At 71.6% G+C, this 177347-nt stretch carries 150 protein-coding genes, 2 tRNA genes and 2 pseudogenes (1 of these 154 running past the window's edge); 59 read left to right on the top strand and 95 right to left on the bottom strand.

Annotated features, from left to right (window positions below; all coding sequences use genetic code 11):
• The 4 genes from ABT170_RS02715 to ABT170_RS02700 form a co-directional block, all read right to left on the bottom strand.
• A partial coding sequence (locus tag ABT170_RS02715) for a TerD family protein (protein WP_351863570.1) occupies positions 1–802 on the bottom strand: 802 nt, incomplete at its 3' end.
• A 209-nt stretch (positions 803–1011) separates the two neighbouring features.
• Positions 1012–1590, bottom strand: a complete 579-nt coding sequence (locus ABT170_RS02710) for a TerD family protein (RefSeq protein ID WP_329942296.1) — start codon at positions 1588–1590, stop codon at positions 1012–1014.
• 132 nt (positions 1591–1722) lie between these two features.
• Positions 1723–3855 carry an excinuclease ABC subunit UvrB gene (uvrB, locus tag ABT170_RS02705; protein ID WP_329942295.1) on the bottom strand — a complete coding sequence of 711 codons (2133 nt, stop codon included), beginning with the start codon at positions 3853–3855 and terminating at the stop codon, positions 1723–1725.
• Positions 3856–3894: 39 nt separating this feature from the next.
• A complete protein-coding gene (locus ABT170_RS02700; protein WP_329942294.1) occupies positions 3895–4767 on the bottom strand; it encodes an MHYT domain-containing protein in 873 nt (290 codons plus the stop codon).
• Positions 4768–4981: 214 nt separating this feature from the next.
• Between ABT170_RS02700 and ABT170_RS02695 the strand changes: the two genes are divergently transcribed.
• From ABT170_RS02695 to ABT170_RS02685, 3 genes are all read left to right on the top strand, one after another.
• Positions 4982–5875, top strand: a complete 894-nt coding sequence (locus tag ABT170_RS02695; protein WP_351863567.1) for a glycerophosphodiester phosphodiesterase — start codon at positions 4982–4984, stop codon at positions 5873–5875.
• Positions 5876–5998: 123 nt separating this feature from the next.
• A complete protein-coding gene (locus ABT170_RS02690; RefSeq protein ID WP_329942292.1) occupies positions 5999–6544 on the top strand; it encodes a methylated-DNA--[protein]-cysteine S-methyltransferase in 546 nt (181 codons plus the stop codon).
• A 168-nt stretch (positions 6545–6712) separates the two neighbouring features.
• Positions 6713–8095: an MFS transporter gene (locus ABT170_RS02685; RefSeq protein WP_351863565.1), complete on the top strand. Its 1383-nt coding sequence runs from the start codon at positions 6713–6715 to the stop codon at positions 8093–8095.
• Here the strand turns inward: ABT170_RS02685 and ABT170_RS02680 are convergent.
• On the bottom strand, positions 8085–8447 hold the full coding sequence (locus tag ABT170_RS02680) for a cupin domain-containing protein (protein ID WP_266929728.1): 363 nt from the start codon (positions 8445–8447) through the stop codon (positions 8085–8087). The genes ABT170_RS02685 and ABT170_RS02680 overlap by 11 nt on opposite strands.
• Positions 8448–8640: 193 nt before the next feature.
• Between ABT170_RS02680 and ABT170_RS02675 the strand changes: the two are divergent.
• Positions 8641–9215 (top strand): annotated as a pseudogene (locus ABT170_RS02675) (carbohydrate kinase family protein); the annotation flags it as partial.
• A 128-nt stretch (positions 9216–9343) separates the two neighbouring features.
• On the opposite strand, the gene ABT170_RS02670 reads toward ABT170_RS02675, so the two are convergent.
• Both ABT170_RS02670 and ABT170_RS02665 read right to left on the bottom strand, forming a co-directional pair.
• Positions 9344–10000, bottom strand: a complete 657-nt coding sequence (locus ABT170_RS02670; protein WP_351863563.1) for a nucleoside/nucleotide kinase family protein — start codon at positions 9998–10000, stop codon at positions 9344–9346.
• A 26-nt stretch (positions 10001–10026) separates the two neighbouring features.
• Positions 10027–10707 carry a winged helix-turn-helix transcriptional regulator gene (locus ABT170_RS02665; protein WP_329942289.1) on the bottom strand — a complete coding sequence of 227 codons (681 nt, stop codon included), beginning with the start codon at positions 10705–10707 and terminating at the stop codon, positions 10027–10029.
• 85 nt (positions 10708–10792) lie between these two features.
• Between ABT170_RS02665 and ABT170_RS02660 the strand changes: the two genes are divergently transcribed.
• Complete coding sequence (locus ABT170_RS02660; protein WP_329942288.1) at positions 10793–12004, top strand: pyridoxal phosphate-dependent aminotransferase; 1212 nt, start codon at positions 10793–10795, stop codon at positions 12002–12004.
• A complete protein-coding gene (locus ABT170_RS02655) occupies positions 12001–12774 on the top strand; it encodes a cysteine peptidase family C39 domain-containing protein (protein WP_351863560.1) in 774 nt (257 codons plus the stop codon). The genes ABT170_RS02660 and ABT170_RS02655 overlap by 4 nt, the downstream gene beginning before the upstream one ends.
• A 288-nt stretch (positions 12775–13062) precedes the next feature.
• Here the strand turns inward: ABT170_RS02655 and ABT170_RS02650 are convergent.
• From ABT170_RS02650 to ABT170_RS02630, 5 genes are all read right to left on the bottom strand, one after another.
• Positions 13063–13148: transfer RNA gene (locus tag ABT170_RS02650), tRNA-OTHER, on the bottom strand.
• Positions 13149–13183: 35 nt separating this feature from the next.
• A complete protein-coding gene (locus ABT170_RS02645; RefSeq protein ID WP_329942286.1) occupies positions 13184–13915 on the bottom strand; it encodes a DUF7873 family protein in 732 nt (243 codons plus the stop codon).
• A gap of 55 nt (positions 13916–13970) precedes the next feature.
• Entirely contained in the window at positions 13971–15275 is a 1305-nt protein-coding gene (locus ABT170_RS02640; RefSeq protein WP_351863558.1) for an SWIM zinc finger family protein, read from the bottom strand.
• Entirely contained in the window at positions 15272–18313 is a 3042-nt protein-coding gene (locus ABT170_RS02635) for an SCO1167/SCO6262 family helicase (RefSeq protein WP_329942284.1), read from the bottom strand. The genes ABT170_RS02640 and ABT170_RS02635 overlap by 4 nt, the downstream gene beginning before the upstream one ends.
• A gap of 164 nt (positions 18314–18477) precedes the next feature.
• Positions 18478–19434: a slipin family protein gene (locus ABT170_RS02630; RefSeq protein WP_351863556.1), complete on the bottom strand. Its 957-nt coding sequence runs from the start codon at positions 19432–19434 to the stop codon at positions 18478–18480.
• Between the two features lie 241 nt (positions 19435–19675).
• Here ABT170_RS02630 and ABT170_RS02625 point away from each other — a divergent pair, with 241 nt between their 5' ends.
• Positions 19676–20062, top strand: a complete 387-nt coding sequence (locus ABT170_RS02625; RefSeq protein WP_502970462.1) for a hypothetical protein — start codon at positions 19676–19678, stop codon at positions 20060–20062.
• A 46-nt stretch (positions 20063–20108) separates the two neighbouring features.
• Here the strand turns inward: ABT170_RS02625 and ABT170_RS02620 are convergent, their stop codons facing one another.
• Complete coding sequence (locus ABT170_RS02620) at positions 20109–20804, bottom strand: class I SAM-dependent methyltransferase (protein ID WP_329942281.1); 696 nt, start codon at positions 20802–20804, stop codon at positions 20109–20111.
• A 237-nt stretch (positions 20805–21041) separates the two neighbouring features.
• Here ABT170_RS02620 and ABT170_RS02615 point away from each other — a divergent pair, with 237 nt between their 5' ends.
• Positions 21042–21371, top strand: coding sequence for a DUF6343 family protein (locus ABT170_RS02615; RefSeq protein WP_329942280.1), 330 nt, complete (start codon positions 21042–21044; stop codon positions 21369–21371).
• Positions 21372–21507: 136 nt separating this feature from the next.
• Here ABT170_RS02615 and ABT170_RS02610 read toward each other — a convergent pair whose 3' ends face one another.
• The 3 genes from ABT170_RS02610 to ABT170_RS02600 all read right to left on the bottom strand — a co-directional run bounded on the left by ABT170_RS02610 (position 21508) and on the right by ABT170_RS02600 (position 23512).
• Positions 21508–21876, bottom strand: coding sequence for a tetratricopeptide repeat protein (locus ABT170_RS02610; protein ID WP_266929744.1), 369 nt, complete (start codon positions 21874–21876; stop codon positions 21508–21510).
• A gap of 62 nt (positions 21877–21938) precedes the next feature.
• On the bottom strand, positions 21939–22541 hold the full coding sequence (gene coaE / locus ABT170_RS02605; protein WP_351863553.1) for a dephospho-CoA kinase: 603 nt from the start codon (positions 22539–22541) through the stop codon (positions 21939–21941).
• Between the two features lie 32 nt (positions 22542–22573).
• Complete coding sequence (locus ABT170_RS02600; protein WP_266929746.1) at positions 22574–23512, bottom strand: PAC2 family protein; 939 nt, start codon at positions 23510–23512, stop codon at positions 22574–22576.
• Between the two features lie 469 nt (positions 23513–23981).
• On the opposite strand from ABT170_RS02600, the gene ABT170_RS02595 reads away from it, so the two are divergent.
• The gene (locus tag ABT170_RS02595; protein ID WP_351863551.1) at positions 23982–24944 is read left to right on the top strand and encodes a right-handed parallel beta-helix repeat-containing protein; all 963 of its coding nucleotides are present in this window, start codon (positions 23982–23984) and stop codon (positions 24942–24944) included.
• A gap of 125 nt (positions 24945–25069) precedes the next feature.
• Here the strand turns inward: ABT170_RS02595 and rpsA are convergent, their stop codons facing one another.
• Positions 25070–26584 (bottom strand): 30S ribosomal protein S1, encoded by a 1515-nt coding sequence (gene rpsA, locus ABT170_RS02590; RefSeq protein WP_266929749.1) that lies wholly within the window; start codon positions 26582–26584, stop codon positions 25070–25072.
• A 424-nt stretch (positions 26585–27008) separates the two neighbouring features.
• On the opposite strand from rpsA, the gene ABT170_RS02585 reads away from it, so the two are divergent.
• On the top strand, positions 27009–27821 hold the full coding sequence (locus tag ABT170_RS02585; RefSeq protein WP_329942277.1) for a class I SAM-dependent methyltransferase: 813 nt from the start codon (positions 27009–27011) through the stop codon (positions 27819–27821).
• 45 nt (positions 27822–27866) lie between these two features.
• Positions 27867–30365 (top strand): ATP-dependent helicase HrpB, encoded by a 2499-nt coding sequence (gene hrpB, locus ABT170_RS02580; RefSeq protein WP_351863548.1) that lies wholly within the window; start codon positions 27867–27869, stop codon positions 30363–30365.
• On the opposite strand, the gene pgfA is transcribed toward hrpB, so the two are convergent.
• From pgfA to ABT170_RS02565, 3 genes are all read right to left on the bottom strand, one after another.
• Complete coding sequence (gene pgfA, locus ABT170_RS02575) at positions 30352–31353, bottom strand: cell envelope lipid trafficking protein PgfA (protein ID WP_351863547.1); 1002 nt, start codon at positions 31351–31353, stop codon at positions 30352–30354. The genes hrpB and pgfA overlap by 14 nt on opposite strands.
• Positions 31354–31433: 80 nt before the next feature.
• Positions 31434–31571 (bottom strand): SPW_0924 family protein, encoded by a 138-nt coding sequence (locus tag ABT170_RS02570; protein ID WP_329942415.1) that lies wholly within the window; start codon positions 31569–31571, stop codon positions 31434–31436.
• Positions 31572–31751: 180 nt separating this feature from the next.
• Positions 31752–33458 carry a lytic transglycosylase domain-containing protein gene (locus ABT170_RS02565; protein WP_351863545.1) on the bottom strand — a complete coding sequence of 569 codons (1707 nt, stop codon included), beginning with the start codon at positions 33456–33458 and terminating at the stop codon, positions 31752–31754.
• A 198-nt stretch (positions 33459–33656) separates the two neighbouring features.
• On the opposite strand from ABT170_RS02565, the gene ABT170_RS02560 reads away from it, so the two are divergent.
• Positions 33657–34535 (top strand): DUF4184 family protein, encoded by an 879-nt coding sequence (locus ABT170_RS02560; RefSeq protein ID WP_351863543.1) that lies wholly within the window; start codon positions 33657–33659, stop codon positions 34533–34535.
• A gap of 56 nt (positions 34536–34591) precedes the next feature.
• On the opposite strand, the gene polA is transcribed toward ABT170_RS02560, so the two are convergent.
• Positions 34592–37303 (bottom strand): DNA polymerase I, encoded by a 2712-nt coding sequence (gene polA, locus ABT170_RS02555; RefSeq protein ID WP_329942272.1) that lies wholly within the window; start codon positions 37301–37303, stop codon positions 34592–34594.
• 161 nt (positions 37304–37464) lie between these two features.
• Between polA and ABT170_RS02550 the strand changes: the two genes are divergently transcribed.
• The 7 genes from ABT170_RS02550 to ABT170_RS02520 all read left to right on the top strand — a co-directional run bounded on the left by ABT170_RS02550 (position 37465) and on the right by ABT170_RS02520 (position 46603).
• On the top strand, positions 37465–39738 hold the full coding sequence (locus ABT170_RS02550; protein ID WP_351863541.1) for an FdhF/YdeP family oxidoreductase: 2274 nt from the start codon (positions 37465–37467) through the stop codon (positions 39736–39738).
• A 96-nt stretch (positions 39739–39834) separates the two neighbouring features.
• Complete coding sequence (locus ABT170_RS02545; protein ID WP_329942270.1) at positions 39835–40305, top strand: PaaI family thioesterase; 471 nt, start codon at positions 39835–39837, stop codon at positions 40303–40305.
• 625 nt (positions 40306–40930) lie between these two features.
• Positions 40931–42136 carry a branched-chain amino acid ABC transporter substrate-binding protein gene (locus ABT170_RS02540; RefSeq protein WP_351863598.1) on the top strand — a complete coding sequence of 402 codons (1206 nt, stop codon included), beginning with the start codon at positions 40931–40933 and terminating at the stop codon, positions 42134–42136.
• Positions 42137–42241: 105 nt separating this feature from the next.
• A complete protein-coding gene (locus tag ABT170_RS02535; protein ID WP_329942269.1) occupies positions 42242–43171 on the top strand; it encodes a branched-chain amino acid ABC transporter permease in 930 nt (309 codons plus the stop codon).
• A 5-nt stretch (positions 43172–43176) separates the two neighbouring features.
• Positions 43177–44967 carry a branched-chain amino acid ABC transporter permease gene (locus ABT170_RS02530; protein ID WP_351863538.1) on the top strand — a complete coding sequence of 597 codons (1791 nt, stop codon included), beginning with the start codon at positions 43177–43179 and terminating at the stop codon, positions 44965–44967.
• A gap of 5 nt (positions 44968–44972) precedes the next feature.
• The gene (locus ABT170_RS02525) at positions 44973–45890 is read left to right on the top strand and encodes an ABC transporter ATP-binding protein (RefSeq protein ID WP_329942267.1); all 918 of its coding nucleotides are present in this window, start codon (positions 44973–44975) and stop codon (positions 45888–45890) included.
• Positions 45887–46603 carry an ABC transporter ATP-binding protein gene (locus ABT170_RS02520; protein ID WP_329942266.1) on the top strand — a complete coding sequence of 239 codons (717 nt, stop codon included), beginning with the start codon at positions 45887–45889 and terminating at the stop codon, positions 46601–46603. Before ABT170_RS02525 ends, ABT170_RS02520 begins: the two co-directional genes overlap by 4 nt.
• A gap of 90 nt (positions 46604–46693) precedes the next feature.
• Here the strand turns inward: ABT170_RS02520 and ABT170_RS02515 are convergent, their stop codons facing one another.
• Positions 46694–47347, bottom strand: a complete 654-nt coding sequence (locus ABT170_RS02515) for an ANTAR domain-containing response regulator (RefSeq protein WP_351863535.1) — start codon at positions 47345–47347, stop codon at positions 46694–46696.
• 93 nt (positions 47348–47440) lie between these two features.
• On the opposite strand from ABT170_RS02515, the gene ABT170_RS02510 reads away from it, so the two are divergent.
• Both ABT170_RS02510 and ABT170_RS02505 read left to right on the top strand, forming a co-directional pair.
• Positions 47441–47523: transfer RNA gene (locus ABT170_RS02510), tRNA-Leu, on the top strand.
• 85 nt (positions 47524–47608) lie between these two features.
• Entirely contained in the window at positions 47609–48397 is a 789-nt protein-coding gene (locus tag ABT170_RS02505; protein WP_351863533.1) for a helix-turn-helix domain-containing protein, read from the top strand.
• Between the two features lie 6 nt (positions 48398–48403).
• On the opposite strand, the gene pyk is transcribed toward ABT170_RS02505, so the two are convergent.
• Both pyk and ABT170_RS02495 read right to left on the bottom strand, forming a co-directional pair.
• Positions 48404–49837, bottom strand: coding sequence for a pyruvate kinase (pyk, locus tag ABT170_RS02500; protein WP_351863531.1), 1434 nt, complete (start codon positions 49835–49837; stop codon positions 48404–48406).
• A 121-nt stretch (positions 49838–49958) separates the two neighbouring features.
• Positions 49959–50672 carry an SIMPL domain-containing protein gene (locus tag ABT170_RS02495; RefSeq protein ID WP_351863529.1) on the bottom strand — a complete coding sequence of 238 codons (714 nt, stop codon included), beginning with the start codon at positions 50670–50672 and terminating at the stop codon, positions 49959–49961.
• A gap of 125 nt (positions 50673–50797) precedes the next feature.
• Here ABT170_RS02495 and ABT170_RS02490 point away from each other — a divergent pair, with 125 nt between their 5' ends.
• Positions 50798–52624, top strand: coding sequence for a bifunctional metallophosphatase/5'-nucleotidase (locus ABT170_RS02490; protein WP_351863528.1), 1827 nt, complete (start codon positions 50798–50800; stop codon positions 52622–52624).
• Positions 52625–52728: 104 nt separating this feature from the next.
• Here the strand turns inward: ABT170_RS02490 and ABT170_RS02485 are convergent, their stop codons facing one another.
• From ABT170_RS02485 to ABT170_RS02465, 5 genes are all read right to left on the bottom strand, one after another.
• A complete protein-coding gene (locus ABT170_RS02485; RefSeq protein ID WP_329945758.1) occupies positions 52729–54159 on the bottom strand; it encodes a lysine N(6)-hydroxylase/L-ornithine N(5)-oxygenase family protein in 1431 nt (476 codons plus the stop codon).
• The gene (locus ABT170_RS02480) at positions 54156–55607 is read right to left on the bottom strand and encodes a pyridoxal phosphate-dependent decarboxylase family protein (protein WP_329945757.1); all 1452 of its coding nucleotides are present in this window, start codon (positions 55605–55607) and stop codon (positions 54156–54158) included. The genes ABT170_RS02485 and ABT170_RS02480 overlap by 4 nt, the downstream gene beginning before the upstream one ends.
• Before the next feature lie 350 nt (positions 55608–55957).
• Positions 55958–58465 carry an aminopeptidase N gene (gene pepN, locus ABT170_RS02475; protein WP_351863525.1) on the bottom strand — a complete coding sequence of 836 codons (2508 nt, stop codon included), beginning with the start codon at positions 58463–58465 and terminating at the stop codon, positions 55958–55960.
• A 177-nt stretch (positions 58466–58642) separates the two neighbouring features.
• Complete coding sequence (locus ABT170_RS02470; protein ID WP_329945755.1) at positions 58643–59023, bottom strand: chorismate mutase; 381 nt, start codon at positions 59021–59023, stop codon at positions 58643–58645.
• Positions 59024–59077: 54 nt separating this feature from the next.
• Complete coding sequence (locus ABT170_RS02465; RefSeq protein ID WP_329945754.1) at positions 59078–59956, bottom strand: helix-turn-helix domain-containing protein; 879 nt, start codon at positions 59954–59956, stop codon at positions 59078–59080.
• Positions 59957–60107: 151 nt separating this feature from the next.
• Between ABT170_RS02465 and ABT170_RS02460 the strand changes: the two genes are divergently transcribed.
• Positions 60108–61979 carry a glycoside hydrolase family 35 protein gene (locus ABT170_RS02460; protein ID WP_351863523.1) on the top strand — a complete coding sequence of 624 codons (1872 nt, stop codon included), beginning with the start codon at positions 60108–60110 and terminating at the stop codon, positions 61977–61979.
• Positions 61980–61992: 13 nt separating this feature from the next.
• On the opposite strand, the gene ABT170_RS02455 is transcribed toward ABT170_RS02460, so the two are convergent.
• The gene (locus ABT170_RS02455; protein WP_329945752.1) at positions 61993–62769 is read right to left on the bottom strand and encodes a S1 family peptidase; all 777 of its coding nucleotides are present in this window, start codon (positions 62767–62769) and stop codon (positions 61993–61995) included.
• 371 nt (positions 62770–63140) lie between these two features.
• Between ABT170_RS02455 and ABT170_RS02450 the strand changes: the two genes are divergently transcribed.
• Positions 63141–64037, top strand: a complete 897-nt coding sequence (locus ABT170_RS02450; protein WP_329945751.1) for a hypothetical protein — start codon at positions 63141–63143, stop codon at positions 64035–64037.
• Between the two features lie 49 nt (positions 64038–64086).
• On the top strand, positions 64087–64836 hold the full coding sequence (locus ABT170_RS02445; RefSeq protein WP_351863520.1) for an ankyrin repeat domain-containing protein: 750 nt from the start codon (positions 64087–64089) through the stop codon (positions 64834–64836).
• 201 nt (positions 64837–65037) lie between these two features.
• Here the strand turns inward: ABT170_RS02445 and ABT170_RS02440 are convergent, their stop codons facing one another.
• Positions 65038–66030 carry an SDR family oxidoreductase gene (locus tag ABT170_RS02440; protein ID WP_351863518.1) on the bottom strand — a complete coding sequence of 331 codons (993 nt, stop codon included), beginning with the start codon at positions 66028–66030 and terminating at the stop codon, positions 65038–65040.
• An 84-nt stretch (positions 66031–66114) separates the two neighbouring features.
• On the opposite strand from ABT170_RS02440, the gene ABT170_RS02435 reads away from it, so the two are divergent.
• From ABT170_RS02435 to ABT170_RS02420, 4 genes are read left to right on the top strand one after another with little or no spacing between them, the layout of a single operon-like run.
• Positions 66115–66864 (top strand): enoyl-CoA hydratase family protein, encoded by a 750-nt coding sequence (locus ABT170_RS02435; RefSeq protein WP_329945748.1) that lies wholly within the window; start codon positions 66115–66117, stop codon positions 66862–66864.
• An 11-nt stretch (positions 66865–66875) separates the two neighbouring features.
• Complete coding sequence (locus ABT170_RS02430; protein WP_329945765.1) at positions 66876–67730, top strand: CoA transferase subunit A; 855 nt, start codon at positions 66876–66878, stop codon at positions 67728–67730.
• The gene (locus ABT170_RS02425; protein ID WP_329945747.1) at positions 67727–68479 is read left to right on the top strand and encodes a CoA-transferase subunit beta; all 753 of its coding nucleotides are present in this window, start codon (positions 67727–67729) and stop codon (positions 68477–68479) included. The genes ABT170_RS02430 and ABT170_RS02425 overlap by 4 nt, the downstream gene beginning before the upstream one ends.
• Positions 68479–69519 carry an NAD(P)H-dependent flavin oxidoreductase gene (locus ABT170_RS02420; RefSeq protein ID WP_351863515.1) on the top strand — a complete coding sequence of 347 codons (1041 nt, stop codon included), beginning with the start codon at positions 68479–68481 and terminating at the stop codon, positions 69517–69519. The genes ABT170_RS02425 and ABT170_RS02420 overlap by 1 nt, the downstream gene beginning before the upstream one ends.
• 80 nt (positions 69520–69599) lie before the next feature.
• On the opposite strand, the gene ABT170_RS02415 is transcribed toward ABT170_RS02420, so the two are convergent.
• From ABT170_RS02415 to ABT170_RS02395, 5 genes are all read right to left on the bottom strand, one after another.
• Positions 69600–71291 (bottom strand): DEAD/DEAH box helicase, encoded by a 1692-nt coding sequence (locus ABT170_RS02415; protein ID WP_329945745.1) that lies wholly within the window; start codon positions 71289–71291, stop codon positions 69600–69602.
• A gap of 179 nt (positions 71292–71470) precedes the next feature.
• The gene (locus tag ABT170_RS02410) at positions 71471–71674 is read right to left on the bottom strand and encodes a cold-shock protein (RefSeq protein WP_015607926.1); all 204 of its coding nucleotides are present in this window, start codon (positions 71672–71674) and stop codon (positions 71471–71473) included.
• 367 nt (positions 71675–72041) lie between these two features.
• On the bottom strand, positions 72042–73199 hold the full coding sequence (locus ABT170_RS02405; protein ID WP_351863512.1) for an acetyl-CoA C-acetyltransferase: 1158 nt from the start codon (positions 73197–73199) through the stop codon (positions 72042–72044).
• Positions 73200–73220: 21 nt separating this feature from the next.
• A complete protein-coding gene (locus ABT170_RS02400; protein WP_351863510.1) occupies positions 73221–73832 on the bottom strand; it encodes a TetR/AcrR family transcriptional regulator in 612 nt (203 codons plus the stop codon).
• A gap of 60 nt (positions 73833–73892) precedes the next feature.
• Positions 73893–74675, bottom strand: coding sequence for an SDR family oxidoreductase (locus ABT170_RS02395; RefSeq protein ID WP_329945742.1), 783 nt, complete (start codon positions 74673–74675; stop codon positions 73893–73895).
• A gap of 115 nt (positions 74676–74790) precedes the next feature.
• On the opposite strand from ABT170_RS02395, the gene ABT170_RS02390 reads away from it, so the two are divergent.
• Genes ABT170_RS02390 through ABT170_RS02380 form a run of 3 tightly spaced genes read left to right on the top strand, consistent with a single transcriptional unit; the run spans position 74791 to position 77818 of the window.
• Positions 74791–75687: an enoyl-CoA hydratase gene (locus ABT170_RS02390; protein ID WP_329945741.1), complete on the top strand. Its 897-nt coding sequence runs from the start codon at positions 74791–74793 to the stop codon at positions 75685–75687.
• Complete coding sequence (locus ABT170_RS02385) at positions 75687–76832, top strand: acyl-CoA dehydrogenase family protein (protein WP_329945740.1); 1146 nt, start codon at positions 75687–75689, stop codon at positions 76830–76832. Before ABT170_RS02390 ends, ABT170_RS02385 begins: the two co-directional genes overlap by 1 nt.
• On the top strand, positions 76832–77818 hold the full coding sequence (locus ABT170_RS02380) for an acyl-CoA dehydrogenase family protein (RefSeq protein WP_351863508.1): 987 nt from the start codon (positions 76832–76834) through the stop codon (positions 77816–77818). Before ABT170_RS02385 ends, ABT170_RS02380 begins: the two co-directional genes overlap by 1 nt.
• 118 nt (positions 77819–77936) lie before the next feature.
• Here ABT170_RS02380 and ABT170_RS02375 read toward each other — a convergent pair whose 3' ends face one another.
• Both ABT170_RS02375 and ABT170_RS02370 read right to left on the bottom strand, forming a co-directional pair.
• Complete coding sequence (locus tag ABT170_RS02375) at positions 77937–78452, bottom strand: pyridoxamine 5'-phosphate oxidase family protein (RefSeq protein ID WP_351863506.1); 516 nt, start codon at positions 78450–78452, stop codon at positions 77937–77939.
• A gap of 75 nt (positions 78453–78527) precedes the next feature.
• Complete coding sequence (locus tag ABT170_RS02370) at positions 78528–79097, bottom strand: HutD/Ves family protein (protein WP_351863504.1); 570 nt, start codon at positions 79095–79097, stop codon at positions 78528–78530.
• A gap of 165 nt (positions 79098–79262) precedes the next feature.
• On the opposite strand from ABT170_RS02370, the gene ABT170_RS02365 reads away from it, so the two are divergent.
• Both ABT170_RS02365 and ABT170_RS02360 read left to right on the top strand, forming a co-directional pair.
• Complete coding sequence (locus ABT170_RS02365) at positions 79263–80180, top strand: rhomboid family intramembrane serine protease (protein ID WP_351863502.1); 918 nt, start codon at positions 79263–79265, stop codon at positions 80178–80180.
• Positions 80180–81214 carry a hypothetical protein gene (locus tag ABT170_RS02360; protein WP_351863500.1) on the top strand — a complete coding sequence of 345 codons (1035 nt, stop codon included), beginning with the start codon at positions 80180–80182 and terminating at the stop codon, positions 81212–81214. Before ABT170_RS02365 ends, ABT170_RS02360 begins: the two co-directional genes overlap by 1 nt.
• A 167-nt stretch (positions 81215–81381) precedes the next feature.
• On the opposite strand, the gene ABT170_RS02355 is transcribed toward ABT170_RS02360, so the two are convergent.
• From ABT170_RS02355 to ABT170_RS02345, 3 genes are all read right to left on the bottom strand, one after another.
• Positions 81382–82860 carry a glutamate synthase subunit beta gene (locus ABT170_RS02355; protein ID WP_351863498.1) on the bottom strand — a complete coding sequence of 493 codons (1479 nt, stop codon included), beginning with the start codon at positions 82858–82860 and terminating at the stop codon, positions 81382–81384.
• A complete protein-coding gene (gene gltB, locus ABT170_RS02350) occupies positions 82853–87442 on the bottom strand; it encodes a glutamate synthase large subunit (RefSeq protein ID WP_351863496.1) in 4590 nt (1529 codons plus the stop codon). Before gltB ends, ABT170_RS02355 begins: the two co-directional genes overlap by 8 nt.
• 509 nt (positions 87443–87951) lie before the next feature.
• Positions 87952–88686, bottom strand: coding sequence for a VIT1/CCC1 transporter family protein (locus ABT170_RS02345; protein ID WP_266929810.1), 735 nt, complete (start codon positions 88684–88686; stop codon positions 87952–87954).
• Positions 88687–88986: 300 nt separating this feature from the next.
• Between ABT170_RS02345 and ABT170_RS02340 the strand changes: the two genes are divergently transcribed.
• From ABT170_RS02340 to ABT170_RS02315, 6 genes are all read left to right on the top strand, one after another.
• Positions 88987–90198, top strand: a complete 1212-nt coding sequence (locus tag ABT170_RS02340; RefSeq protein WP_351863493.1) for an ADP-ribosylglycohydrolase family protein — start codon at positions 88987–88989, stop codon at positions 90196–90198.
• Positions 90195–91463, top strand: coding sequence for an ADP-ribosylglycohydrolase family protein (locus tag ABT170_RS02335; protein WP_351863491.1), 1269 nt, complete (start codon positions 90195–90197; stop codon positions 91461–91463). The genes ABT170_RS02340 and ABT170_RS02335 overlap by 4 nt, the downstream gene beginning before the upstream one ends.
• The gene (locus ABT170_RS02330) at positions 91408–92592 is read left to right on the top strand and encodes an ADP-ribosylglycohydrolase family protein (protein ID WP_351863489.1); all 1185 of its coding nucleotides are present in this window, start codon (positions 91408–91410) and stop codon (positions 92590–92592) included. The genes ABT170_RS02335 and ABT170_RS02330 overlap by 56 nt, the downstream gene beginning before the upstream one ends.
• The gene (locus tag ABT170_RS02325; protein WP_329945729.1) at positions 92589–93956 is read left to right on the top strand and encodes an ADP-ribosylglycohydrolase family protein; all 1368 of its coding nucleotides are present in this window, start codon (positions 92589–92591) and stop codon (positions 93954–93956) included. Before ABT170_RS02330 ends, ABT170_RS02325 begins: the two co-directional genes overlap by 4 nt.
• Before the next feature lie 115 nt (positions 93957–94071).
• Positions 94072–95271, top strand: a complete 1200-nt coding sequence (locus ABT170_RS02320) for a CaiB/BaiF CoA transferase family protein (RefSeq protein ID WP_329945728.1) — start codon at positions 94072–94074, stop codon at positions 95269–95271.
• Complete coding sequence (locus tag ABT170_RS02315) at positions 95268–96122, top strand: HpcH/HpaI aldolase/citrate lyase family protein (RefSeq protein WP_329945727.1); 855 nt, start codon at positions 95268–95270, stop codon at positions 96120–96122. The genes ABT170_RS02320 and ABT170_RS02315 overlap by 4 nt, the downstream gene beginning before the upstream one ends.
• A 28-nt stretch (positions 96123–96150) precedes the next feature.
• Here ABT170_RS02315 and lgt read toward each other — a convergent pair whose 3' ends face one another.
• From lgt to hisI, 11 genes are all read right to left on the bottom strand, one after another.
• On the bottom strand, positions 96151–97188 hold the full coding sequence (gene lgt / locus ABT170_RS02310; protein WP_351863487.1) for a prolipoprotein diacylglyceryl transferase: 1038 nt from the start codon (positions 97186–97188) through the stop codon (positions 96151–96153).
• Between the two features lie 121 nt (positions 97189–97309).
• A complete protein-coding gene (locus ABT170_RS02305; RefSeq protein ID WP_329945725.1) occupies positions 97310–98134 on the bottom strand; it encodes a DsbA family protein in 825 nt (274 codons plus the stop codon).
• A gap of 75 nt (positions 98135–98209) precedes the next feature.
• A complete protein-coding gene (trpA, locus tag ABT170_RS02300; protein WP_329945724.1) occupies positions 98210–99031 on the bottom strand; it encodes a tryptophan synthase subunit alpha in 822 nt (273 codons plus the stop codon).
• The gene (gene trpB / locus ABT170_RS02295; protein ID WP_329945723.1) at positions 99028–100263 is read right to left on the bottom strand and encodes a tryptophan synthase subunit beta; all 1236 of its coding nucleotides are present in this window, start codon (positions 100261–100263) and stop codon (positions 99028–99030) included. Before trpB ends, trpA begins: the two co-directional genes overlap by 4 nt.
• Positions 100264–100398: 135 nt before the next feature.
• Positions 100399–100596, bottom strand: coding sequence for a tryptophan biosynthesis modulator TrpM (trpM, locus tag ABT170_RS02290; RefSeq protein ID WP_443034366.1), 198 nt, complete (start codon positions 100594–100596; stop codon positions 100399–100401).
• A gap of 26 nt (positions 100597–100622) precedes the next feature.
• The gene (gene trpC, locus ABT170_RS02285; protein ID WP_329945722.1) at positions 100623–101432 is read right to left on the bottom strand and encodes an indole-3-glycerol phosphate synthase TrpC; all 810 of its coding nucleotides are present in this window, start codon (positions 101430–101432) and stop codon (positions 100623–100625) included.
• Positions 101433–101547: 115 nt separating this feature from the next.
• Complete coding sequence (locus tag ABT170_RS02280) at positions 101548–102051, bottom strand: DUF2752 domain-containing protein (protein ID WP_329945721.1); 504 nt, start codon at positions 102049–102051, stop codon at positions 101548–101550.
• 71 nt (positions 102052–102122) lie between these two features.
• On the bottom strand, positions 102123–102374 hold the full coding sequence (locus tag ABT170_RS02275; RefSeq protein WP_266930972.1) for an HGxxPAAW family protein: 252 nt from the start codon (positions 102372–102374) through the stop codon (positions 102123–102125).
• Between the two features lie 107 nt (positions 102375–102481).
• A complete protein-coding gene (locus ABT170_RS02270; protein WP_329945720.1) occupies positions 102482–103162 on the bottom strand; it encodes a TIGR02234 family membrane protein in 681 nt (226 codons plus the stop codon).
• Positions 103162–104670: an anthranilate synthase component I gene (locus ABT170_RS02265; protein ID WP_329945719.1), complete on the bottom strand. Its 1509-nt coding sequence runs from the start codon at positions 104668–104670 to the stop codon at positions 103162–103164. The genes ABT170_RS02270 and ABT170_RS02265 overlap by 1 nt, the downstream gene beginning before the upstream one ends.
• Positions 104671–104681: 11 nt before the next feature.
• The gene (gene hisI, locus ABT170_RS02260) at positions 104682–105059 is read right to left on the bottom strand and encodes a phosphoribosyl-AMP cyclohydrolase (protein ID WP_329945718.1); all 378 of its coding nucleotides are present in this window, start codon (positions 105057–105059) and stop codon (positions 104682–104684) included.
• An 85-nt stretch (positions 105060–105144) separates the two neighbouring features.
• Between hisI and ABT170_RS02255 the strand changes: the two genes are divergently transcribed.
• Complete coding sequence (locus ABT170_RS02255; protein ID WP_329945717.1) at positions 105145–105777, top strand: TIGR03085 family metal-binding protein; 633 nt, start codon at positions 105145–105147, stop codon at positions 105775–105777.
• A 61-nt stretch (positions 105778–105838) separates the two neighbouring features.
• On the opposite strand, the gene ABT170_RS02250 is transcribed toward ABT170_RS02255, so the two are convergent.
• The 13 genes and pseudogenes from ABT170_RS02250 to hisD all read right to left on the bottom strand — a co-directional run bounded on the left by ABT170_RS02250 (position 105839) and on the right by hisD (position 119550).
• Positions 105839–107098, bottom strand: a complete 1260-nt coding sequence (locus tag ABT170_RS02250; protein ID WP_351863482.1) for an MFS transporter — start codon at positions 107096–107098, stop codon at positions 105839–105841.
• 29 nt (positions 107099–107127) lie between these two features.
• Positions 107128–107715 carry an ArsR/SmtB family transcription factor gene (locus tag ABT170_RS02245; protein WP_329945715.1) on the bottom strand — a complete coding sequence of 196 codons (588 nt, stop codon included), beginning with the start codon at positions 107713–107715 and terminating at the stop codon, positions 107128–107130.
• Between the two features lie 124 nt (positions 107716–107839).
• The gene (locus tag ABT170_RS02240; protein ID WP_329945714.1) at positions 107840–109276 is read right to left on the bottom strand and encodes an RsbRD N-terminal domain-containing protein; all 1437 of its coding nucleotides are present in this window, start codon (positions 109274–109276) and stop codon (positions 107840–107842) included.
• A 196-nt stretch (positions 109277–109472) separates the two neighbouring features.
• Positions 109473–112419, bottom strand: a pseudogene (locus ABT170_RS02235) (helix-turn-helix transcriptional regulator).
• Between the two features lie 170 nt (positions 112420–112589).
• Positions 112590–113516, bottom strand: a complete 927-nt coding sequence (gene bdeA / locus ABT170_RS02230) for a bis(hydroxyethyl) terephthalate hydrolase (protein WP_351863480.1) — start codon at positions 113514–113516, stop codon at positions 112590–112592.
• A 189-nt stretch (positions 113517–113705) separates the two neighbouring features.
• The gene (gene hisF, locus ABT170_RS02225; RefSeq protein WP_329945710.1) at positions 113706–114461 is read right to left on the bottom strand and encodes an imidazole glycerol phosphate synthase subunit HisF; all 756 of its coding nucleotides are present in this window, start codon (positions 114459–114461) and stop codon (positions 113706–113708) included.
• Entirely contained in the window at positions 114458–114856 is a 399-nt protein-coding gene (locus ABT170_RS02220; RefSeq protein WP_329945709.1) for a RidA family protein, read from the bottom strand. Before ABT170_RS02220 ends, hisF begins: the two co-directional genes overlap by 4 nt.
• Complete coding sequence (priA, locus tag ABT170_RS02215; protein WP_329945708.1) at positions 114853–115578, bottom strand: bifunctional 1-(5-phosphoribosyl)-5-((5-phosphoribosylamino)methylideneamino)imidazole-4-carboxamide isomerase/phosphoribosylanthranilate isomerase PriA; 726 nt, start codon at positions 115576–115578, stop codon at positions 114853–114855. The genes ABT170_RS02220 and priA overlap by 4 nt, the downstream gene beginning before the upstream one ends.
• Entirely contained in the window at positions 115578–116219 is a 642-nt protein-coding gene (hisH, locus tag ABT170_RS02210) for an imidazole glycerol phosphate synthase subunit HisH (protein WP_266929839.1), read from the bottom strand. The genes priA and hisH overlap by 1 nt, the downstream gene beginning before the upstream one ends.
• Positions 116220–116229: 10 nt before the next feature.
• Complete coding sequence (locus ABT170_RS02205; RefSeq protein ID WP_329945707.1) at positions 116230–116397, bottom strand: CG2302 family histidine operon protein; 168 nt, start codon at positions 116395–116397, stop codon at positions 116230–116232.
• Entirely contained in the window at positions 116394–116990 is a 597-nt protein-coding gene (gene hisB / locus ABT170_RS02200) for an imidazoleglycerol-phosphate dehydratase HisB (RefSeq protein WP_266929841.1), read from the bottom strand. Before hisB ends, ABT170_RS02205 begins: the two co-directional genes overlap by 4 nt.
• Positions 116987–118222, bottom strand: a complete 1236-nt coding sequence (locus ABT170_RS02195; protein WP_351863476.1) for a histidinol-phosphate transaminase — start codon at positions 118220–118222, stop codon at positions 116987–116989. Before ABT170_RS02195 ends, hisB begins: the two co-directional genes overlap by 4 nt.
• On the bottom strand, positions 118219–119550 hold the full coding sequence (gene hisD / locus ABT170_RS02190; RefSeq protein ID WP_329945705.1) for a histidinol dehydrogenase: 1332 nt from the start codon (positions 119548–119550) through the stop codon (positions 118219–118221). Before hisD ends, ABT170_RS02195 begins: the two co-directional genes overlap by 4 nt.
• A 147-nt stretch (positions 119551–119697) precedes the next feature.
• Here hisD and ABT170_RS02185 point away from each other — a divergent pair, with 147 nt between their 5' ends.
• From ABT170_RS02185 to ybaK, 4 genes are all read left to right on the top strand, one after another.
• On the top strand, positions 119698–121299 hold the full coding sequence (locus tag ABT170_RS02185) for an oxidoreductase (protein WP_329945704.1): 1602 nt from the start codon (positions 119698–119700) through the stop codon (positions 121297–121299).
• 222 nt (positions 121300–121521) lie between these two features.
• A complete protein-coding gene (locus ABT170_RS02180; protein WP_329945703.1) occupies positions 121522–122562 on the top strand; it encodes a hypothetical protein in 1041 nt (346 codons plus the stop codon).
• 5 nt (positions 122563–122567) lie between these two features.
• Complete coding sequence (locus ABT170_RS02175) at positions 122568–123320, top strand: LON peptidase substrate-binding domain-containing protein (RefSeq protein WP_329945702.1); 753 nt, start codon at positions 122568–122570, stop codon at positions 123318–123320.
• Between the two features lie 27 nt (positions 123321–123347).
• Positions 123348–123851 (top strand): Cys-tRNA(Pro) deacylase, encoded by a 504-nt coding sequence (ybaK, locus tag ABT170_RS02170; protein WP_329945701.1) that lies wholly within the window; start codon positions 123348–123350, stop codon positions 123849–123851.
• A 42-nt stretch (positions 123852–123893) separates the two neighbouring features.
• Here the strand turns inward: ybaK and ABT170_RS02165 are convergent, their stop codons facing one another.
• From ABT170_RS02165 to ABT170_RS02150, 4 genes are all read right to left on the bottom strand, one after another.
• Entirely contained in the window at positions 123894–124556 is a 663-nt protein-coding gene (locus tag ABT170_RS02165) for an ABC transporter permease (RefSeq protein WP_502970461.1), read from the bottom strand.
• Between the two features lie 113 nt (positions 124557–124669).
• Complete coding sequence (locus ABT170_RS02160) at positions 124670–125512, bottom strand: ABC transporter permease (RefSeq protein WP_502970460.1); 843 nt, start codon at positions 125510–125512, stop codon at positions 124670–124672.
• Positions 125513–125573: 61 nt separating this feature from the next.
• Entirely contained in the window at positions 125574–126557 is a 984-nt protein-coding gene (locus ABT170_RS02155) for an ABC transporter ATP-binding protein (protein WP_329945762.1), read from the bottom strand.
• Between the two features lie 163 nt (positions 126558–126720).
• Positions 126721–127977, bottom strand: coding sequence for an NYN domain-containing protein (locus ABT170_RS02150; protein ID WP_329945700.1), 1257 nt, complete (start codon positions 127975–127977; stop codon positions 126721–126723).
• A 225-nt stretch (positions 127978–128202) separates the two neighbouring features.
• Here ABT170_RS02150 and ABT170_RS02145 point away from each other — a divergent pair, with 225 nt between their 5' ends.
• Positions 128203–128382: a hypothetical protein gene (locus tag ABT170_RS02145; RefSeq protein ID WP_329945699.1), complete on the top strand. Its 180-nt coding sequence runs from the start codon at positions 128203–128205 to the stop codon at positions 128380–128382.
• A gap of 90 nt (positions 128383–128472) precedes the next feature.
• Here the strand turns inward: ABT170_RS02145 and dnaE are convergent, their stop codons facing one another.
• On the bottom strand, positions 128473–132012 hold the full coding sequence (dnaE, locus tag ABT170_RS02140) for a DNA polymerase III subunit alpha (RefSeq protein WP_329945698.1): 3540 nt from the start codon (positions 132010–132012) through the stop codon (positions 128473–128475).
• Positions 132013–132217: 205 nt separating this feature from the next.
• On the opposite strand from dnaE, the gene ABT170_RS02135 reads away from it, so the two are divergent.
• The 3 genes from ABT170_RS02135 (at position 132218) to ABT170_RS02125 (ending at position 135237) form a co-directional block, all read left to right on the top strand.
• Complete coding sequence (locus ABT170_RS02135; protein ID WP_351863471.1) at positions 132218–133543, top strand: DUF2252 domain-containing protein; 1326 nt, start codon at positions 132218–132220, stop codon at positions 133541–133543.
• Between the two features lie 79 nt (positions 133544–133622).
• Positions 133623–134339: a hypothetical protein gene (locus ABT170_RS02130; RefSeq protein ID WP_329945696.1), complete on the top strand. Its 717-nt coding sequence runs from the start codon at positions 133623–133625 to the stop codon at positions 134337–134339.
• An 82-nt stretch (positions 134340–134421) separates the two neighbouring features.
• A complete protein-coding gene (locus ABT170_RS02125) occupies positions 134422–135237 on the top strand; it encodes a DsbA family protein (RefSeq protein ID WP_351863469.1) in 816 nt (271 codons plus the stop codon).
• 86 nt (positions 135238–135323) lie between these two features.
• Here ABT170_RS02125 and ABT170_RS02120 read toward each other — a convergent pair whose 3' ends face one another.
• The 6 genes from ABT170_RS02120 to ABT170_RS02095 form a co-directional block, all read right to left on the bottom strand.
• Entirely contained in the window at positions 135324–135902 is a 579-nt protein-coding gene (locus ABT170_RS02120) for a dienelactone hydrolase family protein (RefSeq protein ID WP_329945694.1), read from the bottom strand.
• A 136-nt stretch (positions 135903–136038) separates the two neighbouring features.
• A complete protein-coding gene (locus tag ABT170_RS02115; protein ID WP_329945693.1) occupies positions 136039–137625 on the bottom strand; it encodes a Na+/H+ antiporter in 1587 nt (528 codons plus the stop codon).
• Positions 137626–137799: 174 nt separating this feature from the next.
• Positions 137800–138276 (bottom strand): GNAT family N-acetyltransferase, encoded by a 477-nt coding sequence (locus tag ABT170_RS02110; RefSeq protein WP_329945692.1) that lies wholly within the window; start codon positions 138274–138276, stop codon positions 137800–137802.
• Positions 138273–139214 (bottom strand): RluA family pseudouridine synthase, encoded by a 942-nt coding sequence (locus ABT170_RS02105; protein ID WP_266929860.1) that lies wholly within the window; start codon positions 139212–139214, stop codon positions 138273–138275. Before ABT170_RS02105 ends, ABT170_RS02110 begins: the two co-directional genes overlap by 4 nt.
• A 23-nt stretch (positions 139215–139237) precedes the next feature.
• Positions 139238–139882 (bottom strand): signal peptidase II, encoded by a 645-nt coding sequence (gene lspA, locus ABT170_RS02100; protein WP_329945691.1) that lies wholly within the window; start codon positions 139880–139882, stop codon positions 139238–139240.
• Between the two features lie 227 nt (positions 139883–140109).
• Positions 140110–140901 carry a TraR/DksA family transcriptional regulator gene (locus tag ABT170_RS02095; protein WP_351863466.1) on the bottom strand — a complete coding sequence of 264 codons (792 nt, stop codon included), beginning with the start codon at positions 140899–140901 and terminating at the stop codon, positions 140110–140112.
• Between the two features lie 536 nt (positions 140902–141437).
• On the opposite strand from ABT170_RS02095, the gene ileS reads away from it, so the two are divergent.
• Positions 141438–144617, top strand: coding sequence for an isoleucine--tRNA ligase (gene ileS / locus ABT170_RS02090; RefSeq protein WP_329945689.1), 3180 nt, complete (start codon positions 141438–141440; stop codon positions 144615–144617).
• 207 nt (positions 144618–144824) lie between these two features.
• Here ileS and ABT170_RS02085 read toward each other — a convergent pair whose 3' ends face one another.
• From ABT170_RS02085 to rsmH, 16 genes are all read right to left on the bottom strand, one after another.
• On the bottom strand, positions 144825–145967 hold the full coding sequence (locus ABT170_RS02085) for a DivIVA domain-containing protein (RefSeq protein ID WP_329945688.1): 1143 nt from the start codon (positions 145965–145967) through the stop codon (positions 144825–144827).
• Positions 145968–146016: 49 nt separating this feature from the next.
• The gene (locus ABT170_RS02080; RefSeq protein ID WP_003969712.1) at positions 146017–146301 is read right to left on the bottom strand and encodes a YggT family protein; all 285 of its coding nucleotides are present in this window, start codon (positions 146299–146301) and stop codon (positions 146017–146019) included.
• Positions 146302–146390: 89 nt separating this feature from the next.
• Positions 146391–147014: a cell division protein SepF gene (locus tag ABT170_RS02075; protein ID WP_073725275.1), complete on the bottom strand. Its 624-nt coding sequence runs from the start codon at positions 147012–147014 to the stop codon at positions 146391–146393.
• A 125-nt stretch (positions 147015–147139) separates the two neighbouring features.
• Complete coding sequence (locus tag ABT170_RS02070) at positions 147140–147859, bottom strand: YggS family pyridoxal phosphate-dependent enzyme (RefSeq protein WP_329945687.1); 720 nt, start codon at positions 147857–147859, stop codon at positions 147140–147142.
• 6 nt (positions 147860–147865) lie between these two features.
• On the bottom strand, positions 147866–148624 hold the full coding sequence (gene pgeF / locus ABT170_RS02065) for a peptidoglycan editing factor PgeF (protein WP_502970459.1): 759 nt from the start codon (positions 148622–148624) through the stop codon (positions 147866–147868).
• Positions 148621–149835 (bottom strand): cell division protein FtsZ, encoded by a 1215-nt coding sequence (ftsZ, locus tag ABT170_RS02060; protein ID WP_329945686.1) that lies wholly within the window; start codon positions 149833–149835, stop codon positions 148621–148623. Before ftsZ ends, pgeF begins: the two co-directional genes overlap by 4 nt.
• Positions 149836–150111: 276 nt before the next feature.
• Complete coding sequence (locus ABT170_RS02055; protein ID WP_351863461.1) at positions 150112–150906, bottom strand: cell division protein FtsQ/DivIB; 795 nt, start codon at positions 150904–150906, stop codon at positions 150112–150114.
• 49 nt (positions 150907–150955) lie between these two features.
• Positions 150956–152050 carry an undecaprenyldiphospho-muramoylpentapeptide beta-N-acetylglucosaminyltransferase gene (gene murG / locus ABT170_RS02050; RefSeq protein ID WP_329945684.1) on the bottom strand — a complete coding sequence of 365 codons (1095 nt, stop codon included), beginning with the start codon at positions 152048–152050 and terminating at the stop codon, positions 150956–150958.
• A gap of 6 nt (positions 152051–152056) precedes the next feature.
• Positions 152057–153517, bottom strand: coding sequence for a putative lipid II flippase FtsW (ftsW, locus tag ABT170_RS02045; RefSeq protein WP_351863459.1), 1461 nt, complete (start codon positions 153515–153517; stop codon positions 152057–152059).
• A gap of 76 nt (positions 153518–153593) precedes the next feature.
• Complete coding sequence (gene murD, locus ABT170_RS02040; protein WP_329945682.1) at positions 153594–155036, bottom strand: UDP-N-acetylmuramoyl-L-alanine--D-glutamate ligase; 1443 nt, start codon at positions 155034–155036, stop codon at positions 153594–153596.
• Complete coding sequence (gene mraY, locus ABT170_RS02035) at positions 155018–156088, bottom strand: phospho-N-acetylmuramoyl-pentapeptide-transferase (RefSeq protein WP_266929884.1); 1071 nt, start codon at positions 156086–156088, stop codon at positions 155018–155020. The genes murD and mraY overlap by 19 nt, the downstream gene beginning before the upstream one ends.
• Positions 156085–157506 carry a UDP-N-acetylmuramoyl-tripeptide--D-alanyl-D-alanine ligase gene (locus ABT170_RS02030; protein ID WP_329945681.1) on the bottom strand — a complete coding sequence of 474 codons (1422 nt, stop codon included), beginning with the start codon at positions 157504–157506 and terminating at the stop codon, positions 156085–156087. The genes mraY and ABT170_RS02030 overlap by 4 nt, the downstream gene beginning before the upstream one ends.
• Positions 157507–157510: 4 nt before the next feature.
• A complete protein-coding gene (locus ABT170_RS02025; RefSeq protein WP_443034361.1) occupies positions 157511–159250 on the bottom strand; it encodes a UDP-N-acetylmuramoyl-L-alanyl-D-glutamate--2,6-diaminopimelate ligase in 1740 nt (579 codons plus the stop codon).
• Between the two features lie 40 nt (positions 159251–159290).
• Entirely contained in the window at positions 159291–161309 is a 2019-nt protein-coding gene (locus tag ABT170_RS02020; protein WP_329945679.1) for a peptidoglycan D,D-transpeptidase FtsI family protein, read from the bottom strand.
• Positions 161310–161313: 4 nt separating this feature from the next.
• Entirely contained in the window at positions 161314–161865 is a 552-nt protein-coding gene (ftsL, locus tag ABT170_RS02015; RefSeq protein WP_329945678.1) for a cell division protein FtsL, read from the bottom strand.
• A gap of 73 nt (positions 161866–161938) precedes the next feature.
• Positions 161939–162904, bottom strand: coding sequence for a 16S rRNA (cytosine(1402)-N(4))-methyltransferase RsmH (gene rsmH / locus ABT170_RS02010; RefSeq protein WP_351863454.1), 966 nt, complete (start codon positions 162902–162904; stop codon positions 161939–161941).
• 437 nt (positions 162905–163341) lie between these two features.
• On the opposite strand from rsmH, the gene ABT170_RS02005 reads away from it, so the two are divergent.
• The 4 genes from ABT170_RS02005 (at position 163342) to ABT170_RS01990 (ending at position 168973) form a co-directional block, all read left to right on the top strand.
• Positions 163342–163905, top strand: coding sequence for a beta-class carbonic anhydrase (locus tag ABT170_RS02005; RefSeq protein ID WP_329945676.1), 564 nt, complete (start codon positions 163342–163344; stop codon positions 163903–163905).
• A gap of 225 nt (positions 163906–164130) precedes the next feature.
• Positions 164131–165183 carry an AAA family ATPase gene (locus ABT170_RS02000; RefSeq protein WP_329945675.1) on the top strand — a complete coding sequence of 351 codons (1053 nt, stop codon included), beginning with the start codon at positions 164131–164133 and terminating at the stop codon, positions 165181–165183.
• Positions 165183–166556 (top strand): DUF58 domain-containing protein, encoded by a 1374-nt coding sequence (locus ABT170_RS01995; protein ID WP_329945674.1) that lies wholly within the window; start codon positions 165183–165185, stop codon positions 166554–166556. The genes ABT170_RS02000 and ABT170_RS01995 overlap by 1 nt, the downstream gene beginning before the upstream one ends.
• On the top strand, positions 166553–168973 hold the full coding sequence (locus tag ABT170_RS01990) for a transglutaminase TgpA family protein (protein ID WP_351863452.1): 2421 nt from the start codon (positions 166553–166555) through the stop codon (positions 168971–168973). Before ABT170_RS01995 ends, ABT170_RS01990 begins: the two co-directional genes overlap by 4 nt.
• Positions 168974–169260: 287 nt before the next feature.
• Here the strand turns inward: ABT170_RS01990 and ABT170_RS01985 are convergent, their stop codons facing one another.
• From ABT170_RS01985 to ABT170_RS01975, 3 genes are all read right to left on the bottom strand, one after another.
• Positions 169261–169665, bottom strand: coding sequence for an SCO2097 family morphological protein (locus tag ABT170_RS01985; protein WP_266929903.1), 405 nt, complete (start codon positions 169663–169665; stop codon positions 169261–169263).
• Between the two features lie 301 nt (positions 169666–169966).
• Positions 169967–170725: a methyltransferase gene (locus ABT170_RS01980; protein WP_329945672.1), complete on the bottom strand. Its 759-nt coding sequence runs from the start codon at positions 170723–170725 to the stop codon at positions 169967–169969.
• A 103-nt stretch (positions 170726–170828) separates the two neighbouring features.
• Complete coding sequence (locus ABT170_RS01975; protein WP_329945671.1) at positions 170829–171356, bottom strand: SAV_6107 family HEPN domain-containing protein; 528 nt, start codon at positions 171354–171356, stop codon at positions 170829–170831.
• 193 nt (positions 171357–171549) lie between these two features.
• On the opposite strand from ABT170_RS01975, the gene ABT170_RS01970 reads away from it, so the two are divergent.
• The 5 genes from ABT170_RS01970 to ABT170_RS01950 all read left to right on the top strand — a co-directional run.
• Positions 171550–172290, top strand: a complete 741-nt coding sequence (locus tag ABT170_RS01970) for an ATP-binding cassette domain-containing protein (protein WP_329945670.1) — start codon at positions 171550–171552, stop codon at positions 172288–172290.
• On the top strand, positions 172262–174352 hold the full coding sequence (locus ABT170_RS01965) for a YhgE/Pip family protein (protein WP_351863449.1): 2091 nt from the start codon (positions 172262–172264) through the stop codon (positions 174350–174352). Before ABT170_RS01970 ends, ABT170_RS01965 begins: the two co-directional genes overlap by 29 nt.
• 29 nt (positions 174353–174381) lie before the next feature.
• Positions 174382–174993: a TetR/AcrR family transcriptional regulator gene (locus tag ABT170_RS01960; RefSeq protein WP_329945668.1), complete on the top strand. Its 612-nt coding sequence runs from the start codon at positions 174382–174384 to the stop codon at positions 174991–174993.
• A gap of 362 nt (positions 174994–175355) precedes the next feature.
• Entirely contained in the window at positions 175356–175973 is a 618-nt protein-coding gene (locus ABT170_RS01955; RefSeq protein WP_329945667.1) for a DUF4126 domain-containing protein, read from the top strand.
• 31 nt (positions 175974–176004) lie between these two features.
• A protein-coding gene (locus tag ABT170_RS01950; RefSeq protein ID WP_351863446.1) for a phytoene desaturase family protein crosses the window boundary here: on the top strand, positions 176005–177347 show its 5' portion. 175 nt of this gene lie beyond the right edge of the window; the window shows 1343 of its 1518 coding nt (coding positions 1–1343); the start codon lies at positions 176005–176007; the stop codon falls past the right edge of the window.

The following is a 177347-nucleotide window of genomic DNA, read 5'->3' as shown; positions in this document are numbered from 1 at the left end:
CGGCGGCGGGGGGGGGCGGCGGGGGGCGGGGGGCGGTCCCGCGGGCCGCGGGGGGGTGGGCCGGGGGCTGGGCGGCGGGCCGGACCGCCGGGGAGGGCTGGGGGGCGGCCGACGAGGGCGCGGCGGGCTGCGGCTCGGCCGGCGAGGGCGCGACGACGGGCTGGGCGGCCGGGGAGGCCGAGGGTCCCGCTCCGTGGCGGGCCCGGTCTCCGTCCGGGGTACGGGGCGGTGGCGGCGCCACGGAGCGGGCCATGCCCCGGGCGACGGCGTCCTGGATGGAACCGGCCAGCTCCGCGGCCCCCGCCACTCCCTGGTCCGCGAGCATCTCCGCGAGTCCGGCGGCGTATCCCTGGCCTACGGCGCGGACCTTCCAGGCTCCTTGCCGGCGGTAGAGCTCCAGGGCGCTGACGGCGGTCTCGGAGTCCAGGCCGGTGAGCGTGAAGGTGGCGATCTCGGTGCCGTCCAGCCCGGTGACGGCGACGAAGGGCGCGGCGACCGCACCGAACCTCACCGGACCGCCGGCGCCCACGGGGAGGGCGAGCAGCACGGTGACACGGTGGACCGCGTCGGGCAGGGCGTCGAGGTCCACCGCGAGCCGGTGGCCCGCGGCGGCCTGCTGGGACACCTCAAGACCGGGGAGCCGGGGCGATCCGGGGTGGGCGATCCACTCGATGCCGTGCACCGTGCCCTGTTCGTCGCCGAGGGTGGCTCCGGCCACGACGGGGGAACCCGCCGACACCCGGATCTCCAGACGGGTCTGGGGCAAGGTGTGGTTCTGCCCCCGGACCAGTTCGGCCGTCATTCCTGCCCTGTCCCCTCGACGATCGGCTTGTGGTGCGGTGCTGCTCGCTGTGTGGTTCGAACGGGTTTCGCGGTGCCGTGCGATGTGATGCAGCTCCCGGCGGCGGGGCCTCCGGGAGCTGCTCTCCGTGCTCTTACTGCTCGTAGTACTCGTACCGCTGTGGACCGGACTCCGCCGCGTTCCGCCGTGCCCGGTCCCGTGAGCGGCAACTACAGGTGCGGCAGGATCGAGGGCATCAGGTCCTGGAACGTGCGGCCGTTGGCCGGGTTGCCGAGGGCGGTCATCTGCCACCCGCTCCCCGCGCGGTGCACCTTCGCCATGATCTGCGCGGTGTACTGCCCGCCGCCGTCGAGCGTGTAGCGGGCGAGCTCCTGGCCGTTGGTCTCGTCAACGATGCGGCAGAAGGCGTTCTGCACCTCCTGGAACGTCTGCCCGGTGAAGGAGTTCACCGTGAAGACGATCTGGTCGATGTGGACCGGGACGCGCGCGAGGTCGACGAGGATCGCCTCGTCGTCGCCGCCCGAACCGGCGCCACCGACCAGGTTGTCGCCGGTGTGCTTCACCGAGCCGTCATCACTGACGAGGTGGCGGAAGAACACGACGTCGACAGGCTGCTTGTCGGCGAACAGCACCGCCGAGGCATCCAGGTCGATCTCGCGGGTGCGCGAGCCGAACAGTCCGCGGCGCGGAGCCGCCTGCCAGCCGAGCCCCATCCGTACCGCGGTCAGGGTCCCCCCGTCGCTCTTCTGCAGGCTGATGGCCTGACCCTTGGTCATATTGACCGTCACGCGCTGTCCCCTCTCCGCATTGCCCCGCATCCGTCCGTGTGCGGTTTCCCCGCACCCTACGCAGTCCGCCCAGGCCCGCAGCAGGTTCGGGCGGTTTTTGTGTCGGTCCTGCAACACACCGGACCGGCGTGGTCAGGCAAGGCCCGCTTCCTTCATCTGCCGCAGTTCCTTCTTCAGCTCGCCGACCTCGTCACGCAGCCGGGCGGCCACCTCGAACTGCAGGTCGGCGGCGGCAGCCCGCATCCGCTCGGTCATCTCCTCGATGATTCCGGCCAGCTCGGTCGCGGGCCGGTCGCCGACCACCGCGCCGTTCGACGCGGTCCCGCCCCGCGCCGCGCCGCCCTTGGCCGCCTTGCCGCCCAGCGCGGGAACCGGGGCCTTGGCGCCCTTCGTCTGCCGGTAGCCGGTGCCGAGGAGCTGCTCGGTGTCGACCTCCTCACGCGCGATCGTCGCGACGATGTCGTTGATCTTCTTGCGCAGGGGCTGCGGGTCGATGCCGCGCTCGGTGTTGTACGCGATCTGCTTCTCGCGCCGGCGGTTGGTCTCGTCGATGGCCTGCGCCATGGCCGGGGTGATCTTGTCGGCGTACATATGGACCTGGCCGGACACGTTACGGGCCGCACGTCCGATGGTCTGGATGAGCGAGGTGCCCGAGCGCAGGAAGCCCTGCTTGTCCGCGTCGAGGATGGCCACCAGCGAGACCTCGGGCAGGTCGAGGCCCTCGCGCAGGAGGTTGATGCCGACCAGGACGTCGTACTCACCGGCGCGCAGCTCGCGCAGCAGCTCGATACGGCGCAGTGTGTCGACGTCGCTGTGCAGATAGCGGACCTGGATGCCGAGCTCCAGGAAGTAGTCGGTGAGGTCCTCGGACATCTTCTTGGTGAGGGTGGTGACCAGGACCCTCTCGTCGCGCTCGGTGCGCTTGCGGATCTCGTGCACCAGGTCGTCGATCTGGCCCTCGGTGGGTTTGACCACGACCTCGGGGTCGACGAGACCGGTGGGGCGGATGATCTGCTCCACGAAACCGTCGCCGCGCGAGAGTTCGTACTTGCCGGGGGTGGCGGAGAGGTAGACGGTCTGGTCGGTCCGCTTCAGGAACTCCTCCCACTTCAGCGGGCGGTTGTCCATGGCGGACGGCAGCCGGAACCCGTGGTCGACGAGGGTCCGCTTGCGGGAGGCGTCGCCCTCGTACATCGCGCCGATCTGCGGCACCGTGACGTGCGACTCGTCGAGGACGAGCAGGAAGTCCTCGGGGAAGTAGTCGAGGAGGGTGTTGGGGGCGGTGCCCGGGGAGCGGTCGTCGAAGTGCATCGAGTAGTTCTCGACGCCGGAGCAGGTGCCGATCTGGCGGAGCATCTCGATGTCGTACGTCGTGCGCATGCGCAGCCGCTGGGCCTCCAGCATCTTGCCCTGCTTCTCCAGCTCGGCCAGGCGCTGCTCCAGCTCCCGCTCGATGCCGCCGACCGCCTTCTCCATCCGCTCGGGACCCGCGACGTAGTGGCTGGCGGGGAAGACGTGGAGCGACTGGTCCTCGCTGATGACCTCTCCGGTGAGCGGGTGGAGGGTGGAGAGCGCCTCGATCTCGTCGCCGAACATCTCGATGCGGACGGCGAGCTCCTCGTAGACCGGGAAGATCTCGATGGTGTCGCCGCGCACCCGGAAGGTGCCACGGGTGAACGCCAGGTCGTTGCGGCTGTACTGCATCTCGACGAAGCGGCGCAGCAGCCGGTCGCGGTCGATCTCCTCGCCCACCTTGAGCTGGACCATCCGGTCCACGTACTCCTGGGGCGTGCCGAGGCCGTAGATGCAGGAGACGGAGGCGACCACGACGACGTCGCGCCGGGTGAGCAGCGAGTTCGTCGCGGAGTGGCGCAGCCGCTCGACCTCCTCGTTGATGGAGGAGTCCTTCTCGATGTAGGTGTCCGACTGCGGTACGTACGCCTCGGGCTGGTAGTAGTCGTAGTACGAGACGAAGTACTCGACGGCGTTGTTGGGCAGGAGCTCGCGGAACTCGTTGGCCAGCTGGGCGGCGAGCGTCTTGTTCGGCGCCATCACCAGGGTGGGGCGCTGCAGCTTCTCGATCATCCACGCGGTGGTCGCCGACTTGCCGGTGCCCGTGGCGCCGAGCAGGACCACGTCCTTCTCATCGGCGCGGATGCGCCGCTCCAGCTCGGCGATGGCCGCCGGCTGGTCGCCACTGGGCTGGTAGGAACTGACGACCTCGAAAGGCGCCACCGAACGTTCGATCTTCGAAACGGGCCGCATGCAACCACCGTACGACCCCCCACTGACAACGGGGCCGGATCAGCGGTACCGCGGCGGCCTGGTATCCCTGCGGCCAGGGGTTTCATGGGTCGCGCGGCGCGGCTGGGCCGCCATCGACCCGGGCCGGCCGCCGCCCCGGAGGCCCCCGCCGTTCCGTCGGACCTCCCCGGCGGGCTCTCCCATGACCACCAGGGGGTCGAACATCACGACCACCGCGGCCAGCAGCAGGAAGACGGCCGGGCCGATCAGCATCGGGACGATCAGTGTGGCGGGGGTGTCCCCCGCGACGGCGCCGGTGGCGGCGTCGGCATGCAGGTGAACGTCGAGCGCGGCCATTCCGGTGTAATGCATTCCGCTCACCGCGACCCCCATGACCAGGCTGGCGCCGAGGCTGGCCGCGAAGCCGTGGACGGAGACGGCCGCCCAGAGCGCGGCGGTCGCGGCCACCACGGCGATGACGACGGACAGGGACACGGTGAGCGTGTCGTACGCGAACTGTCCCTGGAGCCGCATCCCCGCCATGCCGAGGTAGTGCATGGAGGCCACCCCGAGGCCGGTGATGGTGCCGCCGGTGATCAGTGCCATGCGGGTCGCGCCGCGGTAGCCGACAATGAAGATGCCGATACCGACCATCACGATCGCGACAGCCAGGCTCGCGAAGGTGATGGCCTTGTCGTACGTGATCGGTGCCCCTTCGACGGTGAACCCCATCATCGCGACGAAATGCATGGTCCAGATACCGGAGCCGATGGAGGTGGCCCCCAGGGCCAGCCAGCCGGCTTTGAAGGACTGTTCCGTTCTCAGGGACCGGGTGGTGCAGCGCAGCCCCAGCGCGGCGCCGAGGCAGGCCATGAGAAATGCCGCGACCGGGGTGACGAGGCCGTAGCTGAAACCGTCCACTGTGCCCTGCATGCTGGTACGCCCTTCACGGAAGCCCGGGTTCGGGGGTGACCCTAAGGGGCGAGGCCCGGCAGACAAACATAAGAGCGGCATTTTATCGACATGGAAATCCTCCGGTGACCCGGTACCGAGGATTCCGTTCACGTCGTGGCCATCGGCGCCCTGTTCTCCGTTGGTGATCGGCTGCGACTCTCTGCGTGTCCGCATCTCCGAGCGAGGAGTACACGTGTCCGTACGCACCGCAACCGCCTCCACCGCCTTCGCCGCCCTGCTCGGCGCCGGCGCTCTTCTGCTGCCCGCGTCCCAGACGCAGGCCGCCGACCGTCACGGCAGTCACGGCCGTCACGACAGCCCGGTCGTCTTCGCCCACCGGGGGGCATCGGCGTACGCGCCGGAGAACACCCTGGCCGCCGTGGACGCCGCGGACGACCTGGGCATCGACTGGGTGGAGAACGATGTGCAGCTCACCAAGGACGGTGAACTGGTCGTCATCCACGACACCAATCTGAAGCGGACGACGAACGCCGAGGAGGTCTTCCCCGACCGCGCCCCCTGGGCGGTCAAGGACTTCACCGCCGCCGAGATCGCGAGACTGGACGCGGGCAGCTGGTTCGGCGCGCGGTTCGCGGGTGCCCGGGTACCGACGCTCAAGCAGTATCTGCACCGGGTCGAGCGCAACCGCCAGAAGCTGCTGCTGGAGATCAAGAGCCCGGAAACCTACCCCGGCATCGAGCAGGCCACTCTCCGGGTGCTGCGCAAGGAGGGCTGGCTCGACCGCCGCCATGTGAAGCACAAGCTGATCATCCAGAGCTTCGGCGGCGACAGCGTGAAGAAGGTGCACACGCTCCGCCCCGACATCACCACCGGCTTCCTGGGCACCCCGGCGGTGGCCGATCTGCCGTCGTACGCGGCGTTCAACGACCAGATCAACCCCTCGTACTCCACGATCAGCGCGGACTACGTGGCGGCCGTCCACAAGCTGAAGGGCGCGCACGGCAAGCGGCTCCAGGTGAACACCTGGACGGTCAACGACGCGGCGAACGCGGCCAAGGTCCATGAGTTCGGGGTCGACGGCATCATCACGAACTTCCCCGACGTGGTGCGTGACGCCACGCGCTGACGCCACACGCCGACGCCGACGCCGGACGCCGGCGCCTGAGGGACAGGACCGGCGGGAAGGTGCCGAGGGCGTGATGGAGCCACGGATGCCGCGTTGTCAGTGGCCGGTCGTACCGTGGTCGGCATGAACAGCAACGAGCAGGCCGTGGAGTGGTCCGTCGTACCGAGCGACATCGGACCGCTGTTGCTCGCCGCCACCGGCACCGGGCTGGTGAGCGTGATCTTCCACGCCGGTCCCGCCGTCCGGGAGCGGGCGCTCGGTCAGCTGCGCACGCGACTCGGCGCGGAGCCGGTGGAGGTTCCCGGCTCCGCGCGGCTCGCGGGGCCGATACGCCAGCTCGCGGCCTACTTCGCGGGCGGGCTGCGGGAATTCACGCTGGATCTGGACTGGTCGCTGACCTCCGGCTTCCACCGCGAGGTGCTCCAGGAGCTGTCGTCCGGTGTGCCGTACGGGACGGTCGTCGGGTACGGCGACCTGGCCGCGCGGGTGGGGCAGCCGGGGGCGGCACAGGCCGTGGGGGCGGCCATGGGGTCCAACCCGCTTCCGGTGGTGGTGCCGTGCCACCGGGTCGTGGAGAGCGACGGCGGGCTCGGCGGCTTCGGCGGCGGGCTGGAGACCAAGCGGCAGCTGCTCGCCCTGGAGGGTGTTCTGCCGCAGCCGCTGTTCTAGCAGGCGGCCACTGCTCGGGTCGGCAGTCGCCGCTCCGGTCCGCAGCCGCCACTGCTCGGGTCGGCAGTCGCCGTTCAGGCCCGCAGCCGCCGCTTCCCGCCGGCATGTGACCGGCGGGACACCGAAACCGTCTTCGTACTCACGTACGAGTGATGGCACACTTCGCCGGTGACGACCCCCCGCTCCATACCCGCGGTCACCGCTGCCGACCTGCCCGCCCTGCAGCGCAGGACATCCGCCGTGCTCATCGCCAGCCAGATACTCGGCGGCCTCGGTGTGCCCATCGCCATCGCCCTGGCCCCCGTCCTGGCCACGGAGGTGGGCGGCTCCGAAGCGCTGTCCGGTCTCGCCTCGACCGCCTCGGTGGCGGGTACGGCCCTGCTGTCACTGCCGCTGGCCGCGCTGATGACCGCACGGGGCCGCCGCCCCGGCCTGGTGCTCGCCTATCTGATCGGCGCGCTCGGTGCCGGCCTGGTGGTGCTCGCCACCGTCGTGAACAGTTTTCCGCTGCTGCTGCTCGGCATGGCCGCGTTCGGCGCCGGCTCCTCGGCCAATCTCCAGGCCCGGTTCGCCGCGGCCGATCTCGCGGGCCCGGACCGAAGGGGCCGGGCGATCTCCACCGTCATCTGGGCCACGACGATCGGCTCCGTGCTCGGCCCCAACATCACCGCACCGGCGGGCCGGCTCTTCCGCGGCACACCCGTGCCCGAGACCGCGGGCCCGTTCCTCATCGCGGCCTGCATCTTCCTGCTCGCGGGTCTCGTGGTCGCGGCACTGCTGCGCCCCGACCCGCTGCTCACGGCCCGCGCGCTGGCCCCGGACGACGGCCCCGCCGCCGGGAAACGTTCGCTGCGCGCCGCCGTCGCCGCCGTCCGGGCCGCCCCGATGGCCCGGCTCGCGCTGGTGACCGTGGCCGTCTCGCACACGGCCATGGTTTCGATCATGGTCATGACCCCGGTCCATCTGGGCCGGCACGGCGCGGACCTCCAGCTGATCGGGCTGGTCATCAGCGGCCATATCGCGGGCATGTACGCGTTCTCCCCGGTGATGGGGTGGCTGTCCGACCGGCTCGGCCGACTCGCCGTCATCGGTCTGGCGGTCGGCCTGCTCGCGTGTGCCGCGCTGCTGGCGGGCACCGCGGGTCACCGCGACGGCCAGACCGCCGCCGGCCTGTTCGTGCTCGGCCTCGGCTGGTCGGCGGGCATGATCGCCGGTTCGGCCCTGCTCACCGACTCGGTGCCACCGGCCGCCCGCGCCGCCGTGCAGGGTCTGTCGGACCTGACCATGAACACGGCGGCGGGCGTCGGCGGCGCGGTGGCCGGGGTGATCGTCGCGCAGTGGGGCTACGGCCCGCTGAACGCGATCGGCGCCTGCCTGCTGCTGCCGATGGCCGCGCTCGCCCTGCGCCGGAGCCTGCGACCGGACAGCGGCCGGACCCCGGACCCCAACGGCGAACGGACCGCGGACCGGACCCCGGACCTGAACGGTGAACAGGCCGCGGCCCCGGCAGAGGGCCCGGCCGCCGACCGGAACCGGTGCCTCAAAGGCTGATGTGGTAGGCCTTGCGCAGCGTCTCGTGCACCGTCCACGTCGTACGGTCGCCCTCCCGCAGCACGCAGGCGTCCCCCGGCCCCACCTCCAGCGTCGCGCCGCCCTCGACCACGACCGTCGCCCGCCCGCTGACGACCACGAACAGCTCGTCGGCCTCGGTGTCGGTGACCACTCCGGGCGTGATCTGCCAGATGCCCCGCACCTGCTTGCCGTCCGGGGACTCCCACAGCACCTTGCCCGTCACCACCGGGTCGCCCGAGACGATCTGCGCGGGATCGAGTGGTTCCGGTTCCAGTTCGGCGTCCGGGATGTGCACGGAGAAGGAGGCGGGAGCTTGATCAAGTGTCGTCATGGCCGGTCACCCTAGCCGCCGCCCCCAAAGGCCCGGCCACCAGGGACCGGCGGGAACGGCCACCGGGACCGGTGGCGGGGCGGCACTCCCTGGTTTGCGGGCGCCCCGCCCGCGACAGGGATGGGGCTGCCACAGAACCCGCCGGAGCAGACGGCCCACCGGTCGCCGGAGCACACCGCGAGCCCCGCGCACGACGACGCCGGGCGCTACGCACCGGCCCTGTCCGACGAGGTACGCGCGGCCCTCGATGCTCGACGGCGTCGCCCGTCTGCACATCTCCGGCTCTCTCCTGTTCGCCGCGACCAGCCGCGCGACGGCCCTTCTCGCCCTGCGGCCGGCCCGGCGGCTCGGCATCCCGGTCAGCGTGGACCCCGCCTCCGCGGGCTTTCCGGCCGAGCTGGGTGCCGGCCGGTTCCTGGAGTTGGCCGAAGGGCGAATCTGCTGCTGCCCAACGCGGACGAGGCCGAGCGGCTGACCGGCCTGCCCGAACCGGCCGACGCCGCGGCCCAGTTGAGCCGGCGGTTCCCGAAGGCCGTCGTCACGCTCGGCGATCGGGGCGCCCTGCTGGCCGCCGGGGGTGCGGTGACCGCCCGTGTCGCCGCCCGCCCGGTCCACGGCCCGGTCGACTCGACGGGCGCGGGCGACGCGTTCACCGGCGGCTTCCTCGCGGCGCGGGTCGCCGGGGCGGACGACGCCGCGGCAGCGGCGGCGGGCTGCCGGGCGGGAGCGGAAGCGGTCGCCACGGTCGGCGGCAGACCACCCCCGTAACGCCCGGACCCGCCGACCACCGCACGCCGGCCCACCGTCACGCGCCTACCACCGCACACCGGCCCACCGTCATGCGCCTGCCCGCCCACCACCGCACGCCCGCCGACCGTCACGCCCCCGGCCTCCCACTACGCGCCCCGCCCCGCGCCCCCCAGCCCCGACCAGGCGGGATGCCGCGGGTCATCGGCCCGTACGACCACGTCGGCGCGTTCGGCGGGCGTGACCTCGTCCTCGTACCGGGCGAACGCGGGCAGGGTCCACCGGCCGGACTCCGCGGTGCGCCGCCGCAACGCCCCCGGCGAGAGCCCCAGATGGACGCTCAGGTCGAACGGGAACCAGCGCCCCAGCAGCAGCGGTCCGTGCACGAGCACCACTCCGCCCTCGGGCAGGGCGTGGTACGGGCTCCGGGTGGCCCGGTCCGTCACCGGGTCCCACAGGTCCGGGAGCACCCGCCCGCTGCCGCCCGGCTCCAGCGGCCCGAACACCTCGCGCCACAGGGCACCCGTGTCGAACCAGCTGTCGGCGTACGAGTCGGGGTCCTCCTTCCCGTACTCGTACCGGAGACTCGCCGGACGCAGGAATCCCTCGGTGGCCACGACGAGCACGGCACGGCCGCGCACCCGCAGCTCCTGGGCGACACGTTCCGCCAGCCCACCGGTACCGGACGCCGGGGCTCCGTCGATACCCACCCGGAGCCGGGCACCGCCGTCCGACGGCGTCAGGGAGTCCGCGTGCGCCGCCAGGGCCCCGGCCAGCCCCTCCCAGGTGATCGCTTCGAGTCGCACACGTCCATCATCCCCCGTCCACGACCTCATTCCCCGCGCAGTTCGGCGGCGAGCGGCCCCTCGCCCGTCACCTCGATCCGGCCGTCCTTGACCGCCTCGATGAACGTCACCTCGCCCCTGCCGAGCGCCGGACACAGCTCGGCGTCGAGCCTGATCCGGGCATCGGGGCGGTCGGCGGGGCCGTATCCGTACACATCCCCGCCCGCTCCCCCCGCTGCCGCCCCCGCCCCCGCACGGACGTGGAACTCGCCTTCGTCCAGGTGGACTTCGACGACTCCGCTGTGCGTCAGGCCGCCCAGGGCGCGCAGCAGCGGCAGGGCGTACCAGTGCGCCCGCACCGCGTCGGTGGGGCGCCGCCCGGTCAGTGCCGGCGCGCCCCATTCGGCGAGCGCGGCCAGGACGGGCAGCAGGCCGTGGCCGCGCTCGGTGAGCTCGTACACGGACGCCGCCGCCGGTGGCGGGAGCCGGCGGCGCACGGCCAGGCCGCTCTGTTCCATGTCCTTGAGACGGGAGGCCAGCACATCGGTGCTGACACCGGGCAGATCGGCGTGCAGATCGGTGTAGCGGCGCGGGCCCGCCAGCAGTTCACGGACGATCAGCAGGGTCCACCGGTCGCCGACGGAGTCGAGGGCACGGGCGGCGGCGCAGAACTGGTCGTAACTGCGGCGGCGGACAGGGCGTGCTGCTGGCTGCTGCTGACGTGGCATGCGACGCAGTCTAGACATGTTGTTGGACTTTCCAAGCTCAAGCTTGGTAAAACCAAGTATCGCAATCGGGTCGGGGAGGCACCGCATGGAGTTCCGGCAGTCCAGCAAGCTCAACGAGGTCTGTTACGAGATCCGGGGCCCGGTCATCGAGCAGGCCAACGCCCTGGAGGAGGCGGGCCACAGCGTGCTCCGCCTCAACACGGGCAATCCCGCGCTCTTCGGCTTCGAGGCGCCGGAGGAGATCGTCCAGGACATGATCCGGATGCTCCCGCAGGCACACGGTTACACCGATTCGCGCGGCATCCTCTCCGCGCGGCGCGCTGTCGCGCAGCGCTACCAGGCCATGGGGCTGCTGGATGTCGGCGTGGACGACATCTTCCTCGGCAACGGGGTCTCCGAGCTCATCTCCATGGCCGTGCAGGGGCTGCTGGAGGACGGCGACGAGGTACTGATCCCGTCGCCCGACTATCCGCTCTGGACGGCCGTGGTGACGCTCGCGGGCGGCAAGGCCGTGCACTACGTCTGCGACGAGTCGGCGGACTGGAACCCGGACCTCGCCGACATGGCGTCGAAGATCACCGACCGCACCAAGGCCGTCGTGATCATCAACCCGAACAACCCGACCGGAGCCGTGTACCCGCGCGAGCTCCTCGAAGGGATCCTCGAACTGGCCCGCAGGCACGGGCTGCTGGTGCTCGCCGACGAGATCTACGACCAGATCCTCTACGACGACGCCGAGCACCACAGTGTGGCGACCCTCGCCCCCGACCTGGTCTGCCTCACCTTCAGCGGGCTGTCGAAGACCTACCGCGTCGCGGGCTTCCGCTCGGGCTGGATGGTGGTGTCCGGGCCCAAGCAGCACGCCCGCAGCTATCTGGAGGGCCTGACCATGCTCGCCTCCATGCGCCTGTGCCCCAACGCGCCCTCGCAGTACGCCATCCAGGCGGCGCTCGGCGGCCGGCAGTCCATCCGCGAACTGGTGGCGCCGGGCGGCAGGCTGTACGAACAGCGCACCCGGGCCTGGGAGAAGCTCAACGAGATCCCCGGCGTGTCCTGTGTGAAGCCGAAGGGCGCGCTGTACGCCTTCCCGCGCATCGACCCGAAGGTGCACCCCATCGTCGACGACGAGAGGTTCGTCCTCGATCTGCTGCTGCGCGAGAAGATCCAGGTGGTCCAGGGCACGGGGTTCAACTGGCCGCGTCCCGACCATTTCCGTATCCTGACCCTCCCGTACGCCGACGATCTGGACGCGGCCATCAGCCGCATCGGCCGATTCCTGAACGGATACCGTCAGTGACCTGTTCCTTCTGCCGGGTTCCCGTCCACACCCAGTTCGCCACTCCGGCGCTGGTGGGGCCGATCGTCGAGGGCGGGCTCGATCCGGCCGAGGATCCGGGCTGGGCGGAATCCGGCGCCGCCTCGCCCGCCGAGTACGCGCGCTGGGCGGGCCATCTGTGCGGAATGACCTGTCTGCGCATGGCCCTGGGCGCACTCGGTGCACCCGGTACGTCCGGTGTTCCCGGCCCGGGTGCCGCTGCCGCCGTTCCCCCGCTGTTCGCCCTGCGCGACGGCGGGCTGAAGTACGGGGCGTACACGGAGGACGCGGACGGGGTGATCAAGGGCCTGATCTACGCCCCGTTCGCCCGGTACGTGCGTGAGGTCCATGGGCTCGACGCCACCGTGCACCGGCATCTCGACCTCCAGGAGATCCCCGGCCTGCTGGACGAGGGCCGGACGGTGATGGCGTCGGTGCACTACGGAATCCGGCATCCCGACCGGCCGGCCCCCGGGCGGGGCGGGCATCTGGTGCTGCTGACCTCCCGTACACCGGACGGGGACGGCGTCCACTTCCACAATCCGTCCGGCACACACGCCGGTACGCGGTCCGCGCGGCTGCCGCTGGCGCACTTCGGGCGCTTCTTCGCCGGCCGTGGTGTCTCCCTGGGCGCCGGTCGCGGCGTCTCCCCGGGTGCGGGTCCGGGACGGGCCACGACGGCGGGAACAGGGACGGCGGCGGGGGCCGGAACGGGAGCGGAGGGCGGAACGGGAGCGGGCCCGGAGGCGTAGCCGGCCTCCGGGCCCTGTGGTTGCCGCCCATGCAGCACACCGGCACATTTAAGGACCCGGGTCAGTTGTCATGTCGTCGCGTCCTGCCTTTAGACGACCGCGGACCGAAGCTCCGCGGGCCGGAGTCGAACCGGCATCTCGACGCCCTTGGGCCCAGGCCCGTTTGATCCGGCGATCGGCGGCGAATGCTGAGTCTGGAGCAAGAGTCTGAGATTGATCGCGGTCTGCCTCTGCCAGTTGGGCCACTCCGGCGCGGACGCGTACACCTGCTGCGGTGTACGCGGGGAGTGCCGGAGGGAGGACTCGAACCTCCACTGGAACCGCGTCGTCACGACAAGCTTCAGGTTCAGCTTGCGCTCCTCGCGCACCCCGGCCGTGGTGTCGTGGTGGCCGGGGAATCCATGGTCGGTCACCCGAAGAGGTAACCGAATACCGCATCACCCACCCGTTGGTCGGTGACATCGGCGCCGTTGGCCTCCTCGCGGGCGAACTTCACCGCCTGCTGGAGCCTTTCCACCCGGTCCAGCAGCTCGTTGACGCGCCGTGCGGGAAGGGCTCCGGAGAACTTCACCGTCGTCCAGTAGCCGATCGGGATGTCCTCGTAGTACACCTCGACCTGCGCCGGGTGCTTCTCGGTGGCCTCCGCCTTCACATGGTTGCGGGGCACCTTCTTGGTACGGAGGGTCCTGACCGGCTCCGTCTTCCAGGAGTCGGTCGACGGGTCCTGAGTCCAGGCCTCGGAGGCGTCCAGCACCGGCAGCTTGCGGACGAAGGTGTTGATGTCGGTGAGCTGCTTCTCCAGGAAGAGGAGGTACGACACCGGCACCGCGCTCACCAGCACCCGGCCGTCGACCACCACATCGGCGCGGGCCGAGCAGTTCGCCCAGTCCTTCGTGGCGGTCACATCGAAGAGCCGGGTGAGCGTCACCGCGGTCTCCCGCAGGACGTCCTCGGCCTTGACCTGCACCAGCGTGGACTCGGGCGGCAGCTGCTCGCCCTCCTCGTCCTTCGGCTGGTAGGTCCGGGAGATCCCGGCCAGCAGTCCGGCCTTCTGGAGGCCGTGATGCGCCGCCGTCAGGTCCTGGTGTGCCTTGGACTTGACGCCCTTCTCCACTGCGATGATCTGATTGAGTTTCGCCACGTGCGGGAACCTAGCACCGCCGACCTGCGCTGATCGAAAGGTTTTTCGCGGGCCGTCAGCCGCCCAGCAGGGCTTCCAGCGCGCTCACCGGATCGGGGTCCGGGGCGGCGCGGGGCCACCAGTCGTCGGCGCCGGGGTCGGACTCGTAGCCGTACCAGCGGCCGTCGTGGCCGAAGCGGAGCTGAAGGGCGCCGCCCGGGTGGGTGAGGTGGTTGCGCCAGGGCTGGAAGCGGGGGAAGTCGGCGGCGGCCAGGGCCGGGCGGGCCCGGTCGAACGGCCCGGCCGGAGGGTCCCAGGATGCCTCCAGGACCGCGAGGCCCTCGGCATCGCCCTGCCGCCAGGCGGCGACGGCACGGGCCAGGTCGGTGGTGGTACGGCCGGTGGCGTAGGCCAGCTCCCGGTACAGGGCCCGGGTGGTGGCGGTGAGCCCGGCGGTGGGACGGGACGCGGCCAGCCGGACCGCGTCCTGCCACGGGGTGAGGCCCGCGAGCGGGTCCTCGCCGGTGGTGAGCAGCCGGTGGGCGCGGGCCGCCGCGTCCGTGGCGAGGTGATCGAGGCCCAACGGATCGCGTGCGCCCGGCAGATCCGGATAGGACGGCGGCTGCCCGGGGTGCGGGGGGACCGGGAGGGGCGCCGGGAGCGGCGGCAGGAACCGCTCGGCCAGGGCGTCCCCGGCGGCGACCGAGGGCGCGGCGGGGGCGGCGGGGCGCTCCCGTGCGGAGTGTTCCGCGTTGCGCCGGCCCAGCTCGTCGAGGAGTTCCCGCTCGCCCCTGCCGCGCATCAGCAGAAGGACGAACGGATCGCTGTCGAGCAGCCTGGCCGTCTGGAAGCACAGTGCCGCGACGTGCTTGCAGGGCCGGCCGTGATCCGGGCACGAGCAGCTCGGATCGAGATCGCCCGCGGCGGGCAGCAGCCGGGTGTCGGTCTCCTGGGCCGTGTCGGCCAGGGAGTGCGGCATCTCCTTGGCCAGGAGTGCGGACAGATGCCCGGGGTGGGCGGCGACCGCGTCGAGGAGTGCCTCCCAGCCGGTGTCCGTGAAGGTGCGCAGACGCAGTTCGGCCCGGTACGGGCGGGGGCGGCTGCCGTGGACATAGGCGACGACCCGGCCGGGGGTGACGGTGATCGCGGCGACATGTCCGGCGTCGGCGTAATCACGTCCGCGGGCGAGCCGTGCCTCGTCCATCGACAGGGACTCCAGGGCGGCCACCCAGGCACGCCCCCACCAGCTGTCCGCGAAGGGCTCGCCCTCCTCGGACGTGCGGGCCGGCACCGCTTCGAAGGTGCGCCGCAGATCGTCCGGGCCCGGCCGGGACCGGGGCGCGGTGCGGGATGCGGGGCGAGGTGCGGGGCGAGGGCTCATGACGGTCTCCGGAGCGAGACGAGATCGGCCAGATCGCGGTCGCTGAGCTCGGTCAGCGCACTCTCGCCGGTGCCGAGGACCGCGTCGGCCAACGCCCTCTTCGACTCCAGCAGTTCGCCGATCCGGTCCTCCACCGTCCCCTCCGCGATCAGCCGGTGGACCTGCACGGGCTGGGTCTGGCCGATCCGGTACGCCCGGTCGGTGGCCTGCTCCTCGACCGCCGGATTCCACCAGCGGTCGTAGTGGATGACATGAGCGGCGCGGGTGAGGTTCAGTCCGGTGCCGGCCGCCTTGAGCGAGAGCAGGAAGACCGGGACCTCGGCCGCCTGGAAGCGGTCCACCATCCGTTCCCGCTCGGGCACGGGCGTACCGCCGTGCAGGAGTTGGGAGGGGATGGCGCGGGAGGCGAGGTGGGCGGAGAGGAGTCTGGCCATCGTCACGTACTGGGTGAAGATCAGGACGGAACCGCCCTCGGACAGGATCGTGTCAAGGAGTTCGTCCAGCAGCGCGAGCTTGCCGGAACGGCCGGTGAGCCGGGTCGGCTCCTCCTTCAGATACTGGGCGGGGTGGTTGCAGATCTGCTTCAGCGAGGCCAGCAGCTTCATCACCAGACCCCGGCGGGCGATGCCCTCCGCAGCCTCGATCTGCGCCATCGTCTCGCGCACCGCCGCCTCGTAGAGCGTGACCTGCTCTCGGGTGAGGGAGACGGGGTGGTCGGTCTCGGTCTTCGGCGGCAGCTCGGGGGCGATACCGGGGTCGGACTTCTTGCGGCGCAGCAGGAAGGGACGGACCAGCCGGGCCAGCCGCTCGACCGCTTCGTCGTTGCCCAGCCCCGCGGCCGTACCCGTGTTCTCCACGCTCCGGGCGTGCCGCGACCGGAACGCCTTGAGCGGGCCGAGCAGTCCGGGGGTCGTCCAGTCGAGCAGCGCCCAGAGCTCGGAGAGATTGTTCTCCACGGGGGTACCGGTGAGGGCGACTCGGGCCGGTGCCGGGATCGTGCGCAGGGCCTTGGCCGTGGAGGAGTGCGGGTTCTTCACGTGCTGCGCCTCGTCGGCGACGACCAGGCCCCAGGACTGCGCGGCCAGCTGGGCGGCGCTGGAGCGCATCGTGCCGTACGTCGTGAGGACGAAGCCGCCGTCCGGGTCGGTCAGTGTGCGGTCGGTGCCGTGGAAGCGGCGCACCGGAACGCCGGGCGCGAAGCGGTTGATCTCCCGGTGCCAGTTGCCCAGGAGGGAGGCGGGGCAGATCACCAGCGTCGGCGCGGGGCGGGCCCGGTGCAGATGAAGGGCGATCACCGTGATCGTCTTGCCGAGGCCCATGTCGTCGGCGAGGCAGCCGCCCAGCCCCAGCGAGGTCATCCGGTCCAGCCAGGCCAGGCCCCGCAGCTGGTAGTCGCGCAGGGTCGCGTCCAGGCCGGGGGGTGCCGGAACGGTGGCGTCGTCGGTGAGGATACGGGCCCGGAGAGCGGCCAGCGCACCGGCCGGCACCGCGTCCACCTGCTCCCCGTCGACCTCGGCGCTCCCGGTGAGGGCGACGGCCAGGGCGTCCACCGGATCGAGCAGCCCCAGCTCCCGCTTGCGCGCCTTGCGTACGAGCGCGGGGTCGACGACCACCCACTGGTCCCGCAGCCGCACCACCGGGCGGTGCGCCTCGGCCAGGGTGTCCATCTCGGCCTCGGTCAGCTGCTCGTCGCCCAGCGACAGCTGCCAGTTGAACGCGAAGAGCTGCTGCGCGTCGAAGAACGAGGTGCCGTCGGTGGCCGAGCCGGGCGCGGGGCGCACGACGGCGGACGCGGTGAGCGAGCGGGCCAGCTCACGCGGCCAGTGGACCGTGACCCCGGCCGCCGCGAGGCGGGCCCCGGCATCGCTCAGCAGCTCGTACAGCTCGTCCTCGGTGAGGGCGAGCACATCGGGAACGGGCTGGTCGAGCAGCCGTTCCAGCGGATCCCAGACGCGGGCGGCACGGCGCAGCGCGAGCACCGCGTCGACCTGGGCGCGCGGCCCGAAAGGCTCCCCTCCGCCGCCGTGCCACAGGGCGGCGGCGTCGATGACATACGTCGGATCGGCGAGGCTGTGCACCTGAACGACGGCCGCCGCGGCATGGCGGGCGGCGCGATCCCCCGGCCCGCGCGGACCGCCCGCGCCGTCGGGGCCGCCGGTGCGGTCGGTGTCGCCGGTGCGGTCGGTGTCGCCGTCGGCTTCGCCGGAACCGTCCGTGGCGTCGGCGAGGGCGTAGGTGTCGGCGGTGTCGAAGAGCTCGTACGCGGAGAGGTCGAGCCGCAGCGAGACCCGCACACCCGCGTCCAGGCCGGAGGCCACCTCGACGGCCCAGGCGGCGGCACCGGGCAGATGCTGGGCCTCGCGGGCGGCGAACGGCGCCCCCATCGCGTACGCCGCGGCCGGCGTACGGGGCAGGGTGTCGGCGACCGCGTCGAGGAAGGCGCCGATCAGGAACTCGGGCTCGGGGAGCCGGAGCGGCGGGAGGTCCTGGACCGGCACCGCGTGCCCCTCCGGCGGCATCGCGGCGGCGACGGCCCGCAGCTGCGCGATGTCCTCCGCGTCACGCGGGCCCGCCCGCCAGGCGTCGTGGTTGCCTGCCGTCAGTCCCGGCAGCAGCCTGCCCCGTGCCACCAGATTCAGCGCGTGCAGCGCGGCCGCACCCCAGCAGCGCGTGGCGGGATGGGCGGATGCCCGATGACGGGCGCGGACGAGCAGGGGCAGGGCGTCCTCGACGGACAGCACGACGGCCGGCACGGTGCACGTCCGGACCTGGCGGGCGCCGCCCGTACCGTCCCGCCGGACGACGGTGAGCTCGCTGACTCCCCCCTGACCGGCGGCGGGCGCTGCCGCCCCGGCCGGTGCGGCACCGGTGACGTACGAGAACGGATTCCCGGCCTCCGCGGCGTCCCCGCGCTCCTCCGGGTCCCAGAAGGCCACCCGGCCGTCCCTGGGCAGCGCGCCGGGCAGGAACACCGCCGGACAGCGCAGCAGACGGCCGAGCTGCGCGTTCCGCGCGTCGTGCGTGTCCTGTACGGACATGTCCGGCCACCCCCTCCCGCCCCGGATCGTGTGTGTTCCTCTGGCTCCGCGAGTCTAGGCGGGGGGTCTGACAACGCTCGCGCCGACCGCTGTTCCCGCGGCCGTCACCGCAGCTCAGAGCGGTCGGCCGGGACGAGGGGGCGGCCCCTCGGCGCCTCGGTCCCTCAGTGATGGGCGAACGGCCCGGCATCGGTCCTGGAGGCCGTAGAGCCCGTGGGGGACCCCGCTCCGGAGGACCGTGCGCCGGACGCCTCGGCCCTGGACGCCTCGGTGTCCGGCGCCGAGGCCCTGGAGGCATCGGTCCGCTGCGGAACCTGTGGCGGCGGCTGCTGCGGCTGCTGTGCCAATTGGGGCTGCTGCGGCTGCTGCGCCCGCTCCAGGAAGCGGAGCAGCTCGACCGGGAACGGCAGGACGAGGGTGGAGTTCTTCTCGGCCGCGACCGCGACCACGGTCTGGAGCAGTCGCAGCTGCAGGGCCGACGGCTGGCTGGACATCTGCTCGGCCGCCTGGGCCAGCTTCTTCGACGCCTGCAGTTCCGCGTCGGCGTTGATCACCCTGGCGCGCCGCTCCCTGTCGGCCTCCGCCTGACGTGCCATGGAGCGCTTCATCGTCTCCGGCAGGGACACGTCCTTGATCTCCACCCGGTCGATCTGCACCCCCCAGCCGACGGCCGGGCTGTCGATCATCAGCTCCAGGCCCTGGTTCAGCTTCTCCCTGTTGGACAGCAGATCGTCCAGGTCGCTCTTACCGATGATCGACCGGAGCGAGGTCTGGGCCATCTGCGAGACCGCGAAGCGGTAGTCCTCCACCTGGACGACCGCGCTCGCCGCGTCCACCACCTTGAAGTAGATGACGGCGTCCACCCGGACGGTCACGTTGTCCCGGGTGATGCCGTCCTGGGCGGGCACGGGCATGGTCACGATCTGCATGTTCACCTTGCGGAGCCGGTCCACCCCGGGCAGGACCATGGTGAAGCCCGGCCCTCGCACATCGTCGCGAAGCCTGCCGAGCCGCAGCACCACACCGCGCTCGTACTGCTTGACGACCCGGGCCGCCGCCGCGGCGTACACCGCGACGGCGCAGAGGGCCGCCACCACCGCGATCACTAGCTCCTGGCCCATCACGGCCCCCTGACAGAGATCGAACGCGCCCGAAAAAAGCGCTGTTACCACGATATGCCCGATAAGTACACCAGGCGAACCTCCGGCGCGCCGCGGCTCGCCCGGTCGGCCGCGCACCGGATGCCGGGCCGGCCCGGAGCGGGAAGGGTGACCAGCGCCGGGACGTATCAGGTGACGTACAGGCACACCCCGTGACGTACGGGAGACAGAAGAGCCGGACGAGAAGACGAGGACCCCGCCCATGTCCGTGACCGCGAACGCGACCATGACCACCCCCGTGACCGCGACCGGTCACCGCCGTCGGAGCCGTCTCGGCGTCGCGGCCGGAGCGACGCTTCTCGCCCTCACCGTCACGGGCTGTTCCGGTCTCGGCCGCACCGCCGTGGGACCGGTCATCTACTCCACCGAGCGGGACGCCGTGATCATGGTGAACAGCCCCTCGGTCAAGGGCTGCCACCGGCTGGCCCCCTCCGGTGTCCGCGAGGTCGAGAACCGGACCCTGGTCGACATCATCATGTACCGCACCCGGAACTGCACCGGCGGCAATACGACCTATGTGCCCACCACATTCACCGACACCAAGGCGCACAACAGCCGCCCCTGGCGCAGCTACAGCATCGTGCACTGACCCGGCGGGGCCGGGGAGGCCGCACGGCCGTCCCCGGCCCCACCGGCTACGAGGGCAGGGCGCGCACCCACGTCCCGTCGTCGGTGAGATACCGGTCGACGGTGAGTCCGGCGGCCTCCAGATGCCCTTCGAACTCCTCGCGGGACAGCTCCCTCGACAGGAACGTCTGCGTCCACCGGGCGTCGTCGAACACATACTCCGCGTGCACCGAACGCACACCGTCGCCCACCGGCTCCGCCGAGACGATCCGGATGGTGCAGCCCGCCGGGTCCCGCCGCTCCCACGGCAGGTCGGAGCGGTGCGCGACGCCCTCGCGCTGAATGAGAACGCACCCGCCGTCCGCCACATGCGCGCGGCAGACCCGCAGCATTCCGTCGCGCACCCGGCGCTCGGGCGCGTGGACCAGGAACGACGCCAGCATCACCACGTCGAACCTCTCCTCGCCGAGGTCCAGCGACTCGATGGGGCTCTGTACCGTACGGGCGCCGCCGATGTGCTCCAGCATCTCCGCCGACTCGTCCACGGCCGTCACGGTGAAGCCGCGCGACACCAGTGAACGGGTCACCCGGCCCGCGCCGCAGCCCAGCTCCAGAATGCTCGCTCCGGCGGGGACCGCCGCCTGGATCACATCCGGTTCCTCGCCGACGGACAGCCGTCTGTACAGCTCGACCGCGCAGCCGTCCGGAGTGATGGCCCCGGGTCCCGTCCCCGTATACCCCTCGCGTACCAGTCGTCCGCTCATACTCCGTCAAACGTCCGGGGGTACGGGCCCGTTCCCGTCCCACGGGGTCGGCGCGCCGGACGCGGTGTGCGGCCCGGCGCGAGGTCTCAGCGTCCCGGGCTGCGGCAGCCGGCCGTCACGTCGTCCTGGGCGCCCGGCAGGATCAGGGCTCGGCACACGGCGACGGCGACGGCCCCCTCGGCCACCCGTCGCCGATCGCGCCCGGCGCACGCGTTCCGTCCGCCGCCCGGCGGGTCCATGCTGGTAGGTGAGGCGATCCGTATGCGTACCGGCAGTGAACCCGCGACCGCCCGCAGTGCTCTGCGGATGCGGTTCTGGCTGAGTCTATGGGGCATGGTCTGGGCGCTCTTCGGCCTGGCGGCCTTCGCGCTGACCGGGCGGCCCGGCTGGGCGGCGGCCTGCGCGGTGCTGCTGGTGCTCGTCGTCCTGGACCTCTGTGTGATCCTCCACCGCTTCCGCCAGGGGCCGCACTACCAGCCGGGCCGCGACATCCCGCCCTACGAACCGGACCGCGGCACGGACCCGCCGCGGCCGGCCCGGTCCCACAGGCGCCCCCGTCCGGGCTGAACAGCCGGCCGGGCCCACGGGCGCGACAGCGGTACGTGTCACGGGACATGGCCCATGGGACACCTGGAACGGGACACGGGACACGGGACATGGGACACGGGACATGGGACACGGCACACGTGACACGGGCCGGGTGTCAGTCCGGCGCCTCGAAGCGGGCCGCCCGCAGATACTCCGGGTTCGGGTCGAGCGCGGCGGCGAGCCGGAAGTGCCGGGTGGCCTGTTCCGGCCTGCCGGCCCGCTGGAAGGTCCGGGCCAGCGCGAAGTGGGCGAACGCGTTGTCCGGCTCACGCTCCAGCACCAGCTCGAACTCCAGCTCGGCCGGGCGCAGTTGGGCGGAGGCGAAGAAGGCGCGGGCCCGCAGCAGCCGGGCGGCCGTGTTCTCCGGATGCGCGGCTATCACCGAGTCGAGCAGTTTGACCGCGCCCCGCGGGTCCCGGGCAGCGAGCAACTGCTCCGCCGCCCGGAAGTCGATGACATGGGTTTCCGGGTTCCTCTCGGGCACGGTCGTGTCCTTCCCTTCGCTCGCGAGTTCCCCAACACCCGTACGGGCCGCGGTATTCCGCCTCAGCGGGCCGCGGCCCGCCGTGTCAGTTCGGCCCACACCTCGCGGACCTGGGGCTCCAGCGCCTCCAGCGGTCCGTCGTTGTCGACGATCAGATCGGCGATGGCCCTGCGCTCCTCGCGGGTCGCCTGAGCGGCCATCCGGGCGCGGGCGTCGGCCTCCGTCATACCGCGCAGCCGTACGAGCCGGTCGAGCTGCGTCGTGGGGGCGGCGTCCACGACGACGACCAGGTCGTAGAGCGGGGCCAGGCCGTTCTCGGTGAGGAGGGGGACGTCGTGGATGACGACGGCGTCCCGGCCCGCCGCCCGTTCCAGCTCGGCGGAGCGGGCGCCGACCAGGGGATGGACGATCGCGTTGAGTGCGGCCAGGCGGTCCGCGTCGGCGAAGACGACCGCGCCGAGAGCGGGCCGGTCCAGGGTGCCGTCGGCGTGGAGGATGCCGGGACCGAAGGCGTCGACGACGGCCGCGAGTCCGGGGGTCCCGGGCTCGACGACCTCACGCGCGATCCGGTCGGCGTCGATCAGCACGGCACCGTATCCGACGAGCAGCCGTGACACTTCGCTCTTGCCGGCGCCGATCCCGCCGGTCAGGCCCACTTTCAGCATGGGCCGCAGCCTACGTCCCCCGGCCCGCCCCGTCAGGCGTCGCCCTCACGTTCGGCGAGGAACCGTTCGAATTCGCGGCCGATCTCGTCCGCGGACGGCAGATCCACCGGCTCGGCGACGAGGTTGCCCCGCGTCTCGGCGCCCGCGACCGCGTCGTACTGGTGCTCAAGTCCCTCGACCAGCGACACCAGTTCCTCGTCGCCCTGGCCGATCTGCCGGTCGATCTCGGTCTGGGTGCGGTGCGCTTCGGTACGGAGCGAGTGCGCGAGGGCCGGCAGGACGAGACCCGTCGCGGCGGTGATCGCCTCCAGTGCGGTGAGCGCCGCGTCCGGGTACGCGGAGCGCGCGACATAGTGCGGCACATGCGTGGCCACCCCGAGGACGTCGTGGCCGGACTCCATCAGCCGGTACTCGACGAGCGACTCGGCGGAACCGGGAACCTGCGCCTCGTCGAACGGACTGCGGTGGCCCGGCATGAGGTCGGTGCGGTTGCCGTGCGGGGTGATGCCGACGGGGCGGGTGTGCGGGACGCCCATGGGGATGCCGTGGAAATTGACGGCGAGCCGGACACCGAGGCGCTCGACGATCTGCTCGACGGCGGCGGCGAACCGCTCCCACTCCACGTCCGGCTCGGGGCCGGACAGCAGCAGGAACGGCGCCCCGGTGGCGTCCTGGACCACCCGGACATCCAGCGTCGGGGCCTCGAACGCGGCCCAGCGGTCACGCCGGAAGGTGAGCAGCGGGCGCCGTGCGCGGTAGTCGACGAGCCGGTCGTGGTCGAATCTGGCCACGACCTGATGGGGCAGCGTTTCGAGCAGGCCGTCGACGATCTGCTCGCCGGTCTCACCCGCGTCGATGTATCCGTCGAAGTGGTAGAGCATGACCAGGCCGGCCGACTCCTGCGCCAGCGCCATGTCGACGACTGCCAGGCCCTTCGGCTCCCATTCGTACAAACTCTGCGGATCAGGCACGGTTACCGCTCCTCCTCGTATTCCTAGGGAAGAACGCCACCACGGGCACGGGCATTCCCCGCGCGAGACCTTTCCCCGCCATTCCCCGGTGTCCGTACGAGGATCCCCCGCAGGCCCGGGGCCGGCCTCGGGCGGAACCCGGGAGGGCCGCGGAAGGTCCCCGAAACGCGGCGCCGAGCGGTCCCCAAGTGCCCCCGCCCCGTGGTCCGTTGACCGATACGGCGGGCGCCGCCGCGGCACGCCCCCCTTCGCGGGCCCAAGCGCCCCGTCCCCGGACACGCGGATCTGGTCCAGACCTTGACGCGACCAGCCCCGGTCCCTACCGTCACTGGGCAGCACGTTCATAGACGCGCTCCATATTCACGTACAAGAACAGCCAGAAGCGTTCCAGAACACTCAGGAACGTTCAGGAACGCCAGGAAACGTGCGAGACCGAAGCGAATCCCCCCTCCGACGGGAAGGCACCCCCATGCGCACCCGCACTTCGCTCACCGCCCTGCTGGCCGCCGCGCTCGTCTCCGGCGGCCTCACGCTGGCCGCCGCAGGTCCGGCCGGCGCCGCGGCCGTCATCGACGTCAGCACCGCCGCCCAGCTCAAGTCGGCCCTGACCGCCGCTTCCCCCGGCGACACGATCCGGCTCGCCGACGGTACGTACACCGGCAACTTCAAGGCCACCACCCCCGGCACCTCCGGCTCCCGCATCACCCTCACCGGCTCCGCGAAGGCGGTCCTCAGCGCGGGCGGCGGCTACGGGCTGCACCTCAACGGCGCCTCCTACTGGACCGTCCGGGGCATCACCGTGACCGGCGGCCAGAAGGGCATCATGACCGACGCCGCGAACGGCGTCGTCATCGACTCGGTGACCGTCCACGACCTCGACATGGAGGGCGTCCACTTCCGCAAGTCCAGCAGGAACGCGGTCATCAGGAACTCCCGGATCTACGACACCGGGCACGACGGGCGCGGCATGGGCGAGGGCGTGTACGTCGGCACGGCCGGCGACCTCTCCGACCGGAGCGACGACGCCCAGATCCTCGACAACACCATCGGCCCCGGCGTCGGCGGCGAGAGCATCGACATCAAGGAAGGCACCACCGGGGCGAGGATCATCGGCAACACCTTCGACGGCAAGGGGCTGACCGGCGCCAACTACGACGACTCCTGGGTCGACGTGAAGGGCAACAACGTCCTGGTCGAGGGCAACAGGGGCTCCCGCACCACCAACAACGGCTACGAGACCCACACCCAGCAGAGCGGCTGGGGCTGCGGCACCGTCTTCCGCGACAACGCCTCCGACCTGTCCGGTGCCTCCGGGGACAAGCAGCTCGCCATCAACGTCACCAACAACGGCACGAGCTGCCGGACCACCGTCCACAGCAGCAACACCGTCACCGGCGGCAAGGGGCTGACGAACATCGCCGTCACCCCGTAACCACCGCGCCCGCGGGGCCCACCGGCGCCCCGGCACACGAGTGAGGCCCGCCCCCCGAAGGGAGCGGGCCTCACTTACTGCTCTACAGCTCTACCGCGGCCGATGAGCGGAAGGGGGTCGGAGCCTCAGCTCTGGCCGCCCGCCAGCTTCTCGCGCAGCGCGGCCAGGGCCTCGTCCGACGCCAGGGCGCCGGAGTTGTCCGCGGACTCCGAGGAGTACGAGCCGCCGCCACCGGTGCCACCGGAGGCAGCCGGAGCGCTGCCGGCCGGGGCAGCAGCGCCCTCGGCCGCAGCGGCCTCGTCGGCCTCGCGGGACTTGATGACCTGGGCCTGGTGCTGCTCGAAGCGCTGCTGCGCCTCGGCGTACTGGGTCTCCCAGACCTCGCGCTGAGCCTCGAAGCCCTCGAGCCAGTCGTTGGTCTCGGGGTCGAAGCCCTCGGGGTAGATGTAGTTGCCCTGGTCGTCGTACGACGCGGCCATGCCGTACAGGGTCGGGTCGAACTCGACCGAGGCCGGGTCGCCACCGAAGGACTCGTTGGCCTGCTTCAGCGAGAGGCTGATGCGACGGCGCTCGAGGTCGATGTCGATGACCTTGACGAAGATCTCGTCGTTGACCTGGACGACCTGCTCCGGGATCTCCACGTGGCGCTCGGCCAGCTCGGAGATGTGGACCAGACCCTCGATGCCCTCGTCGACGCGCACGAACGCACCGAAGGGAACGAGCTTGGTGACCTTACCCGGGACGACCTGACCGATCTGGTGCGTCCGGGCGAACTGCTGCCACGGGTCTTCCTGCGTCGCCTTGAGCGACAGGGAGACGCGCTCGCGGTCCATGTCGACGTCGAGAACCTCGACGGTGACCTCCTGGCCGACCTCGACAACCTCGGAGGGGTGGTCGATGTGCTTCCAGGAGAGCTCGGAGACGTGCACGAGACCGTCGACGCCACCCAGGTCCACGAAGGCACCGAAGTTGACGATCGAGGAGACGACGCCGGAGCGGACCTGACCCTTCTGCAGGGTCGTGAGGAACGTCTGGCGAACCTCCGACTGGGTCTGCTCAAGCCAGGCACGGCGGGACAGGACCACGTTGTTGCGGTTCTTGTCCAGCTCGATGATCTTCGCCTCGAGCTCCTTGCCCACGTAGGGCTGGAGGTCGCGGACACGACGCATCTCGACGAGCGACGCCGGGAGGAAGCCGCGGAGGCCGATGTCGAGGATGAGACCACCCTTGACGACCTCGATGACGGTACCGGTGACGATGCCGTCTTCTTCCTTGATCTTCTCGATGGTGCCCCAGGCACGCTCGTACTGAGCGCGCTTCTTCGAGAGGATCAGGCGGCCTTCCTTGTCCTCCTTCTGGAGAACCAGGGCCTCGATCTCGTCGCCGACCTTGACGACCTCATTCGGGTCGACGTCGTGCTTGATCGAGAGCTCGCGGCTCGGGATGACGCCTTCGGTCTTGTAACCGATGTCGAGGAGAACCTCGTCCCGGTCAACCTTGACGATGACACCGTCAACGATGTCGCCGTCGTTGAAGTACTTGATCGTCTCGTCGATCGCCGCGAGGAACGCGTCCGCGTCGCCGATGTCGTTGACCGCAACCTGCGGAGTGGTGGCGGTGGTCTCGGTGCTGCTCGTCATGTGGGAAAGGGCTCCGGTACGGACAGTGAGTCGTAGGTACTGCTACGCCGAAAGCCCGTATCGCTTCTGCAGAAGACCGGACAGCCTGGAAAGCACCCGACCCGTGACCGGCGGTGCCTCGACAACCGAGGGGACATACAACAGATGCGAGCGCGGCCTGCTAGGTCTGAAGCGCGCAGGCTCGCAGCGCAACTTGTAGCATACGGGGGCAGCCGGACACGGTCAATGCGCGAAGGCGCACACCCGGGGCGCAACGGCCCATACCCGGCACAACTCGTGTTCCCCGAGGCCGCGTCGGCCGCGGTCACGCACCACAAGGTTTCGCACACGCGCGTCCGTACCCGCGGACACCTCTGGTTACCCACGGGTATCCCACGTACCTGCCGCGTGCGGCGAGTGAAGGCAAACTACAACGACGGGCACGATGAGCCAAGAGATCCACGAGTCCGAGGCCGAAGCCACCCGCCGCGTCGCGGGGGAATCGGAGAGCAGCCGGGCCAGCCGCGGCTGGTGGGACCGGAACGCCGACGAGTACCAGAACGACCACGGGGCCTTCCTCGGGGACGACCGCTTCGTCTGGGGCCCCGAGGGGCTCGACGAGGCCGAGGCCGCCCTGCTGGGCCCCTCCCCGTCCCTGAAGGGCCTGGACATCCTGGAGATCGGCGCCGGCGCGGCCCAGTGCTCGCGCTGGCTGGCCGGCCAGGGGGCCCGGCCGGTGGCGCTGGACCTGTCCCACCGCCAGCTCCAGCACGCCCTGCGGATCGGCGGGGGCGTCCCGCTGGTCGAGGCGGACGCGGGGAGGCTGCCGTTCCGGGACGGCTCCTTCGACCTCGCCTGCTCCGCCTACGGGGCGGTGCCGTTCGTCGCCGATCCGGTACGGGTGTTCCGCGAGGTGCACCGGGTGCTGCGGCCCGGCGGGCGCTGGGTCTTCTCGGTGACCCACCCGATCCGCTGGGCGTTCCCGGACGAGCCGGGCCCCGAGGGCCTCTCGGTCGCCGCCTCCTACTTCGACCGCGTCCCCTATGTCGAGCAGGACGAGCGGGGCGAGGCGGTGTACGTCGAGCACCACCGGACCCTCGGCGACCGGGTGCGGGACGTGGTGGCGGGCGGCTTCCGGCTGGTGGACCTGGTGGAACCGGAATGGCCCGCCTGGAACAACCAGGAGTGGGGCGGCTGGTCGCCGCTGCGCGGGAACCTGATCCCGGGGACCGCGGTCTTCGTCTGCGAACGGGACTGAGGCCCGCTCCGGGGCGGGCGCGGCGGCCCGTACGAGACTGGGGGCGTGATCCGTACCGAAGCTCTGGACCAGTTGCCCGTACGCACCGCTGTGCCCGCCCTGGAGCGGGCGCTCGACGAGCGGGGTGTCGCGGTGCTCTGCGCACCGCCCGGCACCGGCAAGACGACCCTCGTCCCCCTGGTCCTGGCCGGGCTGACCGGCGACGGCCCGCCGCGCCGGGTGGTGGTCGCCGAGCCGCGCCGGATCGCCGCCCGCGCGGCTGCCCGGCGGATGGCCTGGCTCCTGGGCGAGCGGCCCGGCGGGCGGGTCGGCTTCACCGTCCGGGGCGAGCGCGCCGTGGGGCCCTCGACCTCGGTGGAGGTCGTCACCACCGGTGTCCTGCTCCAGCGGCTCCAGCGGGACCAGGAGCTGGCCGGGGTCGACGCGGTGATCATCGACGAGTGCCACGAGCGGCATCTGGACGCCGACACCGTCGCCGCGTTCCTGCTCGACGTACGGGAGGCGATCCGGCCCGATCTCCGGCTGGTGGCGGCGTCGGCGACGACGGACGCGGAGGGCTGGTCACGGCTGCTGGGCGATGCCCCGGTGGTGACGGCCCAGGGGGTGGCGCATCCGGTGGAAGTGGTGTGGGCGCCGCCGGCGCGTCCGGTCCGCCCACCGCACGGGATGCGGGTCGATCCGGTGCTGCTGACGCATGTGGCCTCGGTGGTGCGCCGGGCGCTCGCCGAGCGGGAGGGGGATGTGCTGTGTTTCCTGCCCGGCGTCGGCGAGATCGGCCGGGTGGCGGGGCAGCTCGCCGGGGTGGACGCGGAGGTGCTCCAGGTCCACGGGCGGGCTCCGGCCGCGGTGCAGGACGCGGTACTGGCGGGGTCGTCGCAGGGCCGCCGGGTGGTGCTGGCGACCTCGGTGGCGGAGTCGTCCCTGACGGTGCCGGGCGTGCGGGTGGTCGTCGACTCGGGGCTGGCCAGGGAGCCGCGTACCGACCATGCGCGCGGGCTGAGCGCCCTGACGACCGTACGGGCCTCGCAGGCGGCGGGCCGGCAGCGGGCGGGCAGGGCCGGGCGGGAGGCGCCGGGTGCGGTGTACCGGTGCTGGGAGCAGGCGGAGGACGGGCGGCTGGCCAGGTTCCCGGCCCCGGAGATCAAGGTCGCCGACCTCGCCGCGTTCGCCCTCCAGGCGGCGTGCTGGGGCGACCCGGACGCCACCGGGCTCGCGCTCCTCGACCCGCCGCCCGCCGGAGCGATGGGCGCGGCCCGGGAGGTGCTGACGGCCGTCGGCGCTGTCGACGGGGAGGGCCGGGTCACCGAACGGGGCGTACGCCTGTCCCGGCTGGGCCTGCACCCCCGGCTGGCGCGGGCCCTGCTGGACGGTGCTGCGGAGGTCGGCGGACGGCGGGCCGCGGAGGTGGTGGCGCTGCTGAGCGAGGAGCCGCCCAGGGGGTACGGGGACGATCTGGCGGCGGCCCTGCGTACCGCGCGGCGGGGCGGCGACGGCTATGCGGCGCGCTGGCGGCAGGAGGTGCGGCGGCTGTCGTCGTCGGTGGGGGACACGGGCGGGGGGCCGGTTTCGGACGATGCCGCCGCGGGGCTGGTGGCGGCGCTGGCGTTCCCGGAGCGGGTGGCGCGCGCCCGGGGGCAGGGGTCGTTCCTGATGGTGTCGGGGACCGGTGCGGAGCTGGGGGAGGGTTCCCGGCTGCGCAGCGCCCCGTGGCTGGCCGTCGCGGTCGCGGACCGTCCGGCGCACGCGGCGTCGGCCCGGGTGCGGCTGGCCGCCGTCGTCGACGAGGACACCGCACGGCTGGCGGCGGGGCATCTGCGGTTCCGCGGCGAGGAGGTCCGCTGGGTGGAGGGTGATGTGGTGGCGCGTTCCGTGGACCGGCTGGGGGCCGTGGAGCTGGCGGTGCGGCCGCTGAGGGCCCCGGAACCGGAGCTGGTGCGCGGGGCCCTGGTGGAGGGGCTGCGCAGGGAGGGGCTCGGGCTGCTGCGGTGGACCCGGGACGGTGAGCAGTTGCGGCTGCGGCTCGCGTTCGTGCACCGGGTGCGGGGGACGCCGTGGCCGGACGTGTCGGACGAGGCCCTGCTGGCGCGTACCGGTGAGTGGCTGGAGCCCGAGCTGTCGCGGGCCCGGCGCCGTGCGGACCTGGCCCGGATCGACGCGGGGCAGGCCGTGCGGCGGCTGCTGCCCTGGGCGTCCGGTGAGGCGGCCCGGCTCGACGAGCTGGCGCCGGAGCGGATCGAGGTGCCGAGCGGTTCGCGGATCCGGGTGGAGTACGGCGGCGACCAGCCCGTACTGGCGGTGAAGCTCCAGGAGCTGTTCGGGCTGCGGGAGACGCCGAGGGTGGCCGGGGTGCCGGTCCTGGTGCATCTGCTCTCCCCCGCCGGGCGCCCGGCGGCCGTCACCGCGGACCTGGCGTCGTTCTGGCGGGAGGGCTACCGCGCCGTACGGGCGGAGCTGCGCGGCCGGTACCCCAGGCACCCATGGCCCGAGGACCCGACGACGGTGGAGGCGACCCGGTTCACCTCGGCGCGGCTCAGGCGGGAGTAGGCACCGGGCCGGGCGCGGGTCCGGCGTCCGCCGGTCCGCCGGGGCGCCTGCGGGAGCGGGCCTCCAGCCACAGGGAGAGCGCGAGGAAGCCGGCGGCCAGGGTCAGGAAGCCCCGGGGCAGATAGCTGGTGAGGAGCAGGATCAGCAGGCGCTGGGACTTGACCTGGTCGACGACGGCGACGATGTAGTCCTCGCGCATCTTCACGTGCCCGGCGAACGCGGTGACGGTGTCCTGGGGCATGCCCATCTTCTTCGCGTCGCGCATCTCCTCCTTGTGGATCTCCTCCCCGTTGACGGGCGCGCCGGTGACCGGGTCGATCCAGAACATGCGTGTGGTGGAGTACCAGCGGGTCATGCCCGTGCCGGCGACCTGCTCGGCGGTGATGTCCTCGATCGGCATCTTCTGCGGCATGGGGACCTTGGTCCAGGGGATGGTCTGCTCGAAGTAGTAGACCTCCATGCCGCGGAACGTCCGGGTGCCCTTGTAGTGGATGGGCGAGGACGTACGGGTCTGCGCGTCGAAGTACTCGTAGTCGCGCTTCTCTGTGAGGAAGGGCCACTTGAACTCGATGCCGGTGCGCCGGACCGGGTCGCCGTCGACCATCTCGCCGGTGGCGTTGACGGGGGCCTGGGTGTGGGCGTCGAAGATGTAGCGCTCGGGGATCTGGGAGACCGTCTTGCCGTCGGGGCCCTGGATGTAGGAGAGCGCGTCCCAGACGACGACATCGCGTCCGACGCTGCGCTCGATCCTCTCGGACTCCTCGACGTTGCCCTTGAGGGTCTGGACGATGGTGACCTTGTCGACCTTCTTGGCCTTCAGGGTGGTGTAGTCGAGAAGGGTGGCGGGCTTGGCCTCCAGGACCGTCTCCTGGTACTGGCTCGGCGGGATCTTCGCCAGCCGGGGGAAGGCGTACCAGCGCAGCAGCGGTGACATGGCGGCGAAGAAGACGGCGAAGGCCAGGAGTACGAGGCCGGCTCGGCGGCGCATGATGGAGTCCTCCCTCAGCTTTTCGTTCCGGTTCGTTCCGGTTCGTTGCGGATCGGCTCGTTCCCCCCGCCGCGCTCCGGCTACTTCTTGGGGCCCGGGACCGTGGTCAGCAGAGGCTTGGGCGACGTCTCCCCGGGCGGCGCGCCGACCGCGACGACGGTGAACACGAGCGCGAGGGCGGCGGCCAGTCCGATGGCGGCGGCGACGAGGGCACGCATGGTCGGCCTCCCGGGGATCTCAGGCATCTGATGGAGCGTCAGCCAGGGCTGGGGCACCGTAGCAACCGGGGCGCGAGATGAGAACACGTACAACAGCCCCTTCACCGGATGCCGGCGAAGGGGCTGTTCGGTGCGGTACCGGGCGGGCCGCTCGACGCGTCCGCCCGGTGTGCCGCGGGGTCAGGCCGCCGGGGTCGGCGGGGCCGTTGTGGCGGGCGGGGCCGTCGGCGCCGCTTCGACCGTCAGCTCGATGACGACCGTGGCGCCGCCCTCGGTGGTGAGCCGCAGCCTGTAGGTCCCCGCGGTGTCGTCGGCGTAGATCTTCGGGAGCTTCAGGAGGCCGTCGGCGCCGGTCCTCAGGTCCGCGAGGGTACGGACCGTCCTGCCGTCCGCGTCCTTGAAGTACGGGCCCTTGCCGTTCTCGACGGGCTTCTCGTCGTCCGTGATCATCGTGGCGGTGACCGCGACCCCGCCGGCGACCGCGTCCTTGTACGTCGCCCTGACCTCGACGGCGTCCGCGAACTCCGCGCCGGGCGCGGCGACGAGCGCCTTGTCGCCGGTCCGGACGATCCTGTCGGCCTGCCGGGCGGTGACGCCCGCCGCGTAGGTGAGGACGCGCGGCTTGCCGGTGCCGGCCGTGACCGTCACCTTGAACTCGCCGGTCCTCTCCCCCGCCTTCAGCTCCGGCGCGGTGGCGGTGCCATCGGCTCCGGTGGCCACCTTGACGGTGGTCCTGCCGCCCGCGAAACGGGTGTCGGTGTCACCGGTGATGGTGAAGGTGACGGGCACCTTGGCGAACGGGGCACCGAGGGCGTTCCTGGCCCGCACCGAGATCCGCTCGGCGAACGCCTCGCCGGCCATGGCGTTCAGCGGGCCGGTGCCCGCGTTCTCCAGGCTGCCGAGCGTCTGGTCCGGCGTGGGCTTGGGCGTCGGGGTCGTGGGCGGCGTGGTGGGCGGTTTGGGCTTCGTACCGCCGGAGCCACCGCCCGGCTTGGACGGACTCGTGCCACCGGAGCCGGGCGGGGTCGGCGTCGGGCTCGGGCTCGGCGAGGGACCGGAACCACTGCTCGGGCCGTCCGGGAGGGCGCCGGTGCCGTCGGGGACCTCATGGGTGCCGCGCTGGTAGTACGCGAACCAGGAGCGCACCGTACGCAGGTACTCCCGCGAGTGGTTGTAGCTCAGCACCGCACGGTCCAGATCGGCGGCGAGCGCCAGGTCACGGCTCCCGGCGCAGAGGTAACGCCCGGCGGCGAGCGCCGCGTCGTAGATGTTGTTGGGGTCCTTGCGGCCGTCCGCGTTGGCGTCCTGGCCCCAGGTGGCCCAGGTCGACGGGATGAACTGCATCGGGCCGACCGCACGGTCGTGCGCGGCGTCACCGTCGTACGCCCCGCCGTCCGTGTCCTTGATCAGCGCGAACCCCTGCCCGTTGAGAGCCGGGCCGAGGATCGGGGAGAGGGTGGTGCCGTTCGCGTCGACCCGGCCGCCACGGGCCTGACCGGACTCGACCTTGCCGATCGCCGCGAGGAGCTGCCACGGCAGACGGCAGGCGGCGTCGGTGCCCGCGACGGTCTCCTCGGCCTGCTTGTACGCGGCCAGGATCGAGGCCGGTATGCCCGATTCCGCGGTTCCGGTCATCGGCAGATTGCTGGACGCGCCGGGCTTGTCGGGCGTGACCAGGGGCGGAAGGTCCGTGTAGTACGGCGAGTTGCCGGTGGCCGCGCTGTCGCCGGACTCCGCACCGGCCGTCTTCTGGTCACCACCGCCCGCGGTGTCGGCCGGCGACGCGACGGGGGCCGCCTGCGAGGCCGAGAGCGCCGCCACGGCGGCGGCCGCCACCGCGGTGGTCGTGGCCCCCCTGCGCAGTCGTCGGCCGAATTGCGCTGCCATATGTCCTGGTCCCTCCCCGTCGACGGCTGCTCGCGCTCCCCAGCGCGAGGACTCAGGCGACCCTACGGCAACTCATCACGCCCGAACACCTGGCACTGACCGGTTCTTACTGTTTTCTCACGTTGCTGACGACAAGTGGCCCAGGAGGCCGCGGACACGGCCGGGGACCGTGTGAAAGCTTCGCGCATACTTGCCCGCATGCCGTTCACGCTCAGTCATGCCGCCGCCGTACTCCCGGGAATGCGGCGCGACGGGACCGCCCGCGGGCCTCTGTTCGCCTCCGCGCTCGTCGCCGGTTCGTTCGCACCCGACATCACCTATTACGCGGACACGGCGATCCCGGGCGCGATGGAGTTCGGCGACGTGACACACGGCGTCCTGGGCGTGTTCACCGTGGACGTACTGATCACCGCGATCCTGGTCGCGGTGTGGCTGCTGCTGCGCGAACCCCTGGTGGCACTCCTGCCCGCCGCCCGGCAGGCACGCGTCCACACCTTCGTCACCGGGCGGCGCCGGAACCGCGAAACCCTCGGACCGCGGGCCGCGCTGTGGTTCACCGTGTCCGCGGTGATCGGCGCGGGCAGCCACGTCGTATGGGACGCGTTCACCCATCACAGCCGATGGGGCACCGAACTCGTCCCCGTACTCAGCCGGAGCGTCGGCGGCCACCCCGTCTTCCAGATCGTCCAGTACGGCAGTTCGGCGGTGGCCCTCACACTGCTCGCCTGGTTCACCGTCACCGCGCTGCGCCGCACCGAACCCGGCCCGGCACCGGCGTCCGTCCCTGTACTCGGCCGGCGCGAACGGTGGTACGCCGGCGGCCTGCTCACCCTCTGCGTACTGCTCGGCATCCTCCACCGGTGCGCCCGCTGGTACGCCCACTTCGGGCAGGTCGAGACACCCCTCGACATCATCCCGACCGCGTGCTTCGGCGCCGGGGCCGGGCTGGCGGCCGGACTGCTCCTGTACGGGGTGTGGATGCGGCTGCGGAAGCGCGGCGCGCAACACCCTCCGGCCGGCCCGGACCCGCGGACACCGCTCCCGGACTCCCCCCACACCCCGGAGCGCGCCCACTGAACGGGGCGGGCCCCCGCCGGACACGGACCCGCCCCTACCGGCCGACAGCCGCCCGCTCAGTGCGCCGCGGACTCCCAGTCCCTGCCCACACCCACCGACACATCCAGCGGCGCGCGCAGCTCCACCGCCGTGGACATCTCATGACGCAGGATCTCCTCGACCCGCTCCCGCTCCCCCTTCGCGATCTCCAGGACGATTTCGTCATGGACCTGGAGCAGCATCCTCGACGTCAGACGCGCCTCGGTCAGCGCCCGGTCCACCTGCAGCATCGCGACCTTCACGATGTCGGCGGCCGTCCCCTGGATCGGCGCGTTGAGCGCCATGCGCTCCGCCATCTCACGGCGCTGACGGTTGTCACTGTTCAGGTCGGGGAGATAACGGCGGCGGCCGAAGACCGTCTCCGTGTACCCCGTGGCCCTGGCCTCCTCCACCACACGGTGCAGATAGTCCCGCACCCCGCCGAACCGCTCGAAGTAGGTGTCCATCAGACCGCGGGCCTCACCGGCCTCGATGTTCAGCTGCTGCGAGAGACCGAACGCGGAGAGCCCGTACGCCAGCCCGTACGACATCGCCTTGATCTTGCGGCGCATCTCCGGATCGACGGCCGACTTGTCGACGCCGAACACCTGCGAGGCGACCGTCGTATGCAGGTCCTCCCCCGACGTGAACGCCTCGATCAGCCCGGCGTCCCGCGACAGATGCGCCATCACCCGCAGCTCGATCTGGCTGTAGTCCGCCGTCATCAGGGTCTCGAAGCCCTCACCGACGACGAAACCGCGGCGGATCGCCCGCCCCTCGTCCGTACGGACGGGAATGTTCTGCAGATTCGGATCGGTCGACGAAAGCCTGCCGGTCGCCGCCACCGTCTGATTGAACGTGGTGTGGATGCGGCCGTCCGCCGCGATCGTCTTGATCAGACCCTCGACCGTGACCCGCAGCTTCGCCTGCTCACGATGACGCAGCATGATCACCGGCAGCTCGTGCTCGGTCTGACCCGCCAGCCAGGCCAGCGCGTCCGCGTCCGTGGTGTAACCCGTCTTCGTCTTCTTCGTCTTCGGCAGACCCAGCTCGCCGAAGAGAACCTCCTGAAGCTGCTTGGGCGACCCGAGATTGAACTCACGGCCCACCGCCGCGTGCGCCTCCTTCACCGCCTGCTGCACCGCGGCCGCGAACTGCTGCTCCATACCCTCCAGATGCGCCCGGTCCGCGGCGATACCGTGCCGCTCCAGCCGGGCCAGCAGCACCGACGTCGGCAGCTCCATGTCATGCAGCAGCTCGGCCGCGCCGACCTCCTTCAGCCGCACCCCGAACGCGTCACCGAGATCCAGAACGGCCCGCGCCTGCGACATCAGCGCATCGGCCTCCGCCCGGTCATCGGCACCGAACGCCAGCTGACCGTCACCCGCGGCGGCCGGGGCCAGCTCCCGCCCCAGATACTCCACCGCCAGCGCGTCCAGCGCGAAGGAACGACGGCCGGGCTTCACCAGATACGCCGCCAGCGCGGTGTCCATCGTGACACCCCCGACCTGCCAGCCGTGCTCGGGAAACACCCGCATCGCGCTCTTCGCGTTGTGCATGACCTTCGGCCGCGCCGGATCCGCGATCCACGCCGCGAACGCCCGCTCATCGGCCTCGTCCAGCTCCGCCGGATCCAGCCACGCCGCCGCACCGTCCGCCGCCGCGAGCGCGATCTCGGTCACCGCACCGCTGCCCAGCGCCCACGTATCGGCGGTGGCGACACCGAGCGGCTGCCCACCGTGCGCCTCCAGCCACGGGGCGACCTCCCCCGACCCCAGCACCACCCCGTCCAGCTCGACACCCGCCGCCGGCGCCGGACCCTCGTCCTCCGCCGCACCGGGATCGACGGCCAGCAGCCGCTCACGCAGGCTCGGATTACGGATCTCCAGGACATCCAGCACCCCGGTGACCGCCGTACGGTCGTACGGAGCACGCTCCAGATCCGCCGGCGCCTTCGGCAGCTCCACATCCCGCACCATCTCGGTCAGCCGGCGATTCAGCCGCACCGCGTCCAGATGGTCCCGGAAATTCTGCCCGGCCTTCCCCTTGACCTCCTCGGCCCGCTCCACCAGCTCCGCGAACGAACCGAACTGATTGATCCACTTCGCGGCCGTCTTCTCACCCACACCCGGAATACCCGGCAGATTGTCCGACGGATCACCGCGCAGCGCCGCGAAGTCCGGATACTGCCGCGGAGTGAGCCCGTACTTCTCCTCGACCTTCTCCGGGGTGAACCGCGTCAGCTCCGACACACCCTTCGTCGGATACAGCACCGTCACATTGTCCGTGATCAGCTGGAACGAATCACGGTCACCGGTGACGATCAGCACCTCGAAACCGGCCGCCTCGGCCTGCGTGGCGAGCGTCGCGATGACATCGTCCGCCTCGAAACCGTCCACCGCGAACCGGTCCGCGCGCATCGCGTCCAGCAGCTCACCGATCAGCTCGACCTGCCCCTTGAACTCATCGGGCGTCTTCGAACGATTCGCCTTGTACTCCGGGAACTCCTGCGAACGCCACGTCTTGCGCGACACGTCGAACGCCACCGCGAAATGCGTGGGCGCCTCATCACGCAACGTGTTCGCCAGCATCGACGCGAAGCCGTACACGGCATTCGTCGGCTGCCCCGCCCCCGTCGTGAAATTCTCCGCAGGCAGCGCAAAGAACGCCCGGTACGCCAGGGAGTGCCCGTCCATCAGGAGCAGGCGCGGTCGGTTGTCTGCCGTCTTCTTCGATGCCGTCTCAGCCACGCCCCCGATCCTGCCACGGTCCACTGACAATCCGGACCGGCCACGGCCCCACCCGCGCCACCACCGCGACCTCCCCGAAGTCCCCGGCCCTCGGCCACGCGCCCCGCCCCCGGTACATGACAGGATCGAGAAAGAGGAAAACGCGCTCGAAGGGGATCACCATGGCCAGCAAGCCCCCGACCGGTGACCCGGTCCAGGACGCCCCGCACGTGACGGAGGCCCGGCACTCCGCCGCCGGACTGCCCGCCATCGCCCACACCCTCCGCGCCGCCCAGCAGCAGATGGGCGTACGACGCACCGCGCGGACCCTCCTCAAGGTCAACCAGAAGGACGGCTTCGACTGCCCCGGCTGCGCCTGGCCCGAAGGCGACAAACGGCACACCGCCGAATTCTGCGAGAACGGGGCGAAGGCCGTCGCCGAGGAAGCGACCCTGCGCCGCGTCACCCCCGCCTTCTTCGCCGCCCACCCCGTCGCCGACCTCGCCACCCGCAGCGGCTACTGGCTCGGCCAGCAGGGCCGCATCACCCAGCCCATGTACCTGCCCGAAGGCGCCGACCGCTACGAGGCCATCACCTGGGAACGCGCCTTCGCCGTCATCGCCGAAGAACTCCGGGCACTCGCCTCCCCCGACGAAGCGCTCTTCTACACCTCCGGCCGCACCAGCAACGAGGCCGCGTTCCTCCTCCAGCTCCTCGCCCGCGAATTCGGCACCAACAACCTGCCCGACTGCTCCAACATGTGCCACGAATCCTCCGGATCCGCGCTCACGGAGACCATCGGCGTCGGCAAGGGCAGCGTCTCCCTCGAAGACCTCCACCAGGCCGACCTGATCATCGTCGCCGGACAGAACCCCGGGACCAACCACCCCCGGATGCTCTCCGCCCTCGAAAAGGCCAAATCCGCCGGAGCGAAGATCATCTCGGTCAATCCACTGCCGGAAGCCGGCATGGAACGGTTCAAGAACCCCCAGACCCCCACCGGCATGATCAAGGGCGTCGCCCTCAACGACCTCTTCCTCCAGATCCGGATCGGCGGCGACCAGGCCCTCTTCCGCCTCCTCAACAAAATGATCCTGGAGACCGAAGGCGCCGTCGACACCGCGTTCATCAACGAACACACCCACGGATACGAGGAGTTCGCCGAAGCCGCCCGCGCCGCCGACTGGGACGAGACCCTCACCGCCACCGGCCTCGACCGCACCGCCATCGAGCAGGCCCTCGCCATGACCCTCGCCTCGAAACGCACCATCGTCTGCTGGGCCATGGGCCTCACCCAGCACAAACACTCCGTACCCACCATCCGCGAAGTCGTCAACTTCCTCCTGCTCCGCGGAAACATCGGCCGCCCCGGCGCCGGAGTCTGCCCCGTCCGCGGCCACTCCAACGTCCAGGGCGACCGCACCATGGGCATCTTCGAACGCCCCGCACCCGCCTTCCTCGACGCCCTCGACAAGGAATTCGGGATCACCTCACCCCGCGACCACGGCTACGACGTCGTCAGATCCATCCAGGCCCTCCGCGACGGCAAGGCAAAGGTCTTCTTCGCCATGGGCGGCAACTTCGTCGCGGCGACCCCCGACACCACCGTCACCGAAGCCGCCATGCGCCGCGCCCGGCTCACCGTCCACGTCTCCACCAAACTCAACCGCTCGCACACCGTCACCGGCACCCGCGCCCTGATCCTGCCCACCCTCGGCCGCACCGACAAGGACACCCAGACCGGCGGCAGACAGTTCGTCACCGTCGAGGACTCCATGGGCAAGGTCCACGCCTCCCGCGGCAACCTCACCCCCGCCGGCCCCCACCTGCTCTCCGAACCCGCCATCATCGCCCGCCTCGCCCGCGCCGTCCTCGGACCCGGATCCCGCACCCGGTGGGAAGCCTTCGAGAACGACTACGGCACCATCCGCGACCACATCTCCCGCGTCGTCCCCGGCTTCGAGGACTTCAACACCCGCATCGCCCACCCCGGCGGCTTCACCCTCCCCCACGCCCCCCGCGACGAACGCCGCTTCCCCACCGCCACCGGCCGCGCCAACTTCACCGCGGCCCCCGTCGAATACCCCGAACTCCCCGAAGGCAGACTGCTGTTGCAGACCCTGCGCTCCCACGACCAGTACAACACCACCATCTACGGCCTCGACGACCGCTACCGAGGCATCAAGGGCGGCCGCCGCATCGTCATGGTCCACCCCGACGACGCACACACCCTCGGCCTCCCCGACGGCGCCCACACCGACCTCGTCAGCGAAGGCAAGGACGGCACCGAACGCCGCGCCGAAGGCTTCCGCATCGTCCACTACCCCACCGCACGCGGCTGCGCCGCCGCCTACTACCCAGAGACCAACGTGCTCGTCCCGCTCGACGCCACCGCCGACACCAGCAACACCCCCGCCAGCAAATCCGTCGTCGTCCGCTTCGAGAACACCCGCTGACGAGCACGAACACCCTCCTCCTAAGCGTCCGCTCAGCCGTCTGGTAAGAACAGTGCACACAGCAATGAACCAGCGCAGACGATCGGAGCCGGAACCATGGGCGAGCAGACCACCCCGAAGTTCCCCCAGGAAGTCATCGACGAGTACGCCGCACTCGGCGTCGACCTCCCCGCACTGTTCTCCGCCGGACACCTCGGCGAGCGCATGGGCGTGTCCATCACCGAAGCCTCCGCGGACCGCGTCGTCGGCACCATGCCCGTCGAGGGCAACACCCAGCCCTACGGCCTCCTGCACGGCGGCGCCTCTGCCGTCCTCGCCGAAACCCTCGGCTCCGTCGGCACCATGCTCCACGGCGGCGCCGCCAAGGTCGCCGTCGGCGTCGACCTGAACTGCACCCACCACCGCGGCGTCCGCAGCGGCCTCGTCACCGGCGTCGCCACCCCCGTACACCGCGGACGCACCACCGCCACCTACGAGATCGTCATCACCGACGAACAGGACAAGCGGGTCTGCACCGCCCGCCTCACCTGCCTGCTCCGCGACGCCCCCCGGCCCACCGCCGGCTGACCCCACAACGCCGCGGACCACCCCCGCACCACACCACTGCCCGACCGGAACGCACCCGCGCATTCCGGCCGGGCAGACCCATATCCCCACCCTTTCAAGGTCGTTGACCAACACACTCGGTCAACACCCTTGACCCCAAAGGGCGTTCCATGAGCCACTCAGCAGCCCACCCGCCATGGCGCCCCCGCGGACACCTCCCCGCCAATGTCACACTCCGTAACATTCGGGCAGGGCGAAAACAGGCCGCTCCCACCACCCTCCACGGCAGCGGCCGGCCCCTTCGCGCCCCCCGCACCACACACCACGCGACAGCACCAAGATCGGTTCAAGCCCCTTAGCAGAGCTGCGCGTTCTCATGATGCGGTCACTTCTCCGTCCAGTGAAAAAACGGCACATGTCAGCACAGCCACCTCAAGCCTTCCTCAAGGGCATAACAAGAGAGTCACATCCTGACTCGACCCATCCCGGACCTCCACACCTACGCCTAGAGTCACCGCCAGTCACCGCGCCGCCGGGCGCAACTGCTGCACGTACCGCACCACCCAGTACCGCCCGGCGATCGAGGACGGCACCTCAAGCAGAGGAGGCCGCGCCAGGGAAAGGACCTTTCGTGCGACACCGTTCTTTGCTCATACTCACTGCAGTGCTCACCACCGGAGCACTGACGCTCACCGCCTGCGGGTCGCGCGACGACGACAAGAAGAGCAGCGGCGGCGACACCCAGACCGTCGTCATCGGCGTCGACGCGCCCCTGACCGGCGACCTCTCCGCCCTCGGCCTCGGCATCAAGAACTCCGCCGACCTCGCCGTCAACACGGCGAACAAGGACAAGACGGTCCCCGGCATCACCTTCGAGCTCCAGCCGCTCGACGACCAGGCCCAGCCCTCCGTCGGCCAGCAGAACGCCCAGAAGTTCATCGGCAACAAAGAACTCCTCGGCGTCGTCGGCCCGCTGAACTCCGGCGTCTCCCAGTCGATGCAGAAGCCCCTCAACGACGCCAAGCTCACCCAGGTCTCCCCCGCCAACACCGGCACCGAGCTGACCCAGGGCAACGACTGGAAGACCGGCGACAAGAAGCGCCCCTACGCCACGTACTTCCGCACCTCCACCACCGACCAGATCCAGGGCGCCTTCGCGGCCAAGTACCTCTTCAACAACGCGAAGATCAAGGACGTCTACCTCATCGACGACCAGAAGCCCTACGGCGCCGGCCTCGCCGCCTCCTTCAAGGCGACGTTCACCGAGCTCGGCGGCAAGATCGTCGGCACCGACCACGTCAACCCCGACGACCGCGACTTCAACTCCGTCGTCACCAAGGTCAAGGGCACCAGCGCCAAGGCCGTCTACTACGGCGGCGAATACCCCGCCGGCGCACCCCTGAGCCAGCAGCTCAAGGACAGCGTCAAGATCCCCCTCATGGGCGGCGACGGCATGTACAGCGCCGACTTCATCAAGCTCAACAAGAAGGCCGAAGGCGACATCGCCACCTCCGTCGGCAAGCCCGTCGAAGAACTCGAATCCGCCAAGAAGTTCATCGCGGACTACAAGACGGCCGGCTACAAGGACGCCTACGAGGCCTACGGCGGCGGCACCTACGACGCCACCTGGTCCATCATCGAAGCCGTCAAGATCGTCGTCGCCGACAACGGCGGCAAGCTCCCCGACAACGCCCGCGAAAAGGTCCTCGCCGCCATGGCCAAGGTCAAGTTCGAAGGCGTCACCGGCCCCGTCTCCTTCGACGAATACGGCGACACCACCAACACCATGATGACCGCCTACCAGGTCACCAGCGGCAAGTGGGCCTCCAAGCTCAGCGAGGCAGTCAACTAACCGACCAGGCCCCTCCCGGTCACCCCGAAGCAACCAGACCGCGCGGGAGCGCTACGAGCGCTCCCGCGCGGTGCCATATCCGAACCACTCGACGGAGGCCCTGCGGTGAACGAACTGCCGCAACAGCTGGCCAATGGACTCATCCTCGGCGCGATGTACGGTCTCATCGCGATCGGTTACACGATGGTCTACGGAATCATCCAGCTCATCAACTTCGCACACGGCGAGATCTTCATGATCGGAGGCTTCGGTGCCCTCACGGTCTACCTCGGGCTTCCGTCCGGATTCTCCCTCATAGCTGCGATACCCCTCATGATCATCGGCGGCATCATCGCCGCCGTCGCCATCAGCATGGCCGCCGAACGATTCGCCTACCGGCCACTGCGCACCGCACCACGACTCGCACCCCTCATCACCGCCATCGGACTCTCCCTCGCCCTCCAGCAGGCAGTCTGGATGTGGTACCCCGACGCCACGAAGGACCGCTCCTTCCCCCAGTTCAAGGGCGAAGCGTTCGAGATCCTCGGCGCCAACATCCAACGCGGCGACGTCTTCGTCCTCATCGCCGCCCCCGTCTGCATGCTCGCCCTCGGCCTCTTCGTCTCCAAGACCCGCTCCGGCCGCGGCATGCAAGCCACCTCGCAGGACCCCGACACCGCCAAGCTCATGGGCATCAACACCGACCGCATCATCGTCATGGCCTTCGCCATCGGTGCCGCGTTCGCCGCCGTCGCCGCCGTCGCCTACGGGCTCAAGAACGGCCAGATCGGCTTCCGCATGGGCTTCATCATGGGCCTCAAAGCCTTCACCGCAGCCGTACTCGGCGGCATCGGAAACATCTACGGCGCCATGCTCGGCGGCGTCGTACTCGGCGTCGCCGAAGCCCTCGCCACCGGCTACATGAGCGAGGTCCCCGGCATGGAACTCTTCGGCGGCGGCGCCTGGAAGGACGTATGGGCCTTCGCCCTCCTCATCATCGTCCTCCTCGTCCGACCCCAAGGCCTACTCGGCGAACGCGTCGCGGATCGGGCGTGATACGGATGACCACCAACACCACGCCCCACACCGGCGCACTCCTCCCCCTGCCCACCAACACCGCCCGCGCCCTCACCACACTCGGCGCCGCCGTCACCCTCATCGGCACCTTCCTCGCCTGGACCTGGACCGACGAGTTCCCCGGCGACCTCACCGTCACCGGCTACCCCGGCGGCCTCCAGGTCCTCACCCTCATCGGCGCAGCACTCACCCTGCTCCTCACCCTCTCCGGGTACGGCCTCAAAGGCCTCCGCTGGCTCACCCCCGGCGGCACCAACAGCCCCGTCCGACTCGCCGCACTCGGCGTCCTCGGCACCACCGGCTACACCATCGGCGCCATCTCCGCGAAACTCGGCGGCGCCGTCAACCTCGAACCCGGAGCCTGGATCAGCGGCATCGGCGCACTCATCGCCGTCATCGCCGCCTTCGGCCTCCCCGCCGACCAGAACATCACCCACACCACCACCCCCAGCCCCTGGGAACAGTTCCGCAACAGCCTGCGAGCCCCCACACCCGCACGCGCCAAGGAACTCCCCTCCTGGGCCGAAATCCTGATCATCGCCGGAGCCTTCGGCATCGCCCTCTACGTCTTCACGTACGGCATCGACACCGAATACGCCGAACTCTTCATCGGCTTCATGATCAGCGTCGCCTTCGGCTTCACCGCGCTCAACCGCGCCGGCCTCATCGCCCGCATCACCGCACTCACCACGAAACACCGCAACGTCACCCTCGCCGCCGCGCTCGTCGCAGCCTTCTGCTTCCCCTTCACCCAGCAGAACGAGGAATACGCCCTCATCGGCGCCAACATCCTCATCTTCGCGACCGTCGCACTCGGCCTCAACGTCGTCGTCGGCCTCGCCGGACTCCTCGACCTCGGATACGTCGCCTTCCTCGGCGTCGGCGCCTACGCCGCCGCCCTCGTATCCGGCTCACCGCTCTCCCCCATCGGCGTCCAGTTCCCCTTCTGGGCCGCCGTCCTCACCGGCGCCGCCGCATCACTCGTCTTCGGCGTCGTCATCGGCGCCCCCACCCTGCGACTGCGCGGCGACTACCTCGCCATCGTCACCCTCGGCTTCGGAGAGATCTTCCGCCTCACCGTCAACGCCCTCAACGGCGTCAGCGGCCCGGACCTCACCAACGGCTCACAGGGCATCCCGAGCATCCCCGACCTCAACCTCTTCGGGTTCGACTTCGGAACCAGCCACGACATCGGCGGCTTCACCCTCGGCAGGTCCGCCAACTACTACCTGCTGATGCTCGTCTTCACCGCCGTCGTCGTCATGGTCTTCCGCCGCTCCGGCGAATCCCGCATCGGCCGCGCCTGGGTCGCCATCCGCGAGGACGAAACCGCCGCCACCGCCATGGGCATCAACGCCTTCCGGCTCAAACTGCTCGCCTTCGCCCTCGGCGCCACCCTCGCCGGACTCGCCGGAACCGTCCAGGCACACGTGTCCTACACCGTGACGCCCGAGCAGTACCAGTTCGCCGGATCCGCACCGCCCAACTCCGCCTTCCTCCTCGCCGCCGTCATCCTCGGCGGCATGGGAACCCTCAGCGGACCCCTCGTCGGCGCCGCACTGCTCTACCTCATCCCGGCCAAGCTGCAGTTCATGCAGGACTACCAGCTCCTCCTCTTCGGCCTCGCGCTCATCCTCCTGATGCGCTTCCGCCCCGAGGGCCTCGTCGCCGACCGCCGCAAGCAGCTCGAATTCCACGAGACCGGCCAACTCGACGTACCACCCGACACACCACTCACCGACACAGCCGCCGGCACCACGAAGGCGGGGGCGTGACCACCATGACCACCACAACCACCACCACAACCAGCACCACCGTGCTCGACGCCAGCGGCGTCACCATGCGCTTCGGCGGCCTCACCGCCGTACGCGACGTCGACCTCACCGTCAACACCGGCGAGATCGTCGGCCTCATCGGCCCCAACGGCGCCGGCAAAACCACCTTCTTCAACTGCCTCACCGGCCTCTACGTCCCCACCGAGGGCAAGGTCAGCTACAAAGGCACCGTCCTGCCCCCCAAGCCCCACCTCGTCACCCAGGCAGGCATCGCCCGCACCTTCCAGAACATCCGGCTCTTCGCCAACATGACCGTCCTGGAAAACGTGCTCGTCGGACGCCACACCAGAACCAAAGAAGGACTCTGGTCCGCCCTCCTGCGCCTCCCCGGCTACAAGAAGGCCGAGAACGCCAGCCGCGAACGCGCCATGGAACTCCTGGAGTTCATCGGACTCCAGGACAAGGCCGACCACCTCGCGCGCAACCTCCCCTACGGAGACCAGCGCAAACTGGAAATCGCCCGCGCCCTCGCCAGCGACCCCGGCCTCCTCCTCCTGGACGAGCCCACCGCCGGCATGAACCCCCAGGAAACCCGCGTCACCGAAGAACTCATCTTCGCCATCCGGGACCAGGGCATCGCCATCCTCGTCATCGAGCACGACATGCGGTTCATCTTCAACCTCTGCGACCGCGTCGCCGTCCTCGTCCAGGGCGAAAAACTCGTCGAAGGCACCGCCGACGTCGTCCAGAGCGACGAACGCGTCGTCGCCGCCTACCTCGGCACCCCCTTCGAAGGCGCCCCCGGCGCCGAAGAAGCCGCCGAAGTCGAAGCGGCCGAAGCCGAAGCCGCAGCACACGGAACAGCCACGACCACACCCGACACGACCGACACCACCCGCACCGAGGAGGAGGACACCCGATGACCGCACTGCTAGAGGTCAAGGACCTCCGCGTCGCCTACGGCAAGATCGAAGCCGTCAAGGGCATCTCCTTCAGCGTCGAAGCCGGCCAGGTCGTCACCCTCATCGGCACCAACGGCGCAGGCAAGACCACCACCCTGCGCACCCTCTCCGGACTGCTCAAACCACTCGGCGGCAGCATCATCTTCGAGGGCAAACCCCTCACCAACATCCCCGCCCACAAGATCGTCTCCCTCGGCATCGCCCACTCCCCCGAGGGACGCCACATCTTCCCCCGGCTGACGATCACCGAAAACCTCCTCCTCGGCGCCTACCTCCGCAACGACAAAGCAGGCATCGAGAAGGATATCCAGCGCGCCTACAGCCTCTTCCCCATCCTCGGAGAACGCCGAAAGCAGGCCGCGGGAACCCTCTCCGGCGGCGAACAGCAGATGCTCGCCATGGGACGCGCCCTCATGTCCCAGCCCAAACTGCTCATGCTCGACGAACCCTCCATGGGCCTCTCCCCGATCATGATGCAGAAGATCATGGAGACCATCGTCGAACTCAAGGCCGCGGGCACCACGATCCTCCTCGTCGAACAGAACGCCCAGGCCGCCCTCTCCCTCGCGGACCAGGGCCACGTCATGGAGGTCGGCAAGATCGTCCTCTCCGGCACCGGCCCGGACCTCCTGCACGACGAATCCGTCCGCAAGGCCTACCTCGGCGAGGACTGACCCACCAGCACCCCCGAACACACGAAGGAGGCCCGCACCCCGATCGATCCGGGGCGCGGGCCTCCTACGTACAAACCCTGACGGCGACCGCTACTCCGCCGCCTTCTTCTCCTCGGCATCCTCGATCAACGCCTCCGCCAGCTGCTGCATCGACAGCCGCCGGTCCATCGACGTCTTCTGGATCCACCGGAAAGCCGCCGGCTCGGACAGCCCGTAATCCGTCTGCAGAATGCTCTTCGCCCGGTCCACCAGCTTCCGGGTCTCCAGCCGCTGCGCCAGGTCCGCGACCTCGCCCTCCAGCGCCTTCAGCTCCGCGAACCGCGACACCGCCATCTCGATGGCCGGCACCACGTCGCTCTTGCTGAACGGCTTCACCAGATACGCCATCGCCCCGGCGTCCCGGGCCCGCTCGACGAGGTCGCGCTGCGAGAACGCGGTGAGCATCAGGACCGGCGCGATTGACTCCTCGGCGATCTTCTCCGCCGCGGAGATCCCGTCGAGCACGGGCATCTTCACATCGAGGATGACCAGGTCCGGCTTGTGCTCCCGGGCCAGCTCCACGGCCTGCTGGCCGTCCCCGGCCTCACCGACGACGGAGTAGCCCTCCTCCTCCAGCATCTCCTTGAGGTCCAGACGGATCAGAGCCTCGTCCTCGGCGATGACGACACGGGTCGTCAGCGGCGGGACGTGCGACTTGTCGTCGTCGGCGGCGTCTACGGGCTGGGGCGACTCGGGGGTGGTCACGGGGCTCCTTGATTCAGGGCAGATGCTGCTTCGAATCAGCCTACCTAGCGGCAGGGGCCACGAGTCACCCGGTACACTCCTGACAGCACCCTTGCCGGGTTGGTGGAAGGGTATACACGGATGTCTCAAACACATCTGCTCGAAAGAGCTTGCGGGTTCGAATCCCGCACTCGGCACGGATCAGAAAAGCGGATGTTCACGTTCTCGTGAACATCCGCTTTTCGCTACCTGCGGCGACACTTCATCACGCAGGGTAGTGACATGAACTTCCACGGCGTCGAAGTGCGTCAGAGGGCACTCTCCCTACTCCGGTCCGGCGCGAAGGGTGCGGAAGTGGCGCGGCAGCTCAATGTGCCGCGCGGCACCGTCTCGTACTGGCTCCATATGGATCGGTCCAAGCGAGGTGAGTGCCCAGGCGGAGACAAACCACAGTGCCACCGGTGTGACCGTGTCCCCCTCGACGCATCCGCCTATTCGTATCTCCTGGCCCTGTACCTGGGTGATGGCCACATAAGCCAGTACGCCGAGCACCGGGTACCAAACCTCATGATCACTCTCGATGACTCCTGGCCTGGCATCCAGAGCGAAGCCGAGGCGGCAATCCGCAGGGTGTTCCCGGACAACGCGACATGCCGGGTACGCAAGACGGGTTGCCACAACATCAAGGTCTACTCCAAACACCTGCCCTGCCTGTTCCCTCAGCACGGCCCGGGCCGGAAGCATGAGCGTCGCATCGTCCTCGAACTCTGGCAGCAGGAGATCGTGGACGCGCACCCATGGGATTTCATCCGAGGTCTGATCCACTCCGACGGATGCCGGAATATGAACTGGACGACCCGTACGGTCGGCGGCGAACAGAAGCGGTACGAGTACGCGAGGTATTGGTTCACCAACGTCTCCGACGACATCCGTCAGCTCTACACCGACACTCTCGACAAGCTCGGCGTCGAGTGGAAGCACTGCACGCGCGGCGGGAAGGCGTACAACATCTCCGTCGCCCGACGGGCATCCGTAGCGCTCATGGATGCTCACGTCGGGCCGAAATACTGAGCTGCCCTACTTCGGGCTGTCGTCCTCGCCGATGTGGTGCACGCGGACCAGGTTCGTGGATCCCGCGACTCCGGGCGGGGAGCCGGCCGTGATGACGACCACGTCGCCCTTCCGGCAGCGGCCGATCCGCAGGAGTTCCTCGTCGACCTGGGCCACCATCGCGTCCGTGGAGTCCACGTGCGGGCCGAGGAAGGTCTCGACGCCCCAGGTGAGGTTCAGCTGGGCGCGGGTGGCCTCGTCGGGGGTGAAGGCGAGCAGCGGGATGGGCGAGCGGTAGCGGGACAGGCGCTTGACCGTGTCGCCGCTCTGGGTGAAGGCCACCAGGAACTTCGCGCCGAGGAAGTCGCCCATCTCGGCTGCCGCGCGGGCGACGGCGCCGCCCTGGGTGCGGGGCTTGTTGCGTTCGGTGAGGGGCGGGAGGCCCTTGGCGAGGATGTCCTCCTCGGCCGCTTCGACGATGCGGGACATCGTGCGGACGGTCTCGACGGGGAACTTGCCGACGCTGGTCTCGCCGGAGAGCATCACCGCGTCCGTGCCGTCGATGATCGCGTTGGCGACGTCGGAGGCCTCGGCGCGGGTGGGGCGGGAGTTGTCGATCATCGAGTCGAGCATCTGTGTGGCGACGATGACCGGCTTGGCGTTGCGCCGGGCGAGTTTGATGGCGCGCTTCTGGACGATCGGGACCTGTTCCAGGGGCATTTCGACGCCGAGGTCGCCGCGGGCGACCATGATGCCGTCGAAGGCGGCGACGATGTCGTCGATGTTGTCGACGGCTTGGGGTTTCTCGACCTTGGCGATGACGGGGAGGCGGCGGCCTTCCTCTTCCATGATGCGGTGGACGTCGTCGATGTCGCGTCCGCTGCGTACGAAGGAGAGGGCGATGATGTCGGCGCCGATGCGCAGGGCCCAGCGGAGGTCGTCGATGTCCTTTTCGGAGAGTGCGGGGACGGAGACGGCGACGCCGGGGAGGTTGAGTCCCTTGTGGTCGGAGACCATGCCGCCTTCGATGACGGTGGTGCGGACGCGGGGGCCGTCGACCTCGGTGACTTCGAGGGTGACGCGGCCGTCGTCGACGAGGATGCGTTCGCCGGTGGTGACGTCGGCGGCGAGGCCGTCGTAGGTGGTGCCGCAGGTGGTGCGGTCGCCTTCGTGGGGTTCGACGGTGATGGTGAAGGTGTCGCCGCGTTCAAGGAGTACGGGGCCTTCGCGGAAGCGTCCGAGGCGGATCTTCGGGCCTTGAAGGTCGGCGAGGATGCCTACGCTGCGGCCGGTCTCTTCGGATGCTTTGCGTACACGGTGGTAGCGCTCTTCGTGTTCGGCGTAGGTGCCGTGGCTGAGGTTGAAGCGGGCGATGTCCATTCCCGCTTCGACGAGTGCCTTGATCTGGTCGTACGAGTCGGTTGCGGGGCCCAGGGTACAAACGATTTTTGCTCGGCGCATGGTTTGAGCCTAGACCTTACCTACGGGTAGGTATTTGGCTCCGTATGACACCTCAACAACCTTTGGATGAAGGGTTATTGACAAGTGTTGAATTGTGCACGGGGGTGCTCCGATGAGCGTTTCAGTGGAGCGGGGGCGGGTCGAGGGTGAAGGAGGCTTCGACGTGTGCGTCGACGTTCTGGCGTACGGGTTCGAGGTCGATGGGGGTGGCGGCGTCGGCCATTTCGGTGGATGCGGCGGCGCTGAAGGGGACGGCGTGGTGGGCGAAGCCGGCGCGGGCGGCGCGTCGGCCGGTTCCGGTGTCGGTGTCGGTGAGTTCGAGGAGGGCGCCGAGTCGGGTGTTGAGGGCTTCGGCGTATTCGCGAGCGCGTTGGAGGGCTTCGTGGACGGCTTGGCGGCGGGCGGCGGCGTGGACGGGTGAGTGGGGGCGCAGGTCCCACCAGGGGCCGTCGACGCGGGTGAGTTCGTGGTCGGCGAGGCGGGCGGTGAGTTCGCCGAGGGCGGTGAAGTCGGTGAGAGTGGCGCTGAGTTGTACGTGTCCGTGGTAGGCGCGGATGCGTTCGCCGCGGCCGTGGCGGGTGAGTTCGGGGCTGACGGAGAGGGTGCCGGTTTCGAGTTTTTCGACGGCGTCGCCGTAGCTCTTGATGAGGTCGATGGCTTGGGTGTTGCGGCGGGTGAGGTCGTCGAGGGCGGTGCGTCGGTCGGTGCCGCGGGCGGTGACGGTGATGGTGATGCGGGCGGTTTCGGGGTCGGCTTCGAGGTGGGCTTCGCCGCGGACGGTGAGGCGGGGGGTTTGGGGGGTGCCGTAGGGGCGGGGTGCGGTGTGGTCGGTCATGTGTTCACTGTGGCATGGGGGTGTGGGGGCTGGTGGTCATCAGATCGAAACCTGCGCGGGGTGTTGCGGGGTGTGGTTGCTGGGCCAGAATCTACGCGCGTTGCCCGACTGAACGAGGAGTAAGAATGCCGTTGAACCGTAGGACGTTTCTGGGCCGTTCGGCTGTTGCCGGTGCGGGTGTGGCGATGGCGGGCGGGGCTGTCGTGGGGGCTGCCGGGGCTGCGGAGGCGAAGGGTCGTTCCGGGCACGGTCATGGTCATGGCCGTCCGGTGAAGCGGTACTCGTTCACGGTGATGGGCACGACGGATCTGCATGGAAATGTCTTCAACTGGGACTATTTCACGGACAAGGAGTTCGACGATCCGGCGCACAATGATGTGGGTCTGGCGAAGATCTCGACGTTGGTGGATCAGGTCCGGAAGGAGAAGGGCCGCCGGAATACGCTGCTGATCGATGCGGGTGACACCATTCAGGGCACCCAGTTGTCGTACTACTACGCGAAGATCGATCCGATCACGGCGCGGCGCGGTCCGGTGCATCCGATGGCGCAGGCGATGAACGCGATCGGGTACGACGCGGCGGCGCTGGGGAATCATGAGTTCAATTACGGTATTCCGGTGCTGCGGAAGTTCGAGGAGCAGTGTGATTTTCCGTTGCTCGGTGCGAATGCGTTGGATGCGAGGACGTTGCGTCCGGCGTTCGCTCCGTATGTGATGAAGCGGTTGCGTACTCCGCACGGCCGTGATGTGCGGGTGGCGGTGCTGGGGTTGACGAATCCTGGTATCGCGATCTGGGACAAGGTGAATGTGGGCGGGAAGATGGTGTTCCCGGGTCTTGAGGAGCAGGCGGCGAAGTGGGTGCCGAGGCTTCGGTCGATGGGTGCGGATGTGGTGATTGTTTCGGCGCATTCGGGTTCGTCGGGTACGTCGTCGTACGGGGATCAGTTGCCGCATGTGGAGAATGCGGCGGGTCTGGTGGCGGAGCAGGTGCCGGGGATCGATGCGATTCTGGTGGGGCATGCGCATCTGGAGATTCCTGAGCATTTTGTGACGAACAAGGAGACGGGTAGGCAGGTTGTTCTGTCGGAGCCGGCGAAGTGGGGTCAGCGGCTGACGCTGTTCGACTTCGATCTGGTGTGGGAGAAGGGGCGCTGGTCGGTCGAGAGGGCCGGGGCGCAGGTGCTGAACTCGAACACGGCGGTGGAGGACCGGAAGGTGACGTCGCTGTTGCGGGACGAGCACCGGAAGGTGGTGGCGTATGTGAATCAGGTCATCGGTACGTCGGTGGTGGCGATGTCCACGGCGGAGGCGGCGTGGAAGGACGAGCCGATCATCGATCTGATCAATGTGGTGCAGGCGGAGACGGTGCGGGCGGCTCTGGCGGGTGGTGAGTACGCGGCGTTGCCGGTGTTGTCGCAGGCGTCGTGTTTCTCGCGGACTGCGGCGATTCCTGCGGGTGATGTGACGATTCGGGATGCGGCGGGTCTGTATCCGTTCGAGAACACGCTTGAGGCGCGGTTGCTGACGGGTGCGCAGCTGAAGGATTATCTGGAGTATTCGGCGAAGTATTATGTGCGGACGGCGGCCGGTGTTCCGGTGGATACGTCGAAGCTGACGAATGCGGACGGCACGCCGGATTATAATTATGACGCGGTTTCGGGTGTGACGTATGACGTCGATATCGCGAAGCCGGTGGGTTCTCGGATCGTGGGTCTTTCGTTTGAGGGGAAGGCGATCGATCCGGCGGCGCAGTTTGTGTTCGCGGTGAATAATTATCGGGCGAGTGGTGGGGGTAACTTCCCGCATGTGCCGGGTGCGAAGCAGCTGTGGGCGAATTCGGATGAGATACGGAATACAATCATCGGCTGGGTGCAGGCGAAGGGGTCGGTGGATCCGGCTTCGTTCGCGTCGGTGGGGTGGCGGCTGACGCGGGACGGTGTGCCGGTGTTCTAGGTCCGCGGCCGGGTCGGGGTTCCCGGTCCGGGTTCGGGTTGGGGTGTGGGGCGGCCGCCCTCGGTTGATGCCGGGGGCGGCCGTTTTTGTGTGTGCTGGTGGGGTCAGTTGCCGTGGGCGAGGGGGATGAGTGCGTGGCCCTGGGCGGGGATCCGGGGGTTGTGCTGGGGGGTGAGGCCGAAGGTGGTGAAGGCGGTGCGTTGTGGGAGGGGGTAGGGGTCGGTGCCGGTGAGGTTGTTGAGGATGGTGGCGCTGCGCCAGGCGGCGAGTCCGAGGTCGGGGGCGCCGACGCCGTGGGTGTGGCGTTCGGCGTTCTGTACGTAGACGTGTCCGGTCACGGTGGGGTCGAGGACCAGGCGGTACTGGTCGTCGATGCGGGGGCGGCGGGAGGCGTCGCGGCGCAGGTAGGGGCCGAGGCTGTCGAGGAGGCCGTCGAGGGGGCGTTCGCGGTAGCCGGTGGCGAGGATGACGGCGTCGGTGGTGAGGCGGGTGCGGGTGGCTTGCTGGGTGTGTTCGAGGTGGAGTTCGACGCGGGTGGTGGCGACGCGGCCTGCGGTGCGTACGGAGACTCCGGGGGTGAGGGTGGCGTCGGGCCAGCCGCCGTGGAGGGTGCGGCGGTAGAGCTCGTCGTGGATGGCGGCGATGGTGTCGGCGTCGATGCCTTTGTGGAGCTGCCATTGGCGGGGGACGAGTTCGTCGCGGGCTGATTCGGGGAGTGCGTGGAAGTAGCGGCTGTAGTCGGGGGTGAAGTGTTCGAGGCCGAGTTTGGAGTACTCCATGGGGGCGAAGGCTTCGGTGCGGGCGAGCCAGTGGATCTTTTCGGCTCCGGTGGGGCGGGCGCGGAGGAGGTCGAGGAAGATTTCGGCGCCTGATTGTCCTGAGCCGATGACGGTGATGTGTTCGGCTTTGAGTAGTTGTTCGCGGTGCTGGAGGTATTCGGCGGAGTGGATGACGGGGACGGATTCGGCTTCGGCGAGGGGTTTGAGGGGTTCGGGGACGAAGGGTTCGGTGCCGATGCCGAGGGCGATGTGGCGGGTGTAGGCGCGGCCGAGTGCTTCGGCTTCGCCTTCGGTGTCGAGTTGGGTGAAGTCGACTTCGAAGAGGGCGCGGTCGGGGTTCCAGCGGACGGCGTCGACCTGGTGGCTGAAGTGGAGTCCGGGGAGTTGTTCGCTGACCCAGCGGCAGTAGGCGTCGTATTCGGCGCGTTGGATGTGGAAGCGCTCGGCGAAGTAGAAGGGGAAGAGCCGGTCGCGGGTGCGTAGGTAGTTGAGGAAGGTCCAGGGGCTCGCGGGGTCGGCGAGGGTGACGAGGTCGGCGAGGAAGGGGACTTGGAGGCTGGCGCCGTCGAGGAGGAGTCCGGGGTGCCAGTGGAAGGCGCGGCGTTGTTCGTAGAAGGTCGCGGCGAGGGGGCGGGGGTTTCCGGGGGCGGTGGGGATGCCGTGGGCGAGGGCGGCGAGGGAGAGGTTGAAGGGGCCGATGCCGACGCCGACGAGGTCGTGCGGCTGGTCGGGGTCGAGGGCGGGCCGGTCGGTCATCGGGGGGTGTCGCCTTCTGTGCGGGGGGTCGTGGGGTTGGTCACCGTGTGGGGGGTGGGGTTGTGGGGGTGGGTGAGGTCGGTGGTGACGTTGTTGACGAGGTCGAGGAGTGCGTGGAGGTCTTCGGGGGTGGTGTGGGGGTTGAGGAGGGTGGCTTTGAGCCAGAGTCGGCCGCTGGTGTGGGCGCGGCCGAGGACGGCGTGGCCGCGGTTGAGGAGGGTGCGGCGGATGGTGGCGACGGTGAGGTCGTCGGCGTCGGTGGGGCGGAAGAGGACGGTGCTGATGGTGGGGTGGTCGTAGAGGTCGAGGGTGGGGGTTTTGGTGATGAGGTCGGCGAGTTGGTGGGCTGCGGTGAGGGTGCGGTCGATGAGGTCGGCGAGTCCGGTGCGGCCGAGGGCTTGGAGGGTGACGGCGATTTTGAGGGCGTCGGGGCGTCGGGTGGTGCGGAGGGAGCGGCCGAGGAGGTCGGGGAGGCCGGCTTCGGTGTCGTCGTCGGCGTTGAGGTAGGGGGCGTGGTGGTGGAGGGGGGTGAGGTGGTGGTGGTCGGGGACGGCGAGGATGCCTGCGGATGCGGGTTGCCAGCCGAGTTTGTGCAGGTCGAGGGTGACGCTTTGGGCGCGGTCGAGGCCGTTGACGCGGTTTTTGTGGGTGGGGCTGAAGAGGAGTGGGCCGCCGTATGCGGCGTCGATGTGGAGTTCGGCGTCGTGGGTGGCGCAGAGGTCGGCGATGTCGTTGAGGGGGTCGATTTCGCCGGTGTCGGTGGTGCCTGCGGTGGCGACGACGAGGAGGGGGCGGTGGAGTTGGGTGAGGGCGGTGTCGAGGGCGGCGAGGTCCATGACGCCGGTGGGGGCGGGGATGATGACGGGTTCGGGGAGGCCGAGGAGCCAGGTGGCGCGGGTGATGCTGTGGTGGGCGTTGGCGGCGCAGATGGTCTGGACGGGGCCGTGGCGTTCGCGGGCGAGGAGGAGTGCGAGTTGGTTGGCTTCGGTGCCGCCGGTGGTGATGACGGCGTCGGGTGAGCCGGTGTGGGGGTAGATCTCGTTGGCGAGTGCGGTGGTGAGGTCGGCTTCGAGGGCGGAGGCGGCGGGGGCCTGGTCCCAGGAGTCCATGGAGGGGTTGAGGGCGCTGGCGGCGAGGTCGGCGGCTGCGGCGAGTGCGAGGGGTGGGGTGTGGAGGTGGGCGGCGCAGTGGGGGTGTGCGGGGTCTGCGGCGCCTTCGGTGAGGGCGGTGACGAGGGTGCGCAGTGCGTGGTGGGGGCCGGTGCCGTGGTCGGGGATGAGGGGGTGGGTGGCGGTGCGGGTTCGGGGGGTGACGGTGTCGGGTCCGCCTGCGGGGAGGGGACCGTTTCTGCGGGTGGCGCCGTCGTGGAGGGCGGTGAGGACGGTGTCGAGGAGGGGGCGCAGTGCGGCGGGGCCTGCGGTGCCTCCGGCGAGCGGTGGGGTGGGCATGGGCGGGGTGGTCCTTCGGGTACGCGGGGGTGGGCATGCCAGCTTGTACGGGATTTGTGGTGGCGCGGCCGAAGAGCCCAACGATCTGAACTCGAAAGGGGTACTGGCCATGGGTGTGGGCCCGTTGCCGGTGGTTCAGGTGGTATGGGTGTGCGGTTTTGGGATGGGTGTGCGTGTGGGTGGTGTGGGGGTCGGGTGTGCCGGTGGTGTCCGGGCATGGGTGTGCCCGGGGCCCCTCGGTGCTGAGGGATCCCGGGCACGGGTGACGCGGGTGGCACGGGTGGCGCCGGTCGTGCGGGGAACGCCGGTCGTGCGGGTGGTGCGGGTGGTGCGTGGTCGGCCGGATGTGGTCAGTGGGCGTTGCGTACGGCGAGGGCCCGGCGCAGGTCGTCGAGCTGGTCGGTCAGTTTGCGGCGGAGGGCGGGGATGAGGGCCTGGTCCTCCAGGGCGCGGGTGCCGAGGTCGAGGTTGTGGGTGTCGATGGCGTACGCGGGGAAGGCGTAGCGTCCGACGGCTTCGGCGATGACGGGTCCGCGGCGGGCGGCGAGTGCGGTCGCTTCGGGGTAGTAGCGGGTGACGTATTCCTGTACGAGGTCGGCCTGTTCGGGCTGCCAGAAGCCCTGGGCGGTGGCGGTGAAGAGGTAGTTGGACAGGGTGTCGTCGGTGAACAGGGCGTGCCAGGCGGCGGCTTTGGTCTCGGGGGTGGGCAGGGCGGCGCGGCAGCGGGCGGCGCCTTCCCGGCCGGTGGCGCTGGGGTCCTGGGCGAGTTCGGCGGCGATGGTGGCTTCGTCGGTGGCGCCGAGGACGGCGAGGCGGGTGAGGATGCGCCAGCGGAGTTCGGGGTCGAGTTCGGGGCCGCCGTGGACGGTGCCTCCGGTGAGCCAGTCCTGGATGGTGTCGGGCTGGGTGGCGGCGTCGATGAAGTGGCGTACGGCGATGAGGCGGAGGCCGGGGTCGGTGCCGTCCTCGGTGCGGCGGATGAGGTCGCGGCAGAGGGCGGTGAGGGTGGCGAGGGCGGCCGGCCGGTCGGTGGGGGTGAGGTAGCAGGGGGCGATGTGGGTGGCGGCGAAGCCGAGGACGCCCTGGACGAGGGCGAGGTCGGTTTCGTGGGGGAGGTGGGTGCGGGCGGTGGTGAGGTAGGTGGTGGGGTCGAGGTCGCCGTCGCGGACCATGTCGCGGGCGGTGTTCCAGATGACGGCGCGGGTGAGGGCGTCGGGGATGCCGGAGAGGCCGGTGAGGGCGGCGTCCCAGGAGGCGCTGTCGAGGCGGATCTTGGCGTAGGTGAGGTCGCCGTCGTTGAGGACGACGAGGTCGGGGCGGCTGCCGGGGAAGATGGTGGTGGCGGCGGGGTCGGTGGGGATGTCGAGTTCGAAGCGGTCGCGCGGGGTGAGGTGGCCGGGGCCGCCGCGGGTGTCGAGGGTGCGGTCGTAGGTGCCGACGGTGATGCGGTGGGGGCGGCTGCCGTCGCGGTCGACGGTGAGGGACCAGGTGTTGTCGGTCTCGGTCACGTCGGCGGTGAGGGTGTCGGCGCCGGTGGTGCGCAGCCATTGTGCGGCCCAGGCGTGGACGTCTCGGTCGGTGGCGGAGGCGAGGTTGTCGATGAAGTCGGCGAGGGTGGCGTTGGCGAACTTGTGCCGGGCGAAGTGGGTGTTGATGCCGGCGAGGAAGTCCTTCTCGCCGAGCCAGGCGACGAGTTGGCGGAGTGCGGAGGCGCCCTTGGCGTAGCTGATGCCGTCGAAGTTGAGGAGTGCGGAGGCTGTGTCGGGGACGGCGTCGGGGTCGGGGGCGACGGGGTGGGTGGAGGGGCGCTGGTCGGCGTCGTATCCCCAGCCCTTGCGTGCGACGCCGAAGTCGACCCAGGTGTCGGTGAAGCGGGTGGCTTCGGTGAGGGTCTGGTAGCCCATGTATTCGGCGAAGGACTCGTTGAGCCAGATGTCGTCCCACCAGGAGAGGGTGACGAGGTCGCCGAACCACATGTGGGCCATCTCGTGGGCGATGATCATGGCGCGGGTCTGGCGTTCGGTGTCGGTGACGGCGGAGCGGTAGATGAATTCGTCGCGGAAGGTGACGAGGCCGGGGTTCTCCATGGCGCCCGCGTTGAATTCGGGGACGAAGGCCTGGTCGTAGGAGTCGAAGGGGTAGGGCTCGTCGAACTTCTCGTGGTACCGGTCGTAGCAGGCGCGGGTGATGTCGAGGATCTCGTCGGCGTCGGTGTCGAGGTGTTCGGCCAGGGAGCGGCGGCAGTGGATGCCGAAGGGCAGTCCGGCGTGTTCGGTGGTGATGGAGTGCCAGGGGCCCGCCGCGACGGCGACGAGGTAGGTGGAGATGAGGGGGGTGGGGGCGATGGTCCAGTGGCCTTGGCCCGTGCGCTCGGCGATGCCGTTGCCGAGGACGGTCCAGGTGGTGGGGGCGGTGACGTTGATCTGGAAGACGGACTTGAGGTCGGGCTGGTCGAACGCGGCGAAGACGCGTTGGACGTCTTCCATGAAGAGCTGGGTGTAGACGTATGTCTCGCCGTCGGTGGGGTCGGTGAAGCGGTGCATGCCTTCGCCGGTGCGGGAGTAGTGCATGGCGGCGTCGACGTGGAGTTCGTGGGGGCCCGCGGTGAGGGCGGTGAGGGGGTAGCGGTTCTCGGTGAGGAGGCTGGGGTCGAGGGGTTGTCCGTCGAGGCTGAGCGAGCGCAGGGTGGCGGGCTTGACCTCTACGAAGGTGTCTCCGGCCGTGTGGGCGGTGAAGTGGATGACGGTGCGGGAGTCGAAGGTCTCCTCGCCTGCGGTGAGATCGAGATCGATCGTGTACCGGTGTACGTCGAGGTTCTGGGCTCGGGTCTGCGCTTCGTCGCGCGTCAGTACGGACATGGATCCATGCTGCCGTACGGGGTCGGGGCCGTGCAGGCGGGTTCTCCGGCAGGGATACGGGTGGGGCTGCGGGAGAGCCGTGGGAGCATGCCCGGCCGGGCCCGGCGGTGGCGGGCCCGGTCGGGCGGGGGCGGAGCCCGGTCGGGCGGTGGCGGGGCCCGGTCGGGCGGGGTCAGGTCAGGTGCCGGCCCTGTCGGCGCTGCCGCCCGCTCCGCATCCGGGGGCCGGGGCTGTCCCGGTGGCCGCGTGTTCCGATGCGTCCGCGATGCGTTCGTGGTGGCGGATGACTTCGGCCACGACGAAGTTCAGCAGCTTTTCCGCGAAGGCCGGGTCGAGTCTGGCGTTCTCCGCGAGCTGTCGCAGGCGGGCGATCTGCCGGGCTTCGCGGTCCGGGTCGGCGGGCGGGAGCTTGTGCTCGGCTTTGAGGTGACCGACCTGCTGGGTGCACTTGAAGCGTTCGGCGAGCATGTGGATGACAGCGGCGTCGATGTTGTCGATGCTGTCGCGCAGCCGCTTCAGTTCCGTGCGTACGGACTCGTCGATGTTGCTCTTGGTCATGGTCGTCGAGCTTAGAGGCTGTCCACCTGGGGAGCGGTCCGAGGGCTTGGGGTCTCAGGTGCTGATCGTGGGCGGATTCTCCGGGTCGGGGACCTGGTCGCTCCAGCCGCCGGGGACGTTGCGGCCCTGTTGTTCGCGGAAGCGGACGGGGGCGGTGCCGACGCGGCGGGCGAAGAGCCGGGAGAAGTAGGCGGGGTCGTCGTAGCCGACGCGGCGGGCCACGGCGGCGACCGGCAGTTCGGTGGCCGCGAGGAGTTCCTTGGCGTGGCCCAGCCGGATGCCGAGCAGGTAGTCCTTGGGGCTGCAGCCCGCGCCGCGTCGTACGGCGGTGCGCAGTTCGGCGGGTGTCATGCCGTGGCGGGCCGCGTGTTCGGCGACGGAGAGCGGCTGGAACGCGTCGCGTGCCAGGGCCTGGAGTACGGGGTCGCCGTCGGGTCCGATGTCGGCGCGGGCGCGGCGCAGGGAGACGAGGAGTTCGTGGACGGCGGCGCCGGTCTCGACTTCGAGGAGCGGGTTGCCCCTGCGGGCGGCGCGGACCATGCGGCCGATGGCGGCGCGTGGGCCGGCGGTGTCGGAGAGGGGGACGAGGGGGCGGTCGGGTTCGATGTAGCCCAGCTCGGTGTAGGTGCCGGTGGCGGGCCCGGTGAAATCGACGAAGCTCTCGTCCCAGCCGGTGTCCGGGTCGGCGCCGTAGTGGTGGGGGGTGCCGGGGGTCAGCCAGATCAGGCTGGGGCCGGTGACGGGTGTGCGGCGGCCGTCGGGGCCGCTGAACCAGCCGCTGCCGGAGTTGATGATCACGGCGACGTGGTGGTCGAGGGTGCGGGGGCCGACGGTGGGCAGGGCGCCGTGCTGGAGGCCGACCCCGAGGCAGACGAGGCCCAGGCGGTGGTGGAGCGGGCTGGGAGTGAAGAAGCGCATCCAGGTGTGGTACATCGGCCTGCCTTCCTCCCGGGCTCTGTCGTGCATCTCGTTGTGTCCAAACAGCAGTGATCTTTGTCCATGGACCGGGTCGGCGCCAGAGGGTGAAGCTGGGCGCACTATTTCACCCGGGGTGACCCGCGGCGCACAGGAGAGTACGAGCACGATGGCTGACTTCACCGTGGGGGACGACCACTTCCGGCTCGACGGGAAGCCCGTACGGCTGCTGTCGGGGGCTCTGCACTACTTCCGGGTGCATGAGGAGCAGTGGGACCACCGGCTGGCGATGCTGCGGGCCATGGGGCTGAACTGTGTCGAGACGTATGTGCCGTGGAATCTGCATGAGCCGCGTCCGGGCCGGTTCCGGGATGTGGCGGCGCTGGGACGGTTCCTGGACGCGGCGGAGCGGGCCGGGCTGCTGGCGATCGTGCGGCCGGGTCCGTACATCTGTGCCGAGTGGGAGAACGGTGGCCTGCCGGTCTGGGTGACGGGGCGGTTCGGCCGGCGGGTGCGGACCCGGGACGCGGATTATCTTGCGGCGGTGGAGCGGTGGTTCCGGGAGCTGTTGCCGCAGGTGGTGGCAAGGCAGATCACCCGGGGCGGCCCGGTGATCATGGTGCAGGTGGAGAACGAGTACGGGAGCTACGGCACCGACTCGGTGTATCTGGAGTGGCTGGCGGGGCTGCTGCGGCAGTGCGGGGTGACGGTGCCGCTGTTCACGTCGGACGGGCCGGAGGATCACATGCTGACGGGCGGCTCGGTGCCCGGTCTGCCGGCGACGGCGAATTTCGGTTCGCAGGCGCGTGCGGGGTTCGAGGTGCTGCGCCGCCATCAGCCGAAGGGGCCGCTGATGTGCATGGAGTTCTGGTGCGGCTGGTTCGAGCACTGGGGCGCGGGGTCCGTCGTACGGGATCCGGCGCGGGCGGCGGACGCGCTGCGGGAGATCCTGGAGTGCGGGGCGTCGGTCAACATCTACATGGCGCACGGTGGGACGAACTTCGCGGGCTGGGCGGGGGCCAATCGTTCCGGTCCGCTGCAGGACCAGGAGCTTCAGCCGACGGTGACGTCGTACGACTACGACGCGCCGGTCGATGAGTACGGGCGGCCGACGGAGAAGTTCTGGCTGTTCCGGAAGGTGCTGGCGCAGTACGCGGACGGTCCGCTTCCGGAGCTGCCGCCGGAGCCGGCCGGGCTGCGGGGCCGGGTGCGCGCGGCGTTGACGGAGTGGGCGCCGCTGGGGGACGTGCTGGAGGCGCTGGGTGATCCGGAGACGGCGGAGCTGGGTGCCGCGCCGACGTTCGAGGAGCTGGGGGTGGATCGTGGGCTGGTCCGTTACCGGGTCGGTGTTCCGGGTCCGCGCCGGCCGTACGCGCTGGGGGTCTCGGGTCTCCGGGACCGGGCGGTGGTGTACGTGGACGGGGTGCGGGCGGGGGTGCTGACCGAGGAGCGGGGCACGCTGGACGAGCCGGTGGCGGGTCCCGCGGAGGTCGAGCTGTGGGTGGAGTCGCTGGGCCGGGTCAACTACGGGCCGCGGCTGGGTGAGCCGAAGGGCATCACGGGCGGGGTGCTGCACGAGCGGCAGTATCTGCACGGGGTGCGGGCCCGGGGGCTGCGGCTGGACGCCTTCGAGTCGGCGGAGGCGGTGGCGGCGGTGCCGTTCACGACGGTGCCGTTCGCGGCGGAGCCGACCGGTACGACCGGTACGACCGGTACGACCGGAGCGACCGGAGCGACCGGAGCGACCGGTACGACCGGGCTGTTCCGGGGGACGTTCGAGGTCGCGGATGCGGTCGACGCCGCTCATGCCGGGCTGGAACTGCCGGGCTGGACGCGCGGCTTCGTCTGGGTGAACGGCTTCTGTCTGGGCCGGTACTGGTCCGCGGGTCCGCAGGAGACGCTGTATGTGCCGGGCCCGGTGCTCCGCGCGGGCACCAACGAGGTGTGGGTGCTGGAGCTGGAGGGTGCGGGCGGGCCGTTCGTGGAGCTGGGCCCGGGGGTGCCCGTCCGGACGGGCACCCCCGGGGTGGATCAGCTGTGATCACGCACCGGGGTCAGAGTGTGGCGGCCGCGGAGGCGATGGCGGAGGCGAAGGTCGAGACCTCGGTGTAGACGCCGGGGTAGCCGGCGCGTGCGCAGCCCTCGCCCCAGCTGACGATGCCGACCTGGATCCAGGCACCGGCGTTGTCCTTGCGGAACATCGGGCCGCCGGAGTCGCCCTGGCAGGTGTCGACGCCGCCGGTGTCGATGAGGCCGGCGCACAGTTCCTCACCGGGGACGAGGTCGCTGCCGTACGCGTCCTGGCAGTCGGCGTCGGAGACGTAGGGCACGCTCGCCTTGAGCAGGTAGCGCTGCTGGGCGCCGCCCTCGGTGGCGGCACCCCAGCCGGCGATGGTGAAGTCGCCCTGGTTGTACGCGGTGCTGGTGGCGATCTTCAGCGTCGGCTGGTTGATCGGCTTGGCGAGCTTGATCAGCGCCCAGTCCTTGCCCTTGCCGTTGTAGCCGGGGGCCTGGAGGACCTTGGTGGACTTGACCTTGACGGCGCTGGAGGACTGGAGGTCGACGACTCCGGCGGTGGCGGTGATCGAGGTGTTGTTGCCCGATCCGTCCACGCAGTGGGCGGCGGTGAGGACGATGTCCTTGGCGTAGAGCGCGCCGCCGCAGCCCATGGAGAGCCGGACCATGAAGGGGAACTCGCCCTGGGCGGCCCGGGTTCCGCCGACGACGGGGTTGGGGGCGGCGGAGGCGCCGGAGGGCTGGAGGCTGACGGTCGCGAGGGCCACGGCGGCTATGACGGAACATCTTTTCAGCGCGCGCAGAAGCTGCTTCAACGGACTGCCTTCTTTCGTGGGGGGTGCTGAGGGGGGTTGCTGTGAGGGTCGTACGGCGGTTGGTGTGGGACATCGCCGTACGGGTGCTGCTGTGGGGTGCGTGCTCCGGCCGGAGGGTCGCCATCCAACATTTTCGGCATGACCCCGACAAGAGTGATCCGATTATCGGGATCCGATAACCGCGGCCACAAGGCGCACTTTCCGGCCAAGATCATCAATGTGCCCGCCCACGCACGCGTCCCTCCCCCGCCCGTCCCCGCGTCCGCCCCTGCCTCCGCCCGTCCCCCCGGCGCCCCCGCACACCCCCGTCCGCCCGTACGCGGTCGGCATACAGTGGAGGTCCGTTGAACGTCACGGATGGGGGTTCTGACGTGGCGAACGACAGTCCGGTCGTCCATGGGTTTCCGCACCTCGACGCCGTCAGGTCCGCGATCACCGCGCTGTACCGGCGCCTCTCGTACGACGGTGTGCACGCCTACGCCACCAGCCTGGTGCCCTCCGACGCCGCCTTCCCGGACCTGGACGACCTGTATCCGGGTGCCCAGCGGGTGGCGGGGGCACTGGTCCGGCATCTGCGTCTCCCGGAGGCCCGCATGATCGTCGGCTTCCGGCGGATGGAGCACGCGGCAAGCGTCGAACTCGCCGCCGGACCCGAGTACTTCATCGAACTCAATGACCGATTCCGTACGCATCGCAGGGACATCGGGGCCGCGCTCTCGCACGAGATCACCCATGTGCTGCTGCACCGGCTCGGCCTGGAGCTGCCCGGCACCCGCGACAACGAGATCCTCACCGACACCGTGACGACGTACCTCGGTGCGGGCTGGCTGCTGCTCGACGCCTTCCGCGAGGACGCCCTGTCCAGCCAGAAGCTCGGCTACCTCACCCCGGAGGAGTTCGGGTACGTCCTGGCCAAGCGGGCGCTGGCGTTCGACGAGGACCCCTCACCGTGGTTCACCAGCCCGCAGGCGTACTCCGCCTACATCCGGGGACGGGCGCTGGCCCTGCGCGATCTGCGGCAGCCTCCGCTGGCGGCGGCCGGGTGGGCGGCCCGCAGGCGCTACGCCAAGGACCGGCGGTACGCCGCGGACCACCCGGGCACGGCCGCGGACCCCGGTGTCCCGTACGCCTTCGAGGGGGGCGGCGGCGAAGCCCTGCGGGTCTCCTTCGCCTGCCCCGGCTGCCACCAGCGCATCCGGGTCCCGGTCCGCGGCCGGGTACGGGCCAGGTGCGGGCTGTGCCGCACGGTCCTGGAGTGCGACACCTGAGGCGGACGCCGTGGCCCGGGGGCCGTCGCGGCCACCGTAGGGTCGAAGCATGACGGAAGAGCCTATCGGGGACGAACAGAGCCTGTTCGAAGCCTTGTACGTGAGTGAGGACGCCGTCGTACGGGCGCTGCGCGCGGGGGCCGGGGCCGATTCCCGCGACACGGACGGCACGACGGCGCTGTATCTCGCGTCGGTGCAGGACCTGCCGGGAGCGGTACGGCTCCTGCTCGCGGCCGGGGCCGACCCGGACCGGCCGAGCGGCCCCGAAGCGGGCGATCTGCCGCTGTGCGGAGCCGCGTGCGGCGGGCACACCGAGGTGGTGGCGGCCCTGCTGTCCGCCGGGGCACGGCCGGATCTGGCCGAGCAGTTCGGGTTCACGGCGCTGCGCTGGGCGGTCGGGCTCGGCCACGCGCCGATCGTGGAGCTGCTGCTCGCCCATGGCGCCGACCCCCATCTGCCCGGCCCGGAGGGCGAACCCCCGCTGGTGCTCGCGGCCCGGCGCGGATCGGTCCGGACCGTGCGGGCGCTGCTGGACCATGGGGCGGGGAGCTGGGCGGGGGCAGTGGAGTGGGCGCTGACCCAGGCACGGCGGATGCTCGGCGTGGACGTGGAGCGGCAGTTGCTGCGGGGGCTGGAGGAGGCGCACGGCTCCGGGTTCGACGCGCTGACCCGCCGTGACCTCGTGAACGGCGAGGAGACGTTGACGGTGGAACTGCTGCGCGACGGGGTGCCGTTCGCCGGGGCGGACTGCCAGACGGGGCACGAGGAGATCGCGGAGCTGCTGAACGCCGCGAAGTGAGGGGTACGGGGCCGGGCGTGGGAACGCCCCCGGGTCCGGCCATCGGAACCAGGGGCTCCGGATGATCGGCCACCAACGGAACCAGAGGCTCCGGATGATCGGCCACCGCCGACGCCGACCGCTCGGCCACCGGCAACGGCTGCTCTTCCGTCGGCGCCGGCTGCTCCGCCGCCGGAACCGGGCGCCCCGGATTCGCGGGCTTCATCGTGCCCCGTAGACCGGCCTGGCCGGCTCCGCGTCGGCCAGCAGGCGGCGGGCCGCGGCGCCCGCCTCGGCCGGGGACCAGCGTGCGCCCCGGTCCGCGGTGGGCCCCGGGCGCCAGCCCTCCATGACGGTGATCCGGCCCGCCTCGGCCTCGAAGACGCGTCCGGTGACCCCGGCGCTCGCGGCCGAGCCGAGCCACACCACCAGCGGCGACACGTTCTCGGGGGCCATCGCGTCGAAGGCCCCCGGCTCAGGCGCCGCCATCGTCGCGGCGAAGGTCTGCTCGGTCATCCGGGTACGGGCCGCCGGGGCAAGGGCGTTGACCTGGACTCCGTACCGTCCCAGCTCCTCGGCCGCGACCAGGGTGAGGCCGAGGATCCCGGCCTTCGCGGCGGCGTAGTTGCCCTGTCCGACACTGCCGAGCAGCCCCGCGCCCGAGCTGGTGTTGATCACCCGGGCCTCGGGGGTGCGGCCGTTCCTGGACTCGGCCCGCCAGTGGGCCGCCGCGTGTTTCAGGGGCAGGAAGTGACCCTTGAGGTGGACCCGCAGCACCGCGTCCCAGTCGTCCTCGTCGAGGTTGACCAGCATCCGGTCCCGCAGGAAGCCCGCGTTGTTGACCAGGGTGTCGAGCCGGCCGAACGCCTCCAGTGCCGTGGTGACCAGCGAGGACGCGCCCTCGGTCGTGGCGATGTCGCCCCGGTGGGCGACGGCCTCACCGCCCGCCGCCACGATCTCGTCGACGACCTGCCTGGCGGGTCCGGCGCCGCCCCCGCGCCCGGCCGCCCCGTCGGCTCCGCTCTCCGCTCCTCCCTCGCGCGCTCCCCCGTCGCGCGTTCCCCCGTCACCCGCGAGTCCGACGCCGAGGTCGTTGACGACGACCCTGGCCCCTTCGGCGGCGAAGGCCAGGGCGTGGGCCCGGCCCAGTCCCCGCCCGGCGCCCGTCACGGCGACGACGCGGCCCGCGCAGAGTCCGGCACTGCTGGTGGTCATCTCGGCTCCCCTGGTTGGCGATGCGGTGGCCGGCTGCTACCTTCCACCTAACAAATGTTTGGTGGAAAGGTAGCTGATCCGCTCATGGGTGTCTCCACCTCACGGCCCGCCGAGGGCGTCCTCGCCGTCACCGTCGACTTCCCGCCCGTCAACGCCCTGCCGGTGCGGGGCTGGTACGACCTGGCCGACGCACTGCGCGCGGCCGGCCGCGACCCCGGCGTCCGCTGCGTGGTGCTGACCGCGGCGGGGCGCGGCTTCAACGCGGGTGTCGACATCAAGGAGATCCAGCGCGACCCCGGTCAGGACGCCCTGATCGGCGCCAACCGCGGCTGCTTCGAGGCGTTCGCGGCGGTGTACGAGTGCGAGGTGCCGGTCGTCGCCGCGGTGCACGGCTTCTGCCTCGGCGGCGGCATCGGGCTCGTCGGCAACGCCGACGCGATCGTGGCGAGCGAGGACGCCACCTTCGGGCTGCCGGAGCTGGACCGCGGCGCGCTGGGTGCGGCCACCCATCTCGCGCGGCTGGTTCCCCAGCATCTGATGCGGACGCTGTACTACACCTCACGCACCGTCACGGCGGCCGAACTGCACGCCCACGGCTCGGTCTGGCGGGTCGTCCCGCGCGACGCACTGGCCGCGGCGGCGCTGGAGCTGGCCGGGGAGATCGCCCGCAAGGACGGGCATCTCCTGCGGCTCGCCAAGGCGGCCATCAACGGCATCGATCCCGTGGACGTGCGCCGCAGCTACCGCTTCGAGCAGGGCTTCACCTTCGAGGCCGGACTCAGCGGCAGCGCCGGCCGTGTCCGCGACACCTTCGGCAAGGAGGCACGAACGTGACCGACAAGACGATGACACCCGAGGATGTCGTCGCCCGGCTCCGCAGCGGGATGACGATCGGCATCGGGGGCTGGGGGTCGCGCCGCAAGCCGATGGCGCTCGTACGCGCCCTGCTCCGGTCCCCGGTCACCGATCTCACCGTGATCTCCTACGGCGGCCCCGATGTCGGCCTGCTGGCCGCCGCGGGCCGGATCCGCACCCTGGTCGCCGCGTTCGTCACACTCGACTCGGTCCCTCTCGAACCGCACTTCCGCGCGGCCCGGCAGCAGGGGGCCTTCGAACTGCGGGAGATCGACGAGGCGATGTTCATGTGGGGTCTGCACGCCGCCGCGAACCGGCTGCCGTTCCTGCCGGTGCGGGCGGGGCTGGGATCCGATGTGATGCGGGTCAACCCCGGTCTGCGTACGGTGACTTCACCGTACGAGGACGGCGAGGAGTTCGTCGCGATGCCGGCCCTGCGGATGGACGCGGCCCTGGTCCACGTCAACCGGGCCGACCGGCTCGGCAACGGCCAGTACCTGGGCCCCGATCCGTACTTCGACGACCTGTTCTGCGAGGCCGCCGACACCGCGTACCTCTCCTGCGAACGGCTCGTCGCGACCGCCGAGCTGACCGAGGGGGCCGCTCCGCAGACCCTCCTGGTCAAGCGGCACTCCGTCACCGGCGTCGTCGAGACGCCGAACGGGGCGCACTTCACCTCCTGCGTGCCCGACCACCCCCGCGACGAGGCGTTCCAGAAGGCGTACGCCGCGGCCGCCGCCGACCCCGGGGCCTGGGCCGCGTTCAGCGAACGCTTCCTGCCCGCGCGGGGCGACGAGAAGAGCTACCAGAGCGCCGTCCGGACCTGGCACGAGGAGCAGATGTGAGCACCGAAGCCGCTGCGGGGACCGTCACCCGGGCCGAGTACTGCGTGATCGCGTGCGCCGAGGCATGGCGCGGCGACGGTGAGGTGCTCGCCAGTCCGATGGGCCTGATCCCGTCCCTGGGTGCCCGTCTCGCCAAGCGCACCTTCTCCCCCGATCTGCTGCTCACCGACGGCGAGGCGTTGATCGTCGGGCTGGACGGCACTCCGGAGGGCTGGCTGCCCTACCGTCAGCATCTGGCCATGGTCACCGGCGGCAAGCGGCACGTGATGATGGGCGCGAGCCAGATCGACCGTTTCGGCAACCAGAACATCTCCTGCGTGGGCGACTGGGAGCGGCCGGCCCGCCAGTTGCTGGGCGTACGCGGCGCACCGGTCAACACCCTGAACAATCCGGTCAGTTACTGGGTTCCTCGGCATTCGCTCCGGGTGTTCGTCGAGCGGGTCGACATGGTCTGCGGAGTGGGGTACGACCGGGCCGCGGCGGCGGGTCCGTCCGCGACGCGCTTCCACCGCATCCCGCGGGTCGTCAGTGATCTCGGGGTCTTCGACTTCGCGACCCCGGACCGTTCCATGCGGCTCGCCTCGCTGCACCCGGGTGTCACCGTCGGGCAGGTCCGCGAGGCCACCGGTTTCGCGCTGACGGTCGCGGACGACGTCCCCCCCACCCGTGAGCCGACCGCCGGGGAGCTCCGTCTGATCCGTGAGGTCATCGACCCCGCGGGCGCCCGTGAGCGCGAGGTGCGGTCCTGATGCGTACGGCCCTCACCGAACTCGTCGGCGTCCGGTATCCGATCGTGCAGACCGGGATGGGCTGGGTCGCCGGTCCCCGGCTGGTCACCGCCACCGCGCGGGCGGGCGCTCTCGGGATCCTGGCCTCCGCGACGATGACGACGGACCAGCTGCGCGCGGCGGTCCGGGAGGTCAGGTCGCGTACCGACGCGCCGTTCGGCGTGAATCTGCGGGCGGACGCGGGGGATGCCCGGGAGCGGGTCCGGATCATCATCGACGAGGGGGTCCGGGTGGCGTCGTTCGCGCTGGCCCCGTCGAGGGAGCTGATCGCCGAGCTGAAGGACGCGGGGGTGGTGGTCGTCCCGTCGATCGGGGCCCGGCGCCATGCGGAGAAGGTCGCGGCGTGGGGTGCGGACGCGGTGATCGTGCAGGGGGGCGAGGGCGGCGGGCACACCGGGGAGGTGGCGACGACGGTCCTCCTGCCCCAGGTCGTCGACGCGGTGGACATCCCGGTGGTCGCGGCGGGCGGCTTCCACGACGGCCGGGGGCTGGTCGCGGCGCTGGCGTACGGGGCGGCGGGCATCGCGATGGGGACCCGGTTCCTGCTGACGTCGGACTCGACCGTCCCGGACGCGGTGAAGGCGCGTTATGTGGCCGCGGGTGTCAGGGACATCACGGTCACCACGGCGGTGGACGGGCTCCCGCACCGGATGCTGCGTACGGACATGGTGGCCGCCCTGGAGCGGGCGGGGCGGGTACGGGCGCTGGCGCAGGCGGTGCGCAGGGCGTCGGGTTTCCGGCGGATCTCCGGACTGAGCTGGCCCCGGATGCTGCGCGAGGGGCTGGCGGCGAAGCACGGGAAGGATCTGACCTGGAGCCAGATGCTGCTGGCCGCGAACACGCCGATGCTGCTGAAGGCGTCCATGGTGGACGGCCGTACGGACCTCGGGATCATGGCCTCGGGCCAGGTGGCGGGCCTGATCGAGGACCTGCCGAGCGTGGCGGAACTGGTGGAACGGATCATGGGCGAGGCCCGGGAGGCCCGCGCGGCGCTGCCGTAGGGGTGCGGAGAGGGGCGGGGCCGGGCGGCAGTCCCGAAGGTCCGCGCCCCGCCCCGCCCCGTACAGGTGCCGGCTGCCGGTCAGGCGGCCCGGCGGCCACGCGCGGGGGCTCCGCCGCGGCCCGAACCGCTACGGCCGGCTCCGGTACGGCCGGTTCCGGCGCCACGGGACTCGCCGCCCGAACGTGCGCCACCGTTGCCGTTGCCGCCACCGCCGCGTACGGAACCGGTCGCGGCGCCGCGGGACTCGCCGCCGCCTCCCGCGCCCTGTGTGCCTCCGGCGCCGCCACCGCGGCGACCGCGGCCCCGGCTGCCCGAGCGGAAGCCGCCGCCGGTGCCCGCGCCCGCCGCCCCGCCCGTCCGCGTGCGCGGCTTGGGCTGGGTGGGCTGGGGGACCTCGACGACGACCGCGACACCGGACGGCTCGCGCGCACCGGTGATCCGGCTGAGTTCCTCGTCGCTCGACTTGATGCGGGTGGTGCGCGGGGCGATGCCCGCGTCCTGCATCAGCCGGGTCATCTCCCGCTTCTCCTCGGGCAGCACCAGCGTCACGACGCTGCCGGACTCCCCGGCGCGCGCCGTGCGCCCGCCGCGGTGGAGGTAGTCCTTGTGGTCGGTGGGCGGGTCCACGTTGACGACGAGGTCGAGGTCGTCGACGTGGATGCCGCGGGCCGCCACATTGGTCGCGACGAGCGCGGTGACCTGGCCGTTCTTGAACTGGTCCAGGGTCCTGTTGCGCTGCGGCTGGGACCGGCCGCCGTGCAGTGCGGCTGCCCGGACACCGCTGGCGAGCAGCCGCTTGGCGAAGCGGTCGGCGGCGCGCTTGGTGTCGACGAACATGATCACCCGGCCCTCGCGGGCGGCGATCCTCGTGGCGACGGCCTTCTTGTCCGTCTCGTCGGCGACGTGGAGCACATGGTGCTCCATGGTGGTGACCGCGCCGGCGGACGGGTCGACGGAGTGCACGACCGGGTCGGTGAGGAACATCTTGACCAGCCGGTCGATGTTCTTGTCGAGGGTCGCGGAGAACAGCATCCGCTGTCCGTCCGGCTCGACCTGCTTGAGCAGCGCGACGACCTGCGGCATGAAGCCCATGTCGGCCATCTGGTCGGCCTCGTCGAGGACGGTGATGGCGACCTGGTCGAGGCGGCAGTCGCCGCGCTCGATGAGGTCCTTGAGCCGGCCGGGCGTGGCGACGAGGACCTCGGCGCCCCGGCGCAGTGTGCCGGACTGCTTGCTGATCGACATGCCGCCGACGACGGTGGCGAGCCGCAGGTTCACGGAGGTCGCGTACGGGGTGAGGGCGTCGGTGACCTGCTGGGCGAGTTCGCGGGTCGGGACGAGGACGAGTGCCAGCGGCGCGCGGGGCTCGGAGCGGCGTCCGGCGGTGCGGGCGAGCAGGGCCAGGCCGAAGGCGAGCGTCTTGCCGGAGCCGGTGCGTCCGCGGCCGAGGATGTCCCGGCCGGCCAGCGAGTTCGGCAGGGTGGCGCCCTGGATGGGGAAGGGCTCGGTGACGCCCTGTGCGGTGAGGGTCTTCAGCAGCGCCGCCGGCATGTCCAGCTCGGCGAACGCCTCGACCGCGGGCAGCGCGGGGGTCATGGTCTCCGGCAGGGCGAACTCGCCCTGGGGCGGGGTGGCGCGGCGGCGGGCGGGTGCCTTGCCGGAGCCGCGGCCGGAACCGGAGCCCTTGGCGTTCGTCTGTGCCGGGGCCGGGCCTCGTCCCCTGGTCGGTCGGGTGCGGGCCGGTCGGTCCTGGCGTTCGAAGCGGGTCATACGGAATTGCCCTCCTGGGGGATTCCTGGGGTTACTGCGGGAATGCTGAGGGACTGACTGGCGGACTGCTCGATGTGCGCCCCAGGATGCAGCACATGGCAGGGTGTCCCCCGGACAGCACAAACCGGGGCCCGCACCTTCACGGTGCGGGCCCCGGTTGCGAGGTACGCGTCCGGCAATTAGGCCGGGACGATGTTCTCCGCCTGCGGGCCCTTCTGGCCCTGCGTGACGTCGAAGGAGACCTTCTGGCCCTCCTGGAGCTCACGGAAGCCCTGGGTGGCGATGTTGGAGTAGTGGGCGAAGACGTCGGCGCCGCCGCCGTCCTGCTCGATGAAGCCGAAGCCCTTTTCCGAGTTGAACCACTTCACGGTTCCAGTAGCCATGTCAATCTCCTAAAAGAGGTGCAGTGCCGGAAATTCGCACTTTACGAATTCCAAGTCGCCGCATTGAGCCCCACCCGGAGAAAGCCGGAAAACAATAAAGCGCCTGAGGAAGCATTCCCGTCAGGCGCACATAAAGTTCATGGGTACCAAAACTGCAACTGGACCACCGTAGCACGTCCTGTCGCCCGGCGGTGGATCGCGTCCGGCCGCCGGGCGGGGAACGTCGCTGACCAGGAGGGGTCCGGGGCCGTTTCCGGGTGGTTTCCGGGGCGGTGTCCGGGGTGTGTCCGCGTGCTGCCCCCGGGGCGTTGGACGCCCGTTCTCCCAAGGTTCCCCGGCTGTTTTCTCCTGGCTCCGGGACCGGGTGTCAGAGCCGTTCGATGATGGTGACGTTCGCCTGGCCGCCGCCTTCGCACATCGTCTGGAGGCCGTAGCGCCCGCCGGTGCGTTCCAGTTCGTGCAGAAGGGTCGTCATCAGTTTGGCGCCGGTCGCGCCGAGCGGGTGCCCGAGGGCGATCGCCCCGCCGTTGACATTGACCTTCTCCGGGTCCGCGCCGGTCTCCTTCAGCCAGGCCAGGACGACCGGAGCGAAGGCTTCGTTGATCTCGACGAGGTCGATGTCGTCGAGGGTGAGGCCGGTCTTCTTCAGCGCGTGGGCGGTTGCCGGGATGGGGGCGGACAGCATCCGGATCGGGTCCTCGCCGCGCACGGAGAGGTGGTGGATGCGGGCGCGCGGGGTGAGGCCGTGCTCGGCGACGGCGCGTTCGGAGGCGATCAGCAGGGCGGCGGCGGCGTCGGAGACCTGCGAGGAGCAGGCGGCGGTGATGGTGCCGCCGTCCACGACGGGCCTGAGCGCGGCCATCTTCTCCAGGGTGGTGTCGCGGCGCGGCCCCTCGTCGACGGCGACCTCCCCGTAGGCGACGGTCTCGCGGGCGAAGCGGCCCTCGTCGATGGCGCGGACCGCCCGCAGGTGGGAGCGCAGGGCGAACTCCTCCATCTCGCGGCGGCCGATGCCCCACTTCGCGGCGATGAGTTCGGCTCCGTGGAACTGGTTGACGGGTGCGTCGCCGTACCGGGCGCGCCAGCCCTCGCTGCCCGCGTAGGGGCCCTGGGTGAGGCCGAGGGGTTCGGCGGCCTGCCGGGAGGCGAACGCGATCGGGATCTGCGTCATGCTCTGGGTGCCGCCGGCGACGACCAGGTCCTGGGTGCCGGACAGGACGCCCTGGGCGGCGAAGTGGACGGCCTGCTGGGAGGATCCGCACTGGCGGTCGATGGTGACGCCGGGGACCTCTTCGGGGAGTCCGGCCGCGAGCCAGGAGGTACGGGCGATGTCGCCGGCCTGGGGCCCCACGGTGTCGAGGCAGCCGAAGACGACGTCCTCGACGGCCGCCGGATCGATGCCGCTGCGGGCGACCAGGGCCTTGAGGACATGGGCGCCGAGGTCGGCGGGGTGGACGGCTCCGAGGCCCCCTTTGCGCCTGCCGACGGGGGTGCGTACCGCTTCGACGATGTAGGCCTCGGCCATGACTGCTGCTCCTTGGGTGGGTCAGTGACGCAGGGCGATCCCGTCGAGCACCATCGAGAGGTACTGGCGGGCGATCTCCTCGGGGCTGTGCTGTCCGCCGGGCCGGTACCAGGACGCGGCGACCCAGACGGTGTCGCGGACGAAGCGGTAGGTGAGCCGGATGTCGAGGTCGTCGCGGAAGGACTTGTCGGCGACACCGCGTTCCAGCGTGCCGAGCCAGGCCTTCTCGAACTTCTGCTGCGAATCGACGAGGTACTGGAAGCGGGGCTGGGTGGCGAGGTGCTTGGACTCCTTCTGGTAGATGGCGACGGCGGCCCGGTGCCGGTCGATCTCCCGGAAGGACTCGGTGACGAGTGCCTCGATGGATTCCCTGGGGCCGAGACCGGCCTCCAGCACCGCGTCGTATCCCTCCCAGAGTTCGTCGAGGAAGGTGGAGAGGATCTCGTCGACCATCGATTCCTTGGAATCGAAGTGGTAGTAGAGGCTGCCCGCGAGCATCCCGGCCTCGTCCGCGATCCTCCGGACGGTGGTGGCGTTGTATCCCTGCGCGGCGAAGACCTCTGCGGCGGTGGCGAGCAGTTCACGGCGCCGCTCGGGCGAGGGGGTCACCTGGGGCTTCTTCTTGGTAGGCACCCGCCCATTGTCCGCCCGCCCGCCGTCCGGCCCGCCGCCGCGCGTACGCCCGCGGCGCTCTCACGCATGCTGGCTGCTCACGGAGACGACCTCGCCGGTCATGTAGGAGGAGTAGCCGCTGGCGAGGAAGACGATGACGTTGGCGACCTCCCAGGGTTCGGCGTACCGGCCGAAGGCCTCCTTCGCGGTGAGTTCGGCGAGGAGTTCCTCGGAGGTGACCTTGGCCAGGTGCGGGTGCATGGCGAGGCTGGGGGCGACCGCGTTGACCCGCACGCCGTACGCGGCGGCTTCGACGGCGGCGCAGCGGGTGAGTGCCATGACGCCGGCCTTGGCGGCGGCGTAGTGGGCCTGGCCGCTCTGGGCGCGCCAGCCGATGACGGAGGCGTTGTTGACGACGACGCCTCCGTTGCCCGCGGCTCTGAGGGAGCGCAGGGCGGTGCGGGTGCAGCGGAAGGTGCCGTTCAGGGTGACGTCGAGGACCTTGGTCCACTGTTCGTCGGTCATCTCGGTGATTTCGGCGGTGCCGCCGAGGCCGGCGTTGTTGACGACGATGTCGAGGCCGCCGTGGGTCTGTTCGGCGTGGGCGAAGAGGGCCCGGACCTGGGTCTCGTCGGTGACGTCGCAGGGCAGGGAGGTGACGCGGTCGGCGCCGAACTCGTCGGCGAGGGCCTGTTCGGTCTCCTTGAGGCGGCGGGCGTGGGCGTCGCCGATGACGACGCGGGCGCCCTCCTCCAGGAGCCTGCGGGCGGTGGCGCCGCCGATCCCGGCCCCGGCTGCGGCGGTCACGACGGCGCTGCGGGAGGCCAGCAGTCCGTGGCCCGGTAGGTACTGCGGTGCGTTCACGCCCTGCCCCCTCCGCTCGGCGGCACCGGAGCCAGGGACGGTGTGGGACATCCTCTAGCCGGTGCCGGTGCGCGTACATTAACCTACCAAACACTTGTTAGGGAAGGATGAGCCGATGCCCGATCCGACACCCGGCGCCACGCCCGATCCGACGCCCGGCCCGCCGTCCGCCGGTGAGGGCGGGCCCGTGCTGTACGAGCGCCGGGGCCCCGTCGCGTACCTCACGCTGAACCGCCCCCGCTACCGCAACGCCCAGAACTCCGCCATGACCTACGCGCTGGACGCCGCCTTCTACCGCGCGGCCGAGGACGGCGAGGTCAAGGTGGTCGTGCTGGCCGGGGCCGGGGACCACTTCTCGGCGGGCCACGACATCGGCACCCCCCAGCGCGACGCGCATCTGCCCTTCGAACGCCGGGCGGGGCTCTGGTGGGACCACAGCGACAAGGCGGGCGCGGAGAGCCGCTTCGCCCGGGAGTCGGAGGTCTACCTCGGGATGTGCCGGCGCTGGCGCGAGCTGCCGAAGCCCGTCGTCGCCTCCGTGCACGGGGCGTGCGTGGCGGGCGGGCTGATGCTGGCGTGGATCTGCGATCTGATCGTGGCGAGCGAGGACGCGTTCTTCGCCGATCCGGTGGTGCGGATGGGCATCCCGGGTGTCGAGTACTTCGCACACCCCTGGGTGATGCCGCCCCGGATCGCCAAGGAGTTCCTGTTCACCGGAGACCGGATGAGTGCCCGGCGGGCGTACGAGGTCGGCATGGTCAACCGGGTCGTGGAGCGGGCCGAACTCGCCGAGCGCACCACGGAACTGGCCCTGCGCATCGCCGCGATGCCGCGCCTGGGGCTGGCGCTCACCAAGCGCGCGGTGAATCAGGCGGAGGATCTCCAGGGGCTGCACACCGGCCTGGACTCGGTGTTCGGGCTGCATCATCTCGCCCATGCCCACAACGCCGAGACGGCCGCGGACTCCCTGGGCGGAATGGACATCGCCACGATGAAGAAGGCGGGTGCGTGATGGATCCGGCGCACTCGGCGCAGACGGACGCCGTCCGGGCCGAGGCGCGGGCCTGGCTGCGGGCCCACGTACCGGACACGCCGCTGCCGTCGCTGGAGACGGCGGAGGGGTTCGCCGCGCACCGGGAGTGGGAGGCACGGCTGCACGCGGACCGCTGGTCGGTGGTCTCCTGGCCCGCCCGGTTCGGCGGCCGGGACACGGACATCTTCGGCTGGCTGGCCTTCGAGGAGGAGTACTACGCGGCCGGAGCGCCCGGCCGGGTCTCGCAGAACGGCATCAATCTGCTCGCCCCGACGCTCTTCGACCACGCGACCGAGGAGCAGCGGGCCCGGGTGCTGCCCCCGATGGCGAGCGGCGAGGTGATCTGGGCGCAGGCCTGGTCCGAGCCGGAGGCGGGGTCCGACCTGGCGTCGCTGCGCTCGCGTGCGGTGCGCACCGACGGCGGGTGGCTGCTGTCCGGGCAGAAGACCTGGTCCTCGCGGGCGGCGTTCGCGGACCGGGCGTTCGGCGTCTTCCGCACGGATCCCGGGGCGGCGAAGCCGCATCAGGGGCTGACGTATCTGATGTTCGACCTGTCGGCGCCGGGTGTCTCGGTGCGGCCGATCGGGCGGCTCGACGGGAAACCGGCGTTCGCCGAACTGTTCCTGGACGAGGTCTTCGTACCGGACGCCGACATCATCGGGGAGCCCGGACAGGGGTGGCGCATCGCCATGTCGGCGACGGGGAACGAGCGCGGTCTCACGCTCCGCTCCCCCGGGCGGTTCCTCGCGGCGGCGGACCGGCTGGCGGGACTGTGGCGTACGCGGGGCGACGCCTCGGACACGGCGCTGCGGGACCGGGTGGCCGACGCGGTGATCGGGGCGCGGGCCTATCAGCTGTTCACCTGCGCGGGCGCGGCACGCTTCGCGGCGGGCGGGACCATCGGTGCGGAGTCGAGCCTGAACAAGGTGTTCTGGTCGGAGTACGACATCGCGTTGCACGAGACGGCGCTCGATCTGCTGGGCCCGGACGCGGAGCTCGCGGAGTCCGAGTGGGCCGAGGGGTATGTCTTCTCCCTGGCCGGGCCGATCTACGCCGGTACGAACGAGATCCAGCGGGACATCATCGCCGAGCGACTGCTCGGTCTGCCGAAGGGACGGCGCTGATGCGTTTCCTCCTCGACGGGGAGCAGCGGGAGTTCGCCCGTTCGCTGGACGCGATGCTGAGCGCCTCGGACACCCCGTCGGCGGTACGGGCGTGGGGCGCCGGGGACCATGCCCCGGGCAGAGCCCTGTGGGCCCGGCTCGCCCATGCCGGGGTGTTCGCTCTCGCGGTCCCGGAGACATATGGAGGCGTGGGGCCCCTCCCGGTCGAACTCGCGGTCTCCTTCGTGGAGTTGGGGCGGCATGTGGTGCCGGGCCCGGTGGTGGAGTCGGTGGCCGCCGCGGTGCTGCTGGGCGCGGTGGGAGGTCCGGCGGCGAAGGAGTGGCTGCCCCGGCTGGCCTCCGGGGAGGCGTCGGCGAGCCTGCGGCTGGACGGGTACGGGCCGTACGCCCTGGACGCGGACGCGGTGGACGCGGTGTTCGTGGTCGACGGGGAGGAGCTGCGGCTGGCGCCGGGGCAGGGCGGGCCTCATGCGTCGGCCGACCCGGCGCGGCGGCTGTTCGTCCCGGAGGAGGGCGGTACGGTGCTCGCCGCCGGGCCCCGGGTGGCGGCGGCGGCCCGCGCGGCGGGCGACTGGGCGGCGTTCGCGACGGCGGCCCAGGCGCTGGGGACCGGGGAGGCGCTGCTGCGCTCCACGGTCGAGTACGTCAAGCAGCGCACGCAGTTCTCGGTGCCCATCGGGTCCTTCCAGGCCGTCAAGCACCGGCTGGCGGACACGCTGCTGGGGCTGGAGTTCGCCCGTCCGGCGCTGTACGGGGCGGCGGTGTCGCTGTCGGAGGGCTCGGCACGGGCCGGGGCGGACGTCGCGGCGGCGAAGGTGCTGGCGGGCGAGGCGGGGTACGCGGCGGCCCGCACCGCGCTCCAGCTGCACGGTGCGGTGGGGTACACGCAGGAGCTGGACCTGTCGCTGTGGCTGCGCAAGGCGCGGCCGTTGCGGGACGCGTGGGGGACTCCGGGGGCGTGCCGGGAGCGGGTGCTCTCCGGGTAGCGGGGGCCCGGCGCGGCAGGGTCTCTCCCGGTGGCGGGGGGCTCGGCGCGGCAGCGTGCTCTCCGGGTGGCGGGGCGGAGGACCGGTGGTGACCGTCCTCCGCCCCGTCACCACCCCCTCAGGCTCCGGCCTGTGGGTCGTCGCCGCCCCGGCGGATGGTGCGCAGGGCCTGGCCGGGGCGCCAGGTCCGCACGACCAGGGTCTCGCCGTCCAGCGTGGTGCGGACCGCCTCGGTCAGTTCCGCGCGGAAGAGGAGGAACGGTTCCGGGGGCCGGACCGCCTCGGCGAATCGGGCCAGCGTCCCCGGGTCGGTCACCGCCACCGCGCGCCCGGCGACGCGGACGTCGCCGTCGTTCATCTCGGCGTCGGGCCCCGGGTTGGCCTGGAGCGCGAAGCGCGGGTCCCGCAGCAGGTCCTGGGCCTTGCGGGAGCCCGGCATCATGCCGAGCCACAGCTCACCGAGGCGGAATTCCGCTTCGAGGCCGGTGACCCGGGGCGAGCCGTCCTTGCGCAGGGTCGCCAGGACATGGTGCTTGTACAGCTGGAACCGCTTGCGCACGATGTCGGCGTAGTCGGGCTGTTCCGCTGCGAAGACCGCCCAGGGGGCCGGTGGGTTCGACGTCATGACAGCCATCGAACACCCGAAACCCGACACCTTCTGTCCGGTTTGGCCGATGGTCACCGGATCGGACGCCGTCCCGCGGCGGGTTCACGCGGGAGACAGCGTGACCAGGACCGCGTCGCCCATCGTGCGCAGGACGCCCGGTGACGTGCCGGTCGCCAGGACCGCGTCGTAGGGGCCCAGCGCGATGTCCGTACCGTCGATGACGGTGCCGCCGTCCAGCGCGAGGGCGAGCACCGCGCCGCCGGGCGGCGGCAGCAGCCGGACGGTGCCCCGGACGACGGCGGTCTCCGCCCGCGTACGGCCCCTGCGCCACATCACGTTGAGGTTCACGACCGGGCCCGCGGGCAGACGGCCCTCGGCCGGCAGGTCCCCGGGGAAGTCGTGGGGCCAGAGCGGCTCGTCGACGATGTGGTGCTCGCCGCCCACCAGCAGGTGGATTCCGGCGCCCTCGACCACGGTCAGGGTGCGGTCGACGCCGTCGAACACGGAGAACGGCCCGTCGGCGGCGACCTCCGCCAGGCTGATCCGCCAGTCGAAGGCGTCCATCGCCGCGCCCTCGGGGCCGGCGGCGATCTCGCGGGTGACTCCCCCGCCGTTCTTCCAGGGCACGGCCGCGCGTCCGGCGGCCCTCAGTACGTGCGGCGAGCCGGCCATGTCGTCTCCCTGTGTCTCCGGTCCGCGCGTCGCGGTCTCCTGAGGGTAGGTCACCCCCGCGGTGCGGCGGCGCCCCGGGCAGGGCGGACCCGGCCGGGTTCGCTATCTTGAGCGCCGCCGTCCCCACCGGCCCTTTTGTCTCAGCCAGCAGTGAAGGAGCCGGTCATGGAGGCCGCCGCCACCACGTGTTACCGCCATCCGTCCTACGAGACGTATGTGCGCTGCACCCGTTGCGACCGCTACATCTGCCCGGACTGCATGCGCGAGGCCTCGGTCGGTCATCACTGCGTGGAGTGTGTGAAGGAGGGGCAGCGGTCGGTGCGGCGGGCCCGCACGGTCTTCGGCGGCGCGGTGTCCTCCGCGACGAGGCCCGTCGTGACCCAGGTGCTGATGGCGCTGAACGTCCTCGCCTACATCGGCGAGCTGATCAGGCCCTCGATCGTGGACCGGTTCGGCGTCCTCGGGGCCATGGTGGTCGATCCGGCGGGCGGACGGTACTACTACAGGGGCGGGACGGTCCCCGGGTACGAGCTGATCGGGATCGCGGACGGCGAGTGGTACCGGCTGCTGACCGGTGCCTTTCTGCATCTGCCGCCGGACGCCTCGATCGGTGTGATGCACCTGGTCTTCAACATGCTCGCGCTGTGGAATCTGGGCCGGGTCGTGGAGGGGCAGCTGGGCCGGGCGCGCTTTCTGGCGCTGTACCTGCTGTCGGCGGCCGGTGGCTCGGTGCTGGTCTATCTGGTCTCCCCCGACACCCTGACGGTGGGCGCGTCCGGCGCGGTCTTCGGGCTCGCCGCCTCGTTCTACGTCATCAGCAGGCGGCTCGGCCGGGACATGCGGGCGGTCAACCGGTTCATGGCCGGGTTCCTGCTGTGGATGGTCGTCTCAGCGGCGTTCACCTCGTGGCAGGGGCACCTGGGCGGTCTGCTGACCGGTGCCCTGGTGACGTACGGGCTCGCCTACGCCCCGGCGAAGCTGCGGACCTCGGCGGCGCAGACCGGGGGCGGGCTCGCTCTGCTGTGCCTGCTGGCCGTGGTGGTCGCGCTCAGGACAGCGGCGCTGACCGGCGGCGGTGCCTGATGGGCCGTACGACGCCGCCCCGCCCGGTCGACATCGCCGCGCTGTTCCCGGAGATCCGCCCGTACGCCCGTACCGCCACCCGGCTGCATCCGCGGCCCGGCGCGCCGACGGCGGGGACGAGTTCGGTGGGCGGGCCGCTGCTGTGGCCCGCGGCCGAGCCGTGGCCGGTCTGCCGTGAGCCGCACCCCCGCTCGTACGGGATCCGGCCCGCCGATGCGCGCAGGCGCCGGGAGATCCTCGCGGCGGCCTGGCTGCGCCCGCGCCCGGCGGCGGGAGGTCTGACCTACGCCGGTGACGAGGAGGCGGAGCTGGACGCGATGACCGAGGGGCCGCACCCGCCCCCGCTGCCCGACGACGCCCCCGTACCCCTGATGGCGCTCGCCCAGCTCTTCGTGCGCGACGTCCCGGCTCTCGCGGAGTTCGCGCCCGGGGACACCGACCTCCTCCAGGTGCTGTGGTGCCCCTTCGACGAGCACCGGAGCATCCCGTGCGCCCCGGCGCTCCGGCTGGTCTGGCGGCGGGCCGCACAGGTGACCGAGGTCCTCGCCGGGCGGCAGCCGGAGCCGGAGGTCGTGGAGGACGAGGGGTACGTACCCGAACCGTGTGTGCTGCACCCCGAGCAGGTGACCGACTACCCGTGGCACGAGTATCTGCCGGACGCGCTCGCGGCCCGGATCAGGATCTGGGAGGAGGGCCCGGCCCAGGAGCTGCCCGGGGCCCCGTCGTACCGGACGGACCTCTCCCTGGCGCCCGGCTGGAAGGCCGGGGGCTGGGAGAGCTGGAGCGTGACCGATCTCCAGCGGCAGTACTGCGACTGCGGGCGGGAGCTGCGGCTGATGCTCACCATCGACTCCAGCGAGTGGGGCGGGGCGAGCTGGTGGCCGCGTGAGGACCCCTCGCCCACCGATCCGGATCTGCCTCCCGTGCCGCTGGTCGGTGAGCCGACGGAGATCGCGGTGGGACGGTACGGGGCGTACCGGGTGTTCGTCTGCCCGGCGGACGCCTCGCACCCGCACGGGGCCGACGTCCAGTAGTCCGGCCCCGGGAAGCGGCGGTCCCCGGCCCGTGTGCGTACCGGCCCCGGACGCGCCACGGCGCCCGCATGGTCCGGTCGGGGACTGCGCAGGCGCCGCGTTCAGTTCCGTACGCCGTTGTACGGGACGTTTTTGGGGGGATTCCCGGTGAGGGGAACCCCGTGGGGTCAGACCAGCAGCGACCGGTCCGTCGGGCGGATCGGGGCCGGCAGGGCGCTGGTCCCGGTCAGGTAGCGGTCCACGCCTCGTGCCGCGGAGCGGCCCTCGGCGATGGCCCAGACGATGAGCGACTGCCCGCGGCCCGCGTCTCCGGCGACGAAGACGCCGTCGACGTTGGTTGCGTAGTTGTCGTCACGGGCAACATTACCCCGTTCGTCGAGTTCGAGGCCGAACTGCTGGACAAGACCGTTGGCCTGGTCCGTGCCGGTGAAGCCCATGGCGAGGGTGACGAGGTCGGCGGGGATGCGGCGCTCGGTGCCGGGCTTCTGCTCCAGCTTGCCGTCCTTGAACTCCACCTCGACCAGATGCAGCGCCCGGACGTCGCCGACCGCCTGGCCCTCCTCGGGGACCGAGCCCTCGAAGTGGGTGGTGGAGACGGAGTAGACCCGCTCGCCGCCCTCCTCGTGCGCGGAGGTGACCTTGTAGAGCATGGGGAAGGTCGGCCACGGCTGGTTGGCGCTGCGGTCCTCGCCCGGCTTCGGCATGATCTCCAGCTGGGTGACGGAGGCCGCGCCCTGGCGGTGGGCGGTGCCGACGCAGTCGGCGCCGGTGTCGCCGCCGCCGATGACGACGACGTGCTTGCCCTCGGCGGTGATCGGGGAGACCGTCAGGTCGCCCTCCTGCACCTTGTTGGCGAGCGGGAGGTACTCCATCGCGAAGTGCACGCCGTTCAGCTCACGGCCCGGGACGGGCAGATCGCGGGAGACGGTGGCACCGGCGGCGATGACGACCGCGTCGTAGCGCCGGCGGAGCTTGGCGGCGTCGATGTCCGTGCCGATCTCCACCTCGGTGCGGAACTTGGTGCCTTCCGCGCGCATCTGCTCGATGCGGCGGTTGATGTGCGACTTCTCCATCTTGAACGCGGGGATGCCGTATCGGAGGAGGCCCCCGATGCGGTCCGCGCGCTCGTAGACGGCGACGGTGTGGCCGGCCCGGGTCAGCTGCTGGGCGGCGGCCAGCCCGGCCGGTCCGGAGCCGATGACGGCGACGGTCTTGCCGGAGAGGCGCTCGGGAGGCTGCGGGGTGACGTCGCCGCTGTCCCACGCCTTGTCGATGATGGAGACTTCGACGTTCTTGATGGTGACGGCCGGCTGGTTGATGCCGAGGACGCACGCCGACTCGCAGGGAGCGGGGCACAGCCGCCCGGTGAACTCCGGGAAGTTGTTCGTGGCGTGCAGGCGCTCGGACGCGGCGGTCCAGTCCTCGCGGTAGGCGTAGTCGTTCCACTCGGGGATGAGGTTTCCGAGGGGGCAGCCGTTGTGGCAGAACGGGATGCCGCAGTCCATGCAGCGGCCGGCCTGCTTGCTGATGATCGGGAGCAGCGAGCCCGGAACGTAGACCTCGTTCCAGTCCTTGACGCGCTCCTGGACGGGGCGGGTCTCGGCGACCTCGCGGCCGGTGGTCAGGAAGCCCTTGGGGTCAGCCATTGGTCGCCGCCTCCATCATCTTCTCGGTGGTCTCCTGCTCGGAGAGACCGGCGAGCTCAGCGGCGTCCTTGGCGGCGAGCACTGCCTTGTAGGTGGACGGGATGATCTTGCTGAAGCGGGAGACACCGCCGTCGACGCCGTCCCACTCGGCGAGCAGCTTCTCGGCGACCGTGGAGCCGGTCTCCTCCTGGTGACGGCGCACCACGTCGTGCAGCCACTGCTTGTCCGCGGCGGTCAGTTCCTCGACCGCGCCGAGGTTGCCGATGTTGACGTTGTCGCGGTCGAGGTCGATGACGTACGCGACACCGCCCGACATACCGGCGGCGAAGTTGCGTCCGGTCTCGCCGAGGACGACGGCGTGGCCGCCGGTCATGTACTCGCAGCCGTGGTCGCCCACGCCTTCGGAGACGACGGTGGCGCCGGAGTTGCGGACGCAGAACCGCTCACCGGTACGGCCGCGCAGGAACAGCTCGCCGCCGGTCGCACCGTAGCCGATGGTGTTGCCCGCGATGGTGGAGTACTCGGCGAGGTGGTCGGCGCCGCGGTCGGGGCGGACGACGACGCGGCCGCCGGAGAGGCCCTTGCCGACGTAGTCGTTGGCGTCGCCCTCCAGGCGCAGCGTCACGCCCTTGGGTACGAAGGCGCCGAAGGACTGGCCCGCGGAGCCGGTGAAGGTGATGTCGATGGTGTTCTCGGGCAGGCCCGCACCGCCGAACTTCTTGGTGACCTCGTGGCCGAGCATGGTGCCGACGGTCCGGTTGATGTTGCGGATCGCGACCTGGGCCCGGACCGGCTGGGCGGCCTCGGCGGTGTCCGCGCCGAGCGCGTCGGCGGCGAGCTTGATCAGCTCGTTGTCGAGCGCCTTGGTCAGGCCGTGGTCCTGCTCGATGACCTGGTGGCGGACGGCGCCCTCGGCCAGCTCGGGGACGTGGAAGAGCGGGGCCAGGTCGAGGCCCTGGGCCTTCCAGTGGGTGACGGCCCGCTCGGTGTCCAGCAGTTCGGCGTGGCCGACCGCTTCCTCGATGGTGCGGAAGCCCAGCTCGGCGAGGATCTCGCGGACCTCCTCGGCGATGAACTCGAAGAAGTTCACGACGTACTCGGCCTTGCCGGAGAACCGGTCGCGCAGCACCGGGTTCTGGGTGGCGATGCCGACCGGGCAGGTGTCGAGGTGGCAGACGCGCATCATGACGCAGCCGGAGACGACGAGCGGCGCGGTCGCGAAACCGAACTCCTCGGCGCCCAGCAGCGCGGCGATGACGACGTCGCGGCCGGTCTTGAGCTGGCCGTCGGTCTGCACGACGATACGGTCGCGCAGTCCGTTGAGCAGCAGGGTCTGCTGGGTCTCGGCGAGGCCGAGCTCCCAGGGGCCGCCCGCGTGCTTGAGGCTGGTCAGCGGGGAGGCGCCCGTGCCGCCGTCGTGGCCGGAGATGAGGACGACGTCCGCGTGCGCCTTGGAGACACCCGCGGCGACCGTGCCGACACCGACCTCGGACACCAGCTTCACGTGGATACGGGCCGCGGGGTTGGCGTTCTTGAGGTCGTGGATCAGCTGGGCCAGATCCTCGATGGAGTAGATGTCGTGGTGCGGCGGCGGGGAGATCAGGCCCACGCCGGGGGTGGAGTGCCGGGTCCGGGCGACCCACGGGTAGACCTTGTGGCCGGGCAGCTGGCCGCCCTCGCCGGGCTTGGCGCCCTGCGCCATCTTGATCTGGATGTCGTCGGCGTTGACCAGGTATTCGCTGGTCACACCGAAGCGGCCGGAGGCGACCTGCTTGATGGAGGAGCGGCGGGCCGGGTCGTGGAGTCGGTCGGCGTCCTCGCCGCCCTCACCGGTGTTGGACTTGCCGCCCAGCTGGTTCATGGCGATGGCGAGGGTCTCGTGCGCCTCGCGGGAGATCGAGCCGTAGGACATGGCGCCGGTGGAGAAGCGCTTGACGATGTCGGAGACGGACTCGACCTCGTCCAGGGGTACCGGCTCGCGCTCCGCGGTGCCGCGCTCGTGCGGGAGGGCGAACAGCCCGCGGAGCGTCATGAGGCGCTCGGACTGCTCGTTCACCCGGTCCGTGTACTTCTTGAAGATGTCGTAGCGCCGGTTGCGGGTGGCGTGCTGGAGGCGGAAGACCGTCTCCGGGTCGAACAGGTGCGGTTCGCCCTCGCGGCGCCACTGGTACTCGCCGCCGATCTCCAGTGCGCGGTGCGAGGCCGCGATGCCGGAGGCGGGGTACGCCTTGGTGTGCCGGGCGGCGACCTCCTTGGCGACGACGTCGAGTCCGGCGCCGCCGATCTTGGTGGCGGTGCCGTTGAAGTACGTGGCGACGAAGGTCTCGTCCAGGCCGACGGCCTCGAACACCTGGGCGCCGCGGTAGGAGGCGACGGTGGAGATGCCCATCTTGGACATGACCTTGAGGACGCCCTTGCCGAGCGCGTGGATCAGGTTGCGGATGGCCTGTTCGGCCTCGATGCCGTCGATGAACGTGCCGGCGCGGACCAGGTCCTCGACCGACTCCATCGCCAGGTAGGGGTTGACCGCGGCGGCGCCGTAGCCGATCAGCAGGGCGACGTGGTGGACCTCGCGGACGTCTCCGGCCTCGACCAGCAGGCCCACCTGGGTGCGCTGCTTGGTGCGGATGAGGTGGTGGTGGACGGCCGAGGTGAGCAGCAGCGACGGGATCGGCGCGTGCTCGGCGTCGGAGTGCCGGTCGGACAGGACGATCAGGCGGGCGCCGTCCTCCATGGCGGCGTCGGCCTCCGCGCAGATCTCCTCGATCCGCGCGGCCAGCGCCTCGCCGCCGCCGCCGACCCGGTAGAGGCCGGCGAGGGTCGCGGCCTTCATGCCCGGCATGTCGCCGTCGGCGTTGATGTGTATGAGCTTGGCCAGCTCGTCGTTGTCGATCACCGGGAAGGGCAGCGTGACGCTGCGGCACGTCGCGGCGGTCGGCTCCAGGATGTTGCCCTGCGGACCGAGCGAGGAGCGCAGCGAGGTGACGAGTTCCTCGCGGATGGCGTCCAGCGGCGGGTTGGTGACCTGGGCGAAGAGCTGGGTGAAGTAGTCGAAGAGCAGCCGGGGCCGTTCGGAGAGCGCGGCGATCGGCGAGTCCGTGCCCATGGAGCCGAGCGGCTCGCCGGCGGTGCGGGCCATCGGCGCGAGGATGACGCGGAGCTCTTCCTCGGTGTAGCCGAAGGTCTGCTGGCGGCGGGTGACCGAGGCGTGGGTGTGCACGATGTGCTCGCGCTCGGGGAGGTCGCCGAGCTCGATCTCGCCGGTCTCCAGCCAGTCCTGGTAGGGCTGCTCGGCGGCGAGGGACGCCTTGATCTCGTCGTCCTCGATGATGCGGTGCTCGGCGGTGTCGACGAGGAACATCTTGCCGGGCTGGAGGCGGCCCTTGCGGACGACCTTGGCGGGGTCGATGTCCAGGACGCCGACCTCGGAGGAGAGGACGACGAGGCCGTCGTCGGTGACCCAGTAGCGGCCGGGGCGCAGCCCGTTGCGGTCGAGGACCGCGCCGACCTGGGTGCCGTCGGTGAAGGTGACGCAGGCCGGGCCGTCCCAGGGCTCCATCATCGTGGCGTGGTACTGGTAGAACGCCCGCCGGGCGGGGTCCATGGAGTCATGGTTCTCCCATGCCTCGGGGACCATCATCAGCACGGAGTGCGGCAGCGAACGGCCGCCGAGGTGGAGCAGCTCCAGGACCTCGTCGAAGGAGGCCGAGTCGGAGGCGTCCGGGGTGCAGACGGGGAAGATCCGGTCGAGCCGCGCCTCGCCGAAGAGGCGGGAGGCGAGCTGGGACTCGCGGGCCTTCATCCAGTTGCGGTTGCCCTTGACCGTGTTGATCTCGCCGTTGTGGGCGACGAAGCGGTACGGGTGGGCGAGCGGCCAGCTGGGGAAGGTGTTGGTGGAGAAGCGGGAGTGGACCAGCGCGACCGTGGTGGCGAACCGGCGGTCGGAGAGGTCGGGGAAGAACGGCTCCAGCTGCCCGGTGGTGAGCATGCCCTTGTAGACGATCGTGCGGGCGGAGAGCGAGGGGAAGTACACCCCGGCCTCACGCTCGGCGCGCTTGCGCAGGACGAAGGCCTTGCGGTCCAGGGCGATGCCGCTCGCCGTGCCGTCGCTGTCCGCGACGAAGAGCTGGCGGAACTCGGGCATGGTGGCGCGGGCGCCGTTGCCGAGGAGGTCCGGGGCGACCGGGACCTCGCGCCAGCCGAGAACCGTCAGGCCCTCCTCGCCGGCGATGTCCTCGATCGTGCGGACGGCCCCGGTGGAGTCGTCCGCGGGGAGGAAGGCGATGCCGACGGCGTAGGAGCCGGCCTCGGGGAGGGCGAAGGCGGCCTCTTCGCGGAGGAAGGCGTCCGGGACCTGGAGCAGAATGCCGGCTCCGTCACCCGAGTCGGGCTCGGATCCGGTCGCGCCGCGGTGTTCGAGGTTGCGCAGAACGGTCAGCGCCTGCTCGACCAGCTCATGGCTGGCCACACCGGTCAGAGTGGCCACGAACCCGACGCCACAGGCGTCGTGCTCGTTACGGGGGTCGTACAACCCCTGCTGGGCGGGGCGACCGTCCATGGGCGACCAGGCGTGGATGCGCATCGGCTCTCCCGTCGTCGTCGTGGCATATGCAAGTGCATAGGGACGACGTTGGCCCTCTGCGAAATTTTGTGCAGGTTACATGATGGGGCGCTTCTCAAGAAGCGGAAGGCTCGTTCCAACATGCGGACACTGTGGTGACAGTGAGGTGGGTCGCGGTCGGAAGATCGGCGCCCTGGGATCCGCAGAGAGCAGGCGTCGTTGCCTGCGGGTGTCTACGGCTCATGCCCGGCGGCAAAGAAAACGAAACCGCCGGGTAACGACTACTTATGTGTAGCCCTGCATAGAGTCTCATTTTACGGCCGCCTGGCCGGATCCGCCCAGTGGCGGGTGCCAGGACGTACGTCACACGGGTGCGGGCCCGCTTCCGGCACGGCGGGGGCGGCGCGGGCGGGCCCGCTTCCGGGCCTTCCGGGGGCACGCCTGCGGCCCCCGACGGCGGGGTCGGCCGTCGGGGGCCGCAGGCGGCGGGGTCGGCCGCGGTCGGCCGCCGGGGTCCGCAGGCGGCGGGGTCAGCCGCCGACCGCCACACCGAACAGCGTGCCGAGGCCGTACGTCAGCGCCGCCGCGGCCCCGCCCAGGGCGAGCTGGCGCAGCCCGCTGAACCACCAGCTGCGGGCGGTCACCCTGGCCACCACCGCACCGCAGGCGAAGAGGCCGATCAGCGCGAGCAGCACCGCGGGCCACAGCGCGCTCGCGCCGAGCAGATACGGCAGTACGGGCAGCAGGGCACCCAGCGCGAAGGCGCCGAAGGAGGACACGGCGGCCACGAGCGGCGAGGGCAGGTCGCCCGGGTCGATGCCCAGCTCCTCGCGGGCGTGGATCTCCAGGGCCTGCTCCGGGTCGCGCGAGAGCTGCCGGGCGACTTCGCGGGCCAGCGCGGGCTCGACGCCACGGGTCTCGTACAGGGCGGCGAGCTCCGCCATCTCGTCCATCGGGTGCTTGCGCAACTCCCGCCGCTCGACGTCGAGTTCGGCCTCAACCAGTTCGCGCTGCGAGGCGACGGAGGTGTACTCGCCGGCCGCCATGGAGAACGCGCCGGCGGCCAGGCCCGCCAGACCGGTGATCACCAGGGTCTGCTGGGACACCGCGCCGCCCGCGACTCCGGTCATCAGCGCGAGGTTGGAGACCAGGCCGTCCATGGCGCCGAAGACGGCGGGGCGCAGCCAGCCGCCGTTCACATCGCGGTGGGTGTGATTGTCGCGGTGCGCCTCGTGCAGTACGGCTTCGGTCTCGATGATGGCCACGGCTCTCCCCTTCTCCGGAAGCGGGCTCCCTGCGTTCCCGCCCCCGCTCGACACCATCGAAAGTACGCACGAAAACCGGTGCCCGCCAGCAAGGCAGGCCGTACTTACCAGGCCTCTGACCTGCGAAGGAAGGGCAGGCTCACCTCTCCTGACCCTCCGTCGGGCCCGCCCTCGGCCCCTCTTCGGCGCCTCATCCGACTGGCCCTTTTATTGCGATTGTCAGCCTTTACCCGCGCTCCACGTGGCACAGATCGGTCAGGACGGGAATCAGGACTCCCGGCACGAACGAAGGGCGACGCGATGGAACCGATCGCAGGCAATGACCGGGCCCGGGGTGCGCTGCTGGGGCTCGCCGTCGGGGACGCGCTCGGGGCGCCCGCGGAGAATCTCCGGCCGTCCGAGATCCGCCGCCGCTGGGGGCGCATCGAGGGGTTCGTGAGCGACGACCCGGCGGGGACGGACGACACGGAGTACGCGATCTTCTCCGGGCTGCTGCTGGCCCGGCACGGCTCGGCGCTCACCGTCGCACATGTCGAGCGGGCCTGGCACCACTGGATCGCCGACCTCGACGAAGGCCCGTTCCGCGGCGCCGGGTTCAGCGAGCGCGGCACGCTGGAGAACCTGCGCCGGGGGCTGGCGGCCCCGATCTCGGCGCAGCACCGGCACGCCTGGAGCGACGGGCTCGCCATGCGGGCGGCGCCGTTCGGGGTGTTCGCGGCGGGCCGGCCGGCCGAGGCGGCGCGGCTGGTCGCGATCGACGGCCGGGTGAGCCATGACGGCGAGGGCATCTACGGCGGGCAGGCGGTGGCGGCCGGGGTGGCCGCGGCCATGGTGGGGGCGGGGCTCGCCTCGGTGATCGCCGCCGCGCTGTCCGTCGTCCCGATGGACTCGTGGACGGCCCGCTCGCTGCGGCGCGCGGTGACGGCGGCTCAGCGCCCCTACCCGGACCGCCTCACCATGGAACGCGCGGTGCGCTCGGCCGTGGTGATCGGCGGCTACCCGTGGACGGACCTGGCGCCGGAGGCGGTGGGCCTGGCCTTCGGCGCGCTCACGGCGGCGCGCGGCGACTTCCGTACGGCGGTGCTGACGGCCGTCAACATGGGCCGCGACGCCGATACGACGGCGGCGGTGGCGGGGGCACTGGCCGGGGCGCTGAACGGGGCGGGCGCGATCGAGCCGGACTGGGCGGCGGCGATCGGGCCGGTCCGGGGCAGCTGCCTGCCGTCGATGCGGGGCTACCACGTCCTGGACATCGCGGAACTGCTGACCCCGGAGGAGCCGGAATCCCCACAGCAGCGGGAGGGGACGGCGCGGGCCGGGCGGAAACGGCGGCCGGGGCACGCGCGCCGGCCGCAAAGCGCGGGCGCGGACCCGGGGAACACCGGCGCGGGAGAGGGCGCGGACGAGCGGGGCGGGGCGCGCGGGCCCGGCGCCGGGGAGAAGGTGCGGGACCTGGCACAGGTGTCGGCGCCCTGCGGGCCGGGCCGGCCCGAACGGGAGGAGCACCGATGACCACCGCGCGCCGGACCGGCCTTCGCACCGACTCCCCGCCGGCCGGCCGGGAGCCCCTGGCCGGGCCCGCCCCCGGCCGCCGGGCCCGGATCGAGGGCCTGCTGCTCGGGCTGGCCGCCGGGGACGCCGCCGGATGGCCGGCCGCCCGGCACCGGGCGGCCCGGATGCCGGAGTGGACGCGGCGGCTCACCCGGGAGCTGGACACCTTCGCCGAGCAGAACGCCACCACCACGCTCCCGGTCCCGATCGCCCTCAACCAGCCGCCCGAGCCGCTGCGGCTGGGGCCGTCCGACGACGCCGAGTGGGCCGCGTTCGCCGCCCGTACGGTGCTGGCCGCCGCGGCGGACCACACGGACGGCCGCTCCCCCGGCCGACGGACGCGGGACGCGGTGGACCGGGCGTGGAACGCGCTGGCCGCCAAAGTCGCCGCGGCCAGCGCACGGGCCCCCGAGGTCGAGGCCGCCGTGCTCCCCCTGCGGGCCCGGATCTCGGTACGCGCGGGGCTCGGCAACCTCGCCGCCGGGCTCCGGCCGCCCGCCACCGGCCATGACAACCCGCACTACTTCGACGACGCCGCCTGTGTGCGGGCCGCCGTACTCGCCGTCGTCCACCCCGGGGACCCGGCTGTCGCCGCCGGACTCGCCGAGTTCGACGCCCGCTACACCCAGGACGGCGACGGGGTGCACGGCGCGCGGGCCGTCGCCGCCGCCGTCGCCGAGGCACTGGCCGGGGCGGACGTCGACACGGTGGTGAACGCCGCGCTCGCCCAGCTCCCCGAGGGCACCGAGATCGCCCGCAACGCCGAGCACGCCGTGCGGCTCGCCCGCGCCTTCGCCGACGAGCCGCACGGCGCCTTCGCCCTGGTCCCGGTGCTGGAGCATCAGATCGTCGACCACGTCTACAGCTACGGGATCGCGGCGGCCGAGACCGTACCGGTGGCCCTGGCACTGACCACCGCGGCCCGCGGCGAGATCGCCCAGGCCGTCCCGGCGGCGGCCTGTCTGTCCCGGGTCGCCGATTCCGCGCCCGCCCTCGCCGGGGCGCTGACCGGTGCGCTCGGCGGGATCGCCGCCGTACCGGCGGGCTGGCGCGAGGCCTGCCGCACCCTGGCCGGATGCGCGCTGCCCCTGCTCGCGGGCACGGATCTGATCGAACTCGCCGGGCTGCTGGCAGACACGGAACCGGCCCCCACGGGTGGACAATTCCGGCATGACGCCCACAACGATCGTCCCTCGGACCTCACCCCCCACGCTCGGGCTCGATGAGCGCATCACCGGCGCACTCATCGGCGCCGCGGTCGGCGACGCGCTCGGCGGCCCCGTCGAGGGCTGGAGCCCGGAGCAGATCGCCGAACGCCACGGCGGCCGGGTGCGCGGCATCGTCGGCCCCTGGCACGGCGACGACTGGCGCACCGCCCGCCCCATCGCCCCGTACCACAAGGGCGACGGGCACGTCACCGACGACACCCTGATGACCCATGCGCTGATCCGCGTCTACACCGGCGTCCGCGACCACCTCGACGCCTACGACATCGCCGGTCATCTCGTACCGGACCTGATGTCCCGCCCCCGCTGGATCCCGGAACTGGAGGCCGAGGCGCTGCCCCTCCAGCGGATCTTCCTGGCCGAGAAGTGGATCGTCGCGCGGCTGCACTACGGTCACGCCGACCCGCGCGAGGCGGGTTCCGGAAACATCGTCAACTGCGGTGCGGCGATGTACATGGCGCCGGTCGGCCTGGTCAACGCCGCCCACCCCGAGGCCGCCTACGCCGAGGCGCTGGAGATCGCGGGGGCTCATCAGTCCTCGTACGGCCGGGAGGCCGCCGGGGTCTTCGCCGCCGCCGTCGCCGCCGCCTGCGCCCCGGGCGCCACCCCCGCCTCCGTCGTCACGGCGGCCCTGGCGCTGGCCAAGGACGGGACCCGGTCCGCGATCGAGGCGGTCCGCGAAGTGGCCGTGCGCCACAGCGACTTCGAGTCCGCGCTGGCCCCCCTGCGCGCCGCCGTCGCCCCCTTCGACACGGTGGGCCCGGACTACCGCGCCCCCTCCCTCGGCGCCCGCCGGCCCTCCCGGCTGCACTCCATCGAGGAACTGCCCATCGCGCTCGGCATGCTGCTCGTCGGGGACGGCGACTACCGCCGCACCGTCCTCGGCTCGGTCAACTACGGCCGCGACTGCGACTCGATCGCCACCATGGGCGGTGCCCTCGCGGGCGCGCTGAACGGCGCGGCGGCGATCCCCGCCGACTGGTCGAAGACGGTCGCCGAGGCCAGCCGCCTCGATCTGCACACCCCGGCACGGGAGCTGGCGGAGGTGGCCCGCGAGATCTTCGTACGGGACACCGCCCGCCGCCGGGCGCACGAGTCGGCCTTCGCCGCGCTGGCCGGTGAGCGGTGACCGTCCGGCTGACCTGGGTGCAGCCCGAGGACCTGGTCGGCCATGAACTGCGGCAGGCGGCGCAGGACGGCCGGGACGCGCGGGAGATCGGGCGGCGCTGGTACGGGGCGGGCGGCGCGCCCGCCCCGGAGCGCGCCGGCGCGTCCGAGCCGCCCGCCGCCCCCCGGCTGCGCGCACTGGCCGAGGAGCTGCTGGACGAACTCGCCCTGCTGGAATGCCCGTCGGCACCCCATGAACCGACGGACCTGGCGGCGATCCGGGCGGCCTGCCCGCACTGGCCCGCCCCACCCGCCGGCCGGCGTCCGGCCGACCCGGACCGGCTGCACGCCGCCTGGCTCGGCCGGGCCGCGGGCTGTCTGCTGGGCAAGCCGGTCGAGAAGCTGGAGCTGGCCGGTATCCGCGCCCTGGCCCGCGCCACCGGCAACTGGCCGCTCACCACCTGGTTCACCGCCAGGGGCGTACCCGCCGCGCTGCTGGAGCGCTACCCGTGGAACCGGCGCTCGGCCGCCACCTCGCTGGCCGAGAACATCGACGGCATGCCGGAGGACGACGACCTCGACCACCCCCTGCTCACCGTGCTGTTGCTCCGTCGCCACGGGCGCGGCTTCACCACGGCCGATCTCGCCCGGCTCTGGCTCGCCGAACTCCCGGCGGGCCGCGTCTTCACCGCCGAGCGCATCGCCTACCGCAATCTGCTGGACGGCATCGAGCCGCCGGACACGGCACGCCACCGCAATCCGTTCCGCGAGTGGATCGGGGCCCAGATCCGCGCCGACGTCCACGGCTGGACGCACCCGGGCGACCCCGGCGCCGCCGCCGCCCAGGCCCACCGGGACGCGGTCCTCACCCACACCGCCAACGGGGTGTACGGGGCGATGTTCACCGCTGCCGCGCTCGCCGAGGCGGCCGGCGGCGGGAGCGATGCGCACGCGTGCCTGGCGGCCGGACTGCGGGTGGTCCCGCCCCGCTCCCGGTACGCGCGGGCCGTCCGCCTCGGGATCGCGACGGCCCGCGCGGAGCCGGAGTTCGACACGGTGGTGGACCGGCTGCACGCCGTGTACGCGGACACCCACCACTGGGTCCACGTCCTGCCCAACGCCGCGCTGCTGGCCGCGGCCCTCACCCATGCCGACGGGGACTTCACCCGTTCCGTCGGCTGCGCGGTCTCGGGCGGCTGGGACACCGATTCCAACGGGGCGACAGCCGGTTCGCTCGCGGGACTGCTGGCCGGCCGGCCCGCCGCCCTGCCCGACCGCTTCACCGCCCCGTTGAAGAACCGCCTCGCCACCTCCGTCGCCGGTTTCGACTCCACCGGTTTCGACACCCTCGCCGAACTGACCTACCGGGAAGCCGTCCGCACATGAGGGGCGGCGCAGCGCTCCCGTGCCCGGCGAGCACCGACGGCCCCGCCCCCTCCCCCGTCCGGCCACTGCCCGGCGCCTCCCCGTCCCTGCCGTACCGAAGCGAGAGCGATGCCGCGTGAATCACCCCGCAGAAGGACCCCTGACCGGTCTGAAGGTCCTCGATATCGCCACCCTGTTCGCCGGACCGCTCGCGGCCACAATGCTCGGCGACTTCGGGGCCGAGGTCATCAAGGTCGAGCACCCGCGCCGCCCCGACCCCTCGCGCGGGCACGGCCCCGCCAAGGACGGTGTCGGACTGTGGTGGAAGCTGCTCGGCCGCAACAAGCGCAATCTGACCCTGGACCTGTCCGCCCCCGGCGGCCGGGACGTCCTGCTGCGGCTGGCGGCGGACAGCGATGTGATCATCGAGAACTTCCGGCCGGGAACCCTGGAGCGCTGGGGCATCGGCTGGGAGGAGCTGCGGGCCGTCAACCCCCGGCTGGTACTGGCCCGGGTCACCGGCTTCGGCCAGTTCGGCCCGTACGCGCACCGCCCGGGCTTCGGCACCCTGGCAGAGGCGATGAGCGGCTTCGCTGCGATCACCGGGGAGCCGGACGGGCCGCCCACGCTGCCGCCGTTCGGGCTCGCCGACTCGATCGCGGCGCTCGCCACCGCGTACGCGGTGATGGCCGCGCTCGCCGGGCGCGACCGCACCGGCGAGGGCCAGGTCGTCGACCTGGCGATCATCGAACCGATCCTGACGGTGCTGGGCCCGCAGCCCCTCTGGTACGACCAGCTCGGCTATGTCCAGCCGCGCACCGGCAACCGGTCCCGCAACAACGCCCCGCGCAACACCTACCGCACAGGTGACGGCCACTGGGTCGCCGTGTCCACCTCCGCGCAGTCGGTCGCCGAACGGGTCATGCGGCTGGTCGGCCGACCGGAACTGATCGACGAGCCGTGGTTCGGCGCGGGCACCACCCGTGCCGAGCACACCGAGGAGCTGGACGAGGCCGTCGGCAACTGGATCGCCCGGCACACCCGGGAGGAGGCCCTGACCGCGTTCGAGAAGGCGGAAGCGGCGATCGCGCCGGTCCATGACGTACGGGAGGTGATGGAGGATCCGCAGTACCGGGCCCTGGACACCCTCACCGAGATCGACGACCCGGAGCTGGGGCCCCTGCGGATGCAGAACGTCCTCTTCCGGCTGTCCGGGACACCGGGAGCGATCCGCTGGGCGGGCCGCCCGCACGGCGCGGACACCGAGGAGATCCTCGCCGGGCTCGGCCTGTCGGCCCCCGACATCATGGATCTGCGCGCGCAGGGAGCCCTGTGACCTCCCTGTTCGTCCCCCTGACCTGGCTCTACGTCCCCGGGGACCGGCCGGACGTGGTGCGCAAGGCACTCGGCTCGGGAGCGGATGTGGTGATCGTCGACCTGGAGGACGCGGTCGCTCCGGACCGCAAGGAGTACGCGCGGGCGGCCACCGCCGAACTCCTCGCCGACCCGGTCACCGCCGCCCCGGGCACGGTGCCGGTCCATGTCCGGGTGCACGGCGAGGACGACGTACGGGCCCTGGCCGGGCTGCCGGGTCTCTCCGGTCTGCGGCTGCCGAAGATCACGCATGCGGTCTCCGTGCACCATGTGGCGGCGGTGGCCCCCGGGGTGCCGCTGTATCCGCTGCTCGAATCGGCGCTCGCGATCGAGCACGCCTACTCGATCGCGACGGCCCACGCGGAGGTGCGGGGCATCGGACTGGGCGAGGCCGACCTCCGGGCCGATCTGGGGGTACGGGAGGACGCCGGGCTGGACTGGCCGCGCAGCCGGACCGTGGTCGCCGCGCGGGCCGCCGGTCTGCCGCCGCCCGCGCAGTCGGTCTTCCCGGACGTGCGGGACCTGGACGGGCTGTGGGCGTCCTGCGGCCGGGCGCGGGCGCTGGGGATGCTCGGCCGGGCGGCGATCCACCCCCGGCAGCTGGCGGTGATCGAGCGGGCCTTCCTGCCGACGGCCCGGGAGATCGAGGCGGCCGAGGAGATCGTGGCCGCCTCGGCGGTGGACGCGGGGGCGCTGGCGCTGCCGGACGGGAGGTTCGTGGACGCGGCGGTGGTGGCATCGGCGCGCCGGACACTGGCCCTGGGACAGCGGAACGCCGGACGGGTCGGCAGTACCGATCCGTCCGGCGTCTGAGCGGAACAGGGTGCGCCCGCGGGCGCGGTCAGAGCTTCTTGGCCGCCTCGGGGGCGCCGTCCTTCTCCGCGTCACCGGTCTCGCCGTCACCGGGCCCGGCCTCGGCCTTGACCTCGGTGTCGGTGTCGGTGTCGGTGTCGGTGGCCGTGTCGGTGGCGTCGGGCTCGGCGTCCTTCGCGTCCCCGTCCTTCGCGTCCCCGTCCTTCGCGTCGGCGTCCTTGGCGTCGGCGTCACCTTCGGCGTCGGTGTCCGACGCGCCCGGCTCGACGATCTCCTCGCGTCCGGGACGTACCTTCGCCGAGATCACGATGTACACGACGGCGAGGACGAACACGATGATCGCGGTCCAGACGTTGAGGCGCAGCCCCAGCACGTGGTGGGCCTCGTCGACCCGCATGTACTCGATCCAGGCGCGGCCCGCGCAGTACGCCGCGACGTACAGCGCGAAGACCCGTCCGTGGCCGAGCTTGAAGCGGCGGTCGGCCCAGACCACCAGCAGCGCGACGCCGACGCACCACAGCGACTCGTACAGGAAGGTCGGGTGGTAGGTGCCCGCGACCCGGTTCGGGCCCTCGCTGATCTTCAGCGCCCACGGGAGGTCGGTCGGCTTGCCGTACAGCTCCTGGTTGAACCAGTTGCCCCAGCGGCCGATGGCCTGGGCCAGGGCGATGCCGGGGGCCAGGGCGTCGGCCCAGGCGGGGAGCGGAATCCCCCGCCTGCGGCAGCCGATCCAGGCGCCGACCGCGCCGAGCGCGATCGCGCCCCAGATCCCGAGGCCGCCTTCCCAGATCTTGAAGGCGTCGACCCAGTTCTCACCGTCGCTGAAGTACAGCTGGTAGTCGGTGATGACGTGGTACAGCCGGCCGCCGACGAGGCCGAAGGGCACGGCCCAGACGGCGATGTCGGCGACGGTGCCGGATCTGCCGCCCCGGGCGACCCAGCGCTTGTTGCCGAACCAGACGGCGACAAAGACACCGATGATGATGCAGAACGCGTAGCCGCGAAGCGGGATCGGGCCGAGATCGATCACGCCGGTCGACGGGCTGGGAATGAAGGCAAGGTTCATGACGGGGTCGACGCTACCTTGCCGGGCGGGAGGTACGGCAGGCCACCCGGCAACGTCTGGGTAACGAGGCGGCCGTCGGCCCGCCGCCCCGCACCCCTGCCAGGAGCCCGGAAGGGCCGGATCAGGAAGCCGGGGGGGCCGGGGTGGCCGTGCCCGGCTTCTTGCCCTTGTTGGCCTCGGCGACCCACTTCTTGAGGTTCTCGGCGGAGATCTGTTCGTCGCCCTTCTTCGGGAAGACCGACACCCCGTTGAGCAGCGCGGTGGGCGTGCCCTGGAATCCCCCGTCGCGGAACGCGGTGTCGGACTTGGTGACCCAGCTGTCGTGCTTGCCGCTCTCCACACAGCTGCGGAAGCCGGGCGTGTCGAGGCCCTCGACCTTGCCCGCCAGCTCGATCAGCTTGCTGTTCCGACCGAAGGCGTCATCGGCCTCGGCGGGCTGGTTGCTGTAGAGGACGTCGTGGTACGCGGGGAACCTGCCCGCGTCCTGGGCGCAGGCGGCGGCGTTGGCGGCTCGCAGCGAGCCGGTGCCGCCGAGATTCCCGTCGATGATCGTGGCGAGGTGGTACTCCACCTTGATCTGGCCGCTGTCCGCCAGCTCCGCGATCGTGTCCCGGAAGGCCAGCTCGAACTGGGCGCAGACCGGGCAGCGGAAGTCCTCCCAGATCGTGAGCGTCGACGGTGCGTCGCTCGCCCCGACCGGGATGGTGAGCTCGTCCTTCCCGGTGGCGCCCGAGGGGGCGACCACCGGGCCCGCCCCGCTGTCGCCGTCGTCGTCACCCGCGTTGGCGGCGATCAGTCCGACCACGGCCGCCAGGGCCAGCACTCCGACCACCGCGGCCGAGACGATCAGCGTGCGCCGGCGGCGCTCGCGCGCCTTGTCCCGCTCGCGCTGCTGGGCCAGGCGCTCACGCGCGCTTCTGTTTCCCTCAGGGTTCTTCTCGCTCACACCCGCAGCAACGAACCGGGAAGGCACGCGCGTGCCTCCCCGGTCCGGTTCCACCCGTTCGGGTGATGTCTGGTATCAGCGCTTTCGAACACCTTCGGCCAGTTCGCCCGCCAGGGCGCGGACGGCGGCGAGACCCGCCGCCTCGTCGGGGGCGTCCAGCATGCCCTTGACGAAGGCCGAGCCGACGATCACCCCGTCGGCGAACCCGGCGACCTCGGCGGCCTGCCCGGCGTTGGAGACGCCGAGGCCGACGCAGACGGGCAGGTCCGTGGTGGCGCGGGTGCGGCGCACCAGGTTCTGGGCCTCGTCGCCGACCGACTCGCGGGTGCCGGTGACCCCCATGAGCGAGGCGGCGTACACGAAGCCGGAGCCCGCCGCCGTGATGGTGGCCAGACGCGCGTCCCGGCTGCTGGGCGCGACGACGAACACGGTCGCGAGGCCGTGCCTGTCCGCGTGCTCGCGCCAGGTCGCGGACTCCTGGACCGGCAGGTCGGGCAGGATGCACCCGGCTCCGCCCGCCTCGGCCAGCTCGGCGGTGAAGCGCTCGATGCCGTACCGGTCGATGGGGTTCCAGTAGGTCATGATCAGGATCGGGGCGCCGGTCGCCTCGTACGCCTCGCGGACCGTACGCATCACGTCGGCGATTCTGACCCCGCCGCGCAGGGCGATGTCGTCGGCGGTCTGGATGACCGGACCGTCGAGCACCGGGTCGCTGTGCGGCAGTCCCACCTCGACGATGTCCGCGCCGCCCGCGACGACGGCCTTGACCGCCTCGATGCCTCCGTCGACGGTCGGGAACCCGGCCGGGAGGTACGCGATCAGCGCCGCGCGGTCCTCCGCCTTGGCCCTGGCCAGCGTCGAACTCAGCAGGTCCCGGTTTCCGCTGTGCGTGCTCACTTGGCACCCCCGTCGTACAGGCCGAAGTAGCGGGCCGCCGTGTCCATGTCCTTGTCGCCGCGGCCGGACAGGTTGATCAGGATCAGCCCGTCCCCGCCCAGTTCCCGTCCGACCTCCAGCGCGCCGGCCAGGGCGTGCGCGCTCTCGATGGCCGGGATGATCCCCTCGGTGCGGGAGAGGAGCCGCAGGGCCTGCATGGCGGCGTCGTCGGTGACCGCGCGGTACTCGCCGCGGCCGATGTCCTTGAGGTAGGAGTGCTCCGGGCCGATGCCCGGGTAGTCCAGCCCCGCCGAGATGGAGTACGGCTCGGTGATCTGGCCCTCGTCGTCCTGGAGGACGTAGGAGCGCGAGCCGTGCAGGATGCCGGGCTCGCCCGCGGTCAGGGTGGCCGCGTGCTCACCGGTCTCCACCCCGTGTCCGGCGGGCTCGCAGCCGATCAGCCGGACATCCGCGTCCGGGATGAACGCGTGGAAGAGCCCGATGGCGTTGGAGCCGCCGCCGACGCAGGCGACCGCGGCGTCCGGCAGCCGGCCGGCGCGCTCCAGGATCTGGCGGCGGGCCTCGACGCCGATCACCCGGTGGAAGTCGCGGACCATCGCCGGGAACGGGTGCGGGCCCGCGACCGTGCCGAAGAGGTAGTGGGTGCGGTCCACCTCGGCGACCCAGTCGCGGAACGCCTCGTTGATGGCGTCCTTGAGGGTGCGCGAGCCGGACTTCACGGCGATGACCTCGGCGCCGAGCATCCGCATCCGCGCCACGTTCAGCGCCTGCCGCTCGGTGTCGATCTCGCCCATGTAGATGGTGCATTCGAGGCCGAACAGGGCGCAGGCGGTGGCGGTGGCGACGCCGTGCTGGCCCGCGCCGGTCTCGGCGATGACCCGGGTCTTGCCCATGCGCTTGGTGAGGAGTGCCTGGCCCAGCACGTTGTTGATCTTGTGCGAGCCGGTGTGGTTCAGGTCCTCGCGCTTGAGGAAGACCCGGGCCCCGCCCGCGTGCTCGGCGAAGCGCGGGACCTCGGTCAGCGCGCTCGGGCGGCCCGTGTAGTTGACCATGAGCTCGTTGAGCTCGGCGGCGAAGGCCGGGTCGGCCTTGGCCTTGTCGTACTCGACGGCGACCTCGTCCACGGCGGCGACGAGCGCCTCCGGGATGAACTTGCCGCCGTAGGCGCCGAAATACCCTTCGGCGCTGGGAATCAGACCCTCGGGGTCCGGAATGAAGAAGTCAGACGACATCCGACGTGCTCCTTGGCATGGCAACGGGTGGGTTCACCGTATGCGCCGTGAGCGGAGCGCCACCGCGACCGGGACGGTCGGGGCGGTGCGGTCGTGCGTACGCGTGTGTGGTGCGGGTACGTCGGCCGGGGCTCGCTACAGCGCGGACCCCGTGCGCCATCGCATGCCGTTGACCTGGCCGGGTTCGTCACCGATGACGTACCGCACCCGCCGGCCGTGCACACGCCGGGCGGGGGCGCGGCAGCCGCGTGGGCGGCAGCCGCGCGCCAGCGGGGCGTGCGGAACCCGGGAGCCCGCCCCGGCGGAGCGCAGGCCCGGCCGGGTACGGGACACGGGGCGGTGGGCGGACACGGGCCGGGTCAGCCCCGTCCGTGCCGGAGCGCCGGGTGGGCGCCCGCGGCGACCAGATCGGCGACGGCGGCGCGCGGGTCGCGGCCGGTGACCAGGGACTCGCCGACGAGCACGGCGTCCGCGCCCGCGTTGGCGTAGGCGATGAGGTCGTGCGGGCCGCGGACGCCGGACTCGGCGACCTTGACGATGTGGTCCGGGATCTCGGGGGCGACCCGCTCGAAGGTGGAGCGGTCGACCTTGAGGTCCTTCAGATTGCGCGCGTTGACACCGATGATCTTCGCTCCGGCGTCCACGGCGCGCTCCGCCTCCTCCTCGTCGTGCGCCTCGACGAGCGGCGTCAGGCCGATCGACTCGGCGCGCTCGATCAGCGAGACCAGGGCCTGCTGGTCGAGGGCGGCGACGATCAGCAGGGCGAGGTCGGCGCCGTAGGCGCGGGCCTCCCACAGCTGGTACGAGGTGACGATGAAGTCCTTGCGCAGGACCGGGATGTCGACCTTGGCGCGGACGGCCTCCAGGTCGGCGAGCGAGCCGCCGAAGCGGCGCTCCTCGGTGAGGACCGAGATGACGGACGCGCCGCCCGCCTCGTAGTCGGCGGCGAGTGCGGCCGGGTCGGCGATCGCGGCAAGCGCCCCCTTGGAGGGGGACGAGCGCTTGACCTCGCAGATGACGGTGACGCCCTCGCCGCGCAGTGCGGCGACCCCGTCCTTGGCCTGGGGAGCGCGGGCCGCGCGCTCCTTCAGCTCGTCGAGGCTGACGCGCGCCTGCCGCTCCGCGAGGTCGGCGCGTACGCCGTCGATAATCTCGTCGAGCACACTCACGCGAGCGGCCCCCTTCCGGAACGGTGATGAGGGAACAGGATCAGCCCTACTGATGGTATCCGCAGCGGGCCGCAGGGTTCGCATCCGGCCACGATGCGTCCCACTACCTGGGCATTCATGGCGCCAGGGCGGAGCCGAAGGGCAGGTTCCGGACGACGGAGAAGATCAGCAGCAGGGCGCCGATCCCCCACCAGTGGACCGGCGCCAGAGCGATCCGCAGGGGCTTTGCCCGGCCCGCGCGGACCATCCAGAGCACCCAGACGGCGGCGAAGAGGAAGTAGCCGACGACGGCCACGGCGTTGGCGCCGAACGCGGTCCCGAGGTCTCCGTGGGCGAAGGCGTAGGCGCTGCGCAGCCCGCCGCAGCCGGGGCAGTACAGCCCGGTGAGCCCCAGCAGCGGGCAGACCGGGTAGTGGCCGGGTTCGTTGGGGTCGAACGTGGCGACGTATCCGAAGGCGCCGACGACGCCGGCCAGGATGCCCACGGGCGTGGCGAACCGGCGCAGGCGCGAGGGGGGCCCCGGTGGCCGCGCGGGGCCGGGCGCGTACGCCGCCCCGGGGTCGGGGGGCGGGGCTGCGGGAGAAGGCGAGGCGTCCACCCGCTGATTGTCCACGCTCATGCGGAAAGGCGCAGCCCGGTCCGGGCTGCGCCTCGCGTCGTGTCTCCGGCCGGGGCCGGAGGTCTCCGGTATCAGTGGGAGATCTGCGCCTGCGAAGCGCGGGCCCTGGCCGCCGCCATCTCGGCCGACTCCTTCGGCATGCCGAGGCCCGCGGCCTTCATCGCGAGACCGACGACGCCGCCGACGAAGATGACGGCGATACCGGCCCAGAAGCCGAGCGGGTTGGCCGCGACCATGAAGACGCCTGCGACGCAGAAGCCGATGAACGAGATGATGACACCGGTCCAGGCGGCCGGGGTGTGTCCGTGGCTGCTGCCCGCCATGAGTTGCTCCTCGTTGGTGTTGCGCTGTGGATATCGCCGTGACTGGCGCCACGGGGAAAGCTCACGGTCATTGTCCCGTACGTGCCGGTAGGACGTGAGCTGGGGGGTCATGCCTCGCGCGTCGGGTCCTCGCCGCGGTCCAGGGCCTTCCACAGGTCCTCGGGCCGGTCGGGGTCCGGGGCGGTGCGGGGCGCCTTGCCGGGGCGCGGGGTGCCGTCGCGCTCGTACCGTCCCGACATGGCGGGCCAGCGGCTGCCGTAGCGCAGGGCGAGCAGCCCGGCGAGCAGGATCAGCGCGCCGCCGACGGCCGTGAGGTACGGCCAGGCGGTGTGGCTGAGGGCGCCGACGGTGGCGGAGGCGTCACCGGTGGAACGGGCGGCCTTCTCGTCGAGGGCGGCGCTGTCGAAGGCTCCGGACCAGGCGCTGAGTGCCGCGCCGAGTCCGCTGAGGGCCAGGAGCCCGGAGACGGCCAGGCGTCCGGCACCGCGTACGGCGAAGACGGCGACGAGAGCGGCCAGGGCGACGACGGCCAGGGCGGCCGGAAGCCCGGTGACGTCCTGTCCGTCGGCGGTCAGCGGCAGGGTGCCGCCGCCCACGGAGGCCTTGCCCTCGGCCCACGTCTGTCCGGAGGCCAGGAGGACGACGGCCGCGCCGATCGCGCCGAGGAACAGACCGGCGGCCAGACTGCGGCGGCTTCCCGCGGAGTCGGGTGCGGAGGCGGGCGCGGAGTCGGACACGACGGCTCGGGCGCGGGGCTGGGGTACGGGCACGGCACTCACGCCCTCCACTATCCCCTACCGCTCCGGTGCTCGCGGAGGCGGTTGGCCGTATGGACGGCCCGCAGCACGGCGGCCGCCTTGTTGCGGCACTCGGTGTCCTCGGCGACCGGGTCGGAATCGGCCACGATCCCCGCTCCGGCCTGGACGTACGCGGTGCCGTCGCGCAGCAGCGCGGTGCGGATGGCGATGGCGGTGTCGGAGTCCCCGGCGAAGTCGAGGTAGCCGACGCAGCCCCCGTACAGCCCGCGGCGGGTGGGTTCGAGCTCCTCGATGATCTGCATCGCCCGCGGTTTGGGCGCGCCGGAGAGGGTGCCCGCGGGGAAGCAGGCGGTGAGGACGTCGAAGGCGGTCCGGCCCTCGGTGACCCGGCCGGTGACGGTGGAGACGATGTGCATCACGTGCGAGTACCGCTCGACCGACATGAAGTCGACGACCTCGACGCTGCCGGGTTCGCAGACGCGCCCGAGGTCGTTGCGGCCGAGGTCGACGAGCATCAGGTGCTCGGCGCGTTCCTTCGGGTCGGCCAGGAGTTCCTCGGCGAGCGCCTGGTCCTCCTGCGGGGTGGCGCCGCGGTGCCGGGTCCCGGCGATCGGATGGAGCATGGCCCGCCCGTCCTCGACCTTGACCAGGGCCTCGGGGCTGGAGCCGACGACATCGAAGCCGTCGAAGCGGAAGAGGTACATGTACGGCGACGGGTTGGTGGCGCGCAGCACCCGATAGACGTCCAATGCGCTTGCCGTGCAAGGGGTTTCGAAGCGCTGGGACGGGACGACCTGGAAGGCCTCGCCGGCCCTGATCCGTTCCTTGACGTCCTCGACGGCGTCCTGGAACGCCTCGCCGCCCCACAGCGCGGTGTACGGCGGCAGCTCGGACGGGGGCAGGACGGCGGGGGCGTTCTCGACGGGCCGGCGCAGGTCCTGCTCCATCGCGTCGAGCCGCGCGACGGCGTCCGCGTACGCCTCGTCGACACCGGTGGCGAGGTCGTTGTGGTTGATCGCGTTGGCGATCAGCAGGACGGTGCCGTCCCAGTGGTCCAGCACGGCGAGGTCCGAGGTGAGGAGCATGGTCAGCTCGGGGAGCCCCAGGTCGTCGCCGCCGTGCTCGCCGATCCTCTCCAGGCGGCGCACGATGTCGTACCCGAGGTAGCCGACCATGCCGCCGGTGAAGGGCGGCAGCCCCTCGTCGGCGACCAGGTCGCGCGGGGTGTGCAGGGTCTCGACGGTGGCGCGCAGGGCCTGGAGCGGGTCGCCGTCGGCGGGGACGCCGACGGGCGGCGTGCCCAGCCAGTGGGCCTGCCCGTCACGGGCGGTGAGGGTGGAGTCGCTGCGTACCCCGATGAAGGAGTAGCGGGACCAGGTGCGGCCGTTCTCCGCGGATTCGAGGAGGAAGGTCCCGGTCCGCTCGGCCGCGAGCTTGCGGTAGAGCCCGACCGGGGTGTCGCCGTCCGCGAGGAGCCGGCGGCTGACGGGGATGACGCGCCGGTCGATGGCCAGCTTGCGGAAGGTGTCGAGATCCATGGCCGGTGACCTTACTGGGCGAGGGGGAGGACATCGGCGTCGAAGCAGGTGCGGTCCCCCGTGTGGCAGGCGGCACCCGTCTGGTCGACCTTCACCAGGACGGTGTCGGCGTCGCAGTCCAGCGCGACCGACTTCACCCGCTGGATGTGCCCGGAGGTGTCGCCCTTGACCCAGTACTCCTGCCGGCTGCGCGACCAGTAGGTGCAGCGGCCGGTGGTGAGGGTGCGGTGCAGCGCCTCGTCGTCCATCCAGCCGAGCATCAGCACCTCGCCGGTGTCGTACTGCTGGGCGATGGCCGGGACCAGACCGTCGGCGCCGCGCCTGAGGCGGGCGGCGATGGCGGGATCGAGGCTGCTGGCGGGCGGCGGGGTGCCGGGCGTGCTGGTCATGCGGTCCATTGTGCCGTGGCCGCGGGGGCCGTCCGGGCGGGCGTCCACTGGGCGGACGGCGGGACCCGGCCGTACGCTGGCGGTCATGTCGACCCATGCGAAGCGTGAACGCCTGCTGCTTGCGGACCTGTTGGAGGCGGCGGGCCCGGAGGCCCCGACCCTGTGCGACGGCTGGAAGACCCGTGACCTGGCCGCCCATGTGGTGGTGCGCGAGCGCCGCGCGGACGCGGCGGGCGGGCTGCTGCTGGGCGCGCTGCGGACCCGGATGGAGCGGGTGCAGGCCGAGTTCGCGGCGAAGCCGTACGAGGAGCTGATCCAGCTCATCCGTACGGGACCGCCGCGCTTTTCCCCGTACTCCCTCAAGCAGCTCGACGAGGTGGCCAACACGATCGAGTTCTACGTCCATACGGAGGACGTGCGCCGGGCCCAGCCGGACTGGTCGCGGCGGGAGCTGGACCCGGTCTTCTCCGATGTGCTGTGGTCGCGCACCGAGAAGATGGCCCGGCTGCTGGGCCGCCGGTCCCCGGTGGGTGTGGTGCTGCGCCGCCCGGACGGCCAGACGGCGGTGGCGCACAAGGGCACACCGGTGGTGACGGTCACCGGGGAGCCGGGTGAGCTGCTGCTGTTCGCGTTCGGCCGGCAGGACGTGGCCTCGGTGGAGCTGGACGGCGACAAGGAGGCGGTGGACCGGCTGCGGACGGCCCAGCTGGGGATGTAGGCCCCGGCCTCGCCCGGCCGCGGGGGCAGGGGGCGGGGTCGCGGGGTGTACGGGGGCGGGGTCAGCGCGGGAGTTCGGCGCGGCGGAGCCGGGTGAAGGCCAGACCGATGGCACCGCCCGCCGCGCACAGCGCCCCGCTGGCGACGAAGACCGGGCCGGTGCCCCAGGCGGCGACGGCCGCGCCGGTGACCGGGTAGCTGAGCGGTGCGACGGCGTGGGTGAAGAGCGTCGAGACCGAGGTGACCCGGCCCAGATAGGCGGGTTCCGTCGCGGTCTGCACGAGGGCCGCGCACAGGGCGCCGCCGAGGCCCATGAGGAGTCCGACGAGGGCGGCGATCACGACGGCCGCGGCCACCGAGGGCGCGTACGCGAGGGCACCGACGCCGATCGCTCCGACGAGCACCAGCAGACACATCACGAGCCCGCCGCGCGGCACCCGGCCGCGCACCGCGAGCAGCAGCGCGGCGGCACCCGCGCCGATGCCGAACGCGGCGACGATCCAGCCCATTCCGGTGGCGCCCCAGCCGCGCTGCCGGGCGAGCAGGATCATGCCGAGGTTCAGCGGTCCCACGAAGCCCAGCTCGCTGACGGCGATGACGAGCATGAGCGGGCCGAGCAGCGGGTGGCGGCGGATGTGGCGCAGTCCGTCGGTCAGCTCCTGCCACGCCGTGCCCGGCTCCCCTGCTGCCTCCGGCTGTTCGGGCAGCGGTCGCATCCGTACGAGCAGGAGCAGCGGCAGCGAGAGCGCGAAGAGCACTCCGGCGGCGGCGAAGGCGAGCACGGGCCCGCCGAGGGCCACCGCGAGCCCGCCGAGCGGGGCGCCGGCGACATTGGCGCCCCGGGCGGCGAGGCCGCGCAGTCCCTGGATCCTGGCGAGCTGTCCGGGGGCGCTGATCCGGGGCGGCAGGGCCCCGACGGCGGGGAGGAACAGGGCGTCGACCACGCCGAAGACCAGTGCGACGGCGATCAGCATCCAGACGGCGGGGGAGGTGAACAGCAGGGCCCCGGCCAGGCCCAGGACGACGAGACAGCGAGCGATGTCGCTGCCGATGACGACTCTGCGCGGGCCGAGCCGGTCGGCGAGCACTCCCCCGGCGAGCATCAGCACGGCCCTGGGTATGGAGCCGGCGGCGAGGACGAGCCCGGTCTGGGAGTCGCTGCCGGCACGGGACGCGGCCCACGCGAGCGCCATGTAGTAGACGCTGTCGCCGATCATCGACGCGGTGTACGCACCGAGCCAGCGCAGGACGTTGCCGTCGCGGTGGGCGGGCCGCTGAGCCGGGGTCCCCGGGCCGGGGGCGGTGAGGGTGGCGCTGGTCATGGGTTCGTCCTCTCGGGGCGTGCGCCGCGTCAGGTCCGGAACGGGAATCCGTAGATGTGCAGGGCGACGTTCTCGCGCCCCTCCGTGTCGCCCGAGTCCTCGCGGGCGCGGCCCTCGTCCTCGTACCGCCTGATCAGCGTGTGCATCTCGTGGCTGAGGGAGGCGAGCTCCTCGGCGGTGAGCCGGCCCAGGAACTCTGAGCTGAAGGAGGCGCTGCGCCACTCGGGCGACCAGCTGCGGTAGGAGTCGAGATAGCGGCGGTAGAGCTCGATGTGCTGGTCGAAGGAGAGGCGGCCGATGGCGGAGTGCGTGGCGGCCTTCTCGGGGGCGTCGCGGAAGTCCTCGTCGTGGAAGGTCAGTCCGTGCGACGCGGGGCGCCACCAGCGTTCGCGGCCGTCCGCGCCCTGCTGCTCGGCCTCCTCGATCAGGCCGTGGTCGGCGAGCTTGCGCAGGTGGTAGCTGACCAGCGAGACGGCCTCGTCGACCTGCTCGGCGAGCTGGGAGGCGGTGGCCGAACGCTCGATGTAGAGCGCCCGGTAGAGCTTCATCCGCAGGGGGTGGCCGAACGCCTTGAGGGTGGCGAGGTCGGAGACGCGGCGGGTTTCGTTGCTGGGCATGGCCCCACCCTAGAAAGAAAAGGAAACTTGCGCAATATTTATTGCGCAAGTTTCGTTGCGGGATCGGGAAGGCGGCTTCTCGCGGCGAAGGACCGCGTCCGGTGGCGGTGGCGGTGGCGGTGGCTCAGCCGCCCAGCAGGCGGCGGGCGGCCAGCGCCAGGGACACCTCGACCGCGTCCGACGGCCGGGTCAGACAGCGTCCGGTCAGCTGCTCGAACCGCCGGAGCCGGTTGAGCACGGTGTTGCGGTGGCAGTACAGCCGGGCCCCGGCCCGCTGCGCCGAACCGTCCGAGTCCAGCCACGCGGTGAGCGTCCCGATGAGCACGTCCCGGTCGGCGGGGTCCAGCCGGCCGAGCGGCCCCAGCACCCGGGCGGCGAGCGCCGCGCCGAGGTCCGGCGAGGACACGACGAGCGCGGCCGGCAGATGTTCGCCGAGCAGGACCACGCCACCGGACGCCGGGCAGGCCCGCAGCGCGGTCCGCGCGAGGCGCCTCGCGTCGCCGAGCGAGGCCAGCCCCTCCACGGCCGAGCCGATCCCGGCCCTGGTCCCGGCGGGAGCGGACAGCCCGGAGGCGAGCAGCGAGAGTTCGGCGGACACGGCGGCCTCGTCCTCCCCGCGGGCGTCCGCGCCCTCCGCGCCCTCCGCACCCGCCCGAGCCACACTCGCCCCGCCGAGCGGCAGGATCGCGTACTGGGCCTCCGGGCCCGCGTGCCAGAGCGCCGCCGTGCCCGGGGGCAGGGTCAGGGGCGGCCGGGCGGCCTCGGCGTACGGGGCCCCGCGAGACGCGTGTGCGGCATGGGAGGCGTGTGCGGCATGGGCGGGAGGGGCGGGGTGGGAAGCATGAGAGGCGTGTGCGGGAGGGGCGGGGTGGGCCGGGAGGACCGCGAGGACCGCGTACCGCCCGTGCTCCGGGAGCCCCAGCATCGCCGCCGCGTCCGGCAGGTCCGCGATCCGGGCCGTTCCGTCCAGCAGCGCGGCCGTCATCAGCCGCTGCCGGTTCTCCCGCCGCCAGGACAGCTCGCGTTCGGCCTGCCGGTAGGCGTCCGCCACCACCCCGCAGTGCTCGTCCACGAAGTTCCAGACGTCGGCGGCGACATGGACCAGCAGCCGGACATCGTCGGGGGCGCGCCGGGCGGTCGCCTCCACGAGGTCCTGCCAGACCATCGCCCCGCCCATCCGGAAGGCGTGCAGGACCGCGTCGAGCGGCACCCCCTGACCGGCCCGGATCTCACCGATCCGGCGCGAGGTGCGGTGGGCCGCCTCCCGGGACTCCCGGGGCCGGATCAGTGAGCCGACGTTGTGCCGCAGCGAGTGATGGACCTCCTGCCACACCTCGCCGCGATCGGCCTCGATCGCCGGGCGGTAACCGGGCTCCTGTTCGTACAGGGCGTCGACGAGCCGCTCCGTGAGCTCCGGCAGCGCCGCGACGAGGACCCGGGCGGCCCGGTGCAGCACCTCGACGGCCGCGCGGTCGGCCTGCGAACGGAAGCGCCGCGGCGACGGCATCGCGGCGTACGGACCGTGCTGCGCCCGGATCCCCGGACGTACGACCTGTGGCATGGCGGCCTCCACCGGGAATCGGCCGGCCCCGGATTCGGCCGGCTGGGGCACCCGGCCCGGCATCGGGCGCGAGCACAACCGAATGGTCCTGACGCCCGCAGAATGACATACCGCCCGGTCGGTACCTAGGGGTCTGCGGCGTCCTTCTCATTACGGTCCGGCAACCTCCCGCGCCTTCACGGGAGTTGAGCACCGGCTACCGGTCGAGCAACCGGGCCAGTTCGGTCCTGGAGCGGACACCGAGCGCGGCGAAGACATTGCGCAGATGGTGGTCGACGGTGCGGGGACTCAGGGAGAGCCGCACCGCCACTTCGCGGTTGGTCGCGCCCTCGGCCACACAGCGGGCGATGCGCTGCTGCTGCGGGGTGAGCCCGGCCAGCGGCCCCGTCCCCCTGACCTCCGGCACGTCCACCGCCTCCCCCGCCGCGCGCAGTTCACCGCCGGCCCGGACCGCCCAGGCGCGGGCGGAGCAGCGCTCGAAACCGACCAGCGCGTCGCGCAGCGGGCCGCGGGCCTCCCTGGTGCGGCGCCGACGCCGCAGCCACTGCCCGTACAGGAGCTGGGTACGGGCCTGCTCGAAGCCGCCGCCGGCCCGGTCGTGGTGGGCCAGGGCCTCCCCGTACCGGGCGGCGGCCTCCTGCGGGGGTGCCAGCAGGGCGCGGCAGCGGGCGAGCTGGGCGGGTGCCTGCGGGTCGGCCGTCGCGGCGGTCCATCGCGCGAACTCCTCCACGGCTTCCGCGAGTCCGGACCCCGCCCGTCCGGCTTCCGGCCTCCCGCGGCCGTCGGTGTCCGTGGCGGTGCGGCCGGAGAGTACGGCTGCCTCGATGTAGCAGGGCAGGGCGAGCATCCGGGCGGCGAAGTGGCCCTGATGAGGCCCCGGCCGCACCAGGGGGGCGAGCCGGGCCGCCGCCTCACCGGGACGGCCCGAGGCGAGGTCCGCCCGCGCGACCGCCCAGGTGGCGAGGGTCACGGCCTGGGTGAGCCGGTGCGGTCCCGCCCCGGTCAGAGCGGCGTCGCGGTGCGCGGCGCAGACCTCCGCGGGGCCCTCCACCGACGCGGCGAGGGCCAGCACGGCGTGCAGATGGGCGGCGGAGTTGGGCTGCCCGGTACGCCGGGCGGCGTGCAGCCCCTCCAGCGCGTGGGCGCGGGCGGCGGAGTGCCGGCCGGACCGCAGTTCGGCGTAGGCGAGGTGTTCCAGGGCCTGCGGCAGCAGCGCGTCGGGGCCTTCGGTCCGTACGGCGGCGAGCGCCCGCGCCCCGGCCCGGCAGGCGGCGTCGACCTCGCCGAGCACCAGCGCCGAGACCCCGGCCCGCAACAGGGCCGCCGGGTCCCCGGCCCGGCCGGCCGCCTCCAGGCACCGGCGCAGCAGGGCGTGCCCCTCGGCGGTACGTGAGCCGAGCACGGCGCACATCCCGGCCCGGTACCGGCCCAGCGCCTCGTCGTACGACGGGACGGCGAGGCGGTTCAGCGCGTCCAGACAGGCCGGTGCGTCGCCCATCGCCCAGGCGGCGTCGGCCGCGCCGAGCAGGGCGCCGAGGGCGCGGCGCGGGTCGTGCGGGGCGAGCAGCGCGGCGGCGGCGAGGAGCGCTTCCCGGGCGTCGGCGGCGGGTCCGGCGCGCAGCGCGAGCATGCCGTGCACATAGGGGACGAGGCCCGGCGCGGCGGAACCGGCTCCGGTGTGGCCGGCCGGGCCGCTCCGCGCCAGCAGCGCGCGGGTCCGCCCCGGGTCCCCCGCGAGCCTGGCGTGGTCGGCGGCCTCGGCGAGCCGCGCGGCGCGCAGGGCGGCGTCGGTGGACAGCGCCGCCGCGCGGACCAGTGCGGCCGACCTTTCGGCGTGCGGGCCCGGGGCGGTGGCGGCCGACTGGAGCAGCCCGGCGAGCGCGGCGTCGGGGCCCGGGGCGGCGCAGGCCCGCTGGACCAGGGCGGGCAGGGACGGGCGCTGCGCGGAGGGGCCCGCCAGCAGTGTGGCGAGCAGCGCGTGGGCGGCACGTCGGCGGGCCGGCGGTGCGTGACGCAGAACCGCGCGGCCCAGGAGCGGGGGGGCTGAAGTGGACTCTGCCGCCCGCCCATTGGAGCGCCGCCGCGATTCCGCCGGGCGCGGCGGCCCCGGACAGCGCACGGTCCAGGACGGCGGGGGCCAGGCCCGCCCGGTGGGCCGCCCGCAGGAGCAGTGCGGCATCGGCCCCGGCGCCGTCGGGTTCGTGTTCCTGGGCCGCCGCGGCGAGCAGGAGCAGGGCGCGGGTGTCCGGCGGGAGTCCGCCGAGCGGGGCGGCATGGGCGGCCAGCACGCTCTCGCCGCCGGGCAGCGGGTAGGGCAACGGGGCGCGCCCGGCCAGCTGTTCGGTGGTGAGGCGGCTCACCAGCCCGGTGAGCAGGCGCGGATTACCGGCCGCTTCCCGCAGCAGTGCGCTCCGTACGACCGGGTCGATCATCCCAGCCGCTCCGGTCTCCCCGGTCTCCCCGGTCTCTCGGGCTGCTCGGGCCGCTCGGGCCGCCGCTTCCCCGCCATCCTCTCCGGCCACCGCTTCCCCGCCGTCCTCCCCAACCGCCGCTCCCCCGCCGCCTCCGCCGGCCAGCCGGTCCAGGAGCGCCGAGGCCGCGTCCTCGCCCAGCGGGCCGAGCCGCAGGGCGGGCAGCCCGGCGAAACCGGTCCCGTCGGCGGCGCCGATCAGCAGGGCGACACGGCTGCCCGCGCCGAGCCGGCGGGCGGCGAAGGAGAGGGCCGCCCGGGAGGCGGGGTCCCACGCGTGGGCGTCGTCCACACAGACGAGCAGGGGCCGTTCGGCGCCGAGTTCCCGCAGCAGGGCCAGCAGCGCGTCCGGAGTGAACCCGCCGCGCAGGACCCGGTCGGGCGGCAGGGGCAGCGGACCCGGCGCGGAGCAGAGCAGGGCGTGCAGTCCGCTGTGCGGCAGGTGCCGTTCGGCGGGGGCCGCGGCGGTGTGGAGCAGCGGTCCGGCGCCGCTGTCCCGGTGGCCGGCGGCGGCCTGCCGCAGAAGGGCGGTACGGCCGAGGCCCGGGGGTCCGGTCAGCAGGAGCGCACCTCCGTCGCCCCGGCGTAGGCGCCTCAACAGGCTTTCCAGAAGGGCGAGTTCAGCGCCGCGTCCATACAACCGGGGCGGGCGGTGCACGGTCGGTGGGGTCACGCCCGCACGCTACTGCCGCGTACACGGTCCCGGAAGGTTCGCGTCCGCCGGCGCCGCCGGGGCTGCGCGGTGTGCTGCGGCCCCACAGAGCGGGGGCGCGGGCACTGTGCGCCGGCACAGCCGCGAGGAGGGGCCGGACCGCCTCCCGGCGGCCGGGCCCCTCCCGGAGGTCAGGCCGTGTACGGACAGTTGCCCCGGTATTCGGCGATGGTCAGGCTCGGCTGCGGGATCGGGCAGAGGAACTGCTCATAGCGGGTGTCCTCGTCGATGAAGCGCTTCAGCCACGCGATGCTGTACTTCGCGATCGTGGTGCTGGAGGTGTTCGGGGTGAAGTGCGTGGCGCCCCGCAGCTCCAGATACGCCTTGTCCAGCGAGCCGGGCAGCGACCCGTAGAACGGCTTGGAGTGTGTGGCGACGGGGGCGATCGTGTCGCCGTCCGCGCCCACCACCAGGGTGGGGGTGCGCAGTTCGGGCCAGGTCGTGTCGAGGTTCCAGCCGGTCAGCGGGATCGCCGCCTTGAGCGAGGTGCGGCTCTTCGCGGCCTCCAGCGTGCCGCCGCCGCCCATGGAGTGGCCCATCACCCCGAGCCGCGAGGCGTCGACCCGGCCGCGCACGGAACTGCTCGTGGTCAAGTAGTCGAGGGCTGCGAGGAGTTGGCGGCCACGGCTGTCGGGCTGATCGAGCGTGGTGTTGGTGTCGATGGTGAATACGACGAAACCCTGCGAGGCCAGGCGCGGCCCCAGCCAGGCGATGGATGACTGGTAGGCGGTGAAGCCGGGTGAGATGACGACCGCGCCGAAGGTGCCGTCGGCGGTGGAGGTCGGGTAGTAGAGGGTGCCGCCGCCGAAGCCGCTGACACTCAGCGAGGAGACGGTGGTCTGCGAGGTGGCGTAGGAGCCGCGGCTCGCCTCGATGCTGGAGACGGTCGGCGCCGGTCCGCGCTCGTAGGGGTTGTCGGCGGCCCGGGCCCCGGGGACCAGGGCGGTCATCAGGACCGCGGTCGCCGCGGCGGCCAGCAGGCCCTTGAGGGTACGGGCGCGGCTCCTGGCCGTCCCGGGGCGCGGGGAGGTGTCGCCGGAGGGGAGGTGCTGCTGCACGAGGGGGGTCCTCTCGGTCGTGGCGGAACCACACCGCGCGGGGACCGGGAGCCCGTCGTCCGGGGCTTTCGGGGTGCGCCGCGTGGGTACCGCCGTTGTTCGTCGGCGGTCGTCACTTTCGCGGCGCACCCCTGGGGTACGCATCGGCGAGATCACCGGTCCTGGCGGCCGGCCCTCCCGCGAGGGCGGTCAGCGCACCGGGTGCCCGGCCTCCCGGAGGGCGCCCTTGACCTCGGAGATGCGCAGGTCCCCGAAGTGGAAGACGGACGCGGCGAGCACCGCGTCGGCGCCCGCGTCGATGGCGGGCGCGAAGTCCGCGAGCCGGCCCGCGCCCCCGGAGGCGATGACGGGGACGGTGACATGGGCCCGTACCGCCGCGATCATCTCGGTGTCGTAGCCGTCCTTGGTGCCGTCCGCGTCCATCGAGTTGAGCAGGATCTCGCCCGCGCCCAGCTCGGCGGCCCGGTGGGCCCATTCGACGGCGTCGATGCCGGTGCCCCTGCGGCCTCCGTGGGTGGTGACCTCGAAGGTGCCCGCCGCGGTGCGCCGGGCGTCGACGGAGAGCACGAGCACCTGGCGGCCGAAGCGTTCGGCGATCTCGCGGATCAGGTCGGGGCGGGCGATGGCGGCGGTGTTGACGCCGACCTTGTCCGCGCCGGCGCGCAGCAGCTTGTCGACGTCGTCCGGGGTACGGACGCCGCCGCCGACGGTGAGCGGGATGAAGACCTGCTCGGCGGTGCGCCGCACCACGTCGTAGGTCGTCTCGCGGTCGCCGCTGGAGGCGGTGATGTCGAGGAAGGTCAGCTCGTCGGCGCCCTCGGCGTCGTACAGCTTGGCCATCTCGACGGGGTCACCGGCGTCGCGCAGGTTCTGGAAGTTGACCCCCTTGACGACCCGCCCGTTGTCGACGTCCAGGCAGGGGATGACGCGTACCGCGAGGCTCACCGCGCACCTGCCCGGTACGCCTCGACCTCGACCTCGACGACCAGGCTCGGGTCGACGAGGCCGGACACGATGATCATGGAAGCGGCGGGGCGCACGGCGTCGAACAGCTCCTTGTGGGCGCGGCCGACGTCGTCCACGTCCCGGGCGTGGGTGAGGTACATCCGGGTGCGGACGACGTCCTCGCGGCCCAGGCCCGCCTCCTTCAGCGCCTCGAAGGCGACCTCGAAGGAGGTGAGGGTCTGCTCGTACGGGCTGCCCGCCGAGATCTGGCCGTTGACCACGGAGGTGCAGCCGGAGACCAGGACCAGGCCGCCCGGAAGTGCCACGGCGCGGGAGTAGCCGAACTTCTCCTCCCACGGGGCGCCCGTGGAGATGCGGCGTACGGAATCGGTCATGCCGAGACCGCCTTCAGCGCCTCTTCCAGGGTGAACGCCTCGGCGTACAGCGCCTTGCCGACGATGGCGCCCTCGACGCCGTCCGGCACGAGCGAGGAGATCGCCCGCAGGTCGTCCAGCGAGGAGACGCCGCCGGAGGCGACGACCGGCTTGTCGGTGGCGGCGCAGACGTTCTTCAGGAGCTCCAGGTTGGGGCCCTGGAGGGTGCCATCCTTGGCGATGTCGGTGACGACGTAGCGGGCGCAGCCCTCGGAGTCGAGGCGGGCGAGCGTCTCGTAGAGATCGCCGCCGTCGCGGGTCCAGCCGCGTCCGCGCAGCGTCGTGCCGCGTACGTCCAGGCCGACCGCGATCCTGTCGCCGTACTCGGCGATGACCTTGGCGACCCACTCGGGGGTCTCCAGCGCGGCGGTGCCGAGGTTGACCCGGCGGCAGCCGGTGGCGAGGGCGGCGGCGAGCGAGGCGTCGTCGCGGATGCCGCCGGACAGCTCGACCTTGATGTCCATGGCGCCGGCCACTTCGGCGATCAGCTTCCGGTTGTCGCCGGTGCCGAAGGCGGCGTCCAGGTCGACGAGGTGCAGCCACTCGGCACCGGCGCGCTGCCAGGCGAGGGCGGCCTCCAGCGGGGAGCCGTAGGAGGTCTCGGAGCCGGACTCGCCGTGGACGAGGCGGACGGCCTGGCCGTCGCGGACATCGACGGCGGGGAGCAGTTCAAGCTTCGGCATTACAGCGTCTCGATCCAGTTGGTCAGCAGCTGGGCGCCGGCATCGCCGGACTTCTCGGGGTGGAACTGGGTGGCCCACAGCGCGCCGTTCTCCACGGCCGCCACGAACCGTTCGCCGTGCGTGGCCCAGGTGACCCTGGGAGCACGGATCTTGGCGTTGGTGACTTCGAGGGACCAGTCGTGCGCGGCGTAGGAGTGCACGAAGTAGTAGCGCGCGTCCGCGTCGAGACCGGCGAAGAGCCGGGAGTCCTCGGGGGATTCGACGGTGTTCCAGCCCATGTGCGGGACGACGTCGGCCTTGAGCGGGCCGACGGTGCCGGGCCACTCGTCCAGGCCCTCGGTCTCCACACCGTGCTCGATGCCGCGCTCGAACAGGATCTGCATGCCGACGCAGATGCCCATGACCGGGCGCCCGCCGGAGAGCCTGCGGCCGATGATCCAGTCGCCGCGGGCCCGCTTCAGTCCGTCCATGCAGGCGGAGAAGGCACCGACGCCCGGCACCAGCAGCCCGTCCGCGTTCATCGCCCGGTCGTAGTCGCGGGTGATCTCCACGTCCGCGCCGACATGGGCCAGGGCCCGCTCGGCGGAACGGACGTTGCCGAAGCCGTAGTCGAAGACGACGACCTTCTTGTTGTCGCTCACAGCTCGTTCCTCAGTCCCAGAGTCCCTGGATCCGCATAATGCCTGCCACCAGGCACATCACGGAGGCGATCGAGAGCAGGACGATGACGCCCTTGGGCATGCCCTGCTTCGAGAAGGAGTAGACGCCGCCGGCCAGGAAGAGGCCGACGACTATCAGGATGGTGTTGAGGCCGGTCACAGCGCGCCCTTCGTGGAGGGGAGGATTCCGGCGGCGCGCGGATCATGCTCGCAGGCATAGCGCAGTGCGCGGGCGAGCGCCTTGAACTGGCACTCGACGATGTGGTGGGCGTTGCGCCCGTACGGTACGTGGACGTGCAGGGCGATCTGCGCCTGGGCGACGAAGGACTCCAGGATGTGCCGGGTCATCGTCGTGTCGTACTCGCCGATCATCGGCGCCATCTTCTCCGGCTCGGTGTGCACCAGGTACGGGCGGCCGGAGAGGTCGACGGTGACCTGGGCGAGCGACTCGTCCAGCGGGACGGTGCAGTTGCCGAAGCGGTAGATCCCGACCTTGTCGCCGAGGGCCTGCCGGAAGGCGGCGCCGAGGGCGAGGGCGGTGTCCTCGATGGTGTGGTGACTGTCGATGTGCAGGTCGCCGTCGGTCTTGACCGTCAGGTCGAACAGGCCGTGGCGGCCGAGCTGGTCGAGCATGTGGTCGTAGAAGCCGACCCCGGTGGCGACATCGACCTTGCCGGTACCGTCGAGATCGATCTCGACGAGCACCGATGTTTCCTTCGTGGTGCGTTCCACGCGGCCTACGCGGGGGCTCATGCGTCGTGCTCCTTCTTGAGTTCGCGCACCGCAGCGAGGAACGCGTCGTTCTCTGCCGGGGTGCCCGCGGAGACCCGCAGCCATCCCGGTACGCCGTTGTCCCGGACCAGGACACCCCGGTCGAGGATCTGCTGCCAGGCGGTGTGGCTGTCGGCGAAGCGGCCGAACTGGACGAAGTTGGCGTCCGAGTCGGTCACGTCGAACCCGAGCGCGCGCAGTTCAGCGACGATCCGGTCACGCTCGTCCTTGAGCCGGCCGACGTACCCGAGCAGCGTATCCGTGTGCTCCAGGGCGGCGAGCGCGGTGGCCTGGGTGACGGAGGACAGGTGGTACGGCAGCCGCACCAGCTGGACGGCGTCCACGACCGCCGGGTCGGCCGCGAGGTAGCCCAGGCGCAGTCCGGCGGCACCGAACGCCTTGGACATGGTGCGCGAGAGCACCAGATTGCGGCGGCCCCCGATCAGCGGGAGCAGCGAGGGGTGATGGCTGAACTCGCCGTACGCCTCGTCGACGACGACCATCGAGGGCCCGGCGGCCTGGGCGGCCTCGTACAGCGCGAGGACGGTGCCGGCGTCCACGGCGGTGCCGGTGGGGTTGTTGGGGGAGGTGATGAAGACGACGTCGGGGCGGTGCTCGGCGATGGCCGCGCGGGCCGCCGCGACGTCGATGGTGAAGTCGTCCTTGCGGGGGCCGGAGATCCAGCCGGTGCCGGTGCCGCGCGAGATGAGGGCGTGCATCGAGTACGAGGGCTCGAAGCCGATGGCCGTGCGCCCCGGGCCGCCGAAGGTCTGGAGCAGCTGCTGGAGGACCTCGTTGGAGCCGTTGGCCGCCCAGACGTTGGCGAGGCCGACCTCGTGTCCGGCGGTGCGGGTGAGGTAGCGGGCCAGCTCGGTGCGCAGCTCCACCGCGTCCCGGTCGGGGTAGCGGTTGAGGTCGCGGGCGGCCTCGCGGACGCGTTCGGCGATCCGGTCGACGAGCGCCTCGGGCAGCGGGTAGGGGTTCTCGTTGGTGTTCAGCCGGACGGGTACGTCCAGCTGGGGCGCCCCGTAGGGGGACTGCCCGCGCAGTTCGTCCCGGATCGGGAGCTCGTCCCAGGCGTTGCGGGCGGTGCCGCCGGTGGTGCCGGTGCTGTTGGAACCGTCGGTGTTGCTGGAGCCGCCGGTGCTGTCGGAACCGTCGGTGTTGCTGAAGCCGCCGGTGCTGCTGGTGCTGTTGGAGCTGCTGTGCGTCACTGCTGCGGAACCTTCCAGCCGAACCTTGCCTTGAGCGCGGCGCCGTGGGCGGGGAGGTCCTCCGCCTCGGCGAGGGTCACGACATGGTGGGTGACCTCGGCGAGCGCGTCGCGTGTGTAGTCGACGATGTGGATGCCGCGCAGGAACGACTGCACGGACAGCCCCGAGGAGTGGCAGGCGCAGCCGCCGGTGGGCAGCACGTGGTTGGAGCCCGCGCAGTAGTCGCCGAGGGAGACCGGGGACCAGGGGCCGACGAAGACCGCACCGGCGTTGCGGACCCGGCCGGCCACGGCCGCGGCGTCGGCGGTCTGGATCTCCAGGTGTTCCGCGCCGTAGGCGTCGACGACCTTGAGGCCCGCGTCGACGCTGTCGACCAGGACGATCGCGGACTGACGGCCGGCCAGGGCGGGCTCGATCCGGTCGCTGATGTGCTTGGAGGCGGCGACCTGCGGGACGAGCTCGGCCTCGGTGGCGGCGGCCAGCTCCGCGGAGTCGGTGACAAGAACCGCGGCGGCCATCGGGTCGTGCTCGGCCTGGCTGATCAGGTCGGCCGCGACGTGCACCGGGTCGGCGGTGGAGTCCGCGAGGATCGCGATCTCGGTGGGGCCGGCCTCGGCGTCGATGCCGACGCGGCCCTTGAGCAGGCGCTTGGCGGCGGCGACGTAGATGTTGCCGGGGCCGGTGACCAGGTTGACGGGGGCGCAGCCGCCCTCCTCCGGGGTGCCGTACGCGAACATCGCGACGGCCTGGGCGCCGCCCGCCGCGTACACCTCGCCGACACCGAGCAGGGCGCACGCGGCGAGGATGGTGGGGTGCGGCAGACCGCCGAACTCCTTCTGCGGCGGGGAGGCGACGGCGATGCCCTCGACCCCCGCCTCCTGGGCGGGCACGACGTTCATCACGACGGACGAGGGGTAGACCGAGCGCCCGCCGGGGACGTACAGCCCGACCCGCTCGACGGGCACCCACTTCTCGGTGACGGTGCCGCCGGGGACGACCTGGGTGGTGTGGGTGGTGCGGCGCTGCTCGCGGTGGACGAGGCGGGCGCGGCGGATCGACTCCTCCAGCGCGGCGCGGACGGCCGGATCGAGCCCCTCCAGCGCCTCGGTGATCGCGGCGGCCGGGACCCGGATCGAGTCGATCCGCACTCCGTCGAACTTCTCCCCCCACTCGATCACTGCCGCGGAGCCACGATGGCGTACGTCCTCGCAGATGGGCCGCACCGTCTCCAGGGCGGCTTCCACGTCGAACTCGGCACGGGGCAGCAGGTCGCGCAGGGCGGCACCCTCGGGGAGGGCCTCGCCGCGCAGATCGATTCGAGAGATCACCCCGCAATTCTCGCAGACCGCCACAGGCCCCCGGCCGCCCGTATCACTGGCTGATACCAGCCACGTCCGTCACTGCTGACCATTAGCGTTCACGCCGTCACACAGCGGGAAGAACAGTTGTACGGCATGTGCACAGAGGGGACGGCAGTGACCGAGCCGCATGATGGCGAAATCCCGGACGGCCTCAGCGCAGCGGAGCTGGGTATGTGGCAGTCCTTCCGCAACGGAACCACCTACGATCTGCGCACCCACGACCCGGTGCGCGACGATCCATTCGCACCGCACATCTGGGGACCCGAGCGGAGCGTCGGCGCGCGCACGGTGGCGCGGCTGCTGCTGAGCGGGCCGCCCGCCCGGCCGGGCCGGGTGGCGGCGCTGAAGCTACGGGGAGTCCGGATCACCGGAAAGCTGGACCTGGCAGGCGGCCGGGTCGCTCCGTACGTGGAGCTGACGGGCTGCCGGTTCGAACAGGAAGTGGTGCTGCCCGAGTGCCACTTCACCACCCTGCGGATGGTCGGCTGCGCGCTGCCGAGGCTGGAGGCGGCCCGGCTGCACACGGAGGGCGATCTGCATCTGCCGCGCTGCCGGGTGGAGCGCGGCATCCGGCTCACCGACGCCCAGATCGGCACCGATCTGCTGATCAACCAGATCAGCGTCGGCGCCGACCGGAGCGGCCGCGCCCTGGTCGGGGACGGACTGAGCGTCGCGCAGGATCTCCAGGCCGAGATGGTCGAGGCGCACGGCGAGCTGAGTCTGCGCGGGGCGAAGGTGGGCGGTTCGCTGAGTCTGCGCGGCAGCCGGCTGCGCGCCAAGGACGGGCGGCGGGCGCTGAACGCCCCGCAGCTGACCGTGGAGCGCACGCTCTACATGACCGAGGCGTGGGTGAGCGTCGACACCGGGAACCAGGGCACCACTCCCCCGTACGGCATCGTGTTCGGGCCCACCCCGGCGCGTGGCACCCGGGCCCAGATCTTCGAGTGCCGGGGCGCGGTACGGCTGGACGACGGGCGCTTCGGGGACGCGGTGGACCTGCACAAGGCGCGGTTCGTCCTGGCCCGGCACGAGGAGCTGTCGCTGCGCCGGATCGTCACGCCCGAGCTGCGGTTCAACGCGGAGCGCCCGGAGGAGGGCCGGGTCGTGCTGAACGGCGCCAAGGTGGTCACCCTGATCGATGTGTCGTCCAGCTGGCCGGGCCCCGGGGGCCTGGCGATGGGCGGCTTCGTCTACGAGAACCTCGTCCCGTACGGGCACTTCCCGCTCTCCCGGCGGCTGGAGTGGGTGCTGGCCGCGACCCCGGAGTACGTCCCCGAGCCGTACGAGCGGCTCGCCGCGGTCCTGCGCAGCTGCGGCGAGGACGCGGACGCCCGTGAGGTGCTGCTCGCCAAGCAGCGGCGCCGCCGCGAGACGCTGCCGACCGCCGCCAAGCTGTGGGGCTACCTCCAGGACTGGACGGTGGCCTACGGCTACCGTCCGGGGCGGGCCGCCGTGTGGATGGCGGTGCTGTGGGCGGCCGGCGCGCTGGGCTTCGCGCAGTACCACCCGGCGGCGATCAAGGGGGACGAGCACCCCCAGTGGAACGCCGCGCTGTACGCGCTCGATCTGCTGGTGCCGGTGATCAACCTCGGGCAGGACGGTTACTGGCGCACGGAGGGCGGCTGGCAGTGGGCGGCGGCCGCTCTCGTACTCCTGGGATGGATATTGGCCACGACGGTGGCGGCGGGCGCCTCCCGGCTGCTGCGCCGGGGCTGACGTCCGGGCCGTGCGGGCCGGGGGGAATTCCTTCCGGCACCACGGTCGAACGGAATGCCGGAGTGCGCCCGCAGTGGCGGGCGGGACCGACGGGAAAAGGCGGAATCAAGCCAGTCACAGCCTTTTCCTTTACCCTATCTTGACTGGGGCCGATACAACCCCTCCACTCGGCACAGAAGCTTCACAGCGCACCCCTGGCGCCGCCCTCACCAGCGCTTTTCAATGGTCTGCACCATGCCATTGCTTCGCGCTCTGCTCAGTACCGCGCGCAGGTTCCGGCACAGCCCCCGGCTGTCCGCCGGACTGCCCGCGGACGACGCGGTGCTGCTCGACGCCCCCGACGAGCGGCTCTCCCCCGCGCTGGTGGCGGCTGCCCTGGGGGACTACGGCCCCGCCGCCAAACTCCTCGCCACCACCCGTGACGCCACCGACTGGGAGAACCGCGACCGGTATCTCGGCCGGCTCGTCATGTTCGCCCACAACCGGGACGGCTGGCTCATCGACTGGCTGGCCGGCTCGCCACGCGATCCGGACGCGCTGCTCGTCAAGGCCCAGCTGGCCGTCTTCCGGGCCTGGGAGTCGCCCGCCAGGGCCGAGCGGCTGCGCGAGGTCGGCCCGCTGATCACCGCGGCGGCCGACGCCGACCCGCGCGATCCGGTGCCCTGGCGCCTCGCCCTCGACCACGCCCGCGGCACCCACGCCACACACACCGTGTTCGAGGCCCTGTGGGAGCAGGCCGTACGCCGCGCCCCGCACCACTACGGCTGCCACATAGCGGCGCTCCGCTATCTCTCCGCCGCCTGGTACGGCTCGCACCGCGAGTGCTTCGACTTCGCCGAGCGCGCCGCCGAGGACGCCGTGCCCGACTCGCTGGTGCAGGCGCTGCCGGTACGGGCCGCCTTCGCGCTGTTGCTCGACGAACAGCTCGCCGGGCGGACCAGCTCGGTGCTGGAGGAGCGGATAGACCTGGCGGCCGACCTGGCGATCGGGCTCTCGGGCGCGTACCGCCCGAACGACCCGTGGCCCGCCGAGGTCCGCAACCTCCTCGCGTACGTCCTGGTGGCCCGGGGCCGCTGGGAGGAGGCGCTGGAACAGTTCACGCTGATCGGGCCCCACGCGACGTCGTTCCCGTGGTCGTCGGTGTCCGAGGACGCGCTGGGCCTCTTCCTCGAAGCGAGGGACCGCGCACGGCTCCAGGTCGCCTCCTCGACCCCGCTGCGCAACCGGTCCGGTCACGGCCGGCCGCGCGGCCATTACGCTTGACCGTTGTGACCACCGCCCGTCTGCCCCTCTTTCCGCTCAACGCGGTGCTGTTCCCCGGCCTCGTGCTGCCCCTCAACGTCTTCGAGGAGCGTTATCGCGCCATGATGCGCGAGCTGCTGAAGACCGACGAGGACGAACCGCGCCGCTTCGTCGTCGTCGCGATCCGCGACGGCCGCGAGACCGCTCCGACGGCCACCGGCATGCCGGACACGGCCGCCGCGGCACCGGTCATGGAGCGCGGCCCCGCCGACGGCTTCGGCCCCGACCCCATCCAGACCTTCCACCGGGTCGGCTGCATCGCGGACGCGGCGACGGTCCGCGAGCGCTCCGACGGCAGCTTCGAGGTCCTGGCCACCGGTACCACCCGGGTCAGGCTGCTCTCCGTCGACGCGAGCGGCCCGTATCTCACGGCCGAGGTGGAGGAGCTGACCGAGGAGACGAAGGACGACGAGGCCGGCGCGCTGGCCGAGGGCGTCCTGCGCGCCTTCCGCGCCTATCAGAAGCGGCTGGCCGGAGCGAGGGAACGGTCACTGACGACCGGCGCGGAACTGCCGGACGACCCGTCCGTGGTCTCGTACCTCGTCGCGGCGGCGGCCGTGCTGGACGTCCCCTCCAAGCAGCGGCTGCTCCAGGCACCGGACACCGCGACCCGGCTGCGCGAGGAGCTGACACTCCTGCGCAAGGAGACCGCGGTCATCCGGCATCTGCCGTCGCTGCCCGCCGTGGACCTGACCCGCGCCCCCACCCACCCCAACTGAGCCCTCACCGACGAAGGAACCTGCCCGGTGGCGAAGAAGTCGAAGAAGCAGCAGTCGGGCGGCACCCCCGCCACGGTCGCCCTGACGGCGGCGGGCACCGCGTTCACGGTCCACGCCTACGAGCACGACCCGGCCTCCCCCTCGTACGGGGAGGAGGCGGCCGAGGCGCTCGGTGTCTCCCCCGACCGGGTGTTCAAGACCCTGGTGGCCGATGTCGACGGCACGCTGACCGTCGCGGTCGTCCCGGTCGCCGGCTCGCTGGACCTGAAGGCCCTGGCCTCGGCGGTGGGCGGCAAGCGCGCGGCCATGGCCGACCCCGCGGCGGCCGAGCGCACGACCGGCTACGTCCGGGGCGGCATCTCCCCGCTGGGCCAGCGCAAGCGGCTGCCCACGGTGCTGGACGCCTCGGCCCGGACCCATCCCACGATCTGTGTCTCGGCGGGCCGCCGGGGCCTGGAGGTCGAACTCTCCGCGACGGACCTGGCGGCCCTGACCGACGCGGTGTTCGCCCCGATCGGCCGGGCCGCCTGACCCGCCCCCGGCGCCCGCCGGGGGGAGTACGGGACAGAGCCTCTACGGCGCCGCCGGCCCCGCCCCGTCCTTCGGCGCGGGCGGCCAGTGCGCGGGGCCCCAGTCGGGCTCGGGGTCCCGCGGCCCGAACATCGCCGTCAGCCCCAGATGCACGATCATCGCCGCGATCGGCCACGCCAGCACCGCGCCCACCGCGTGGAGCTCCAGCGGCGCGTCGAAGACCACGCCCTTGCCGACCTCGCGCGCATGGGCGACCACGTCCGAGGTGGGCCCGAACCAGACGCCGATGCGCCACGCCAGCAGCGAGCCGAGCAGCCCGCCGAGCGCCAGCCCCACGACCAGCCAGATGCCTCCGCGGCGCCGGAACAGGACCACCGCGCCGGCCGTGACCGCACCGAACAGGAGTGCCAGCAGCACAAACGTTCCGTCGGCGCCGATGGCCTCCTCGCCCTCGCTGTCCTTGAGGAAGACGGCGGTGTCGTCGGAGATCAGCGGCACCCTCGGCGCCAGCCACAGCCAGAGCAGCCCGAGACCGAGACCGGTCAGGGCCACGAGCACCATGACCACGGCGGCCTGACGGAGCTCCGTGGCCAGATCCGTGGCGTCCGGCGACCCGGTGCCGGGCGCGGGATGGGAGCCCGCCGGCGGGGTCTGCCAGGGGTCGTGGGGCGAAGGCTGGTGAGGCGGCGTCAGAGGTGCTGTCACTCAGCCATCGTGCCAGGCTCCCCTGTGCGCCGCCTCACCGGACCGCTGCCGCGGCTCCCGCGGCCGTACGCGGCCTCACGCCTCACACGGCCGTACGCGGCCGGGGCACCGCTCTAGCGCACCGCGGCGCGGCGGTAGGCCCACGTCGCCACCGCGAGCGACAGCACACCGACGGCCGCGCACACACCGAGGTCGAGGACGATCGCGGTCCAGTCCGGCCGGGCGTCGAAGGACCGGGCCAGCGCCTCGACCCCGTAGGTGGACGGCAGCAGATCGCGCGCCCATGCCACCGGCCCCGGCATCCGGTCGGCCGGCAGCACGCCGAGCAGCAGCGCGGCGGACATGCCCAGCTGCCCGAGCAGCGTGGCCAGCTCCTGGCGCGGCGCGAGCAGGCCGAGGGCGGCCCCCAGTCCCGCCAGCGCCGCCCCGGCGAGCGGGATCACGGCGACGAGCACCCACAGATGTGTCATCGGCAGCTGGAAGAGCACACTGCCGGTGACGGCCGTGACGAGCGTGCCGGGCACGGTGAAGGAGGCGTACGCGCCGGCCGCCCCCAGCACCACCGAGGCGGGCGGCACCGGCAGCGTGGCGTAGTGGTCGAGCCCCCCGCCGGCCCGCAGCTGGCCGAAGTACTGGGCGAGCAGGTTCAGCGCGACGAACGCCACGACCAGCACGCTGGAACCGGCGACGACGGCGCGGGCCTCGGAGCCGCCGTCGACCACCCCGCGCATCAGGATCATGATCCCGACGGACTGGAAGGTCGCCACGAACAGCAGCGGAATCCGGGCGACCCGGGCCCGGGAGAGCTGGGCGCGGTACACCGCGGCCAGCGAGGGCAGCAGCCGGGCGCGCGGCGCGAGCGGGGCCGGCAGGGTGCGGGAGGCACCGGAGGGCTCCTGCGCCGCCCGGTCCGGGACACGCGAGGACACCGCCTCGGCGGGAACGATGCTCGTCACGTGAGGCCGCTCCCCCTCGACACGGCTGCCCGCACGTGTCCCCGCTCCCGTACGTGGAATCTCACGCCTTCACCAGCCCCTTGGTCGCATTGGCCGCATCCCCGCCGAGGGCCAGATAGACATCCTCCAGGCTGGGCGTGGCCAGGGTGAAATCGTCGAGCGCGGCGAAGGCCGCGCCACCGGTCACCGCGGCGACCGCGGCCCGTGCCTCGTCCGGGCCCAGCCGCAGGACCCAGCGCCGCCCGGACTCCTGGGCGAAGGCGCGCAGCGCGGCCACCTCCGGGACGTCCAGCGGCGCCCGCTCCCGCCACACCAGCTCGACCCGGACCTCTCCGGCGACCCGCTCCTTCAGCCCGCCGGGGGTGTCGCAGGCGATGACCCGGCCGCGCTCGACGACGGCGACCCGGTCGAGGACGGTCTCGGCCTCGATCACGTTGTGGGTGACCAGCAGGACGGTGACGCCCCGCTCGGCCCTGCGCCGGTCGACGGCGGCCCACACGGCGCGCCTGGCGACGGGGTCCATGCCGGTCGTCGGCTCGTCCAGCACCAGGACGGGGCGCTCCCCGACCAGGGTGGCGGCGAAGCAGGCGAGCCTGCGCTGTCCGCCGGAGAGCTTCTTCAGGGGTCGCCCGGCGAGTTCGGTGAGCCCCAGCTCCTCCAGCACGGCGTCGCGCTCGGCGCGGGCCTCCCCCGCGGCGAGGCCGCGCAGCCGGCCGGTGGTCTCGGCGGCGAGGGACACGGTCAGCTCGTCGAGGGCGGTGGATTCCTGCCCCAGGTAGCCGATGAGGCGGGAGGCCCGTTCGGGGTGGCGCACCAGGTCGTGCCCCAGCACTTCGACGCTGCCGGAGTCGGGGCGCATCAGCCCGGTGAGCTGCCGGACCAGGGTGGTCTTGCCCGCCCCGTTGGGGCCGAGCAGCCCGAAGATCTCTCCGCGCCGCACATCGAGGCTGATTCCGTCGGTGGCGCGCACCTCGGGGGTGGCGGGACGTCCGCGTCGGCCCCGGACGGCGGGATGGGTCTTGACCAGATCACGCACCGCGCACACGGTTCCGGTAGCCCTCTGTGCCTGTGCTGTGCCCTTGCTCACGAGGTATGAGGGTACGGGGTCGGATGCCCCGGACCGCGTCCGGGGCACGTCCGGCCCCGGGGCCGGGGTGCCGGCCGGCCCCGGGGGCCGGAGCGGCCTCCGGGGCCGGCCGCTCCACCGGCTACTCCACCGCGGGTACGTGCTCCGCCGCGGCACGGACGTCGATCTCGCGCCAGAATCCGGCCCGGATCGCATAGCGGTCGTGCTCGTCGATCTGGTCGTCCTTGTGCGCGAGGAGTCCGAAGCGTGCCGCGTACCGCAGCAGCTCGCCATCGATCCGGTGCGGGATGCGCGGGTACATCGTGGACAGCTTCTGCAGGTGCACGGTCTCCGGCAGCCGTTCCATCCAGCGCCGGGCGAAGACCTGGCCGACCTCGAACGGATCGCCGCCGACCGTGGTGATGTCCTCCTCCCGGTCCGCCCAGCGCTGTTCGGCGCTGGTGAGCTGGGCCAGGGTCGGCAGGGAGGCGGTTTCCGGCGGCTCGCCGAGCGGGCCGCCGCGCTCCACCCACCCCTTGTCGGAGGACCAGCGCAGGGTCGCGTTGGCGGGCGGGGCCGCGGCGGGCCGCTCGGCGTGTGCGCCGGGCGCCCGGAGGGCGGCCAGGTCCTTCGGGGTGGGGACGCCCTTGTGGGCGGGGGCGGGCGGCGCGGCGGCGTTGTTCTCGCCGGCCGGTTCCGCGGTGCCGTTGCGGGCGGCGGCGGCCTGGGCCTCGGAGGCCCGCTCGGCGGACGCGGCCAGGGCCGCCTCCGGCAGCGGGGCGGAGAGGATCGCGGCGATCTCGGGGCGCGGGGCGGGCGGCGGGGCGCAGACGCCGCCGGTCTCCTTGGCCCGTACGGCCTTGGTGATCCAGGCCCGGTCGAGCACGCGCCGTTCGTCCGCCTCGGCCACCAGGTCCTCGGACTGGTTGTAGTCGCCGTCGGCGGCCTGGACGGCCCACAGATGGACGGCGACCCCGTGTTCCTTGGCGGACATCAGTCCGGGCAGCAGATCGCCGTCGCCGGTCACCAGCACCACATCGGAGCAGGCCCGGTTCCTGGCCAGTTCGGTGAGCTCGGCGTGCATGGCGGCGTCGACGCCCTTCTGCGCCCAGCGCCCGTCACTGCGGGTGAGAGCACCCAGGCGTACGGTCACGCGTGACATCACCCGGAGTCTGCGGTGCTCGGGCTGCGGTACGCGGTCGGGAGCGCCGTCGAACCAGTAGATCCGGAGCAGCGGCTGTTCCGTATCGATCTCGGCGCGTTCGCGCAGTCCCTGAATCAGGGCCGCGTGGTCGACGGTGATGCGGGAACGGGCGGGCTCCCCGGCCAGCAGACTCGCGGCTGCGCCCAGCAAGTAGCCGGCGTCCACCAGGACGACGCAACGGTCCACGCGTTCCACCCTCTTCCAGGAATTCGGGAACGGGTTTACTCAGGGTTTCCTTCGAGTCTGCCCGACCGTGAAGGGGTTAACGTCCGGAACTCGATCATCGGCGTGGCGGATCCGGAAAACGGCCGACTGCGGATACTGCTACGCACGGTAATGATCCAACATGCGGCCTTTGCGGTGCTATGTGAGTCTGACAGCGGTCCTGGCCCACAGGATTCCCCACAGGAGGCATTCACCATGGCCAAGCACAAGAACCGCAAGCAGAGCAGCCGGCAGGATCGCGCGTCCGCCTCGGAGCGCGGCGAGGAGCAGGCGAAGTCCACGGCCTTCGAGTCGCAGAACCAGCCCCAGTCCCAGGCCCAGGGCAGCCCCTCCGATGTCGCGCGCAAGCATCAGCGGCGCTTCGGCCACAACTGACCGGTCATCTCCGGTCCGGTTCCGGGCCTGTAGACCGGGAGGGGCGCCCCGCGACAGCGGGGCGCCCCTCCCGTCGGTGGGTGGCGTCGGTCAGCCGGCCAGGCAGGACGGGCCGAGCAGCACCTTCAGATCGCCGAAGAGCGCCGGGTCGGGCTTCACCCGGTGCCGGTCGAGCCGGAGCACCGTGGTCTTGCGGGGGCCCTGGAGCCTGATCCGTACCTCGGTGTCGCCCCGGTGGCTGCTCAGGACCTCGCCGAGCCTGCTGACCATGGGCGGGGTGATCTTCACCGTGGGGATGGTGAGGACGACCGGGGCGTTGGTCCCGGCGTTGGAGATGTCCGGGACCTGCATCTCCATGGCGACCAGGCGCGGCACGTCCTCGCGCTTGTCCAGGCGGCCCTTGACGAAGACGACGGTGTCCTCGACGAGCTGGGTGGAGACCAGCTGGTAGGTGGCCGGGAAGAACATGCACTCGATGGAGCCCGCGAGGTCCTCCACGGTGGCGATGGCCCAGGCGTTGCCCTGCTTGGTCATCTTGCGCTGGAGGCCGGAGATGATGCCGCCGACGGTCACGATGGCACCGTCGCCGTGCTCGCCGCCGGTCAGCTGGGAGATCGACGCGTCGGCCTTGTCGGACAGGACGTGCTCCAGGCCGAAGAGCGGGTGGTCGGAGACGTACAGTCCGAGCATTTCCCGTTCCTGCGCGAGCAGGTAGGACTTCTCCCACTCGATGTCGGAGAACTCCACGTCCAGCCCGAAGCCGGGCTCGTCGCTCTCCTCCTCGCCCATGCCGCCGAAGAGGTCGAACTGTCCCTCGGCCTCCTTGCGCTTGACCTGGACCACGTTGTCGATCATCGGCTCGTGGTGGGCGACGAGGCCCTTGCGGGTGTGGCCCATCTCGTCGAAGGCACCGGCCTTGATGAGGGACTCGACCGTGCGCTTGTTGCAGACGACCGCTTCGACCTTGTCGAGGAAGTCGGGGAAGGTGCTGTACTTCCCCTTCGCCTTGCGGCTGCGGATGATCGAGTCGACGACGTTCTGACCGACGTTGCGCACGGCGGTCAGGCCGAAGAGGATCACGTCGTCACCCTGGGCGGCGAAGTTGGACAGCGACTCGTTGACGTTGGGCGGCAGCACCTTGATGCCCATGCGGCGGCACTCGTTGAGGTAGACCGCGGACTTGTCCTTGTCGTCCTTGACCGAGGTCAGCAGCGCCGCCATGTATTCGGCGGGGTAGTTCGCCTTGAGGTACGCGGTCCAGTAGGTGACCAGGCCGTACGCGGAGGAGTGCGCCTTGTTGAACGCGTATCCGGCGAACGGCACCAGGACGTCCCACAGCGCCTTGATCGCCGCGTCGGAGAAGCCCTTCTCCTTGGCGCCCGCCTCGAAGAGGACGAAGTTCTTCGCCAGCTCGTCGGGCTTCTTCTTGCCCATCACACGGCGCAGGATGTCGGCCTCGCCGAGCGAGTATCCGGCGACGATCTGGGCGGCCTTCTGCACCTGCTCCTGGTAGACGATCAGACCGTAGGTGAGGCCGAGGACCTCCTTGAGAGGCTCCTCCAGCTCCGGGTGGATCGGGGTGATCTCCTGGCGGGCGTTCTTGCGCTCCGCGTAGTTCGTGTGGGAGTTCATTCCCATCGGGCCCGGCCGGTAGAGGGCCGAGACGGCGGAGATGTCCTCGAAGTTGTCGGGCTGCATCTGGCGCAGCAGGGAGCGCATCGGACCGCCGTCGAACTGGAAGACGCCGAGCGTGTCGCCGCGGCAGAGCAGTTCGTACGTCTTGGGGTCGTCCAGCGGCAGGGAGAGCATCTCCAGGTCGATGCCCTTGTTGGACTTCACCATCTTGATGGCGTCGTCCATGATCGTCAGGTTGCGCAGGCCCAGGAAGTCCATCTTCAGCAGGCCGAGCGACTCGCACTGCGGGTAGTCCCACTGCGTGATGGTGACGCCGTCGGTGTGCCGCACCCAGACGGGGGCGTGGTCGACGATGGGCTCGCTGGACATGATGACGCCGGCGGCGTGCACGCCCATCTGCCGCACCAGGCCCTCGACGCCCTTCGCGGTGTCGATGACCTTCCGTACGTCCGGCTCGTTCTCGTACATCCCCCGGATCTCGCCCGCCTCGCTGTAGCGCGGGTGCTTGGGGTCGGTGATGCCGTTGAGGTCGATGCCCTTGCCCAGGACGTCGGCGGGCATCGCCTTGGTGAGCCGGTCGCCCATGGCGTACGGGTAGCCCAGCACCCGGGCGGAGTCCTTGATGGCGTTCTTGGCCTTGATCTTGCCGTACGTACCGATCATGGCGACCTTGTCGGCGCCGTACTTCTCGGTCACGTACCTGATCACTTCGACGCGCCGACGCTCGTCGAAGTCGATGTCGACGTCGGGCATGGAGACACGCTCGGGGTTCAGGAACCGCTCGAAGATCAGCCCGTGCTCGATCGGGTCGAGGTCGGTGATGCCCATCGCGTACGCCACGATCGAACCGGCGGCGCTGCCTCGTCCGGGACCGACCGCGATGCCGTTGTTCTTGGCCCACATGATGAAGTCGGCGACGACCAGGAAGTACCCCGGGAACCCCATCTGGATGATGATGTCCATCTCGTACTCGACCTGCTTCTGCCGGTCGTCGGGGACCCCGCCCGGGAAGCGGCGCTGCATGCCGACCCGGACCTCTTCCTGGAACCAGGTGATCTCGGTGAAGCCGTCCGGGATGTCGAACTTCGGCATGAGGTTCTTCGCCTCGAACATGCCGCTGGTGTCGATCTGCTGCGCGACCAGCAGGGTGTTGGCGCAGCCCTCCTGCCAGGCGTCGGAGGAGTCGACGCCGTACATCTCCTCCGTCGTCTTGAGGTAGTAGCCGGTGCCGTCGAAGCGGAAGCGGTCCGGGTCGGAGAGGTTCTTGCCGGTCTGGATGCACAGCAGGGCGTCGTGCGCCGTGGCCTCGCTCGCGTAGGTGTAGTGCGAGTCGTTCGTCACCAGCGGCGGGATGTCCAGCTTCTTACCGATTTCGAGGAGCCCGTCGCGGACGCGGCGCTCGATCTCGATGCCGTGGTCCATCAGCTCCAGGAAGTACTTGCCCTCGCCGAAGATGTCCTTGTAGTCGGAGGCCGCCTGGACCGCCTCGTCGAACTGTCCGAGCCGCAGCCGGGTCTGCACCTCTCCCGAGGGGCACCCGGTGGACGCGATCAGGCCCTCGGACCACTTGGCGATGGTCTCCTTGTCCATGCGCGGCCACTTCTGCAGCCAGCCCTCGGCGTACGCGTCCGAGGAGAGCCGGAAGAGGTTGTGGAGCCCGGTCTTGTTCGACGCCCAGATCGTCTTGTGGGTGTAACCACCGGATCCGGACACGTCGTCGCGCTTCTGGTGCGGCTGTCCCCACTGCACCTTGCGCTTGTGCTTGCGCGACTCCGGGGCGACGTACGCCTCGATGCCGATGATCGGCGTCACACCCGCCTTGGTGGCGGAGTGGAAGAAGTCGTACGCCCCGTGCAGGTTGCCGTGGTCCGTCATCGCGATGTGCGACATGCCCATCTCGTTGCACGCCTCGAACATGTCCTTGAGCCGCGCGGCACCGTCCAGGAGCGAGTACTGCGTGTGGACGTGAAGGTGCGTGAAGGGCGGCTTGGTCACGGCGTCGGGCCTCCGGGAGAACTGGGGATGACGGACAGGGGGGACAGCGGGGAAGTCTACGTCTTGGAGGTGACGGACGAAGGGCACTCCCGGGTACGGTCACGCGTTGTAGAGGCTGAGGAACGTGTCCTATTTGTCATGTCCCCAGTCACGTCATGGGTCACGTCCCACGTCATGCACGTCCGGTACCAGGAGGCACCAAGAAATGTCGGAAACGCAGACCGGCGCGGCGCAGCGCGGGGAGCAGATCCTCGCCGTTTTCGACACCGCTTTCGGTGAGCTGCTGGCCGCCGATCCCGCGGCCTTCCGGGTCAAGTTCCGCAAGATGGCGGGCTCGGCCTTCGCCTTCTACCGCGGCACGGCGTGCCTGTTCTACGGCGATGTGGAGCGGGAGCGGCACGGCGGGGAGTATCTGGACGAGCGCACCGGACGGGTGTGGATCCACGGCGATCTGCACGCGGAGAACTTCGGCACGTACATGGACGCCAACGGCCGGCTGATCTTCAATGTGAACGACTTCGACGAGGCCTATGTGGGCCCGTTCACCTGGGACCTCAAGCGCTTCGCCGCCTCCGTCGCCCTGATCGGCTACGCGAAGGCGCTGGGCGACGGCCAGATCGGCGAGCTGGTGCGGATCTACGCCGCCGCCTACCGGGAGCGGATCCACGCCCTGGCGACCGGCGCGAAGAACGACGAGCTGCCGCCGTTCACGCTGGACACCGCCCAGGGTCCGCTGCTGGACGCGCTGCGTGACGCCCGCTCCCTGACCCGGTTCTCGCTGCTGGACTCGATGACGGAGATACGGGAGTTCGAGCGCCGGTTCGCCGCCGGCGGCGGGGCGATCGACCTGGACGCGGCGACCCGCTACAAGGTGCTGTCCGCGTTCGACGGCTATCTGGAGACACTGCCGGAGTCGAGCCTGACCCGCCCCGACTCGTACCGGGTGAAGGACGTGGTGGGCCGGCGGGGCATCGGCATAGGCTCGGCCGGGCTGCCGTCGTACAACATCCTCCTGGAGGGCAACAGCGACGCCCTGGAGAACGATGTGGTGATCTATCTCAAGCAGGCGCAGACCCCGGCGGTCTCCCGGCACATCACCGACGCCGCCGTGCGGGACTACTTCCAGCACGAGGGACACCGCACCGTGATCTCGCAGCGCGCGCTGCAGGCCCACGCCGACCCGTGGCTCGGCTGGACCGAGCTGGACGGCGCGGGCCAGCTGGTCGCGGAGGTGTCGCCGTACGCCGTCGACCTGGACTGGTCCGACATCGACGAGCCGGAGGAGATCGCGGCCGTCGTCGCCGATCTCGGCCGGGCGACGGCGACGATGCACTCGGCGGCGGACGACGAGAGCGGGCACTCGCTGGTGCCGTTCTCCACGGAGCGGGCGATCGACGCGGCCATCGCGGCCGACGAGGAGGGCTTCGCGGAGCTGCTGGTCGACTTCGCCCACAGCTACGGGGCCCGCGCCCGCGCCGACCACCAGATCTTCGTGGACCTCTTCCGCAACGGCCGCATTCCCGGTCTGTAGGGCGGTCCCGGGCCTCCGGATCCGCGGGTCCGGGCCTTTTAGGGGTCGTTTACAGGTACACATGACACACTCTCCGGCGATGGACATCTCAGGGACGCAGCTCAGGGTGGTGCGCGCGGCGCTTTTCACAGCGCTGGTCGTCACCCTGTCCACTGCTTCCCATGTGCTGCTCTCCCAGGTCCCGCTCCCGCTGACCGTGGTCGCCATGCTGGCCTGCGTCGTCTTCGCGACGGCGTACGCGCTGGCGGGCCGGGAGCGCGGCTTCGGGGCGATCGCGGGCCTGCTCGTCCCGCTGGAGCTGGCCGCCGACACGGTCTTCACCACGGGGCAGCATCTCTGTTACGGGGCGGCCGGCGGCCCGATCGCGGGGCCGCTGCGGTCCGTGGGCGTCGATGTGCTGTGCGGCGGCAGCGGCGGCGCGCATCTCGCGGGTGTCGGCACGGTGGGCACCCCGCTGGCCGGGGTGACCGGGGCCGGTGACCGGGCCGCCGCCCTGCTGGCGCAGCCGGGCCCCGCGGTGCCGTGGCTGCTGCTCGCCGCCCATGTGACCGTCGGGCTGCTCGCCGCGGCCTGGCTCAGGCGCGGGGAGTCCGCGCTCGCGGGGCTGCTGCGCGCGGTGGCCGCCGTGGCGTTCCGCCCGCTGCTGACCGCGGTCGCCGTGGTGGGCCACGCCCGCCGCCGGCCGGCCCGCGCCCCGCGCCCGGCCGGCCGCCCGCACCCGCTCTTCCCGGCCCGTCTGCTGGGGCATTCCGTGGGACGAAGGGGTCCTCCGCCGACGGCCCGTGCCGCGCTCTGAGCACGCGGCACGCCGGGCCCCGGGAACGGCGGCCGGGCCGTACAGCACCCCCACACAGCTTTCACACCCACGGAGAACGATCATGAGCAAGCGCAACACCCAGGCCAACAAGGCAGCGGCCCGCGAGCGGCTGCGCGCCGAACGCGAGCGCCAGGCGAAGAAGGACAAGGCCCGCAAGCAGGTCGTCGTCGGTGTCTCGGTCGTCGCCGCGCTGGCGGTCATCGGCGGCATCAGCTACGGCGTGATGCAGCTGAACAAGCCGGACGCCTGGACGGCCGCCGCGGACGCGAAGAACGTGACCGCCCCGAAGAACACCTCGGGCGACGACGGCACGACCGTGGTCATCGGCAAGTCGACCGCCAAGAAGACCCTTGAGCTGTACGAGGACTCGCGCTGCCCGATCTGCGCCACGTTCGAGCAGGCGATCGGCGAGACCGTCGAGAAGGACGTCGAGGCGGGCAAGTACAAGATCAAGTACGTCGGCGCGACCTTCATCGACAACTCCGACAGCGGAGAGGGCTCCAAGAACGCCCTCAGCGCGCTGGGCGCGGCTCTCGATGTGAGCCCCGAGGCGTTCCTGGACTACAAGGCCGCGCTCTACTCCGCGAAGTACCACCCGGAGGAGAGCGACGACAAGTTCGCCAAGGACAGCTTCCTGATCGAGGTGGCGGACTCCGTGGACGCGCTGAAGGGCAACAAGGAGTTCCAGAAGAACGTGGAGGACGGCACGTACGACGCCTGGGCGATGAAGATGTCCAAGGCGTTCGACAAGAGCGGGGTGACGGGCACCCCGTCGCTGCGGATGGACGGCAAGCCGGTCACGGCCGAGGGCAGCGAGAACGCCCCGATGTCGGTGGCCGACTTCAACGCCGCGGTCGACAAGGCGCTGAAGGCGTAACGTCCGCCCGTCCGCTCACGGCCGTACGGCGCAGCGGGGTCCCGCACCGGAAGGTGTGGGACCCCGCTGCGGGTTTCCCGGCCCGGTCACAGCGTGGCGAGGAACCCCAGGGCGACCTTCCAGGTCTGCTCGGCGGCCCGCTCGTCGTAGTCGTGCAGCTCCGGGTCGGTGAACAGGTGTCCGGCGCCCGGGTAGCGGTAGACCTCCACGTCGGCGCCGGTCCGCCGCATCTGGAGGTACCAGCTGTTGAGCCAGTCGGGCGACTCGAACGGGTCGGGGTCGGCGACATGCAGCTGTACGGGCAGTTCGTCCACCGAGGCGTTCTCCGCGATGTCCGACGTGCCGTGCAGGAGCAGCAGCCCGCGCGCCTTCTCGTCGCCGAGGGCGAGGGTCTGCGCGGTGGCGGCGCCGAAGGAGAAGCCCGCGTAGACCAGGCCCCGGTCGGAGTAGGGCGCCGCGGCCAGCACGGCACGCCTGAGCAGTTCGTCCTTGCCCACCTGCTCCTTGAAGGCCATGCCCTCCTCCACCGTGTCGAAGGTGTGCCCCTCGAACAGATCGGGCACCCGCACCTCATGGCCGGCGGCCCGGAGCCGGTCGGCCGCGGCGTGCACGGCGGGCCGCAGCCCGTAGGTCGAGTGGAAAAGCATGATGTTCATGACGCCCATGGTGCCAGCGAGCCCGGTCCGCGCCGAACGACAGGGCCCGGGACCTGCCGGACGGTGCCGGGCCCCGCCGCCCCGGCGCCCCTGCCGCCCGGCGCCTCGGCTCGTCAGCTCCTGCTCCTGCTCCTGCTCCTGCTCCTCAGCGCAGGCTGCGTACGTCCAGGTAGCGCAGCACCCGGTCGACCACCTCGGGGTCGGCGCCCGGCTCGCTGCGCGCGGAGAGCACCGCGTGGCGGGCGGCCGACATCATCTCCCGCTGGACACGGTTGACCGCCCGGAACCGTTCCGCCCGCTGCGCGTACGCCTCGCGCCGCTCGTCGTCGACCATGTCGGGGCTGATCCGGGCCCCGATGTCGTACGCCGCGCGCTGGAGCCGCTCCATGACGTCCTCCGGGAGGTCCTCGACCTCCTGGATCTCCTTGAGCCGGTGCTTGGCCGCCTTGGCGGCCCGGATCGCGAGCTCCCGCTCCAGGGCCTGTTCGGCGTCGGTGTCGGCACGCACCCCGAGCTTGCGCACCAGCCAGGGCAGGGTGAGCCCCTGGAAGACGAGGGTCGCCATGATGACGGCGAACGCGATGAAGATGATCTCGTCGCGGCCGGGGAACGGCTTCCCGTCGTCCGTCTCCAGCGGGATCGCCAGCGCCAGCGCGACGGAGGCCACCCCGCGCATCCCGGCCCACCACATGACGACGGTCTCCCGCCAGCTGGTGGGGATCTCCTCGCTCACATCGCGCCGGGTGTGCAGCCGTTTGGCCAGCCAGGTCGCGGGGAGCAGCCACAGCAGCCGTACGCCGACGACCACCACGACGATCGCCAGGCCCCAGCCCACCATCCGCAGTTCGCGCCCGTCGGCCGTGCCGAAGACACTGTGGAGTTCGAGGCCGATCAGCCCGAAGGCGACCCCGGTGACGAGCGTGTCGACGATCTCCCAGAAGGTGCGTCCGGTGAGACGTCCGAGGACATCGTCGGCGTCCGCGGTGTGCTCGGCGAGGAAGAGCGCGGTGGTGAGGACGGCCAGCACACCCGATCCCATGAGTTCCTCGGCGAGGACGTAACTCACGAACGGTACGAGCAGGGAGAGGCCGACCTGAAGGGTGGCGTCACCCAGGACGTTCATCAGTTTGATGGTGAGCCAGCCCAGCGCCAGTCCGACCGCCACCGCGACGACGGCGGACAGGATCAGCAGGCCGAACGCCTCGGGCAGCGAGAAGGTCCCGCTCACGGCGGCGGCGATCGCCACGTGGTAGAGCACGATCGCGGTCACGTCGTTGAACAGCCCCTCGCCCTCCAGGATCGAGACGAGCCGGCGCGGCAGTCCGACCGAGCCCGCGACGGCGGTCGCGGCGACCGGGTCGGGCGGGGCGACGAGCGCGCCGAGGGCGACCGCGGCGGCGATGGGCAGCCCGGGGACGATCGCGTTGGCGACCGCGGCGACGGCGGCCGTGGTGACGAAGACCAGCGCCACGGCCAGCAGGAAGATCGGCCGTCTGTTGGCCGTGAACTGCCGCCAGGAGGTGCGCTGCACAGAGGCGTAGAGCAGCGGCGGCAGCAGCGCGGGGAGGATGATCTCCGGCGGGACGTCGACATTCGGTACGAAGCTGGTGAACGCCATCGCGACCCCGGCGAGCGTCATCAGCACCGGCGCCGGGAGGCCCAGGCGCTCCCCGAGGGGCACCGTGACCACGGCTCCCAGCAGGAGCAGGAGCAGCAGTGCCATTTGGTCCACGATGTGCCTTCCGGGCGTGCGGGGTCAGGCCGTGCGTTCGGCCGATAGGGGCTTCCACCCTGCCACGCAATCCCTGCAATTCGGACAACACCCCCCTCCGACCGCCCCCTTGGCACCTCGGTCCTCCGAGGTGCCGGCCGCCGTCGCCCCGCTTCCGCCGACCCGGGGGCGCCGTCAGAGCGGGCGGCGCATGGCCCGGTGGGCGATGCCCGCGTCCGGGAATTCGGGGCCGTACGCCACATACCCGAGCCGCTCGTAGAAACCGAGGGCGTGGGTCTGGGCGTGCAGGTCGACGGCGGCCAGGCCCAGGGCGCGCGCCTCGTCCTCGATGGCGCGCACCAGTGCGGCGCCGACGCCGAGGCCGCGCGCCTCCCGGGTCACCGCGAGCCTGCCGAGCAGGCCGGCCGTGAGGTCGCCGCCCGTCCGGTCCGCCGCCGCGGGGCCGTGCACCAGCCGCCCCGTGCCGAGCGCCGAGCCGTCCGCCGCGAGGGCCAGGACATGCACCGCGTCCGCGTCCTGCGCGTCGTACTCGATCTCCGCGGGCACCCGCTGCTCACCGACGAAGACGTCCTTGCGGACCTGGAAACAGGCCGCGAGACCGTTGTCGTCGAGGGCCCTGCGGGTGATGTACGGGGCGGGCCCGGCGGTCATTCGCTCTCCGCCGCGATCTTGTCGAGGGCCTGCTGGAGATCGTCCGGGTAGCTGCTGGCGAACTCCACCCAGCTGCCGTCGGAGGGGTGCTCGAAGCCGAGGCGCACGGCGTGCAGCCACTGCCGGGTCAGCCCCAGCCGCTTGGCCAGGGTCGGGTCGGCGCCGTAGGTGAGGTCGCCGACGCACGGGTGGCGGTGGGCCGACATGTGCACCCGGATCTGGTGCGTGCGGCCCGTCTCCAGCTTGATGTCGAGAAGGCTCGCGGCCCGGTAGGCCTCGATCAGGTCGTAGTGCGTGACCGACGGCTTGCCCTCGGCCGTGACCGCCCACTTGTAGTCGTGGTTGGGGTGCCGGCCGATGGGGGCGTCGATGGTGCCGCTCATCGGGTCCGGGTGGCCCTGGACGAGCGCGTGGTACTTCTTCTCGACGACCCGGTCGCGGAACTGCGCCTTGAGCAGGGTGTAGGCCCGCTCCGACTTGGCGACGACCATCAGCCCGGAGGTGCCGACGTCCAGGCGGTGGACGATGCCCTGGCGCTCGGCGGCACCGGACGTGGAGATCCGGTACCCGGCTGCCGCGAGCCCGCCGATGACGGTGGTCCCGGTCCAGCCGGGGCTCGGGTGGGCCGCGACGCCGACCGGCTTCACGATGACGACGATGTCGTCGTCGTCGTGCACGATCTCCATGCCCTCGACGGGCTCGGCGACGATCTGGACCGGAGCCGCCGCCTGCGGCATCTCCACCTCCAGCCAGGCGCCACCGTGCACCCGCTCGGACTTCCCGGCCACCGAACCGTCCACCTGGACCTTCCCGGCTGCGGCCAGCTCTGCGGCCTTGGTGCGGGAGAAACCGAACATCCGGGAGATGGCGGCGTCGACACGCTCGCCTTCCAGGCCATCGGGTACGGGCAGGGTGCGGATCTCGGGATGCGTACTCACCTGTCGAGTATGCCTTGCGCCCGCTAGTCCTTGTGCACGGTGCCGTCGGGGTCCAGGCCCTTGAAGGAAAGGATCACGATCAGGATTCCGCCGCAGACGATCGCGGAGTCGGCAAGGTTGAAGACGGCGAAGTGCGCGGGGGCGATGAAGTCCACCACCGCGCCCTCGAACACGCCGGGCGCGCGGAAGATGCGGTCGGTGAGATTGCCGAGCGCACCGCCGAGCAGCAGCCCCAGCGCGATGGCCCACGGCAGGCTGTAGAGCTTGCGGGCCAGCCGGGCGATGACCACGATCACCCCGGCGGCGATCACGGTGAAGATCACCGTGAAGGCCTCGCCGATCCCGAACGCGGCACCCGCGTTGCGGATCGCGCTGAGCTTCAGCCAGTCGCCGAAGATCTCGATGGGCTCCTGGTGCTCCAGCTTGGCGACCACGAGCATCTTGCTGCTCAGGTCGAGCAGATAGGCGACCACGGCCACGGCGAAGAGCGCGAGGATCTTCCGGTGGCCCTTGCCCCCGGCCGCCGCCCCGCCCGCTTCCGTGCTCCCGGTCTCGCCCGCGTCCGGGCCCTTGGCCCCGGCCTCGGCGGTCTGCGGGGTCTCGTCCCCGGCCGCCCCCTCGGCATCAGGGATATCCGGCGTACCGATGATGCGCTCCGCCTCTGCCACGTGAGTCCCTCAACCTAGGTGCCTGACTGAGGACGAGGGTACGACACACCCGGGCCCTTTCGTCCGGGTCGGGCCGGGCCGACGGGGTCCGGCACCCGCGGGCGCGGTCCGGTCCGGACGACAGGCCCGCACGGACCGGACAAATGCCTCCGCCGGTCCGGCGGCGGGCACCGCGGGGCCGGTGGAGGCGGAGGGCGGCCGGGAAGGCGGAGGGGCGGCCGGGGCGATCAGCCGCGCCGCTCCTGCTTCTGTTTGTCCTCCACACACAGCGTGGCCCGGGGGAAGGCCTGCATCCGCGCCTTGCCGATCGGCTTGCCGCAGATCTCGCAGAGTCCGTAGGTCCCCGCCTCCAGCCGGGCCAGGGCGCGCTCGGTCTGCTCCAGCATCTCCTGCGCGTTGGCGGCCAGCGACAGCTCGTGCTCGCGGGTGATGTTCTTCGTTCCGGTGTCCGCCTCGTCGTCCCCGGCGCCGTCACCGGAGTCCCGCATCAGTCCGGCGAGGGCGGCGCCCGAAGCCTCCAGCTCGCTCCGCAGCCGCAGAACCTCACCGGTCAGGACCGTGCGCGCCTCGGCGACCTCCTCCGGCGTCCAGGGGTCCTCCCCGGGCCGTACCGCCAGTTCTCCGGGCGCTGTCGCAGCGGCCGCGCGGGCCTGCGGCACCGCGGCCGCGGCCTTCCCGGCAGCTGTGGTCCGACCCGCGCTCTTCTTGGCTACCACCGTGTGGGCTCCCGTCTGCTCGGCGGCCTGGGCCGCCCCCGTGGCCGCCGCTGCGGCCTTCTTCGAAGCCTTCTCGACCGCGCTCTTCTTCGCCGGCGCCTTCTTGGCCGCCGTCTTCTTGGCCGCCGTCTTCTTGGCGGCGGCCTTCTTCGCCGGGGCCTTCTTGGCCGCCGCCTTCTTCACCGGCGCCTTCTTCACCGCCGTCTTCCCGGCCGCCGTCTTCTTCGCCGCCGCCCCGGCCGGTGGCTTTCCGTCGCCCTCTGGGCCGGCCACGGTCTCTTTCGCCGTCTTCTTCGCCACCATGGCCGCGGCCCCTTCACATATTGTGATCTTGCACGCGAATCGTGCTGGGACGATAAATCGACCCCAGCTCCGCGGCAACGGGGCACGCCGCCGCCACGCCCCTCCCCGAACCCGGGTCGTGGCGCGCCTGCCTCCGTTGTGCCCAGCTCCCCGCCCGGTAATCCGCTCCCGCCCCCGGCCGGGAAGTCCGTCCGCTCCCGTGTGGCCATTCGGGTCACGCCCGCGCCGCGGGGTAAACCGGTCGGCCGTCGCCCGTACGGGCCCGTACACTGGCCTCAGCGAGAGGCGTGGATGGGACGAGTAGCGTCGTACGCGGCCATGAGCGACCCGGGGACGGTGGAAGCCCGGGGGCGAGCGCGTCGTGAAGATCACCCGGAGCCGTCGGAAGAACGCCGCAAGGCCAGTAGACCCGGCATCGCGACCCCAATGAGGGGGCCAAGGGCGCACGCCCGGGGCCAAGGAGGGTGGTACCGCGGGAGCGACATGCTCTCGTCCCTCCGACGGAAGTGGAAAACGTCCGCCGGAGGAAGCCGCACATGACATCACCGCAGTACCGCCAGGTACCCGCCCAGGTCGACCTGCCCGCGCTTGAGCACGCCGTGCTCGACTTCTGGCGCGACAGCAAGGTCTTCGCCAAGAGCCTCGAACAGTCCGAGGGCCGCCCGGAGTGGGTCTTCTACGAGGGCCCGCCCACCGCCAACGGCATGCCCGGCGCGCACCACATCGAGGCCCGCGTCTTCAAGGACGTCTTCCCCCGCTTCCGCACCATGCAGGGCTACCACGTCGGCCGCAAGGCCGGCTGGGACTGCCACGGTCTGCCGGTCGAGCTCGCGGTCGAGAAGGAGCTGGGCTTCAACGGCAAGAAGGACATCGAGGCGTTCGGCATCGCCGAGTTCAACGCCAAGTGCCGCGAGTCCGTCACCCGGCACACCGACGCCTTCACCGAGCTGACCACCCGCATGGGCTACTGGGTGGACCTGGACGACGCCTACCGCACGATGGACCCGGAGTACGTCGACTCCGTGTGGTGGTCGCTGAAGGAGATCTTCAACAAGGACCTGCTGGTCCAGGACCACCGGGTGGCCCCCTGGTGCCCGCGCTGCGGCACCGGGCTCTCCGACCACGAGCTGGCACAGGGCTACGAGACGGTCGTCGACCCCTCGGTCTTCGTACGCTTCCCGCTGACCAGCGGCCCGCTGGCCGGAGAGGCCGCGCTCCTGGTCTGGACGACCACCCCCTGGACCCTGGTCTCCAACACCGCCGTCGCCGCACACCCCGAGGTCACCTACGTCGTCGCGACGAACGGCGAGGAGAAGCTCGTCGTCGCGCTGCCGCTGCTGGAGAAGGCGCTCGGCGAGGGCTGGGAGGCCACCGGCGAGAGCTTCACCGGCCGTGAGATGGAGCGCTGGACCTACGAGCGCCCGTTCACCCTGGTCGACTTCCCGAGCGTCGGGGGAAGCGACGGATCCACCCCGGTCGCGGCCCACTACGTCGTGAACGCCGAGTACGTCACGACCGAGGACGGTACGGGTCTGGTCCACCAGTCCCCCGCCTTCGGCGCCGACGACCTCGTCGTCTGCCGCGCCTACGGCCTCCCGGTCGTCAACCCGGTCCGCCCCGACGGAACCTTCGAGGAAGGGCTTCCGCTGATCGGCGGCGTCTTCTTCAAGAAGGCCGACGAGGCGCTCACCGAGGACCTGGCCGCCCGCGGCAAGCTCTTCCGCCACGTCCCGTACGAGCACAGCTACCCGCACTGCTGGCGCTGCCACACCGCGCTGCTCTACTACGCGCAGCCGTCCTGGTACATCCGCACGACCGCGATCAAGAACCGGCTCCTCGAAGAGAACGAGAAGACCAACTGGTTCCCCGACTCGGTCAAGAACGGACGCTTCGGCGACTGGCTGAACAACAACGTCGACTGGGCACTGTCCCGCAACCGCTACTGGGGCACGCCGCTGCCCATCTGGCGCTGCGAGGACAACCACCTCACCTGCGTCGGCTCGCGCGCCGAGCTCGGTGAGCTGACCGGCACCGACCAGTCGCAGCTGGACCCGCACCGTCCGTTCATCGACGAGATCACGTTCACCTGCTCGCAGGAGAACTGCCAGCTGGAGGCGTACCGCGTCCCCGAGGTCATCGACGCCTGGTACGACTCGGGTTCGATGCCGTTCGCGCAGTGGGGCTACCCGTACAAGAACAAGGAGATCTTCGAGAGCCGCTACCCGGCGCAGTTCATCTCGGAGGCCATCGACCAGACCCGTGGCTGGTTCTACACCCTGATGGCCGTCGGCACGCTGGTGTTCGACAAGTCGTCGTACGAGAACGTGGTGTGCCTCGGCCACATCCTCGCCGAGGACGGCCGGAAGATGTCCAAGCACTTGGGCAACATCCTCCAGCCCATCCCGCTGATGGACCAGCACGGCGCCGACGCGGTGCGCTGGTTCATGGCGGCGGGCGGCTCCCCGTGGGCGGCGCGGCGCGTCGGTCACGGCACCATCCAGGAGGTCGTCCGCAAGACCCTCCTGACGTACTGGAACACGGTCGCCTTCCAGGCCCTGTACGCCCGCACGTCCAACTGGGCGCCGTCCGCGGCCGACCCGGCACCCGCGGACCGCACGGTCCTGGACCGCTGGCTCCTCAGCGAACTCAACGCCCTGGTCGACCAGGTCACGCAGGCGCTGGAGGGTTACGACACCCAGCGCGCCGGAAAGCTGCTCTCCGCCTTCGTGGACGACCTGTCCAACTGGTACGTACGCCGCTCGCGCCGCCGCTTCTGGCAGGGCGACAAGGCGGCGCTGCGCACACTGCACGAGGCCATCGAGACGGTGACCCGGCTGATGGCCCCGCTGACCCCGTTCATCACCGAGCGGGTCTGGCAGGACCTGGTGGTCCCCGTCGCCCCGGAGGCCCCGGAGTCGGTCCACCTCTCCACCTGGCCGAAGGCGGACCTGGCGGCGATCGACCCCGCGCTGTCCACGCAGATGGCGCTGGTGCGCCGCCTGGTGGAACTGGGCCGGGCCACGCGGGCCGAGTCGGGCGTCAAGACGCGCCAGCCGCTGTCCCGTGCCCTGGTGGGCGCGGCCGGCTTCGAGTCCCTCTCCCCCGAGCTCCACGCCCAGATCACCGAGGAGCTGAACGTCTCCTCGCTGGCCTCGCTCTCGGACGTCGGCGGCTCGCTCGTCGACACGACGGCGAAGGCCAACTTCCGTGCCCTGGGCAAGCGGTTCGGCAAGGGCGTCCAGGCGGTGGCCAAGGCCGTCGCCGACGCGGACGCCGCCGCGCTCTCCCTGGCCCTGCGCGAGGGTACGGCGTCGGTCGAGGTGGACGGCGAGACGGTCTCCCTCTCCCCCGACGAGGTGATCATCACCGAAACGCCGCGCGAGGGCTGGTCGGTGGCCTCCGACTCGGGCGCGACGGTCGCCCTGGACCTGGAGATCACCCCGGAACTGCGGCGTGCCGGCCTGGCCCGTGACGCGATCCGTCTGATCCAGGAGGCCCGCAAGAACAGCGGTCTGGACGTGGCGGACCGGATCGCGGTGCGCTGGACGTCCACCTCCCCCGCGACGGTGGAGGCCCTGACCGAGCACGCGCCGCTGATCCAGGACGAGGTGCTGGCCCTGGACTACGCGCAGGCCGAGGCGGACGAGACCTACGGTTCCCCGTTCGAGGACGAGGGCCTGGCCCTCACCTTCCGGCTGCGCCGCACGGAGCGCTGACCCGGATCCCACCCGCCGCGCAGGAAGGCCCGACCGGAGAGTCTCCGGTCGGGCCTTCCGCATTCCCCCGGCCCGGGACGGCGCCCCAGGCGCCACCCCGCCGCTCCCGTCGCTCACCGCCCATGGCAAAGGGCCGGGCCCCGGGGAGAATCCCGGGGCCCGGCCCTTTGTCTGCCGACGGCTACGCGCTCAGCGAGCGCGAACCGGTCAGTTGTCGTCCTCGTCGATCAGGAACCCGCGCATCGGCGAGGGTGCCTGCTGCATCGGCTGCGGCGCCTGCGGCCGCACCGGTGCCATCGGCTGCGTCATCGCGGGCGACATCTGCTGCTGGCCACCGTACGAAGGCGCACCGCCCATGGACGTGTTGGCGCCCATCTGCTGGCTGTTGTGACCGCCGTGGCTGCCACCGCCCATGCTGTGGCCCATGGCACCCGCACCGGCCGGAGCCAGCGAGGGCGACGGCGGCAGCGAAGCGGTCGCCGGGGTCCGCGGCGGAGCCAGCGAGTCGTCGGCCTGGGTCTCCAGCTGACGCAGCTGGCTCTCCAGGTAGGACTTCAGACGGGTCCGGTACTCGCGCTCGAAGCCGCGCAGGTCCTCGACCTTGCGCTCCAGCGTCGCGCGGGCCGACTCCAAGGAGCCCATCGCCACGCGGTGCTTCTCCTGCGCGTCCCGCTCCAGCGCGTCGGCCTTGGCACGCGCGTCGCGCTCCAGGCCCTCGGCACGGCTGCGCGCCTCGCCGACGATCTTGTTGGCCTCGGAACGGGCCTCCGCGATCGCCTGGTCGGCGGTCTGCTGTGCGAGCGAGAGGACTCGGGCGGCACTGTCGCCGCCGGGACCCTGACCGGGCTGCTGCATCTGCGGCGGCTGCTGCATCTGCTGCATCTGCTGCTGCGGGGCGTGACCGCCCATGGGGCCGCCCATCGGGCCACCCATGGGACCGCCCTGCATCGGTCCGGGGCCGTGCGGGCCCTGCGGACCGGGACCGTGGCCACCCTGGGGGCCATGGCCACTGGGACCTGCGGGCAACTGCGGCGCGCCACCGGGCAGCTGGGGCGGACCCATCTGCGGCTGCTGCTGCTGCACCGGCGGTCCGGATATGGCGGCGGGAACGGGCGCACCCGGGCGGTCCTGCGGCTCCGGCTTGCGCATGCCCTGCTGCTGCTGGTTCTGCGCGGCGGCTCGCGTCGCGGCGGCCAGCTTGGCGCGCAGGTCCTCGTTCTCGCGGAGCAGACGGGTCAGCTCCGATTCGACCTCGTCGAGGAAGGCATCGACCTCGTCCTCGTCATAGCCTTCTCGGAGGCGGACGGTCGTGAACTGCTTGTTCCGCACGTCCTCGGGGGTCAGCGGCATCTCTTCTTCACCTCTACGTAGTCGTCGGCAGTCGGCAAGACCGTATCGCTCACAACCTGACCACAACGCTGATCAGGAGGTAGACGATGATCATCAGAACGAAGAAGGACAGGTCGAGTGCCACGCCCCCGAGACGCAGCGGCGGAATGAACCGCCGCAGAAGCTTGAGCGGTGGATCGGTGACAGTGTAGGTGGCCTCAAGAACGACCACCATCGCCTTGCCGGGCTGCCATGAACGTGCGAACTGGAAGACATAGTCCATGACCAGCCGGAAGATCAGCACGATGAGGAAACACATCAGCGCGATATAGACCACATCCAGTGCGACGCCCATTCCCGCGCTTCCCTCTCCCCTGGCTCTCGTAGCTCCGGCCTCGCGGCCGGTACCGGCCTCTCGGCCGGGTCGTTCCCGGTGTCGTGTTCTCAGCTCTGGTTGAAGAATCCGCCCTCTGCGATACGGGCCTTGTCCTCCGCCGTGACATCGACGTTAGCAGGCGACAACAGGAACACCTTCTGCGTCACACGCTCAATGCTGCCATGGAGACCGAAGACAAGTCCTGCGGCAAAGTCGACAAGTCGCTTTGCGTCCGTGTCGTCCATCTCCGTGAGATTCATGATCACCGGAGTGCCCTCACGGAAGTGTTCCCCGATGGTACGGGCCTCGTTGTAGGTCCGGGGGTGGAGCGTGGTGATGCGGTACGGCTCCCGCTCGGACACGACCTTGGGCATGATCACGGGTGCGTTCTTCTCCATGTTCGGACGTTCAGGTGTGATGGATGCCACGGGGGCGATTCGGGCGGGTCGTCCGCTTTCCGCAGGGAGCTGAACCGGCTCGCGTTGCGCGGGGGGTTGCACGACTCGTACCGGTTCGTCCCGTTCGCGCTCGCGTTCCCGCTCCACCTGATGCGCGGGCTGGTGCCGCCGCCGGTCCCGCTCGGGCTCCGGCTCGGGTTCGAATTCATCGTCGGGGTCGAACCCCGGACCGTCGTACCCATCGTCCTCCACGAGGCCGAGGTAGACCGCCATCTTGCGCATCGCGCCGGCCATGCTCTGAGTCCTCCGCTCTGTGGTGGATCGGCATTCGTCACCAAGTGCCCGCGATCCACTGTGGTCTGCCCACTGCGAGTGGGAATGACCATATTTTCTGCTGTGGTCCGACCTGCTTCGCGACGTTACCCGAGCCGGGGTCGGACTCCGAGTACCGCCGTACCGACGCGTACATGTGTCGCTCCGGCCGCTACGGCGTCCTCAAGGTCCGCACTCATCCCCGCGGAGACCATGTTCGCAGCCGGACGGCCGGAGCGCAGGCGGGACGCGATTTCCATCAGCCGGTCGAACGCCGCCCGTTGCCGCCCGGCGTACGGACCGGCCAGCGGCGCGACCGTCATCAGGCCGTCGAGCCGGAGCCCCGGCGCCGCGTCCACCGCGGCGGCCAACTCCTCGATCGCGTCCGGCGCGACACCGCCGCGCTCACCGCGCTCACCGCTGTCCGCGTCCAGGGCGACCTGGACGAGACAGCCCAGTTCACGCTCGCCGCGCACCGCTGCCGCGGAGAGCGCGGTGACCAGCTTGACGCGGTCCACCGACTGCACGACATCGGCATAACTTGCCACAGAACGAACCTTGTTCGTCTGCAATTGTCCGACAAAGTGCCATGTCAGTGACAGATCCGCACATGCGGCGGCTTTCGGGGCCGCGTCCTGGTCGCGATTCTCCGCGACATGACGCACACCGAGTTCGTGCAAGATCCGCACATCGCTCGCTGGGTAAGTCTTCGTGACCACAATCAGGGTCACTTCTTCCCTTTTACGACCGGCTGTTGCACAAGCGGAAGCAATACGTTCCTCCACCTGTGCCAGATTTTCGGCGAGTTGAGTCCTACGGTCCGTCATGCCCTATCAGTCCAACCAGACATATCCGGCGAGCCGCCCTGTCGTGCGGTCGCGACGGTAGGAGAAGTGGTCGCCCGATTCCAGGGTGCAGAACGGCGAGCGGTGCCGGTCACCGACGCCGAGGGCGTCGAGCTGCGCGTGCACTCCGGCGGTGACGTCCACGGCCGGGGTTCCCCAGCTCGTCTCGGACCAGGAGGCGGGAACGGTCCGCGCGACGTCCGCCCGCATCGGCTCCGGGACTTCGTAGCACCGTCCGCAGACGGCCGGGCCGGTGTGCGCGACGATCCGGGAGGGTTCGGCGCCGAGGCCGGTCATGACCTCGACCGCGGCCGGTACGACTCCGGCGACCAGTCCGGGCCGTCCCGCGTGCGCCGCCGCGACGACTCCGGCGACCGGGTCGGCCAGCAGTACGGGCGTGCAGTCCGCGGTGAGCACGGCGAGCGGGACTCCGCGCCGGGCGGTCACCACCGCGTCCACGGCCGGAATGTCCCGGGCCTCGCCCCAGGGTCCGTCGACCACGGCCACGTCCCGCCCGTGCACCTGGTTCATCCAGACGACCCGCGCCGGATCGAGACCGAGGTGGCGGGCGGCGCGCCCGCGGTTCGCGCGCACGGCGGCGGGGTCGTCTCCGACCGCGCCGCCGAGATTGAGCTGCTCATACGGAGCGGCGCTCACCCCGCCCCACCTGTCGGTGAAGGCGAAGTGCGCGCCGCCCGTCGGGGCCACCGCGTGGAACGCGGGGACTCCGTGATGCCGATCTATCACTTCAAGAAGTCCGGTACATCCAGCTCTTCGGCCTGGGTGTCCTGGTAGGGACGGGCCGGCGGGACGTGCGGCGGCGAGACCGGCGGAAGCGGGCTCTCGTTCACCACCGGAGCGGGTTCGGCCGGGGCCTTGGGCTCCTCGCGCAGAGGCACCGAGCCCAGTCCGCCGCCCTGGCGGGCGGGTTCGGCGGCCCGTACCGGCGCGGCCGGCTCCTCACGCTTGCCGGCGCCCGCGCCCAGGACGTTCTCCCGACGGGCCGGCGGCTGTCCGCCGTCGAAGCCCGCCGCGATCACGGTGACCCGTACCTCGTCACCCAGGGCATCGTCGATGACGGCGCCGAAGATGATGTTCGCCTCGGGGTGTGCCGCCTCGCTCACCAGCTGGGCGGCCTCGTTGATCTCGAAGAGACCGAGGTCGCTGCCGCCGGAGATGGAGAGCAGGACACCGCGGGCGCCGTCGATGGACGCCTCCAGGAGCGGCGAGGAGATCGCCATCTCCGCGGCGGCCACCGCGCGGTCGTCCCCGCGGGCCGAGCCGATCCCCATGAGCGCCGATCCGGCCTCGGACATGACCGACTTGACGTCGGCGAAGTCGAGGTTGATCAGACCCGGGGTGGTGATGAGGTCGGTGATGCCCTGGACACCCGAGAGCAGTACCTGGTCGGCCGACTTGAACGCGTCGAGCACGCTGACCTGGCGGTCCGAGATGGACAGCAGCCGGTCGTTGGGAATGACGATGAGGGTGTCGACCTCTTCGCGGAGTTCGGCGATGCCGTCCTCCGCCTGGTTCGCGCGGCGCCGGCCCTCGAAGGTGAACGGGCGGGTGACCACGCCGATCGTCAGGGCGCCGAGCGAGCGCGCGATGTTGGCGACGACGGGTGCGCCGCCGGTGCCGGTGCCGCCGCCCTCTCCGGCGGTGACGAAGACCATGTCGGCCCCCTTGAGGACCTCCTCGATCTCCTCACGGTGGTCCTCTGCCGCCTTGCGACCGACTGCCGGGTTCGCCCCGGCGCCGAGGCCGCGGGTGAGTTCACGGCCGACGTCGAGCTTGACGTCGGCGTCGCTCATCAACAGGGCTTGCGCATCAGTGTTGATCGCGATGAACTCGACGCCCTTGAGGCCGACCTCGATCATTCGGTTGATGGCATTGACACCACCGCCGCCGACACCGATGACCTTGATGACTGCGAGGTAGTTCTGCGGTGCTGCCACGTCGAAGGCCTCTCGCCTCGAGTTACGTGTCGTCGCTTCACGGGTTTCCCGCGGCGACGACGGATGCCGATTGGGACGGTCCGAACGCCGACCCAAACCCTAACGTTGAAGTTTAGGGTTACCAGTGTGTCTGCTTCTTGGACTCTTCCGAACAGGACACTAAGTCGACAAGTGGCGCACGTTCAACGAACACGCCGAACCTCCCGTTTTTCTTTTCACCCTATGTGATCACCCGTAGCGCTGACCAACCAGGGTGCTGGCCAGGCCAAATGTGCGTCAACTTCCGGAAACCGCAGGGGCGGTGGGTGCACTCACGTCGAAGTGTCCCGCTTTGGGAGCGGCTTTCATGAGAGCGGTGAGGACTCTCGCCTTCACCGGACCCTCCTCGCCGCTGCCCCAGGTCACCACGCGACCCCGGGTCAGCTCCAGGGAGATCGAGTCGTACGAGGTGACCCGTACGGCCTCGGTGTCCTTGGCGATGTTCCCCGGAAGTCCGCCCGCGACCCGGACCGCTTCCCGCAACAGACGGTCACTGCCGAAGCGGCGCAAACTCGCCGACTGATCGGGTTTCAGTTCCAGCAGAGGTACGCCCCGGGGCGCTTTGTCCACGGTCGCGAAGCGCACGCCTTTCGCGTCCACTTCAATGAACTTTGCGCCCTTTTCCACCAACAGGACCGGCTTTCGTTCGGTCACCTTAAGGCCGATGCCGTGCGGCCATGACCGTACGACATCCACTGTGTCGATACGAGACAACTTCTGGCGCAACCTGTTCTCCATGGCACCCGTGTCCACGGAGATCAGCGGCGCCCCGAGCGGAACCTCCGCCGCGGCCTCCACCTCGGCCGGGGTCAGCACCTCCGTGCCGGTGGTGCCGACCCGTTCCACCCGCAGCCAGGACGACCCGTAGAGCACCCAGACCGCGCCGGCGGTGACCAGGGCCACCGCGACGACGATCAGGATGAGCAGTGTACGGCGACTCGGCCGGCGTCCCTCGGGCCCGGTGCGCGGCGGACGGGCGGGAGTGTCCGCCCGCTTGCCCGCACCGCGCTGGGCGGTCGTCCCTCCGGCCACGCTCGCTCCTTCACCGGACCCGGGGCGCCCGCCCCGGGTCCGCACCGCCTCACGCCTGGCGGCGTGCGGCAATCGCCTCGTACACCATGCCGACGAGCAGGTCGTCGGCGTCGCGCCGGCCGAACTCCGCGGCGGCACGGGACATCTCGTACAGCCGGTGCGGATCGGACAGCACCGGAAGGACGTTGCCCTGCACCCACTCCGGGGTCAGCGCCGAGTCGTCCACCAGCAGACCGCCGCCCGCGTTGACCACCGACTGGGCGTTGAGCCGCTGTTCGCCGTTGCCGATGGGCAGCGGGACATAGGCGGCGGGAAGTCCGACGGCGGAGAGTTCGGCGACGGTCATCGCGCCCGCGCGGCAGAGCATCATGTCGGCCGCGGCGTACGCGAGGTCCATCCGGTCCACGTACGGTACCGGGATGTAGGGCGGCATCCCGGGCATGTTGTCGATGCGCGGCAATTCGTTCTTCGGACCGACCGCATGGAGGATCTGGATTCCGGAGCGCTGGAGCAGCGGCGCGACGCGCTGGATCACCTCGTTGAGGCGGCGGGCGCCCTGCGAGCCGCCGGAGACCAGCAGCGTCGGCAGATTGGGATCCAGACCGAAGGCGGCGCGCGCCTCGGGGCGCACCCGGGCGCGGTCCAGGGTCGCGATGGTGCGGCGCAGCGGAATGCCGATGTAGCGGGCGCCGCGCAGCTTGCTGTCCGGGGTGGAGACGGCGACCCCGTGCGCGTACCGCGAACCGATCTTGTTGGCCAGCCCCGGACGGGCGTTGGCCTCGTGGACGACGATCGGCACTCCGGCCCGTTTGGCGGCCAGGTAGCCGGGCAGGGCGACGTAGCCGCCGAAGCCGACCACACAGTCCGCCTTGGTGCGCTCCAGGATCTGCTCGGCGGCCTTGATCGTGCCGCGCAGCCGTCCGGGGACGGTGATCAGCTCGGGGGTGGGTTTGCGCGGCAGCGGTACGGCAGGGATGAGCGCCAGTTCGTACCCCCGCTCGGGTACGAGCCTGGTCTCAAGTCCGCGTTCCGTGCCGAGGGCAGTGATTCCCACGGTCGGGTCCTGCCTGCGCAGGGCGTCTGCGAGGGCAAGCGCGGGCTCGATGTGGCCGGCGGTCCCCCCGCCGGCGAGTACGACATGCACCGAAATTCACCGCTCTCCGGACGGACGCTTCTTGACGCGCCGTCTCATCGTCTTCCATCTCACCCCGGGCCTCCGCATGGCCAGGGCCGCTTTCGCAGCGGGATCATCTCGCGCGAAGGCGATCATCAGCCCGACAGCGAACATGGTCGGCAGCAGAGCCGACCCTCCGTAGGAGAACAGCGGGAGCGGGACCCCGGCGATCGGCAGCAGACCGAGCACCGCACCGACGTTGATCACGGCCTGCGCCGTGATCCAGGTGGTCACACCTCCCGCGGCGTACCTCACGAAGGGGTCCTCCGTGCGTCCGGCCACGCGGATACCCGCATAGCCTAGAGCCGCGAACAGGGCGAGCACCGACAGAGTCCCCGCCAGACCCAGTTCCTCACCGGTGATCGCGAAGATGAAGTCGGTGTGTGGCTCAGGCAGTTGACCCCATTTTTCCACACTCGCGCCCAGCCCGGAACCGAACCATCCGCCGGACGCCAGAGCGTAGATCCCGTGTACGGCCTGCCAGCAGGAGGCTTCCGGGCCGGGGTTGCTGAAAGCCGTGCATTCGAGCCTGGCCATGCGGTTCGGGCTGGTCTTGATCAGCAGGAATCCGATGACGGCGGCGAAGCCGAGCACCCCGGCGAACAGCCGGGTGGGCGCGCCGGCCAGCCAGAGCAGCCCGAACAGGATCGCGGTGAGAATGATCGCAGTTCCCATGTCGCCGCCGAGCATGATCAGTCCGAGCAGCATGAAGGCGACCGGGACGACCGGGACGAGCATGTGTTTCCACTGCGTCAGCAGGCGTTTGTCCTGTTTGCGGGCCAGCAGGTCGGCGCCCCACAGGATGAGCGCGAGTTTGCCGAACTCGCTGGGCTGGAGCTGGAAGGGGCCGCCCAGATAGATCCAGTTCTGGTTGCCGTTGACCGACATCCCTATCCCCGGCACCTGGACCAGCACCATGAGGAAGACGGTGCCCATCAGCAGCGGGTAGGCCAGCGCCCGGTGGAGCTTGACGGGCATTCTGGCGGCGAGCAGCATCAGCGCGGCGCCGATGACGGCGGCGAGGAACTGCTTGCGGAAGAAGTACGTCGCGGGCTTGTCGATGTCCAGCGCCTTGATCATCGAGGCGGAGTAGACCATCACGAGCCCGAGCACGGTGATCAGCAGGCTGGAGCCCAGGATCAGGTAGTACGCCGTCAGCGGCCGGTCCCACGCCCGGCGCGCCTGTTCGTAGACCCTGCGCGGGCCGCGGAGCAGGCCGCCGGAGCCGCCCGAGCCGCCGCCACGGCCCCCGCCGCGGGGCGCCGGGGGCCGTCGTGAGGCAGTGGCGGGCCGGCCGCGCAGCATGAGGCCCACGGGCGGCACAGGGCCCGCCGGGGCGGGCCGGGCCAGGAGGTGCGGGATGAGCGCCCGGCTGACCGCCGCGGTCGCGCGTACGCGGTCCGGTCGGCGCGCGGCGGAGCTCTCGTCGGCCGGCATTGTCGCTGTCCCCTCCACTGCTCGTGCCCGGGACCGGTGCCGGGCCCGGGGCCCGTGGCGACGGTGGCCGGGCCCGTCAGTCGCGCTCGTCGGCGAGTGCGCGGACCGCGTCCGCGAACGCCTCGCCCCGCTTGTTGTAGTTGGTGAACATGTCCATCGAGGCGCAGGCCGGTGCCAGCAGCACGGTGTCGCCCGGCCGGGCGAGCCGTGCCGCCTCCCCGACCGCCTCGGACATCGCCCCAGTGTCGGTCCGGTCGAGGTCGACCACCGGTACCTCGGGGGCGTGTCGCGCCAGGGCTTCGCGGATCAGCGCCCGGTCGGCGCCCATCAGCACGGCACCCCGCAGGTGCTTGGCGGCACCGGCCACCAGCCCGTCGAACGTGGCGCCCTTGGCGAGGCCCCCGGCGATCCAGACCACCGGGTCGTACGCCGCGAGAGAGGCTTCGGCGGCGTGGGTGTTGGTGGCCTTGGAGTCGTCGATGTACGCGACCTCGCCGACGTCCGCCACATGCTCGATGCGGTGGGCGTCCGGGCGGAAGGCCCGCAGCCCGTCGCGTACCGCCGCGGGCCCGACCCCGAAGGCGCGGGCCAGCGCGGCGGCGGCGAGGGCGTTGGCGATGTTGTGCGGGGCGGGCGGGTCGATGTCGCCGACCTCCGCGAGTTCCTGCGCCTGCTTGTGCCGGTTCGCCACGAAGGCCCGGTCGACGAGGATGTCGTCGACCACTCCGAGCTGCGAGGGGCCGGGGGCGCCGAGGGTGAAGCCGATGGCACGGCAGCCCTCCTCGACATCGGCCTCGCGCACCAGGTGCTCGGTGGCCGGGTCTGCGGCGTTGTAGACGCAGGCGACGGTGTTGCCCTCGTAGATCCGGCCCTTGTCGGCGGTGTACGCCTCCATGGAGCCGTGCCAGTCGAGGTGGTCCGGGGCCAGGTTGAGCACGGCCGCGGAATGGGCGCGTACCGAGGGCGCCCAGTGCAGCTGGTAGCTGGACAGCTCGACGGCGAGCACGTCGTACGTCTCGTCGCCGAGCACCGCGTCCAGCAGCGAGACCCCGATGTTGCCGACGGCCGCGGTGCGCAGCCCCGCGGCGCCGAGGATCGAGGCGAGCATCCGTACGGTGGTGGTCTTGCCGTTGGTGCCGGTGACCGCGAGCCAGGGTGCGGGCTCCTTGCCGTTCAGCCCGCGCAGCCGCCAGGCGAGTTCGACGTCGCCCCAGACGGGGACGCCCGCCTCGGCGGCTGCCAGGAAGAGCGGCTTGTCCGGCTTCCAGCCGGGGGCGGTCACGATGAGCTCGGTGGACTCGGGCAGGGTCGCGCCGTCGCCGAGGCGCACGGTGATGCCGTGCGCCTCCAGCTCGGCCGCCTGGATACGGCTGCGCTCGTCGTCCCCGTCGTTGACGACGGTGACGAGCGCCCCGAGTGAACGCAGGACACGGGCGGCGGGGATTCCGCTGACTCCGAGTCCGGCCACCGTGACGCGCTTGCCCTGCCAGTCCACGTTGCTCACTTCTTGGCTGCCCATCCTGCGTAGAAGAGGCCGAGGCCGACGATCACGCACATGCCCTGGATGATCCAGAAGCGGACCACGACAAGGACTTCGGACCACCCCTTGAGTTCGAAGTGGTGCTGGAGCGGTGCCATCCGGAAGACCCGCTTGCCGGTCATCTTGAACGAACCGACCTGGATGACCACGGACATGGTGATCATCACGAAGAGGCCGCCGAGGATGGCGAGCAGGAACTCCGTACGGGAGCAGATCGCGAGCCCGGCCAGCGCGCCGCCGAGGGCGAGCGAGCCGGTGTCACCCATGAAGATCTTGGCGGGCGAGGTGTTCCACCACAGGAAGCCGAAGCAGGCGCCCATGAGGGCGGAGGCCACCACGGCGAGGTCGAGCGGGTCGCGTACCTGGAAGCAGGCGCTGGGGTTGGTCAGGGTGTCCGCGTTGGCGCAGGACTCCTGGAACTGCCAGAGACCGATGAAGGTGTAGGCACCGAAGACCATCACCGATGCACCGGTGGCCAGGCCGTCCAGACCGTCCGTCAGGTTCACGCCGTTGGACATCGCGAGGATCATGAACAGCGCCCAGACGCAGAACATCACCGGGCCGATCGACCAGCCGAAGTCCTCGACGAACGAGAGCCGGGTGGAGGCGGGGGTGTTGCCGCTGGAGTCGGCGAACTGGAGCGAGAGCACCGCGAAGGCGATGCCGACGATCAGCTGGCCGGCCATCTTCGCCTTGGCCCGCAGACCCAGCGAACGCTGCTTGACGATCTTGATGTAGTCGTCGAGGAAGCCGACGAGGCCCATCCCGGCCATCAGGAACAGGACGAGGACACCGGAGAAGCGCATCTCCTCGCCGGTGATCACCTTCGCCAGGATGTACGCGATGATCGTCGCCAGGATGAAGGCGATGCCGCCCATGGTGGGCGTGCCCTTCTTGCTGCCGTGGCTGCGCGGGCCGTCGTCGCGGATGAACTGCCCGTATCCCTTGCGGGCCAGGAGCTTGATCAGCAGCGGGGTACCGACCAGGGTCAGAAAGAGCCCTATGGCCCCCGCGAAGAGGATCTGCCTCATCGGCCGGCGACCTCGCCCTCGGTCGAGTTCTCCAGCAGTGCCAGGGCGACCTTCTCCAGGCCGACCGACCGGGACGCCTTCACCAGCACGACGTCTCCCGGGCGCAGTTCACTGCGCAACAGGTCGACGGCCGCCTGTGCGTCGGACACGTGCACCGACTCCTCACCCCACGAACCCTCGTTATATGCGCCCAGTTGCAGCCAGGAGGCTTCTCTTCCTCCGACTGCGACGAGCTTGCTGACGTTGAGCCGGACGGCGAGCCGTCCGACCGCGTCGTGCTCGGCGAGCGACGCGTCGCCGAGCTCGGCCATCGGACCGAGCACCGCCCAGGTGCGTCCCCCGCCGGCCCGGGGGGCCTTGCCCATGGCAGCCAGCGCACGCAGTGCGGCTCTCATGGATTCGGGGTTCGCGTTGTAGGCGTCATTGACGACCGTCACACCGTCCGGACGCTCGGTGACCTCCATGCGCCAGCGGGAGAGGGCGCCCGCTCCGGAGAGCGCCTCGGCGATCTCAGTCACGGACATGCCCAACTCATGGGCGACGGCGGCCGCGGCGAGCGCGTTCGACACGTGGTGCTCACCGTACAGGCGCAAGGTCACGTCCCTGCACCCGGTGGGTGTGTGGAGCTCGAAAGCGGGGCGTCCGTCCTCGGTGAGCCGGACCTTCTCGCCCCGTACGTCCGCATCCGCGGCCTCTCCGAAGAGGAGTACCCGGGCCTTCGTGCGGGAGGCCATGGCGCGTACGAGGGGGTCGTCGGCGTTGAGGACGGCGGCGCCGTCCTCGGGGAGGACCTCGACCAGTTCGCCCTTGGCCTGCGCGATGGCCTCCCGGCTGCCGAACTCGCCGATGTGGGCGGTGCCGACGTTGAGCACCAGTCCGATGCGCGGCGGGGTGAGACCGGCGAGGTAGCGGATGTGGCCGATGCCGCGGGCCCCCATCTCCAGGATCAGGTGCTGGGTCTCCCGCGTGGCGCTCAGCGCGGTGAGCGGCAGGCCGATCTCGTTGTTGAAGGAGCCCGGCGTCCAGACGGTGGGGGCCCGGTGCTGGAGGATCTGGGCGATCAGGTCCTTGGTGGAGGTCTTGCCGGCGGAGCCGGTGAGGGCGACGACGGTGGCGTCGAGGCGCTCCACGACGGCGCGCGCGAGCGTGCCGAGCGCGGCTTCGACGTCGTCCACGACGATCGCCGGAACACCGACGGGGCGGGCGGCGAGCACTGCTGCCGCGCCCGCCTCGACGGCGCGCTGCGCGTGGTCGTGGCCGTCGGTCCGCTCACCGCTGAACGCGGCGAACAGGCTGCCTTGCGCCACTTCTCGGGAGTCGACGACGACGGGCCCGTCGACGACGACTGCCTGATCCGGTATGTCGTGCGGCTGCCCGCCGACGATTTCGGCGATCTCGGCGAGGGAAAGGGCGATCACTGGGTCATCCCTGACTGTTGTTCTCGTGGTGAGGGGCGCGGTCCGTGACGCTCGGGGACGCGTCATCGGCGCTGTGGCGCCCCAGGGACCGTGCGATGGCTGCGTGCAGAACGAGGCGGTCGTCGAAGGGCCGCACCACCCCGTGGATGTCCTGGCCCTGCTCGTGTCCCTTGCCCGCGACGAGGACGGTGTCGCCGGGCTCGGCACGGGCGACCGCGGCGGCGACGGCCGCGGCCCGGTCGGCGTCGACCAGGACGTCACCGCGCTCGTGGACGGGCACCTCGGCGGCGCCCGAGAGCATCGCGGCGAGGATCGCGAGGGGGTCCTCGGAGCGGGGGTTGTCGGAGGTCAGTACGGCGGTGTCGGCGAGGCGGGCCGCTGCGGCGCCCATCGGGCCGCGCTTGGTCGTGTCGCGGTCGCCGCCGCAGCCGAGCACGATGTGCACCCGGCCCTCGGTGACCTTGCGCAGCGAGCGCAGGACCGATTCGACGGCGTCGGTCTTGTGCGCGTAGTCGACGACCGCCAGATAGGGCTGTCCGGCGTCCACCCGCTCCAGCCGGCCGGGAACGCCCGGGACGGCCGCGACGCCGTCTGCGGCGGTCTGCGGGTCGATGCCCGCGACGGCCAGCGTGACGATGGCGGCGAGGGTGTTGGCGACGTTGAACGGGCCGGGCAGCGGGGCCCTGGCCGTGATCCGCTCGCCCTGGGGGCCGACGGCCGTGAAGGTGCTGTCCTGCGGCCCGACTTCGACGTCCTCGGCGTGCCAGTCGGCGTCCGGGTGGCCCTCGGCGGAGAAGCTGACGACCGGGACGGAGGCCTCCGTGATCAGCCTGCGGCCGTACTCGTCGTCGAAGTTCACGACTCCCAGCCGGCTGCGCAGCGGGGTGAACAGCTGTGCCTTGGCCTGGAAGTAGTCTTCCATGCCGGAGTGGAACTCCATGTGTTCCGGGCTGAGGTTGTTGAAGACCGCGACGTCGAACACACAGCCGTCGACCCGGCCGAGCACCAGGGCGTGGCTGGAGACCTCCATCGCGACCGCCTCGACGCCCCGTTCGCGCATGACGGCGAACAGTGCCTGGAGGTCGGTGGCTTCGGGGGTGGTGCGCTCGGACTTGATGCGCTCGTCGCCGATCCGCATCTCGACGGTGCCGATCAGCCCGGTGCTGCGGCCTGCGCCGCGCAGCCCGCCCTCGACGAGGTACGCGGTGGTGGTCTTGCCGGAGGTTCCGGTGATGCCGATCTGGAGCAGGCCGGCGCCCGGCCGGCCGTAGATCTCGGCGGCGAGCTCGCCCATCCGGCCGCGCGGGTCCTCGGTGACCAGTACCGGTAGTCCGGTCGCGGCGGCCCGTTCGGCGCCGGCCGGGTCGGTGAGGACCGCGGCGGCGCCGAGACCGGCGGCCTGGGCGGCGAAGTCGGCGCCGTGGAAGCGGGCACCGGGCAGGGCCGCGTACACATCGCCGGGCCGTACCGCCCGTGAGTCGTGGGTGATTCCCGTGACCTCGCCGGCCTGCGGCGCTTCGAGGCCGAGCCGGGCTGCCAGCTCGCCGAGGGAAGTCGGCCGGAGCCGGTCCGGTCGGGGCGCTCCCGGATAAGTCACAGGCGCGTCCTTCTGGGTGGTTTGAGACTGATCAGCGTGGGGCACGGCGGTGAGCGTACCGGGCTGACCCGGCCTCTCGCGAAGCGAGGGACCCGGGTTGCGGTAGATCTCGTTCCGGTTCCCGGGATCGGGGGTGATGGTTGTCACTGGGTCTTCCCTCGGGGGCGTGCTCGCGCACCCCCCTTTGTCACTCGCCGGGCTTGAAGGACACCGGCAGCCGGGCGGGCTCGCTGCCGGACGGTGCGGTCTGGAGCGTCTTCAGCGCGAACTCCATGACCTGTTTGTAGATCGGCCCGCAGATCTGGCCGCCGAAGTAGCTGCCCCGGGTGGGGTTCTGGATCGCGCAGTAGACGGTGATCTGCGGGTTGTCGGCGGGCGCGAAGCCCGCGAAGGAGGCGGTGTAGCCCTTGTAGACACCGCGTACCGGGTCGACGCGGTTGGCGGTGCCGGTCTTGCCCGCGACCCGGTAGCCGGGGATCCTGGCCTTGGTCCCGGTGCCCTCCTCGTCGCCGACGACGGACTCCAGCATGGCCGCCAGCGTGTTGGCGGTCTTCTCGCTGACCACCCGGTTCTGCTCGGGCGCCGGGGAGGGGGTGTAGCGGCCGTCGGAGCCCTTGGTCCCGCGTACGAGGGTGGGGGCGACCCGTACCCCGCCGTTGGCGATCGTGGAGTAGACCGAGGCGGCCTGTACGGCGTTGAGCGAGAGGCCCTGGCCGAACGGGATCGTGTACTGCTGCGAGGTCGACCAGTCCTCCGGCTTCGCCAGAATGCCGGGCGACTCGCCGGGGTAGTTCAGCCCGGTCTCGCTGCCGAGCCCGAACTTGCGCAGATACGAGTGGAGGACCTTGTTGGCCTCGGCCTGGGTCTCGCCGAGCTGTCCGGTGGCCAGGATGGTGCCGATGTTGCTGGACTTGGCCAGTACGCCGTTGAGCGTCAGGTACCAGGTGGGGTGGTCGATGTCGTCCTTGAAGAGCCGGTCGCCGCGGTGCAGCCGGTTGGGGACCGTGACATGTGTGCCGGGCGTGGCGACGCCTTCCTCCAGCACTGCCGCCATGGACATGACCTTGCTGGTGGAGCCGGGTTCGTACACGTCCTGGAGGGCCGCGTTGCCCAGGGCGGCCCCGTCGACCTGCGAGAGGTCGTTCGGGTCGTAGCCGGGGGCATTGGCCATGGCCAGCAGTTCGCCGGTCTTCGTGTTCTGGACGATCACATAGCCGCGGTCGGCCTTGGACTTCTTCACCTGGTCGGCGATGGCGCGCTGCGCGGCCCACTGGATGTCCCGGTCGATGGTGAGCTCGATGTCGGAGCCGGGGACGGCGGGGATCTCCCGGGCACCCGCGGTGGGCACCCTCCGGCCGCCCGACTGGGCGTACCTGATCGTGCCGTCCTCGCCCGCCAGCTGTTTGTCCAGCTGCGATTCGAGTCCGCCGCCGCCCTTGCCGTCGGCGCTGACGAACCCCAGTATCCCGGCGGCGAGGTCGCCGTTGGGATAGACCCGCTTGGTGGTCGGCACCTGGAGGACACCGGCGAGCACATTGACCCCCGGGCCGCCGTTGGCCCGGTCCTGTGCCGCCTTCTCCGCGAAGACCGACTTGAGGTCCTTGATCTGCTTCCAGACCTGCGGGGTCTGCCGCTGGGCCAGCACGGTGTAGCGGCTCCCGGGCGTCGACAGCTTCCTGGTCAGCTCCTCGACGTCCTTGCCGAGGATCGGCGCGAGAAGGGCTGCCGCCTGCTGCGGCGCGTCGGGGGCCTTGCTGTCCTCGGGGGTGAACATCTTGGGGTCGGCGGTGATGTCGTGCGCGTCGACACTGGTGGCCAGGGCGATGCCCCTGCGGTCGGTGATCTCGCCGCGCTCCGCGGCCACCGTGTACTCCTGGTAACGGTTCTTGTCGGCCTTGGCCGCGTACGCGCCGGCGTCGACGGCCTGGACCTGGAACAACCGGGCCACGAAGACCAGCATGACGGCCGTCAGACCGAGGCCCACCAGACGCAGCCGGGGGCGGGGACTGCCCAGGCGCAGCGAACGCGGGGTTCGGCCGCGGGCCTTCGTGCTGCCGGGCCGCCGGGCGGACGGGCGCGGACGCCTGCCTTCGGGGCGCGCGGTGGACCGGGGGCGGCCGGAGCCGCCCGCTCCGTTCCCACTGCCGCTGCCGCGCGGGCGCGCGGGGCCGGGTACGCGGCGGTGCGGCGGTTCCTTGGGCGGCACTGCGTCACCTGCCGGGGCTCGTCGGGGTCGGGGTCGCCGCGGTGGGCGGCGCGTTCTCTGTTCCGGGCTCGGGCCTCGCGGAACCGGTGGGAGTGGGCGTGGCGCCCGGCGGTGCGCCGTCCGAGGGGGCGTCCGGGGTGTCGGGCTCGCCGGTCCCGGGCGTCGGCTCGGGGGTCGGGGACGGCTCGGCGGTGACTTCCGCGGGGACCCCCCGGACGGTGCCGTCCGGGTCGAGGAAGGCGGGGCTGCCGCCGGGAACCATGCCGAGTTCCCGGGCGCGCCGCTCCAGTGCGTCGGGCTGGGAGTAGCCGTCGACGTCGCGCTGGAGGGCCTGCTGCTCGTCGGTGAGTTCGGTGGTCTCGCGCCTGAGCTCGCTCAGCCTGAACGAGCCCTCGTTCAGCGCGGAGTTCAGCAGGAGAAGCGTGATGAGGCCGCCGCCCAGGAGCAGGACCACCAGCAGGACGAAGGGGGTGCGGGCCGCGTTGCTGGGCCCCGACGGCATCAGCCGGGCGAGCCGTCCGGCCCGCCCCTTCAACTGCGCGGCCGGCTTGCTCACCCCGTTCCCCCCGGGCCTCCGTCGGCCGGCGCGCCGGCCGGTACCCCTGCCTCCGGTGCCGCTGCCGGAGCGCTCATCGCTCCTCCTCGCGGATGCGCTGGGCACCGCGCAGCCGGGCGGGTGCGGCGCGCCGGTTCTCGGCGACCTCCTCCTCCGTGGGCAGCTCCGCGCCCCGGGTGAGCAGCTTCAGCCGGGGCTGGTAGCGCTCGGGGACGACGGGCAGCCCGGGGGGCGCGGTGTTGGCGGCGCCGGCGGCGAAGACCTGCTTGACCAGCCGGTCCTCCAGCGAGTGGTAGGACAGGACGGCGATACGGCCGCCGACCGCGAGGCTCCCCACAGCGGCCGGGACGGCCCGCTCCAGGACACTCAGTTCGCCGTTGACCTCGATGCGCAGGGCCTGGAAGGTGCGCTTGGCCGGGTTGCCTCCGGTCCGCTTGGCGGCCTGCGGCAGCGAGTCGCGGATCAGCTCGACGAGCCGGGCGCTGTTGCTGAAGGGCTCCTTGTCGCGCTCGCGCACGATGGCGGAGACGATCCGCTTGGCCTGCTTCTCCTCGCCGTACGCCCGCAGGATCCGGACCAGTTCGCCCGGCGGGTAGGTGTTGAGGACCTCGGCGGCGCCGATGCCGGTCGTCTGGTCCATGCGCATGTCGAGCGGGGCGTCCTGGGCGTACGCGAACCCGCGGTCGGCCTCGTCCAGCTGCATGGAGGAGACGCCCAGGTCGAACAGCACGCCCTGGACCTTGGGGATGCCCAGCCGGGCCAGCACCTCCGGGAGCTCGTCGTAGACGGCGTGCACCAGGGTGGCCCGGTCGCCGTACGGGGCGAGCCGCTCGCCGGAGAGCCGCAGCGCCTCCTTGTCGCGGTCCAGGGCGATCAGCCGGGCGGCGGGGAAGGCGGAGAGCAGTGCCTCGCTGTGGCCGCCGAGGCCGAGGGTGCAGTCGACGACCACCGGTGTCCGGGGGCTCGGGGTGTCCAGAGCCGGGGCCAACAGGTCCAGGCACCGCTGGAGCATCACCGGGACGTGTCGGGTCTGGCTCAATGCGCCCTCTCAGGCTCAGTCCCGCGTGGCTGTACATGCGCCCTGGTCCCCGCCCGCTCGGAAGGGGAGGTCGGCCGACGCCGGGGAAGTGGCGTCGGCCGACCGGAGCGGGAGAGGGCCGGGCCGCACGTACACCGCACGATACGGGGGGAAATGCGGAAAATGCGGAACGTACGGAACACGCATAGATCTACGGAGTGCGCAGAATGTGCGGGCTGTGTCGGTAACTTCGCGTCACTTTAGTCCACCCTGCCATTCGATCGATTCCCGATCAACGAACCGGGCAGCGCGTCGCCCCGCCGCCGAGAACCCCCGGCCTCACCCGGAAGGACGCACCCGTGCGAGGCTTGTGGGTTACCTCACAACAAGCCTCATTGACGTTCTTTGTCCACTTCCACAGCAGGCTCCGGCCCGCCCGCAGTACTAACGTCATCTCCATGTCGACTTCCGCGCACTCCCCCGCCGAGCCCCTGACGTCCCTGCCGGCCGGTGACCGCGCCGACGGCACGGTCACCGACCGCCTGGTCGCGGCGAACGTCCGGTACGCCGACGAGTTCACCGACCCCGGCATGGATGCCCGTCCGGTACTGCACGTGGCCGTGGTCGCCTGCATGGACGCCCGCCTCGACCTGCACGACGCGCTCGGCCTCGAACTCGGCGACTGCCACACCATCCGCAACGCGGGCGGCGTGGTCACCGACGACGTGATCCGTTCGCTCACCATCAGCCAGCGGGCGCTCGGCACCCGCAGCGTCATACTGATCCACCACACCAACTGCGGCCTGGAATCGCTCACCGAGGGCTTCCGGCAGGAGCTGGAGCACGAGGTCGGCCAGCGGCCGGTCTGGGCGGTGGAGGCCTACTCGGACGCCGACCAGGACGTACGCCAGTCGATGCAGCGCGTCCGCACCTCGCCGTTCCTGCTGCACACCGACGACATCCGCGGCTTCGTCTTCGACGTCACCACCGGCCTGCTGCGCGAGATCCTCCCCACCGCCTGACCTGCCCCTGCGCTCCGTTCCGGCCCGGCACTCGGAGCACCGAAACCCCGGCAACACCCGACATATCGCACCCACTTATCCACAGGCGAGTGACACGAAGCGGTAACGGCAACAAGAATGCGGGTGTGACATCTCCCCGGGTCTTCCGGTGCGGTGTGCGTATTTCGGGGTGGGCCGGGGCAGAAACGCGCACCGGCCCGTGCACAAAGGGCCGAGGAGGGCCGGGTGACGACCTATGACGATCGAGCGAGCCTTACGGATCTGACCACCACAGCGGAGCGGGTGCGCAGGTCGGTGGAGGGTGTGATCGAGGGCAAGCCTGAGGTCGTACGGCTTTCGCTGACCGTGCTGCTCGCCGAGGGACATCTCCTCATCGAGGATGTCCCCGGGGTCGGCAAGACGATGCTGGCCAAGGCTCTGGCGCGGTCCATCGACTGCTCGGTGCGGCGCATCCAGTTCACACCGGACCTGCTGCCGTCGGACATCACCGGGGTGTCCATCTTCGATCAGCAGCGGCGGGAGTTCGAGTTCAAACCGGGCGCCATCTTCGCCCAGATCGTGATCGGCGACGAGATCAACCGCGCGTCGCCGAAGACCCAGTCCGCGCTGCTGGAGTCGATGGAGGAACGCCAGGTCACCATCGACGGGCAGACGTACGAGCTGCCCGACCCGTTCATGGTGGTGGCCACCCAGAACCCCGTGGAGATGGAGGGCACCTACCCGCTGCCCGAGGCCCAGCGCGACCGCTTCATGGCCCGGGTCTCGATCGGCTACCCCAGCCCGGAGGCCGAGCTGCAGATGCTCGACGTGCACGGCGGCGTCTCGCCGCTGGACGACCTCCAGCCGGTGGCGCACGCCCACGACATCGTGAAGCTGATCGACGCGGTGCGCACGGTCCACGTCGCCGACGCCGTACGGCGGTACGCGGTGGAGCTGGTGGGGGCCACTCGTCACCACCCCGACCTCAGACTCGGAGCCTCACCGCGCGCGACCCTGCATCTGCTGCGCGCGGCGAAGGCCTCCGCCGCGCTGAGCGGACGCGACTACGCGCTGCCGGACGATGTGCAGTCACTCGCGGCGCCGGTGCTCTCGCACCGTCTGCTGCCCACCGCACAGGCCCAGCTGAACCGCCGCACGGCGGAACAGGTGGTGCTGGAGATCCTCCAACGCACGCCCGTGCCGACATCGGCCGGCGGCACGGCGGGCCCGGTACGGCAGCCCCACCAGCAGGGCCGCCCGGTGTACGGCCAGCAGCAGCCCGGCGCCCGGCGGCTGTGATGGCCGCCGGGCAGCCCGGTGCCGCCGACGACGGCGACGACCGGGGCGGTCTGCGGGCGGCTCTGAGCGGGCTGACCACCCGGGGGCGGTCCTTCCTCGCCGCCGGGGTGGCCGCCGCGATCTGCGCCTATGTGCTGGGCCAGGGCGACCTGCTGCGCGTCGGGTTGCTGCTCGCCGTGCTGCCGCTGGTCTCCGTGACGGTGCTCCACCGCACCCGCTACCGGGTCGCGGGCAGCCGGCGGCTGTCGCCGTCCCGGGTGACCGCCGGTTCCGAGGCGCGGGTGCGTCTGCGGATGGACAACGTGTCCCGGGTGCCCACCGGGCTCCTGATGCTCCAGGACCGGGTGCCGTACGTACTGGGCCCCCGGCCCCGTTTCGTGCTGGACCGGGTGGAGGCGGGCGGCATCCGCGAGGTGTCCTACAAGGTCAGGTCCGACCTGCGCGGGCGCTATCCGCTGGGGCCGCTGCAGCTGCGGCTCAGCGACCCCTTCGGCATGTGCGAGCTGACCAGGTCCTTCAGCGCCTACGACACGCTGATCGTGATCCCCCGTACCGAACCGCTGCCGACGCTGCGGCTCGCCGGTGAGGCCTCGGGGTACGGCGACGGACGGCAGCGTTCACTGGCCCTGGCGGGTGAGGACGACGTCATCCCGCGCGGCTACCGGCACGGCGACGACCTGCGCCGGGTCCACTGGCGGTCCACCGCGCGCTACGGCGAGCTGATGGTCCGGCGCGAGGAACAGCCGCAGCGGGCCAGATGCACGGTGCTGCTGGACACCCGGCGCAGCGGCTACCAGGGCGCCGGGCCCGACTCGGCGTTCGAGTGGGCGGTCTCGGGGGCGGCGTCCGCACTGGTGCACATGCTGGAGCGGGGCTTCGCGGTACGGCTGCTGACGGACACCGGGGATTCGGTACCCGGCGAGGGCCCCGACGGCTTCGCCGGTTCGACCCAGGAGTCCGCGGACTCGGCGGGCCTGATGCTGGACACCCTCGCGGTCATCGGCCAGTCCGACGGCGAAGGCCTCTCGCCCGCGTACGACGTGCTGCGCGGCGGCAACGAAGGACTGCTGATCGCCTTCCTCGGTGACATCGACGAGGAGCAGGCGGCGGTGGCGGCCCGTATGCGGCAGCGCAGCGGCGCCGCCGTCGCGTTCGTCCTGGACAGCGGGGACTGGGGACACGGCGGGAACGGGCCGGGGACCACCGACGCGGACGAGCGGCTGCGGCCGCTGCGCGAGGCCGGCTGGATCGCGGTGCCGGTACCGCCCCGCACGGACCTCGCCGGGCTGTGGCAGCAGGCGGGGCAGCAGCGCGCCGACACCCGGTCCGCCGGGAGCGGCGGTACGACAGGTTTCTCAGGGGGATGGTCATGAGCGGGCGGACCCGGCTGACGCTGTGCGCCTTCGCGGCGACGCTGACGGCGGCGGGCGCCCTGCTGCCGCTGGTGGGCACGAAGGGGTGGCTGCCGCAGGCGGCACTGCTGCTGGCGTTCCAGAGCGGGGCGGGCGCGCTCTCCCGCCGGGTACCGCTGGCCAGGTCGCTGACCGTCGCCGTCCAGGCGCTGGTCACCCTGCTGCTGCTGACCGTGGTGTTCGCCAGGGACCACGCGCTGTTCGGTGTCCTGCCGGGCCCGCAGGCCGTCCAGCGGATCGGGGAACTGCTGACTGCGGGCGCCGACGATGTCGGTACGTATGCGATTCCGGCGCCGATGACCGACGGAATCCGGCTGCTGCTGGTCGGCGGGGTGCTGCTGATCGGGCTCGCGGTGGACGCCCTCGCGGTGACCTTCCGCAGCGCCGCCCCGGCCGGGCTGCCGCTGCTCGCGCTGTACTCGGTCGCCGCGGGGCTGGCCGAGGGCGGGGCGAGCTGGCTGTGGTTCCTGCTCGCCGCCTGCGGCTATCTGCTGCTCCTGCTCGCCGAGGGCCGGGACCGGCTCTCCCAGTGGGGGCGGGTCTTCGGCGGCACCGCCCGGTCCGCCGACGGTCTCGCCGGGCTCACCGGCCCGGGCGGCGGGGCCACGGCTCCGGTCCGCACGGGTCGGCGCATCGGTGCCGTGGCCCTGGGCATCGCCCTGGTCGTTCCCGCCACGCTGCCCGCGCTCGACGGCGGTCTGCTGGGCGGCACGGGCAACGGGAACGGCAAGGGCAGTGGCGGAGGCACCATCTCCGCGGTGAACCCGCTGGTCTCGCTCCAGAACAACCTCAACCAGCCGGAGAACCGGGAGGTGATGACGTACCGCACCAACGCACGGAACCCGCAGGACCTCTATCTGCGGATCCTGGCCCTGGACGAGTTCACCGGAAGCGAGTGGCGCTCGTCGACCCGCCGGCTGAAGGACGTGCCGGAACGTCTGCCGGAACCCACCGGGCTGAGCCCCGATGTGGCCGTCACCGAGATCAGGACGAACATCTCGGCGTCCCGTTCGTACCAGCAGACCTATCTGCCGCTCCCCTACCCCGCCACCGAGGTCGAGGTCGGCGGGCGATGGCGGTACGAGCCCGAGGGCCGCACCCTCGTCGGTGACGCCGGCCAGACGACAGGCGGCGCGCGGTACGAGGCCGGCAGCCTGATCATCGAACCCACAGCGGCACAGCTCGCCGCCGCGGGCCCGCCGCCGGAAGCACTGGCGCGGGAGTACACGCGGCTGCCCGGTTCGCTGCCGGACGTGGTGGGCGAGACCGCCCGGAAGGTCACCGAGGGTGCGGCCAACGACTACGAAAGAGCCGTGAAGCTGCAGGACTGGTTCTCCTTCTCGGGCGGCTTCACCTACGACACGACGGTCAGCTCGGGGACCGGCTCGACGGCGATAGCCCGCTTCCTCAGGGACAAGCAGGGCTTCTGCGTCCACTTCTCGTTCTCGATGGCCGCGATGGCCCGGACGCTGGGCATCCCGGCCCGGGTCGCGGTGGGTTTCACGCCGGGCACGTTCCAGGCGGACGGCGCGTCCTCGGTCGGGCTGCGGGACGCGCACGCCTGGCCCGAGCTGTACTTCGAGGGTGTGGGGTGGACCCGGTTCGAGCCCACCCCCACCCGGGGCAGCGCCCCGGCGTACACCCGGCCCGACACCCCTTCGGGCGACACGGAAGATCCGGCGCAGCCGTCCGCGAGCGACTCGGCCGCCCCGACTGCCGCGCCGTCCGCCTCGGAGAGCTGCCCCGCGCAGATGCGCCGCCAGGGTGAGTGCGGTGCCTCGGCGGCCCCCGGCGCGGCGGGTCCCGCCGATCCGGGGACCCCCGCGGGCACGGTGGCCCTGGGGATTCTCGGGGCGGTGCTGGTGCTGGTGGTACCCCTGCTGCCGCTGCTCTGGCGGATCCGGGCCCGTAACCGGAGGCTGGGTTCGTCCGGCGGCCGGACGGCTGAGGACGCGACGGCCAGAATCCTCGCGGCCTGGAGAGAGATCATCGATTCGGCGTGGGACCACGGCATCGCGCCGGACGAGTCGCTGACCCCGCGCAAGGCCGCGGCGCGGATCGTGCGCCTGGGCCGTCTCGATCCCACCGCCGCCGCCGCGGTGCACCGGGTGGCGGGTTCGGTGGAGCAGGCGCTCTACGCGCCGCGGCCCCGGCCGGTCACCGCTCTCGCCGAGGACGCGATGGCGGTACGGGCGGGTCTGCGGGCCGCCGCGGGCCGCGCCGCACGGCTCCGTGCGACGTTCGCGCCCCGCTCCGCCGTCCGGGTGGTGTGGGCGGTGGCGGATCGCCGGGCGGCGCTCCGGGACCGCTGGGCGAACCGTACGGGCCGTGGCCGCTGGACCGGCAGGCTGCGCAGGCCGACGCGGCAGCACGGCTGACCCCCGGCGCCGGTCCGCCCGACCGGGCGGGCCGGGCCGGGCCGGCGGGCCGGCGGGCCGGGCCGGGCGGACCGGCCAGGAGGGCCGGGAGCAGACCGTGCCCACGAGGGCGGAACGGTGGCTCCGGCTGCGAATCCCGCTCCCGCCTCCGCTGCGGCTCCCGCTACGGCCTGTGGCTGCGCACATGTGAGGGGCGGCCGCAGAAATGCGGCCGCCCCTCACCCATCAGAGTCGCGCGTTAAGTTCTCAGCCCGAAGCCGAAAACGACTTCCGGAAGTCGGGAGCTGCTATTGGCCCTGTTCGTCGCGGCGGCGCTGCCACCGTTGCTCGATGCGGTTCATCATCGACCGGCGCTGCCGGGGCTGTCGGCGTGCGCCACTGCCCCCGCTCCCTGCGGCTTCCTGCTGTTGTTCGCCGGGTTTGGGCGCTTTGCGCCACCCGGTGACCGCGAGCACGGCGCAGCCGAGCATGACGAGGAACCCCACCACGCTGATCCAGATCTGCTGCGCGACCATTCCGGCCATGAGGAGCGCGATACCCACCAGAAAGCCAGCGACCGCCTGGTAGACCCGTCGCCGGGTGTACGTACGCAGCCCGCTTCCCTCAAGCGCTGTAGCGAACTTGGGATCTTCGGCGTACAGCGCTCGCTCCATCTGCTCGAGCATTCGCTGCTCGTGCTCCGAGAGCGGCACGGAGTCCTCCTCGTCGTCGGCCGCGGGGGCGACCGGTATGCGGCCCTTCCAGGATAGGCAGGGATTCGCCCCCGTGAAACCCGCCCTCTAGCGTTTAGCCACTCCGGACCGCCATGTCGGCTCGGCTGCTGAGGCGTAGATTCCCCGACATCCGATCCGTCATGCCGGATGGTGTCACCCGATCATACGGGGCGCGGGCGCCGTACGGGGGTCCTGGGCAGTACTCCGTCTGCGGCTGCGTTGCTGATCAGCCGCGCTCCGGTGGGTCCGCGGCCGTGCTCCGGCCACGTCCCCGCCACCCTCAGGCGCGCTTCTCGCCCAGAACGTGCAGCTGGGTCGCGACCGAGTGGAAGGCCGGCAGCTCGGCCACCGCCGCCTCCAGCTTGAGCAGGGCGTCCACGGCACCCGGTTCGGTGTCCACCAGGACGCCCGGCACGAGGTCGGCGAAGACCCGCACACCGTGGACGGCCCCGACCTCCAGGCCCGCGCCGGAGACCAGGCCGGAGAGCTGCTCGGCGGTGAACCGGCGCGGCACCGGGTCGCCCTCGCCCCAGCGGCCCGCCGGGTCCGTGAGCGCCTGCCGGGCCTCGGTGAAGTGCCCGGCGAGCGCCCTGGCCAGAACGGCCCCGCCGAGCCCGGCGGCGAGCAGGCTGAGCGCACCGGACGGGCGGAGCGCGTCCACCGCGTTCCGTACGCCCTCGGCGGGCTCGTCCACGTACTCCAGGACTCCGTGGCAGAGCACGGCGTCGAAGCCGCCGCGCTCCACCACGTCGAACAGCCCGAGGATGTCGCCCTGGACTCCCCGGACCCGGTCGGCGACCCCGGCCTCGGCGGCGCGGCGCTCCAGCGCGAAGAGCGCGTTGGGGCTGGGGTCGACGACCGTGACCCGGTGGCCGAGCCGGGCGGCGGGCACCGCGAAGTTCCCGGTGCCGCCGCCGGTGTCCAGGACATCCAGGGCATCCCTGCCGCTCACCGCGGCCTGGCGGTCAAGAGCGTCCTTGAGCACCTCCCAGACCACGGCGGTACGGAGGGAGGCGCGGGGGCGCAGCTGGTCCGACACGGCAGATGACTCCTCGGCACGGTGCCGCCACTGACGGCGGAGCGTGAACAGTGCAGGTGACTACAGGTGCTGTCCACCCTATTGCCTCGCACCGCCGCCCCGGTCACCCAGCGTCGGGCCGCTCCCTTCTCGGCTGCGGGAGGACCGGCTGGAGCACCAGCAGGCGTTCGACCAGGCGCAGGAACATCGCCGCGTCGCGCAGCAGATCATCGGCGTCGCGGCGGCAGGCCGCGCCCGGCATCCCCGCCTCGGCACGGGCCCGGCGGGCGGCCCCGGAGGCGAACAGGGCGCTCCACTCGGTGAGTTCGGGCGCTATTTCCGGGAGGACCTCCCAGGCACTGCGGATGCGCTCGCGGCGGCGCTTGTTCGTTTCGGGCCGGCCCCGGGCCGCGAGGACGGCGGCGGCGGCGCGCAGGGCGGCGAGGTGGGCGGTGGCGTACCGCTCGTTCGGAACGTCGAGAACGGCGGCCTCCTCCAGGCCGGTGCGGGCTTTGGCGAGCAGATCGAGAGCGGCCGGCGGTGCCGTGGTGCGGCGCGGTACGGGGTGGACATCGCTCGGCGGACCGGTCAGTGAGGGTGCAGGGCTGACTGTGCGGCGCCGCGGGGCGGCGGCTGCGGACGAGCTGGCCATGACGAACCTCCTGCTGTCGTCGTGTGACGGCTCCGTGGCCGTATGTATCCATCGTGACGGCCCCCACTGACAATGCCGTCGAAACCACCCCTGACCTGGCCTTTTGCATTCGAGTGCAAGTTCGGGCTAGTTTTTTGCACTGACCAGTCAGTCTAAAGAATCGTCCGAGCACCAGAGGATCAGGGGAGAATCTGTGGACAGCCCGTACGGCGCGGCCGTCGGCGCCGAGGACTTCGGACTCAGGGGACCGCGTGGCTGGGTGTTCCGGGGGGTGGCGTTCGACGCCGATCCCGGTTCGCTCGTCGCGATCGAGGGACCGTCCGGCACGGGCCGCACCTGCCTGCTGCTCGCGCTCACCGGCCGGATGCGTCCCACCGAGGGCCACGCGGAGACCGGCGGCCTGCGCCTGCCGGGCAAGGCGTCCGCCGTCCGCAGGATCAGCGCCCTGGGCCCGGTCCCCGGGGTCAGCGAGCTCGACCCCGCCTTCACCGTCGCGGAGCACCTGCGGGAGCGGGCCCTGCTCCAGCGACGCTACGACGGTTCCCTGCGCGCCCTGCTCCGCCCCCGCGCCGAACGCGCCGCCTCGGCGCGGGCCCGGATCGACGAGGCACTGGACCGCGCCGGACTCGACCCCGCCGCCCTGCCCAAGGCCGGCCGGACCTCCGTACGGGATCTGGAGCGGCTGGAGGCGCTGCGGCTGTCCGTCGCGCTGGCCCTGATCGGCAGGCCCCGGCTGCTCGCCGTCGACGACACCGATCTCAAGCTCTCCGACACCGGGCGCGCCGAGGCCTGGGAACTGCTGCGTTCGGTCGCGGACGCGGGAACGACGGTGCTCGCCGTGTGCAGCGACGCCCCCGAGGACGCACTCGTCGTGCGTACCGGCACCACCGAAGAGAGGACGGCCGATGCGTTCGCCGAGACTGGCCGCGCTTGAGCTGAAGCGGTTCGGCAGGGGGAAGCTGCCGATGGCCGCGCTGGTGGCGATCCTGCTGCTGCCCCTGCTGTACGGCGCCCTGTACCTGTGCTCCTTCTGGGACCCCTACGGCCGCCTCGACAAGCTGCCCGTGGCCCTGGTCAACGAGGACAAGGGGGCCGACGCCGCGGGCGAACGGATCACGGCCGGTGACGAGATCACCGGCAAGCTGCGCGACTCCGAGGTCTTCGAGTGGCACGAGGTGAGTTCCGCCGAGGCCCTCAAGGGCGTCGAGGACGGGACGTACTACCTCTCGCTGACCATGCCGTCCGACTTCAGCGAGCGGATCGCGTCCAGCGGCGGTGACTCCCCCGCCACCGGCGCCCTCCAGGTGCGGACCAACGACGCCAACAACTACATCGTCGGGCAGATCTCCCGCTCGGTGTTCTCCGAGGTACGCACGGCGGCGTCCACGAACGCCTCACGGGGCTTCCTGGACCGGATCTTCATCAACTTCTCCGACCTCCACGGTGAGACCGCCAGGGCGGCCAAGGGCGCCGACGACCTCAAGGGCGGGATCTCCCAGGCCAAGAAGGGCTCGAAGGACCTCGCGGACGGTCTCAAGGACTCCAAGGCGGGCAGCAAGCGGCTGTCCGACGGCATCGTCACGCTCAACCAGGGCGCGAGCGATCTCGAAGCGGGTTCCCGGCAGGTCGCCGACGGCACCCAGGCGCTCGCCGACAAGGTCAACGGGATCGCCACCGACGTACGGCCGTTCCTCAAGGACAACGGACGGGCGATCGGCGACACGGCCCGGCTGGTCGCCGACTCCTCGCAGACCGTGCGCGACAACCTCGGCCTGCTCGTGGAGGCCGCCCCCACCGCGGCGAGCGCCGCCCGCACGGCCTCCGACGACCTCGCCGAGGTCTACCGCACCCGGTGCGAGGAGCAGCCGCTCCCCGACGACCCGACGGTCTGTCCCCCGCTGAAGCGGGCCAGTACCGCGGCGGCCGATGTCGCGAAGGTCGCGGACGACGTGAACGCCATGGTCACGCGCCAGAACGGCGACCTGAAGAAGCTGCGCGGACAGCTTGCCACCCTGCAGAAGCAGGCCGACGCGCTCGCCGAGCGCTCCCCGACGCTGGACACCGACCTGGAGTCCGCCGTCGCGAAGGTCAACGCGCTCAACACCGGTGCCCACAAGGTCGCCAAGGGCGCCGACGACCTGCACACCGGACTCGGCACGGCCAGGACCGGGTCCGCCGACCTGGACACCGGGGTCGGCAGGCTCAAGACGGGCGCGGACAACCTGGACGGCGGGCTGTACCGGCTCGGTGACGGGTCGGCCACGCTGGCCCAGGGGCTGAACGACGGTGTCGGCAAGATCCCCGACTACGACAAGAAGGACCGCGACACACGTACGGGCGTGATGGCCGACCCCGTGCAGCTGGCGTCCGAGTCGCTGCACGCGGCCCCGAACTACGGCACGGGCTTCGCCCCCTACTTCATCCCGCTCTCCCTCTGGGTCGGCGCGATGGTGGCGTACATGCTGATCCAGCCGCTCAACCGGCGGGCGCTCGCCGCCGGGGCCTCCGCCTGGCGGATCGCCTTCGCCGGCTGGCTGCCGGTCGCCTCGATCGGCCTGCTCCAGGTCGCCGCGCTGATGTCCGTCCTGCACTGGGGCCTCGGCCTGCAGATGGCCCACGCGGCCGGGACGATCGGCTTCCTGGCCCTGGTCACCTGCTGCTTCGCCGCGATCATCCAGTGGCTGAACGCCCGCTTCGGAGCGGCCGGACGGATCCTGGTCCTGGCGGTGCTGATGCTCCAGCTGACCTCGGCCGGGGGCACGTATCCCGTGGAGACCAGCCCCGGATTCTTCGGTGCCATCAACCCCTATCTGCCGATGAGCTACGTCGTCGACGCGCTGCGCAGACTGATCACGGGCGGCGGCCTCGGCCCGGTGTGGCAGGGCTGCGCCGTACTGATCGTCTTCACGGCGGGCGCGCTGACCCTGACCGCGCTCTCCGCGCGCCGCAAGCAGGTGTGGACACCGGCCCGGCTGCATCCGGAGCTGAGCCTGTGAGCACCCCGGGACCTGTGAGAATCGACCGTATGGAAAGCAGTAGCACCACGCGCCGCCAGGCCACCCGGCAGAAGCTCTACGAGGCGGCGGTGACGCTCATCGCGGAGAAGGGCTTCTCCGCCACCACGGTGGACGAGATCGCGGAGCGTGCCGGGGTCGCCAAGGGAACGGTCTACTACAACTTCAAGAGCAAGACCGAACTCTTCGAGGAACTGCTGCGGCACGGCGTCGGACTGCTCACGGCCTCCCTCCGGGCAGCCGCCGAGGGGACCGAGGAGCGGGGCGGCACCAGGGTCGAGGCGCTGGACGCGATGATCCGGGCCGGGCTGGCCTTCATCGACCGCTATCCGGCCTTCACCCAGCTGTACGTCGCCGAGCTCTGGCGCACCAACCGGGCCTGGCAGGCGACGCTCCTGGTGGTACGTCAGGAGGCCGTGGCCGTGGTCGAGGACGTGCTGCGGGAGGCCGTGGAGAACGGTGAACTGAGCGAGGAGATCGACATTCCGCTGACGGCGGCGGCGCTCGTCGGAATGGTGCTGGTCGCGGCCCTCGACTGGCAGGCGTTCCAGCCGGAGCGGTCGATCGACGAGGTGCACTCGGCGCTGTCCCTGCTGCTGCACGGGCGGGTCAGCGGGCGCTGATCCGGAGCGCCGCGGACCGGTCCCGCACGCGAGGACGCCGGCCCGGTGGTGTTCGATCCCCCTCGAACTCCACCGGACCGGCGTCTTCCGTGCTGCCGGAGAACCTTTCCCCCGTGACCCCGTGTCCCCCGTGGTCCCCCGGGCCCTCCGTCGCGCACCCCCGTGCGTCAGGGGTGCCGCGCCGTTCCGCCGCCCCGTGTCGGCGGTCCTGGCGCCGCGCCCCCTCCGTGGCCACCACTCTGCCGTCTGCGCAGGTGGGGGCCTATCCGCACACCTACTCATCTCGCTCCCTAGGTACGGGTACTCAGGGCTGCGCACCCGGGCCCACTCCGGCCGGGCCCGCGCTGGTTACGATCGCGTCCGTGTCCGTACTCCCTCTGGTGTTCACAAGCGGCTGGGCGAGCGGGATCAACGCCTACGCGGTGGTCCTGCTGCTCGGCGTCTTCGGCGCGACCGGGGTGAGCGACGAGGTGCCCGCGTCGTTGCAGCGCACCGATGTCCTCGTCGTGGCCGCCGTGCTGTTCCTGTGCGAGGCGGTGGCCGACAAGATCCCGTACGTGGACTCGGTCTGGGACACGGCGCACACCGTGATCCGGCCGCTGTCCGGCGCGGTCGTGGCGGCACTGCTGGCCGGCGGGAGCGGTTCGCTGCCGGAGCTGGCGGCCGGGGCACTCGGCGGTTCCACGGCGCTGCTGAGCCATCTGGTGAAGGCCGGCACCAGGATGGCGGTCAACACCTCCCCCGAGCCGTTCAGCAATATCGGGGTGAGCACGGCCGAGGACCTGGGTGTCGCGGGGATCATCACCTTCGCGATATTCCATCCGCTGGCGGCAGCCGTCATCGCCGCGACACTGCTGGTGCTCGGGCTGGTGATACTGGTCTTCCTGGCCTCGCGCATCCGCCGGTTCCTGCGGCGCAGGGCACAGCGGCGCGAGGAGAGGGACCTGGCCCGGACGGAAGGGCACCGGCCTCCCGGGTGAGGTGCCGACGGCGGTCGATAAAGTCACCCGCATGGCACGAATTGCGGTGATCGGCGCCGGGACGGGCGCGATGGCGGCGGCCGCCCGGCTCGCCGTGGCAGGCCACCGGGTGACGGTGTACGAGCGGTCGGCGACGTACGGCGGCTCGGTGGGCCGGTACGCCCACGACGGCTTCGTCTTCGACACGGGCCCGGGGCTGCTGCACCTGCCCGCGGTCCAGCGGGACCTGTTCGTGAAGACCGGCAAGGAGTCCCTGGAGCAGAGCGTCACGCTGTGCCAGGTCGACCCGGCGAGCCGCCACCTCTTCGCGGACGGCACCGCGGTCTCCCTGCCCAACGCCTCCCGGTCCAAGGTGGCCGCCGCGCTGGACGGAGCGCTCGGGGCGGGCTCGGGCGCCCGCTGGAGCGGTTTCCTGGACCGGGCGCGGGACGCCTGGGACCGGTCGCGGCGGCCGTTGCTGGAGGAGCCGCTGACCACCGGCCGGCGGGCGCTCGGCAGCGACCCCTACCCCGCGGTCCGGCAGCGCCGGCTGCTGCGCGGCGCCCGGCAGGCGGGAACGGTCTCGGAGATCGGCGCCTGGGAGCTGGCGGACCCCCGGCTGGCCGCCCTGCTCGACGGGTATGCCCTGGCGTACGGCCTCGATCCGCGCCGCGCCCCGGCCGCCGCGGCGCTCCTGCCGTACATGGAGGAGACCTTCGGCAGCTGGTACGTCGCCGGGGGGATGCGGGAGCTGGCCCGTGCGGTGTACGAGCGGTGCCTGGCCCGCCGGGTCGAGTTCGTCTTCGGCGCCGAGGTGGTCCGGATCGTCGAGAAGGACGGCCGGGCCGCGGGTGTGGAACTGGCGGGCGGTCGGATGGCGGAGGCCGACCGGGTGGTGCTCGGCGTCCAGCCGCGCCCCGGTCTGGTGCCGGGTCAGGAGCCGTGGTCGGACGGGGACATGGCGCTTCGGCCGCGCCCGGGGACGGGTGACGCGCCCGGCCGGTTCGTGGTGCTTCTGTCCCTGCGCGGCGCCCGGGAGGCCGGTGCCGCGCACCGTACGGTGGTGCATCCGGCGGACGGGGCCGCGGAGTCGGATGCGGTGTTCGGGGGCAAGGTCGCCGAGACCCCCACGGTCACGGTGCTGCGGCCCGACGATCCCTCGACCCGCCCGGACGAGGCCCATGAGGCGGTGACGCTGACCGCCACGGTGGCCCCGCAGGGGCCGGTCGACTGGACGGACGCGGGGCTGCGTGACCGGTACGCCGGCACCCTGGTCTCGCTGGCCGCCGCGGCCGTTCCCGGGCTGCGGGAGCGGATCCTGCACACCGAGGTGCGGACCCCGGCCGAGACCGCCGCCGAGACGGGCGCCGAGGGCGGTGCGGTGCCCGCGCCCGC

The organism is Streptomyces sp. NPDC001787 (genome assembly GCF_040297465.1).
Lineage (GTDB): Bacteria > Actinomycetota > Actinomycetes > Streptomycetales > Streptomycetaceae > Streptomyces.
Note: the sequence above shows the minus strand (reverse complement) of the source record. Positions and strands in the feature narration are given on the sequence as shown.

What these genes read in the sequence shown, in the direction of transcription:
- uvrB (WP_329942295.1), bottom strand. Translation starts at nt 3,855, where the DNA reads ATGCGGCCCGTTTCGAAGATCGAACGTTCGGTGGCGCCTTTCGAGGTC.
- ABT170_RS02700 (WP_329942294.1), bottom strand. Translation starts at nt 4,767, where the DNA reads ATGCAGGGCACAGTGGACGGTTTCAGCTACGGCCTCGTCACCCCGGTC.
- ABT170_RS02690 (WP_329942292.1), top strand. Translation starts at nt 5,999, where the DNA reads ATGAACAGCAACGAGCAGGCCGTGGAGTGGTCCGTCGTACCGAGCGAC.
- ABT170_RS02680 (WP_266929728.1), bottom strand. Translation starts at nt 8,447, where the DNA reads ATGACGACACTTGATCAAGCTCCCGCCTCCTTCTCCGTGCACATCCCG.
- ABT170_RS02665 (WP_329942289.1), bottom strand. Translation starts at nt 10,707, where the DNA reads ATGCCACGTCAGCAGCAGCCAGCAGCACGCCCTGTCCGCCGCCGCAGT.
- ABT170_RS02660 (WP_329942288.1), top strand. Translation starts at nt 10,793, where the DNA reads ATGGAGTTCCGGCAGTCCAGCAAGCTCAACGAGGTCTGTTACGAGATC.
- ABT170_RS02640 (WP_351863558.1), bottom strand. Translation starts at nt 15,275, where the DNA reads ATGAGCCCTCGCCCCGCACCTCGCCCCGCATCCCGCACCGCGCCCCGG.
- ABT170_RS02635 (WP_329942284.1), bottom strand. Translation starts at nt 18,313, where the DNA reads ATGTCCGTACAGGACACGCACGACGCGCGGAACGCGCAGCTCGGCCGT.
- ABT170_RS02630 (WP_351863556.1), bottom strand. Translation starts at nt 19,434, where the DNA reads ATGGGCCAGGAGCTAGTGATCGCGGTGGTGGCGGCCCTCTGCGCCGTC.
- ABT170_RS02625 (WP_502970462.1), top strand. Translation starts at nt 19,676, where the DNA reads ATGTCCGTGACCGCGAACGCGACCATGACCACCCCCGTGACCGCGACC.
- ABT170_RS02620 (WP_329942281.1), bottom strand. Translation starts at nt 20,804, where the DNA reads ATGAGCGGACGACTGGTACGCGAGGGGTATACGGGGACGGGACCCGGG.
- ABT170_RS02615 (WP_329942280.1), top strand. Translation starts at nt 21,042, where the DNA reads ATGCTGGTAGGTGAGGCGATCCGTATGCGTACCGGCAGTGAACCCGCG.
- coaE (WP_351863553.1), bottom strand. Translation starts at nt 22,541, where the DNA reads ATGCTGAAAGTGGGCCTGACCGGCGGGATCGGCGCCGGCAAGAGCGAA.
- ABT170_RS02595 (WP_351863551.1), top strand. Translation starts at nt 23,982, where the DNA reads ATGCGCACCCGCACTTCGCTCACCGCCCTGCTGGCCGCCGCGCTCGTC.
- rpsA (WP_266929749.1), bottom strand. Translation starts at nt 26,584, where the DNA reads ATGACGAGCAGCACCGAGACCACCGCCACCACTCCGCAGGTTGCGGTC.
- ABT170_RS02585 (WP_329942277.1), top strand. Translation starts at nt 27,009, where the DNA reads ATGAGCCAAGAGATCCACGAGTCCGAGGCCGAAGCCACCCGCCGCGTC.
- pgfA (WP_351863547.1), bottom strand. Translation starts at nt 31,353, where the DNA reads ATGCGCCGCCGAGCCGGCCTCGTACTCCTGGCCTTCGCCGTCTTCTTC.
- ABT170_RS02570 (WP_329942415.1), bottom strand. Translation starts at nt 31,571, where the DNA reads ATGCGTGCCCTCGTCGCCGCCGCCATCGGACTGGCCGCCGCCCTCGCG.
- ABT170_RS02565 (WP_351863545.1), bottom strand. Translation starts at nt 33,458, where the DNA reads ATGGCAGCGCAATTCGGCCGACGACTGCGCAGGGGGGCCACGACCACC.
- ABT170_RS02560 (WP_351863543.1), top strand. Translation starts at nt 33,657, where the DNA reads ATGCCGTTCACGCTCAGTCATGCCGCCGCCGTACTCCCGGGAATGCGG.
- ABT170_RS02550 (WP_351863541.1), top strand. Translation starts at nt 37,465, where the DNA reads ATGGCCAGCAAGCCCCCGACCGGTGACCCGGTCCAGGACGCCCCGCAC.
- ABT170_RS02545 (WP_329942270.1), top strand. Translation starts at nt 39,835, where the DNA reads ATGGGCGAGCAGACCACCCCGAAGTTCCCCCAGGAAGTCATCGACGAG.
- ABT170_RS02530 (WP_351863538.1), top strand. Translation starts at nt 43,177, where the DNA reads ATGACCACCAACACCACGCCCCACACCGGCGCACTCCTCCCCCTGCCC.
- ABT170_RS02525 (WP_329942267.1), top strand. Translation starts at nt 44,973, where the DNA reads ATGACCACCACAACCACCACCACAACCAGCACCACCGTGCTCGACGCC.
- ABT170_RS02520 (WP_329942266.1), top strand. Translation starts at nt 45,887, where the DNA reads ATGACCGCACTGCTAGAGGTCAAGGACCTCCGCGTCGCCTACGGCAAG.
- ABT170_RS02505 (WP_351863533.1), top strand. Translation starts at nt 47,609, where the DNA reads ATGAACTTCCACGGCGTCGAAGTGCGTCAGAGGGCACTCTCCCTACTC.
- pyk (WP_351863531.1), bottom strand. Translation starts at nt 49,837, where the DNA reads ATGCGCCGAGCAAAAATCGTTTGTACCCTGGGCCCCGCAACCGACTCG.
- ABT170_RS02495 (WP_351863529.1), bottom strand. Translation starts at nt 50,672, where the DNA reads ATGACCGACCACACCGCACCCCGCCCCTACGGCACCCCCCAAACCCCC.
- ABT170_RS02490 (WP_351863528.1), top strand. Translation starts at nt 50,798, where the DNA reads ATGCCGTTGAACCGTAGGACGTTTCTGGGCCGTTCGGCTGTTGCCGGT.
- ABT170_RS02485 (WP_329945758.1), bottom strand. Translation starts at nt 54,159, where the DNA reads ATGACCGACCGGCCCGCCCTCGACCCCGACCAGCCGCACGACCTCGTC.
- ABT170_RS02480 (WP_329945757.1), bottom strand. Translation starts at nt 55,607, where the DNA reads ATGCCCACCCCACCGCTCGCCGGAGGCACCGCAGGCCCCGCCGCACTG.
- pepN (WP_351863525.1), bottom strand. Translation starts at nt 58,465, where the DNA reads ATGTCCGTACTGACGCGCGACGAAGCGCAGACCCGAGCCCAGAACCTC.
- ABT170_RS02470 (WP_329945755.1), bottom strand. Translation starts at nt 59,023, where the DNA reads ATGACCAAGAGCAACATCGACGAGTCCGTACGCACGGAACTGAAGCGG.
- ABT170_RS02465 (WP_329945754.1), bottom strand. Translation starts at nt 59,956, where the DNA reads ATGTACCACACCTGGATGCGCTTCTTCACTCCCAGCCCGCTCCACCAC.
- ABT170_RS02460 (WP_351863523.1), top strand. Translation starts at nt 60,108, where the DNA reads ATGGCTGACTTCACCGTGGGGGACGACCACTTCCGGCTCGACGGGAAG.
- ABT170_RS02445 (WP_351863520.1), top strand. Translation starts at nt 64,087, where the DNA reads ATGACGGAAGAGCCTATCGGGGACGAACAGAGCCTGTTCGAAGCCTTG.
- ABT170_RS02440 (WP_351863518.1), bottom strand. Translation starts at nt 66,030, where the DNA reads ATGACCACCAGCAGTGCCGGACTCTGCGCGGGCCGCGTCGTCGCCGTG.
- ABT170_RS02435 (WP_329945748.1), top strand. Translation starts at nt 66,115, where the DNA reads ATGGGTGTCTCCACCTCACGGCCCGCCGAGGGCGTCCTCGCCGTCACC.
- ABT170_RS02430 (WP_329945765.1), top strand. Translation starts at nt 66,876, where the DNA reads ATGACACCCGAGGATGTCGTCGCCCGGCTCCGCAGCGGGATGACGATC.
- ABT170_RS02420 (WP_351863515.1), top strand. Translation starts at nt 68,479, where the DNA reads ATGCGTACGGCCCTCACCGAACTCGTCGGCGTCCGGTATCCGATCGTG.
- ABT170_RS02415 (WP_329945745.1), bottom strand. Translation starts at nt 71,291, where the DNA reads ATGACCCGCTTCGAACGCCAGGACCGACCGGCCCGCACCCGACCGACC.
- ABT170_RS02410 (WP_015607926.1), bottom strand. Translation starts at nt 71,674, where the DNA reads ATGGCTACTGGAACCGTGAAGTGGTTCAACTCGGAAAAGGGCTTCGGC.
- ABT170_RS02405 (WP_351863512.1), bottom strand. Translation starts at nt 73,199, where the DNA reads ATGGCCGAGGCCTACATCGTCGAAGCGGTACGCACCCCCGTCGGCAGG.
- ABT170_RS02390 (WP_329945741.1), top strand. Translation starts at nt 74,791, where the DNA reads ATGCCCGATCCGACACCCGGCGCCACGCCCGATCCGACGCCCGGCCCG.
- ABT170_RS02385 (WP_329945740.1), top strand. Translation starts at nt 75,687, where the DNA reads ATGGATCCGGCGCACTCGGCGCAGACGGACGCCGTCCGGGCCGAGGCG.
- ABT170_RS02380 (WP_351863508.1), top strand. Translation starts at nt 76,832, where the DNA reads ATGCGTTTCCTCCTCGACGGGGAGCAGCGGGAGTTCGCCCGTTCGCTG.
- ABT170_RS02375 (WP_351863506.1), bottom strand. Translation starts at nt 78,452, where the DNA reads ATGGCTGTCATGACGTCGAACCCACCGGCCCCCTGGGCGGTCTTCGCA.
- ABT170_RS02370 (WP_351863504.1), bottom strand. Translation starts at nt 79,097, where the DNA reads ATGGCCGGCTCGCCGCACGTACTGAGGGCCGCCGGACGCGCGGCCGTG.
- ABT170_RS02365 (WP_351863502.1), top strand. Translation starts at nt 79,263, where the DNA reads ATGGAGGCCGCCGCCACCACGTGTTACCGCCATCCGTCCTACGAGACG.
- ABT170_RS02360 (WP_351863500.1), top strand. Translation starts at nt 80,180, where the DNA reads ATGGGCCGTACGACGCCGCCCCGCCCGGTCGACATCGCCGCGCTGTTC.
- ABT170_RS02355 (WP_351863498.1), bottom strand. Translation starts at nt 82,860, where the DNA reads ATGGCTGACCCCAAGGGCTTCCTGACCACCGGCCGCGAGGTCGCCGAG.
- gltB (WP_351863496.1), bottom strand. Translation starts at nt 87,442, where the DNA reads ATGCGCATCCACGCCTGGTCGCCCATGGACGGTCGCCCCGCCCAGCAG.
- ABT170_RS02340 (WP_351863493.1), top strand. Translation starts at nt 88,987, where the DNA reads ATGGAACCGATCGCAGGCAATGACCGGGCCCGGGGTGCGCTGCTGGGG.
- ABT170_RS02335 (WP_351863491.1), top strand. Translation starts at nt 90,195, where the DNA reads ATGACCACCGCGCGCCGGACCGGCCTTCGCACCGACTCCCCGCCGGCC.
- ABT170_RS02330 (WP_351863489.1), top strand. Translation starts at nt 91,408, where the DNA reads ATGACGCCCACAACGATCGTCCCTCGGACCTCACCCCCCACGCTCGGG.
- lgt (WP_351863487.1), bottom strand. Translation starts at nt 97,188, where the DNA reads ATGAACCTTGCCTTCATTCCCAGCCCGTCGACCGGCGTGATCGATCTC.
- trpB (WP_329945723.1), bottom strand. Translation starts at nt 100,263, where the DNA reads ATGTCGTCTGACTTCTTCATTCCGGACCCCGAGGGTCTGATTCCCAGC.
- ABT170_RS02280 (WP_329945721.1), bottom strand. Translation starts at nt 102,051, where the DNA reads ATGAGCGTGGACAATCAGCGGGTGGACGCCTCGCCTTCTCCCGCAGCC.
- ABT170_RS02275 (WP_266930972.1), bottom strand. Translation starts at nt 102,374, where the DNA reads ATGGCGGGCAGCAGCCACGGACACACCCCGGCCGCCTGGACCGGTGTC.
- ABT170_RS02265 (WP_329945719.1), bottom strand. Translation starts at nt 104,670, where the DNA reads ATGGATCTCGACACCTTCCGCAAGCTGGCCATCGACCGGCGCGTCATC.
- hisI (WP_329945718.1), bottom strand. Translation starts at nt 105,059, where the DNA reads ATGACCAGCACGCCCGGCACCCCGCCGCCCGCCAGCAGCCTCGATCCC.
- ABT170_RS02255 (WP_329945717.1), top strand. Translation starts at nt 105,145, where the DNA reads ATGTCGACCCATGCGAAGCGTGAACGCCTGCTGCTTGCGGACCTGTTG.
- ABT170_RS02250 (WP_351863482.1), bottom strand. Translation starts at nt 107,098, where the DNA reads ATGACCAGCGCCACCCTCACCGCCCCCGGCCCGGGGACCCCGGCTCAG.
- ABT170_RS02245 (WP_329945715.1), bottom strand. Translation starts at nt 107,715, where the DNA reads ATGCCCAGCAACGAAACCCGCCGCGTCTCCGACCTCGCCACCCTCAAG.
- ABT170_RS02240 (WP_329945714.1), bottom strand. Translation starts at nt 109,276, where the DNA reads ATGCCACAGGTCGTACGTCCGGGGATCCGGGCGCAGCACGGTCCGTAC.
- ABT170_RS02220 (WP_329945709.1), bottom strand. Translation starts at nt 114,856, where the DNA reads ATGACCGATTCCGTACGCCGCATCTCCACGGGCGCCCCGTGGGAGGAG.
- priA (WP_329945708.1), bottom strand. Translation starts at nt 115,578, where the DNA reads ATGCCGAAGCTTGAACTGCTCCCCGCCGTCGATGTCCGCGACGGCCAG.
- hisB (WP_266929841.1), bottom strand. Translation starts at nt 116,990, where the DNA reads ATGAGCCCCCGCGTAGGCCGCGTGGAACGCACCACGAAGGAAACATCG.
- ABT170_RS02180 (WP_329945703.1), top strand. Translation starts at nt 121,522, where the DNA reads ATGGTCTGCACCATGCCATTGCTTCGCGCTCTGCTCAGTACCGCGCGC.
- ABT170_RS02145 (WP_329945699.1), top strand. Translation starts at nt 128,203, where the DNA reads ATGGCCAAGCACAAGAACCGCAAGCAGAGCAGCCGGCAGGATCGCGCG.
- ABT170_RS02135 (WP_351863471.1), top strand. Translation starts at nt 132,218, where the DNA reads ATGTCGGAAACGCAGACCGGCGCGGCGCAGCGCGGGGAGCAGATCCTC.
- ABT170_RS02130 (WP_329945696.1), top strand. Translation starts at nt 133,623, where the DNA reads ATGGACATCTCAGGGACGCAGCTCAGGGTGGTGCGCGCGGCGCTTTTC.
- ABT170_RS02125 (WP_351863469.1), top strand. Translation starts at nt 134,422, where the DNA reads ATGAGCAAGCGCAACACCCAGGCCAACAAGGCAGCGGCCCGCGAGCGG.
- ABT170_RS02120 (WP_329945694.1), bottom strand. Translation starts at nt 135,902, where the DNA reads ATGGGCGTCATGAACATCATGCTTTTCCACTCGACCTACGGGCTGCGG.
- ABT170_RS02110 (WP_329945692.1), bottom strand. Translation starts at nt 138,276, where the DNA reads ATGACCGCCGGGCCCGCCCCGTACATCACCCGCAGGGCCCTCGACGAC.
- ABT170_RS02095 (WP_351863466.1), bottom strand. Translation starts at nt 140,901, where the DNA reads ATGGTGGCGAAGAAGACGGCGAAAGAGACCGTGGCCGGCCCAGAGGGC.
- ileS (WP_329945689.1), top strand. Translation starts at nt 141,438, where the DNA reads ATGACATCACCGCAGTACCGCCAGGTACCCGCCCAGGTCGACCTGCCC.
- ABT170_RS02085 (WP_329945688.1), bottom strand. Translation starts at nt 145,967, where the DNA reads ATGCCGCTGACCCCCGAGGACGTGCGGAACAAGCAGTTCACGACCGTC.
- ABT170_RS02080 (WP_003969712.1), bottom strand. Translation starts at nt 146,301, where the DNA reads ATGGGCGTCGCACTGGATGTGGTCTATATCGCGCTGATGTGTTTCCTC.
- ABT170_RS02075 (WP_073725275.1), bottom strand. Translation starts at nt 147,014, where the DNA reads ATGGCCGGCGCGATGCGCAAGATGGCGGTCTACCTCGGCCTCGTGGAG.
- ABT170_RS02070 (WP_329945687.1), bottom strand. Translation starts at nt 147,859, where the DNA reads ATGACGGACCGTAGGACTCAACTCGCCGAAAATCTGGCACAGGTGGAG.
- ftsW (WP_351863459.1), bottom strand. Translation starts at nt 153,517, where the DNA reads ATGCCGGCCGACGAGAGCTCCGCCGCGCGCCGACCGGACCGCGTACGC.
- murD (WP_329945682.1), bottom strand. Translation starts at nt 155,036, where the DNA reads ATGGGCAGCCAAGAAGTGAGCAACGTGGACTGGCAGGGCAAGCGCGTC.
- mraY (WP_266929884.1), bottom strand. Translation starts at nt 156,088, where the DNA reads ATGAGGCAGATCCTCTTCGCGGGGGCCATAGGGCTCTTTCTGACCCTG.
- ABT170_RS02005 (WP_329945676.1), top strand. Translation starts at nt 163,342, where the DNA reads ATGTCGACTTCCGCGCACTCCCCCGCCGAGCCCCTGACGTCCCTGCCG.
- ABT170_RS01995 (WP_329945674.1), top strand. Translation starts at nt 165,183, where the DNA reads ATGGCCGCCGGGCAGCCCGGTGCCGCCGACGACGGCGACGACCGGGGC.
- ABT170_RS01990 (WP_351863452.1), top strand. Translation starts at nt 166,553, where the DNA reads ATGAGCGGGCGGACCCGGCTGACGCTGTGCGCCTTCGCGGCGACGCTG.
- ABT170_RS01975 (WP_329945671.1), bottom strand. Translation starts at nt 171,356, where the DNA reads ATGGCCAGCTCGTCCGCAGCCGCCGCCCCGCGGCGCCGCACAGTCAGC.
- ABT170_RS01965 (WP_351863449.1), top strand. Translation starts at nt 172,262, where the DNA reads ATGCGTTCGCCGAGACTGGCCGCGCTTGAGCTGAAGCGGTTCGGCAGG.
- ABT170_RS01960 (WP_329945668.1), top strand. Translation starts at nt 174,382, where the DNA reads ATGGAAAGCAGTAGCACCACGCGCCGCCAGGCCACCCGGCAGAAGCTC.